This window comes from Vibrio sp. D3 (assembly GCF_043995865.1).
Classification (GTDB): Bacteria; Pseudomonadota; Gammaproteobacteria; order Enterobacterales; family Vibrionaceae; genus Vibrio; species Vibrio diabolicus.
On the sequence record NZ_CP171887.1, the window covers coordinates 173,015 to 403,700 of the forward strand.

Sequence of the window (230,686 nt, forward strand, 5' to 3'; positions counted from 1 at the left end):
TACAGCTCGCGGCAGTGAAGGTACAGGGCTTGGGCTGGCGATAGTGAAGCGTATAATCAGCCAGCACTCAGGCTCTGTGGTGATGCGTAATCGCAGTGAAGGCGGTTTAATCGCTCAAATCAGCTTTCCTACCAAGTAAGTCGATGACTGTACCATTTAAAACAAAAAGCCCAACCTAAACAGGTTGGGCTTTGCTTTTCTCTACAATCTTATTAAGACTCTTTCACTTCTTGAGGAAGTTCATCTTCGTCTTCCAGTTTCTCTGGCAGAAGTAGGTTTAAAATGATCGCTGTGATACCACCTGCAGCAACGCCAGTGGAGAAAATACTCTTAATAAATTCTGGCATGAATTGCAGAATCTCTGGTTTTTGCGCGATACCAAGCCCCATTGAGAAGGATAAGGCCATGATCAGAATTGCGCGGCGATCGAGCTCAACACGAGAGATAATACGCACACCAGCGGCAGCAATCGTACCAAACATGACAATCGTTGCGCCGCCAAGTACTGGCTCAGGAATCAGCTGAACAAAGCTAGCAACACCAGGAAACAAGCCAAGAATCACTAACATGGCAGAAATAAAGTAACCCACGTAACGGCTCGCGACCCCTGTTAGCATGATGATGCCGTTATTCTGGCTAAAGGTGGAGTTCGGGAAACTGTTAAACACGGCTGCGATTGCAGAGTTTAAGCCGTCTGCTAACACACCACCCTTAATGCGTTTCATGTACACAGGGCCTTTGACTGGCTCGCCAGACACTTCGGATGTGGCGGTAATATCGCCGATGGCTTCTAGTGCGGTAATAAAGAAAATCAGTACCAGCGGAATGAACAGTGACCAGTCAAACGATAAGCCATATTGCATTGGTACCGGTAGTGCTACAAGCTCGGTTGTGCCTAGCTGAGAAGTATCTACCATCCCCATAAAATACGCCATGATGTAGCCTACTAGCATCGCAATCACAATCGAAGCCACACGGATGTATGGGTTTTTAGAGCGGTTTAATATCACAATTAAGCCAAGTACCGTTCCTGCGAGCGCAAGTTTGTCTAAGCTGCCGAATGTGCCTTCATTTAATGCTGCGTAGCCACCGCCCATTGATACTAAGCCGACTTGAATCAGTGTGAGACCGATAAGAGTGACGACAATGCCTGAAACGAGCGGAGTGATAATGCGACGAGCATGCTCTAATACGCGAGATAGGAAAATCTCTGCAAATGATGCGACTAAAATCGTACCAAAAATGGCTGCCATCATGGTGCTGATGTCTGCTCCACCAGCTTTTAGCGATAGGCCTGCACCAATAATAGGGCCTAAAAAGTTAAAGCTGGTGCCTTGAACAGAGAGTAAACCAGAGCCAATTGGGCCAAAGGTGCGAATTTGAATAAACGAAGACACGCCTGACGCAAATAAAGACATGCTGATGATGGTATTCGTTTGGTCTGCTGGTACACCCAAAGACTGACAGATGATCAGTGACGGAGTGATAACCGCGACGAACATCGCCAATAAGTGCTGAAGTGCGGCAAAAATAGTTTGAGGCAAAGGTGGTCGTTCATTGAGTTGATAGACCAGTTCCGAAGATCGGTTTGAAGTTGTCATTGTTTGTCTCGCTAGTCGCAATATATTCCCAGATCTCGCTGAATGGGAGAGCAGGGTGGAGTTGACGTCGTTACCTGTGATTGCTGTTAATCAGAGTCAACTCAGGTTGGTGGAGTGTGATGCAACACACTTAAAAATTTGTGCGCGATTATAGAGAGATTTACCTAAAAAGCAAACGATTGCTTTGGTTTTTAGCGTATTAAAAAACGAGCCATTTGGCTCGCTTTTAATCACTATGCTTTGGAGTAAATATCCCGCTCACCCAACCAGCGATCAATAATTGCTGTTGCGTTATTCGGGTAATTGTCATGAATATGACGCGCAATGCGCTGAACTTCGGGAATCAGACGTTGATCTCGAACTAAGTCTGCGATTTTGAAATCAGCAAGACCAGTCTGTTTTGTACCCAAGAGTTCGCCCGGGCCACGAATTTCTAGGTCTTTCTGTGCAATGACGAAGCCATCGTTACTTTCACGTAGTACTCCGAGACGTTTTTGCGCGGTTTTCGACAGTGGAGAGTGGTACAGCAGCACACAATGGCTAGCAACGGAACCTCGGCCCACGCGACCTCTCAACTGGTGTAATTGTGCCAAACCAAGACGTTCAGGGTTTTCTATGATCATCAAGCTAGAGTTTGGCACATCCACGCCAACTTCAATCACTGTTGTTGCGACCAGCAAATGCAGTTTATTGTCTTTGAAATCTTGCATCACCGCTTGTTTCTCTGCCGGCTTCATTCGGCCGTGTACTAGACCAATTTTTACGTCCGGTAGCTTACGTTGAAGCTCTTCAGCGGTATCAGCCGCGGCTTGTGCTTCTAATACTTCCGACTCATCAATCAGAGTACACACCCAATATGCCTGCTTACCTTCGTTTAAACAGGCATTTCGGACACGCTCGACGATGTCGTCACGTTTTGTGTCAGGAATGGCGACGGTTTGAATCGGCGTTCGACCCGGAGGCAGTTCGTCAATCACGGAAGTTTCCAGGTCAGCGTATGCGGTCATCGCTAACGTGCGAGGAATAGGCGTTGCCGTCATGATCAACTGATGTGGGTAGGCGCCTTGTTTTGCGCCTTTTTCACGTAACTCTAATCGCTGATGGACACCAAAGCGGTGCTGTTCATCAATGATGACCAAAGCAAGGTGATGAAATTCAACGTGCTCTTGGAATAGCGCGTGAGTACCCACTACCATTTGCGCTTCACCACTGGCAATGCGAGCCAGCTCGGCTTCCTTTGCTTTACCTTTGAGTTTGCCCGCTAACCAACCGACTTGAATGCCCATTGTTTCAAACCAGTTGGCGAAGTTGATCGCGTGTTGCTCAGCCAATAGTTCGGTTGGTGCCATGAGTGCCACCTGATAGCCGTGCTCAATGGCACGAACGGCGGCCAGAGCGGCAACCAACGTCTTCCCCGATCCCACATCACCTTGCACTAGGCGCATCATTGGGTGGGGTTTTTCTAAATCGGTTTCAATCTCTTGTACTACTCGGGTTTGAGCGTTCGTAGGAGAGAAAGGCAGTTGGGCTAAAAGCTGCGTTTTTAGTTTATTACAAGGACCGAGAGGTAGCGCTGAATCCTTCTGACCTTTGCTACGCACCGCCAACATCGAGAGATTCTGTGCTAGCAACTCTTCCATGATTAAGCGGATTTGGGCAGGATGTTTGCCTTCGTCAAACTCATCTAAATTAATGGTTGGTGGTGGGCGATGAATGGTGTGCAGTGCTTGCGACATCGTGATTTGATGGTTATACAGCCCGGCTGGAAGTAATTCCTGAACTGCAGTTTTATCAAGCAGCGCTAAAGCTTGTTCGGTAAGGTTGCGTAATGTGATTTGGCGTAAACCATCGGTGGTGGGATAAACAGGGGTTAAGCTCTGTTCTACATCGGGCTTTTGCTCGCTGACGTAAAACTTGTAGTCAGGATGAACAATTTCCAAGCCCACGCCACCGCGCTTAATTTCACCGTAAGCATGTACTAACTTACCTTGCGTGAAATTGTTCTTCATGGCTGCGGTAAAGTTGAAAAAGCGTAGCGTGATAGTGCCATTACCGTCGCTGATTTTTACCGTTAGCATTTTGCGCTTACCGAAGATGGTGTCGACAGCCATGACCTTGCCTTGCACGGCCGCCCAAAGGCCGGCATGCAGTTTAGCAATAGGATAAATACGGGTACGATCTTCGTAGCGCAGTGGAAGATGAAACAGCAAATCTTGAACGCTATGTAAGCCAACTTTGGCTAGTTTTTCTGCGACTTTCGCGCCAACCCCAGAAAGGGAGGTTAATGGGACGGCAGATAACATTTGGGCGGACATAGAGGGCTCAAGAAAATGGTTAACATAGCAGTATGTTAACCATGGAGCTGTGTTTTTGTACAGGAAAAAATAGTCATGCTTTAGTTAGTGTCATGATCTGACTGATAACCTGTCATTCCGAGGAGCCTAGCGACATCAGGAATCTATTTCCAACAAGTATGTCGTTGAAGTTAACACTATCAGCATCAGCACACTCGGGAATTAGATCCTGAATCACGCTCCTTCGTCGCTGTTCAGGATGACGAAAGCCTGTTATTTGCTTTGCATCTCTTGCCACCACGCATCATCGGCGATGATTTGGCCTTCGTCATCGAGTGGCGGGTAAGCGAGTCCTTTTCGTTTCGCGACTTTTGCCAGCACTGGGTGACCACGTTCAAAGAGAATACGGTTGATTGTCTCTTTAGGCAGAGCGCTTTCTTCTCGTTCGTACATGCCTGCGGCTTCACGTTGACGTTGCGCTTCATACAAAATCACGGCACTGGCAACCGATACGTTTAGTGACTGCACCATGCCCACCATCGGGATAATAATGTCTTGATCGGCAAGCTGTTTGGCTTGCTCCGAAGCGCCAACCTTTTCGCTGCCTAAAATAATGGCCGTTGGCTTGGTGTAGTCGATCTCGCGAAAATCGACGGCGGTGTCCGAAAGATTGGTCACCAAAACCTGCATACCTTGCGCTTTGAGTTCGGTAATCGCAGTTTCAATCGAATCGTGAGTATCCACTTCAACCCAGTTACGCGCGCCTGCTGAGGTATGGCTCAGCGTACGCATTTTGTCAGGCCAAATGGCATGAACTTTGTGTAAGCCTGTCGCGTCAGCGGTGCGGATCACGGCAGAGACGTTGTTTGGCTTATGTACTTCTTCGAGACAAAGTGTCAGATCAGTTTGGCGAGTTTTTAGGACTTGGTGAATGCGGTTGTAACGTTCTAGGTTCATATTTATTGAGGTATAAAAAATCGCCACCTAACAGAGTAGGTGGCGATAGAGGTTAGTTCTTTCTGCGTCTGACTCGGGTTGCTTGAGGCATTGCCTTAATCTTACGCATGATGCCAGCAAGGTGGACGCGATCTTTCGTCGTCAACAGCACAGTCACAGTGTACAAACGACCATCACGTTCTTCCGTTGAAAGACCATGAATGTTTGACCCTGTTTTCGAGATCACGTTGGTCAGTTCTGCAAGAGCACCTTGGTTGTTCAGCATGTCGACTTTAAGTTCAGCAATAAACTCTTTGTCGTAGTCGTCAGACCAAGCGACAGCCATATAACGGTCTGGTTCTTTCTGATAACCACGAACGTTCGGACATGTTTCTCGGTGAACAACCAAACCACGACCAGGCGATACGTGAGCAATAATGTGATCATCTGGGATAGGATGACAACAATTTGCAAACGTCAGCAATAAGCCTTCTGCGCCACGAATCGGAAGCTTCTTCTTCGAGTCCGTTGGGATTGAGCTTGTTGTCGTGAGCTCTTCGGTATCACCAAGGAGACGACGTGCAATCACAATGCTCATCAACTCACCCAATCCAATAGCTGCCAATAAATCATCGATGCTTTCTAGGCGAAGATCATTCAAGACTTCTTGGATATTTTCTGGATAAATTGAATCAATCGAGTGGCGGCCAAGTGCGTGATTAAGTAGGCGACGACCTAAAGTAATCGACTCTTCACGACGCATCGTTTTCAGTACTTGTCGAATCTTAGTGCGGGCACGAGAAGTCACGACATAGTTTAGCCATGCCGCATTCGGACGCGCACCAGGGGCACTGATAATTTCCACCGTCTGACCGTTTTTCAATGCCTTACTCAATGGGTAAGGGTTACGATCAACACGAGCACCAACACAAGAGTTGCCTACATCGGTATGTACGGCATAGGCAAAGTCGACAGCCGTTGCGCCTAAAGGCAATTCAACGATACGACCTTTTGGTGTGAAGACGTAAATCTCATCTGGGAAAAGATCGGATTTTACGTTTTCAATGAATTCGAATGAGTTACCCGCGCTTTGTTGTAGCTCTAACAGGCTTTGCATCCAACGCTGAGCTTTCACTTGCGCAGTGGTGCCAGACTTGTCGCCTTTGTCTTTGTAAGACCAGTGTGCCGCGACACCTTTGTCCGCCATTTGATCCATATCTTCAGTACGGATCTGAACTTCAACAGGTACGCCATGTGGGCCAACCATGGAAGTGTGTAGCGATTGGTAGCCGTTCGCCTTTGGTACCGCGATGTAATCTTTCATGCGACCAGGACGTGGTTTATACAAGCTGTGTACTTGGCCTAAAACGCGATAACAAGTATCAGCGGTATCAACAACGACTCGGAACGCATAGATATCCATGATGGTGTGAAAGCGCTGTTCTTTGGTTTTCATCTTGTTATAGATAGAGAACAGGTTTTTCTCACGACCAACCACACGAGCATTCAAGCCGAAATCTTGCAGACGGCCTTCTATTTCGCTGTGAATACGTTGGATCATCTCTTTACGATTGCCGCGTGCCGCTTTTACCACTTCTTTTAGTACGCGGTAGCGGTTGGGATATAGCGCTTCAAAGCCCAGCTCTTCGAGTTCGGTTTTGATATTGTGAATACCAAGACGATGAGCGAGTGGCGCGTAAATCTCTAACGTTTCACGAGCAATACGACGTTTTTTATCTGGTCGAAGCGCGCCAAGCGTACGCATGTTGTGCGTGCGGTCAGCCAGTTTGATCAGAATGACGCGGATATCTTGCACCATGGCCAGAACCATCTTACGAAAGTTCTCGGCCTGAGCCTCTTTCCTATCGCGGAATTTGAGTTTGTCCAGTTTAGATACACCATCAACCAATTCTGCGACAGTGTTGCCGAATTTCTCTTCGAGATCTTCTTTAGTTACATCACAGTCTTCAATGACGTCATGCAGCAAAGCAGCTTGGAGGGTTTCGATATCAAGGCGCATTTCGGCCAAGATACGAGCCACAGCGACAGGGTGGATGATGTATGGTTCACCGCTAGAGCGGGTTTGCCCTTCATGGGCATCTCTCGCTACCACATAAGATTGACGCAGAGCCTCAATCTGAGGCTCTGTTAGGTATTCTTGGGCAACGTCTTTGAGGCTATCGAATAGATACAAATTATAGGCCCGGGAGGTTGTTGAATTCTAAAGTCAGAATTAACGGTTGTGAGCGATGCTGCTTACTGCCGCTAGCTCTGCCGCTTCTTGCTCTTGCTGTTCTTGACGTTCACGAGCGTCTAGAACTTCTTTAGTAATTAAACCTTCTTCGATTTCGCGTAGAGCGATAACCGTTGGCTTATCGTTCTCTTCTGGCACTAGTGCATCTTTACCGCCAGTTTGCATTTGACGAGCGCGGCGAGCCGCAATCAGTACTAGGTCGAAACGGTTGCCAACTTTTTCAACAGCGTCTTGAACAGTTACGCGTGCCATGAGGACTCCAAATAGTTAACTAAAATTTTAGAATGACGAGAAAGTATACAACCTAACTACTTTATTTACTAGCAATTAGACAAGCCACCGTTTGTGGACTTTCTCAGGTAGTTTATTGTGTTTTTCGCACTGAGCAAAAAACGAGAAATTCTTTATGTTTTACAGCGTGACTTTTTTGAAGTTACTCTGCTAACAACGCGTCAAGCATACCTTTATATTTAGCAGCTTGCTTTTCTTCCTTCAATCTCTCTGCACGCAAGATGGCTTTAAAGTCCATCAAAGCGGTATCAAAATCGTCGTTTACGATCACGTAGTCGTATTCGCTGTAATGAGAGATTTCTGACTTGGCTTCAGCCATACGTTTTGCGATCACTTCATCGCTATCTTGACCACGAGTGTTCAAGCGACGCTCTAGCTCACCGTTTGATGGTGGCAGGATGAAGATGCTTTTGGCTTCAGGCATTTGCTCACGGATTTGACGTGCGCCTTGCCAGTCGATATCTAGAAAAACGTCGATACCTTTATTTAGCGTTTCTTCAATCCACACACGAGAGGTGCCGTAATAATTACCAAACACTTCAGCGTATTCTAGGAAATCACCTTTAGCGATCAGGGCTTCAAACTCATCTTTCGCTACAAAATGGTAGTGGACACCATTTTCTTCACCAGGTCGCATGTTACGCGTGGTATGAGACACAGACACTTTCATTGCGTAGGTTGGATTGCGTTCCAACATCGCTGAGATCAAGCTAGATTTACCTGCGCCGCTAGGTGCAGATACGATATAGAGAGTACCTTTGCCCATTGTACTGTTCCACTTTTGATTGGATTGATTGAGTGCCGAAGGAAAGTCCGACATTCTTATAACGATAGCACTGGCAATGATAAATCAACCACCAAAGGGATGGATATTGGTGATAATCCCGCCAGAAAAATGGAGGCGAAGAGTATCATGATCTCTATTTTGTTACCAGTTGATCTTTTCGTCTTACTTAAATGTTGAAAAGAGCTCGCGTGCGCACAAACAAACGAAAAAAGGGGAAGCTTTCACTTCCCCAGGCGTGCGACTGACTCACACTTAATCTTCAAATTATCCTTGGGATTCTAGGAAATTTATCCAAGGGCTAACGGTAGACCTGAATTTTGGCGATTGAGCCGCGCCTTTCATAGCCTGTAAGGCCTTTTGTGGCTGCTTAAGCTCGAAATAGGCCATCCCGCGAATGTATTCAAGTTCTGCCTTTTGCTCTTTAGAGGCATTCGATGCTGCGTTTTCTACAAAGCGAGTCGCTTCAGAATACTGCTTGTCTTGTACCATTAAGCGAGCAATCTGAATTTGCGTTTTAGCAGAAGGAGCGATGTTATATGACTTTTTATAAGCGAGAATCGATTTATCTAGCTCTTTAGCTTGCTGCCAGAAGCTGGCCAAGCGATCATAGTTTTCCTTCGTCTTTTCAATGTTTCCAGATGCCATCTCCTTCTCAAGAGTTTTGGCCGCTTTATATGGAATACCTTGGTAAGCTAAGAAGTTTACAAAACGTAAGTACTCTTTCTCTCCTTCCAGTTTCCCCATTTTGTAAACCATTTCTAAGGTTGCTAAAGAGTTTTGCTCTTGACCCAACTCCATATAAACGCCAGAAAGTTGCATCCAGTAACGCTTTTTCTGAGGGTACTTTGAAGTAAGGGTTTTAAGCACACTGGCAACGCTTTTCAGCTGTCCTAACTCGTAGTGAGAGGCAACGAGAATTAAGTACCAAGACTCACTTGGGCTCTTGCTCATCGCAATTGCTTTTTTGGTTGGTGGGATTGCATTTCTGTAATCTTCCAACTGGACATAAGCGCTTGCTAACGTGATATAAGCATGAGCTTGAGGCTTCTCTTTGGTTGTTTCTGCAACTTTGAACCATTCCTTCATCGTTTTCACAGACAACGTGTACTTCTCTTCAGCTAGGTAAAGTTGAGCCAAGCTGTAGCGAACTTGTTGAGCGACTGGAACGGGAAGCGCATCGAGCTTTAATGCTTCGGCAAAGTATTTCGCGGCTTGCACATAATTGTCTTGTAGCGAATACAAAAAGCCCGTTTGCTGAAGTAAAACTGCTCGGTCGTATTTTTTCGAACTTGTGCTTTCTAAAGCGCTTGCTAGTTTTTCTTTCGCCGCTGAATATTTTTCAGTTGCGATCAACTCTTGCACTTTGTTGACGGTTCGAAATGTCCGATCTGATAACTGAGGAGCTTCTTTTGCCATCGTAGGAGCGGCAAATGCCACTCCTGCGAAGAGAATTAAAGAAGCCACTTTGCTTTTCCATAAACTTTTCATCGTGACTCCTTAATTGGTTGAGAACTCTATTTCTTGCGATAGGCGCGAGCTAACAGGTTTCCCGTCAACCAATTTTGGTTTAAATGTCCATTTAGAGACTGTTTTTCTTGCCGCTCGACCGAGGCCTAAGCGTCGTGGTTGCTCTTTAAGAACTTTGATGTCCTCTACGGCACCACGTGCATTTACAGTAAACTCTAGTAAGACGACCCCTTTTTCAATTCCTGCTTTCGCAGCCTTTCTAGGCATTTGAGGCTGGAATGTTGCAAGAGGGGTCGGACCTCCGCTACCCGCTAATTGTGCACCTCCACCCTGGCTATAATGTCCAAGCACCGAGCCACCTGTAACATTTACGGGTAGGTCAAGTTTTGGCATATCCATTGGGGTCTGCTCCATCACCGGTTTTACTGTCGCTGTCACTTTCATTTCTGGCGGCGGCGGCGGACGCTTAGGTGGTGGTGGTTTTGGAAGTTCGCGTTTTTTCTCCTGTATTTTTTCTTCTGGTTTAATGCGAATAAACTCGACCATACGCAGGTCATCATTCGACACTAACTCGTGGCGCTCTTTGTTTACTAGCTTGTCCATCCCCCAGAACAACCCGAGGGAGACAATGAGCGCCAGTGCAATTGAGGCCAGATACCGCATAAGCTTAATCCTTATTGGTTGCGGCAATGGAGATGCTTTCTACACCTGCCATTTTGATCTGGTCCATAACCTTCACGACTACGCCAGCATTTGCTTCAGTGTCGGCTTGGATAACAACTGCGCCATCAGGACTTTCTGCACGAAGACGTTCAATATTCGCGCGAACCGCGTCCACTTCGATGCGGCGTTTATCAACCCAAACATCACCCGCCGCACCAACTGCGACCATGATGTTACCTTTCTTAACGGTTTGCGCTGAGCTTGCCGTCGGACGGTTTACTTCTAGACCTGCTTCTTTTACGAACGATGTTGTTACGATAAAGAAGATCAACATGATAAATACGATGTCGAGCATCGGTGTCATATCGATAGCGGTTTCATCACTGCTATCACTGCTATAGCGTCTTTTCATGACCTATACCTCTAATTCCATTTACTCAGGCAATATGCTTTAGCTTATCTTCCAGCTTTTGCGTTGTGACTTTGGCTAAATGATCAAGACGTGAACTAAAGAACAGCCCTGATAGAGAAGCCACCATCCCGGCTAAAGTTGGGATTGTTGCCTTTGAGATCCCCGAGGCCATTGCTCGAGGGCTTCCTGTTCCTGTTACCGCTAAGATGTCGAATACTTGGATCATGCCGACAACGGTGCCGAGTAGACCCAGTAGAGGACAGAGTGCAATCAATACTTTCACGATTGGTAGTCCCTTTTTATTCTCAATATCCTGACGAGAAACGATTTCTTGTCGGATCATCTTAGCGTTCCAACTTTGATGCTCTGAGCGCCCTTGCCATGAGCCAACGGCTTTTTTCATGGCTTTTGGAGCGACGGCAGCAAAATAGAACCAACGTTCTAACAATACTGCCCACAGCATAAAGCTGAGGATGAAGATGGCGACGAGTACATCGCCACCCATTCCCAAGAAGCGCCTAATTGATTCAAGTTCTCCAACTAACCACCACATAACGCCTCCTTAGCTTTCGGCTTTATGCAGTTTTTCCTGATAGCGAGCGATGAAGCCTGCACTCTGTTCTTCAAGAGTTTGAACCAAACGACGACCTTTGCTGTGTACGATGGTGTAAAGGAACAGCAATGGAATTGCGACAACCAGACCTAGCATAGTGGTAACAAGAGCTTCAGAAATACCGCCAGCCATCAGTTTAGGATCGCCGGTACCGAACAGAGTAATAGCTTGGAATGTGCCGATCATACCCATTACCGTACCCAGTAGGCCAAGTAGAGGTGCTACAGAAGCAAATAGCTTGATTGAGCTGATGAAGCGTTCAATGCTTGGAGCGTTACGTAGAATGATTTCGTCCAGCTTCGCTTCCAGATCTTCAAGGTTGTCACCTTTGTGCTCTTGGTAAGCTTGGATAACTTCACCCAATGGGTTGCCAGGAATCACGGTTTCTGATTTCGCTTGCTTACGCATTTTACCGCCAATCACTTGAAGGCGTAGGAAGCAAACAAGAGCAATGATAGCGCCTACTGCACCCATACCAAGGATGACGTAACCTACAATGCCACCTTGATCAATACGTTCTTGAACGGTAGGGCTTTGTACAAGTAGAGACAGAATTACACCACGGGATGGGTCAATAAACAGTGGCTCATAGCTGTTTGACGCTGACTCAAATCCTGCAACATGACGTGTAATATTGGTGCGAGGCTGTCGAGAGAGTTCTTCGAACTTACCTGTTTGAGGTACATAAGTAACGTACTTACCATCGGCAATCGCGTTAAACTCACCGACGAGAGTGACATCGCGAACCGCTTCTTTACCTTCGCCATAAACAACCGTTGCTTGGGTTGTTGCAGTTTCGCCAGAAGCAACCACTTGTTGAAGAATGGTATGCCAGAAAGCTTCTAGCTCTTGTGTTGACGGCAGTTCTTTACTTTCAGCCAGTTTCGTTAGTAGCGCGTCACGCTCTGGGAACTGAACTGCGTTTTGAGAGGCTGCAAATAAGCCCTTAAACTCTCCCGCATACTGGCGGATCACACCAAACATTTCGCCCAAAGTACCAGAGCGAACACGTAGGGTTTCTGTTAGTTCAGTTAGCTGCTTATCGTTTTCATCAAATGTTGCTTTAAGTTGATCGCCCAGTGCTTGCTGCGCAGCTAACTCTTCGCGAGCTTGTTGCAATAATGCCGCTTGCTTATCGCGATTGTTCTTGAACTCAGCTTCACGGGCTTTGTTCTCTTTCGACTCAACGATGCTTTCTGATTTTACGTTTTTAAGTAGTTCAGATAAGTTTTTAGGCGCTTCTGCTTGTACGCCAGAAACCATAAATAAGCTCGCTAGTAGGCCAGCGGCTAGAGTTTTGAATCCTTTCATCTCTTATTCCTCCCCAGCAAATACAGGCAGTTTGATTAGCGCTGGTGGCGCTTGCTTCTTCGCGATACGAAGGCCTTGCTGTACCGCGATGCGGTAGCTTTCTGGTAATGTTTCCCATTGACGTGTTTGTTGGTTCCACATACCTGTCTCACCACCGTCTGGAGATTGGAATAGAAGTGCTGTGCGACCAATACGTAGGAAATCGTAAGTCACGATTTCACCATTTCGGTCTAGGCTAGCTTTGTAAGATTCGATTGAGCGAGAGAAGCCTTCTTCAATTTGGTACGCTTCCATCACTTTACGGAATTTCTCTGAAGTTGTTACGTCGGCGCGATCCATGAGACGACGCAGTTCTTGAACTCGCTTATTACGCTCTTTTTTCTGGAAAGGCAGATCGAGAGTCACAAATTCGTCGAGTGCATCGATCATTTTTAATGTAAGTGGCACCACTTCTGTTGCCGTTTGATCGATTTGAGCAATTTGGTTATTTAATGAGTCCAACTCGCCTTGCTGCGATTGAACCATACGGTTAATTTGCTCGTTGTAGACTTTCATACTGTCGATTTGACGAAGTAAGCCTTTGTATTCTGCCAACATGCCTTCAGTGCTTTCGGCATAGTTGTCGATTTTTTGTTGCGAAGCTTCTGAAGATTGATTTGCTTTTGCTTGTGTGGAAACGACAGCACCAGAGTTGGCCGCTACAGAGCTACTACTGATAGTAAGCAATGCTGCAGCTATGGCACTGAGACCAAATTCCTTGAATTTCATGGTTGCATCCTTGTCAGTGTTTTAGTCAGTCGAAAAGGGCGCGGAAAACCCGCGCCAAATATTTTTTAGAAGTCGTATGATGCCTCGATGTAAAGCTGACGGCCGATTGGATCGTCATATCCAGTTGCATAGAATGGAGAGGTATCATTTAGAGGATCGGCAGGCGGTACCTTGTCAAACATGTTGATAGCACCAAGAGTTACACGACCACTCTCGTTGAATTGGTAAGAAGCCGTTAGGTTCCATGTTGTCATGCTCGCGATTTCTGCTTTGTAACCAGCTTTCTTAGCAGAGTCACAGTCATCAAAGTAGTAACGGTTCGCATAGCTTGAACACATACGGTCACGGTATTTACCAAATAGGTTGATAGCGACATCTTCGTATGCCCAGCCAAGGTTTAACGTTGCGGTGTATTCAGGCATGAAATCTCTTTCATCCGTTACTGGCTCACTGTCGTTTTCTTGATATTCAGCAATCAAGATCTTAGTTACAGCTACGCGCGTATTGAATGAACCGAACTCATTAGTGTCGTAAGCATATTTCACAGCAAGGTCAACACCAGAACGCTCTTCATATGACTGGTTGACTGGGCCGTAAGATACGGACTTGATTGTACCATCTGTATTACGAACTACTTCTGTGCCTGGGTATTTACCTGGATCGTTAATTACGTCTTGGTAAGTTGGTGCTGTTACGACGTCTTCCATCTTGATGTGGTACCAGTCAACGGTTACGCCAAGGTCATCCACAGGTTCCCAAGCTAGACCCAAGTTAATGTTTGTACTTGTTTCTTCTTTCAGCTCAGAGTTAGGGCCGTTAAGCGTATCGAAGTATTGAGTATCACACTCTGGGTACTTATCTTTATCTTGTGGGCCGCTACCACCAGCGTTGGCACAAAGCACAGGGTCAAAACCAGAACCAAAGCCTCGAGTTTGATCGCCAAATAGTCGTTTCAAGTCAGGAGCTCGGAAACCTAGACCGTAGCTACCACGAAGCAATAGAGTGTCAGTAGGACGGTATGCTAGTGCTACTTTAGGAGTGAAGGCTCCGCCTGTTGCCGAGTCGTCGAAGTAGTGGTCATAACGACCAGCGACTCTCATTTCCAAATCTTCAATGATAGGAATTAGGGCTTCGACACCAAGACCAATCTGATCACGGTCACCGCCACCTGATGTTCCGCCTAGACCAGAGAAACCACCAGCTGCTGTTGTCGCATCAATCGTTTCATTGTAGTCAGTACGGTTCCATTCACCATAAACAGCAACGCCAGACATACCAGCAGGCAGTTCAACCAAATCACCGGCCAGTGAGCCGTTAACAGAGTAAAGCTTTGAGTAGGCTTCTTTGCTTGATGTGCCGCTGTATTTGTTTACAACGTCTTGAGAGATAGGCCCTAGGAGATCGACATCGCCATTTTGTACGGCTTGATCAAGAGTTAGGTAGATTGCTGGGTTGCTTGTTTCAACGCTTTGCTCAGAGTAACCAGCTGATAGGTCCCAATCATACGTATCAGCAAGCAGGCCGTTCAAGCCTAAGGTTAAGCCAAAAGAATCGGCTTCAGTGTTACTTTCGCGTGGGCCAAATTCGACCATACGGCGAGTGTATTCACCTTCGCCGCGGAAGTGAGTGGCATCAACTTCGACACTGTAAGGGTTAGGTTCGAATTCAGATTCTGTAGATTTGTAGCCAAAACGGGCTTCTGCCATGGCAGTAACATTGTCGTTAATGTCCATTTCACCGCGTAAAAGCAGGTCTACTTGTTTGTTCTCTGGTTTCAACGTTCGGTATGCAGAGCGGTTAACACCACACTTGCCATCCGCTCGTTCAATAGCGGCATCACCAACGACTTCTTTACATGAAGAACCAGCATCAGCTGGTGTTAGAAGTGTTCCGTTTGCGCCTTCAAAGTTTGCACCGTAGCTAGAATAACCACTTAGCTGAGAACGGCTAGAACCGTCATCGCCAGCCCAATCATCTCGGTCAGATTGCTTAAGCATTTCGTTGCCCGCAAATTGGCCAACGAAGAGAATACGTTTATCGTCAAAATCTTTACCGGCAACAACGTCTAAACGGCCATTTTGGTAGCCACCATCTGTTGCGTCACCCGCACGTACTTTTACAGAAACGCCATCAAAGTCTTTCTTTAAAATGAAGTTTACGACACCGCCGATCGCGTCGGAGCCGTAGATAGCGGAACCTGAATCAGTCATTACTTCAACACGCTCGATAGCGGCAACAGGGATTTGACCAATGTCTTGGAAGTTAGATGTGCCATCTTGAGCCAGTGGGTATTGAGGAAGGCGACGACCATCGATAAGAATCAATGTGCGTGAAGCGCCAAGACCACGTAAGTTGACTGACTGTGCTGCAGGTGTGAATGAGAAAGAGTTCGTTTGAGCCATTACACCACCGGTGTTTTGAGTCAAACTGTTCAACACGTCTTGCGCGCTGTTAAAACCTTTAGATTCAATATCTTTACTATTAATAACAGTAACTGGTGAAGGACCTTCCATATCCGTCGTGGAGATACGCGAACCAGTAACTTTCATCTTTTGAAGTTTTTCAACTTGTTGCTCTTCTGCCAGTGCTGTTGCTGGGGCTACGACTGCTGCTGTCCCCAACGCAAGGCTTATCGCAACAGATAAAGCGGTTGTGTTTTTATACATCCTTGTTGCTCCGATTATTATTATTTCCTATGTCTGGCCGCATAGCGGCCAATTGTGACGTTAATATTTCGTTAACGTTCGGCCAATGTATAACCGAGATGAAAAAAGGAAGTCAAACCAGTGGTAAACGGGGATGCTTAAATGTAAAAAAGATGTAAATAACCAGGGTTGGTTTAAAACGCGGAATAAAAAACTAAATATCCTTACCAAGGCGACATCAAATTTCAATAAAACACCGTATTTTGTGTTTCTTATAAACTTTAATGACTTATCTTGCCTATGGTTTTTTAGTGGGTAATTGAATCTGAAAAAAGATATTTTTCCAGTGAATTGTTCTGAGATGAGTTTTATATCGAATCCATACTTTGGTGACTCGAACTTATAGGGTGGTATCAAAATATGATACCCATTGCTATAAAAGGGCTCACTCGTATTTTTAGGTCAAATATACATGTGGTGGATATGTCTATTTATTCCATGTATTTGCATTTTTATGTAGGGTTTTGGCTCTAAACAGCCTAGATTGATATTCTGTGTGAATTATTTTTGTGGTTTTTTATAATTTTTTACAAAAACATTTCTGTTTTTCGACTTCGGAGGAAGTTTGTCATGTTTTGGTTTCAAACACTTGAAGCTGATGTGGATTCAAGATAAATATGACGCTGAAATTATTGCAGTAGTAGAAAAGTCTGGTTCTTGAAACGCAGGGAGTGTGTTTCAACAGTTTTAGTTACTACGAGATAAATATGCACCACTTTAGGCGGGGAACTTCCTCTTTCACTCCGCCTGAATTGGACAGTAGACAAGGAGCAAGTTGTATATGCTGTCGTACTTTTTACGCCGTTTGGCGTTGGTGATACCAACGTTTCTCGGGATAACTATTCTTATCTTTGCTATCACTCGTTTCGTGCCGGGCGGACCTGTTGAACGCATGTTGTCACAAATGCAGTCTCAAGGGGATGGTGCCGCATCAATGACGTCTGCTGGTGGCAATACCGCCCTTTCTGATGATCAAATCGCTGAGCTAAATGCGTTTTACGGTCTGGATAAGCCAGTGACAGAAGCGTATGTGGAGTGGCTAAGTCGCTTGGTCGTGCTAGACCTTGGTGAGTCAACACGTTACTACGAGCCTGTCTCTGACATGATTGCAGAGCGTTTACCTGTGTCGTTATTTTATGGCGGCATGACCTTTTTTATCAGTTATTTTATCTCGATCCCTCTTGGTTATTACAAGGCGCTCAAGCACGGCTCTGTGTTTGATTCCGCTTCTTCAATACTCATCTTTGTGGGCTATGCATTGCCTGGCTATGTGGTGGGTGTATTGCTCATCACGCTATTTAGTTATCACTTGGAATGGTTTCCTATGGGAGGCTTTGTCGGCGATGACTTCGACGATTACGAAACTTTCTTTGAACGCGCCAAGGACATCATGTGGCACGCGGTGTTGCCTTTAATCTGTTACCTCATTGGCGACTTTGCAACACTGACAATGACGATGAAAAACAACCTGATGGAAAACCTTTCTTCAGACTATATCCGTACAGCTATCGCGAAGGGCTTACCTTTCAAAAAGGCGGTTCGTAAGCACGCGTTGCGTAACAGCTTAATCCCAATCGCGAGTCACTTTGGTAACTCTTTGTTGTTCTTCATGACTGGTGCCTTCCTGATTGAAGTTATCTTCAATATTGATGGCATTGGCTTATTGGGTTACGAATCAATCATGGAGCGTGACTACCCTGTTGTTATGGGTATTGTCGCCATTAATGCGCTGTTGCTGCTCATTGGTAACATTATTTCAGATATTTGTGTTGCTTTAGTCGACCCACGTGTGAAGTTTGGAGCGTAACATGATTAAAGTTAGTCCATTAACTCAAAAGAAAATTCGCCACTTTAAAGAGATCAAACGAGGCTATTGGTCGTTTGTCATTCTCTCAATCATGTTGATCCTGTCGCTCTTTGCTGAACTTCTGATTAATAGTAAAGCGCTAGTCGTCAAGTACGATGGTAGCTACTATTTTCCTGTTGTCAGTGATGTCCGTTTAGGCAGTGAATTCGGCCAAGAGTCATCCAGCGAAGCGGATTATCGCGTGCTGCAAAAAGCGTTTGAGGCCGAAGGGGGCGACAACTTTGTTATTTTGCCGCTTGTGCCATGGAACCCATATGAACAAGATTTTAGTGGTGATTTCCCGCCAACAGCGCCTAGTGCCGAAAACAAGCATTATTTAGGTACAGATGTGATAGGTCGCGATATTTTGGCGCGACTTGTCTACGGCTTTAGAACGGCAATGGGATTTGCGTTGCTCACTATGGCAATTTCCTACGCGATTGGTACCGCAGTTGGTTGTGCTATGGGTTTTTGGGGCGGTAAATTTGACTTGTTTGTACAGCGACTTATCGAAATCTGGTCAATGGTACCGTTTTTGTACGTCATTATGATTCTTGTCTCAATCGTTCAACCGACGTTCGCTCTCTTTGTCGCTATTAACGTGCTTTTCACCTGGATGGGTATGACATGGTACATGCGGACCATGACCTATAAGGAAGCGGCGCGAGAATACGTAATGGCGGCACGTGCTTTAGGGGCATCGACGGGACGTATTTTGTTTAATCACATCCTACCGAATACGATGGTAATGATTGTGACATTGGCGCCGTTCACTATTGCAGCAAACATCACTGCGCTGACCGCTTTGGATTATCTAGGTTTAGGTCTGATGCCACCAACGCCAAGTTGGGGGGAACTGCTACAACAAGGTAAATCTAACCTAGACTCGCCATGGATTGTTGCCTCAGTGGTGACGTCAATTGTACTCGTGTTGGTAATGGTGACCTTTATTGGTGAAGCCATTCGAGCGGCCTTCGACCCGAAAAAATTCACACGCTATGTTTAAGCGAGCATTGTGAGCAAAACATAAAAAGGGAAGTTTTATGAAGAAATTATTTTTAGCGTCCACGCTGAGCGCCCTGAGTTTTGGTGCAATGTCAGCAACGCTTCCGACTGACTTAAACTGGCAAACAAACTGGGATGAGCCTCAATATGGTTCGCCTGAAGCGAAACGTGGAGGGACCTATCGCACCTTCATGTCAAGTTTTCCTCAGACGTTACGTAGTGTTGGCCCAGACGCTAATGCGGGGTTGCGTTCCTTTATCTTGGATGAGACCCCTGGATTGGTGGTTCGCCACCCAGATACTTTAGAGTTCATCCCTGAACTTGCTAACGAGTGGGCATTAGCTGGCGACAATAAAACCGTCTATTTCAAACTCAACCCAGAAGCTAAATGGTCGGACGGCAAGCCTGTGACTGCCGACGATTTTGTATTCATGCTTAAGTTTTATCGTTCTAAGGATATCCTAGAGCCTTGGTACAACGATTATTACAACAAAACCATTGCGGACGTTATTAAGTACGACGCTCATACGTTTGCTGTTAAGGCCGCGAAAGAGTTCAATCCGGAAGAATTATTGCTAAGAATGGGGGCTTTACGCCCGCGTCCCGCACACTTTTATGCCAATCCTTCAAAGGATGAAAATGGTGATGGTATTCACGACAACTTTGTCCGTTACTACAACTTTAAGAGTGAACCAACGACCAGTGCGTACTACCTAGATGATATCAAAAAAGGTAGAAGTGTCACTTTCAAACATGTTGGTGAAGATTGGTGGGGTTACAGCAATAAGTACTACCAAAATCGCTACAATGTCGACAAGATTCGCATCACAGTGATCCGCGATAGCGATATTGCGATGAAGCATTTTGAAAAGGGTAAGTTGGATGCATTTGGTCTGGTTCTGCCAAGTCTATGGCACGATAAATCGAACACAGAACCGTACCAAAAAGGCTACATTCAAAAGTTCTGGGGTTACAACCAATTTCCAGTCGGTGCGGGCGGCGTATGGATGAACACCGCGATGCCTTTACTGGATGATTTAAACGTTCGCAAGGGCATTACTTACGCAATTGATTTTGATGGCATGATTGAGAATATCATGCGTGGTGACTACTCCCGTAAGCCAAACCCGACCGGTTATGGCCATGGTAAATATACCCTACCAGACGCGAAAGCACCGAAATTTGACCCAGCAAAAGCGGCCGAGGCATTCGAAGCCGCAGGCTTTAACAAAATTGGTTCCGATGGTATTCGTGTCAATGATAAAGGTGAGCGCTTAAGCTTCGAGCTGACCTACGGAACACCTGTTCATACTCCTCGTATTGCCTTTTTGCGTGAGCAAGCCAAGCTAGCAGGGCTGGATATTGAGCTCAAGTTGGTTGATGGCTCATCCATGTTCAAATACGTACGTGAGAAAAAGCACGATTTGGCTTTCTTAGATATGGGTACGTCTGAGATCCCAACGTATTGGGAGTACTTCCATTCAGTCAATGCGAACAAGCCGCAAACTAACTCTTTCACAAACTACAGCACGCCAGAACTGGATGAAAAGATCATCGAGTATCGCTTTGGCATGGATATGGATAAAAAGATCCAGCTAGGTCATGAGATTCAGCGTGACATCATTGATGCTCACGTTATCGTCCCAGGCTACATGGTTCCTTATGTCCGCTATGGTCATTGGCGCTGGTTAAAGTTTCCAGATAAGCCAATGAATCGCATGACAGAGGCGCTGTTCAGTGGTGCAATCATAGGCGATGGCACTTACTGGATTGATAGTGATATCAAGAAAGAAACGAAACAAGCGATGAAGTCAGGCAAAGCTTTTGAACCTGTTGTTGTCGTAGATGACACTTATAAGCTGTAAGGATTGGTTATGGAAAACGATGTAATCCTAAGTGTTAAAGATCTCGAAGTTGAATTCACCACCGATGATGGACCAGTGAAGGTGCTGCATGGTGTGAACTTTGATGTGAGAGCTGGACGTACACTCGGTCTGGTGGGAGAGTCAGGCAGTGGTAAGAGCGTAACCTCAATGTCGATCATGGGTCTTTTACCTAAGCCATATGGCAACATCATCAAAGGTGAAGTGAATTATCGCGGCACCAACTTAGTTGATTTGCCTGCGGAAGAGATGTACGCCATGCGTGGCGATCGCATTTCGATCATCTTCCAAGATCCGATGACGGCGCTCAATCCAGTACACACTATTGGTCGTCAAATATGTGAAGTGCTTGAACTCCATCGACCAGAGCTCGACAAAAAGGAGCGGGAGGCTTTCTCGATTGAGATGCTGGCAAAAGTCAAAATCCCAATGCCAGAGAAACGATTGAATGAGTATCCCCATAACCTATCTGGCGGTATGCGCCAGCGTGTCATGATCGCGATGGCGTTGGCCTGTAAGCCGGACATTCTGATTTGTGATGAACCGACTACAGCGTTGGATGTTACGGTTCAGGCGTCTATCCTTGAACTGATGAATGAGCTTCAGGAAGAAACAGGCATGGCGATGATCTTCATCACTCACGACCTCGGGGTTGTGGCAGAAGTGTGTGATGATGTTGCCGTGATGTATGGTGGGCGTATTGTCGAAAAAGCAGAAATTTTTGAGTTGTTTGATAACCCGCAGCACCCATACACAGAGCGTTTAATGGGATTGATGCCGAGCTTAGATAATGAGCCGAAGCAGATGATCGATATCAAGCCTATTGATGCCAGTATGTTTGCCAGTTAACTGGGCAAAGTGAACGAGTCATAAAAGAGGATGTTATGGCAAAAGAAGTATTAAGAATTGAAAATCTTAAGCAGCACTTTGTTTCTGGTAAAGGGCTGTTCAAGAAAGGCTACACCATCAAAGCGGTAGACGGGGTTTCACTGTCTGTTTCTGAAGGTGAAACACTGGGGCTAGTTGGTGAGTCAGGTTGTGGTAAAAGCACCCTTGGTCGCACGATCTTAAAGTTATACGAGCCAACGGAAGGTAAGATTTTCTTTGAAGGTAAAGACATCACTAAACTGTCTGTCAAAGAGATGCGATCGCTGCGTAAAGACATGCAAATCGTCTTTCAAGACCCAATGGAATCACTCAATCAGCGTCATACCATCGGTATGATTCTAGAAGAACCGTTTGTTATTCATAAAATCGGTACACCAGCCGAGCGCAAACAGTGGGTAAAAGAGCTTTTAATCAAGGTGGGTTTGCCAGAAACGGCAGTCAACCGCTATCCACATGAGTTTTCAGGCGGCCAACGTCAGCGTATCGGTATTGCTCGCGCGATTGCATTGAAGCCTAAATTACTGATTTGTGATGAATCGGTATCTGCACTAGATGTATCGGTACAGGCACAAATTCTGAACCTATTACTACAACTGCAACAAGAGATGAACTTGGCGATCATCTTTATCTCTCACGATCTCTCTGTGGTGAAACACGTTTCAGACAAAGTTGCCGTGATGTATTTTGGTAAAGTGGTAGAAGCAGGCAGCGCGAAAGAAATTTATGCAAACCCGCAAAACGAGTACACCAAGAAACTCCTATCTGCGATTCCGATCACCCACCCTAAATATCGGAAGAAAAAGCGCCTGGCTGAAAAAAAGCAGCAAGTGGCGTAAGTGATGCCACAGGTCCTATAACACAAAAACGCTCCGCCAAATAAGCGGAGCGTTTTTATAGGCCTATGTTAGGTCTTGGTGTCGATTGGCGCTTGAGTATTATGATTGATTGAAGATCGTTGCATGCTAAACTCAAGGCCTATCTTATTTGTCTGGATAATGGACCATGCCGTCGAACTTACCGAAATCCTTTAGTCGACCGTTCCTGAAAATCTTCCATATTTTGGAGGCGGTATTACTAGTCTCTATTACCTTGGCGACGTTGTACGCCATGATGCAAGAGTTTGTACACGTATTTGTCGAGAAGCGTGTCTTACTCACGGATATTCTTTTGATGTTTATCTATCTGGAAGTGCTCGCCATGGTGCAGCAGTTCGTGATGAACGGAAAAATTCCGGTACGCTATCCTATCTATATCGCGATGATGGCGATCGCCCGCTATATCACACTAGGAATGAAAGAACTGGATGCGGTTTTGGTTGTGTGGTTATCTCTGGCAGCGTTTATCTTAGCTGCGGCAACGTTGCTCATCAGAGTCGGGCATCATTATTGGCCCTACGTTGATAACAGAACCTTGGAAAAAGATGAATAAAAGAAAGCCCCGTACTAGCGGGGCTTTTTTGTTTCAATACTCGATGACTTTTAGATCATTCAATATTTTGGATCTGCTCACGCATCTGTTCGATCAGAACTTTCAGTTCAACGCCCGATGCGGTGATGTCGGTGCTGATGGATTTCGACGCTAGCGTGTTCGATTCACGGTTGAACTCTTGCATCATGAAGTCCAGACGACGACCCACTGCGCCACCTTTTTTCAGAATGTTTGTGGTTTCTTTTACGTGAGAGTCCAAGCGATCGAGCTCTTCAGCAACATCCGATTTTTGCGCTAGCAAAATCAACTCTTGCTCGATACGAGACGGATCCAGTTCCACTTTAGCGTCTTCGAACTTCGAGAATAGTCGCTCACGTTGCCATTCTAAAATTTCTGGCATGCGCGCACGCACTTTTACGACTTCTGCAGAAATGGCGTTCAAACGCTGTTCAATCAGCGCTTTCATGTTCTCGCCTTCACGAGCACGCGCTTCAATAAACTCATCCATTGCGCCATCAAACGCTTCTAGTAGCACTTTATTTACCGCATCCATGTCTTGCTCTGGCGTTTCCATTACCCCCGGCCATTGCATGACTTGAAATGGATTGATTCGGCTCAGTTCACCAGTCATGTGCATGACTTGTTCAGCGGCCTTAATTACCTGGCTAGCAAGCGCTTCGTTGATGCTAAGCTCACCTTTTGCAGCAGGGTTTGCTTCAAAACGCAGATTACATTCCACTTTGCCTCGCGCTAAGCGCTTACGAAAACGCTCGCGTAAAACGGGCTCTAATCCACGAAATTGTTCTGGCATGCGGAAGTATGTTTCTAAATAACGCTGGTTCACGCTGCGGATTTCCCATACCGCAGAACCCCAGTCGCCTTTTACTTCTTTGCGTGCATACGCTGTCATACTGTAAATCATCGAATTTTCCTGTCTTCATTTTTTGAAAATTACTTCAAGAGTGTATCACGCTGCGTCGATAGGTGCGCGGGATGTATGGATTGTTTATGTTGTGCCAGCGGCGTAACCTATGAATCCGGAATCGATTCCGTTATAATCTTCGCCCAACCAAATCGTCTTCTCCTCATATTTAAGGTAGATGCCCATGCGTCCAAACGATCGCAAGGCGGATCAAGTTCGCCCTATCAAAATTACTCGTAACTACACAGCTTACGCTGAAGGGTCAGTGCTAGTTGAGTTCGGTAACACCAAAGTGTTGTGTAATGCGACCGTCGAAGAATCTGTGCCACGTTGGCTAAAAGGTCAAGGTAAAGGCTGGGTTACAGCTGAATACGGCATGCTACCTCGAGCAACACATTCTCGTACTCGTCGTGAAGCGGCAAGCGGCAAACAAGGTGGCCGTACGATGGAAATTCAGCGTCTTATCGCGCGAAGCCTACGTGCCGTTGTCGATCTAAAAGCCATGGGTGAGTTCATGATCACCGTTGACTGTGACGTTATCCAAGCTGACGGTGGTACGCGTACTGCATCGATCAGCGGCGCAAGTGTTGCAATGGCCGATGCGTTCCAACACCTAGTGGATAGCGGTAAGCTAAAAGCGAATCCAATGAAAGGCCACGTAGCAGCAGTTTCAGTTGGTTTGCTAGGCGATGAAGTATTGTGTGATCTTGAGTACGTTGAAGATTCAGCGGCAGACACAGACATGAACGTTGTAATGACCGAAGAAGGTAAGATGATTGAAATTCAGGGCACCGCAGAAGGTGAACCGTTCAGTCACGAACAGCTGATGGCATTGCTCGAGTCGGCGAAAATCGGCATTACGGAAATTGTCGCAGCGCAGAAGGCGGCGTTAGCCAATTGATTTAGATAGCTCCCATTATGGGGGCTATTTTTTTATCTCGACAATAGAGAAATGAATGATTGTCGAGAAGAGACACAAGAAACCAAGGACATAGAGAGAAAATAATGAAAGCATACCAGCGTGAGTTTATTGAGTTTGCACTTGAGAAAGAAGTTCTTAAGTTTGGTGAGTTTACTTTGAAATCTGGCCGTAAAAGCCCGTACTTCTTTAACGCTGGTCTTTTCAATACTGGTCGTGATCTCGCACGTCTAGGCCGTTTTTACGCAGCCGCGCTCGCTGATTCTGGCATTGAATTCGATGTACTGTTTGGCCCTGCGTACAAAGGTATTCCTATTGCAACGACAACGGCAGTCGCGCTGGCGGATCACCACGATATCGACACGCCTTACTGCTTCAACCGTAAAGAAGCGAAAGATCACGGCGAAGGTGGCAACCTTGTTGGTTCTGCGTTAGAAGGTCGCATCATGCTGGTGGACGACGTGATTACGGCGGGTACGGCAATCCGTGAATCGATGGAAATTATTAAAGCAAATGGCGCTGACCTTGCGGGTGTGTTGGTTGCTATCGACCGCCAAGAGAAGGGCAAGGGCGAGCTTTCTGCGATTCAAGAAGTTGAGCGTGACTTTGGTTGTGCCGTGATTTCAATTGTAAGTTTGGGTGATCTTGTGACTTACTTAGAAGAGAAAGGTGACGCTGCTGAACACTTGGAAGCAGTTAAAGCCTATCGCTCGGAATACGGCATTTAATTTGTTACTTTTTCTGAAAAAGTAAAAAGGGCAGATGGATATCCATCTGCCCTTTTTTTGTTGTTGGATTTATCGCCTTGACCACTTACTTATAGCGAATGCCTTTCTCGACATGCTCATCTTGCATGGTTTTGTAGCGTTTATGGAGCCACATCCATTGCTCTGGAGCGCGCAGAATGACCTCTTCCACATACTTGTTCATATAAGCGGCAGCGGCGACTTCGTCTTTTTGTGGATAGTCGGCTTCAATGCACTTATCGGCGATGATGTCGTATTTTCCTTCGTCATTGCGAAACCCTGAGCCTGGGATGATCGCACATTTTGATGTATACGCCAGAATGCTCGTGCCTGTTGTCGTACACGCATCGTCTACGGCAAAGAAGGGCACAAATACTGATTTTTTGCGACCGTAATCGTGATCCGGCAGATAGAACAGACGCTCACCACTGCGTAATACACGAATCATCTTTTTCACATCTTTACGATCAATCAATTTATTGCCGTTATGTGTCCGTCCCCAATACTGGATAAAGTTATAAGCAGGATTATTATGTGGACGAAACGCGCCGTACCCGGCCACGCCTAACACGGCGAAAGCACGCGCAGTGATCTCTAGATTAAGAGCATGGACACAACAAAGTAGGACGCCTTTACCTTCTTTGGCTTTTTCACGCAGTGCGCCGAGATCTTTCTCGACGATCAGGTTTTTAAAGCGCCAAGTCGGCCAGAACCAAGTGATCCCGGTTTCTATGAGTGCCATACCGGTATTTTTGAAGTTCTCTTCAACAATATGTTGAATCTCTTCAGGTGTTTTGTCTGGAAAGGCCAATTCTAAGTTACGTTGAGCAACGTGGACACGCTTTTTACCGTAGCGCATGCCAAGTTTGCCGAGTGAACGACCTAATGAAAGCAGCAGCCGATAAGGAAGAATATTGACGAGGATGGCCAACAGACCAAACCCAAGCCATACGCCCCAGTTACGAGGGTGAAGAAGTGAAAGAGAAAACTCGGGCTGCGTGTATTTGTCTTTACTCATAGTCTTTTACTTTATTTGTGCACTCAAAAGCGCCCAGTACTCGTCAAAGTTTGCAGTCGGCTGGTATTTAAAGTCGCTACGCACAAAGCGGTTTAGGCTACCCTCAACTTGTCCCAGAATTTGCGCGGCTAGGATGCGCTCTTCGACAGGGAAAGACTTCCCTTCACGAATCTTACGTTCACGCAGGATCTGGCGCAATTGTGTTTCTATGCGCTCAAAGAGTTGATTGATGCGTTCACGTAGGCGTTCATTTTCAAACATTAGAGCATGGCCCGACAAAATGCGTGTCAGACCTGGGTTACGTTCAGAGAACGCCAAAATAAGGTGCATCACCATACGAATACGCTCTAGTGTATCTTTTTCGTCGTCTAGAATACGGTTGATACGTGTCATCAAGGCTTCTTCAATGAACTCAATCAACCCTTCGAACATGCGCGCTTTACTTGGGAAATGACGATACAGCGCGGCTTCTGAAACGCCGACTTGCTTGGCCAGTTTTGCCGTAGTAATGCGTGAAGCGCCTTCTGTTGATTCAAGCATTTCTGCCAATGCTTGTAAGATCTCTTCACGACGGTTGGATTTTTTACTGCCGGCCATTAGTTACTTCCTTTCAAAATACAAAGTTGAGCGGAGGGGATTATAAGACGCTATTTCGCCTCAAACTAGACCACTAAGGGTGGAATGGGAGATTTAACACCCTTAGTTGTCATGTTTGTACCAAATTTATGCCAGCTTTTGTGAAAAGTTGGCAGGGTTTTCAAACGTTAGTTACATCAAGTGATGCATTTTTTCGAGAATTTTAAAGCTCAATGCTTCTTTTGATTCTAAAGCGAGCGCAAGTTCACCCTCAGGCCAGTACAGGGTAATCGCGTTGTCGTTGCTGTTAAATCCTTGCCCTGCAACCGAAACGTCATTCGCACAGATCATATCGAGGTTTTTCTTTGTTAACTTGCCTCGAGCATAGGTCTCTACATCATTGGTTTCAGCCGCAAAACCGACGGTAAACGGACGCTTCTCCGTCATTGCTGCTACAGAAGCAACAATATCAGGATTTTTGACCATATTAATGACCATTTCGTCATTGTCTTCCGTCTTTTTCAACTTTTGAGACGCGATCGTTTGTGGGCGGTAGTCGGCAACAGCAGCGCAGCTAATAAACGCATCATGCTTGTTTGCGTGTGTCATAACGGCTTCGTGCATCTCTTGTGCACTGGAAACATTAATGCGCTCAACACCTACGGGCGTATTTAAACTGACAGGACCGCTCACGAGGGTGACTTTTGCTCCCATCTGCGCTGCGGCGCTCGCCAACGCATAGCCCATTTTCCCGGAGCTATGGTTCGTAATGTAACGCACTGGATCAATCGCTTCGCGAGTTGGCCCGGCGGTAATGAGTATCGACTTACCTTCTAGCAATTTTGGCTGAAAGAACTGTTCACATAGATGTACTAGCTGCATTGGTTCCAGCATTCGACCTGGTCCCACATCACCACAGGCTTGCTCTCCTGCCGCAGGACCCCAGATGTGCATACCGCGACGCGCTAACGTAGCGATGTTCTCTTGGGTTGCGAGATTGCGATACATCTGTTGATTCATCGCAGGAGATACAGCAACAGGGGAATCCGTCGCGAGCACAAGCGTGGTAAGCAAATCGTTCCCCATACCTGCAGACATGCGCGCGATTAAGTCCGCGGTCGCTGGAGCTAATAGCACTAAATCTGCCCACTTGGCCAATTCAATATGGCCCATAGAGGCTTCCGCTGCTGGGTCTAATAAACTGTCCGAGACAGGACGGCCCGAAACGGCTTGCATGGTTAAAGGGGTAATGAACTCTTTTGCTGCTTTCGTCATTACAACTTGAACTTGCGCTCCTCTCTCTATGAGGCGACGGGTTAGCTCCGCACATTTATACGCAGCAATACCGCCACTGATGCCGAGTAGAATTTTCTTTCCTGCTAGTGTTTGCATGTGAGATCTCCAATTTGATGACCGGATTTTAACACAATTCAAAGTCTGACCGCCCGAGCATATATAACGAGAAGATAATTCACATCAAACTCCAGAGTATTAATCTGACCGAGGAAGGGAAAATTCTCGCCTACCTCACAGACAAGTTGCGCGGAGTTTGCAAGTCTGAAAAGAAAAAGAGGTACTGGAAACCATGGTGTTGAAAAGTCGAAACAAATTGCTGCTGATAACCCTAATTCCGTTGTTGTTGATCACCACGTTGATCTCAGTGGTGTATTACATCAACAGCAGTAAAAGTTTGGAAGCGGAGCTGGCAAGAGACAGGCAAGAGCTCATCGAAACGAAAAAGAAAGAGTTACAAGCCTACATGATGATGGGTGTGACGGCGATAAAACCGTTATACGACACGGATGTAAATGGAAGTAATAAAGAGGCAGCAAAAGAAATTCTGAAAGCCATGCGCTTTGAAAGCGATGGTTACTTTTTTGCCTACGACTCTCAAGGTGTGAATACGTTACATGCCATCAAACCTTCTTTAGAGGGTAAAAACCTTTACGACTTAAAAGATGAAAATGGGGTCGCAGTTATTGCGGGCTTGATTGATGCTTCTCAAAAAGGGGATGGGTTCCTCTATTTCTCGTGGCACAAACCGACCATTGACGCACAAGCGCCTAAGCTAGGCTATGCAGAATATTTATCGAAATGGGACTGGGTTTTAGGCACTGGTGTTTATATTGATGACATCGACCAGCAAGTTGCGATGCACAGAGAGTTAAAGGCTCAAGAGCTAAAAGAGCATACGTTATCTGCTGTGTTGATTTCCGTTGTTGGGTTGATCATTACCAGTGTTCTCACCAGTATCGTGGTGTCGAAAGGCATTCAGCCATTACAACATGTCGCGGCGTCATTGAAAGATGTAGCCGCAGGCGGCGGTGACTTAACGGCTCGTTTAAAAGTCGAAAGTCAGGATGAAGTCGGTGAAGTGGCGGCCGCGTTTAATGAGTTTATGGATAAGCTGCACCCACTGATGCAGGATATCCACCGCTCTGCGACGACAGTACAAACCGTTTCTCAAGATTTGAACACTCAGACCAGCCAAGCGAGCGGTCAAATGCAGGACCACTGTTTAGAGACGGACAAAGTCGTGACGGCAGTGACGCAAATGAGCATGACAGCCAAAGAAGTAGCCAGCAATACCAATGCGACCGCGCAGGCGATTGAGGATGCCAACAGTCAAGTTACCGAAGCTCAGCGTGAAGTGGAACAAGCAATTGAAGGCATTACCGAGCTAGTGAGGGAGATAGACAGTACGTCAGATGCAATTTCTGAGTTGAGTTTACAAACCGAAAAAATAACCAAAGTGCTGGATGTGATTGGCGAGATAGCCGAGCAAACGAATTTGTTGGCCCTAAATGCGGCGATTGAAGCGGCTAGAGCCGGTGAGCAAGGCCGAGGATTTGCCGTCGTTGCGGATGAAGTTCGCTCGCTAGCCAGTCGTACGCAAAATAGTACTCATGAAATTGGTGACATGCTTAAGCAGCTACAAAATGGTGTATCAAGAGCGGTCAGTACGATGTCGGTGAGCCAAAAACGAGGTGTAAAAACGGCGGAAGAATCGGCGCTCATTCAGCAATCTCTTTCTAGTGTTCATCATTCTATCGGAACAATTCGAGATATGGGTATTCAAACCGCGTCTGCTGCCGAAGAGCAAAGTGCGGTTGCAGAAGACATCAACCAAAACTTAGTGGCTATTCAACAGATCGTGAACAACATTAATAAGACGTTGCAGCATGCCGAGTCAATCAGCACGCAGCTATCACAATCTGGAACAGAAATTCACGGCTTGGTTGGCAATTTTAAACTCTGATGAACTGTTAAGTTGCATTGAAAGCACTGATGGTACGAAGAAAGCGAAAGTCATACTCGACTTTCGCTTTTTGTTTTGTGGAATAGGGGCACTTTCCATATAAAGAGACATCAGATGATACTGAAAGCTATGCCAACTGAGTCCATGCCCAGAGAGAAGTTGTTGCAACGAGGACCGCAAGCATTGACCGATGCTGAGCTACTGGCCATCTTCTTGCGCACAGGCACCCGCGGAATGAACGTGATTGAGCTTGCAGACTTCCTTATTCAAGACTTTGGTTCGCTCAGACAACTATTTTCAGCATCAGAGCAAGAGTTTTGTCGTCACAAAGGATTGGGGCAAGCCAAGTATGTTCAGTTGCAAGCGGTACTAGAAATGACGCAACGCTACTTGGCGGAGACGCTAAAGCGTGGTGATGCCTTAACCAGTCCCGACCAAACTAAGTTATATCTGTCTTCTATTTTAAGGGATCGGCAAAGAGAGGCTTTTTATATTCTTTTTCTTGATAACCAGCACCGAGTGATAAAAGATGAAATTTTATTTGAAGGAACGTTGGATGCCGCGTCGGTTTATCCGAGAGAAGTCGTCAAGCGAGCTCTGCATCATAATGCGGCGGCTTTGATTTTGGCGCACAATCATCCTTCAGGCGTTGCTGAGCCGAGCCAAGCTGACAGAAGGATTACAAGGCGTCTCACCGACGCATTAGCATTGGTGGATATTCGTATTTTGGACCATTTCGTCATCGGAGATGGGGAAAGTGTCTCTTTTGCTGAAAGAGGCTGGATATAACTGTGCGTTTTTTAGGTTGTTAGTTGCTAAAAATCTGCTATCATCCACGCCACTAAATTTTTAACTGAATTCAGCTTGGACTGCTAAAAAAATCTGCTGTCTAAAAAAAGATCACGAAAACCTGTAAAAAGGATCTGTTCGGGTCTTGAGCAATGCATATCAAGTTAGTATAATGCGCGACCTTTGATAGCCTTGTATGGATTTTCCATAGCGGTTCTTAACCTCTAACTTCTTTTCGAGAGATAGAGAGGTTCGGCCACCAAGGTTGATATCGAGCTGAAACGATTTTGGAGAAGACATTCATGTCACGAGTATGCCAAGTAACTGGTAAGCGTCCAGTAACGGGTAACAACCGTTCACACGCACGAAATGCTACTAAGCGTCGTTTTCTGCCGAACCTACAAACTCATCGTTTCTGGGTAGAGAGCGAAAAACGTTTTGTTAAACTACGTCTATCTGCTAAAGGTATGCGCATCATCGACAAGAAAGGTATTGATACTGTTCTTGCAGACATGCGTGCACGTGGCGAAAACGTTTAAGAGGAAATAAGCAATGGCAAAGAAAGGCGTTCGTGAGAAAATCCGTCTAGTATCTTCTGCAGGTACAGGCCACTTCTACACAACTGATAAGAACAAGCGTAACATGCCAGGCAAATTTGAGATCAAAAAGTTTGATCCAGTAGTTCGCCAGCACGTTATGTACAAAGAAGCAAAAATCAAATAATTGGTTTCAGTCTCTTTGATGAATTGAAAAACCCAACTTTCGAGTTGGGTTTTTTATTACCTAAAGAAAAGTGCTGAAGAAAAGTGTTCAGTACGTCATCGGATTATAAAGCACTGCTGAAGTCATTTTACTGGTCCGACTCTATACTAGAATTTTTAATTTATCGCCCTATACCGCTTGGTCACCGCTTCTCTACATACTTGCACACCATTGTTCTAGTCAAGCTCAATACTCTTTGGTAGTTTACTCATAACTATAAGAGAGTAGAGATGGTTATGCGTGTGAGTCCGGCTCGTCGCCGCCGATGGAACAATATTCTTATTCTGGGCATTATCGCGTTTATAGTGATCTTAAATGCGCCGATGTGGATCAAAACTTACCTATTAACAGACCAAGCAGACCCTTACCCAAATGTACTTCGCTCCGACTATACGGTTGAGTCTTTGTACTATAGTGGCTGGGAGTTCGAACTGCATGATGGACGATGGCAATCTAACGTCAAAGTCGATGCACCGATCAGTGAACTTGTATCACGCTGGCAATCATTGGAAGGGACCGAGCTTACCTCGGAACAGTTCGATCATTTAAAACCTAACCTGACGATACCTGAAACGGTAGAAGTTTGGTATCAGGATCTCGAAGAGCCGCAGCGGGTAACTTTCTTTCGTTTACCTGATTTTTGGCTATTTAAAACCTGGCAAGACAAATGGGTCGCTATCTCCGTCGATGAAAACTACCTTATGCCAGAGTAAAGCCTTTTTGCGTCTATACCCCTAATAAGCTTCCCTATTTATCGTTTTTCTTTTCGATTATGCTAGCAGCGAGAACTATTAGCCGGTGAATTGGAGAATCTAATGCCTGAGTTGCCAGAAGTTGAAGTCAGTCGTATGGGAATTAGCCCCCACATGGTTGGACAAACGATCCAGTCGTTTACTTTTCGAACGCCTAAATTGCGCTGGGATATTCCTATAGAGCTTAAAAAATTGGAAGGGCAGGTGATCCGTACGATTAGCCGTCGTGCGAAATACTTACTGATCGAGACAAACACAGGTACAGCCATTGTTCACTTAGGCATGTCTGGGTCTTTACGTGTCCTAGATGCCGACTTTCCGCCAGCAAAGCACGATCATGTGGATCTCAAACTAAGTAGTGGAAAAATACTACGTTATAACGATCCGCGTCGTTTTGGGGCATGGTTGTGGTGTGCTCCTGGCGAGTCACATGCTGTACTAGCAAACATGGGGCCTGAGCCTTTAACTGAAGAGTTCAACGCGGAATATGTAGCGGAGAAAGCTAAAAATAAGCGTGTTGCCGTCAAGCAGTTCATCATGGACAACAAAGTCGTGGTTGGTGTCGGGAACATCTACGCGAATGAATCGTTGTTTAAATCTCGAATTCACCCTTCAAGGCCCGCAGGTAAACTGACTTCTCAAGAGTGGGGATTACTTGTTGAAAATATCAAAATGACACTTGAGATTGCCATTACGCAAGGTGGGACTACGCTGAAAGACTTTGCGCAAGCTGATGGAAAGCCGGGTTACTTTGCACAAGAGTTATTAGTTTACGGAAAAGCCGGAGAGCCATGCCCAGAATGCGGCGAACGACTTCAAGAGCTAAAAATAGGGCAGCGTAATACCTTCTTTTGTGGTGAGTGTCAGAAGTAAGACGAGCTAATATCGAGCTTAAGTTGTTGTAATCTTGCGCTAGAGCCTCAATAATTCAATCAGTTTCGAATAACTTAGTAAATTATATGAAAGTCATTTATCCGGGCACTTTTGATCCAGTGACTAATGGTCATCTCAATCTAATAGAACGCACTCACGAAATGTTTGATGAGGTTGTGATTGGCGTAGCCGCAAGCCCATCGAAGAACACCATGTTTTCATTGGAAGAGCGCGTTGCACTGATGCAGGACGTTGTAGCGCATTTACCTGGTGTGACGGTAAAGGGGTTCTCTGGGTTATTAGTGGATTTCGCAAGAGATGAGCAAGCTAAGGTTCTTATTCGTGGTTTGCGAACAACGGTAGACTTTGAATACGAGTTTGGACTGACCAACATGTACCGAAAGCTATTACCAGGTATCGAAAGTGTATTTTTGACACCTGAAGAAGAGTTTGCGTTTCTATCGTCGACTATCGTGAGAGAAGTGGCCATTCATGGCGGAAGTATCGATCAGTTCGTTCCCAAGCCAGTAGCCATCGCGATTGGGGAAAAACTGAATGAAAGACAGTAAATTCCCTTATTATTTCTCAAACGCTCTCTCGATACTTATCCCTCGTTTTGTATATCGAGCACAAGCAAAGCGTTTACTTTCGAATTTAACTGAAGCCGAGAAGCAACTCTGCCTTGAGCGGATGAACTATTACAACAAGTGTGAAACGCCGTTTTCAGTCGATAGTCGAGAACAAAGTTACGCGACTGTCGATACATTCAAAAAAACGAAAGGTTGGACGTATTTTTTCGATCTTCGCCAAGTTGTACGCTATTTCCCTTCCAGTTTTGCGTTTAACTACATCAACGGTGATGTTACACACATTCCCAATGTACCGAGCTTTATAAAAAGCCGCCCTATTTTTGGTAGCAACCAAAATTCAGTGGTATTGAAACTCAACCAAGTTCGTCACTTTAAATTTGTTGATGATCCTGTTCGCTATCAAGATAAAAAGGACATGGTCGCTTGGCGTGGTGTGGGTTTTCAGCCTCATCGTCAAAAGGTGATTCATGCGTTCTACAACCATCCGCAATGCAACATTGGCCAGACCCGCCCGGTAGAAGGGCAGCCTTGGGAAAAAGGTTTTATGAGCATTGAGGAGCAACTTCAATACAAGTTCTTGTTGTGTATAGAAGGCAATGATGTGGCCACCAACCTTAAGTGGGCTATGTCGTCTAACTCCTTGGTTATTATGTCAAAGCCAAAATATGAGACTTGGTTTATGGAAGGTAAGTTAGAGGCTGGTGTCCACTATGTTGAAGTGAAGGATGACTATTCGGATTTGCCCGAAAAGATGGACTATTATCTAGCGAATGAGCAAGAAGCATTAGCGATCATTGAAAATGCGCACCAGTGGGTTGAGCAGTTCAAAGATAAACGTAAAGAGCGTTTGATCTCATTGATGGTTGCCGATAAGTACTTCGCTTTATCTCAGCAACAATAAAAAAGGGGCGTTTCGCCCCTTTTTATAATCTTAAGCTTCTAGAAATTGTTCAACACCATTCTCACAGCGTTTAAGCTTGTTTTTAATGGTGTTCTCTAAAATCTCGTCATTTTGTCCGAGTGACGCACGAGAGTTTTCTACGTGGTACAAGTGGTAGCCTACACCTGCGAATTTTAGGTAAAGACGTGACTTACCCGCATTCAACATGCGATGAACAAACTCGCTGTCTTCGCGTCCCCATCCAACAAAATCTTGGTTGAAGCCATTCACCTCGATGACATCTTGTCGCCAAAACGCCATGTTGCAACCGCGAGTGGCTTTATCGTTATTGCGCTCGTAAGAGAACCATTTCGATAGCAAAGCGTTGGTGATGCAGTTCTTACGATTGCGAATGCCTTTGCTGAAGATAGAAGGTACTAAGCCGTTTTCCATGATGGCCTTGCTGCAGTTTTCATCCGTTAACACACGTCCACCCTGTACAAACCAATTTGGCTTTGCGACTTGCTTATGTGATTCAATAAACGTTTGAGACAATACCATGTCGCCATCAATCATGATGAGGTAGTCACCTGATGCTTTTGCGATAGCACGGTTGCGGCTCATCGAAAGTTGAAAGCCATTATCTTCGTGCCAGCTATGGATAAGTGGCACGGGAAAGCCGTCACGAAGTTGGTCGATCATTGCTTTGGTATCGTCTCGAGAACCGTCATCTGCAACAATGACTTCATCAGGCAAAACGGTTTGACGTTTCACGCTTTCTAACACCGCTTTTAATGCTTCTTTCCAGTTGTAAGTGGTGATAATTAAAGTCGTTTTCATGATTTTTTTGCCTGTTCACGTAAGTAGAGATCGATATATTTTACAAAAGTAGAGTGCATGCTTAGCCAAGCTAGAATGAAACCATGTTTGCCATCAAGGAAGCCTCGTTTGAGCACATACATCTTCAAAAAGCTAGCAAGAGCGTGAACGATAGCGGTCGTTAAACCCGCTTTCTTTTTACCTTCACGTTCATCCGTCCAGGCCTTGAGGTAGCCAGTGGTTTTATTGATGTAATGATGAAGGTGCTCGTAAGTGTAGTGATGCAGTCGACCATCCAGTTTTTCAGTTTGATAGTTTTTCTCATCAACTTTTTCATGAACGAGCGAATCATTATATTGCGTATATTCGGTGCGATATAAGCGCACAATCCAGTCTGGAGACCAACCAGAATGGTAGATGAACTTACCAAACGCTGAGCTTAGTCGATTAAGTTTGTATAAAACGTTCGGCTTATTGGCTGATACCGCGTGTAAGATACTTTCTTTTAGCTCTGGAGTGACTTGTTCGTCCGCATCAAGCCATAAAACGTAGTCTGCCGTAACGTATTGCTGCGCAAGTTGGCGTTGTTTACCGAAACCTGGCCAATCTAGGTTGGTGTAAAACTTATCTGTGTATTGTCGGGCGATTTCTTCGGTGCGATCGGTGCTGCCCGAGTCTAGAAGGACAATCTCATCGACCCAATCTTTTACTGTGTCTAGACAAGCTTGTAAGTGCTTCTCTTCATTTTTTACAATTAAGGCAACGGCTAAGGTTGGTTTGGACAAGGTCATTTCCTTCTTAACAAATCAAGACAGTAAGTTTACTGGTATTGAGGATACAAATCTTCTAAGACTTGATCGAACATGCTCATTACTTGAGTGTTAGTAATGCGGTTCATTGCCGTTTCATCTTTAGCGCGAGTTCGCCAGCTTAACTCGTGACTGTTTTTGCCTGTTTCCGCAAAGATCGTTTCTTCATAAACCGAGACAACGTATTTTAGGTAGCGGTAAGGTCCCACTCGAAGCGGATTATGGTGTGCATAGAGCCCGATGATTGGCGTTTTCATGGCATTTGCCATGTGTGCTGGTCCGGTATCGGGGGCGATGACCATTTCAACCTTATCTATTAACGCAAGCATTTGCAGAATTGAACTTTGTCCAACTAAATTTAGACACGGTTCTTCCAAGCGAGATTGAATGGCCTCTGCCAGGTCCAATTCTACCTGAGCAGGGCTGCCTGCCAGAATCACGTTCCAGCCTTTTGCTCTGGCATGATGAATCACATCCACATAACCTTCCGCGTTCCAGTTTTTATAAGCTTTGCTCGCACCAGGCACAATCAGCAGGTTAGGTTTACTACGAGAAATATGAGACTCTGCCCAAGCTTGGTCGTGGTCTGAATAAGAAAGTACCCAGTTCAGTTCTGCCTTTGGTACCCCAATTTGATGGGCAAAGGCCATTAAGCCATCTGCGACATGCAGAGATTGCGGGGAAGGCACTTTGACATTGGTAAATAGCGTCTGAAAATCTTGGCTTCTATCAGAAGAGAAACCAAGTTTGTATTTTGCTTTAATGCCCAACGTCGCGACACTCGCTCGAATCGCGTACTGCATATGCAATAGCGCATCAAACTCTCTGCCTTTCAGCTGTCGCCAAAGCGATTTGTAGCCATCAAGTCCCGCTTTTTTATCAAAAACAATCACTTCTACACCATCGATGGCGGCTAATAACTGGGCTTCAAGTTTACCCGTTATCCAAGTAATCTGGGTCGAAGGCCAGTGTTTCTGAATAGCTTGAATGGTGGCGATAGTATTGCAAACGTCTCCAATAGCGGACAAACGCAAGACGCATAGTGACGATGGGGCAGAAGTGAACATAATTATTGTCTGATTCGATGAATAGAGGCAGGTAAATTATGCAGACATCCCCAATAAATGTAAAATACACGGCTCGAATATAGCTAAGTACTGATAAGTGTTCTGCAATGTCAAAGACAACACCGCATCAATCGCAAGAATCTGGCAAACCGGGTAATACCGGGCTAAAGCGCATCGTTAAAGCGACGGGTTATTCGATCCAAGGATTAAAAGCGGCTTTTAAGCATGAAGCTGCCATTCGACAAGAGTTGGCTCTGTTGAGTATCGCTGTGATTTTGGCTTGGCTAGTGGATGTCGGCATGATTGAGCGTATCTTAATGATCGGGGTCGTGGTGTTAGTCTTGATTGTAGAGCTTGTGAATTCAGCTATTGAGGCTGTGGTTGATCGTATCGGTATTGAGCGGCATGAACTCAGTGGTCGAGCTAAAGACATAGGCTCTGCTGCCGTTATGGTTGCATTGGCGTTCGCCGGATTTACTTGGTTGTATATATTAGCCAGCCGATATTTAGGCTAGAGGGTAAGCGCGTGACTCAACAGTATCAAAACAACAACCAAATAATCTGGTTTGATGACGAGATCATTACAGACCCTAGCCAACCGATATTTGATGCGGAATACTGGCAGTCCTTAGACAAGGTGGTTGGCAGTGCGACGGGTAGAGGCACGACTTGGTTTATCCAACTAGAGAACATGCAAGCAGCACTGCGTCATTACCGTCGTGGTGGTTTGTTTGGGAAGTTAGTTAACGATCATTATTGGTTCTCTGGCTGGGATAACACCCGTTGTGCGCAAGAATTTCAGCTTTTGTTGGCGCTAATCGAGGCTGGGGTGCACGTTCCTCGCCCAATTGCAGCAAGAGCCGTAAAGTCAGGACTCTTCTATCAAGCTGATTTATTAAGTGAGCGAATCCCGAACGCCAGAGATCTGGTTAGTATCTTGCAAGAACAGTCTTTATCGGCAGAAATGTATCAGAAAATAGGGCAAGAAATTGCCAAGATGCATCAGGTTGGCGTTAACCATACCGACTTGAATATCCATAATATCTTGATCGACGACAAAGATAAGGTATGGATTATCGATTTTGATAAGTGTCGTTTTGAAACTTCTGGTGACTGGAAGCACCAAAATCTAAATAGACTTCTGCGTTCATTTAATAAAGAGCTTTCTCGTAAGAGTATTAATTGGAACGAGAAGGATTTTAAATTTTTGAAAGAATACTATGATATATATTCTGATAAAAATTAAATGTAGGAGTATAGTTGATCAAGTAATTAACTATACTCCTTAATTCTATTTACTATTAGAACAAACGGTTATATTAGGGAGGCCAAAAAGCCACTTATTGTAATAAGAGGTGTTTTTACCATAGGAATTATCAAAGAGATGTATATTCTTTCCTAATAAGCATGAAAAAATCAGTCCGTGTAGTCTATCAGTATGAACTTCATTATGCATATGAAAGTAATTCTCTGAACGAAATACTATCTCTTTTGATAGTCTATACCAAAGGTCATTAGCTTTCTTTTGTTTAAATTTCCACTTTTCTAGCGATGAATACTTTTTCTTGATATTAATATCTGAAATTGAAATAAGGTCATCCCAGTCAAAACCTTTTTTTTGTAGTCTCAAGTCATTATTTTGTGACTCAATATCTTTTCTAATCAGATTTAAAATTCGTCGTTGTTGAGGAAGTTCATCACAAAGTTCTTCTTTTTCGATCATAGGATGAAGACTATGAGCCATATCAGGAAGCAAATGATAGTTATTCGTGAATTTTTTCGAGATTTCGTAACTTCTTTCATCGCGAGTAATAAAGTGGAAATCTTTATGTTTAGAAAAAAGTTTGGCGCTAGCCTCCTCATTTGATATATCTTCAAAAAAAATTGTTTGTGGAAGACATATAATTCTTTTGGTAGGGAATTTAGATATGATATTTTCTCTTAGATTTTGGTGAACTTTATAAAGATCTCCAAAGTTACCGCCACCGTGTAAAACTATGACATCAGCTTCTTTAATCTTCTTAAAATCTAAGTTTTCACAACCACTACGATATATAACGTTAATATCATGTTCTTTAAAAAATTCTTCCGTTCCAAGGTATATAAGAAGATCCCCAACATTAAAATGTATCGGTATGTCTATATAAGCAATAGACTTTCCGTTTATCAGAGATGCAATAAGGTTATGCTGAGATTTTGCGCTATCCATAATCTCAAGCCACTTGTTTTCTCTTCTACTTCTACTCATAGCTCCTCCGGCTATATGAAACGATAATTAACCACTAAATACTTTGTATATTTTCATTTTTATTCTGAATAAAAATGAATCACTAATGTTGTACATTGACTTTATATGTTTTTCATATTTTTCATATGGTATTGATTCATTTTTTAGCTTTCTTAAATATTTAATGGCTGTTTTGTAAAAACTATACTTGAGTTTGTTACTGCCTTTCATAGTAGAATATGCAGAGTCAATGATTTTCACAAAATTATTTTGGTAATTAACATCATTAACTTTACTATTCATGATAGAATTTTTTCTAATTCTATAAAATATGATATTGTCACAGATAGAGTAGATTCTTAATTTTTTAGTAAATACCTGCCAATAAAACTCTTCATCTTCATGAATTAATCCGGGTACGAACCATATGTTGTCAAGCACTTCTTTTCGATACAATTTATTCCAAACTACGAACTCTAGGGAGAAAAATTTTTTGTCTAAATCTAATTTTCCTGTAATTCTTCTCTTTCTATAGTCTTCATATCTTTTATCTTCTTGATAAAACTTAGTTACTCTTCCTGAAACAATATCGTATCCAGTAGAATGCAACAATAATTTTTCAATTGCATCTTTTTCTAACCAGTCGTCTGAGTCTAGAAAAAACAAAAAATCTCCACGAGAGTTTTTTATCCCTGTATTCCTCGCTGCTGATAGCCCTTGGTTAGTTTGCTCTATGACTTTTATTCGAGGATCCTCATCTCGATATTGCTTAGCAATGTTTATGCTATTATCTTGAGAACCATCAATAATAGCAATTATTTCTATATTTCTATATGTTTGTTGTACGACGGAATCTAGACATTCAGGTAAATACTCTTCTACATTATATATAGGAACTATAATACTGACTAATGGATTGTTATTACTCATTTTTTATTCTCAAGGTTATATAGAAAATCAGAAAGTTGCTCGTATAACCTAAATATTTCTATATAGAGCTTATTCCATGCGGTGATACCAGATTTATCTTTTCGAGAACTGCCAATTGTTGATGGAATATCGGCTCTTTTGACAATATCTGGCCTTAAAACATGCGTGGATACACCATGTTTATACGGTTTTTCCATGTAGTCATCTACAGGTTCTATAAACTGAGTTGCGTTTTTTATGAATTTGGAAGCTGCATGTGGAGTTAGAATATATCCCATAATACCGCATGTGCGTTTGTTGAAGCGTACAATATTAAGTTTGTTATTAACTGAAGATATAACTTTAAATGATTTAGGCTTGGTTGCCGCAAGTTTTAGAAAGTCGTATTGTTCCGCTAATGTGTCGAAATGTGAAAACACGTCAAAAAACTCAGGTAATAAGTCGCAGTTATCTTCTAGAACCAGTATTGGTTCGTTTACCTCCAAGCACTTTTCCCAGGCTAGGTGGTGACTAGAGAAGCAAGCAATTTCGTTCTCAACTAGCCTATAGCCAAATCGTTTTCGAGTAAGGTCATCATTGCTACGTTCAGAGTATAGAAAGTCTGGCGCAGAGGAATCTATCGCTTCTATAAATTCGAATGGTATGTTGGCTTTGTTGAGTGCATTTTCCATGCGAACTCTTCTATCAACTGAGCGTTTCAAGTTAATAACAAAAACTTTCATTTTATACTCTCAATACATCTAATTGTCTTAGTTAGCGCACCAACATTATCTTTGACAAAGTTAAGGAGGTTTTCTTGAACTACACTTTTTGCTAACGCATCTTGAAACATAGCTTCAACCTTTAGACTCATCTCGTTAGGTGACTCAATCAGTTTGATAACTTTCTTATGAAGCATTTTCGCAACCAGATCTTGGAAGTTGTAATAGCTTGGTCCCGTGATTACAGGGACTCCCAGTGCTGCGGGCTCTAGCACATTGTGCCCACCAACCTTATCTCCAATTAGGCTTCCACCCATAAAGCAGATGTCCGCTGCGCCCATCAACGTTAGCATCTCACCCATTGTATCGCCGAGATATACTTGAGTATTCGTTTCTACTGCATGCGTTGAAGTACGACGCACAGTGTTAAAGCCTTGCTGTTGGCAAAGCGTGAATACATCATCAAATCGTTCTGGATGGCGAGGAACCAAAACGAGTAAAGCATTTGGATGAGATTTTAAAACTTGTCTATGTGCATCTAATACCTGTTCGTCCTCGCCTTTGTGGGTGCTAGCGGCAATCCAAATCGGACGATCGTCTCCAAACTGGGCTCGAAGCTGCTGTCCTTGCTGTTTCACTTGCTCTGATATTTGAATATCGAACTTAATAGAACCGGTAACGGATAGTTTCTTTTTCTCGACGCCTAAGCGTTCAAAGCGCTCGGCATCTGAAGCTGTTTGGCAGAGTACTTGAGTTAGGCATGGATGAAGTTGGTTAAAAAGCTGCTGTATTTTGGCGTAGTTCTTACACGATTTTTCAGATAGGCGCGCATTCACGACAGTTATAGGGATACCCGCTTTGTGAACATTGTGAAGCGTGTTTGGCCACAGCTCAGTCTCAATGATCAACATCTGTTTTGGTTGCACTGCTTTAAGAAAACCTTTGATAGCGAACCCAAAGTCAATTGGCATATAGCGGTGTTCAACTAAATCACCCAACTTAGCAATCTGTTCAGCTCCGGTACTTGTTGTTGTAGTAACTAGAATAGATTGTTCGGGGTTTTGTTCCTTAAGGGCTTTGATTAAAGGTGTCGCTGCTATGCTTTCACCAACAGATACGGCATGTATCCAAATAGGTTTGTCGTTGCTTTTTAGCTTGGGAGTTATGCCAAAGTGCTCTCTCCAGCGAGAGCCGAACTTAGGCTTATTTGGTTTGCTCTTGTACAAACCAAATAAAAGCAGCGGTGACGCTAGAGCGAGTAGTAAGGTATAAACAATACGAACTAACATGAGCTTATCGTAATGGCGTCAAGTTTTTGGATGCTATCTAGCACTTGCTTAGGCGAAAGTTCTGTCAAGCACTTAAGGTGTTTGTATTGACATTCACGCTGGAAACAAGGGCGACAATCAATATCGGTATGAACAATCTCCACTTTTTCAGCGAGTGGGGGGGTGTACTTCGGTGAAGTTGAGCCATACACGGCAACAACATTACAACCAACCGCAGCAGCCACATGCATTAAGCCTGAGTCATTCGCGACAACAGTCTTGCATGCAGCAAGTAGATCGACCGCTTCAATTAAGCTGGTTTGTCCTGCTAGAACATGAATGTTCTCATGGAATTGCATCGGGACAAGTGCGCGGATATTGTTACAAGTCTCTAAGTCTTTTTGAGAACCAAACAACCAGATTTGATGCCCAGATCGAGCCATTTGCGTCGCGACTTCAGCGTAGTGTGTTTCGGGCCATTTTTTGGCAGGACCAAACTCTGCTCCTGGGCACAGTCCAATGATTGGTTGGTCTTGCGTTAAGTTGAACTTTTTGAGCGTGGCTAGTTGCTCAGCCGCGTTGATTGCAAGGCGTGGGCGGGGCAAGGTTTCAAGCCCGCCAAGGGAGTTGGAGTCCACCATCTCTGCTTTTGGATAAGCTAATGCTACATAGCGTTCTACCATGTATTGAAAAGACTTCATGTTGGGGCGTAAGTCATTCAATAAACCATAGCGCATTTCTCCCTTCCAGCCAGTACGAAGAGGAATGTTGGCAAACCATGGGATCAGTGCTGATTTCGCTGATTTAGGCAAGATATAGGCGTGGTCATATTGCTTTTCACGTAATGATTTACCAATTTCCCTGCGGCCTAATAAGTTAAATTCACCATGACCGATAGGCATTTCAATCGCTTGGTGGATTTCTGGCATACGCTCAAGAATCGGTTTACACCATCCTGGAGCGATAACGTCAATTTGGCTATCTGGATGACGTTGCTTTAATACGATATATAACGATTGCGACATTACCATATCGCCGACCCACGCAGGGCCAATAATTAAAATCTTTTTCATTTATTTACTTGCCAATCAGTATCATATCTAGGCTTAAAGATATTGTAATAGTTATTGCCGTCTTCTTGAGAGTGCAGCAACTGCAGTACCCACATATATTGTTCGGGTTTATCACCGACAAAATATTCAATTGCTTCATTACAGGTACGAGCGTCTTGCTCTTCGCCTTTATCCAGCTCAAACGCCGGTAAAATCTCAATATCAAACGTACCATCTTCAGTGTTCATCGACGCAAATAGAGGCAGTACTTTTGAGCGTGATAGTTTCGCAATTTTGCCTAAACCAGGTAGCGTTGCTTTACGTGTAGCAAAGAAATCTACGAACACACTATGCTCTGGGCCGTGATCTTGATCGGGTAGATAATACCCCACATAGCCATCTCGAATGGATTTCAGAAAAGGCTTAATGCCACCTGAGCGTTCATAAACACGACCACCGTATTGAACTCTTTGCTTGTGCATCAGCCAGTCAGCAACATCATTCTTTTGTTTCTTCGCCATTGCAGAAACTGGCATTCCCATTGAAGCGAGCAAGATAGCAGGCACATCAATTGCCCAAGAGTGGGGAACCATTAAAATCACATTTTCGTTGTTATCAATGTGCTGTCGTAAAATGTCTAGGCCGCGAATTTGGCAACGGTTCTGAAGCCACTTTGGTGAGCGTAAACTTAGTAACCCGAAGCGAAAAAAGAACATGGCCGCTGTGTAGAGTGTTTTTTCTATCAAAGCTTCACGTTCTTGGAACGACTTTTCTGGAAAACACAGCTCAAAGTTAACCCTCGCTCGGTGAGCTGGCCCTTTGTGGGATTTAGACAGTTTTTTGGCAATGGTTTTCGCCAACCACTTTTGTAAACTTAGTGGCATTAATGATAAAGGTAAAAATAAGATAACACCTAACCACGTGCCCCAGTACTTAGGCGACAGGAAGTGGCGCTTAAACTCAGGGTTATATGCTTTAGGGTCGAAGTCATCACGTTTTATGGTCATGGCGTGTCTAGTTACCTATTCGTGTACTGTGGCGAAGTGGTTTAAATGAGAAAAAAGATATTAAGGAATGATACAGGCTATTACACTTGAGTAAAGGTGGCAGGTTATGGTTCTGCCACCTTGTGGTGCTTAACGGTTTTGGATAGTTAAGTATTCGGCAACGCCTTCTGCAACCGTCTTGAACTCAACATCACAGCCTGCGGTGCGCAGTTTGGTCAGATCCGCTTGTGTGAATTCTTGGTAAGCGCCTTTTAGGTGCTCAGGGAATGGGATGGTCTCAATTTGACCGTTGCCATGATGCTTGATAACTGCTTTTGCTACTTCTTCAAAAGATTCAGCACGGCCAGTGCCGCAGTTAAAAATGCCTGACACACCATTTTCTAAGAACCACAGGTTTACTTTACAGACATCACCAACGTAAACGAAGTCGCGTTTAAATGATTCGCTACCCGCGAACAACTTAGGGTTTTCACCTGCATTAAGTTGGTTGTTGAGGTGGAATGCGACTGAAGCCATGCTGCCTTTGTGGTCTTCACGTGGGCCATATACGTTGAAGTAGCGGAAGCCGGTGATTTGAGAAAGGGTTTCACCATGTTCTTCAGCGTCTTGCCATAGGCGACGAACGTAGTTATCAAACTGCTGTTTCGAGTAACCGTATACATTCAGTGCGCCTTCGTATTCGCGTTCTTCAACGAAAGTATCTGTATCGCCGTAAGTGGCTGCTGAAGAAGCGTATAGGAATGGAATCTCGCGGTCTAAACAGTAATGAAGTAGCTCTTTGGAGTACTCATAGTTATTTAGCATCATGTATTTACCATCCCACTCAGTCGTTGCAGAGCAAGCGCCTTCGTGGAAAATTGCTTCAATCGGACCAAAATCATCGCCCGCCATAATTTGGGTCAGAAAGTCGTCACGATCCATGTAATCTGTGATGTCCAGATCAACTAAGTTCTTAAACTTTTTGCCATTTTTTAGGTTGTCGACAACCAGGATATCGTTAATACCAGCTTCGTTTAGTGCTTTAACAATGTTGCTGCCGATCATGCCAGCGCCACCAGTTACGATGATCATAGAACTTCCACCATAGATTAAAATTTTCTCAGGAATTCTAGCAAGAAACGAAAAGTAGCGCTATTGGAAGCAGGAAGATAGGTTTTAGTCTTCTATGACTTAGTATCTAGATATGAAAAAGGGAGCCGCAGCTCCCTTGATTACTTTATTATTCCACATCCGAACGGTTAGGTCTTTGGTACCAAGGGTTTCGTTCGTCGGTTAATTCAATTAAGCTGTATTTGCGGCCGAGCTTCTGCCCTCCGTCACGAGTAAGAGGCTGCCAACTAAAGTTCGCACGATTGTTACTTGGCTTAACGGTCATGATGTCAAACGGAATCGACAAGTAGAAACCTTTAGTAAAGCTACCTTCACCAAATTCGTCTGCAGACAAGTCTGTAAATGAGGCAAAGGCGCCAGCAATTACGCCACTCTTGAACTGCTTAGAAACATTGATTTGTGTACCAACATCGCCAGCTAAGAACTGACCAACATCGACTTGGATCATCAAATCTTGTAGGAATTCCCATTGAGGGTAGTAGTAACCAGATACAAAACCAGTGAATCCTTTATCAATAACTTGGAATGGACGTCCATATTCTGGAACGTTCTGCCATTTCTCATCGTAAACACCGAAGTAACTTTGTGGATCACGTTGAGAAATTACGTTGACGTCAGCGCCAATCGCCCAGTTAGCTCCTTGTGGACGGTAAAGAAACTCGGTACCGACTCCAGCAAACATACTCTCCAGATAGCCCGCGTAGAATTGCTGATCCATCGTATCGGAATACTCTTGGAACCAAGTCAATTGTAAGTTTGACATGGTTACAGCATGTTCATTTTGGTAAGCTCGGAACATGGTGCGAACACGAGGAACAGTAGTGCCATCAGGTGGAGTGACATAAATAAACTTATCGTAGTTGTTATACCAATCCCAGTATAACGAACCGCCAATTTCAAGGTTGTCCGTCAGCCAATATGAGGCATTACCGCTTAGCCCTACACTAAAGAGATAGAAATCTTCAGCGTTTCCGAGAGTTTGAACTAGTTTAGGTGCAAAGCCCCAATCAAAACGTTCAAAACCATCGTAGACAGATTCTCCCATTGGCTTAGTAGTAGCCCTTGAGGTTGCATCTTCTATTTTCGGATTGATGTAATTAACTTGGGCAAAGTCGCGATATTTCTCTTTGGAAATAATCGTTTGTTCGCCGACTAAGCCTCGGCTACGTTCATTGATCGCATAGGTATCAATATCGTCAGGCATTTCATTATGGAGTACAGCTGCCGCTTTCTCGTGTGCCTCTGTACGGTCACGATATTTTTTCTGCTCACCAACGACAGTTACTGTATTGTTATCAACATAAACACGCGTGTTTCGATAGCCAGCAATTTTGTCTAAATCTTCTGTTACACGTTCCCAATCAACATCAGACAGTTCTTTGGGTTGGTTATCTTCCACTTCTGGGGTTGGTGTGTCTCGCCAGAATGATGGCATGTCATTGAAATTAGTGTTTAGCGTTAAGCCTGCTACTAAAGTATCGCCGCGTTCATAACTTAAACGAAAATCGGCCATGCCTAGACGGTAGAGAACACCAAAGTTCCATGGTGTGTGGGGCTTCATATCAACATCTGCCCCCACAACTGCATAGTCTGTAGAATAATCATTGCTGTCGTACTCAACTTTAAATCGTAAAGGAGCGTGCAACGTCTGGAACTCTATACCACCAAATAAAGCCGCAGGCCCTTTGAAAGCTCTGTCAAAATTAGTTGTTCCTCCAGAATCAAGAAACTCTTCAGAACGTTCACAGAATTTGTCTGATGCTTTGCAAAATGGATTGGTTATATTGTCTCTGGTTCCCAAGTAGCCCCAACCCATACCCAAAGTAAAATCAAAAGTACCTAATTTCGAATTAGAATATCGTTTTGTCGCTGCAATAAACTCAGCATCAAAAAGGCCGGTACCAGCAAAGTCTCTCACACCTAGGGCAATTTCTGGCATGTATTCAGATTCTTCCCATAATCTAAATTTAAAATCTATCCCTTTGTCTGTGTACTCATTGTCTACATCAGGAAGTGATGTGGAGTATGGCAAGTCTTGAACTCGAGTATACCGAATAGTTGTTTCTAGCCAAGGTAGTACCTGCAAGGTTACATTGTAAAAAAGGTATTCGTTACTCCCAGTAACAGAAAAGTTGAACTCCCCTTCAGGAGCCATACGTCCGGTTGGCATCTGCATTAAGCCAACACCACCAAAGTCAGATTGAGAAGGCTGTAACGAGGGAGCCTCAAAGGGTATTTCTTGAGCCCAAACCAATGCTGGACCCATTAAAGAAAGGGTTAAGCTTTTTCTAATTGGCATCATTGTGGTCTCTTTGTGGAATTTGGTATCAGTTGAGTGAGTAGGCGGACAATATCTTGGTCCATTTCGGAGTATTCAAGATCATCAAATGGGACATATACCAATGTCAGAGGTGGTAAGTAATATTGTGTTGTTAACCAAGCTCCGTGATGCGGCTTAACTACATGACCATCTGGGTAGATCAACACTGGCGGCGTTGATAGCGTACCAATATTACTTTTCAAACTCTCTATTTGTCTCTGCAAAGGGATGCCTGCCTGCCCCTTAACGGAATAAACGCTATTTAGGTTTCCTAAGTAAAATACTTTTTCTTCGCGTAGAGGGCTTACTAGAACGTAATTGCCGTGCAAAAGCGGATTGTCGAATTTATTTAGTCGAACTTTATCAACATCGATTGCAGACAGTACTCGTGGTGCAAAGCTTTGCTTCTGAATGAATTTGTAGAATGGATGTGCAACCAAATTGTGTTGAATCATTTGATTGAGCACCGAGTTCTTTAAAGCGGTAGAGGTTTTCTCGGCGCGTTCCGATTTATCAAACAAAGTCGTACCCAGAGGATATTGCTGCGAGAAGCTTTGCTCCTTAGCAAGTGCTAACACACTTTCTAAACGAGTCGGCCCTTGAAATTGCAGCTGTTTTCCTACTTCTAGCAACTCAACATTTAATGACTGTGTAGTAGAGGTTTCTGTTTGAGCGAAGCTATGTGAGCTAAAAAGTGGCATGACCAAACCGAATAATGTGAGTAGTCGCTTGCTCATGATTTGCTATACCCCTTTAAAATGGTTAACTCAACCGGAATCATATTTGGCCCTAAATGTTGTAAGGTTTTAACAACCTGACCCTGTTCATTGACCCAATAGTAGTTTTCGACCGATTGAGAAAGGCTGCTAAACTCAACAACTTCTTTATATACGTCGGTCATGGCGTTAGAAATAGGTGTCGTCAACGTTTCTTTGCCTGCATAAAAGCGATTCACATTTGCAGGAAAGCCATAACGATATTGTTTTGTCCAATCGTATGAGAGCGTGTAGTTGACAGAAGCCGAGTTTGAAGAAAAGTCTGGCACATCACCATAAACGCCCGCTAAGTCTCCATTCTGTAGTCCAATCGTTTTGACGATATGCCCATTCTCTGTAACGAGCATAGCTTTGTCAGCACTTACCCATTTCAGTTGTATTTTTCCATTGAGAGAGTTTCGTTCTGCAAAAGCTAAAACAACAAAGACCTGTTTTTGATTCCCAAGTTTCAAATAGGCACTGGCATAAGGAACGGCATTTATTTCTTCTGGGGTCATCTCTACATCGATGTAGTTACCATATGCTTCTTGGACTGTGGCTGATACATCATTGAACTTTTGTGTGCAACCAAAGAGTAAGGAGAATAGCGGAAGAGTGAGAACTGTGCGTAGCCATTTAGACGTTCGGAAGATATTCATTGATCCCTCTTATCAAATAAAATCGCCCTGAGTGAATCAGGGCGATTGTCTTCTATCTACAAACTACAAAACAAAATTAGTTAGTAGTAGGAGCTGATGCTGAAGTAGACGTCGTAGTCGAATCGCTATCTGACGCTGCAACTGCTACTACAGTCACTGCTGCTGCCGCACCTACTGCTACAGCTGTTGTGCCTGTTGCAGAAGCAGAAGCTGCACCTGCTGAACCTGCTTCTTCTGCTGCAAATGCAGTTGATGCGCTTAGAGCCATAAGAATAGCTAGAGCTGTATTCTTCATTATTAATCCTTGTGTATCCGGTATAAAAACATCGATGTTTGGTAGCATAAAATATGCACCAAATTATATTCTAGATAAAAAAGCATTGGCATGTAAATAGTTTCTTATTTTGCCATGTCTGTCGTTCTCATTTCTAACACCAACGTGACATTACGCGGTTATCTTGCTCCGTTGCTTGCTGATAAACTACCAAGAGTGCATAATTTGTCGGCTCGTTTCGCTCAGTATTAGATTATTTGGGGTAAACAGGCCGTTTCACTTATACCATATAAAGAGCGATACAGTGGCTTACGCTCAACGCCTCGGGGCGGTAGCGTGCCATTTATGACGACAGCATTTAATGATCTGCATAGCAAGCTTAACTTTGCCTAGCAGTCCATAATTATTACCAGTACTAGGAACTTTTACGTGATAAGAAATCAGCATTGTTTGGGAATACTTAGTGCACTGGGCTTGAGCCTGAGTTCTTTTTCAGCGTCAGCCGATTTTTACGCGGGCGCTCTAGTGAGCTACTCAAATGCAGAATTGAAAAGCTCGTCTTCCGGGTCCGTGAAAGAGGGAAGTCCTTTCCTTCTTAGTGCGCAAGCTGGTTATTTCTTTAATGACTATATCGGCTTAGAAGGGCGTTATGGGACGTCGGTTCAACGCGACAGTGGTCTTGCGGTTGATAGTGCGATGAGTGGCTTTGTTAAGCTGAATATGCCGGTTTCAGGGCAAATTGCACTTTATGGTTTAGCTGGGTATTCAAGCGTTCAGCTCGATCTGCAAAATGTAGGCTCACATAAAGAACAAGGATTTAGTTTTGGGCTTGGTATGCACTATGCGTTGAACAACCAAAGTGCAGTGATATTTGAGTTTGTTGATAACGTATCGGAAGATCAGGTTCGCCTTAACTCGATTACACTGGGCTTTCAGCACCGATTCTAATTTAAATACCTAGAGCTCAAATTTGGGGCTAGGATTTTTTATTCAATTATTATAGTGACATACCATGTTTAAAGGATTTCTTTCTGTTGCCGCTTTTATACTAGCAAGTACGTTTGCGTCTTATTCGATGGCACAAACACCCACTCCAGAACAAATAAAAATGTTTCAAAACTTACCCGTCGACCAACAGCAGGCACTGGCGAGTAAATATGGTTTCTCAATTCCCTCTAGTTCGTCCTCAAACAAGTCTCCTTACGAAAACCCGCAAGTAATCAAACCTAGAGCTGAAGCTAGTGGTGCCTTATCTTCCAATATAGAAGAACAATGGCTAAAAAAAGGTGAGCAGGAAGAGTTAAAACGTTTTGGTTTAGATCTTTTTGCTGGTTCTCCAAGTACTTTTGCTCCGATCAGTGATGTACCTGTACCAGCAAATTATACCGTGGGAGCAGGCGATGAAATCATTGTACAGTTGTTTGGTAAGGAGAATGAAACACATCGTTTACGTGTAAATCGTGCAGGTACAATCAACTTTCCTTCTCTTGGTCCGGTAAATGTTGCAGGTATGCACTTTTCCGATGTTAGAGATTCTCTGACACAACGTGTAAAAGAACAAATGATAGGTGTTCGTAGTGATATCTCATTAGGTGAACTACGCACCATGCAAGTGTTTGTAATGGGGGATGCATATAAGCCTGGTGCCTACACGGTTAGCGCATTAACGACAATATCACAAGCTATCTATTACAGTGGCGGTTTTGGTGAAAGTGGAGCGTTGCGAGATATTCAGCTAAAGCGTGATGGTAAAATCATTCGTAAGTTGGATATGTATGACCTGTTACTAAAAGGTGATGCAAGTAATGATGTGCGCTTACTACCGGATGATGTTGTTTTAATTGGTTCTGTTAACGATACCGTGTCTATAGAAGGCGAGATCAACCGTCCTGCAATTTATGAAGTCAAGCAAGGTGAAACATACCAGCAACTTATTCAGATGGCTGGTGGTTTTACTGCGAATGCTCATGTCGAGCAGTTGGAGATAAAACGCTACGCTTCACATGGCGCTCGTGAGGCTTTGACGCTTGATTTCAATAAAACGCAAGATCGACAGAGTAAAGTTAAAAATGGCGACGCCATCAAGATCTTGAAAAAAAGCGAAGAGCTTACTCGTTACGTGCAGGTAGAGGGTGATGTTCGTCATCCTGGCTATGTGGAATGGCGCAATGGCCTTCGTGTTGCCGATCTTTTCAAATCTGTTGACTCAGCTTTTAATTCTACAGCTGATGTTAACTATGCGGTTGTGGTAAGAGAGATTAATCCACAGCGTGATATTGAAGTGTTCCAACTAAGCTTAGCCAACGCGATTCTATCACCAGGTAGCCAAGACAACCTTAAGTTACACTCACGAGACCGTATATTGGTTTTCAACCGCTTTAATAACGAAGACTTAGATACATTAGCAACGCAAGATGCTGTTTCAAAAGCAAAAACATTAGAGCAAGCGCAAGAGCAAGCTGAGCTGGAACAACAGAAAGAGCAAGAAGTGATGAGCTCTTCTGTTGCCGTTTCGCATTCAGCAAACGGTACGCTGAATAACCAGAGCACCACAGAGCAGGCGAAACCAGCTAAAATCATTTTCCGTGGTAAAGAGATTACAGAGGAAGACTTTGAAAAGCTGAAGCAAAATACTCGTCGCACTTTGCTTGCACCAGTGTTGTTACAACTTCAGCAACAGTCTCGTTTGGGGCTAGCCCCTCAAATTGCTGAAGTCTTTGGTGAAGTGAAGCACCCAGGGCGCTACCCGATCACTCCAAGAATGACGGTATCAACGCTTATTGAAGCCGCTGGTGGTTTAACTTACAACGCATTCACAATTAATGCAGAACTAGCGCGAACCGCGATTAATAGTGCGGATGAGCGTGCGTATATTGATGTTGAACGTATTGATTTACGTAAAGCAATCCAAGGTAGTGCTTCAGACGATGCAATTATTGTAGGCCGAGATCGTTTGAACATCCTAGAAAAGCCAAACGTGAAGCTACAAAGCACAGTCACTTTACAGGGTGAAGTTCGTTTCCCTGGCACTTATACCGTGCGCCAAGGGGAGACTCTAAGTGAGTTATTGGGCCGAGCAGGTGGTCTCACAGAGTTTGCTCATCCTCAAGGAGCAATATTTACGCGTGAAGCATTGCGTTTACAAGAGCAGAAGCTTTTAAACCAATATGCCGCAGATATGCGCAAAGAAACCGCGAAGAAGACGTTCCGAGCCGATAGTAATATGGCTTCCGTAATTTCAGACCCAGAGAAAACGTTAGCGTTTGTAGAGGAAGCAAGCCGAAGCAAAGCACTTGGCCGTATGGTGGTACAGTTAAACCGTATTTTAAAAGGCGAGCGCTCAGCAGACTTTATGCTTGAGGACGGTGATTTCCTCTTCGTTCCAACTTTCCGAAACACAGTATCAATTATGGGAGAAGTTCAGGTTCCAATTACCTACTTGTTGGACAATAAACTTGATGTCGATGATTATCTGAACAAAGCGGGTGGTGCTAAAAAGCAAGCGGACGAAGATCGCATTTTTGTAGTGCGAGCGGATGGTTCTGTTTACAAGCCTTCATCAGGTTATTGGTTTGGAAATAATAAAGAAGGGTTAAAAGCTGGCGATACTATTGTAGTACCAATTGATACCGACTACCGTGATGCATTAAGCACATGGACTGCAGCAACGCAGATCCTTTACCAAACAGGTGTTGCTATCAACGCACTGAAGTAATGACTTAAGCCACTCAACAAGAGAAAGGGGGAGAAATCCCCCTTTAATATTAATGGAAAAGAATCAACTTGAACTAGATATTGGTGAGCTAATACGCTTACTTTGGCAACAGAAAATAATGATCGTTGCTATCACATTCATATTTGCGGTTGCGTCAGTGCTTTTTGCTATGTCAAAGCCAAATCTCTACAAATCTGAAGCTGTACTTTTTCCGGTAACAGACAATACGCCTAGCTCAACTGTGGGGCAATTGGGTGGTTTAGCTGCGTTAGCGGGGTTTGGTAGCCAAGACAGTTCCAAACAAGCTATTGCTTTAGAGTCCCTACGCTCAAGAGTATTCTTAGGAGCATTCATTGAACGTAGAGATATTTTGATCCCATTAATGGCAATCGAGCATTGGGATGCAGCTACTGGAAAAGTATATATTGACCCGGAGATTTATGACGAAAGTACAAGCACTTGGACAAGAGTTGTTAGTGACGGAAAAACACCAAAGCCAACCATTTTAGAGGCCACGAAAGTTCTTAATGAGTTACTCGTTATCGATTCAAATAAAACGAGTGGTTCAACTATTGTTTCTTTGACGAACCAATCGCCAGTTTTAGCAAAACAATGGCTTGATTGGCTGATCTCAGACCTGAACGAATGGATGAAGAACAAGGACATCAACCAAGCTAAGAATAATATTCAATACTTAGAGAAGCAGCTGAATCTTACAAACCTCTCTGAAATGCAGAATGTTTTTTATCAATTAGTTGAAGAGCAAACTAAGAAATTAATGCTTGCTGAGGCACAAGAGAACTACATCTTCGATATTATCGATCCACCAGTGGTTCCGGAAGAAAAAGATAGCCCAAGTCGAGCTATTATTTGCGTTCTTGGTACTTTGATCGGTGGTATTTTGGCAATGGTTATTGCGTTGTTCCGTATTGCACTATCAAGAAAAAATGTTTAATTTGAGCCTTGATCCAAATAAACTCTTAGGGGTACATATGTACCTCTTTGCTATATTGGCCCCCCTTTCAGTAACAAAATGGAATAAGATAGTTTTAGTCCTCTTATTCCTATCAGCATTAATTACATTTTTCTACTACATCACTATTTCCAAGAAACTCACGTTTGATAAATATTCCTTTGGTGTAATTCTTATATTTTTGTCTGTCTTTCTTGTCTCATTATTTAGTATTTTGATAAATCGAGATTACCTTGTTGCTGATTACTTAAAGTCAGTAGTTATAGGCAGGATGTTTACACTAATAGCACTAACACTTAATTTGGTGCTATTTACAATTTGGTTGGCAGTAGCTGATGAAAAACGTGTGAAACTTATCCTTAAGCTTGGCTTGCTCACTGTATTTAATTTTATTTTGCTTGGGTATTGGCAAGTTATTTGCAATTTTATTGGTATCCCATTTTTCGTAGAAACTAGAGACTGGATGCATGGTGTGCCTGCAGCTTTACGCTCAATTTTTCCTTCTCGAGTGACCTCGATAGCGGAAGAGCCGAATTTCCTTTCCCCGGTTTTGATGGAGTGTATGCTGCTTATTACAGTATTAGTTGCAAAGAAAGCTATAAGACTAGCAATGTTGGGAATGACTGTTGTTATCGTCGTACTTTCTTTTTCTGGCGGAGCCTATGTTAACTTTGCTTTAATTTGTGCTTTTGTATTTTCTTTGATTGCCTTGAAGACAGTATTAACTGGAAAAACAAGAATCAGTCACTTTTTTGTGCTATTGCTGGTTTTTTGTTTATTGTTGGTGCTGACGTATTTAGGTACGTTGCTTTTAGATTTTATCTATTACAAGCTACAGCACGAAGCAACTGGCGGCTCTTCTCGTAGCCAATTTATGGTTTCATTTACTACTTTATTAGCAGAGTCTAACCTAGCTCAACTAATTTTTGGTCATGGACTTGGTACCATGTCTGTTTTAGATAGCTTTGGTATGCGAAGTGAGGATTATTTATTCAGAATTACGAATAACTATACATTGGATATGTTTTGGGAGGGAGGTGTTGTTGGCGTTGGTTTGATCTTGATTTTTTACTTTAAACTGATTTACCCAGGCTTGAAGTATGGTTTTAAGAATAACACTTACCTTATAGGTGCTATAATGTCATTCCACTTCCTAGTAACTTCCACATACCGTTCAGAATATCTAAGTACTCATTTTTTATGGGTGTTACTAATGATCTTTTCCATATATAAACTAGCAGAATTCCAGAGTAATAATGTTAACAATTAATGTTCTAATAAGCACTTTAAATGATGGGATTGAACGCTTGATGTTTGGGAATTTTCCTAAAGATGAAGCGGTGACATATATTGTTGTTCATCAGATAAAAGATAGCTATGTTTTAACGGAATCTATCAAGGAATGGTTAGAGAGTCGAGTTGACTTTTTATATTACAGTTCAAGTGATAGTGGGCTATCTAAAAGTAGAAACTTAGCTCTGAGTAAGTCATTCTCAGATGTGGTGGTATTTTGTGATGATGATGTTAGCTATGTAAATGAAGCTTTCGATATAATAAAAAGTAGCTTTGATGGGAATGTTGATATAGCAACATTTAAAGTAAAAACTCCGGATGGGTTAGACTTCAAAAAATATAATAGTAACGCATTTTTACATACAAACAAGACAATATTTAAAGTGTCATCAATTGAAGTTGCTGCCAAGCGAGAATCTATCATGAAAAAAGAAGTGAAATTTGATGAACGCTTTGGTTTGGGGACTCAACTTCCAGCATCGGAAGAAAATATATTTTTATTGGATTGTTTTAACAAAGGTTTAAACTTAAAATATTTCCCAAAAACTATCAACTTACATCCAATAGAAAGTTCTGGTAGAGATTGGGGAAATAAAAGAATGCGTTCAAGTAAGTTATCGTTTATGTATAGATGTTTTAATGTTATTGGATTTTTTATATTTTTATTGTTTGCTATGAAAAAATATCCTGAGTATAGAAAATCAGTCAGCTTTTTTTCATTTTGTAAAGAAAATATAGATGTGTTTTTTAAATACTATAGAAATAAAAAATAGACGTTAACATCTGTAAGTTTCAATTAAGGGTAAATTATGAAAATTTTGGTAACGGGTGGCGCTGGATTTATTGGTTCAGCTGTTATTCGCCACATAATCAACAACACGGAAGACTCCGTTGTTAATGTAGACAAGCTGACATACGCAGGAAACCTTGAGTCTTTGTCTGATGTTATGGATAGTGAGCGTTATGTTTTTGAGAAAGTTGATATCTGCGATAGAGAGTCATTAGAGACAGTATTTTCAAAGCATAAACCTGATGCGGTAATGCACTTAGCTGCGGAGTCTCATGTAGATAGATCTATCGATGGCCCGTCTGCTTTCATTGAAACTAATATCGTAGGAACTTACGCATTACTTGAAGCTGCACGTAATTACTGGAATGGCTTGGAGCAGGAATTTAAAGAACAATTCCGTTTTCATCATATCTCAACAGATGAAGTGTATGGTGATCTAGAGGGAACTGATGATTTATTCACTGAAACAACGCCTTATTCTCCATCGAGTCCTTATTCCGCTTCAAAGGCATCAAGTGATCATCTAGTTCGAGCATGGCTACGTACCTATGGTTTACCCACAATCATTACCAATTGCTCTAATAACTACGGCCCTTATCATTTTCCAGAAAAGCTTATTCCATTGATGATCCTCAATGCCTTAGAGGGTAAGTCTTTGCCCGTATATGGCGATGGGATGCAAATTAGAGATTGGCTATATGTAGAAGACCATGCCCGTGCACTGTATAAAGTGGTAAGAGAAGGCTTGGTGGGCGAAACTTACAATATAGGTGGTCACAATGAGAAAGCTAACATTGAGGTTGTCAAAACCATTTGTACTATTTTAGAAGAGCTCGTACCAAATAAACCAAGTGGTGTTAAAGAATATGTAGATCTTATAACTTACGTCTCTGATCGTCCGGGTCATGATGTTCGTTACGCGATAGATGCGACAAAGATTGAGCGTGAACTTGGGTGGAAACCGGAAGAAACTTTTGATTCAGGTATCAGAAAAACGGTGGAGTGGTACTTGGAAAACAAAGTTTGGTGGTCACGTGTTTTAGATGGTTCATATGCCGGTGAGCGTTTAGGTGTTATCAAAAAGGGGACAAATTAATGAAAGGCATTATTCTTGCGGGAGGCTCTGGCACTCGATTGTTTCCTATTACGATGGGGGTATCTAAGCAATTGCTTCCGGTTTATGATAAGCCTATGATTTATTATCCTTTATCGGTATTAATGCTTGCTGGTATTAAGGATGTTCTAATCATAACGACACCTGAAGATAAAGACAGCTTCGTACGTCTACTGGGAGATGGGAGCCAGTTTGGGATATCACTAAATTATGAAGTTCAACCGAAGCCTGAAGGATTAGCACAAGCCTTTATTATAGGTGAAGAGTTTATTGGTGATAGTAGTGTGTGCCTTGTTTTAGGTGATAATATTTTCTACGGACAGGCGTTTAGCCCGAAATTGAAGCTTGCTGCTAGTCGCTCTCAGGGAGCTACGGTGTTTGGCTACCAAGTTAAAGATCCAGAAAGGTTTGGTGTTGTAGAATTTGATGACAACCAAAAGGCGGTTTCAATTGAAGAAAAGCCAGAAAAACCTAAATCTAATTATGCGGTTACAGGGCTTTACTTCTATGACAATGACGTTGTCAAGCTTGCGAAAGAAGTTAAACCTTCTGACAGAGGTGAACTCGAAATTACCTCTTTGAATGAAGCTTACCTAAAGAAAGGTCAATTGAACGTAGAAATGTTAGGGCGTGGTTTCGCATGGCTAGATACTGGCACTCATGAAAGTTTACTTGAAGCTGCTCAGTTTGTTGAAACGATTGAAAAGAGACAGGGCTTCAAAGTTGCTTGTTTGGAAGAGATTGCTTTTTCAAATGGTTGGTTAACAAGAAATGAACTTCTGCAACGAGCAGAGTTAATGGCCAAGAATAGTTATGGTCAGTACTTGAAAACTTTAGCTGGTTAACCGTTTGTGAGTGATACTCAAAGTAAAGCCAAAGCCGGCTTAAAGTGGAGCGCTGTAGAAAGGATTTTAACACAAGCTATACAATTGATAGTGATGTTGATATTAGGCCGAATGTTAGGGCCTTCAGCATTTGGTCTCATAGCTATGTTAACAATATTTATCGCCATTTCTCAAACAATGGTTGATAGTGGTTTTAGCAGTGCGTTGATACGCAAACAAGATAGAAAAGAGGTCGATTTTTCGACTACTTTCTACTTCAATATCTTGGTTTCAATTTCCTGTTATATACTGCTCTTTGGTAGTGCTCCTTATATAGCATCTTTTTATGAGCAACCTACGCTCACTTTATTACTTAGAGTATTGGGCATTGGTGTGGTTATCAATGCTCTTGCTGTCGTACAAAGAGCAAAGTTGACCATAGAGGTGGACTTTAAGACTCAAGCGAAGGCATCTTTTCTGGCCGTAGTATTTAGTGCTGCAATTGCTATAACTATGGCTTATTTAGGCTATGGGGTTTGGGCTCTAGTCGCTCAAACGCTTTCTTTTTATGCTGTCAGTGCTATTACACTTAATATACTTTCTCCATGGATACCTAAAACTGGCTTCTCAAAAGAATCTTTCACTGAGTTATTTGGCTTTGGGTCAAAGCTTTTACTTTCAAGTCTAATAGATACTATTTATAACAATATCTATCAGTTAGTGATTGGTAAGTTCTTTACTGCAAGCCAACTTGGTTACTTCTCTCAAGCAAAGAATTTATCTCATATTCCATCACTAACTCTTACAACTATTATTCAAAGAGTTAATTATCCTTTATTAAGTAAAATACAAGATGATAATGAGAAGTTAGAGAGTGCTTATGTGTTAACGCTAAGACTATCTTCCCTTTTTATATTTCCTATCATCTTAGGTATAGGGTTAATATCCACTCCTTTAGTCAATATATTACTCGGTTCTGCTTGGGGCCCTACATCTGAACTAATCTCAATATTGTGTTTTGGATATATGCTATACCCCATCCATGCAATTAACCTCAACTTACTTCAAGTGAAAGGACGTTCAGATCTTTTTTTGAAATTGGAAATTATAAAGAAAACTTTAATAACGATTATTTTGTTTGTAACAATACCGTTAGGAATTAAGGCTATTACCATTGGAATGGTCGTTCAGTCATACGTTTCTTTATGTATTAATACATATTATACAGGGAAGCTAACATCTTTGAGTTCCTCAAAGCAGCTTAGATTTCTCTTTCCAATTTGGAGTATAGCCATATTTAGTGCTTTAATATCATCTGTATGGTTCAACTTTTTAGATAGTGATATTTTTCAAATTATCATTGTTTTAAGTTCAGCACTATTTCTATACATTATCAGTATTAGAGTTATACAAAAAGACCTTTACTTGTATGTGGTGAACAACATTTTTAGGAAAAATTAAATGAAACCAATTACCGTCACCTCTCCACTTTTACCACCTTTAGAAGACTTTACTGCAAGCTTAGAAGACATCTGGGAACGGAAGTGGCTTACAAATAATGGGACTTATCATCAACAGTTAGAGCAAGCACTTTGTGAGTATCTAGGGGTTGAATATATCAGCCTTTTTTCAAATGGTACATTAGCGTTAGTGATCGCATTACAGGCTCTAGAGTTAGAGGGTGAGGTCATCACAACGCCTTATAGTTTTGTTGCTACCAGTCATGCGCTATTACTGAACAAACTTAAACCTGTATTTGTAGATGTTGACCCAGATACATTAAACCTTGACCCAGCCAAAGTTGAAGCAGCAATCACAGATAAAACTGTTGGCATTCTGCCAGTGCATGTTTACGGCACCCCATGTGATCACTCTCGCTTACAGCAGGTTGCTGATAAGCATGATCTAAAGATCATATATGATGCTGCTCATGCGTTTGGTGTTGAAGAGAAAGGTTGCTCTGTCCTAAATTATGGTGACCTTTCTATCTTGAGCTTCCATGCTACTAAGGCTTACTCAACAATAGAAGGGGGAGCTGTCATTTGCCATACAAAAGAGATGAAAGAGAAGTTAGACAAGCTTAAGAGCTTTGGTTTTGACTCTGATATTGAAGTATCTCTAATTGCGCACAATGCAAAAATGAACGAAGTGCAAGCAGCTTTTGGTTTAGCAACCCTGAACATCATAGATGATGCCATTGCCCAACGAAAGTTCGTTGCAAACGAATATCGTAGTCAGCTACGAGGTGTTAAAGGCATCAGTTTTCCTAAAGAGCTGCCAGATGTTAAATATAACTACTCATACTTTCCAGTTTTTATTGATGAACAAGAGTATGGAGAATCTAGAGATTCTCTATTTTCAAAGCTTAAAGATAGTAATGTATTAGCTAGACGTTACTTTTATCCAATAATTACTGATTATGCTGCTTATAAGAACAATCCTGAAATTGAAATTGTGAGTGATGAGATATCTCGAGGCATTTCAAAAAAAGTAGTTTGCCTACCATTACATCATGAGCTGTCGATAGCTGACATTAATAAAATTGTTGAAATTTGTAAAAGTGAAAATAAAAAATGAAAATTGCAATCACAGGCCCACTAGCAGATAGAAATCTTGGTGATTATGGGATGTTTATTAACAACCTTTACGATATTTCACCAAAAAATGAATTTGTGGTTTTTTCTTACAATAGTTCGTTTGTTGAGCAACTAAAGAATGATTATCTGAAAGAGTTTAGTCTTGATTTTGTCGACGTTGAACTGTCAGAGAAGAAAAAAGATAACCTCGATCCGATTGAGCAACTAAAAAAATTAAGAAGAGTTCTATTGGGTAAAGAAAAATCTTACTATCCAACACCACTAGAACTTTTGAATCGTTGTACCAATATCTCTGCGATCGAAAAAGAGATTGAAAGTTCAGATGTATTACTTGTTTCTGGAGGCGGCTACTTTAATGATTTATGGTTTGAGTGGACACGAAATGACGATCTCTTTAGAATCATTGTTCCTATTTTGATCGCTGCGAAGATGAATAAAAAAATTGTCTTTACCGCAAATGGATTTGGGCCATTTGACAGCAGTAAACACTTCTATGAAATGATTTTTGCCGAGGCTAAAGATGCGATCATCACTAGCCGAGACCGTAAGTTATCTCCTACTTATCTATCTGATATCGGGGTTAAAGACATTACCTATCTACCTGATGACCTATACATAATCAATGATGGAATTAACCCAAGAGAACAATCTAAATCATCTAAATATGGTAAATATGTAATTTTTGAGCAGTACGGAAACATCAATAAATTTAAAGAAAATATTGAGTCAATTCGCACATTGGTTACATTCTTTAAAAACAAAGGAATAAATGTTGTTTTTCTTACTTTTGATGTCGACGAAAAAACAATAAGCTATTTAAAAGAAGAAGTAAAGGAAGATAACTTCTTTATCTATGATTTTGAAACTGGGTATTTGAAAATTGATGAAGCGATTGAGTTAATTAAAAACTCTGAGTTAGTACTTTGTAATAGATATCATGCGTTAGTTTTATCCGTTACTAATCAGATACCCGTAATTAATGTAGTAAAACCAGTTTTTGATCTAAGATATTATTATAATAAAAATGCAGGATTGCTAGATAATGCATTTGAAGGAGTGTACTTTAATTATAATGAGTATATGCAAGAGTCTTTATCTGGTGCTATTCAATATGTCATTGATAATTATGAACATATCGTTAGTTATCAAAGTTCATTATACGCATCAAGTGAATTTTCTTCCAATAAAGATAAACTTGCGGACAAAAGAATTGAATTCTTTTCTACTCATTTCCAAGATTAAATACGATAGACTTTGATTATGATGAATGTTTTAGTTGTACCTTGTGGTACTGAAATTGCGCACGAAATTGTACGTTCTCTCAAAGATGTGAAAAATACCGTTGTTTTTGGTGCAAATGGCATCAAAGCCTATACAGAAATTCCGAGTGAGCGTGTTTCAAATAACATTCCTTTTATTGATGATGAAGGGTTTATTGAATCTATTGCTAGCCTCATTAAAGAATGGGGGATCACGCATATTATTCCAGCACACGACTCTGCAGCACTCAAACTATCAGAGTCTGCTCCAACACTATCTGCGAAAATTGTAAGCTCTCCTTATGAGACGAATATGGTGTGTCGTTCTAAAAAGTTGACATACGAGAGACTTACAAATGTTGTTAAAACGCCAAAGTTGTTTCAGCAGACTGATGAATTAGAGTTTCCACTTTTTGTTAAACCGGATGTCGGTCAAGGGAGTGTTGGGACAAGGCTTGTTAGAGAAGAGAACTCTTTAGAACTCAATGATGATGAACTGTTATGTGAGTACCTGCCAGGCGAAGAGTTTACAGTCGATTGTGTTTCTAATCATCTAGGGGAACTTATCTTTGCAAGTGCTCGTAAGCGCAATCAAACTAGAAACGGCATTGCTGTAGAAACAGAACTTGTACAAGATCAAGAGCGCTTTAGAGAATTGGCTATTAAAATCAGCTCTACACTAGATCTTCGTGGTGGGTGGTTTTTTCAGGTAAAAGAAGCAAAAGATGGCGAGCTTTGCCTTTTAGAGGTTGCGACCCGAATTGCGGGGTCAATGATTACTAGTCGATTCAATGGAATCAACTTCACTGAATTATCGTTACTTGTTTCAAACGACATTCCGATCTCCGTATCTAACAATAACCTCAATGTAAAAGTATATAGGAATCTTAATTTTCAGTTTGAAACTAACTTAGATTTTGATGTGATTTACACTGACTATGATGACTGTCTTCTTCTAGAGGAACGATTTATAAATGCGGAGTTAGTGAAAGTTATTTTCGAAGCGATTAATGCTGGTAAAAAAGTAAAACTTATCACTCGCCACGCTGGAAACCTCAAAGAGTCACTAGAAAAATATCGATTAACAGAGTTATTCGATGAGGTTATTCACATTAAGGATAATGATGCGTTGAAATCTAACTTTATCTCAGATGAAAAAGCAATTTTTATTGATGACTCTTTCCGTGAGCGTAAAGATGTTTCGAGTCGATTGGGTATCCCGTGCTTCTCTGTTGATATGATTAGAGGTTTATCTTGTTTAAGAAACTAAGTGCACCAGCATCTGAAGAAAAAATCACTCGCTATTGGAAGCACACCGATAAAGTATATGTCAGTGTTGTTTGTCCTTGCTTTAATCAGGAAAATTACATTGCTGATGCCTTGGATAGTTTTCTGGCCCAACAATTGGACTACAAGTTTGAAATAGTAGTCCACGATGATGCTTCTACAGACTGTACACCCGAAATTTTAAAGGCTTATCGGAAAAAGTATCCTTCAATAATTCGGTTAATCTTACAAACAGAAAATCAGTACTCACAGCGAAAGCAAATCTCGACGATAGGCGTCTCTCATTCAAAAGGTGAATACATAGCCTTATGCGAAGGCGATGATTTTTGGGTCGATGAATTAAAACTGCAAAAGCAGTTATGCAGAATGATTGAAGAGCCAAAGTTTCAACTTTGTTATACCGCAGGTTATGGGCTGTATGACGATGGTAGCTACAAAGACATATCCAAATTTAGTAATACAGAATGTATTGTTGACACCTCTAGCGTAATTAGAATGGGAGGCGCGGGTATGCCGACGCCATCTTTATTAATGAAGCGAGAGGTTATCGAATCCATGCCAACCTGGTTTCAAGAAGCTGCGCCGGTAGGGGACTTTTATATGCAAATTATTGGTTCTAAGCCTGAAGGGGCTCTATTTTTACCTGATCAAACAGTTTGCTATCGTATTAATGCAGTTGGTTCTTGGTCTTCTGAGCGAAGTAAAATATCTGTTTCGAACACTCTAGATAATATGGCCAGACAGGAGAAGGCAATTCGAGGCTGTCTATGTGATTGGCAAGATGAGAGTGATCTCAAATATGCACTTTCAGTTAACTTATATAACACGGCTTTTACTCTTGTAACAAATAAAGAGTATGAATATGTAAAAGATCTTATCGTATGTTCCTGGAATCTTTACCCCAATGCGCATCGAGTTCAAGCGATCTTATACAGAACCCGACATATACCAAATATAGCAACCTATGTTTTTAGACTCTATCAGAGATTAGGAACAAAAATAAAAGCTAGAAGATAAGGTTGTTAGAGAGACTAACGAAAAATTTTAGCTAACTAGTAAAACGGTTTGAATAGATGCAGAATAACGAAGATGTAGTTTCTATTATCATGCCAACTTACAACTCTGAGCAAACGGTTGTAGAAAGCATTCAAAGTGTACTATCCCAAACGTATAAAAATTGGGAGCTTATAATAGTAGATGACAGATCTACCGATAATACTTGGAAAGTCATTCAAACATACGCTGATAAGTACGACAATATTCATGCATATCAGAATAAAGAAAATCTAGGTGCGGGAGCGAGCCGAAATTTTGCGATAAAAAAAGCAAAAGGTCGCTTTATTGCATTTTTAGATTCTGATGACTTATGGATGGAAAACAAACTAGCAGAGCAGATCCCATTCATGCTTGAGAATAACTATCCACTCACATACACCCACTATAGCCGTTTTAATAATGAAGAAGAGCTAAGTGTTGTAACTGCGCCAGAATATACAACGTACAAAAAACTCATGTACAGTAACGTTATCGGGTGCCTGACCGCCGTTTATGATACACAGGCGCTAGGTAAGCGCTATATGCCTCTTATTCGTAAACGTCAGGATATGGGATTGTGGTTAGATATACTGAAAGATACTCCCAAAGCATACTGTCTACCTAAGCCATTAGCAAAGTATCGTATGGATAGTGGTATGACAGCTAACAAATTTAGCGTTTTGTCATACCAATGGAAGTTCTATAGAGACGTAGTAGGTTTGAGTTTGCCAAGAAGTCTATTTACATTTTCTGTCTATGCCGTTAAAGGTACGATGAAACACCGAACTAAGCGCAAGTCTTAGTCTCGCTAATCTCCGTAGAACCTAGTAACACAAAATACGCATACAAAAAGAGCAGCTACCGTAAGGCGCTGCTCTTTTTTATACCTATGATCCGTTCGGTTGAATTCGCCGTTTTCTAGCGCCCCATCCCAAACAACACTGTTTTAACCGTAAGGAAAAGAATCTTCACTTCCATCATCCAGTTTTGGTGTTTGATGTAGTAGATATCGTATTTATGCTTCCAGATAGCGTCTTCTACCGATGCGCCATAAGGGTATTTTACTTGGGCTAGACCAGTTACCCCAGGTTTAACGGCGTGACGAAAGCGGTAGTAAGGAATGGCTTTTTCCAATTCAGAGATGAACACCTCGCGTTCTGGGCGAGGACCAACCATCGACATCTCTCCCTTTAGTACATTGATTAACTGAGGGAGTTCATCTATGCGAGTTTTACGAATAAAACAGCCGACTTTCGTTACGCGAGCGTCGTTCTTGGTCGCCCATTGGGCACCGTTCTTTTCTGCATCGTTTCGCATCGAGCGAAACTTGATCACTTCAAACTCTTCATTATATTGGCCAGTGCGACGCTGCTTAAAGAATACCGGGCCTGGTGACTCAAGCTTAATGAGCAGTGCCGTAATAAGCCCTACTGGGATAGCAACCCATGACAGCATAAAAACAAACAAGAGATCGATGAAGCGCTTTTGCCAGCTGTTCTTACGATTAGAGAGGATAGAAAAAGCTTTTTGGTGTAAGAAGTAGCCGCTATGCAAGAGCTCAGTTTCAGTGTAGCCAAGTGAACGATCAAAGTAGCTAACTAGAGGCTCAACCCAAGCACCTAGTTCTGTCGCAGCTACAAGAAACGCTTGCTGCTCAGGGTTTAGGTGTGAGCTTTTGAAGTGGCAAAGCGTTTTACTCTTGAAATCCCTAAGAGCATAGTTATTAACTTGTGCGTTAATCTCAGGGTGTCTCTTAAGTACTTGAGCAATCTTTGCTTCGTCTTCTTTTGGACAGTAGATATAAAGGCAAGCGTCTGTTTTACTTGCGGATAACTCGTCCAATGCTGATGTTATGCTGATAGAATTATTTTTAGTTAATTCAGAAGCTTCTCGTTCTTGAAGCGTGTCGCTCATACTGTCTGTCATAGGAATGGAATAAGTTGTTTTCGACTAGCCAATTGCTTACAAGTCGGCGATTATAATTTAATTCGTATAGAAATTATATCCCTTAATCCAGAACATGCTTGTAACTTTGTTAATTTTCTTGAACCTGAGTCCTTACTTATGGCTTGTTTTTGAATCTTGACGTAACTATATCAATGAATTCGACAAACTATGTTTGCGATATATTATGTTGCCTCGAAATTAAATGATTATCTAATTCACTATATTACGCAGTTATATCCGAGGTTGATTAGTTTTTGATAAAGCGCTTTTTTCGAATCTCCCTCACCATGTATAAGGTGAACCTCTTTAGGAGGAGTAGGAATGGCAGTTACAAATTGTATTAAGTCGTTCATATCGGCATGCGCAGAGTAGCCTGACATCGTATGAACTTGAGCTTTCACTTTCACGCGCTTACCTTCAATCAATACACTTTCTTCTCCATCCTGGATACGCCGACCTAAAGTCCCTTCCGCTTGATAGCCAGCAAATAGAACATCATTTCTTTCATCAGGTAGTAAAGCTTCCAAATAATTGACGACACGGCCACCTTCACACATTCCGGAGGCTGCAACCACGATAGCGGCTTCTGATGTACTTGCGAGACGGTTAACGAGCTGTAAATGGTCTGCGTGGCTTTCGATCGTAATGCATTGGTCAAACGCGAGAGGGTGTCGATGATGATCGAGTCGCTCTTTCGCTTCAGATCCCCAAAGTTTTTTAAATTGGCGATAGGTATTGGTCACCTTTTTAGCCAAAGGAGAGTCGAGAATAATAGGCAGTGAATCTTGCAAAGCGTGCTCATGTATAAGCTGCTCTATATCAAAGAGTAACTCTTGGGTTCTCCCGACACTAAAAGCTGGTATCACAATTACGCCACCATCCCTAAGTGCGTGCTCAATAATAGAAAGTAATCGCCTGCTGCGAGACTCTACATCCTCGTGAGTTTTATTGCCGTAAGTCGACTCGATAAACAGGTAGTCAGCTTTTTCTGGTGATAAGGGATCCGGTAGGAGAGGTGTGTTGCGAGGTCCCAAATCCCCGGAGAAAACAACAACCTCTTGGTTTGATAAATGAAATTCAATATATGCTGAGCCTAAAATGTGCCCAGCAGGTTGAAAGCGAAGAGAAGTACTCTCTTCTATTTCTACCCACACAGAGTAAGGACAAGGACGAATAAGCGCTCGAATAAAATCGAGCACTTTCTCTCTTTGATGACGTCGCATACCCAATTGGAGCTTTAAACCATCTTCTAACATAAGCGGCACGAGCTCAGCGGTGGCTTCCGTACAGTAGATAGGGCCCTTATAGCCAGCTGCTAATAGCCAAGGCAGCCTACCAATATGATCGATATGAGAATGGGTCAGCACTACCGCTTTGAGATGAGCGATAGAAAAATCGATACCCCAACTCTGCTGCTGAGCATGGTCTTGGCCTTGTAGCAAACCACAGTCGATCAGCACACTTCCATTTTGTAACACGAGCTCGTGGCAAGAGCCAGTAACCGTATTTTTCCCACCGTGGTGCAGTACTTTCATAACAAAACGACGCTTTTACCTTTGCTAGCTTACGCTTGTGAATATCTATTTTACACATAGCCAAACCTCACTATTTGGCAGTGATTTGGTAAATCGCTCAGTAGTCAGGGTAAGCAGGCAGATAGTGAATAAGTGAGCGTATTGTAGGCAAGCAAAATAGGAGAAAGAAAATGGCAAAACTGAAAGTTTAGAGAGACTTAGATATTCGTCATAAATTTGACTACGTTTCATTGCAACCGCTTGTGATGCAATTCATATTATTGCAACTATTTTCATTTAAGATTTTGGAATCAGCGTCACTGGCTGTTTAGTGCTCGCTGCGTAAAGTGGGTGTTTGATAATTATAATTTTATAAAACACGCCACATTTATGACGGTATAAGTGTCAGAAAAAAGACATTTTTTTGTAAGCTTTTTACACGTTCTACTTTTAGTTGCAACGTGTTTACTATACAATTCGTCTCCTGTTTGGAAATGCAACCGTTCACATTACGTGCAAAAACTTGCTTCTAGGAGCCAGACCTAGGGGCGGTAGCGTGCCCAAATCACCGTTGAAGCCTCCTTCCTAATAAAAGAAAGAGGTCAAACTAAAGAATTTTCAATAATAATAAGCACCTAAGTGCATTTCTGGCAAGATTGATTTATAAAAAACGAGAACTATTACAAATTTATGTAATTCCCTTTTGTCAGAGGGATGCTCAAAGCTAACAAAGTGGCGAGCGAATGTTGGTTAGGCATAGGTTACAATTTAAATCTCCATTTCTCATACCTATCAAAACCAAGCACTAAGCGTGTAGAAGTAGTTAACTATCGACTCAAACCGTCAGTTAGCATATACAAGCTTTGTATTTGGCCTGCCTATAAAAAGCTGTGAACCCGTGACCGCCGTGAGCGAGTATCGGGGTGATTCAGTTACTTACATATTCAATATTAAAAATTAGCGTTTGCTTTGCGTTACAACCCATGTTGTCTAATGTGGTTTTGTCACGCCAAAAAATCACCTGCTTGTTCTTAAGTTCGGCTTATTCGGATATGAGCGAAACAGAAACAGCAGTATCGGACCTGTGATGCAATGGAATCCGTAAAGGAAATCAGTTGGATGCGTTATAGATTTACCTCAAACTTATTTAATAACACAGTTGGCTATCATGAATAATGCATATTTATTTGTATTTATTTTGTCGTTCGTTCTACTTTTTGTTATGCGCAAGGTCGCTAAGCGCGTAGGTCTAGTAGATAAACCCAATGCAAGAAAGCTTCACCAAGGTGTGGTGCCACTTGTAGGAGGGATCTCCATTTTCTCTACTATACTGGTGGGGTTCCTTTTGTTCCTACCAATGAATGACAACTTATCACTCTACTTATCTTGTTCGGCTGTACTCATCGTGCTCGGCGCATTAGATGACTATTACGATGTAAGTTTCAAAATTCGCCTTATTATCCAAGCAGGAATATCCCTTGCGATGATTTACATCGGAGGCCACAGCTTACACGATTTAGGTTATCTAATGGGAAGCGAAACCATTGCCCTGAATGAAGTTACTGGCGCGGTGATCACCGTGATTGCGGTAATAGGCGCCATTAACGCATTTAATATGGTTGATGGTATAGACGGCTTGCTGGGCGGGTTAGCCTCGGTCACCTTTACAGCATTAGGTATTGTGTTTGCCTACAACGGAAACGAATACTTAGCCACGATCTGTTTATTGATCGTGACTGCGATGCTCCCTTATATCTTCCTGAACTTAGGTTTCCCACTAGGTCGTCGCTTTAAGATCTTCATGGGCGATGCAGGCAGTATGTTTATCGGCTTTACCGTGGTCTGGATGCTGATTCGCGGCACACAAGAGCCAGGAACTGTAGCTTTCAAGCCAGTTACAGCGCTGTGGTTAATTGCCTTACCATTGATGGACATGGCAACCATTATGATTCGTCGCGTTCGTAAAGGTCAGTCACCATTCCAACCAGACAGAGAACATCTACACCATATTTGCCAACGTATTGGGCTTTCACCAGGTGCAACGTTAATTTTCATCTGTTCGATGGCATCGATTTGTGCTGCGGTAGGTTTATGGGCTGATTTTGTTGGTATTAAAGAATCTACAATGTTTATTGCCTTTTTAATTTTATTTGTTTGTTATTTCTTTGTTATTAGTCATATTTGGCGTGTTTCATCTTGGTTAAATAATTTGAGGAAGCGCCAAAGAATGACCAGTGAACAAATATGAATTATATTTATTTGTTCCATCATAATTTTATACTTTGTTAGGGAAAAATAGAGTGACTATAAAAAAAGTTCTAACAGTTTTTGGTACGCGCCCAGAAGCTATAAAAATGGCACCTTTAGTTCATGCTTTATCAAGCGATCAACGTTTTGAATCTAAATGTTGTGTTACCGCACAGCATAGAGAGATGTTAGACCAAGTATTAGAATTATTTGAGATCAAGCCTGACTATGACCTTAATTTAATGAAGGCCGGGCAAACGCTTAATGATGTAACAGCTCGAATTGTGCAAGATCTCAAGCCTGTACTTGAAGATTTCAAGCCCGATGCTGTTCTTGTGCATGGTGATACAGCTACCACTTTTGCTGCCAGTCTTGCTGCCTATTACGAGCAAATTGAAGTAGGCCATGTTGAAGCCGGCCTTCGCACAGGAAATATATATTCCCCTTGGCCAGAAGAGGCTAATCGACGTCTAACTGGTGTTTTGACAAAATATCATTTTGCTCCTACAGAGACATCGAGAGATAACTTACTTCGAGAAAACTTTTGTCCAGAAGATATATATGTAACAGGGAATACAGTAATCGATGCATTATTAATGGTCAGAGAAAAAATTGAAACCAACAAAAAGCTAAAATCTCAGCTAGAGGAACAATTTTCGTTCTTAGACGAGAGTAAAAAGTTGATTTTGGTTACAGGACATCGACGAGAGAGTTTTGGTGGCGGCTTTGAGAGAATTTGTGAAGCATTAGCGCAAACTGCGACAAGTAATCCAAATGTTCAAATCTTATACCCAATGCACTTAAACCCGAACGTGCGTGAGCCAGTTAACAGAATATTGGGTGATATTGACAATGTTTTATTAATAGAACCGCAGCAATATCTGCCATTTATTTATTTGATGGACCGAGCCAATATCATTTTAACCGATTCTGGCGGCATCCAAGAAGAAGCGCCATCGTTAGGCAAGCCAGTTTTAGTGATGCGTGATACAACAGAAAGACCAGAAGCGGTTGAGGCAGGTACGGTAAAATTAGTTGGCACAAATACGGACAAGATAATTACCGCACTAGAAGTCTTGTTAAAAGATGAAGCGACGTACAAAGAAATGAGTTATGCACATAACCCATATGGCGATGGCAAAGCTTGCCAAAGAATTTTAAACACATTAGCAAAATAAAATTAAATATTGGAATGAAAAATGTCATTTGAAACAATTTCAGTTATTGGTTTAGGGTATATTGGCTTACCAACAGCAGCAATGTTTGCTTCTCGCAAGAAAAAAGTGATTGGTGTTGATGTCAATCAGCATGCAGTAGACACAATTAATCGCGGCGAGATCCATATCGTTGAACCGGATCTGGATATGTTGGTGAGTGCTGCAGTACAGCAAGAATATTTGAAAGCGGTGACAACGCCTGAACCAGCAGATGCTTTTTTAATAGCAGTACCGACACCTTTTAAGCCTTGTGAAAAGGGAGATATTCCAGAGCCAGATTTGACTTATATCGAGTCAGCTGCAAAAGCTATCGCACCAGTTTTGAAAAAAGGCAACTTGGTTATTCTTGAATCGACGTCACCAGTTGGTGCTACAGAGCAGATGTCAGCATGGCTTGCTGAAGCTCGCAAGGATTTGACCTTTCCACAAACGGCAGGGGAATTTGCTGATGTGAATGTAGCACATTGTCCTGAACGTGTATTACCGGGGAAAGTGGTCACGGAGTTAGTTCAGAATGACCGAGTAATTGGTGGGATGAGCAAGCGGTGTTCTGAGCGTAGCGTTGAACTATATAAAACGTTTGTAATGGGTGAGTGTGTTATAACCAATGCTCGTACTGCGGAAATGGCCAAACTAACAGAAAATTCGTCTCGTGATGTTCAAATTGCCTTTGCTAATGAGTTATCAATGATTTGTGATGAATTAGGTATTGATGTTTGGGAACTGATCTCGCTGGCTAACCGTCATCCACGAGTCAATATTCTTCAGCCAGGTCCTGGTGTTGGTGGTCATTGCATTGCTGTTGACCCTTGGTTTATTGTCTCTAAGACTCCCGAGATAGCTAAAATTATCCATACGGCAAGAAATGTAAATGACTATAAACCTGAGTGGGTCATTAACAAGGTTAAGATGGCGGTGGCTGATTTCCTTAATGCAAATCCAACAAAGACAGCAAAAGATGTAACGATTGCTTGCTACGGTCTAGCTTTTAAACCTGATATTGATGATCTGCGAGAGAGTCCGGCACTCGACATTACAAAGTCTATAGCAAGAAACCATGTTGGCAAAGTATTGGCTATCGAGCCTAATATCGACTCTATAGATATTGATAATATTGACTTGGTATCACTTGATGAATCTCTTTCCAGAACTGATATTCATGTGATGTTAGTAGATCACAAACAATTCAAAAAAATAAAATTAAATGATGCCTTTGTTATCGATACAAAGGGTATCTGGTGAGCAAATCATTAACATCATTTCCAAGTAGGCATGTAGATGCTTAATATAATAAAAAACAAAATGGCCTTGATTATCATGGCCATTTTTTCTATTTGTTACTTCTCAAGTAGTTTTTTTGCAAAAAAACAATTAAATGAACATGATTTTTATACATGGAATGTTTTTATTACTTTAATGTCTATGTCTTTCTCCTTTTGTTTTTTAGGGAGTGAACAATTATTTACTCGATTTATCAAAGGTGATAAGAATAGATTTGTTATTCAAAGAGATACTATTATTACAATGGTGATAAGTAATGCTATTTATTTAATTTTTCTGATATTTGTTGTGGATAAATTATGGTTTAACATGCAAAGTGCTATGTTATACCTATTCGTATCTTTATCGTCTGCTGCTTTTGTTGTTATATATAATAGTTTTCGAGTTGCAAAGTTATTCGTACGTTCGCAATTAGCTAATGGTTTTTGGAAGTTAGCAATTATTATTTTTATATTGATGCCAGTTAATATTAGGTTTGAGTATAAACTATATTTAGCATTGTTAGTTTCTGTTTTTATATCTATCTCTATTTTAAAGTTTTCAAAATTAGAGATTTGTTCGATAAATCAGAAGCAACCTAAAGGTTGGAGAAGAGTATTCTTTGGCTTCTTATTGTCTTTATTTGTAATGATGCTATTAAATAATTTAGATAGAGTACTAGTTGAAAAGGTTATTAATGCCAAATACTTTTCTGAATATGTTTATATGCTGTCGTTAACAGTATTACCTTTTAGTCTAATTTCCTCTTATGTTGGATTTAAAGAATTAGCATACTTAAAAAGTAAATATAATAAATCAATATATATAAGAAGAATGTTAAGAACAGGTGTGGTAGTTATTATTTTGTATTCAGTGTGGTTTTTCTTAGTATCCTTTTTCTCTGATTTTCTAGAAGTTAATCTGACTTATAGTTATTTTTTGCCCACATTATTGTTAGTGCTGGTCAAGTGTGTTTACTCATATTACTCTGCACTCTTTGGATTAAATGCATCAGGTAATCAAATGATCAATTCTAACATATTTACAATGATTTCTCTCATTATTATGTATTTTTTTGTTATAAACCTAGTAAGCAGTGTCGAAGCGATCTTATATGGAGTAGCAATGTCATGGCTTATTAGATGCATCATTATTTCAATCTACATGAGAAAGATAGATGATTATGATTATTGTACAGGAATGACTGTGACATGATAAAAGACATATCAAAGTTTATATTATTATTTTTTTCAATAATATTGATTACTACATCTTTCTTGTTAAATAATTATGTGTTTTCATACTTTTCAATTGTGTTTTTTTTGATTATCTCTTTCCTTAATATTTCTGGATTATTTAGGTTGGTGGTATTTTTTCTTGTTTTTTACTTATCTATAGGCTTGTTAAATATATCTACTTGGAGGGGATATATTGAAGTTGAAGTTATAAATCTTTACTTTTTATGTGTTCTACTCTTTCTTATTCCTTGTGTATTTATAAGGTGTTATGTAACTGACGGAAATAATTTTCATGTAAGTAATCAAAAATTTATTTTGATGGCGATTTTAATTCACTTACTTATAGTTTATGTTTCAGTTTTAGCTGTGTATATATTTTATGGTAATATTTTACTGAATCAAACAATAAGATTTCTCATACCAACTTCTCTTGAATATGTGATAAAGTCTGCACTTCCTATCGCCGCGCTGATACCAATATTAAAATATAAAAATAAAGCGTTATTATTGCTTTTGGTTGTGCTTCCCGCAATACTTATTGGTAGTAGAGGAACAGCTGTAATATCGATATTGAGTTACTTAATTTCTGATGTGTATTTTAAATTCGGTGGTTTTGATATCTATAAGATAATTAATAAGAATAAAAAGTTCTTGATATATTCATTGTTAGCTTTTTTGGTTATTATTTCTGGATTCTATTTACGGAGAGGTGACGGTAGCGAACTATCTAGTGTTGATGTGTTAATGTCTCATTATTTTGATTACGATAATATATTAATAAGAGTTATTTTACCTTTCCATCTTGGGTTTAAAGAAACTATTGGTCTGTCTAATAGACTTGTAATTGAGTCAATAGCGAACAATATTAATACTTATTCCCTTTTTTTTGCTGACTTGTTTACTGTTTTACCTGGAGAGAGGTTGGCTGCAGGACAAACATTAGGAAGGATATTTGGCACTGTTGAAGGCGGTGGCCTTACACCTGGCTTAGTTGGTGGTATTTACATAGATTATAAAATGTTTACCCCAGCATTCTTTCTACTCTTTGGAGTTTCTTTTTATTTTCTTGAAGCCAAACTCTATAAATCTCCATTATTTATCGTAGTTTACTCCCAAGTTATTGTTCAGTTTATACATCTTTTTCATAGAGGCTTTTTGAAGCCAGAGTACATAACGAGTGTTTTAATTGCATACTTTTACTATTGTTTATGTCATAGAATAATTATTAATAGAGGTTAATTTTGAAAGTTCTTCATGTTTTATATACATATCTTCCCGATGTTACTGGTTCATCAATTAGAAGTGAAGGTATATTAAAAGGTCAAATATCTAATGGTATAGATGTTGTCGTGGTCACCTCCCCATTTCAAAGGGGATATAGAGAAGACTTCGATATAATAAATGATGTCAAAGTATATAGAACTTACAACAATAATGAAGATCTAGAGGCGTCAGAAAAGAAAAAGAATATTAAAAATAGGATTAAAAAACTTATTTCTATTTTAGGTTTTTCAATTAAAGTATATAAAATTGCCAAAAGAGAAAATGTTGATTTTATTCATGCACATAGCATGTTTTTTTGCGGCCTATCTGCATTTGTTTGTAGTAAAATACTTAAGATTGGCTTTGTCTATGAATATAGGTCTATTTGGGAGGAAAGGTTTGACAGCGTTAAGTTTATCGATAAGCTTCAAATTAAAATTATTCGATTTTTAGAGACGTTATCAATGCGTCTTGCAGATAAAGTGGTTGTATTGAATGAAGGTCTTAGAAAAAATGTAATCGATAGAGGGGTTCTTCCAGATAAAGTGGTTGTTGTGCCAAATGCAGTTTCTGATGAATTATTTTTAGAGGCTAAAAGCATTTCCTTTCCCAAGACAATTAAATCATTTGGTTATGTAGGTAACTTCAGTCACATTGAAGGTTTAGATTTATTACTAAAAGCTTTTTTAGATGCTTTTCCTAGAAATGATTTTAGTGACTGTAAGTTAACATTTCATGGAAAGGGTCCTTATTTAAACGATTTGAAAGAACTAATAGATAAAGCTGACGATGGTAGAATTTCGATTGCCGGGCCATTTGAGAGAGGTGATATAATTGATGTTTATAAAAGCTTAGATTGCGTTGTGATACCTAGAAGAAAATTGAAGATATGTGATGTAGTAACTCCGTTGAAACCGCTAGAGGCTATGGTATTTGGTCGGCTTGTTATTGGTAGTAACTGTGGGGGGATTGTAGAGGTTTGTTCTTCGGAGCGAAATGCAGTGTTCTTTGAAGCAGATTCCATCAAGAGCTTGTCATCTTCAATGAGGAAACAGTATGAAAACTTCAATTTATCTATTGCTAAAAATGGCCGAGATTTTGTTGAAAGTAATCGCAATTGGTCCGATGTAGCTAAACTGTATTTTGATGTTTATCAATGATTATGTCTTTATATAAACTCTATTTATGACATGTTTCTATTTATATTAAAACAGCTTTTAAGGAGGGTGTGTGTCAACTTTTAATAATAAAACAATTTTAGTTTGCTTTGGTGAAGGCGGACACGAAGCGCAAGCCAATCGCCTAGTAAATAATATGTTGAAAAAATCAAGCGATATAGATTTTATTAGTATATCAGATGTTAAAGAAAAACCAGTCTGGTCGACGGGCCACTATGTTGTGGGTGAGGTTAGAGACAAATATAGCCATTTAAAAACTATCTGTAATTCGAGTTTTTTTTCAATTTTTAAAGCGTTGAGAAAAATATCTAATTGCAATGAGGTGAAATGCGTAATTTCAACCGGTCCGGGTATATCAGTTTTAGTTGCTTGTTACTTTCGATTTATAGGTGTTAAAGTTATACATATAGAGACATGGTCTCGGTTTGAGAGTAAGTCTTTTACTGGTAGGATAATGCACCTATTGGCAAATAAATTTTATGTTCAAAATCATTCACTTTTAAATCTTTATAAGAACTCTATATATTCCGGTAGGTTATGAAAATATTTGTTACAGTAGGAACCACGCCTTTTGACTCTTTAATAAAATCTATAGATGAAAAAGTTGCAAATACTCAAGGCATTGATGTTATATTCCAGATTTCTGATGGTAAGTACAAGCCTCGATTTGGTGATTTTTTTAAGTTTAGTAAAAATATACATGATTATTATAATTCTGCAGATGTTGTGATTACACATGCTGGAGCAGGGTCAATATACTCTCTAGTAGAATCTAAGGTTAAAACAATAATAGTTCCAAATCTTGATAGGATAGATAAACATCAAATCGATATAGCAAGGTTTATGGAGTGTAACGGTTACGCACTAGTCATGTGGGACTTCGAAAACCCTTTAAAAATTGTACAGGAAGCTAAATCCACCAACTTTAATCCTTATGTGAAAGAGGAGTTTTTTAAGGTGGATGAAATCTTAGAATATATTGGGTTTTAACCTCATATTTTGCTTTATAGTGGATGAGAACTATGTTTTTTAATAAGAATGTTAATGCTTCTATAGTATGTCTTTTTTTTCTTTTCTCTCACTCCTATGCTAATACTGCTGTATTAGAAAGTTTCCCTTCAAATCAAAGCTTTACAGGGGTGATTTTTGTTCCCAATGCCCAAGTTCAGAACTACGGGAGCTTTGGCTTTGACTTTGCACATGGGTTACCGCTTAGGAATAGTGTCTCTGATATAGAATCTTTAACGTTTTCTCTCGGACTAATCGAAGGGTTAGAGGCACAAGGCCGAATCGTGACTGAAGACTATAGTTCTAATGGGTTTGTTGTGGGGAGTATTAGAGACCTATCAGCCTCTTTTAAGTATCAACTTCCTTTTTTTCAAGATTTTAATAAACTCAAGTTGGCAGTTGGCGTGCAAGATCTTGGCGGGGAGTTAAACTACTTTAATACGAATTATATAGTTACTGACTACTCTTTCGATTTTGCTCCAGTTCGAATGTCGGTGGGGTATGGTCAGTCAGATATTCCGCTTGGTGTTATGGATGGTCCATTTGGTGGTGTTGAGTACCAACCATTCAATTTTATTCAGTTGGTAGGTGAGTACGACTCAGAAGAGTTTAATTCTTCAGTAAAAATTTTTACGCCAAAACAGCTGCTCCCGTATGATATAACAGCTTCTCTTAGTTATCAGATCTATTCAGGCCATGAAACTGATACTAAAAATGTATGGAATGCCGCTTTTTCAATCCCTCTGATATCTGATTACACACGCTCAGTTAGCTTTTCTCAAAACGATATGTCTTTGAAAGATAAGATTTTTGTAGAACAGAAGAAGTCTCAAGATGCTTCGATCTCCACTCTGGTGAGTGCGTTAAAAAATGAAGGTTTCGTTAATGTTCAAGTGGGGTTAGTCAATGGTAGAGTCGTGGTGGCTTTAGAGAACCGTCGATACAACCATAATCAAGCAGATGGGCTAGGTGTGGCTCTGGGGATTGTATCGAGTCATTTTGGTCAAAATGCAGCGCAAGATATTGGCGCTGCATCGGATCAATTTGAACTTGTGATGCTTGCCAACCAAAAACCAGTGGTCAGCGTTTTGTCTAACTCTAACTGTTATCAAAGATTTGTCAATGGTAGCGCATCTTGTGATGACATTCAGTTTATCACGCGCGATTTGTCGGAAAGATTAGACATGGTTGCTTGGAAAACGGAACGAGTCAATTCAGGCACTTTAGATTCGCAGATCGTATTTTCCCCTATGGTAAGGCATGGCGTAGCAACCGAGTACGGTGTGTATGATTACTCTTTTGCCATGTCCAGCAACTTATATACCTACCTATGGTCTGGCGCGGCAATAGATGTTCGTCATATTTTACCTTTAGCAGAAAGTGATGATTTTGAAGAGGGTGGGTATTTCGAAGACAGCGTATACGAGAACGAGATTGAGCGTGCAATGGTACATCAGTTCTTCCGTTTGCCATATGTCGATATAGCCAACCAAGTATCTCTAGGCTTGGTTAAATCGGACTATATCGGTGCGCGTAGTGAATCAGCTTGGTTCTCTCAATCGGGCAACCATTGGTTGGGATTAGAGATGAGCTATTTCCAACATCAAGACGAAAAAGACAAAAATGGTTATGCGAACCCAGATCGCCAAACCTTTTTAACTCGTTACACATTCTCTATGCCAGAGTGGGATTGGCAGTTTAACGCAACTGCTGGCGAGTTTTGGAAAGGGGATGTTGGCGCAAAATTCACGACATCACATTGGTTTGAAGATATAGAAGTATCCGCAAGTTATCAGGTGACGAAGTTTAACGATACAGACGAAGAGCAGTTTGTCACTGTGTCGGTAAAGCTGCCATTAACGCCATGGCGTGATATGTCGCCGAGTGTGATACAAGTTCGTGGTAACGAGGCTTATGATTTCAACGTTACGACACGAGTTGGCAATGATTATAATTACTTAGCGGCAGGCCAAGGGGATGAACTTGTGATGGATAATAGCATGCTTCGTCGCTACTTTAACCGAGGCCGTTATGGTCAAGAGTACTTTGAGCAGAACAGGCAGCGCATCCGCAACGCTTATTTGCGCTACTTGGGTACTCAATTGAATTAAGTTGTGCTGCTAGTTAGGCTTTGAGTTAATCACTGTACTCTACCGAGAGTGTAGGTGTTTTGATATGCTAGCGTCAGTTAAATGATAGGAAATAAAAATGAAAATTGCTGTAGCAGGCACGGGCTACGTCGGTTTGTCCAATGCCATGTTATTGTCACAAAACCATGAGGTTGTGGCGGTTGATATTATCCAAGAAAAAGTGGACTTGTTGAATGACAAGAAATCTCCAATTGTTGATGCGGAAATCGAACATTTTCTTGCAAACAAAGAGCTCAACTTTGTCGCGACGCTAGATAAAGAGCTGGCTTACAAAGGCGCAGAGTTTGTTGTTATTGCCACACCAACGGATTATGACCCTCAAACGAACTACTTTAATACTTCTTCAGTTGAAGCAGTGATTAAAGATGTGATGGCAATTAATCCTGATGCGGTTATGGTGATTAAGTCGACTGTACCTGTGGGTTATACTGCGCGTATTAAAGAGGAGCTCGGTTGTCAGAATGTTATGTTCTCTCCAGAGTTTCTTCGTGAAGGTAAAGCACTTTACGATAACCTCCACCCGTCTCGTATAATCGTTGGTGAACGCAGCGAACGTGCAGAGAAGTTCGCTAACCTTTTGGTTGAAGGCGCGGTAAAAGAAGACATCTCGGTTCTGTTTACTGACTCTACAGAAGCAGAAGCGGTTAAGTTGTTCTCAAACACATATCTTGCGATGCGCGTAGCCTATTTTAATGAGCTAGATTCGTATGCTGAAGCACACAATCTTGATGCTCGCCAAATTATTGAAGGTGTTGGCTTAGACCCTCGTATTGGCAATCACTACAACAATCCGTCATTCGGTTATGGTGGTTACTGCTTACCAAAAGATACAAAGCAATTGTTAGCAAACTACCAAGAAGTTCCTAATAACATTATTGGTGCAATCGTTGATGCGAACCGCACTCGTAAAGATTTTGTCGCAGAGTCTATTCTCAAGCGAGAACCAAAAGTCGTGGGTATTTACCGCTTAATTATGAAAGCTGGTTCAGATAACTTCCGCGCTTCGTCTATTCAAGGCATTATGAAGCGTATTAAAGCGAAAGGTATTGAAGTCGTGGTGTATGAGCCAGTACTTAAGGAAGATGAGTTCTTCCACTCTGCTGTTATCCGCGATATTGAAGAATTCAAACAAATGTCTGATGTCATTGTTTCTAACCGCATGGTGGAAGAACTAGCTGATGTGGCTAATAAAGTTTACACCCGCGACCTGTTCGGTAGTGATTAATTAGTCTTTATATTCAAATAATATAATAGGCTCCCTTAAGGGAGCCTTTCTTTTAGTTGGTAATGGTTATGATTAAAAAATGTTTATTCCCTGCTGCGGGTTACGGTACACGTTTCCTTCCTGCAACTAAGTCGATGCCGAAAGAAATGATGCCAGTGGTGAACAAGCCATTGATTGAATACGGTGTTGAAGAAGCGATTGAAGCCGGTATGGACGGTATGTGCATCGTCACTGGTCGTGGTAAGCACTCGTTAATGGATCACTTTGATAAAAACTACGAGCTAGAGCATCAAATTAGCGGTACAAGCAAAGAAGCGCTGCTTGATGATATTCGTTCTTTGATTGATTCTGCGAGTTACACTTACATCCGTCAGCGTGAAATGAAAGGCTTAGGTCACGCTATTCTTACGGGACGTGAATTGGTCGGTGATGAACCGTTTGCTGTAGTGCTTGCGGATGACCTTTGTGTGAATGAGGACAAAGGCGTTCTAGCGCAAATGGTTGAGCTGTACAAACAGTTCCGCTGTTCAATCGTTGCGGTACAAGAAGTGCCGGAATCAGAAACGCATAAATACGGTGTGATTGCTGGCGAGATGATCAAAGATGATATCTTCCGCATTGATAACATGGTTGAAAAGCCAGAGCCAGGCACTGCACCTAGCAATCTAGCGATTATTGGTCGCTATATTCTGACCCCCGATATCTTTGAGCTGATTGAAAATACAGAGCCGGGCAAAGGTGGCGAGATTCAAATCACCGATGCGCTGATGCAACAAGCTCAATCTGGTTGTGTTTTGGCATACAAATTTAAAGGTCAGCGCTTTGATTGCGGTAGTGTAGAAGGCTATATTGAAGCAACAAATTACTGCTACGAGAACCTTTATAAGAAGGATTCCAGTGCGGAGCTCGCGAAAAAACCAACCGTGAAAATTGCTGAGCCAGCATAATTCAGAACTTCCTATCGGTGTACTCCGAGTGGATAACACGCAAACAAAAAGGGATGCGTGATGCATCCCTTTGTTATTTCTGCTTAATAAAAAGCGAAATTAAGCTTTAGCCGCTGCTTTAGCGATTGCTGCGAAGCTTTTCGCGTCTAGAGAAGCGCCGCCAACTAGAGCACCGTCGATGTCTGGTTGTGAGAAGTAAGCTTCAGCGTTTTCTGGCTTAACAGAGCCGCCGTATTGGATGATTACTTGTGCTGCAACTGCTTCGTCTTTCGCAGCGATTAGTGCGCGGATAGAAGCGTGGATGCGTTGTGCATCTTCAGCTGTTGCTGCTTTACCAGTACCGATAGCCCAGATTGGTTCGTAAGCGATGATTGCGCCGTTTAGAGCTTCAACACCGTAAGTGTCGATAACTGCGTTGATTTGACGTGCACATACAGCTTCAGTTTCGCCAGCTTCGTTTTGCGCTTCAGATTCACCGATACAGAAAACAGGTGTTAGGCCGTTTTCTTTTAGGAAGTTGAATTTCTTAGCGATAAACTCGTCAGATTCGTTGTGGTATTCACGACGCTCTGAGTGACCGATGATGATGTGAGTAGCACCGAAATCTTTCAGCATTTCTGGAGACATATCGCCAGTGAACGCACCGCTGTTGTTTAGGTCAGTGTTTTGAGCACCTAGGATGATCTTGTTACCGCCTTCAGCGATTACGCGCTCTGCTAGGTCGATGTAAAGTGCTGGTGGAGCGACTGCTACGTCAACACCTTCAACGCCTTCAAGCTCAGCGTTAAGACCAGTTAGCAGCTCAGTTACCATTGCTTTGCTGCCGTTTAGTTTCCAGTTACCCATCACTACAGGACGACGCATAGGAATATCTCCCTTATCTTTAATGTAAATAGTCAATTAATGTAAAAAATCTACGTAGGAATATAACAGAATAATGTGAACAGATCATGATTGGCGTCATGTCTTGTCCGGCTTTCTTTACTGATTCGACCAAGCAGCGATCCTGTTATTTTTGTCAAAAGCAATCGATTGGTGATCACGTAGACAGAATGATAGTTCATTCCTCGGAAATTGCTGCTGAGATTGGTATTACTACGCGCTGGAATTAATTGTTGTAGAAAGGAATCAAAATGCCAAATCTCGTTTTAGAGTATTCAAACTCGGTTGAAGAACGTGTCAATGTTCAGGGGTTGCTGGAGGATTTACATAAAACGGCGTTAGAGAGTGGTCTTTTTGAGCTCGCGTCAGTGAAATCTAGAACGCTCCGGTGCCACAATTGGTTAATTGGAGAAGAGGGCGATAGCCTCGACTTTATCCATATCAACTTTGATTTGCTATCTGGCCGTTCCCAAGAGCAGAAGCGAGAACTGTCACGAGCCTTGATGGCGACACTTCAAGAGCAAGCCAGTCACGTGCACAGCTTAACGGTCAACATCCGAGACATGGATGTAGACAGCTTCCAGAAGGTAGTGAATTAGGTTGAACAGAGTTTCTTGAGAATAACGAGTAGGGTTAAGCATCGCGAGATGCAAGGGAACTGAAAGCTAATAGGCCTTATCGAGTGTTTATCGTTGCTTGAGCTTAGTCTCTCTGCTTGTTAGAACGGCGTTGTTGGCGCTTACACTGCAGGTGTACTTTCCAAACCATATCGACTCGGCTAATCTATAACCTTTCTATTTTGGGGTAAAATTTGATGTCGACTAAAGAGTTACTGTTTTCTTTTCAAGGACGTATAAACCGTAAAACCTACTGGATTTGGAACGTCATTTACTATGTCTCTATTCTAGGTTTTGGTGCTGGAATCAGTAAGCTATTTCCTACTTTCTCCTATTTACTTCTCCCTATTTTCTTGGTGATTTTGTTAATCCCTGATTTGGCGATCACCACTAAGCGTTGGCATGACCGCAACAAATCAATCTATTGGCTAGCACTGAATATTCCGCTGATTATCGGGCGAATCGCCACGCCAATGACCAGCCCTGTCGCACAAGAGCCGTCGACACCGCAAATGTTCGTCGCATCCATTTCTCTGATTTGTGGTTTATGGATTCTAATTGAATGTGGCTTCTTAAAGGGGACATCAGGACCAAACCAATATGGCCCTGAGCCTGAGTAATCGCTTTAAGTAACGTGCGCGCTGAAAGTAGATTCTTAGTCTCGCTGATGCTCGCTAGAATGACGAACTTCTATACTCTAGAGCTTGTTAAAGCCACCGTCATTCTGAACAGTGGGAGGGATGAGCATGATTCAGAATTTATCGTCCGCTTGAGCAGTGGCTAAGGTGAGTGGGAAAGAATAGGAGTTTGCTGTTACTTGATTCTTAGTCTCGCTGGAGCTCGCTAGAATGACGAGCTCTTTTGATCTAGAGCTTGCTATTGTACCCGTCATTCTGAACAGTGGGGGGACGAGCATGATTCAGAATCTATCGTCCGCTTGAGCAGTAGCTAAGGTGAGTGGGAAAGAATAGGAGTTTGCTGTTACTTGACTCTTAGTCTCGCTGGAGCTCGCTAGAATGACGAGCTTTTTTGATCTAGAGCTTGCTATTTTAACCGTCATTCAGAACAGTGAGGGACGAGCATGATTCAGAATCTATCGTCCGCTTGAGCAGTAGCTAAGGTGAGTGGGAAAGAATAGGAGTTTGCTGTTACTTGATTCTTAGTCTCGCTGGAGCTCGCTAGAATGACGAACGCTTTTGACCTAGAGCGAGCTTATTAAAGTCACCGTCATTCTGAACAGCGAGGGACGAGCGTGATTCAGAATCTACGCACAGAGCGCTCCGAGTTTGAACTGAGCGAGTGAATTACAATGGAAAAGTAACAGCGAATAATGAAGGAGAATGAATCATCGATAGGACACCTTGCGTTTATATCCTAACGTCAAACAACAACGCCGTTCTTTACATTGGTGTTACCAGTCAGCTGCCTCAAAGAATATGGCAGCATAAAAACGGAGTAGTTGAGGGATTTACCAAGAAATACAACGTTCATAAGCTCGTTTACTTTGAGTTATTCGAAGATATGGCAACTGCCATAACCCGAGAGAAGCAGCTCAAACAGTGGAAGCGTAAATGGAAGTTAGCCTTGGTAAGAGAAACGAATCCTAACTTTCTCGAGCTGTCTGCTGAGTATCAGTAAAAATCATCCCTACCTTTAAATGCCTCTAAGCTAACCACATCCGCTTTTTGAGTCGGTGCTGTTTCCCCTTGTAGCGCCGCTCTGAACTTCACGACCTGTTTTTGTAATTCGTTCATCAATACCACATTAGTGTGGTGAGGGTTTTTACACGTGCTGATGACCCTATCGATGTGGCTTTGCTGAGCCCACAGCCTTTCTTGCATGTTTTCTGATGCGCTTTCGATCATCTCTTTTGCCATTTCATGACGAAATTGCTCAAAAGCTTCTGGGTCTCGCTCAGCCATTCGAACCATTTCATCGAATGGCGGAAGCGTTTGAGAAGGGTAGTGACGTAGAGTAGACATCGATGCTCTCCAAATCCTTATGGAAATTGCCTTTAGTTACTAAAAGCCTATACCACTAGAAAGAAGTGAGAGGATGAATTCTTCAGCCGTCTCACTTATAAGAGAAGCTTTCAAGCTTGAGATTGAATAAGAGCGACATGTCGATGTTGGGTTGTGGTGGTTACTGCAGTTGTTGGATGCGGTACACGCAGCGTCTTTGACCGCTGATGATATGCTCGGTGCGCTCTATTTTGGTGTCACGTCCAAGCAAAGACTGAAAGACGCTCAATTCCGATTGGCACAAGCTTGGGCAGCGAGTTGCGGCTTTACAAATCGGACAGTGATTTTCGATCAAGATAAATCCGTTCTCATCTTGCTCGAGCTCTGCCATATAGCCTTCTTGCTCTCTTAATGTGACGAGTGTTTCTAGTTTGCTTTGCAGAGAGTCGCATTGCTCAAGATGCTGCCGATAACTTTGTAACGTGAGTTTTTCTCTTTCCGATGTGACTTTGTCCAGTCCATCTTTGCCAAAAATATGTTCGACAGCTTCTATAAACTGAATGGTCAACTCACCGTGACGGTCAGCAAATTGCTCATGACCTTTTTGAGTGAGAGACCAATGGCGAGCGGGGCGACCCACTTTGACTTTGACGTCATGAATAGACAGGATGCCATCATCTTCTAAACTCTGAAGGTGCTGACGTGCCCCCATAGTTGTCATACCCAGCTCAGAAGAGAGTTGTTTTGCAGTGACGGAACCATCACGCTTAACGATTTGCAATATCCTATCTACAGTCTTCATATACCCACCATTTATACGTCAGTACATATTATGCGCGATAGGGTTAGTAAAGAAAAGTGTTGACTTAGTTTGAGTGGGGAGCTGTTGGGTCTATGTTCATGCGAACCAATATATATCGCCACTCTGAACAGCGAGAAACGAGTGTGCTTCAGAATCTATCGTTCGGTTGTGCAATGGTTATGGTGAGAGGGAGAGAATAGGAGTTTGCTGTTATTAGGTTCTTAGTCTCGCTGGAGCTCGCTAGAATGACGAGTTCTTTTGATTTAGAGCTTATTAAAGTCACCGTCACTCTGAACATCGAGGGACGAGGTGATTCAGAATCTATCTTTTGGTTGAGCAGCGGTTATGGTGAGAGGGAGAGAATAGGAGTTTGCTGTTACTGGATTTTTTAGTCTCGCTGGAGCTCGCGAGAGTGACGAGCTCTTTTGATTTTGAGCTTGCTATGGTGCCCATCATTCTGAACAGCGAGGGACGAGCGTGATTCAGAATCTATTGCTTGGTTGTGCGGAAAGAAAGGCTCACACTCAGATTGAGCGAGAGCCTCGAGAAATGCTTAAAGAATAATATCACGCACTTCTGGATCTTTACGATCTAGGTAGTGAGTCGACTTAATACGACGAATAGTACGGCATCGACCACGCACGAGAAGCGTTTCTGTGGTTGCGATATTGCCTTGGCGAGAGATGCCTTCTAGCAAGTCACCTTTAGTAATGCCTGTTGCTGAGAATACCACATTGTCGCTACGGGCCATGTCTTCCATTTTGAGGACAACATTCGCTTTTACGCCCATTTCATCGCAGCGTTTTAGTTCGTCTGCGCCGTAAATGCGGTTTTCTTCAGTATCGCCTTTTACTTCATGACGAGGAAGTAGACGACCGTGCATGTCACCGTCTAGCGCTCGAATCACCGCGGCTGATACGACCCCTTCTGGCGCGCCGCCAATACAGTACATCATGTCCACTTCACTGTCTGGCATACAAGTCAGAATAGAGGCAGCCACGTCACCATCAGGCACCGCAAAGACACGTACGCCCATTGCTTGCATTTCTGCAATAACGTCATCGTGGCGAGGTTTCGCAAGGGTAATAACGACTAAGGTATCAAGTGGTTTGTTCAGGGCTTTTGCTACGTTCTCTAGGTTCTCTTTTAACGGCTTTTCTAAATCAATTACGCCTTTTGCACCAGGGCCAACAACCAGTTTTTCCATGTACATATCTGGCGCTTTAAGAAAGCTGCCTTTCTCACCTGCGGCAAGTACGGCTAGTGCGTTAGATTGCCCCATTGCCGTCATGCGAGTCCCTTCAATCGGGTCGACAGCGATATCCACTTCATCACCACCAATACCAACTTGCTCACCAATGTATAGCATTGGAGCATCATCGATTTCACCCTCACCAATGACAATTTCACCACAGATATCTGTTTTGTTCAGTAGGGTGCGCATAACTTCAACAGCTGCGCCATCGGCTGCATTTTTATCGCCACGGCCAAGCCATTTGTAACCAGCCAAAGCTGCACCTTCAGTCACACGGGAAAATGCCATAGCTAAATCGCGTTTCATGATGTCTCCAAGTAAGCAAGAGGGAAGAAGAATTTGCGCGGCGATTCTATCACAACGTAGGGTAAACGTTTGCCTTTTTGCGGAGCTTTTACTTTATCCAACTTGAATTTGATCAATACTTAGGGCGATTTTCAGCGTGGCGGGAGGCAAAATCCTTGCTCAAAAATGCTTCGGCGATAAGAAAAGTCAGCGTTTAGTGAGATTGCGCCGATTTTTTGACCGAATGATGCGAAATATCGAATATAGTGAGTGTTTCTCATCGCGACGCTGAGTAGAATGAACCTTATATAGGTTAGGTGTGCATCAATCTCGCACATCGTCCCAACGGAATAACATAGGTAGGCCAAGATGTCTTTTGAAGTACTAGAACAACTAGAATCTAAAATTCAAACTGCAGTTGACACAATCACTCTTCTTCAGATGGAAGTCGAAGAGCTGAAAGAAGATAAAGCAAAACTTGCGGAAGAAGCGAACGAGCTTCGCTCTCAACGAGAAGAGCTAGAGCAAAAAGCACAACAAGCACAGCAAGAGCATGCGCAATGGCAAGAGCGCATTCGTGCACTACTTGGCAAAATGGACGAAGTGGAATAATCCGGCTTCTTCATTCCAAATTAAAAACACCCGCGTTAAGCGGGTGTTTGTGTTTTGGGCAAGTTGAAAATCGTTGGGACAAGCTCGATTCTGATAGCCAAGAGAAGGTCCTATAACTTAGACACCTAAGACTCGCTATGCTTCTTCATCCAACTCTAAATCAATATTCAATGGCTCAGGCGACAGGATGATCCCAGTGCTATCAGCATAAATATAATCTTCAGGTAAGAAGCTGACGCCGCCAAAGTTGACTGGTACATCTAATTCGCCGATACCCTGGCTGGTCGCTCCAACAGGAATAGAAGCGAGGGCTTGAATGCCTAAGTTCATATCTTCAAGTTCATCTACTTCACGAACACAGCCGTAAACGACAATGCCTTCCCACTCGTTTTCTTCCGCAATAGTTGCGATTTCTGCATCGATAAGGGCTTTACGTAGGGAACCGCCACCGTCAATTAACAAAACGCGACCAAGGCCATCTTGCTCTAATGTCTCGCGGATCAACGAATTATCTTCAAAACACTTGATGGTGGTGATTTGCCCGGCAAATGAAGCGCGACCGCCAAAATTACTGAACATTGGTTCAACCACATCTACCTGATCGAGGTAGATATCACAGAGTGCTGAGGTATTGTATTCCATAGCGTACCTTTCTAAACAGAAATTGGTTGTCTTTGAGTATATCTAGGCATTAAGTCAATGCAATGACAATCCTTTTTTAACTTACTAGAGTTTGAGCTACCACAATTGTTGCAAACAAAACGTTGGTGACTAAAGAACATTTCACGATGACTGGCATCATTGGTGCTATCTGTGCGGGCTTTTGTGTATGCCAAACCGCTTTACCATGATCGGCCACGAAATAAATACTAAGTAAAAAGGGCAAGCTAATCCAAACGGGTTTGTCTTGAATTAACAAGTAAGCCGCAAAGGCAAGAATAGCACCGCCAAGTAAAACAAAGTGGTACTGCTTGGCTTTGCGTTGACCCAAACGCACTGCGACCGTGCGTTTACCACATTCTCGGTCGTTCTCGATATCACGCATATTGTTGATGTTGAGTACTGCAACGGCGAGTAAACCGCAGCCTAGAGCAGGTAAGAATAGCGTGGTATCTACGTGACCAGTATGCAAGAAATAGGTACCGGATACGCCGAGTAAACCAAAAAACAAGAAAACTGAAATATCGCCAAGCCCCACGTAACCGTATGGTTTGCTACCCATGGTGTAAGCAATCGCCGCGAGGATGGCTAAAATTCCCAGCCCGATAAACGTCACAATGCTTTCCAGTGAGCTTAGTGAATAGAAAACTAACACTAAGCCAGAAATGGCGGTCAGAACGATGTTAAAGATAATCGCCTGTTTCATTTGTTTCGCACTTACCGCGCCAGACTGCATCGCTCGTAATGGGCCGAGGCGTTTGTCGTTATCTGTACCTTGAACTGCATCGCCATAGTCGTTTGCCAGGTTGGACAGAATTTGCAGCAATGTCGCGGTTACGAAAGCCATGATGGCAATTGTCAGTGAGAAATGACCCGCCGAGTAGGCGAGTACGCTACCTGTTAAGATAGAGACTAATGCCAGAGGTAATGTTTTTGGACGAGCGGCTTCAAGCCAGATCTGTAGAGATTGTTTCATGGAAATTTCGTGCTAGTAACCAATGTGCCCAGTATAAGCACAAAGAGGCAGATACGCTATTGACCTAAAACAACTCAACTAAAAGTCAAAGGGTGAAGTAGAAGGAAAGCAGTTTCGATATTTGAGGCGATAAAATAGCCCTCTTTTTGGAAAGTGGAGGGTACGGAGAACGCTGCTATTAGATTCTTAGTCTCGCTTGAGCTCGCTAGAATGACGAGATTTTTTTGATTTAGGTGTTGTCAAAGTCACCGTCATTCTGAACAGCGAGGAACGAGTGTGATTCAGAATCTATCGTCTGGTTGTGCGGTGGTTAAGGTGAGAGATGAAGAGTAGGCGTCTGCTGTTAGCAGATTCTTAGTCTCGCTTGAGCTCGCTAGAATGACCAGATCTTTTGATTTAGATGTTGTTTAAGTGACCGTCATTCTGAACAACGAGGAACGAGGTGATTCAGAATCTATCATCCGATTGTGCGGTGGTTAAGGTGAGCTGGAAAGAATAGGGTGTGCTGTTACTAGATTCTTAGTCTCGCTTGAGCTCGCTAGAATGACCAGATCTTTTGATCTAGGTGTTGTCACAGTAACCGTCATTCTAAACAAAAAAGCCCAGAAACAAGGTTCTGGGCTTTGGTAAAATAGATTGCGATTAAAGAATAAAGCGGCTTAGATCTTCATCTTCAATCGTGTCGCCTAGGCGCTCTTTCACATAAGCGGCATCGATAACAAACTTCGCGCCAGATTGCTCCGCCGCGTCGTAAGAGATTTCATCCATTAAGCGTTCCATAACGGTGTGTAAGCGACGAGCACCGATGTTTTCTGTGCTTTCGTTGACCGTCCATGCCGCTTCCGCGATTTGCGTGATGCCATCTTCTGTGAACTCGATGTCCACATCTTCCGTTTTCATCAACGCAACGTACTGCTCTGTTAGAGAGGCTTTTGGCTCTGTCAGAATGCGTTTGAAGTCGTTGCTGCTTAGTGCCTCTAGCTCAACACGAATTGGTAGACGACCTTGCAATTCTGGGATCAAATCAGATGGTTTTGCCACTTGGAATGCACCAGATGCAACAAACAGAATGTGGTCTGTTTTTACCATGCCGTGCTTGGTTGATACCGTGCTGCCTTCAATCAATGGAAGTAGATCGCGCTGAACACCTTCGCGTGAAACGTCTGGGCCTGAGCTCTCACCGCGTTTACAGATCTTGTCGATCTCATCGATAAATACGATGCCGTTGTTTTCAACGTTGAAAATCGCAGCTTCTTTTAGCTCTTCTTGGTTTACCAGTTTCGCCGCTTCTTCTTCCGCTAACGCTTTCATTGCGTCTTTGATTTTCAGCTTACGCTTTTTCTTAGTGTCGCCTGCCAGGTTTTGGAACATGCCTTGCAGCTGGTTAGTCATCTCTTCCATACCTGGGGGCGCCATGATCTCTACGCCCATTTGTGGTGCGGCTACGTCGATTTCAATTTCTTTATCGTCTAGTTGGCCTTCACGCAGTTTCTTACGGAAGATCTGGCGAGTGTGAGAAGACTCTTCCGTTTGCTCTGCTTGACCCCAGCTATCACGTGCTGGTGGCAGTAGCGCATCAAGAATGCGTTCTTCCGCTTGCTCTTCAGCGCGGAATTTTACTTTTTCCATCGCTTGTTGATGCGTCATTTTTACCGCGACATCTGTTAGGTCACGGATGATGGTTTCAACTTCTTTACCAACGTAACCCACTTCGGTGAATTTTGTCGCTTCAACTTTGATGAAAGGGGCATTTGCCAGTTTTGCGAGGCGGCGTGCGATTTCAGTCTTACCAACACCAGTAGGACCAATCATCAAAATGTTTTTTGGCGTCACTTCGGCGCGCAAGCTTTCTTCAAGCTGCATACGGCGCCAGCGGTTACGAAGTGCAATCGCAACCGAACGCTTGGCTTTTTCTTGACCGATAATGTGGCGGTTCAATTCATGAACGATTTCGCGAGGCGTCATTTCAGACATATTCTTTCCTTACTTCGTTACGATTACGCGGTTGGTTTTTCAGGCTCTACCGTTGAGTCTAGCTCTTCTACTGTGTGGTGGTGGTTGGTGAAGACACAAATATCACCCGCGATGTTGAGGGCTTTTTCCGCGATCTCACGAGCATCTAGATCTGTGTTTTCTAGTAGGGCGGTTGCTGCAGCTTGTGCGTAAGCACCACCAGAGCCAATCGCAATCAGGTCGTGTTCTGGCTGTACGACATCACCATTACCGGTAATGATTAACGATGCGGTTTCGTCGGCAACGGCAAGTAAGGCTTCGAGCTTGCGCAGAGCACGATCGCTACGCCAGTCTTTGGCTAGCTCAACCGCAGCCTTAGTAAGGTGGCCTTGGTGCATTTGCAGCTTGCTTTCGAAGCGCTCAAAAAGGGTGAAGGCATCCGCAGTGCCGCCAGCAAAGCCCGCTAGTACTTGGTTGTTATATAAGCGGCGAACTTTGCGCGCATTACCTTTCATTACGGTATTGCCTAGAGATACTTGGCCATCACCCGCGATGACGACTTTATTATTTCGACGTACAGATACAATGGTAGTCACAGTCGACCTCTTGATTATTTCTCTTTGGATTTAATTCAGTATATGGGGGAGGGGAAATAGGGATTCAAGGGGGCAAAAAGAAAGGCCCTAGGATCTTAGCTCCTAGGGCCTGAGTTTAAAGATTTTCTTTCCAAATCGCACATGGCTCGATTTTCGCGCGTTGCAGTTTATGACGGTCACGTTCTGCATCACGTTTGAACTTATACGGACCTAGCACCACGCGATACCATGAACTACCTTCTTTCTTACGAATCTTGCTCGACATCCCTTGGAACGCGATTGCAAGCTTGCGCTCTTCTGCTTGCGCCTGGGTTTTGTAAGCGCCACATTGCATGATGTAGGGAATCTTAGAAACTTCAATTTCTTTGGCCACAACTTCAACTTCACGTTTCGGTAGTGACTCGACATATTCCCATTTTTCTTCTGGTGGTGGCGGCAAATCTTTTTTCGGCTTTGGTTTGCTCACAGTGGTTGTTGGCTGTTTCACGACAGGTGGTTTTGGTTCTGGGTCGCTACTCAAAAGGTAAAGGCCATAGCCAAAACCGCCCACAAGCAAGATAGCGAGCAGGCCACTACGCCAAGGCTTTTTTCTTCTCGGCGGTTGTTTTTTTGTCGACTTTTTTGGGGCACCTCGCCCCCGTCTTACATAATCTCTATTTGCCACGGTTATTTCTGGTCATCAAGGATTCTTGCAAATATGTTAATCCAGAACGAGTTGAGAAAACACCCTATTGATAGAATCTTGATAGCTAAAGCGCGACAACGCCCGAGTGTAGGAGTGTGTTTCCGTTCGAGCTTATATTTGTGCGGGATAAACAAAAAGCAGATGGGGTAAATAAAAAGCGGCGCCTTAGCACCGCTTTGGGTATGGATACTTAATTTTTTAGGTTAAGGGCGCTGTGGTGGCGCTGCACTTCCGCGAATGACGAGATTAGTTTCAAGCAAACGCGAGCCTGAATGCACGTCGTGGCCTTTTAACATCTCGAGCATCATTAGCATTGCTTGTCGACCAATCTCATAGCGAGGCTGAGAGATGGTGGTCAACGGTGGATCGCAGTACTGAGCGAAGTTAATGTCATCAAAGCCCACAACAGAGAGATCTTGCGGTACTCGTAAGCCAAGCTTTTTCGCTTCTTGAATTGCGCCGATGGCCATTGTGTCACAGTGACAGAAAATAGCCGTTGGTGGCTCAGGCAATTCGAGCAGTTTACGAACGGCTTTTGCTCCGCCATCAAAAGAGAACTCAGTAATGACACTATATTGAGGGTCTTTATTGATGCCTGCACGGCGCAAGGCTTGTTGATAACCTTGCTGGCGGAACTGACACAATATTGCCGTATCTGGCCCCGAGATTTGCGCGATGCGTTTATGACCTAGTTGGGTTAGGTAATTCACCGCTTCAAATGCTGAGGTCAGGTTGTCAATATGTACTGTCGGAAGTTCTAACTCTGGCGCAAATTCACACGCCATTACCATCGGAGGTAAGTTCTTTTGTTCTGGCTTACTGACATCGAACGGTAGATCTGTGCCAAGCAGTAGCATTCCATCCGCCTGCTTAGTAAATACGAGGTTAACGAAAGAACTTTCGCGTTTCTTCTGTTGTCCGCTATCGCCCAGCAGGACTAGATAGCCATGTTCCATGGCAGCATCTTCAATACCGCGAATAATTTCAGAAAAATAAGGATCACAGATGTCGGGAACGATAGTGACAATGGTTTTTGATTCGTTTCTACGTAAGTTACGCGCTAATGAGTTTGGAGAATAACCCGCTTCAAGTACGGCATCTTCTACTCTTTTTCTCGTTGAAGAAGAGACCTTCTCTGGGTTCATTAATGCTCGAGATACCGTAGCCGTAGACACTCCCGCAAGCTGGGCAACATCCTTCATTGTCGCCATAGTTTTTAACCTCTCGTTTATTTTTTGCCAAGATGACGTTATTCCTGTTTGAAATCATAATAATCACGCTGAGTTAGAGCATCGTTTGCTCTTCGCTCAGTTCGTGTTAACAAGTGGAAAAATGGATTCTTCACTGCGACATCAATTTGTGGGAATAGTCATTGTTTTAATCTAAGCCTGTGCGAACAAGTCACTTTAGACTTTTCTAATTTGGATAGTCTATTCATTTCTAAAGTGAAAGTTACGGTCTGTTTAACAAAAATTGCAATCCCGTTGTGATGTTTGTCACATTAAATGGTAATTCATTACATAGTTAAACGTTTGCTAGCTGAGATCTTGTGGCTCTATGTCTAAATTCCAGCGAACTTTCTTGGCATTTGGCAACAACTCAATAGCAGGTTTGGCACTGGTTAATAACTTTTGCATCAATGAACGATGCTGGGTTTGAAGTAACAGCTGCCAGCGGTATTTGCCTGCACGTTTGGCGAGAGGTGATGGTGTTGGACCCAGCACCATGCAAGTGTCGTCAAATAAAGGATGCGATTCTAAGGTAAAGCGAACCTGACGCAGGAAGTCTTCAACCACTTCACTTTGGTTTGCTTCTGCTTTAAACAGAGTCAAGAAACTATAAGGCGGAAGCTGGGCGAGCTTACGTTCTTCCAGAGCTGTCATGGCAAAGTGACGATAGTCTTTTTGGAGTAGGGCTTGCAGCAAGCTGTGCTCAGGATGGTGAGTTTGCAGGATCACTTCGCCAGGTTTACTTGCTCGGCCAGCACGACCTGCGACCTGAATAAACAGCTGAGCTAATCGCTCCGAAGCGCGAAAATCACTACTATACAAAGAGCCATCAACATCCAAAAGAGCAACGAGCGTTACATTTGGAAAATGGTGCCCCTTAGCCAGCATTTGGGTGCCAATCAGAATTTGATGTTCACCTTTACGAATCGATTCAAGGGCATCTTCCAAACTACCTTTGCGACGTGTGCTGTCTCTGTCGATGCGAATGGCTTTGTATTCTGGAAATAACTGAGCCAATTGTTGTTCGAGCTGCTCAGTTCCTACGCCGACGGTAACCAGTTGAGTTGAACCACATCCCTGACACTGATGAATTACCGGTTGTTGTGAGCCGCAGTGATGGCAGCGTATTTCGTTGCTGTAATGGTGGAACGTATAGTACGCATCACAGCGTTTACATTCTGCAATCCAACCGCATTCATGGCACATCAAAGCGGGCGAAAAGCCTCGGCGGTTAAGAAATAACATTACTTGATTGCCAGCTTTTAAATGCTTGCGCATCTCGGCAATCAGTTGGGCAGATAAGCCACTTTCTAAATACTGACCTTTTACATCTAACACTTTATTGGTGGTTGGTACGGCAGAGCCAGCTCGTTGGGTGAGTGTTAAATGGTGATATTTACCAGACAGCGCATTATGTAGGGTTTCTAACGCTGGCGTCGCTGAGCCAAGGATAATCGGTACTTGCTCTTTATGGGCACGCATGACGGCAACATCACGGGCATGGTAACGCAAGCTGTCTTGTTGCTTATACGAGGCGTCATGCTCTTCATCAACGATAATAATCCCCAAGTCAGCAAAAGGTGTCAGTAGGGCTGAGCGCGTACCAATGATGATCCCCGCGGCTTTATCGCGAGCCGATAACCAGGCGTTCAAACGCTCTGTTTCATTCAAACCGGAATGAATCACATCTACCGGGACATTAAATCGATGCTTAAAGCGGTTGATGGTTTGGGGCGTTAGACCGATCTCAGGTACTAAAACTAATGCTTGCTTCCCTTGCTCTAGAACGGGCTTGATAAGGTTTAAGTAAACTTCGGTTTTACCGGATCCCGTGACCCCTTCTAATAAATAGCAAGCAAAGCCCGTTTGGCTATTTACGCTGGCAATCGCGAGTGCTTGTTCGTGGTTAAGCTTTGGTTTCTCTACCGCACACTCTACATTTTGACTCCATTTCGTAATAACCGGCTTTTTCTCGATGCGCTCGACCCAACCTTTTTCTTCGAGGTTTTTTAAGATGGTTGAGTTTACTTCTTGATCCAAGAGCTCTTGATGCGGGATCGGTCCGTTGATCATCATTTGGAGTGCACGCTGTTGTTTTATCGCACGTCCAAGCCCTTGCATGAGCTTATTTCTTCCTGCTTCTGTCAGTTGCCATTCTTGTAGCGTTGCAAAGTCGGCCGGTTTGCCTTTCCTCAGTGCGGCAGGCATTGCATTGTGTAGAGTGTCACCTAGAGGGTACTGATAGAACTGGCTGCACCAATTTAGCAGAGAATAAAGCGTCTCTGGCCATATCGGTTGGGAGTCTAATACCGCTTTGATTGGCTTAAGTTGATCTTTAGGAAAGTCGGAGTGGTTCACCATGGCGGTGACGATGCCGACTAAGGTTTGGCGTCCAAAAGGTACGGAAACGCGTCCACCAATGATCGGAAACAGGTGCCCCGGAATGGCGTAATCAAATTGTTTGTCGAGCGGAACGGGTAATGCCACTCTAGCAATGGTTGGACGCATAAATTCTTAGCTATTAAAAAGAGGGAAAGGAAATGAGAGTCTATTAAAATCGGTATGGAAATTCGAGTAAAGCTATGTGATTCAGCGTGAATCGTGCCTCTATGATTAGTCTGGCTAAAAAAGTGGCGAAAAAGTTGCCAAATGTGTTGATCCGAGCAATGTGATTCTTTACTATATCGCGCCTTGAGATATGGCTTCGGCAATTAGTTGATGCGGTATCCCATTTTACTATTAATTGCGTGTGGTGTGCGGCTTAGATTCGTATAGCGACACGGCCTACTATTGAGGTTATCCCATGAAAGCTGGTATCCACCCAGAATACAAAGCAGTAAAAGCGACTTGTTCTTGCGGCAACTCTTTTGAGTTCAACTCTACTCTAGGTAAAGAGTCTATCCACCTAGACGTATGTGACAAGTGTCACCCATTCTACACTGGTAAGCAACGTATCGTTGATACAGGCGGCCGTGTTGATCGCTTCAACAAGCGTTTCGGTGCACTATCAAGCGGTAAGAAATAATAGCAGCCGCTATTACGATTACAGTTTAGAAAAGGACGCTTCGGCGTCCTTTTTGTTTAATGGCTACCAAGCGAAGAGGGATGTATAGGGTTTGGAATATTCCCGATTATTTTTCACTCAGCGCTTGCAACCTAAAGTGTGATCTGTATAATGCAGCGCACTGGTTAAGCCAGTTGTGAACCAATGAGCAGTGAGGAGCGAGCAAATCTAAGGATTTGTGAGGTAATGTATACTCAGCTTATGTTCGCGGTTAATACAATTAGCTATCTTTTCTTCGGAAAAACTATCCTCAAAGGTGACTTTGGCATATAGGGATAGTTAATCGAAAATTAACTGACAATGCGTCCTAATCTTGGATGCTACGGTTTCACATAAATCAATCGGCATTCTCTCGTCTTGACGAGTTTGAGTGGCGATATTGTTTGTGTAATTTATTAAATTTGGAGCTCTGTCTCATGCAGAACCAACGTATCCGTATCCGCCTAAAAGCTTTCGATTACAAACTAATCGATGCTTCTACAGCGGAAATCGTTGAAACAGCTAAGCGCACTGGCGCACAGGTTCGTGGTCCAATCCCACTGCCAACTCGTAAAGAGCGTTTCACAGTTCTTATCTCTCCACACGTTAACAAGAAAGCACGTGACCAGTACGAAATCCGTACTCACAAGCGTCTAATCGACATCGTTGAGCCAACAGACAAGACTGTTGATGCTCTAATGCGTCTAGACCTTGCTGCGGGCGTTGACGTTCAAATTAGCCTAGGTTAAGGGAGATTAGAAGTATGATTGGTCTAATCGGTCGTAAAGTGGGCATGACCCGCGTATTTACTGAAGAAGGCGTTTCTATCCCAGTAACTGTTGTTGAGGTTGAAGCTAACCGTGTTTCTCAAGTGAAAACTCTTGAAACTGACGGCTACGCAGCAATCCAGGTTACAGCTGGTTCTAAGAAAGCTAACCGCGTAAACAAAGCTGAAGCAGGTCACTTTGCTAAAGCTGGCGTTGAAGCTGGTCGCGGTCTTTGGGAATTCCGTTTAGAAAACGGCGAAGAGTTCGAAGTTGGTTCAGAACTAACTGTTGAACTATTCAACGAAACTAAGAAAGTAGACGTTACTGGTACATCTAAGGGTAAAGGTTTCCAAGGCGCTGTTAAGCGTTGGAACTTCCGTACTCAAGATATGACTCACGGTAACTCATTGTCTCACCGTGCTCCTGGTTCTATCGGTCAATGTCAGACTCCAGGTCGCGTATTTAAAGGCAAGAAAATGGCAGGTCACATGGGTGCTGAGCGTGTAACGACTCAAAACCTAGAGATCGTACGTGTTGACGCTGAGCGCAACCTGCTTCTTATTAAAGGTGCAGTCCCAGGCGCAACTGGCGGCAACGTGATCGTTAAACCAGCTGTTAAAGCATAACGTCTCAGGAGTAAGTAATGGAACTAATGGTTAAAGGTGCCGATGCACTAACTGTTTCCGAAACTACTTTCGGACGTGAGTTTAACGAAGCTCTTGTACACCAAGTAGTTGTTGCGTACGCAGCAGGTGCTCGTCAAGGTACTCGTGCTCAAAAAACACGTTCAGAAGTTTCTGGCGGTGGCGCTAAGCCATGGCGTCAAAAAGGTACTGGCCGTGCGCGTGCTGGTACAATCCGTAGCCCAATCTGGCGTACAGGTGGTGTTACTTTTGCTGCGAAACCACAAGATCACAGCCAAAAAGTAAACAAAAAAATGTACCGTGGTGCTATGAAGAGCATTCTTTCTGAGCTTGTTCGTCAAGAGCGTCTAATCGTTGTTGATAACTTCTCAGTTGAAGCACCAAAGACTAAAGAGCTAGTTGCTAAGCTTAAAGAGCTTGAGCTAACTGACGCTCTAATCGTGACTAGCGAAGTAGATGAGAATCTATTCCTAGCTGCTCGTAACCTATACAAAGTTGACGCACGTGATGTTGCTGGTATCGATCCAGTATCTCTAATCGCGTTTGACAAAGTTGTAATGACTGCAGAAGCAGTTAAGCAAGTAGAGGAAATGCTAGCATGATCACTGAAGAGCGTATCCTAAAAGTTCTACGTGCACCGCACATCTCTGAAAAAGCAACTATGGCAGCTGAGAAAGCGAACACTATCGTTTTCAAAGTAGTTAAAGATGCGACTAAAAAAGAGATCAAAGCAGCTGTAGAAAAGCTATTTGAAGTTGAAGTTAAGTCTGTAAATACTCTTATCACTAAGGGTAAGACCAAACGTCAAGGTCTACGCCAAGGTCGCCGCAGCGACGTTAAGAAAGCGTACGTTACTTTGAAAGAAGGTCAAGATCTTGACTTCGTTGGCGGCGCGGAATAACAGGAGTAGTTAAAAATGGCTATTGTTAAATGTAAGCCGACTTCCCCTGGTCGTCGTCACGTTGTTAAAGTTGTTAACGCTGACCTACACAAGGGCAAGCCATACGCACCTCTTCTAGAGAAAAACTCTAAGAACGGTGGTCGTAACAACAAGGGTCGTATCACAGTACGTCACATCGGCGGTGGTCACAAGCACCACTACCGTGTAGTTGACTTCAAACGTACTAAAGATGGTATTCCAGCGACAGTTGAGCGTCTTGAATACGATCCAAACCGTAGCGCAAACATTGCTCTAGTTCTTTACAAAGACGGTGAGCGTCGCTACATCCTAGCACCTAAAGGTGTTGTAGCTGGTGATGTTATTCAGTCTGGTGTTGATGCACCAATCAAAGCTGGTAACACTCTACCAATGCGTAATATCCCAGTAGGTTCAACAGTACATAACGTTGAACTTAAGCCTGGTAAAGGTGGTCAGCTAGCTCGTTCGGCTGGTGCTTACGCTCAAATCGTTGCTCGCGACGGTGCGTACGTAACTATCCGTCTACGTTCTGGCGAGATGCGCAAAGTTCTTTCTGAAGGCCGTGCAACAATCGGTGAAGTTGGTAACTCTGAGCACATGCTACGTGAACTTGGTAAAGCAGGTGCATCACGTCATCGCGGTATCCGTCCAACGGTTCGTGGTGTTGTAATGAACCCGATTGACCACCCACACGGTGGTGGTGAAGGCCGTACTTCTGGTGGTCGTCACCCAGTATCTCCTTGGGGTATGCCTACTAAAGGCTTCAAGACTCGTAAGAACAAACGCACTGACAAGTACATCGTACGTCGTCGTAACAAGTAATCTATATAAAGAGGAATCGCCATGCCACGTTCTCTCAAGAAAGGTCCTTTTATTGACCTACACTTGCTGAAGAAGGTAGAGAAAGCGGTGGAAAGCGGAGACAAAAAGCCTATTAAGACTTGGTCCCGTCGTTCAATGATCATCCCTACGATGATCGGTTTGACCATCGCTGTCCATAATGGTCGTCAGCACGTACCAGTATTTGTAACTGATGAAATGATCGGTCACAAACTGGGTGAATTCGCACCAACACGTACTTACCGCGGTCACGCTGCGGATAAGAAAGCTAAGAAGCGCTAAGGAGTAAATAATGGAAGCAATTGCTAAACATAACTTTGCTCGCATTTCGCCTCAGAAAGCTCGCTTAGTTGCGGATCTAATCCGTGGTAAATCTGTTGACCAAGCTCTAGAAATCCTAACGTTCAGCAACAAAAAAGCTGCTGCACTAGTTAAGAAAGTTCTAGAGTCTGCTATCGCTAACGCGGAGCACAACGAAGGTGCAGATATTGACGATCTGAATGTCGCAAAAATCTTTGTAGATGAAGGCCCAACCATGAAGCGTATTATGCCTCGTGCTAAAGGTCGTGCGGATCGTATCTTGAAGCGTTCAAGCCACATCACTGTTGTTGTAGCAGATCGCTAGAGACTAGGAGAGTAAGCAATGGGTCAAAAAGTACATCCAAATGGTATTCGTCTAGGCATCGTTAAGCCTTGGAATGCTACATGGTTTGCTAACACCAAAGATTTCGCTGACAACCTAGACGGCGACTTCAAGGTACGTCAGTTCCTTACAAGTGAACTGAAAAAAGCGTCTCTATCACGTATCGTTATCGAGCGTCCTGCTAAGAGCATCCGTGTGACTATTCACACTGCTCGTCCAGGCGTTGTTATCGGTAAGAAAGGTGAAGACGTTGAGAAGCTACGCGCAGCTGTAGCTAAAATTGCAGGTGTACCAGCGCAAATTAACATCGCTGAAGTACGTAAGCCTGAACTAGATGCGCAACTTGTTGGTGACAGCATCGCGTCTCAGCTAGAGCGTCGTGTTATGTTCCGTCGTGCTATGAAGCGCGCAGTACAAAACGCAATGCGCCTAGGCGCTAAAGGTATCAAAGTGGAAGTAAGCGGTCGTCTAGGCGGCGCTGAAATCGCACGTTCAGAGTGGTACCGTGAAGGCCGTGTGCCTCTACACACTCTACGTGCTGACATTGATTACGCAACTTCTTCGGCTCACACTCAATACGGTGTGATCGGCATTAAAACTTGGATCTTCAAAGGTGAAATCCTAGGTGGTATGCCAGCAGCTAACGCTGTAGAGCCTAAAGGCGACAAGCCTAAGAAGCAGCGTAAAGGCCGTAAGTAAGGAGTCGACAGATGCTACAACCTAAACGTACTAAGTTCCGTAAGGTTCAGACTGGTCGTAACCGTGGTCTAGCTAAAGGTACTGATGTAAGCTTCGGCGAATTCGGTCTTAAAGCTGTTGGCCGTGGTCGTCTAACTGCTCGTCAAATCGAAGCGGCACGTCGTGCAATGACACGTCACGTTAAGCGTCAAGGTAAAATCTGGATCCGTGTGTTCCCAGACAAACCAATCACAGAAAAACCACTTGAAGTTCGTCAAGGTAAGGGTAAAGGTAACGTTGAGTACTGGGTAGCCCAAATCCAACCTGGTAAGGTTATGTACGAAATGGGTGGTGTACCTGAAGAATTGGCACGTGAAGCGTTCCGTCTTGCGGCACGTAAACTGCCTTTCAAAACTACATTTGTAACTAAGCAGGTGATGTGATGAAAGCACAAGATCTACGCGAGAAAAGCGTTGAAGAGCTTAACGCTGAGCTAATGAATTTGCTACGTGAACAGTTCAACTTGCGCATGCAAGCTGCGACTGGTCAACTACAGCAAACTCATACTCTGAAAGCTGTACGCCGTGATATCGCACGTGTGAAAACTGTTTTGACTGAGAAGGCAGGCGCATAATGAGCGAAGTAAAACGTACTCAACAAGGTCGTGTTGTTAGCGATAAGATGGACAAGTCTATCACTGTTGCTATCGAGCGTTTCGTAAAACACCCAATCTACGGTAAATACGTAAAACGTACGACTAAAGTACACGCACATGACGAGAACAACGAGTGTGGCCTAGGCGACACAGTTGAAATCGCAGAGTGTCGTCCACTGTCTAAGACTAAGTCTTGGACTTTGGTAAAAGTTCTAGAAAAGGCGAAGATTTAATCTCGTTAATTCTATGAAACTAAAGCGGCTCCAAAATATTTTTGGAGCCGTTTATTTTTTGACTACCCAATCACAAAAAAGGGTGGTACAATTCGCGTCCCTTTTAAAGAGGCAGCCCGACCCGTGATGGGTCTAGTTATTAATATTTAGCGGAGCACTAACATGATCCAAATGCAAAGTATGCTGGACGCAGCTGATAACTCAGGCGCACGCAGCGTAATGTGTATTAAGGTTCTGGGTGGCTCTCACCGCCGTTATGCACATATCGGTGACGTCATCAAAGTTACTGTGAAGGAAGCAATCCCTCGCGGTAAAGTTAAAAAAGGTGATGTTCTGAAGGCGGTGGTAGTGCGCACCCGTAAAGGCGTACGTCGTCCTGACGGTTCTGTCATTCGCTTCGACCGAAATGCTTGCGTATTGCTAAACGACAATACTGAGCAACCAATCGGTACACGTATCTTTGGTCCTGTGACACGCGAACTTCGTGGCGATAAGTTCATGAAGATCGTTTCACTGGCTCCAGAAGTTCTGTAAGGAGCACGTAGAAATGGCAGCTAAAATCCGTCGTAATGACGAAGTAATCGTTCTTGCTGGTAAAGACAAAGGCAAGAAAGGTAAAGTAACTAAGGTTCTAGCAACTGGTAAAGTTATCGTTGAAGGTATCAACCTAGTTAAGAAACATCAGAAACCTGTTCCAGCTATGGGTATCCAAGGCGGTATCGTAGAGCAAGAAGCAGCAATCGACGTTTCTAACGTGGCGATTTTCAACGCAGCTACTGGTAAAGCTGACCGTATCGGTTTCCGTTTTGAAGACGGCAAAAAAGTTCGTTTCTTCAAGTCTAACGGCGAAACCGTTTCTAACTAATAGAAGTAATTTGGAGTTCTACTATGGCGAAACTGCATGATTACTACAAGTCGTCTGTAGTCGCTGAACTGACCAAACAGTTCGGTTACACAAGCGTCATGCAAGTCCCTAGAATCGAGAAAATCACCCTAAACATGGGTGTTGGTGAAGCAATCAACGATAAGAAACTGCTAGAAAATGCAGCGTCTGATATGGCAACGATCTCTGGTCAAAAGCCACTTATCACAAAAGCGCGCAAATCTGTTGCAGGTTTCAAAATCCGTGAAGGCTACCCTATCGGTTGTAAAGTAACCTTGCGTGGCGAACGTATGTGGGATTTTCTTGAGCGTTTAATTAACATCGCTCTTCCACGTGTACGTGACTTCCGTGGTGTTAGCGCTAAGTCTTTTGACGGTCGCGGTAACTACAGCATGGGCGTTCGCGAGCAAATCATCTTCCCGGAAATCGACTTTGATAAAGTTGATCGTGTACGCGGTTTAGACATCACTATTACGACGTCTGCTGGTACTGATGAGGAAGGCCGTGCTCTGCTGGCTGCCTTTAACTTCCCATTCCGTAAGTAAGGTGAAGGGTTACTGTTATGGCTAAACAATCAATGAAAGCACGTGAAGCTAAACGTGCACAGCTAGTAGCTAAGTTCGCTGAAAAGCGTGCAGCGCTAAAAGCTATCATCAGCGATGTAAACGCATCTGAAGAAGATCGTTGGAACGCGGTTCTTACACTGCAATCTCTTCCACGTGATTCAAGTGCATCACGTCAGCGCAACCGTTGCAACCAAACTGGTCGTCCACACGGTTACCTACGTAAGTTCGGTCTAAGCCGTATTAAGGTTCGTGAAGCTTGCATGAAAGGCGAGATTCCGGGTCTTCGTAAGGCTAGCTGGTAATTGCCACTTAATCATTTGGAGTAAATCATATGAGCATGCAAGATCCGATTTCGGATATGCTGACCCGCGTTCGTAACGGTCAGGCAGCAAACAAAGTTGCTGTAAAAATGCCTTCTTCAAAGCTTAAAGTTGCAATTGCTGCACTACTAAAAGCTGAAGGTTACATCGTTGACTTCGCTGTTGAAGGCGAAGCAAAACCTGAGCTAGAAGTTACACTTAAGTACTTCCAAGCTAAACCAGTAATCGAGCAACTTAAACGTGTTTCTCGTCCAGGTCTACGTGTTTACAAGAAGAAAGATGAACTTCCTTCTGTAATGGGTGGTCTTGGTATTGCTATCGTTTCAACTTCCAAGGGTCTTATGTCAGACCGCGCTGCACGTAAAGCAGGTCTTGGTGGTGAAATCATCGCTTACGTAGCTTAATAAGGAGTAGACTATGTCTCGTGTTGCAAAAGCACCTGTCGCTATTCCAGCTGGCGTAGAGGTGAAACTAAACGGCCAAGAAATCACTGTAAAAGGTGCGAAAGGCGAACTAACTCGCGTTCTTAACGATGCAGTTGTAATCGCTCAGGAAGAAAATAACCTGACTTTCGGTCCTAAAGAAGGTGTTGCTAACGCATGGGCTCAAGCAGGTACTGCTCGCGCTCTAGTTAACAACATGGTTGTTGGTGTTACTGAAGGCTTTACTAAGAAGCTAACTCTTAAAGGTGTAGGTTACCGTGCTGCTATCAAAGGCAACGCTGTAGGTCTAACACTAGGCTTCTCACACCCAGTTGAGCACGAGTTGCCAGCGGGTATTAAAGCTGAATGTCCAAGCCAAACTGAAATCGTGATCACTGGTGCTGACAAGCAACTAGTTGGTCAAGTTGCGGCTGACATTCGTTCTTACCGTGAGCCTGAGCCATACAAAGGCAAAGGTGTTCGTTACGCAGATGAAAATGTGCGTACTAAAGAAGCTAAGAAGAAGTAAGGTAACACTATGGATAAGAAAGCATCTCGCATCCGTCGTGCTACACGTGCACGTCGTAAGATTGCAGAACTGGGTGCGACTCGCCTAGTTGTACACCGTACTCCTCGTCACGTGTACGCACAGGTTATCGCGGCTAACGGCTCTGAGGTTATCGCAGCAGCTTCTACTGTAGAAAAAGCGATCCGTGAGCAAGTGAAATACACTGGTAACGTTGATGCAGCTAAAGCAGTGGGTAAAGCTATTGCTGAGCGCGCTCTTGAGAAGGGCGTAACTGCAGTTGCATTTGATCGTTCTGGTTTCCAATACCACGGTCGAGTAGCGGCGCTAGCAGAATCTGCTCGCGAAGCTGGTCTGAAATTCTAAGGTAGGGTTGGAAGATGGCTAAAGAACAACAAGTTCAAGCGAATGATTTGCAAGAAAAGCTAATCGCAGTTAACCGCGTATCTAAGACGGTTAAAGGCGGTCGAATCATGAGCTTCACTGCACTAACAGTAGTTGGTGACGGTAATGGTCGTGTAGGTTTCGGTTACGGCAAAGCTCGTGAAGTACCTGCAGCGATTCAAAAAGCAATGGAAAAAGCGCGTCGTAACATGACTACGATCGCTCTAAACGAAGGCACTCTTCACCACCCAGTGAAAGGTCGCCATTCGGGCTCTAAAGTTTACATGCAGCCTGCTGCAGAAGGTACTGGTGTTATCGCAGGTGGTGCGATGCGTGCAGTACTAGAAGTTGCTGGTGTACACAACGTACTATCTAAAGCGTACGGTTCTACGAACCCTATCAACATCGTTCGTGCAACGATCGATGCACTAGGTAGCATGAAGTCACCAGAAATGGTTGCTGCTAAACGTGGTCTAACTGTTGAATCTATTTCGGAGTAAGAACACCATGGCAACTATTAAAGTAACTCAAACTAAAAGCTCAATTGGTCGTCTGCCAAAGCACAAAGCTACTTTGCGCGGTCTAGGTCTTCGTAAAATCAACCACACAGTAGAACTTGAAGATACTCCGTGTATTCGCGGTATGATCAACAAGGTTTACTACATGGTTAAAGTTGAGGAGTAATCAGAATGCGTTTGAATACTCTAGCACCGGCTGCTGGCGCGAAAACTTCTGCGAAGCGAGTAGGTCGTGGTATCGGTTCAGGCCTAGGTAAAACTGGTGGCCGTGGTCACAAAGGTCAAAAATCACGTTCTGGCGGCAGTGTTCGTCCAGGTTTCGAAGGCGGTCAGATGCCTCTGAAACAACGTCTACCAAAATTCGGTTTCACTTCTCGTAAGAGCCTAGTGTCTGCTGAAGTTCGTCTAGCTGAGCTAGCGAAAGTTTCTGGTGACGTAGTTGATCTAAACAGTCTTAAAGCTGCTAACATCATCACTAAGAACATCGAATTTGTAAAAGTTGTTCTTTCTGGTGAAATCAACAAAGCAGTGACTGTGAAAGGTCTACGTGTGACTAAAGGCGCTAAAGCTGCAATCGAAGCTGCAGGCGGTAAAATCGAGGAATAATCTCGAGGAACGAGGTACAGATGGCTAAGAAACCAGGACAAGATTTTCGTAGTGCTCAGAGCGGCTTAAGTGAACTAAAGTCGCGCTTGTTATTCGTAATTGGTGCACTTTTAGTATTCCGAGCCGGCTCCTTTGTGCCGATTCCTGGTATTGACGCTGCTGTACTTGCCGATTTGTTCGAACAGCAAAAAGGTACCATCGTTGAAATGTTTAACATGTTCTCCGGTGGTGCTCTTGAGCGTGCATCTATATTAGCATTGGGCATCATGCCGTATATTTCGGCATCTATTGTTGTCCAATTGCTAACTGTAGTTCATCCAGCGTTAGCTGAACTCAAAAAAGAGGGTGAAGCAGGCCGTCGTAAGATCAGCCAATACACACGCTACGGCACGCTTGTACTTGCAACCTTCCAAGCTATAGGTATTGCAACTGGCCTACCAAACATGGTCGACAATCTGGTTGTTATCAACCAAACCATGTTTACGCTAATTGCTACCGTAAGTTTAGTAACCGGTACCATGTTCTTAATGTGGTTAGGTGAACAAATTACAGAGCGAGGAATTGGTAACGGTATTTCGATACTGATTTTTGCAGGTATTGTTGCTGGATTGCCTTCTGCAATCGGTCAAACAATCGAGCAAGCGCGTCAAGGTGAATTGCATGTACTTCTTCTGTTGCTAATCGCGGTATTAGCTTTTGCAGTCATTTACTTCGTTGTTTTCATGGAACGTGGTCAACGCCGAATCGTCGTTAACTACGCGAAGCGTCAACAAGGTCGTAAAGTATTTGCTGCACAAAGCTCGCATCTGCCTCTTAAAATTAACATGGCAGGTGTTATTCCAGCGATTTTTGCATCAAGCATTATCTTGTTCCCAGGAACATTGGCTCAGTGGTTTGGTCAAAACGGCGAGAGCAGCGCGTTCGGTTGGTTAACTGACGTGTCTTTGGCTCTTAGCCCAGGTCAACCGTTGTATGTAATGCTTTATGCAGCAGCAATTATCTTCTTCTGTTTTTTCTACACGGCGTTGGTTTTCAACCCGCGTGAAACAGCAGATAACTTGAAGAAGTCTGGTGCATTCGTACCCGGTATCCGCCCAGGTGAGCAGACAGCGAAGTACATTGATAAAGTAATGACACGTTTAACCCTTGCTGGTGCACTGTACATTACCTTTATCTGTCTGATTCCCGAGTTCATGATGGTCGCGTGGAACGTACGTTTCTACTTCGGCGGTACATCGCTACTAATCGTAGTTGTTGTAATTATGGACTTTATGGCACAGGTACAGACTCATCTGATGTCTCAACAGTATGATTCTGTGTTGAAGAAAGCGAATCTGAAAGGCTACGGCCGTTAATCCGGCGGTAGACTCAGTTTCATTTACGGAGTTTAGCAATGAAAGTTCGTGCTTCCGTTAAAAAAATCTGCCGTAACTGTAAAGTAATCAAGCGTAACGGTGTCGTTCGCGTGATTTGCAGTGAGCCAAAGCACAAACAGCGCCAAGGCTAATTAGCAGAAATTTTTACTTGAAAATGAAGGTTGGGTCGAGTATATTCCTCGGCCTACCTTTTGCGTGCAAAAGAAGTAGTATTCCGCAGCGTATCCATAACGGGCTTTGCTGCGGCTAATTCTTTTATAGAAACACTTAGGAGTGAATAATGGCCCGTATAGCAGGCATTAACATTCCTGATCAGAAACATGCAGTAATCGCTCTAACAGCGATCTACGGCATCGGTAAAACTCGCTCTCAAGCTATCCTAGCTGAAGTGGGTATTGCTGAAAATGTTAAGATCAGTGAACTAACTGAAGAGCAGATCGATCAACTGCGTGATGGTGTAGCTAAGTACACTGTAGAAGGTGATCTACGTCGTGAAGTATCTATGAACATCAAGCGTCTTATGGACCTTGGCTGTTACCGTGGTCTTCGTCATCGTCGCAGTCTACCACTACGTGGACAGCGTACTAAAACCAACGCTCGCACCCGTAAGGGTCCGCGTAAGCCGATCAAGAAATAATCGGGAAGGTAGAGTACAATGGCTAAACAACCAACTCGCGCTCGTAAGCGCGTACGCAAGCAAGTTGCAGATGGCGTTGCGCACATCCATGCTTCTTTCAATAACACAATCGTAACCATTACTGACCGTCAAGGTAACGCTCTTGCATGGGCTACTGCAGGTGGTTCTGGTTTCCGTGGTTCTCGTAAGTCTACTCCGTTCGCTGCACAGGTTGCTGCTGAGCGTTGTGCTGAAATGGCTAAAGAATACGGCCTAAAGAACTTGGAAGTTATGGTTAAGGGTCCTGGTCCAGGTCGCGAATCTACTGTTCGTGCACTAAACGCCGCTGGTTTCCGCATCACAAACATCGTTGATGCTACACCAATCCCTCATAACGGTTGTCGTCCACCTAAGAAACGTCGCGTATAACGTTTCTAGGACAATTGGAGAAGAATCATGGCAAGATATTTGGGTCCTAAGCTGAAGCTTAGCCGTCGTGAAGGCACTGACTTATTCCTTAAGTCTGGTGTTCGCGCGATCGATACCAAGTGTAAAATTGATAACGCACCAGGTGTACACGGCGCTCGTCGCGGTCGTCTATCTGAGTATGGCGTTCAGCTTCGTGAGAAGCAAAAAGTACGTCGTATGTACGGCGTTCTAGAAAAACAATTCCGTAACTACTACAAAGAAGCTGCTCGCCTAAAAGGCAACACTGGTGAAAACCTACTTCAGCTTCTTGAAGGTCGTCTTGATAACGTAGTTTACCGCATGGGCTTTGGTGCAACTCGCGCAGAAGCACGTCAGCTAGTTAGCCACAAAGCTATCCTAGTAAACGGTAAAGTTGTAAACGTTCCTTCTTTCAAAGTAGCGGCTAATGACGTTGTTTCTATTCGCGAGAAAGCTAAACAGCAAGCTCGTATTAAAGCGGCTCTAGAAGTTGCTGAACAACGTGAAAAACCAACTTGGATTGAAGTAGATGGTGGCAAGATGGAAGGTACATTCAAGCGTATGCCTGAGCGTTCTGATCTATCAGCTGACATCAACGAACAATTGATCGTCGAGCTTTACTCTAAGTAAGGTTTAAACTAAAGAGAGGACACAATGCAGGGTTCTGTAACAGAATTTCTTAAGCCACGTCTAGTTGACATCGAACAAATCAGCTCGACTCACGCAAAAGTAACTCTTGAGCCATTAGAGCGTGGCTTTGGTCATACTCTGGGTAATGCACTTCGCCGCATTCTTCTATCTTCTATGCCTGGTTGTGCAGTGACAGAAGTAGAAATCGAAGGCGTACTTCACGAGTACAGCACTAAAGAAGGTGTACAAGAAGATATTCTTGAAATCCTTCTAAACCTTAAAGGTTTGGCAGTGCGTGTTGCTGAAGGCAAAGATGAAGTGTTCATTACTTTGAACAAATCAGGCTCGGGCCCTGTGGTTGCAGGTGACATCACCCATGATGGTGATGTAGAGATCGCTAACCCTGAACACGTTATTTGTCACCTAACGGATGACAACGCTGAAATCGCAATGCGTATTAAAGTAGAACGTGGTCGTGGTTATGTTCCAGCTTCTGCGCGTATCCATAACGAAGAAGACGAGCGTCCAATCGGTCGCCTACTAGTAGATGCTACTTACAGCCCAGTAGACAAAATTGCCTACGCTGTAGAAGCAGCTCGTGTAGAACAGCGCACTGATCTAGACAAGCTTGTTATCGATATGGAAACAAACGGTACTCTAGAACCTGAGGAAGCAATCCGTCGTGCAGCTACAATCCTAGCTGAACAATTGGATGCATTCGTAGATCTTCGTGATGTACGAGTTCCTGAGGAGAAAGAAGAGAAGCCAGAATTCGATCCGATCCTACTGCGTCCTGTAGACGATCTTGAACTAACAGTTCGCTCTGCTAACTGTCTGAAAGCAGAAGCGATTCACTACATCGGTGATCTAGTACAACGTACTGAGGTTGAGCTACTTAAAACGCCTAACCTTGGTAAAAAATCTCTTACTGAGATTAAAGACGTACTTGCGTCACGTGGTCTGTCTCTGGGCATGCGCCTAGAAAACTGGCCACCTGCATCAATCGCTGAAGATTAATCGATACTAGTTAGAAGGATTAGGTCATGCGCCATCGTAAGAGTGGTCGTCAACTCAACCGCAACAGCTCACATCGCAAAGCGATGTTCAGCAACATGGCTAGCTCTCTAGTACGTCATGAAGTTATCAAGACTACTTTGCCAAAAGCAAAAGAGCTACGTCGCGTAGTTGAGCCTTTGATTACACTAGCTAAGACTGACAGTGTTGCTAACCGTCGTCTAGCATTTGCACGTACTCGTGACAACGAAGTAGTTGCAAAACTATTTAACGAACTAGGTCCACGTTTTGCTGCTCGTCAGGGCGGTTACACTCGTATCCTAAAAGCTGGCTTCCGTGCTGGTGATAAAGCTCCAATGGCTTACATTGAGCTTGTAGATCGCCCAGCTGCTGAAGAAGCTGCTGAGTAATCAGTTCGTAAGAACGAGAAAGCCGAGCGTTAGCTCGGCTTTTTTGTATCTGCGATTCAGTAAATCTTTATATCCAGCCTGCATTTATTTTACTCCATGCAGACTGGCAATTTAAAAAGTGATTATCACTTGCGCTTATTTACTACTATTCCACAACCCGCCCAACGAACTTAGAAGTCCCTCGCTGGCGCCTTGTTTGTTCAAGTAATCCAAGATTACTGGAGCAAACTGACTGATCATAGAGGGGTCTAAACCCAACGTATCGAATGCACTTTTTACTGCACTGATATTCTCAATATTCCCCAGTAAGCTTTGTGCTCCTTGCAAGTTTGAAAGCCCAGGAATCAAAGACTGTAATTCACTGCTATTTTCTTGTGAAAGCTGGCTTTGAGCCAAAGCGAGTAGTGCGCCACTACCTCCAGCCGCTTGTTCTGTAGATACAGGTAATTGGCTAGTTAGCATGTCTGTCAATGGAGACGACTCAGTGTTCAGGCTACTACCTACCATATCCATTAGGCCACTTTCTTTACTTTTTTGCGTGACGGAATCTAAGAATGCGTGTGCACTACCAATGTTCATTGATAATAGTGCCAGAGTCAGGAGTGTTTTACGCATAGTACCTCCGAAGGTTGAGCGTTTTTAACGTGATTTTATTGTTTTAAAGGCTATCAGAATGAAAGGTTTAGAGGTGAGAAAGTCTATTCAGTTTAGACAAAAAAAACGGCGCTAATGCGCCGTTTTATTAAATCATAATTGAAAATGGTTTCAATTAAAGAATATCTAGTAGTTCTACTTCGAAAACTAGTGCTGCGAATGGAGGGATAGCTGCACCAGCGCCACGCTCACCGTACGCAAGGTCTTGTGGTACGTATAGTTTCCACTTAGAACCAACAGGCATTAGTTGTAGTGCTTCTACCCAGCCTTTGATTACGCCTGTAACAGGGAATTCAGCTGGCTGACCGCGAGATACAGAGCTATCGAATACAGTACCGTCAGTTAGCTCACCGTGGTAGTGAACGCGAACTGAGCTTTCTGCTGTTGGAACTGCACCAGTACCTTCAGAAATGATTTCGTACTGAAGGCCAGAGTCTAGAACGTTAACTTCAGGGCGTAGTGCGTTGTCTTTTAGGAACGCTTCGCCTTCTGCTGCTGCAATTTTCGCTGCTTCTTGGCGAGCGGTTTCTGCACGAGTGTGAAGTTCTTGTAGTGCTTTGTTGATTTCATCAATTTCGATTGATGGCATGTCACCAGTTAGTGCTGTTGCAATACCCGCTGCGATAGCATCAACGCTAAGACCTTCAAGACCAGAACCTGCAAGTTGCTGACCCATTTGCAGACCAATGCCGTAGCTTGCTTTTTGTTCTGCAGTTTCAAATTTAATTTCAGACATGAATGTCGCTCTTGTTAGGAGTGATAAAGGCAACAGGATATCAGTTTCGAGCTTAGGTTTAAATGATTGCGACTGAATGCTTAATTGAGGCGGCCAGGGTGTGACTTATCTCTTACTCCAAGTGAAATTTCTGCTAATTTAATCCAAATTCCATTTTAGTTTAGTGAAAAACATATACTCTCCGCGTCGGTATTTTTATACTGGCAGTAGAAGTATTAAGGGACTCATTAAAATGAATCGTCGCAGAAAGAAAAAGCAGCAAGTCGACTATGTCGAATTGGTTAAACAAAAATTCGCTGCTATCGACTGGAAGCAGCCGTTCAACAAAGAGCAATGGTTGGAGCGTATACAGCCTGTTAAGCAGTTTTGGCTGCGCCTACCAAAATTCCATCAGCGAGCTTTGATGGTTTTAGTACCATTGATTCTGGTACTCCTTGTTATTCCTTTGCCGAATAAAACAGAACAATCAGTTGAGCAAGCTGAGGTCGATCATCAGCGCGTAGCGATTCAGCTGAACGCTCAGAGTTTAAGCCAGCAAAGAACCTCTCAGAATTCTGGGCCGAAATCCGAAGACTGGAAAGAGTACACGGTTAAAAATGGCGACACGTTAGCGCAGGTTTTCAGAAGTAATAAGCTCTCGATGGCGGATCTTAGCGCTCTAGTAAAAATCGAAGGCAGTGATAAGCCGCTGAGCCAAATTAAACAAGGACAATTGATTCGCTTTAAGCTTAGCGATGAAGGCGAGTTGGATATGCTGCAACTAGAAAAAAGCGGCCGGTCCGTCATGTTTTTCCGCTTATCGGATGGGACCTTTGGGCGCAACAAGTAGATGCTTCAAATGAGCTAAAGACGCGAAGGTATCGCGTCTTTTTAGTTTATCTATCTTTGAATTAGTTGACCTAGCAATGAAGGCGTTATATCGCTACGGCTTCTTTTCGCATATCCACATGAGGAATACCATCCTCTAGGTAGCGATCAGAAATAACTTTGAATCCATGACTTGCATAAAACTGGATGAGATGCTCTTGAGCTCCTATATCAATCGTCTGTCCTGGCCACAATATTTCACACTGTGTTAATGCCTCTTCCAGCATCTTATGTCCCAGACCATCACCACGCGCAGTTTGTTTGGTGACGACTCGACCGATGCTCACATTGTCATACGTCGTGCCAGCGGGTAGCAATCGTGCGCAAGCTACAAGTTCATCACCGTGGTAACCTATTAGATGATAAACACCTTCCAGTGTGTCTTTGCCATCCAGTTCAGGATAAGGGCAGGTTTGTTCAACGACGAATACATCCACACGTAATTTCATCATTGTATACAATTGTGTGGTTGTCAGTTGAGCAAAGGGCAAAGTAATCCAAGTGAGCATGTTGTCATCCGTCATGAGAGTAGAGTGACTGAATTTACTTTGTTTTGTACTCATACTCATTAACAAAGGTTAATTATCACTGGTTTTCCCACCAAATCTGGTGATAATGTGCCCTCTTTTCATCTCACCTGAGGATATTCCCGTGAGCAAACAAACTTTTGATCAAGTCGGGCTAAACCCAGCGTTACTCGCCACACTTGATTCCCTGAACTACACCCACATGACGCCAATTCAAGCTTTGAGTTTGCCTGCAATCCTAAAACATCGTGATGTCATCGGGCAGGGTAAAACGGGCTCAGGTAAAACCGCTGCATTTGGTTTGGGTGTTTTATCGAACCTTAACGTCAAACGCTTTCGTGTCCAGTCATTAGTATTGTGTCCAACTCGTGAGCTTGCGGATCAAGTCGCGAAGGAAATTCGTACTTTAGGTCGTGGCATTCATAATATTAAAGTGCTTACTCTCTGCGGTGGGATGCCAATGGGGCCACAAATTGGTTCTCTGGAGCATGGCGCGCATATCTTAGTCGGCACACCTGGCCGTATTTTGGATCACCTTGAGAAAGGCCGAATTAACCTGAGCGAGCTGAATACCTTGGTGCTAGATGAAGCTGATCGCATGTTGGACATGGGTTTCCAAGACGCATTAGATGCGATTATTGATGCAGCGCCAAAGCAGCGTCAAACTCTACTTTTCAGTGCTACTTTCCCAGAGAAAATTGAGCAAATTGCGCAGCGTATTATGCAGACGCCTGAAGTCATTAAGGTGGAATCGACTCATGATACCTCAAGCATTGCTCAGCATTTCTATAAAGTTGAAGGCTCGGAAGCGCGTGATGAAGCGTTGGCGAACTTGCTACTGACTCACCAACCAGAGTCCGCTGTGGTTTTTTGCAATACCAAAAAAGAAGTGCAAAGTGTCGCAGATGAGTTGCATCGCAAAGGGTTCAGCGTTATCGATATCCATGGGGATTTAGAACAGCGTGAACGCGATCAAGCATTGGTGCAGTTTGCTAACAAGAGTGTTTCTATCCTTGTCGCAACAGACGTCGCGGCGCGTGGTTTGGACGTAGATAACCTTGATGCAGTCTTTAACTTTGAGCTATCGCGCGATCCTGAGGTTCATGTACACCGTATCGGTCGTACAGGCCGTGCGGGTAGTAAAGGTTTGGCGTTCAGCTTCTTTGGAGAGAAAGACGGTTTGCGTGTAGCTCGTATTGAAGAATACCTGGATATGGACGTGGTACCAGCAACATTGCCTGCCAAATCAAATCAGCAGCCATACCAAGCGAAGATGGTGACGATTAACATTGATGGCGGTAAGAAACAGAAAGTACGACCGGGTGATATCTTAGGGTGTCTGACGGGGAAAAATGGTATCCCAGGCTCTCAAGTTGGCAAGATTCACCTGTTCCCGATGCGCGCCTACGTTGCGGTCGAGAAGTCAGCTGCCAAAAAGGCCCTACAAACCATTAGTAATGGCAAGATGAAAGGGCGTCAGTTCCGGGCGCGGCTTCTTAAATAGCATAGAAAGGCTCTTCGTTTGAAGAGCCTTTTCTTTTTCGAGTTTATTTGGATGTGTGATCTTTAGTTAAGCGAGCTTTAATTCGGCTCAAACTGATAGGCGTGATCCCAAGATAAGCAGCTATTTGGCTATCGGTAATACGTAGCTTTAAGTCTGGGTAATGGGCGCAAAATAGTTGATATCGTTCCTCTGGGGAGTAGAGCAGCATAAAGCGTTCTTTGTTCTCTTTATTAACCAGTTGGTTTTCGAGTAGCTTTAAGTAAATGGCGTGTTTTTCTGCTCGCCATTGATGCAGCGTTTCAATTGGTAAGCAAAATAGCTGACAAGCGCTCAGCGTTTCCAATAAGTAAGGCGAAGGTTGGTTCTTAATTATGCTCTCAAAGCCGATAACCCAGTCTTTCTCCCAATAAAACTCTTTACTGAACTCTTTGCCCTGCTCAGTGAGATAGCTTGCATGGCATAACCCTTCAATAATGAAGTAAAGGTGCGAGCTAAACTCTCCTTGGTGGTTAAGAATGTGGCGCGTAGGCAGTTCGAGTAACTCACCATTTTCGATAAGTTGGTTTGCTTCTGTGTCTAAGAAGCCATGATTGACTAAGTCTGAAAAAAGATCGCTGTGCATGTGATAACTCAGAAACGGTTTTCTTTATTCTAACGGGTTTTATTGATAACAAAAAAGCGGCTTATGAGAGCCGCTTAGCGTTGTTGTCAAATCAGCCTTACTTATTCAGACCGATTTGGTAAATCGCGAAACCAATGTCGTCAGTCGCGACACGTTTCATTGGGTATTGACCTTTATCTTTAATGAATTGCGCCGCTTTATCGCTAGGAGATGTTTCGAAGCGAATATCTAGCTTTTTATCGGATTTAATCGGTGCGAAAGACCAGTTGTTGTCAGCGCTTGGTGTCACTTCACCTTTTTCTTCACTCACGCGAGAAATATAAGCGGCGACGACAGAGCGGTTTTCATCTGGTGCGTCAAACGCAATAAAGTCTGGGCCCGTACCAGGGAAGGTATTGCTATAAGCACGGTAGTTATTGGTTGCGATGATGAAGTCCTGCTTCGAATCAACAGGCTTACCATTGAATGTCAGATTCACAATACGCTGAGAATCTGGATTAATCACTTTGCAACTCGCATCGTATTTGGGCGGTTGGGTGATATCGATCTGGTAGTTCACCCCATCAATGACATCGAAGTTGTACGTACGGAAATTATCCCAATCAATCAAAGATTGCGGTTCAGGATTGTTGATGTCGATGTGGTTGAATTGACCCGCGCTGCACTCTAGCCATTCGCGAACCTCTTTACCTTTCACTTTCATCGCGACCAAGGTGTTGGGATATAAATAAAGATCGGCAGCATTACGGAAGGTGAGCTGACCGGACTCTACTTCCGTGAAGTTATTCGGATCGTTCTTACGCCCCCCGACTTTAAATGGTGCTGCGGCACTCAATACTGGAATGTCAGCGAGATCTGGGTCGCCTTGAATAAAGCGTTCCACGTAATCTTTCTGAGCAAGGTTAACGATCTGAATGGTTGGGTCGTCCTGCACTAATGCCAAGAAGCTGTACATGACATCATTTGCTTTGCCGATTGGTTGGTTTACAAATTCACGAGTGCCTTTGTGATCTTCTTCTAACGCTTTCACAATATCTTCATCGGCTTTAGCTAATGACTTCTTATTTACTTTATCGAAGATAGGGCGTGCTTCGGCTTGGCCTTCGACGACTTGCCATCTGCCGTCTTTCTCTTTCAGCATCAAATCCATCACACCTACATGACTTCCCCAGCGGCCCGGCATCACGGACGTTACACCATTGATGGTCCCTTTCTCGGTATCAACATCAGGTAGGTTTGCGAAGTCTTTCCCTGGGAAGACTGCGTGAGAGTGGCCAAAAGCAATCGCATCAATACCTTCAACTTCTGTGAGGTAGTAAACTGAGTTTTCAGCGCCTAGCTTATATGGGTCAGTAGAAATGCCCGAGTGTGGAATCGCCACAATCACGTCTGCGCCTTCTTTCTTCATTTGAGGAATCAGTTTCTCTGCTGTTTCCTTAATGTCTTTAGCAAAGACTTTGCCTTCTAAGTTCTTCTTGTCCCACACCATAATTTGTGGTGGTACAAAGCCGATATAACCCACTTTTATTTGATGCGCTTCGCCGTTTGTGTCTTTAAAGGTGTGGGTTTTGATCAGGTAAGGCTTGAAGTAATGCTCACCGGTTTTTTTATCAAATACGTTTGCGTTGATGTAAGGGAAGTTAGCGCCCGCCAACGTCTTTTGTAGAAAATCTAAGCCATAGTTGAACTCATGATTGCCAATGTTGCCCACATCGTAGTCTAGTTGGTTCATCGCCTTGTAGACTGGGTGCACATCGCCAGCGTTAATCCCTTTCGCCGCCATGTAATCGCCCATTGGGCTGCCCTGAATTAAATCGCCGTTATCTACTAATACCGTGTTTTCTGCCTCGGACTTAGCCTGTTTCACTATGGTCGCAGCGCGACTAAGACCGATTTGCTGTGATGGTTGGTCTTTATAGTAATCGTAATCCATCACGTTGGTGTGAATGTCGGTGGTTTCGATAATACGAAGCTTGATGGTATCGGCCATCGCAGGGCCCGCAAGCGTTAGCATGCCACTTAACACTGCGAGGGAAATAGGTTGAACTGCCACTTTCATTTGGTGCTCCAATTCAATGGGAAGGGGGAATCGTACCGCGTAATGTATCAAACGCTGGTGCAACTTAATGATAAAGATACAGAAAACTGTGAACAGAAATCAGTTTACTGAACCTTATTCATATTAACCGCCGACTTTTTCACGCTTTTTGAATGAGACCAAACAAAAACTTCTTAGCAGATTTTTGAATAAAAAATGAAATTTTAGAATTTCAGGTAATATAAACGCCCCGCCATAATGCTTGCATAACGATATCAATGGACGATGAGCAAGCACATGGCAACGAACGATTCAGTCACTTCTTTTCCTAAACCAAAGCCCCGGTTAGTTTCTGATAACCCAGTAGCTGGTGTTACTCGTTTTGCAAAGCAATCGCTACAGCCTAGTGAAGTCGCCTTAGTGGGGGCGGGGCCGGGTGATCCTGAACTTTTGACAGTGAAAGCACTGAACTGTTTGCAGCAAGCCGATGTGGTTTTGTACGACTACTTGGTGTCTGAAGAAATCATGGCCTTGATCCCTAGCGATACGGTTTTAGTGTGCGTTGGGAAGCGAGCTGGGCATCACAGTGTGCCGCAGGAGAAGACGAACCAGCTATTGGTGGACTTTGCCAAACAGGGCTACAAAGTCGTGCGCATTAAAGGTGGTGATCCATTTGTATTCGGTCGTGGCGGTGAAGAGCTGGAAGTGCTTGCTGATGCAGGCGTCCGTTTTCAGGTCGTCCCTGGCATTACCGCGGCAGCTGGCGCAACGGCCTATGCTGGGATTCCACTGACTCATCGCGATTACGCGCAATCGGCCATCTTTGTGACTGGCCACTTGAAAGAAGAAAGCGATGAGATGGATTGGTCCACGTTGGCTCGTGGGAATCAGACTTTAGTGATCTACATGGGGCTGATGAAATCACACTATATTCAGAATCAACTCATTAAGCATGGTCGTTCTGCGTCGACTCCGATTGCCATTATTGAGCGTGGTACGCAGATTCAACAAAAAGTATTTACGGGAGAGCTATCCCAACTCTCTGATTTATCGAAGGAAGCTCAATCGCCATCTTTGATTGTTGTCGGAGAGGTAGTGCGACTGTCTCAAAAGTTAGACTGGTTTTTGTCTAGTACTGAATTCAACAAAAGTGCTATTGCCAACTCCATATAATTTCAGACCAAAGATTAGAGACGTAATGCGCCTTCAAGCTTAAAAAGGAAATACAAAACATGGACCAACAACGTTTAACTCACCTTAAACAACTCGAAGCGGAGAGTATCCATATTATCCGCGAAGTTGCGGCTGAGTTTGATAACCCAGTCATGATGTATTCGATTGGTAAAGACTCATCAGTGATGCTGCACCTAGCGCGTAAAGCGTTTTACCCGGGCAAAATTCCATTCCCACTTTTGCATGTCGATACCGACTGGAAATTCCGCGAGATGATTGAGTTTCGCGATCGCACCGCTGCCAAATACGGCTTTGAGCTTTTGGTACATAAGAACCCAGAAGGTCTAGCAATGGGCTGCAGTCCGTTTGTTCATGGCTCGTCAAAGCATACGGACATCATGAAAACGCAAGGTCTTAAGCAGGCGCTAAACAAATATGGCTTCGATGCTGCTTTTGGTGGCGCTCGTCGTGATGAAGAAAAATCACGCGCAAAAGAACGAGTGTATTCGTTCCGTGACAAGAACCATACCTGGGACCCTAAAAATCAACGTCCAGAGCTGTGGAAGACGTACAACGGTCAGGTCAATAAAGGGGAGAGCATTCGTGTATTCCCACTTTCGAACTGGACGGAGCTTGATATCTGGCAATACATCTATTTAGAAAACATCGAGATCGTACCGCTTTATCTCGCTGACAAACGTCCAGTTGTTGAACGCGACGGCATGCTAATCATGGTTGATGATGATCGTATGGAGCTTCAACCGGGTGAAGTGATCGAAGAGAAGAGTGTGCGTTTCCGTACTCTTGGTTGTTATCCATTAACTGGGGCTATCGAGTCTGAAGCGAACACTTTGACCGGCATTATCGAAGAGATGCTGGTGGCAACGTCGAGTGAGCGCCAAGGTCGAGCGATCGACCACGATCAGTCAGGATCGATGGAGCTTAAGAAACGTCAAGGTTACTTCTAAAGGATCTAAGGAAAGATAATGAACAGTGCAGTTGAAGCTCAATTAGCCGAGCTTGGTATCGAAGGCTATTTAACACAACACCAGTACAAGTCGTTACTTAGATTCTTGACTTGTGGCTCGGTAGATGACGGTAAAAGTACACTAATCGGTCGCTTACTCCATGACTCAAAACAAATTTATGAAGATCAGCTAGCGGCAGTGCACTCAGACAGCCAACGTGTGGGCACCACGGGTGAAAAGCCTGACCTTGCGTTGTTGGTAGATGGCTTACAAGCTGAGCGCGAGCAGGGGATCACGATTGATGTGGCTTACCGCTATTTCTCGACGCAGAAACGTAAGTTCATCATCGCCGATACTCCTGGGCACGAGCAGTACACGCGTAATATGGCAACAGGCGCATCGACGTGTGACTTAGCGGTGATCTTAGTCGACGCACGTAAAGGCATTCTTGATCAAACTCGTCGTCACTCTTTTATTTCCAACCTACTGGGTTTGAAACACTTTGTTGTGGCGATCAACAAGATGGATTTAGTGGATTACTCGCAAGAGCGCTTTGAAGAAATCCGCGATGAGTATCTTAAGTTTTCTGAGAACCTGACCGGGGATATTGATATTCAAATCATCCCGATTTCGGCGCTTGAAGGTGACAATGTGGTGGATAAAGGGCAAAACCTAAGCTGGTTTAAAGGCCCGTCATTGCTTGAACTTCTTGAAACGGTCGATGTGGATCAAGAAAAAGGTGCGGGTGAGTTCCGCTTCCCTGTGCAATACGTTAACCGTCCTAACCTCGATTTCCGTGGTTTTGCGGGGACGATTTCTTCAGGTTCGATCAAAGTCGGTGATGCCATCAAAGCATTGCCATCGGGGAAAACGTCAACCGTGGCACGTATTGTTACGTTTGATGGTGATATTGAGGAAGCTCGTGCTGGGTTGGCGGTCACTCTGACGCTAAGCGATGAGATCGATATTAGCCGTGGCGATTTGATTGTCCTAGACAATGCTCAAGTGGAAACCACAAACCACTTGCTTGCCGATGTGGTATGGATGACAGAGCAACCTCTGCAACCGGGTCGTGACTACGACATCAAAATCGCGGGTAAGAAAACTGTGGGCCATGTTGAAGCGATTCGTCACCAATATGATATCAACAACCTATCGACTCATAGTGCGGCTGAGCTGCCATTGAATGGTATTGGCTTGTGTGAATGGTCTCTCAATGAGTCAGTTGCGCTGGATAATTACCAAGATTGTGCTGATACCGGCGGCTTCATCATTATCGATCGTCTGACGAACGTGACGGTCGGTGCAGGCATGGTCAAAGAAAGCCTCGCGGTGGTTGAGCGCGATTTGACGGACATCTCTGCGTTTGAAGTTGAGCTGAATGCACTTGTGCGTAAACACTTCCCACACTGGGAAGCAAAAGACGTCAGCCAATTGCTGAAAAAGTAATTGGCGCGCCCGAGCACGATAAGCTCTGATTCTGTCTGTTGTTGTGCTTGGGGCGTCGCTGCCTAACTGAGTTGCGAAATGCAGTTAGGTTATTCTCCTAATACCAGAATGCTTCGGTGAAGCCCAAGAAAACCGAGCATTCTGATGTTCTTTTCGCTTACGCTGATTTTGGTCTGTTTACTCGTTTGTCTGGTGTCTCACGGATAAATGAGCCGTTGTTGTGCCCTTTGGGCGATTTGGTAAGGAAAGGCTATGTGGGAACAAGGGTTTGTATTAGCGATTTTGCTTGGCATTATCACTTGTTTGCTTGTCACAAAAATTAAGCCTAGTTATGTCTTTGCGGGTGCCGCTTTTATTGCATTTATGGCGGGAATGATGGATTCAGCCACGATCGCATCCAACTTTACCAACTCTTCGTTATTGACTCTGGTTCTGTTGATTCTTGCATCGTGTGCTTTAGAAAAAACGTTACTAATCAGTTGGGTGAGCCGTAGTATTTCTGAAGGCCAGTTAGGTAGTGTGATCGCTAAGCTCGGTGTATCAACGGCCTTGCTCTCTTCATTCACGAATAATACCGCCGTGGTTGTCTCATTGATTGGGGCGATTAAGCGTAATCAGCAGCATGCGCCTTCGAAATTACTCATCCCGCTGTCTTACGCCGCCATTTTTGGTGGCACATTAACTTTGATAGGTACGTCGACTAACTTAATCATCAACAGCTTTGTTGAAGATGCCGGTTTGCCGAGCCTGAGCTTTTTTACACCCACGATGATTGGCTTGGCGGTGTTGGTGGGAGGAATGCTGATTCTTATCCCGCTCAGTTACTTACTGCCGAACTACGATGATCAAAGCCAAGAAGATTTACCGTACTTTCTCGAATCTCGCGTAGAGCCTGGTTCACCGTTAGTTGGGCGCACGGTCAGCGAGAATAATTTACGTGCGCTGCGCAAACTGTTTCTTGCGGAGGTTGTACGAGATGGCGTGACGGTTTCCTCTGTAGGACCGGATTTCGTACTCAATGCGAAAGACCGTTTGTTGTTTTGTGGTGATGTTGAGAGCGTCGCGACCCTGCAAGAAATTCCGGGCCTCAAGCTTTTTGGTCAGCAGCACTTGAATGGGCAAAACTTTATCGAAGTTGTGGTGAGCTCATCCGCAACGTTTTGCTATAAAACACTCAAAGAGAGCCGATTCCGCGATCGCTTTGATGCCGTTGTTGTCGCTATTCGTCGTGGCCATGAGCGCTTAGAGGGCGGTTTGGGTAGCATTACCTTAGCGCCAGGTGACACGTTAGTTCTGGTTCCGGGGAAGCGTTTTGAATCGGAGCGCCGAGCTCATCGTAAAGAGTTTGTTTTAGTGCATGATTTGGACTCTAGCGCTCGGCTTGATACGAATAAATCCTCCATCGTACTACTGGGCTTTGCTGCCGTAATTGGGTGTGCGTTGTTAGAGCTAGTACCAATTATTAAAGGCCTTGCCGCGTATCTTATCGCACTTATCGCGTTTGGCATTGTACAGATTTCAGAACTGCGCCGCCGTTTTCCAATTGATATCGTTGTGATTGTCGGCTCTGCTTTGTCCATCGCTCAATTGATGATCTCTTCAGGCTTGTCAGAGAGAATGGGAGCGATGTTTATTGAAGCGTTCAATGGCTGGGGCGTGTTTGGAGCCTTGGTCGCAACTTACATCATGACATTAGTTCTTACTGAACTGGTGACGAACAATGCCGCGGCTGCGCTTTCTTTTCCTATTGGCTATAGCATGGCGGTCGGTTATGGCGTTGATCCGATGCCATTCATTATGGCGGTCTTGTTTGGCGCCAGTGCGAGCTTTATTTCTCCCTACGGTTATCAAACCAACTTGCTGGTGTACAGCGTAGGAAATTACAAATTGACCGACTATGTGAGAATTGGTGTGCCGATTTCGATTGTGTACTCTGTATTAGTACTTACTTTGATTCCGGTCTTCTTCCCGTTTTAATTCCGATATTTACAAGGATACGTTATGACTGCCGAAACGACGGTAAAAGATGAAAACATTGTTTGGCACCAGCATTCGGTTGATAAACAGTTTCGTGCTGAATTAAAGAAACAAAAACCTGCCGTATTGTGGTTTACCGGCTTATCTGGAGCGGGTAAATCAACCGTAGCGGGGGCGTTGGAAAATCGCCTTGCAGCATTGGGTTACCACACTTATTTATTGGATGGTGACAATGTGCGACATGGCCTGTGTAGTGATTTGGGCTTTTCTGAGCAGGATCGTCGCGAGAACATTCGTCGTATTGGTGAACTGGCTAAACTGATGGCGGATGCAGGCTTAATTGTGTTGTCGGCGTTCATTTCACCGCATCGTGCAGAGCGACAGCTAGTGCGCGACTTATTGCCAGAAGGTGAGTTTATCGAAGTGTTCGTCAATGCATCTCTAGAAGTCTGCGAAGGTCGCGATCCTAAAGGTTTGTACCGCAAAGCACGTGCGGGAGAAATTCCTAACTTCACTGGTATTGATTCTGAATATCAAGCACCGAAGAATCCGGAAGTCGATTTACCAGCGGGCGAAAAAAGCGTCGATGAGCTGGTGGACTTGTGCTTGGAAGCGCTTAAGTCGCGTGCAGTGATCCGATAAATAAGCATTTGGATCATTGGTGACCTCAAGCTCTTTGATCGGCTTAAGAAGCATTTGGATCATGGGTGGTCAAATGCTTCTCAAACTGCCTACACGGTATGATGAACCGTACTTTTAGCGTCACTATGGACACTAAATCTATGATTTAAAAGCGCAAGCATTTGGTCGTAGTAGTCGGCATGTGGTTTGTTACCGAGCAAGGTACAGAGTTCATTGCCTGTTGGCGTGAAGCGGTAATATAAAAGACGGACGCCTTTGCTGTTCACGTTCAGCGACAAGTTTTTACCTTGGTAGGTGAGGATCAATGGCGTCTCGATACCAATTTCGCCAGATTCAAGCTCGGTACTATGCAGTAACCCTAGTTCAATCAACAGCAACAAACTTGAATAGGGCAACTGAAAACTTCCCATGTTTAAGCTGTTGGCGATGTCTCGTTTGCCGAAGCTAAATATTCCTCCTTGCGCTTTATAACCAATTAACAGCTTGCGACTGTGATCCCCTCCAAAACTGCACGCCAGAGAGGCGGCTCTTTGCAGAGTTTGCGCTTCTTTTGGTGACATATCTTTGAGGATTTTGAGCGCTTTCATAGACGTCGAGCCTGGGTTTGTCACTTCACGCTTCATCACTTGAGCCCATAACTTTTGCATCGCGCTGTTATGGATGTCTTGAGCCATTTCAAAAAAACGATACAACCAGTCTTGGTCGGGCTCTCCGGCAGTTTCATCTCGGCATGAACTGTGTGCTAGCTTTAAAATCTGCTCTAGGTTTTTTTGTCGCTGTTCTTGGCGTCTCTGTTCACGCAGTTGGGCTCTTTCAAGCGCGGATTTGGCTGGTGGATCGGTTTGTAGTAAGGCATCAAGACCGTGTATTTGGGCAATGGTTTTTACCTTGCTGGCACTGTCTTTGATGTAGCCCTGCTTCTTTTCTTGTTGCGTATTTTTTTGTGCGTTTGACTGATGTTCGATGACAACAGGTTGCTTTGTCGGTTCTGCCATTAATTTTCCTACCAAGAACTGCGCTGTTCGCTTGTTTAAATTTACACCTTATCTAACCAGGCGACCAGATAGGAGTTCTCAGTTTTTGAACGAATAGGGCTATCCAAAATGATAATGAGTTGTTAAAATTGTTATCGTTATTTTGGAGGGACAATGAAGTTCTCAGAAGCAGGTAAACTCAAAAAGCACCTGTCGATAGCGTTTCTTTTGGTTATTTATGTTGGCGTATTAGCGTATTTGTCTCGTTATATCGTGTAACACAGAACTAAAAAAGGCGCCGATGTGACGCCTTAGGTGTACCGATGCATGTCAACGACTTAAACTACATATCGTCGTAGGCTTCTATTTTCGATCCCTCAATAACGTAAGCCGTTTCAGCCAGCTCGTGGCTTATCGTCTCGGTTTTCAACTCTCCAATCACATATATGACATCCCACAGTTCTTGAACGGGTGCGCCTTTGGGAAACTTCACGTAAATGATTTGGTTTGGTGGCGGTGGTGGTACGTGGATACAAGCTCCAAAGTATGGCACCAACAAAAACTCGGTGACGGTATTCGCGTCACCTTCAAGCGGGATGACAAAGCCCGGGATTTTAACTTGGCTTCCATTTAGCTCTGGTCGAACGTTACCAATTTTAGACTGTTGCGCTGCGCCGCCACTGTGATCAGAAGCTGGCATGCCCACACTGTCGAACAGTTTGCGTTCTTTCTCAGGTACTAGATCAATCCAGTCGAGCGTTAATGGCTCCTCGCTTGCGAGTACTGGCGCTATAAATGAGACGATCAGCAAGCAACTTGCGAGTATTTTTATCCACATTTTATTAAATCCTTATTGTCATTCCGTCACTTAGTGACTGTCGGTAGGCGCGAAAAGCCGGGATGAAACCAATTACAATTCCAGCGCTTTGTACGAAACCTAATAGCATCCATTCATAGGGCGATAAGAGGCTTAAAGTCAGATGTATTCCATAATGCTGTTGAATGATGGGTTGCACGATGGCGAGAATGGCATACAGCCCTGCCACTCCGGTCACAATTCCGGCAGCAGTGAGTAGACTGGCTTCGCTGATCAACAGTGAGAAAACATGACGAGGTCTTGCCCCCATAGCGCGCAAAATCGCCATTTCACGGCGGCGCTCCTGTAAGCTAGTTAATAAGCTGCTTAGCATGCCGAGTAATCCTGCAATCACCACAAAGCCAGACACTGCCATTAAGGCTTGCTCGGCAACAGACATCATTCCCCACAGTTCATGCAACGCAACCCCGGGCATAATCGCGCTAAGCGGTTCTTTGGGATAAGTGTTGATTTGCCTTTGTAGGGCGAAAGTCTGAATACGAGATTTCAAACCGACCAGCATCGCGGTAATTTGCTTGGGCTGAAAGTCTCTGTTTTTGAGATCTTGTGCTTTGGGTGTTGGGCCTAAACGTGCACCGCTTTCCCATCCGACGTGAATCGCTTCGATAGCTTCTAGCGAGACATGAACGGTTTTGTCGACTGGCGTGCCAGTGGGCGCAAGAATACCGACAACTTTGAATGGTAGGTTGTCATGTCGGCTAAAGCCTACATCACTAATGCCGTGGGCAATGATGATTTCACTACCGACGTGATACCCCAGCTGTTTTGCGACATCAGAACCGAGCACGGTTTCAAATAAACCATTGAATTCTTGGCCTTCTGAAAAGGTTAGTGATTGCTTACTTCCGAATTTATAGTGTTCAAAATAGCTGTGGTTGGTTCCCATGACTCGGAATCCTTTGTGCGAGTCGCCAAGTGAGATTGGAATCGCCCAATCTACTGCTCGATGATTGGCAAACTCTTGGTAGCTCTTCCAGTCAATGTTGTTGGTGGCATTGCCAATGCGAAACACAGAGTAGAGCAGCAAGTTCACTTGTCCAGAACGGCCACCAATGATGAGGTCGGTGCCTGAAATGGTATTGGCGAAGCTATCTTTTGCCTGAGTACGAATACGTTCTACTCCTAAAAGGAGTACGACAGAAATCGCGACTGTCATGATGGTTAATATTGCCGTCGCCTTACGATTGATTAAGCTCTTCCACGCGAGCTTTGCAACAGCGCTCATGATGCGGCTCCTAGGTCAGATGCTTGGTTAATATCTGGTAGGTTAAGTGTGCGGTCAAATAAGGGCTCAAGCGTTGGATCGTGACTGACGAAGATCAGCGTAGCGTTGGCTTGATTCGTTTGCTCCATCAGGAGTTCAATAAACGCTTTACGGTTATCGTGGTCTAAAGCGGAGGTTGGCTCGTCAGCAATCACTAACCCCGGATACCCAATGAGTGCTCGTGCAGCCGCAACACGTTGTTGTTGGCCAATGCTCAGTTCCGATACAGGACGCGCATGAAGCTCGCTGGGTAGGTGGAGTCTTTCAAGCAGAGCTTGAGCTTGCTCTTCTAACATTTGAGATGACGTTCTTGAAAGAGCGCGGCCACGTCGTGTTTGACTGAATTGGCAAGGCAGTAGTACGTTTTCAAGTACGTTTAAATAAGGCAATAAATTGAACTGCTGAAAGATATAGCCAATGTGATCGGCGCGAAATTTGTCTCTTTGACTTGCACTTAAACTAACAAGGTCAGTATTCAGTACGGATAGAGCGCCTGATGTTAACGTGTTGATGCCAGTTAGTAGGGCAAGCAGCGTAGATTTACCGCAGCCGCTGGGACCTTTGATAAATACGTGCTCACCTTGGGCAATATGTAACTGTGGAATATGAATGGTTACGTGTGTTGAACCGGGCCAGACAAACTGGGCATTATTTAGCTCAACAACGTTTGACATGATTTCAGTCATACTAAATCACCAAAGCATTGGCGTGTAAGTGTGTACTTACACGCCACTCGTGTTATTTGATTACGATTTGGGAGTTATCTTTGCTCAGTTTGATGGCTGATTGCATGGTGTCAGTGAATATATTGACGTTGATTGACTCAGTCGTTGGAAATTGATTAAACCAGTCGGTTTGAATGTGACTGAGTTGGTTAACTTGGTCACAGCTGAAGCGATATTGCACCGAAAACTCACCATGTCCGCCATTTTCATGCTCCTCATGGTGAGCATCGTGACCGTCATGGTGCTCATGTTCATCATGATGTTCATTGTGGTGATCATGGTGTTCGTGCCCTTCATGATCGTGATTTGCATGGTCATCATGGTCGTGCTCGCTATGATCATGGTCTTCATGAGGGTTGCTGAGGTTATGGTTTACGTAAGCTTCTTCAATATCACAATTGGCTTGCGCGTTAATAGCAAACAGTGTGTTGCTGTCTTCTAGGGTGGCAATGGCTTGTTTAAGTGCTTGCTCTTGTTGTTCATTTTCTGGAGCATGCTCGAAACCGACCACATCGGCACCGGGAGCAGTAATCTCCACTAACAGATCCTTTCCATCTTGGGCGATATTAAATTCGACGTGACCATGCACATGAGCACCGTGCTGGCGGTATTCGTCCGCATTTGCTGCTGTCGATAAAGAGAGACCAATGACAAGCGCTAAAACATGTTTCGATGACATTTTGTGTTTCCTAATTTTGCTGGCACTAACCCGAGCAATACCGGATCAGATTTGTGTTTACTAAGGTGCGATTCGTTGACACGTTAGGTGCAGGAATACGCACAAATTATGTTGAGTGTGGAATAGTTTGGAAATTAAGCAAAATAAGGCGGGGCACGAGCTGCACCACGAATGTCTTCACTATTAACAAGGCGCTGAAAGACATCATGGTATTGGATGCGCGTAAATGTTGGCGTCGATAGGGTCGGTTGAGCTTTGGCTATGCCGTGCTGAACCCCAGAAAATAGCTGGCAATGATGGTGTGTGTGGTGTTCGGGAGTCAGATCAACTTGATGAAGGATTACCGCAAAGTTCCAAGCGATCATCAACGCGACACTGAAAAATAAAACAGTGCGATGCCAATGCTTCCGTATCTTTTGCTGGTGATGGTACATCTGAGCTCCTCTTACCGACTGTTATAATATAACACCCATAATGAGTAAAAGTTCACTCTTTTGTTGGCTAGTGGGAAAATTTACGTCAACACATGCGATGTCGCCGAATCTGAGACAGTCTCCTTGGTGGAATCACTGAGCGTTAAACTAGGGGCAACAGAAATCTCAAGCTTTAAGTTTGGTCGCATGGCTCCTTATACTGCGTACTACGGATATTAAGGAGCCAAGCAACGAGACTAGATGTTCTGTTTAATTAGCTCGATCACCTTTGCAATTTCATCTTGCTCAAGTGCGCCTTCTTTTACAAACAGCACTTTGCCTGTTTTGTCTTGAACAATAATGGCAGAGCTTTCTTCTTTAAGATCCCAAGTGTTGGCGACTACGCCATTTTCATCCAGAACCATAGATGACCAAGGAAACTCTTTTTTGCTGTCTTGGGCTGAAGATTTCACGAACGAACCTGTCCCCCAGATCGCATCATCTTGGTTAATGATCGTAGTTGTTTGGTAGCTTTCTTGCGGGAATTGTGCGGCGGTTATTGCTGACATCAAAGGGGCGTTCATTTCTTTTGAACTGCTACGACCTGCGATTGCTTGAATAACACGAACCTTACCCTGCATATGCTGGGTTGCCCATGGTTGGTATGCCACGCCCTCACCCTGCAAAACAATCTCGCCATAAGCCGCGACCTTGGCAGAAGGAACGGTCTCACCGACAGATAGGTTGTGTGCAAACGCAAAGCTTGGCGTTATAGCCAATAGTAGAGGTAGGAGAGTCTTAGTTTTCATATTGTTATATTCCGTACGAGTTGGAAGTTTTCCAGTATATATCCAGATCTAGGAAATTTGTAGAACTGTTGATAACATTTATTTAACGTATGGGGTGGTGTAATATTGCGTTATATTTAGAATTTGCTAAAATGAACCTCGTCGCAGATTGCGCATCAAGATTGCAGAGGATAAATAAGCAATCCGTGTTTTCTCAAAGGAATTGAGGTGAGTTATGCTACGTGAGTTTGCTGTATACCGACCATTACAAGTGGCACGTTTCGTTAAAACGTTGTTCAAAGGTCAATTCTTTATTGCTGGGGTTGGATGTTTTCAGTTCGACAATGGCAAAGTTTTGCTCCCTGACGTCAACGATCAGAAAAGACTCACCATCTTTAAAGAAGTCAACCAAGTGATTGCTTCGTTGTCTGTTTAAGAGCCCGTTGGCTTGAATTTAGTTTTCGATTTCAAAAAAGAGCGACCTATTCGGTCGCTCTTTTTGGTTTCAGTTAGTCCTAGGAACTAACTTTGTAAGCTGGGTGGAAAGCAAACACCTGTGCCACCGATACCGCAGTAACCGTCAGGGTTTTTAGCCAGATATTGCTGGTGGTAAGTTTCGGCAAAATAATACGGGCCCGCTGGCTGTATCTCAGTGGTGATGTTCGCGCGTAGTTCCTCTTGCAGTGCTTGTTGATACAAGAGCTTCGATTTTTCTGCGCTCTCTTGCTGCTTCGCGGAATAAGTGTAAATAGCCGAACGGTATTGTGTGCCTAAATCGTTACCTTGACGCATCCCCTGGGTTGGGTCATGTTTCTCCCAAAAAACGGCCAGTAGTTTTTCTAAGGAAATCACGCGTTCATCGAAGACGACTCGTACTACCTCTGTATGGCCTGTTTTACCCGTACACACCTCTTCATAAGTAGGATTGGGTGTATATCCACCGGCGTAGCCAACCGAAGTGGAGATAACCCCATCCAGTTGCCAAAATACGCGCTCAGCGCCCCAAAAGCAGCCCATTCCCAGCAGAATTTGTTGTTGATGCGGCTCCAATGGTGCCTTTAAGTTAGATTTATTTACAAAATGATGATCTTCAACCTGCATCGGTTGATCTCTACCTGACAAGGCATCTTCTATACTGATCAATGTTTGTTTGTTGAGCATGGTATTTGTCCTTCAATACGTGTCTTAAATTTGCGAACTTTTTCATTTCGTCTGTATCTGATGCTGTGATGACATAGACCGCGTTAAACCTATTAATATTACAGACTTAGACTTTAATTGGCGTTATCATTATTTACGTTTACTTAACCTCATTCAGCCAAAAAAGCATGATAAAAAAAGCTCTCCTCACCATTGTTGGCCTGTTTGCCTTTTCTCATGGTGCCTATGCCGATGTTTCTTTGACTTTAAAAGGCATCGATGGCGCTTTAGAAGAGAATGTCAGTGCGTACCTGTCGTCCATTCCAACGAAGGACTACTCCACTTCTCTGCGTTTTCAAGCGAGATTAGATCAAAGTATCACTGAAGCTCTTAATGCGCTTGGGTATTATCATGCAAAAATTTCATACTCTATTCCGGAAGGGAATGATGAGTTGATCGTCAGCATCAAGCCGGGTTTACCTGTGAAAGTGAAAGTCATGGATGTGGTGATCACAGGTGAAGCAAAAGACGATGAAGAGTTCGCCAAACTTATTGAACGTTCACCGCTTAAAGTCGGCAAAGTATTGAATCAAGGTGAATACGATAGCCTGAAATCGGGTATTCGTAACTTGGCGTTGCAGCGTGGTTATTTTAATGGTGATTACAAGCTCAGCAAACTTGAAGTGATTCCTGACTTCAATGAAGCGAATGTGCGTTTGCATTATGACAGTGGTATTCGTTATCACTTTGGTCCGATTAACATTACTGGCAGTCAGATTTGGGAAAACCGTGTTGAATCAATGCGACCTTTTGAAATTGGTGAACCTTACTTAGTTTCGCAAGTGGGGGAGTACAACCAAAACCTGTCTAATACCGATTGGTTTTCATCGGTTTTTGTGGAGCCTGATTTAAGTAAATTGGATGAGGGACGCGAATTGCCAATTAAGGTCTCGCTCGCGCCAGCGTCAAAAAACCAAATAGAAACCGGCCTTGGTTACTCGACCGATACTGGTGTGCGTGGCACGTTAAAATGGAAAAAACCATGGGTTAGTTCACGTGGTCACAGCTTTAATACGGCGTTATCACTATCAAAGCCAGAACAGACGATCACGGCAGGCTACAAAATCCCGCTTGATGATGTATTGCGTGAATACTACCAACTGCAATTTGGTTTAAAGCACCTTGATAACCGAGATACGGAGAGTTTGGAATCCAACCTGGCAGTTGAACGACATTGGCTAACCGATGGCGGCTGGCATAAAACTATTTATGTTCGTCACTTGTACGAAAACTTCTCTCAAGGTCTGCAAGATGATGGGGTGCAATTTGTTTTACCCGGAGCCACTTTTTCACGAACTCGTGTCCGTGGTGGCAACATGCCAATGTGGGGGGATAAGCAAAGTGTAACGATCGAATATGGTGATCCTGCTTTGCTGTCAGAAACGCGAGTATTGCGCCTATTAGGGCGATCATCTTGGATCCGCGGGATCGGTGATAATCATCGTGGTTTGTTCCGCTTAGAAGGTGGTGCGAACATCACTGACGAATTTGAAAAGCTTTCACCTTCCCTGCGTTTCTTCGCTGGTGGTGATAACAACATTCGTGGTTATGGATATGAGTCTATTTCACCTGTGGATGAAAGTGGCGCCTTGACGGGTGGTAAATACATCGTCAGCAGCACATTAGAGTATCAATATCGCGTGTATGGAAACTGGTGGGCAGCCACCTTCTACGATATTGGTGATGCATTTAACGAAACACCTGAATGGAAATCGGGTGCTGGTGTGGGTATCCGTTGGGCGTCTCCGGTTGGACCGGTTAGCTTTGATTTTGCGTGGGGACTGGATGAAAAACCAGAAAGAGAGTTCCGCATCCACTTCTCATTGGGGCCTGAGTTATGATCAAAATGATGTTTAAGTGGACCAAATGGCTGTCGCTAAGTTTGATTGCTCTATTGCTGTTGCTCATCATTTTTGTTGCGACAGTGCTATTTACTCACCCTGGTCTTAAGCTCGCGTTGTGGGGAGCAGAAAAGGCTTTACCGCAACTACAGATAGAGAAAGTTCAGGGTTCATTATTTCCTCGTTTTGAGCTACAGAACGTCAGTTTTGTCGACGAATCTTTGAACATCGACGCAAAAGTCGATCGTTTAGCGTTAGCGGTTAACTTCCGTTGTTTCTTTGATCCTAAAGTCTGTGTCGATGAGCTAACCCTGCAAGGTGTTAACTTTCAGATGCCAGAGCTCCCTCCGGCAGGCGAAGAGCCAGAGGAGACACCGCCATTACGTACAGTCAGTACACCAGTCCCTATTTTTGTTAATAAGGTCAGTTTTGATGACATTAACTTAAACATTTTGGGCAACCAAATTGACTGGCAAGATTTCTCTACCGGGCTTTCTATGCAAGGCGACCGTTTAGTGATTGCGCCGACGGCATTAAAAGACATCAATGTTGCACTGGCTCCAAGTGAAGCTGAACCTGAAGCCGCCACCGACGAGCCGAAAGACGCTGACGCTCCGCCGCAAGATATTATGTTACCCGAGGTGTGGATTCCACTCACTGTGGAAGCAAGACGCCTCGATATTCATAACTTCAAGCTTGCAGGTGAGAAGCCGGTGATCGTTCACCAGCTTGGTGTTGTAGCGAAAGCGGGGGGCGACCGTGTTGATGTGAAAACATTAGAGCTCGATATGCCTGAAGTGGAAGGTAAGTTAAGCACGCAAGTAACGCTTTCTGCTGACTATCCTCTCAAAGCTCAGCTCGATGCGCTGGTGAAGCAAGCGGATGCGAAAGGGCAAAAGTTGTCGCTGTCAGCTGCTGGTTCGGTGGGAGACCTTTCTCTCACTGCGACCTTATCTGAACTAGTCGAAGCGGAGATCAAAGGTGAACTTCAGCCCCTGAAAGCGCAGTTACCCTTTGATGTTGCAATCAAAAATGTGCAAGCGCAATGGCCGTTAATCGGTCAAAGTGATTATCAAGTATCGGTACCAAGTTTATCTGCAAAAGGTTCCCTGGACGGATACATCGTGGCACTAGAAACACAAGCTTCGGGCAAAGATATTCCTGCTGTAGATGTTGCACTAAACGGCAAAGGCACATTAGAGCAAATCGATCTTGAAAGCCTGGTGGTTAAAACATTGGGCGGTGAGTTATCCGGTCAGGTGATGGCGAATTGGGTTGCGCCAATCAACTGGCAAGCTGACCTTAATTTGCAACATATTCAACCAGGGCTTCAATGGGAAGAAGCGGAAGGCGATATCAGTGGTAGCCTCTCGACTTCAGGTTCTTTAACAGAACAAGGCGGTTGGCAAGTCAGTTTACCTAAGTTAGATATCGATGGCATTTTGCGCGGTTATCCGCTGAATGTGGAAGGCCAACTGGAAGCGTCTGATAAGAATGGCAAAGGTGAAGACATTCAGCTTACCACGCAAGGTTTAGCGCTTTCTCATGGCCCTAACCAATTGAGTGCCAAGGGTAAGATTGATAAACAGATATTAATGGATGTTGAGGTTAACTTCCCCGATTTAGCAAAAAGTGTTCCGGATCTTGCGGGTAAGATGCAGGGCAATGTTGCGCTGCGTGGTAGCTTGAAAGAGCCTGACATCAAATTAGACCTAGCGCTAAATCAAGTGAACTGGCAGCAGCAAGCGAACGTTGAAAACATAACTTTGAAGGGGGATGTGACGCCTCTGCCAGCACCGAAAGCGAACTTAAGCCTCATTGCGAACAACATTACCTACGACGACATTAAAGTTGATAGTGCAGACCTTGAAGTTTCTGGGGATGAAAAACTGAACCAACTGACGCTAGATGTGGTGTCTGACATTGTATCAACCAGCTTAGAAATTGAAGGCTCATTCATACAGAAGCCGCAAATGATCTGGGATGGTGCATTGCGTCGTCTTACTTTGAGCACGCCGCAGGGACCTTGGACGTTGCAGAAATCGACGGCGGTTAAAGTCAACATTGATAAACAAATCGCTGATGTTCAAGCACATTGTTGGCTGCAAGCCAATTCGAGTGTTTGTTTGACCGAAGATATTAGTGTTGGTCAAAGTGGCGAAGCCAAGTTAGCTGTGAACGACTTTGACTTTGAACAAATCAAGCAGTTCCTGCCGCCAGAGACGAAATTACAAGGGTCGGTCAACGCGCAAGCGACAGCAAAATGGGCACCAGAGATGAAACCGGAAGTCACGGTGAACGTTGATATGCCTAAAGGTCAAGTAGAGCAAGCATTAGAGCAGCCGATAACTCTTGGTTGGGAAAGCTTTAGCTTTAAAGCGGCGCTGGCAAAAGACAAGTTAGATGCTGAGTGGTTATTTGATGTGAGAGACAACGGTGACTTATCTGGTCAGGTTTCTTTGGTCGATGTAACGTCTGAGCAGCCTGAGATTGACGGTAAGGTCTCGCTATCGACATTCCATCTGGATTTCTTAGCGCCGTTGATAGGTGAGTACAGCCTATTCAAAGCGAACATGAATACTGATTTGGCGATATCTGGTGATGTTATGCACCCTAAAGTCAACGGTCAGTTCTTGATTGATCAAATGAAGCTACAAGGTGAAGTCACGCCGATAGACATTAACTCCGGTCAGGTCGCGATCAACTTTAAAGGTCACCAAGCGGATCTTGATGCGGGTATCATTACGCCAGATGGTGAGTTGGAAGTGACCGGTGAGGCCGATTGGCAGGATCTACAAAATTGGCATACCAAAGCGCGCGTATTTGCGAAAGAGCTTCAGGTGGATCTTCCACCAATGGTAAAAATCAAAGTTGAGCCGGACATGACCATTGATGTCACACCACAGCTTGCTAAGGTCGAAGGTAATATTAATCTGCCTTGGGGACGAGTTGTGGTTGAAGAGCTGCCACCAAGTGCGGTTGGTGTTTCAAGCGACACCGTGATTTTGGACCAGAACTTACAGCCTGTGAGTGATATCGAGCCAATGCCATTTGATGTTGAAACGGATATCAACATTAAGATCGGTGATGACTTTCAACTGGCCGCCTTTGGCTTGAAAGGTGGTCTGAAAGGTAACCTCAATGTGACACAGAAAGATAAAGGTCCGTTCATCGTTGGTGAGGTTAATATCGTCGACGGTTCTTACCGCTCTTTTGGTCAGGATTTGGTGATTGAAGAAGGTAAGATCTTAATGAATGGTCCGGCAGATCAGCCGTACGTTTCTATTAAGGCGATTCGAAATCCAGATAATACCCAAGATGACGTGATTGCTGGTGTGCGTGTAACAGGACCAGCATCGGATCCAAATGTGGAGATATTCTCTGAGCCAGCGATGCCTCAAGCGAATGCGCTCTCTTACCTACTTCGCGGTCAAGACATTGATGGCGAAGCGGGAGGCAATGCTATGACGACCACGTTGATCGGCCTAAGTTTGGCAAAGAGTGGACGCGTGGTTGGTGAAATCGGTGAAGCCTTTGGGGTTCAAGATTTACAATTGGATACGGCGGGTTCGGGCGATGATTCTCAAGTGACCGTCAGTGGTTACATTCTGCCGGGATTACAGGTGAAATACGGCGTCGGCATCTTTAACTCACTAGGCGAGTTCACAGTGCGTTATCGATTGATGCAAGATCTGTATTTAGAGGCGGTTTCTGGTGTAGATAGTGCGGTTGACCTACTCTATCAATTTGAGTTCGATTAGAGCTTGTTCACCTGCGTACATAAAGTTCATGACTAAGGAGTGGTTATGCAGCATTTAGTTTTTGTATATGGGACCTTGCGTAAAGGAGAGTGTAATCATCACTTTCTGAGCTCGGCCCAGTTTCTTGGTCAGCATGAAACGGATGCTCAGTTTGCACTGTATGACTTAGGTCCTTATCCCGCGTTGTCTGTCGGGCAGCGCTCGATACAAGGTGAAGTGTATCTGATTGATGATGAAACCTTATCCGAGCTAGATAAGCTGGAAGATGTGCCAGTAGAGTATCGTCGAGAGAGCATCGTCACGCCGTTTGGCCAAGCTTGGATCTACTTGTATCAAGATACTGAACAACTGACCGAAGAAATCGCTTCCGGAGATTGGTGTCAAAAGGTGTGAGCTATACTGACATTATCAATAGCGACGAGCTGGTCACTAAGGAGTCATGATGAAGGTATTCGTAATTGTATCAATGGCGTTGATTCTTGCCGCATGCGCGCAAACAACTCTGCCGACCTCGAGTAATGCTACCGACTGGCAAGCGTTTGGTAAGCAGTCTGCCTTAGATGGATTAAGAGTTTTATCTGAAGATCGTATCGCTGCACTGGATGGTACGAATCATACTACGCCTGAACTGATCATGGCCTATCAAACGGGTTATCAGCAAGGGAAGCAAGAGTATTGTGAACAAAGCGCGTATATGCTTGGTGTTATCGGGCGTCCGTATTTTGGTATTTGTGATGACCTAGACCCCTTCTTTCAGCATGACTATGACGCCGGCCGAATGTCTTCTGCAGGCGCGCCTATCTAGTTGACTTACACAAGATGAAAAGCAAAAGAGCTGCCCTAAAGCAGCTCTTTTTATTTTTGTATCAGCCGTGATGCTTATTTTTTCTGAGCGCGCTCGTAAGATTCTAGGATTTCAGCTTTAGCGGCAGCAACATCTGCCCAACCATCCACTTTCACCCATTTACCTGCTTCAAGCTCTTTGTAACGCTCAAAGAATTGCGTGATCTGCGCTTTCAGTAGTTCTGGGATATCGTCCACATCTTGGATGTGATCGTACTCTTTCGAGATTTTGGTGTGTGGAACCGCAAACACTTTTGCGTCTTCACCTGACTCATCCGTCATATTCAAAACGCCAACAGGACGGCAGCGAATCACTGAACCTGGCATAAGTGGGTATGGTGTTGGTACCAGTACGTCGACTGGGTCGCCATCAAGAGACAGCGTATTGTTCACGTAGCCATAGTTACATGGGTAGAACATCGGTGCAGACATGAAACGGTCAACAAATACCGCACCAGAGTCTTTATCTACTTCGTACTTGATTGGATCTGCATTTGCAGGAATTTCGATCACGACATAGATATCTTCAGGCAGTGACTTGCCTGCTGGCACATGGTTTAAGCTCATTAGAATATTCCTTTTCATTAACGATGAGTCACACTGAAGCGGCTTCATCTGATGATAAATTCGCGTTTCACTTTAGCGACAAAAACGCGGCAGGTAAACACCTGCCGCGTTGGACAAAGGTCTGAAATTATTCTTCGTCGCGGTGCAGTTCAAGGAACTCTTCAACTTTGCGAACCATGTTCTTAGAACCAACAAAGAAAGGCACACGTTGGTGCAATTCGGTTGGTTTGATATCCATGATGCGATTGACGCCGTCTGATGCAATACCGCCAGCTTGCTCAATTAAGAACGCCATTGGGTTACATTCATAAAGTAGACGCAGTTTGCCCTGTGGATGGCTTTGCGTACTAGGGTAAAGGTAGATACCACCTTTCAGTAAGTTGCGGTGGAAATCAGCAACCAATGAGCCAATGTAGCGCGAAGTGTATGGACGACCGTCTTCTGGCACATTCTCTTGGCAGTACTTGATGTACTTCTTCACCCCTTGAGGGAAGCGAATGTAGTTACCTTCGTTGATCGAATAAATCTTGCCTTCTTCTGGAATCATCATGTTTTCATGAGAAAGGCAGAAGCTGCCGATAGATGGGTCGTAAGTAAAGCCGTTTACGCCGTTACCCGTGGTATAAACCAACATGGTTGATGAACCGTAAATCACGTAACCAGCGGCAACTTGCTTATGACCAGGCTGAAGGAAGTCTTCTTCTGTCGCTGGTGTGCCAATAGGTGAAACACGGCGATAAATAGAGAAGATAGTACCGACAGAGACGTTCACATCGATGTTAGAAGAACCATCAAGTGGGTCCATCAGTACCACATATTTGGCGTTTTGGTTGAGCTCTTTGTTGAAAGCAACCGCTTCGTCTTCTTCCTCACTGGCAACGCCACACACTTGGTCACGAGCTTCAAGCGCGGCTTTGAACTTATCGTTCGCGTAAACATCGAGCTTTTGCTGGTCTTCACCTTGGACATTTTCCGTGCCTACAGCACCAGTGATATCACCGAGACCCGCTGCGTTGATTTCGCGGTTAACGATTTTTGCAGCTAAACGAATGGAGGCTAAAAGAGATGATAGATCACCGCTAGCGTGGGGGAAATCCGCTTGTTTTTCGACAATGAACTCGCCTAGGGTGCGCAGTCCTGACATGGTTAATCCTTACATTTTCATTTCATTGGGGGTAGTGCGCAAGTGAGCATCTCTTTATGGATGTTAAACGATTGCGCTGGATGTAAGTTTAAGTCGCAGATCTTTTTAATGGTAATGAAGTAACTGTTTGAGATCTCAATTTATTTGTAGACTTGTTTGAGGGATTCATCAGTAAGCAAGAGGTTGTACAGTCTGTGTTCAACCTTGTCATATTTGTGAAAGGGACTGCAAGAAGAAGGCTAAAGTCTCTCGCTTTTCTGGTTGTGATCGCGATAATGAAAGCATTAAAGAACGCATTACAAGGTTTAGTTTATGCACATTCATATCTTGGGTATCTGTGGCACATTTATGGGCGGCGCTGCGATTTTAGCGCGCCAATTAGGGCATAAAGTCACTGGTTCTGATGCCAACGTTTACCCACCGATGAGCACGTTGCTTGAGTCTCAAGGTATTGAAATCATTGAAGGCTTCGACCCGTCTCAACTCGACCCTCAACCAGACCTTGTGGTGATTGGTAATGCCATGAGCCGCGGTAACCCATGTGTTGAACACGTGCTCAATACCAACATGCGCTACACCTCTGGTCCGCAGTGGCTCAACGAGTTTTTGCTGCACGATCGCTGGGTATTGGCGGTATCGGGGACACACGGTAAAACGACCACGTCGAGCATGCTGGCTTGGATACTCGAAGACTGCGGTTATCAACCTGGTTTCCTAGTTGGTGGAGTACTTGGTAACTTTGGAGTCTCTGCTCGTTTGGGTGAAAGCATGTTTTTTGTCGTTGAAGCGGACGAATATGACAGTGCTTTTTTCGATAAGCGTTCTAAGTTTGTGCACTACCATCCTCGAACCTTAATCATGAACAACCTTGAGTTTGATCATGCTGACATCTTCGATGATCTAGAGGCGATCAAGCGCCAATTCCATCATTTAGTGCGAACGGTTCCCGGCAATGGCTTAATCTTAGCTCCGAAGCAAGACCAAGCTTTGGCGGATGTATTAGAGCGTGGTTGCTGGACAGAAAAGCAGTTTTCAGGTGTTGATGGCGACTGGCAAGCGCACAAATTAGTGGTCGATGGCTCAAAATTTGAAGTTGCTCTACAAGGCGAGAAGGTCGGTACCGTCGAATGGGATTTGGTGGGTGATCATAACGTTGATAATGCGTTAATGGCGATTGCCGCGGCGCGACACGTTGGCGTAACGCCGGAGCTTGCGTGTCAGGCTCTGGGCCGTTTCATTAACACCAAGCGCCGTCTTGAGTTAAAAGGTGAAGAGCAAGGTGTGACGGTTTACGATGATTTTGCGCATCACCCAACGGCAATTGAACTCACCGTCGGTGGTTTGCGTAACAAGGTAGGCGAAAAACGCATTCTTGCCGTGTTGGAACCTCGTTCTGCCACTATGAAGCGCGGCGTGCACAAAAACACACTCGCGGATTCACTACACAGCGCAGATGAAGTGTTCTTATTCCAACCAGACAACATCGAATGGTCGGTGCAAGATATCGCGGAACAATGTCAGCAACCTGCTTTTGTTGACGCTGACATCGATAACTTTGTAGCGAAAATCGTTGAACGTGCGCAGCCAGGTGACCAAATTCTGGTGATGAGTAATGGTGGCTTTGGCGGTATTCACGGCAAGATCCTCGAGCAACTTAAACAAAAAGTCTGATTTTATGCAAAACAAACAGCAGCAAGCAGAAAAAGCCATCACTTTAGCGTTAACTGGAGCATCTGGTGCGCCTTATGGTCTGCGACTTTTAGAATGTTTGGTCGCGGCGGATTATCATGTCTACGTTCTGATCTCTTCGGCGGCTCGTGTCGTGATGGCAACCGAACACAACCTTAAGCTGCCAAGTGGGCCAGAAGCCGCAAAGCAAGCGTTGGTAGAGCACCTGAACTGCAATCCCGATAACATCACCGTTTGTGGTAAAGATGACTGGTTCTCACCGGTAGCATCTGGCTCTGCGGCACCAAAGCAAATGGTGGTTTGCCCATGTTCTGCGGGAAGTGTTGCGGCGATTGCGCATGGTATGTCGGATAACTTGATTGAGCGCGCCGCTGACGTGGTGATGAAAGAGCGTGGGCAGTTGTTGCTCGTCGTTCGCGAAACGCCATTTTCAACGCTGCATCTGGAGAACATGCACAAGCTATCGCAAATGGGCGTGACCATCATGCCAGCGGCTCCGGGCTTCTATCATCAGCCAAAGAGCATTGAAGACTTAGTGGATTTTATGGTGGCGAGAATTCTCGACCACTTAGGTATTGAGCAAGGTTTAGTGCCTCGTTGGGGTTATGACCAGCGTTCGTGAGCTGATTGTGTAACCACTCAAATACCTTTACAATCCATCCAACTCATCGGGGAGCAAACCCATTTAGCATTGAGTCAATCAATGCATTTGGGCGCTGAGACCTAAGTTCTTAACTAGGGACCCGTATTACCTGAACCAGATAATGCTGGCGTAGGAATTGAGTCTGGATATTGGAAGTCCTTAATAGCCGCCTCAACCCTGTGCCGCTCAACTTATTTCTCTGAGATACTCATGGAGAGCGAGCAGTGAAACCCACTCTAAATCTGATTGCCCTAGCTGCAATCACCTCTACTTCAGCGCTTGCCGCTGAAAACCCATTAACTATTTATACCTACGATTCTTTTGCCGCAGATTGGGGGCCGGGTCCTAAAATCGAGCAAGCTTTTGAAGCAAAATGTGGCTGTGACGTTAACTTCGTGGCGTTGGACGATGGTGTGTCGATCCTGAATCGTCTTCGTCTTGAAGGCGGTAATAGCAAAGCCGACATCGTGTTAGGTTTGGATAACAACCTGATGGCCGAAGCGAAGAAAACCGGTCTGCTTACCGAGCACAATGTGGATACGGCCAACACAGTGCTACCAAATGGTTGGAGCGACACGACGTTTGTACCGTACGATTACGGCTACTTCGCGTTTGTGTACAACACAGAGAAACTGGCTAATCCGCCGAAAAGCATGAAAGAGCTGGTGGAAACGCGCGACGATTTGAAAGTGATTTATCAAGATCCGCGTACGTCAACGCCTGGCCAAGGCTTGATGCTGTGGATGAAATCCATCTATGGCGACGATGTGACGCAAGCGTGGCAGAAGCTAGCGAGCAAAACCGTAACGGTCACGAAAGGTTGGTCAGAAGCGTATTCCATGTTCCTTAACGGCGAGTCGGACTTAGTGCTTTCTTACACTACGTCACCTGCGTACCACTTAATTGCGGAAAACGATTCAAAGTTTGCGACGGCGAATTTTGCTGAAGGTCACTACATGCAAGTTGAAGTCGCCGCTAAAGTGAAAGGGGCAAAAAATTCAGAACTTGCTGATCAATTTATGAATTTCATTTTAAGTGATGAGTTCCAGTCAGCGATGCCAACGGGTAACTGGATGTACCCTGTTACAGACGTTGAGTTACCTAAAGGTTTTGAAACCTTGAGCGTTCCAAACAAGTCGTTGAGCTTTAGTGCTGATGAAGTGGCAAAAATGCGTAAGTCTTGGATTCGCGAATGGCAAAGCGCACTGACGTTTTAGCTGACGTTCCACCCCTCATCTGAATGAGATAGGTTTTACCTTTGAATTCTGTTCCAAAAATAGGTTTAGGGGTCGCGATGATCATCGCGACCTTTGTTGTTTCTGCCCTAGGTGCTTTGATTGTTCAAGCCCCTTCACTTGATGTGTCTGTGGTATGGGACGACCCGTATTATCAACATGTCACCAAGTTCAGCTTCTACCAAGCTTTTCTTTCTACATTGCTCAGTGTTGGTTTTGCCATTCCAGTTGCGCACGCGCTTTCGCGTCGCCAATTTTGGGGTAAATCATTACTGCTTAAGCTATTTGCATCGACATTGGTTTTGCCGGTTTTGGTTGGTGTTTTCGGGCTATTAGCGATTTATGGCAACAGCGGTTTGTTAGCGCAGTGGCTACAGAGTTTCGATAGCAAACTGCCATTTTCTATTTACGGTTTGAACGGCATTTTACTCGCCCATGTGTTCTTTAATTTACCTTACGCGGCGCGCTTGCTGTTGCAAGCTTTGGAGTCCATTCCTGCCGAGCAACATAAGCTGTGTGCGCATTTAGGTATGAACCATTGGAATAAGTTTCGTTGGGTGGAATGGCCGCGTTTAAGACAGCAACTTCCCCACGTTTGTGGCTTGGTATTTATGTTGTGCTTCACCAGTTTTGCCACTGTAATGGCGTTGGGGGGCGGGCCAAAATCCACCACCATTGAATTGGCAATTTACCAAGCGATTAAGTTTGATTTTGATTTACAAGCTGGAGCGTTATTGGCGCTGTGGCAGATGCTGTTATGTGGACTGCTTGCCATTGGAGTGCAGAAGTTAACAAAGCCTGTTTCTATCAGTGCTGGCAGCACATCGGTACAGCAATATTTAACGAAGGATCATGGGTGGTCAAAAGCTTGGGATAGCTTTTGGATCATAGGTGCTTTTTTACTGGTGATACCACCGTTATTGATGGTGTTACTGAGTGGCATCAACCAACAAGTTTGGACGGTGTTAACCGATGAACGTTTTTGGTCTGCGTTATCTAACTCACTCAAAGTGGCAGGGTTAGCCAGTGCGCTTGCGGTCGCTGCGGGCGTGTCCATATTGTTGACCAGCCGTCGTTGGCGTTTGCAGTACAAAAACACGCGAGCTGATCAGATTGAGTTAATCGGCACCATTATTTTGGTGACGCCAGGTTTGGTGATTAGCACCGGATTATTCTTGCTGTTGCGATCATTTACCGATGTTTTTAGCTTGGCGTTTTTTGTTGTGATTTTGGTAAATGGTTTGATGGCTTTGCCTTACGTGATCAAAACGCTGGCACAGCCAATGCTGCACATCGAGCTGCAATACCAGTATGTGTGTGCCAGTTTAGGCATGCGTGGCTGGCAACGCTTTAAAGTGGTGGAGTGGCAGGCGCTGCGCAAGCCATTCGCACATGCGTTTGCGATCAGCTTTATGTTTGCGATTGGCGATTTAAGTGCTATCGCGTTGTTTGGCGGACAAGAGTTCCGCACTTTACCTCTGTATTTATTCCAGCTGCTTGGCAGCTATCAGATGGACGCGGCTGCGGTGGTATCGGTGACCTTGTTGTTGTTGAGTGTGGGCTGTTTCGCCTTGATTGAGAAAGTATTGAAAACGAAGGAGAGAGCGTAATGTTAGTGTTGGATGATGTGCAGTACACCTACCAACGTGAGCTGTTTCGTTTTGACTTAACGATTGAGCAAGGTCAGATAGTGTCGCTGATGGGACCAAGTGGAGCTGGAAAATCGACGTTGCTGGCGTTGGTGGCTGGGTTTATCCATCCTGACCAAGGTGACATTCGGGTTGATGGTGAGTCTATTGTGCACAAAGAGCCTTATCAGCGTCCTTTCTCCATGCTGTTCCAAGAGCATAACTTGTTTTCTCACTTGTCGGTGCGTGACAACATTGGCTTAGGTTTACACCCAGGGCTGAAGCTCACGGTAGACCAAAAGCGTCAGGTTGAACAAGCCGCGCAGCAAGTTGGCGTTGCAGAGTACCTCGACCGTTTGCCTGAGCACCTTTCTGGTGGGCAGCGTCAACGTGTTGCCTTGGCGCGTTGTTTTGTTCAGCCTCATCCTATGTGGCTGTTGGATGAGCCTTTCTCGGCGCTTGATCCGGTTTTACGTGAAGAGATGCTGAGTTTGGTAAAAAAACTGGCGGCAGAGCGGGGAATAACCGTATTGATGGTCACGCATCATTTAAGCGATGCCAAAGCCATTGCCAGCCACTTTGTGTTTGTAGCTGATGGCAAAGTGGAAGCGGCGGATAGTATGTCTGCATTGAGTGAGCAGCATGCTAGTGAGAAGCTTGCGGCATTTATCCGAGCCGCACGCTAATGCTCAATGGTGGCTGGGTTATGCTTCTCCGCAACACAAACCATGTCGAGGACCAAATTCAAATTGAGATCTTAGGCTCATGATATGGTCAATCATCGCTTGTACTCGTCGCGTTCGGTTTGCGCCAGGACGATAGACTAAATAAATGGGCATTGGTACCGTGTGCCATTGAGGTAAAACTCTGACTAAGGAGCCATTTTCCAGCTCTTGCGTCATGTTTTGCATAGGTAAGTTAGCGATTCCCAACCCTTTGAGCGCGCCTTTTAATACCGCTTCTACGGTGGTGCTAGAGAAGTTACTGGTTACCGAGACGTTGACCGTGTTGTCCTGAGAAATCAACGTCCAAGGGCCTATCTCTGAAACATACTGATACCTCAAACAGTTGTGTGTTGTCAGATCTTCTGGCGTTTTAGGTACGCCACACTCAGCTAAATACTCAGGACTGGCGGCCAATACTCGGGTGGTGTAACCCAATTTTTTAGCAATCAGTCGATCATCAACGATCTGGCCGACTCGAATTGCCATATCAAAACCGTGTGAAAATAGATCAACAAAATCGTTCGATGCTTCTAACGCAATTTGTACTTTTGGCCATTGTTTTAAAAATGGTAAAAAGATGTGCTCAGCCATATACGCGTCCAATGCTGGTGGCGCAGCAATGCGAAGCCGACCTTGGATCTGCTGTTCCATTTCCTGAACGTCTTGACCAATCGAGTGAAATTCTTCAACTAAGCTTGCAGCACGCTCTAAAACCATTTGACCAGCTTCGGTAATCACCAACTTTCGGGTCGTGCGCTCTAGGAGCTTGGCTTCAAAGTGTTGTTCGAGTTTGGTTATGGCTTTACTAACAGTAGATTTTGGTAGGTTTAACTCCAGCGCGCACTTGGTTAAGCTCAGTAGTCGACAGCTTGTGACAAAGATAGAGAGCGTCCTAAAGTCAATTGTTTCTAAATTTCGAACAATCACTTTCAATTATCCATATTGTTTCAATATTGATCTGATTATAGTCTGGCTCCTCATCCTTAGCCATCAAGTTATTGTCATTTGAGGTAACCAACATGTCCAACTCTGTAGACTTATTTTCTCCTATCGAACTCGGTCAATTAGCATTAGATAACCGTGCCATTATGGCCCCTTTAACGCGCGCTCGTGCCAGCGCAGATCATATCCCGAATGACCTTATGGTTGAGTATTATGCTCAACGCGCGAGTGCTGGACTTATCATTGCTGAATGCACCATGGTGATGGAAGGAACGTCTGCTTTTATGGCGGAACCGGGCATTTATAACGAAGAACAAATTGCAGCTTGGAAAAAGGTAACGGATGCGGTTCATGAAAGAGGCGGTAAGATCGTATTGCAAATTTGGCATGCGGGACGCGCTTGTCATCCTGAACTGAATGATGGGAAAACGCCTGTTGCAGCGAGCGCACTAGCCATTCGTGATGAGTTAGTCCATACCCCTTCCGGTAAGCAAGCATATACGGTACCACGAGCACTCGAAGTGGATGAGATAGCTTCTATTGTGGCGGCGTTTAAGCAAGGTGCGGAAAACGCCAAGAAAGCAGGCTTTGATGGTGTGGAGATACATGGCGCCAATGGTTATCTTATCGATAACTTTCTTCGTGATGGTTCGAATTTACGTACTGATGAGTACGGTGGCTCAGTCGAAAATCGTGCCCGCTTTTTACTTGAGATAGTTAAAGAAGTGGTCGAGGTATGGGGACCTGGAAGAGTAGGGCTGCGCACATCACCATTAAATGGATTTAATGACATGAAAGACAGCGATCCGGTTGGCTTGGTTCGTTACTTAGCTAAGCAACTTAATGCTTTCGATCTTGCTTATTGGCACGTGATGCGTGCGGATCTAAAGGGCGTACAAAAAGCAGATGTTCTCAAGCCAGCACGCGAAAACTATCAAGGTTACCTAATGGCCAACGTGGGCTACAGTGCACAAGAAGCGACAACGGCAATTGCAGAAAATCAAGTTGATGTGGTTGCATTTGGCGTTCCATTTATCGCCAACCCTGATTTAGTTGAGCGATTTAAGAAAAATGCACCTCTTAATGAGGCAAAACCTGAGCACTTTTATTTAGGTGGAGCAGAAGGTTATACCGATTACCCAGTAATGGCATAATCCTTACTTGTTCAATATAAAAAGGACGCTAATGTTAGCGTCCTTTTTCGTTTCTTTAGTTGTTTAACCTTGCGGTTTCACGACCATCACATTGATTGGAGAATATTCCACGACCTTACTTGCGACAGAGCCAAGCATTACTTTATTGATTTTAGAACGCTTGTGACTTGGCATAATGATGAGATCAGCGCCCAAGCGCTCTGCATAATCAAGAATCGTCGCGTAGGCTTTGCCCTCAGCAACATGCACTTGGTACACCACATCTTCAGCAATATGCTTATTGGCAAAAGCTTTTAATTGCTGCTTCACGTCTTGCTTCATTTTGGCTGCTGCATCTTTTGGGAAGTATGTAGCAACCATCGACATGTGAATACCAGGTAGTACTGTTAGAAGGTGGATTTGCGCATTCGCTTGCTTTGCCTGCCAAACCGCTAGTTCAACCGCTCGGTCTGAAAAGCCTTGGTCATTTAGATCAACCGGAACAAGAATTTGTTTGTACATTCAATGTCTCTCACTAAGGCCCCTTGTCCTCGGGGCCCAATCGGTTATGCGCTCAATTGTTCCTTACGAGCACGACGTTTTTGGTTCATGGCAAGCACCAGCAAAATCATTAAGCATGGCACAAATACCCATTCTTTCATCGGACGTTCTGCATCTTGGATAACCCACTTGATCTCCCAATCAAAGTCGATACCTGCAGACTCTGCCGGGCTACCAAACTCGACCATATCGACAATCATTTTGTTGTCGCTTTCGGTCAGCATCAGACCCATAGACGAAATGCGTGCTTCCGCTGTTGTCGCACTGTCTTCGAATGGAAGACGAACCGTTTTCTCGATGTAGTCGCCTTCAAGGTTTTCGCCGGCAACACGTAGCTCCAATGATTCTCCTACATTTAGCGTTTCCGTGATTTGAGCTACCTCAACGCCAGGAGAAAGAACTTTCGCTGGATACAGCATGTCCCACCAAAAACCAGGACGGAAAAACGAAAATGTCAGTACTAATAATAGAACGGTTTCCCACCACTTGTTACGCGTGAACCACCATCCTTGTGTTGCGGCGGAGAAGATCAGCATCGCAATGATCGATGAGATGACAGTGAGTGCTAAATGCCACCAAGAGTCTATCCCCATCAACAGTAGCTGGGTATTGAACACAAACATGAATGGCAAAATGGCGGTTCGAATATCGTAAGTAAAGCCTTGGATACCTGTACGAATCGGGTCTGATTTAGCAATCGCAGCCGCAGCAAATGCCGCAAGACCTACGGGTGGGGTGTCGTCGGCCAAAATACCAAAGTAGAAAACGAACAAGTGCACCGCAATGAGTGGGATGATCAAGCCATGTGCTGCACCTAGCGTGACAATAACCGGTGCCATCAACGTAGAGACGACGATGTAGTTCGCCGTTGTCGGTAGACCCATCCCAAGAACCAAGCTGATTATTGCGGTAAACAGCAGCATAAGAATGATGCTACCGCCAGAGATAAACTCAACGAAGTCCGTCATGACCAGGCCGATACCCGTTAGGGTGACGACCCCAACTACGGTACCTGCCGCTGCCGTTGCAACGCCGATACCAATCATGTTGCGAGCGCCAGCAACCAAGCTCTCAGCCAGATCGACGAAGCCATCTTTGGTTTGCTGCATCATGTCACCTTGCCTTGATAACAGAGCAATCAATGGACGCTGAGTCAGCAAAATGAAAATCATGAACACCGTTGCCCAGAATGCTGAAAGACCTGGCGAGAAGCGCTCTACAGTCAGACACCAAACCAATACAACGATAGGCAGTAGATAGTGCAAACCAGATTTAACCGTTGGGCCAGGATCAGGTACTTCTGTTAACTCTGCATCAATCTCAATTGCGCCATCTTGCACGTGATTTGCTGAGATCTTCACCAAGCCAACGTACGCAATTAACAGGGCAACCGTAACAATTGGCGTCGCGGCATCACCAAAGACATCTTTCGTCCAACCCACTCCGTAGTAAACCAATGCGCTGATCACACACAGTCCTAAGATTGTGCCAGTAAAGGAAAGCAAACTTTGCACTAACGTTGGGTTGTGGCGACGAGGAAGACCTGTCATACCCGCTTTACACGCCTCAAGGTGAACGATGTAAATCAAAGCGATGTAAGAGATAAGTGCCGGAAGTAGGGCAGCCTTAATCACCTCAACGTATGAGATACCGACATATTCCACCATCAAGAATGCCGCTGCGCCCATGATTGGTGGTGTTAACTGACCATTAGTTGAGGCGGCAACTTCAACGGCTCCCGCTTTGGTGCCCGGAAAACCGACACGTTTCATCAATGGGATGGTAAAGGTACCAGTGGTTACCACGTTTGCGATTGAAGAGCCAGAAACAAGCCCGGATAAACCAGATGCAACAACGGCCGCTTTTGCAGGACCACCTTTCATATGACCCAGTAAAGAAAAGGCGACTTTAATGAAGTAAGCACCTGCGCCAGCGCGTTCCAGCATGGCGCCAAACAATACAAACAAGAACACAAAAGAGGTTGAAACGCCTAATGCGACACCGAATACACCTTCCGTTGTTAGCCATAAGTGAGACATGGCCTTGTTTAAGCTCGCTCCTTTATGCGCGATGACATCGGGCATATAAGGGCCAGCAAAGGTGTAAGTAAGGAAGACAGCAGCAACCACCATCAGTGGTGGACCGAGCGCTCGGCGTGTTGCTTCTAAAAGGAGAACCATACCGATGACAGCAACGACGATATCTGCCGTTGTTGGTGCACCGGAACGTCCAGCTAGCTCGGTATAAAAAAGGTAAATATATGCCGCAGAAAAACTACCTGCTAGCGCCAATATCCAATCGACAAGAGGGATATGATCGCGAGGGGAATTTTTCATCGCTGGATAAGCAGTGAAAGCCAAGAAGATCGCGAAAGTGAGGTGGATTGATCGCGCTTCCGTGTCGTTCAGTACGCCGAAATTAAAAATAAATGGTAGCGGAGATGCGTACCATAATTGAAATAGTGACCAACACAGAGGAACAAACCAAAGGATTCGTCCTTGCATTCCCGAGGGGCTACGTGCACCTGTGTCTGCCTGAGCCACCATTTCTTGCACATCTTGTGACGGAGTTTGATTCGTCGCCATGTACTTTTTCCTTATTATTGATGGTCCTGTCGGATTTTTATCGAGAACCACACTTCGCCTTTATCAGTGTAGCGAATGGAGCGAAGTTTGCTTTCGAGTATTTTGCTGCCTGAACTCAAAGTGTTGAATTTTGGAGACTCTGTTAGGCGGCGTTTAAGTTTTTCTTGGGTATGAACTCGCAATTTTCGGAAGAAAACTGGCGAATGAAGCATGCAGTTAGCACGTGCTACAACCTGCATGCTCAAACAGGCAGAAAACCATCTTTTCCTGCCTGTGAGTTTGGAGTCTGAGGAAGTTACTTAAGTAGACCCACTTCTTTGTAGTATTTTTCTGCACCTGGGTGAAGAGGGATAGATAGACCCGCTTTCACCATGTCTTCTTTTTTCAGGTTTGCAAACGCAGGGTGTAGACGTTTGAACGTATCGAAGTTTTCAAACACGGCTTTTGCAACGTTGTAAGCGACATCGTCTGAAACGTCTGCTGTTGTAACCATCGTTGCCGCAACACCAAAGCTGTTTACGTCTTTGTCTGTGCCACGATACATGCCAGCTGGCACTGAGCTAAAGGCGTAGTATGGGTTATCAGCAACAATCTTATCGATTTTCGGGCCAGTTGCAGAAACTAGCTTAGCATCACATGATGTTGTTGCTTCTTTGATTGAACCGTTCGGGTGACCCACCATGTAAATGAATGCGTCAATTTTGTTGTCACAAAGTGCTTGAGAACGCTCAGAGCCCTTTAGCTCAGAAGCCAATTTGAAGCTGTCGTTTGTCCAGCCCATCGCTTCCATAACAACGCCCATGGTTGCACGGTCACCAGAGCCAGGGTTACCGATGTTTACGCGCTTACCTTTTAGGTCTTCAACGTTTTCGATACCTGAATCTGCACGAGCAATGATGTTGAAAGGTTCTGTATGAAGAGAGAACATTGCACGTAGCTTTTTGTACGGGCCTTGTTCCGCAAACTTACTCGTACCGTTATAGCCGTGGTACTGCCAATCCGATTGCACGATACCAAAATCTAACTCGCCAGCACGGATAGTGTTAACGTTGTAAATAGAGCCGCCAGTCGATTCTACTGAACAACGAATGTTGTGTTCTTTACGACCTTTATTGACCAATTTACAGATAGCACCACCAGTAGGGTAGTAAACACCTGTAACAGAGCCAGTACCGATAGTAATAAACTCTTGAGCGTTAACTGCGCCTGCACCCATTACTGCTGCAGCGATAGCGCCTACTTTGAGAAGTTTGTTAAATGCCATGAATTTCCCTTCCTTATATTCATTATTTACCCGGAAATAACCATAAATCACTTCTGGAGTTTCCTATTTGGAAACGGCATCTTTTCCAATCCAATCGTTTGAAAAAGCGAGCGAATCATAACAAAAAATTGGCAGAAAATTATCCAATTGTTAAATGTTATAGTTGATAAGTCTGAATCTTGTGCAGGAGGATAGTGTTAGATTTGTGATTTAATTCTTTTTATAACAAACACTTAATAAGTATTAAGTGAACGAAGTGAAAAAGATCAATTGCGTGATGTTAATCACAAAATAGGTGGTTAAATAATGGTCTGGATAAGCAAAAAATTTACATAAATCATGGGCTACAAAATGAGATTTCTTTTATAGCCCACAAAGAGTTAGCTGATCTAAATGTGAAAGAACTTAGCCAGTGTATTCGAACAGTTCACACACTGATTTGAACAACTGTTTAGTCGTAATCGCCATCGTTGGAGTGATAAAGATAGTGTCATCACCTGCAACAACACCAAGAATACCTTCGGATTTACCCAGTGAGTCAAGCAAGCGAGCAATCAACTGCGCAGCACCAGGGCCAGTATGGATAACAACTAATGCCGCGTTATGGTCAATGTCTAGCACCAGTTCACGCAAAGAGCTGCTTACAGTCGGTACGCCTAGCTCAGCAGGAAGGCAGTAAACCATTTCCATTTTTGCATTGCGTGTGCGGACGGCGCCAAATTTAGTCAGCATGCGTGATACTTTCGATTGGTTAATGCTTTCAAATCCTTGTTGTTTGAGTGCATCAACAATCTCACCCTGTGAGCCAAAGCTCTCTTCTTTTAATAGGGCTTTAAAGGCGCGGACTAAGTTGTCTTGTTTTTCTGAATTGCGCATAGTCATTACGAATCTCTTATTACGGGTCAGCAATTTTGCATATTCTCGCATATATATTCATGCGGTGCCAAAGAGTCCCAGTATTATGTTAGTTACGTCACTGTAAACTATATACCACATGGAATTCTTTAACTATATGAAGTAGGGCTGTTTTTGTTTTCTTGAATTCCTTGTCATTTCAACAGAATAAAAGAATAATCCAAGCCCCATTTGTAGCACGGTAACAGCGAGTTGCGCGAGGTCGCAAAGCTAGCGTTAATTGATTGTAATCAAGTTGTGATTCCGATAGCTTTATTTAAGTTGGTTACAAACTACCCTACGAATACGTTTATAAGAGAAATACTCTCAAGGAGAACTACATGAAAGTAGCCGTTATTGGTGCCGCTGGTGGCATCGGTCAAGCCCTGGCCCTTCTACTTAAGAACCGTCTTCCTGCTGGTTCTGATTTAGCCCTATACGATATTGCTCCAGTAACTCCTGGTGTGGCTGCTGACCTTAGCCACATCCCGACGCCAGTTTCTATCAAAGGTTACGCGGGTGAAGATCCTACTCCAGCACTAGAAGGTGCGGATGTTGTGCTGATTTCTGCAGGTGTTGCTCGTAAGCCTGGTATGGATCGCGCGGATCTATTCAATGTAAATGCTGGTATTGTTAAGTCGCTAGCGGAGAAGATTGCGGTTGTTTGTCCGAAAGCTTGTGTTGGTATCATCACAAACCCGGTAAATACAACAGTGCCAATTGCCGCTGAAGTACTTAAAAAAGCGGGTGTTTACGATAAGCGTCGCTTGTTCGGTGTAACAACACTTGACGTTATCCGTTCAGAAACATTCGTTGCAGAGCTAAAAGACAAAGATCCAGGTGACATTCGCGTACCTGTTATCGGTGGTCACTCTGGCGTAACGATCTTACCTCTACTGTCTCAAGTGGAAGGCGTTGACTTTACAGCTGAAGAAGTAGAAGCATTAACGAAACGTATTCAAAACGCAGGTACCGAAGTTGTAGAAGCGAAAGCGGGTGGTGGTAGTGCAACACTATCAATGGGCCAAGCTGCATGTCGCTTTGGCCTGTCTCTAGTTCGTGCTCTTCAAGGTGAAGAAGGAGTAGTTGAATGTGCATACGTTGAAGGCGACGGTGAGCACGCGACTTACTTCGCACAGCCTGTGAAACTAGGTAAAGAAGGCGTAGAAGAAGTACTAACCTACGGCAAACTCAGCGACTACGAAAAGTCTGCACTAGACGGTATGCTAGAAACACTAAATGGCGACATCAATATTGGTGTTGAATTCGCAAAGTAATCTAGAAAGCTCGAATAAGAAGAAAGCCGATCAAAATGATCGGCTTTTTTGATCTTTGGCTTCTTTGCTTCGTAAAATTACTTGATAAAAACAACGTGGTGAAGGAGAAGATGATGGAAGCAAGTCGAATCCGTAAAGGCATGGTTGTTGAATGCCAGCAGGGCGTAGGTACGATATTGGTGGTCGACCGTGAAGCAGAGACGGTGCTGTTGTCGAAACAAGGCTCTGATCAGCAGATTGCGGTTAGCTTTGATGAAATAGAAGATGACCCACAACTGCATGGTGGTAGTGACAGATATTACTAGCGCCTATCACGGCATTAGGTATCAGATACAAAAAAGGAAGAGCTTGCTCTTCCTTTTTGTTTTAAGTCTTGCGTTATGGGTTGCTATGATTACTTCGTGCGTTGTACCGCGACATGAGCCAGAGTAATAAGCGCTTGCTTGTATTCAGATTCCGGCAATACTGATAGTTCTTCGATTGCTTTGTCTGCTTCTTCTAGTGCTTTTTGCGTCGTGTATTCCAGAGATCCGGCCTCTTTCATCACCGCGAGAATTTCTTCTAAGCGATCCATGCCATTGGCCTTCTCAATTGCTTCGCGAATCATGAGGGCATTGTCTGGCGTGGTATTACGCATAGCGTGAAGTAGAGGTAAAGTTGGCTTGCCTTCAGCCAAATCATCCCCCACATTTTTACCCATGTCTTCGCCATCAGAGGTGTAATCCATGACGTCATCAATAAGCTGAAACGCAGTACCCAAATACTTACCGTAATTTTGCATTGCGATTTCAACATGCTCAGGAGCATCGTTTAAGATTGCGCCAATTTGAGTTGCAGACTCAAATAAGCGTGCCGTCTTAGAATAGATGACTTGCATGTAGCTTTCTTCTGTCGTGTCAGGATCGTTACAGTTCATCAACTGCTGAACTTCACCTTCGGCGATCACGTTTACGGCGTTGCTCATTAGCTTAAGGATCTTCATGGATCCTAGCTCCGTCATCATTTGGAATGAGCGAGTATAGATAAAGTCCCCAACTAACACGCTAGCAGCATTGCCAAATGCAGCATTCGCAGTTGCTTTACCGCGGCGCATGTCTGATTCGTCGACCACGTCATCATGCAGCAAAGTCGCTGTATGGATGAACTCAATAAACGCAGCTGCCATTGTATGACCGTTGCCTTGGTAACCAAGTGCGCGGGCTGACAGTATCGCTAAAAGCGGTCTCAGACGTTTGCCTCCACCACTCACGATATAAAAACCGAGCTGGTTGATTAAAGAGACATCAGAATTAAGTTGGGCTTGAATTGTTTCATTCACTTTTGCCATGTCATCGGCAGTAAGCGCTTGGATAGTTTTAAAATCCATCGTATATCCGGCTGAAGTTAGACCCTGCAAGGCTTATTCGATTTATATAATTGTCGAATAATACACTAAAAAACGTTGATTAATACATTACTAAAGGGCATGATTGCCGCACTTTTCTTTGGCGATTAGCTTTTCGCCAATTTTTTCAAAATATGGCTTGTCATAGGAGCATCTATTCTGTAGAATCTGCGCCCTATTGATGATTAGTTTAGCGCACACCCTCAAGAAAGGCTGTGCGGAAAAAGCGGAGTAAAATATGTACGCTGTTTTCCAATCTGGTGGTAAACAACACCGTGTAAGCGAAGGTCAAACTCTTCGTTTAGAGAAATTAGACGTTGAAACTGGTGCAACTGTAGAATTTGATAAAGTTCTTCTTGTTGCTAACGGCGAAGACATCAAAGTTGGTGCTCCTCTTGTAGAGGGCGGCAAAATTGTTGCTGAAGTTGTACAACACGGTCGTGGCGATAAAGTTAAAATCGTTAAGTTCCGTCGTCGTAAGCACTCTCGTAAGCAACAGGGTCACCGTCAGTGGTTCACTGAAGTGAAGATCACTGGTATCAACGCTTAATCTATTAGGAGAGTTTAACAATGGCACACAAAAAAGCTGGTGGTTCTACTCGTAACGGCCGCGATTCAGAAAGCAAACGTCTAGGTGTTAAGCGTTTCGGTGGTGAATCTGTACTTGCAGGTAACATCATCGTTCGTCAACGTGGTACTAAGTTCCACGCTGGTAACAACGTAGGTATCGGTAAAGACCACACTCTATTCGCTCTTACTGAAGGTAAAGTGAAGTTCGAAGTGAAAGGTCCTAAGAACCGTAAGTTTGTAAGCATCGAAGCTGAGTAATTAGGTTTTTACCAAGTTACTTAATAGCTTTAAGCTGAATTCAAAAGCCCTGCCGAATCGGCGGGGTTTTTTATTTATGGCAGTCGACATATCGAAGTTTCTCGTTTCCACCTTATTTGTGGGCTGGGAGCTTAGATCTGTCATCTGCTAAAATTGTCAGATGACAAAGTAGATTTAATCCACGCACGAAGTAGTCGGAGTAAAAGATGAAGTTCGTAGATGAAGCGGTAGTAAAAGTTCAGGCTGGCGACGGCGGTAGCGGCGTTGTGAGTTTCTGGCGTGAAAAATTCATCACTAAAGGTGGCCCTGATGGCGGTGATGGTGGCGACGGTGGTGATGTTTATATCCAAGCCGATGAAAACCTTAACACTCTGATTGATTATCGTTTCCAGCGCTTCTACGAAGCGGAGCGTGGTGAGAATGGCCGCGGTGGTAACTGTACTGGTAAACGTGGTAAAGACATCGTTCTTCGTGTGCCTGTAGGTACGCGCGCAGTGGATATCCACACAAATGAAATCGTGGCAGAAGTTGCTGAACACGGTAAGAAAGTGATGATCGCAAAAGGCGGTTGGCACGGTCTAGGTAACACGCGTTTCAAATCTTCAGTAAACCGCGCGCCTCGTCAAAGAACATTAGGCACAAAAGGTGAAGTACGTGAAATTCGCTTTGAGCTATTGCTTCTTGCTGACGTTGGTATGCTTGGTCTACCTAATGCAGGTAAATCAACCTTTATCCGCGCAGTCTCAGCAGCAAAACCAAAAGTCGCTGATTACCCATTCACGACGTTGATCCCAAGCTTGGGCGTAGTGAGTGTCGTACCAGAGAAAAGCTTTGTTGTTGCAGACATTCCAGGTCTTATCGAAGGTGCAGCAGATGGCGCTGGTCTTGGTATTCGATTCTTGAAGCACTTAGAGCGTTGCCGAGTGTTGCTGCACATGATCGATATTATGCCAATTGATCAGTCTGATCCGGTGCAAAATGCACTAACGATCATTGATGAGCTAGAGCAATACAGTGAAAAACTGGCAAGCAAGCCACGCTGGTTAGTATTCAACAAAGTTGATTTAATGCCTGAAGAAGAAGCGAATGAGAAGATCCAAGAAATCTTAGACGCACTAGGCTGGGAAGACGAGTACTTTAAGATCTCGGCGATCAACCGTAACGGCACTAAAGAGCTTTGTTACAAACTGGCTGACTTTATGGATAATCTACCTCGCGAAGAGGAAGAAGTGGCTGAAGAAGATAAAGTTAACTTCATGTGGGATGACTACCATAAAGATGCGATGGCGGGTAAAGACGTTATCACTGAAGATGACGACGACGATTGGGATGACTGGGACGATGAAGAAGATGACGGTCACGTTGTCTACGTTCGTGACTAATCAGAACCGTCAAACAATGCCTGTTTGTCTATAATTCATTAAGCCGCAATTATTTATTGCGGCTTTTTTTGTATCTAAATCATATTTAGATGGTGTGATTTACGGCACAATAGCCGATACGTCGTGATTTTTGAGGGCTAGTTTGGACCTCTCACGTATGAATGAGCAACACCCTAAAAGGAATTAGACTTATTTATGACTCTAGAAGCCATACCGTCTGGAGAGTTGGCGGTATCCACTCAACGATCTATTTCTCGCCTTGTTGCCCAAGCCGGGCAAATGCTACTCGCTCATGGTGCTGAAAGTACTCTGGTGAGCGATATTATGCGCCGTATTGGCCTTGCTTGTGGGGTTAATGAAGTTGCGGTTGCGCTATCAGCCAATGCATTGGTTGTAACGACGGTAATGGATGGACACTGCATCACCACTACCCGAAGTTGTGCCGATCGTGGCATTAATATGCGCGTTATTACGCAAATTCAACGTATCTGCATCATGATGGAGCGTGGGCTGCTCGATGCAACCATGGCGCAGAAAAAGCTGAACGCCATCAGTCCAGAGCGTTATAACCGCTGGCTGGTGGTGTTTATGATTGGCTTGTCATGTGCGGCATTCAGTCATCTGGCAGGTGGTGATTTGGGGGTATTTGTTATGACCTTTTTAGCATCAGCTGGTGGCATGATCGTTCGCCAAGAAATTGGTCATCGTCACTTTAATCCTTTACTGAACTTTGCAGCGACCGCCTTTGTCACGACCTTAATTTCTGCGCAAGCGGAAATCTACCAAATCGGCAATCTGCCCACCGTTGCAATGGCATCGTCGGTATTAATGCTCGTACCGGGTTTCCCGTTGATTAACTCGGTGGCAGACATGCTGAAAGGGCACATTAACATGGGTATTGCCCGGTTTGTGATGGCCAGCTTACTGACGTTGGCGACGTGTTTGGGCATCGTTGCTGCGATGAGCGTTACTGGAATTTGGGGGTGGGCAATCTAATGAGTTTGTTTGATTTGATGCTTGGACTGCTGAATGACATGTTTTTCGCTGCGATTCCCGCAGTTGGATTTGCACTGGTTTTTAACGTGCCACAAAGAGCTTTAGTGTATTGCGCTGTTGGCGGCGCGATTGGACACGGCAGCCGTTATTTGATGATGCAGTTTGGTATTCCCATTGAATGGGCGACCTTTTTTGCCGCGACGCTAGTTGGGATGATCGGGGTATACTGGTCTCGCCGCTTTCTCGCGCACCCAAAAGTGTTCACTGTGGCAGCTTTGATCCCGATGGTACCTGGCGTGTTTGCATACAAAGCAATGATAGCCATGGTTGAGATCAACCATGTTGGTTATTCACCTGAGCTCGTTGCAACTTGTATGGAGAACTTTCTTAAGGCCATGTTTATTATTGCAGGTTTAGCTGTTGGTCTTGCTGTTCCAGGGCTGTTATTCTATCGCCGCAGACCTATTGTATAAGGACCTAACATGATCATTAGTATGATTGCCGCGATGGCCGACAATCGCATCATTGGCAAAGACAATCAAATGCCTTGGCATCTTCCCGCTGATTTCGCTTGGTTTAAGCGTTGTACCATGGGAAAACCGGTTGTGATGGGACGCAAAACCTATGAGTCTATTGGTCGCCCTTTACCTGGTCGCTTGAATATTGTTATCAGCCGTGATGAGACACTAAAGATCGAAGGCGTCACTACTGTAACATCGATTGAGCAAGCTTTGGACGTGGCTGGTGACGTGGAAGAAGTGATGATCATTGGTGGTGGTGCGATTTACGCAGCTTGCCTACCGATGGCCAATAAACTGTATGTAACACACATTGAAGCAGCGATTGATGGTGATACTCAGTTTCCAGACTGGGGAGATCAATTTAAGGAAACCTACTCAGAAACGTATCAAGCGGATGAGAAGAACGCCTACAACATGCGCTTTACTGTGTTAGAAAAGTAATTCGAGATTAAAACAGCGTAGTTAATACGGTAATGCCGTTCGTATAACAGCGAGCGGCCATCCCGGCCTGCCATCATCCTGAAAGCGACGGAGGAGCGTGATTCAGGATCTTCTATACGAGTACTTTGTTGTCAAAGGTATCTTTATCTACCCGCAGCGTGCGGATATTAGATTCCTAGTCTCGCTAAGGCTCGCTGGAATGACTCTACAGGAGATGTTAGGTGACAGGCATTCTCCCTACGATGGATTATCGACTATTATTCCATGTTTAACTTAACGCATCCTGAGTAAAGATTTTCTTATCGTCCCAACGGATCATGGTTAGGCTTCCGCCCCAAACACAGCCAGTATCCAGACCGATGATCTCTTCGTCTACATGGCCTTGTAGTGCAGCCCAGTGACCAAATAACACCGTTTTATTGAGGTGAACGCGCTGAGGTACATCAAACCATGGAATAAGTTCGTTACCGGAAACTTGTTGTGGTGGTAGTTTACAATCCATATCCAAACGACCATCGGGGAAACAAAAGCGCATCCGCGTAAAAGCATTGATAATATAACGGTATCGGTCCAAACCCTGTAGAGAGTCATCCCAGGAATCAGGTTGATTACTGTACATGTTTTTTAAGAGCCAAGGCAGCTCTTCACTTTGGATGATGCGTTCAACTTCGCGGGCACATTTTCTTGCGGTTTTTAGATTCCACTGCGGTGATATCCCAGCGTGACACATCACGAACTCGTCATGCTCGGCCATAAGAGGTTGCTGAGCTAGCCATGCCAATAGATCTTCTTTATCGGGTGCAGTGAAAATAGGTGCGGTTTTATCTTTGTCTTTGACCTTTTTTATCCCGTGAGCAACGGCGAGCAGGTGAAGGTCGTGATTACCAAGCACAACGGTTGCGCTTTTGCCAAGCGACTTCACAAAGCGTAACGTTTCTAGTGATTTAGGCCCTCTGGCGACCAAATCACCAGCGAGCCAAAGTTGGTCTTTTTTCGCAGAGAAAGAGACTTGTTCTAGTAGTCGCTGCAATTCATCAAAACAGCCTTGAATATCACCAACAATATAGGTAGCCACTGAATCTCCAATTTACTAATTTAAAACATTTGGAACAGCAAGACGAAAGGGTTCAATTTCGGTGATGAACTCCTGTCCTTTTTCATCCAGCATTTTGTAGTGCCCTTGCATAACGCCGACAGGGGTTTCTAACGCGGTTCCGCTACTGTACGTGTATTCATCATTGCTTGGAATAAAAGGTTGTTGACCCACCACACCATCACCTTCAACCGTCATTTGTTTGCCATTCGAGTCTGTGATTAACCAGCGACGGCTCACTAACTGCACGGTTTGTTGGCTAAGGTTTTTGATGGTGATGATATAGGCGAAAACGTAGCGTTGTAGCTCAGGATTGGACTGTTCTTCGATGTATTTGGTGTGAACTTGAATTTTGATGCAAGGTTGAATGACGTCCATGTGCACTCCTCAGAAACGTAATATCCCAATAATAATAAGCCAAACCGGCAAGGGTTTGGCTTATCGTTTGAGTTCTTAGTGCTGCGGGTTATCCGCAAGCCAGTTCGCCATCGCGACGAATTGTTCTAGCGTCAGGTTCTCTGGACGCATGCTTGGATTAACACCTAGCTCTTCTAGTACTTCTGTGCTTAACAACGATTTGTAGCAGTTACGAACTGTTTTGCGACGTTGGTTAAAGCCTTCACGACAAACGCGATCCAGCAAACGCAGATCTTTCGCAGGGCATGGTAGCTCTTCGTATGGCACTAGACGAACGACAGCAGAGTCCACTTTCGGTGGTGGAACGAATGCCGTTGGCGGCACTTCCAGTACTGGTACCACTTTACAGTAGTACTGAGCCATTACCGTTAAACGGCCGTAAGCTTTGCTGCCAGGACCGGCAGCTAAGCGGTTTACCACTTCTTTTTGCAGCATAAAGTGCATGTCTTGAATGTCTTTATGGAATTCAAAAAGGTGGAACATCAATGGTGTAGAGATGTTGTACGGCAAGTTACCGAAAATGCGTAGCTTGTTGTTTGGCTTCACTAATTGAGTGAAGTCAAAACGCATAGCGTCACCCTCATGGATGGTCAACTTATCCGCCAGTTCAGGGTGAGTACGTAGGCGTTCTGCCAGATCGCGGTCTAATTCGATGACCGTGAATTTATCCACTTCACGACCTACCGGCTCAGTGATTGCACCAAGACCAGGACCAATTTCAACCAGGTTTTGACCTGGTTTTGGGTTAATCGCTGATACGATTCCATCAATAATGTATGGATCGTTCAGGAAGTTTTGACCAAAACGTTTACGCGCTTTGTGTCCTAAATGGACATCATTTCTCATTGTTTCTTCTCTACCAAATCTATCGCATGCGTGAGCGCTGTTCGGAAACTCCCTGTATCCGCTTGACCTGTCCCTGCCAGATCTAATGCAGTACCGTGATCCACCGATGTTCTAATAAAAGGTAGACCAAGAGTAATGTTTACTGAACGACCAAAGCCTTTGTATTTTAATACTGGCAACACTTGGTCGTGGTACATGCCTAAAACAGCATCAGCATCATTTAAATATTTTTCATTGAAAATGGTATCTGCCGGCAAAGGGCCGATCAGGTTGATACCTTTTTCTTGTCGAATCTTTTCCAGTGTCGGAGTGATGGTTTCGATCTCTTCACGACCTAAGCAGCCATCTTCACCAGCATGAGGGTTAAGCCCGCAAACGTAAATGTTTGGTTGGGCGATAGCAAACTTTTCTACAAGGTCTTTATGAAGAATATCGATGATTTTTTCTAATCGCTCTTCGGTGACCGCTTTGGACACATATGCTAAAGGAATATGTGTTGTGACTAGCGCCACGCGTAGTCCTTCCGTTGCTAGCATCATGACGACTAGCGGCGTTTTTGACTTCTCGGCGAAAAACTCAGTATGACCACTGAATGCAACACCTGCGCGATTAATCACCCCCTTATGAACAGGGCCGGTGACAATAGCATCAAATTCATCATTCATACAGCCTAAAGCGGCTCTTTCTAGCGTTTTTAGTACATAGTGACCATTCGCTTCGTTGAGCTCGCCTGCGACCGCAGGTTCCGATATTTGGATATGATCAACGATAAGCGTGCCTGCTTTTTGTGCTTTAGGCACTTCTTCTGGATTGTAATCAGACAGTTGGACTTCAATGCCAAGCTGCTTGGCTCTGTCCATCAGCATCTTTTTATCGGCGCAGACGACAATTTGGTGTGCCCAATCTTCCTTCGATAGGGCAAGCACTAAGTCTGGGCCGATACCCGCAGGTTCCCCTGCGGTTACGACAATTCTACGAATTGTATTAGTTGTCATTGTTGTCATCCACGATTTCAACAAACGCACTTGCGCGTAGCTCTTGCATCCATGCGCCCGCTTCTTCATTAAATTTACGGTTAAATAGAATACGGTAAGCCTTATTCTTCATCGCTGAGTCTGTGCGGTCAACTTGGCGACGATCCAACACTTCAACGATATGCCAGCCGTGAACGGTTTTGAACGGTTCGCTGATTGAGCCAACAGGCAGAGTTTCTACTTGGTGTTTAAATTCTGGCACGTACAGATCTGGCGTTTGATAACCTAGCTCGCCGTCTTGCGCTGCCGAGCCAGGGTCTTGGCTGTACTGCGTTGCCAATTGAGCGAAAGTGGCTTCGCCGGCTTTGATGCGGCGTACAAACTCATTCAGTTGCTTCTTCGCCCCTTCATCACTCAGAATCACGGTTGGTTTAATCAAAATATGACGCGCATTTACTTCCGTTACCGCAACCGTTTCTAAGCCTTTTACATCTTCAATTTTTAGGATGTGGAAACCGACGCCACTGCGGAATGGGCCAATGATGCTGCCTTTGTTTTGCATTTTGATCTGATCGGCAAAGATGGTTGGCATCTCTTCTTTACGCATCCAACCCCAGTCACCACCTTGTAAAGCTTTAGGACCTTTTGAGTAGGTGTAGGCCATCTCCGTAAAGTCTGCACCTTCGTTTAGCTTTTTCGCTAGCGCTTTTGCTTCTGCTTCTACAGCAGACTTTTCTTTGTCATCAGAGAAGCGCAGTTGAATGTGTCCAATTTTGTATTGAACGGTCGCATTGGTTTCTTGTGATAGTTGCTCAGCAAGGCTGTCGACTTCTGCTGGAAGGATATTAATACGGCGACGAACCAGTGCATTACGGGCTTCTGAAGCGGCGATTTCCTTACGAATTTGTTCGCGGAATTCTGGGTAACTCAAGCCTTCACTTTCTACAGAAGCGGCGAGTTGTTCTACAGATTGTTCATTATTACGTGCGATCTCCGCAATCGCTTGGTTTAAGCGGTTATCGTCAATACGCACACCGATACGGTCTGCTTCTTGGCCTTGCAACGTGTCAATAATCAGCTTTTCAACAACTTGTTCTTTTAACACGCTAGCAGAAGGTAAGCTCTTTCCGCTTTGACGTGCGTTGGCTTGCAGCGTTTTCATCGCTGTTTCGATGTCGCTTTGTAGAATTACACCGTCATTCACGATGACCGCAACCTTATCGATCTCTACTGGTGCTGCAACCGCTCCGCAAGAGAGTAGGGTCGTGAATAAGATTGATTTCCAAATTTTCATTTAAAATTCCGTCAGTATTTTTTGAATAGGCGTCTTATCCATTTAAGACGCCTATTTCGATTAATTGTTCAGATAGAATGGGCGGCCGTACTTAATCGCGTTGTCAGAACCATCCAGTTCTTTGACTGCAGTGTCTTCACGCTGATTGGTCGCAAAGCCTTGAATACCGAAGTTAACGCTAAAGTTATTTTCGTATTCAGGTGATGCGCCAGTGCTGCCGATAGTTTGGTTTTCCCAACCAAGCAATTGGTTGGCGTAAGTCACACCAATGTACCAACAGTCAGACTGGTAACGCAGGCTCGCTAGCCATTCTAGGTCCGCATTTTCATTTAGGTCGTAGTAGTATTGACCACTTGCAGACCAGTTCGGGTTGAACTCGTAGGCCGCTACAATACCTGCTTGTGAAATGCCTTTACGAGTAATTGTGTCTAGGTTTTCGAGAATGATCGTATCTTCGATGTATTCACGCGTGACGTAACGATAGTTACCCTGAATAAAGCCACCGTTAAATTGGTACTCTAAGGTACTGTTCGCCAATTGCATGGAGCTCAAATCGATATCGTATTGAATTCCACCGTGATAGAACAAGTAATCGTTGTAGTTGAAATCAGCTTCAATCGCCCATGATGAGTAGTTGGTGGTCTCATCCGGAAGATTTGGGCTGTTGCTCAGTTTGGTCTTTTTATCGAAGTAGTAAATCTGACCAAATGAAACGTTAAGACGCTCTTTATAGTCATCATCAAAGAAGCGCGTACTTGCACCGTAGCTTAACTGGTTCGCAGAGGCGATTTTATCAATGCCACTGTACTTACGACTGCGGAATAGCCCGTAGTAGTCGGTTTGTAGCAAGGTGGTATCGTAGTTGTAGATATTGGTTTGATCTTCTTCAGGTACGTACAAGTACTGCAGCTGAGGCTCCAGTGTTTGTGTGTAGCCCTTGATCCAACTCGTATCTCGCTCTAAGTAAAGTTGCGCATGCGTACGGAACTCGGGGATAACACGAGAAACTTCGTCATCTAACTGGTTTTGCAAGTTGACATCTGTCAGACCCGTTAAGTCTTGAGAGTAGTACGTGGAAAGCACGCGAGCTTCCGTTGTCCACGTTGCCCATGAATTTGAAAGCGGCAATGTAAGTCCTGGCTCAATATGAACACGGGTCGCATTTGGTCGCGCAGTATCGCTCGTATCGAAGCGGCTCACTTGGCTCTTCACGTCAAAGTTGAGGTAATCTCCCCACAATGGCGTGTAGTAGTTCAAGTCTAACTGAGGAAGCAGGCGATAAGGGCGGTTCTCTTCTTTCAATAAGATTTGGAAGTCACGAACGGTTAACGAGGCATCCCAGAAATCAGAACGATATTGTACTTGTCCTTCTTGAACCAGTTGACCATCTTCACGGTTACCAATATCGGAGTCGAGATCGAGGAAGTAATCAATATCACTCACTTTTGAGTAATCGACTTTGACTATCCACTGTTTATTGATGATACCGTCGTGTTTAACTTGGTAGCCCCAACGAGACTCGTCTTGATATTTACGATCGCTATTGAGGTATTCGCCTTTGATTTCCCCATTTCCCCAACCATCTGTTAGGTAGCGGAAATCAGTATCGAGTTTTGTACCACGTTGCTGCATATAGAGCGTGGTGAGTGTCATGTCATATTGAGGCGCGATGTTCCAATAGAATGGCACCTCGACTTCCATACCATCGCTAGAACCATACGATAAAGAAGGGAAGAGGAAACCCGTTTTACGCGTATCTCCAATTGGCATGGTTAGATACGGCACATAGAAAACAGGAACGTCTAACACTTCAAATCGAGGATGGTGCAGCGTCGCCGTCTCTTCATCTTGGTCAACGTCAATACCTGATGCCACTAAACGCCATGAATTGTCGCCTTGAGGACATGATGTAATAGAACCATCTTCGAGTTCATAAACCGACTGACCTGTACGCGCGATGTATGCTGCTGTGCCTCGACCTTGTTGGCAAAGGAACTGATAATCGGTGTTCTCCAGTGAAAACGTGTCTTGGTTGATGTCATTAGTAACACGATCAGATCGAGCTTTGACTTGGCCGTCATTGAAAGTCACGTTGCCTTCGGCAACCACGACGTTGTCTTGTTGGTGCAGCGTTACGCTATCTGCGGTGATTTTCTTCTGGCCTTGGGTGACTTGTACATTACCTGAGTACTGAGCTTTGTCACCATTGATGGCTTGCAGGGTGTCAGCTTCTACCACTACTGGGGTATTAAGAGCGTCCTCCTCGCCACTGGTATCGACCAAACATTGATCTGTGGCGGGCATTTCCTGCACACTATCATGGATATTCGCTTCAGCTTGAGTGGTGGGTACAAACAAGGCGGTGCTGATAGAGGCCGCTAAACATGTGCGGGAGAAATGTTGCATTGAATTGAACTTTCCTGTGTCACTACTACTCGATGGCTATAGGGCTTGTTGTACCCTAGCGTAATAGCCAAATGAATCAACTATAGTCGCATTTATCCCAGCGTATTGATTCACTGTGGCATAATGACGACAAAATAGCTGCAAAGATAAGCAGGCGAAATGGCCTAGCCGAAATAAAACTAATTCCATTATCATAAAGGAAATCGTTGCATCCGGCACTATAAGACCGCCGTCGTCGATAAAAATTCATTGATAGAGAACACATAATGCATATTTTTGGCAAAATTCTGGGTGCCTTTTTTGGCTTGTTACTTGGCGGGCCGCTAGGTTTACTCTTTGGCTTATTTATTGGCCATCAATTCGATAAAGCACGTCGCTTGAGTCAAGCCGGGTTCTCTACTGGCGGCTTTGGAAAAGGGCCGAGTCAAGCTCAGCGCCAAGAAGAATTTTTTAAAGCGGCGTTTGCGGTAATGGGACATGTGGCAAAAGCGAAAGGCCAAGTCACCAAAGAGGAAATCCAACTTGCTTCTGCAATGATGGACCGCATGAATTTGCATGGCGAACAGCGCCGCGCTGCGCAAGATGCGTTTCGTGAAGGTAAAGACAGTGACTTTCCGTTAGAAGACGTTCTTGTTCGTGTGAAAATTTCGACAGCAGGCCGCTTTGACTTGTTGCAATTTTTCCTTGAACTACAAATCTCGGCGGCCTTTGCAGATGGATCGATTCATCCTAGTGAACGAAATGTGTTACACAAAATAGCACGTGGTTTGGGTTTCTCTTCTGAGCAGCTAGAGCGTCGCTTGCAAATGCAAGAAGCCGCATTCCGTTTCCAAAGCCAAGGTGGCTTTCATGGCCAGCATCAAGGCCAATCTTCTGGTGGTAGCTGGCAACAAGCTTCACAAGCGGATCAACTGGCTGACGCGTACAAAATTCTGGATGTGTCTTCAGATGCTGACAGTAAAACCGTCAAGCGTGCTTATCGTAAACTGATGAACGAGCACCACCCAGACAAATTGATGGCTAAAGGTCTACCACCAGAGATGATGAACGTTGCGAAAGAAAAATCTCAAGAGATTCAAAACGCTTACGATCTGATTAAAAAGGTCAAAGGCTTTAAGTGATTTTGTCAAAATCTAGAAACTAAAAAGGGCACTTGGTGCCCTTTTTAGTTTTTGGGTTACGGGTGACCAAAAGCGTTGCAAGCTGAACGGTGACGATAAATTAGTCAGCTTGATTCAAGTCCCAGTCGTATTCGTATTTCACTTTGCCAGAGAAGTTTTTGTATTGCGGCGCGTACTTTGCGATGTGGTTGAAGACTTGTTTCTCTCCACCAAAGTCCGCTGCAAACCAATCATAAATAGAAGACAGCTGTGCCGTGTTACCTTGGATAGATACGCCTTTGCTGCTGTTGATAAATGTTTTGGCGGCACTATCCAGTAGAGCTTGCGTGTTGTCAGCAGTGAATGCTTGAGATTGCAGATTAGGGCATCCTAGGCTGGCACAGTTAACCGCGTAATGCGTTCTTGGATCATTCCAAATTGGACGCAAAATTCGATGTTCAATATCGTTTAAAGTCAGATCCTTACCGTTGACCACGACCACATCATCTCCCCAAGGACCAAAGCTAAATAAGCCACCCAGCTTGGTAATGGATTCGACGGGATAGTTATCTAGGATTAAGTCTACAGTGATGGCGTTGTAAAGGTTTACCCAGTAGGCGTATTGCTCTGCTTGGTTGTATTGTAGAGGGTCGAGTTTTGCCAAACGCTGGATGTATTGTTTCAGCTTCGTTTTATCGGCCGAGGTGACTTGGCGGTAACGAAACAAGGTATTGTCGCCTTGTTCAACTAAATAAGCATCGAGCAATTGTTGCCAATCTTGATGAGAAATTTGGGTTTGGTTGGCTTGATTCGATTGTTTCCAATATGGCCATAAGTCGGATTTTGGCGCGGAAAATGTCGAGAAAGAAACCAGAGTACACAACAGCAATAACAGACGCTTCATAGAGATACCTTTGAATGAGATATTGTTGATAGTGTAGACCAGTTTAGTGCTTGTTTTCTTTCAGTAATCAGTGGCCTTTATTCGCCGTCATTCCGAGGAGCATAAGCGATATCAGGAATCTAATACCCACAAACTCTTGAGTAAAGACAGTATGAATCTGCACAGTGCGCTCTGGCAGTCGATCCTGAATCACGCTCCTTCGCCGCTGTTCAGGATGACGAATTTCAACAGAGGCGTTCGGTATTCCGCAAGCAAAGCGCTATAAAATCAGTCACCTAAAACATTAAAAGGGCCGACAATTGCCAGCCCTTGATTTGTGTATTTACTAATGCGTTTTAACGCAAGAAGCTTGGGATATTCGCTTCGTATTCCGCAATTTTGTCTTCGTGTTGAAGCGTTAGCCCAATGTTGTCTAAACCATTTAACAAACAGTGACGACGGAACTCATCAATTTCAAAACTGTACTCTTTGCCATTGGCACGAACCACATTCGCTTCTAAGTCGACCTCGACTTCTGCACCTTCATTCGCCTCAACAAACTGGAAGATTTCATCCACTTCTTGCTCAGTCAAACGAACTGGCACCATTTGGTTGTTGATCGAGTTGCCGTAAAAAATATCAGCAAAGCTTGGTGCGATCATCGCTTTTATGCCGTAATCCGCTAGCGCCCACGGTGCGTGTTCGCGAGATGAGCCACAACCGAAGTTTTCACGTGCCAGCAAGATGGAAGCGCCCTGGTAGCGTGGGGCGTTCATCACGAACTCTGGATTTGGCTGTTCGCCAGCATCATCTAGGAAGCGCCAGTCATGGAACAAGTGTTTACCAAAGCCTAGGCGAGACACCTTTTGTAGGAACTGTTTTGGAATGATGGCATCAGTATCAACGTTCGCTGCATCTAGAGGAACAACTAAGCCTGTATGTTGTTTAAAGCCTGACATTTGTTTGCTCCTTAGTCTAGTTCACGAATATCTACAAAGTGACCAGCAATTGCTGCTGCCGCTGCCATCGCAGGGCTCACTAGGTGGGTACGGCCATCACGACCTTGACGGCCTTCAAAGTTACGGTTTGAAGTAGACGCACAACGTTCATGTGGACCCAAACGGTCGTTGTTCATTGCTAGACACATCGAGCAACCTGGTAGGCGCCACTCAAAGCCCGCCTCTTTAAAGATGACATCTAGGCCTTCTGCTTCCGCCTGCGCTTTTACTTGCTCAGAGCCAGGAACGATTAGCGCTTGAACGTGAGACGCGACTTTGCGACCTTTCGCCACTTCCGCCGCGGCGCGCATGTCTTCGATACGTGAGTTAGTACAAGAACCAACGAAGACTTTATCGACGTTGTAATCCGACAATGACTTGCCCGCTTCCAGACCCATGTAAGCCAGTGCTTTTTCTGCCGATGCTTTTTCTACTGGGTCGGCAAAACTTTCTGGGGCTGGGATTGGTTGGTCTACCGCGATAACTTGGCCTGGGTTAGTACCCCAAGTGACTTGTGGTGTGATATCCGCTGCGTTTAGTGTCACGACCGCATCAAACTGGGCATCATGGTCCGTTTTTAATGTCTTCCAATATTCTACAGCGGCATCAAAATCCGCACCTTGAGGTGAGAACTTACGGCCTTTGATGTATTCGAATGTAGTTTCATCTGGCGCAATCAAACCGGCTTTTGCACCTAACTCAATCGCCATATTACATACGGTCATGCGACCTTCCATTGAAAGGTCAGTGATCGCTTCACCACAGAATTCAACTACGTAGCCTGTACCGCCTGCTGCTGTCGTTTCACCGATGATTGCTAGCACAATGTCTTTCGCAGTAATGCCCGGAGCTACTTTGCCTTTCACTTCGATCTTCATCGTTTTAGCACGCGCTTGTTTTAGCGTTTGAGTTGCTAATACGTGCTCAACTTCAGAGGTACCAATACCAAATGCTAGCGAGCCAAATGCACCGTGTGTAGCCGTGTGCGAGTCACCACAAACAATGGTCATGCCCGGTAGGGTAATACCAAGCTCTGGGCCCATAACGTGCACAATACCTTGGTATTTATGGTTGATGTCGTAAAGCGTAACGCCAAACTCTTCACAGTTTTTCGATAGCGTTTCCATCTGGATACGCGCCATCTCACCGGATGCGTTGATGTCTTTGGTGGTGGTCGAAACGTTGTGGTCCATAGTGGCAAAAGTTTTGCTGACCTGACGCACTTTACGACCTTTTTCACGCAAGCCGTCAAATGCTTGCGGAGAGGTCACTTCATGTACCAAGTGACGGTCGATGTACAAGATAGGGTTTTCCCCTTCTGCTGCGACGGCAACGTGTGCGTCGTAGACTTTTTCGTATAGTGTTTTGCCCATTGTTTGCTTCCTTTCCTCGTTATCCTTGTTGCTTTGTTTTAGCACCAATGACTTAGAGGTAAGTCATTGGTGGATAGAGGATTTAGTATTTATTATGAATCTGTTCTGTATTACGAGTTTAAGATGTACTCAGCGATCTTATCGCCCATCTCTGATGTTGTAAGTGCCGGGTTGTTGCCTGCAAGGTCGCCTGTTAGCTCGCCAGCTGAAAGTGCTTTCGACACCGCTGCTTCGATGTCTTGTGCTGCGGCTTCTTCGCCAAGGCTATAACGTAACATCAGTGCTGCCGATAGGATTTGTGCTACTGGGTTGGCGATGTTCTTACCTGCGATATCTGGTGCGCTGCCGCCTGCTGGCTCGTACAGACCGAACTTACTTTCGTTAAGGCTTGCTGAAGGCAGCATACCCATTGAGCCAGTGATCATTGCGCACTCATCAGAAATGATGTCGCCGAAGATGTTCGAACACAGCATTACGTCGAACTGTGCTGGGTCTTTGATAAGCTGCATGGTTGCGTTGTCGATGTACATGTGTGATAGCTCGACATCTGGGTAATCTTTTGCGATTTCTTCGACTACTTCACGCCATAAGATAGAGCTTTGTAGAACGTTCGCTTTGTCGATAGAGCACACTTTCTTGCGACGTAGACGAGCAGACTCAAAAGCGATTTTTGCAATACGTTCGATCTCAAAGCGGTGGTACACCTCAGTATCAAATGCTTTTTCTGTTGCGCCTTCACCTTCACGACCTTTCGGTTGGCCGAAATAGATACCACCAGTCAGTTCACGGACTACCACGATGTCAAAGCCGCGACCCGAGATGTCTGCACGTAACGGTGAGAAAGCTTCAAGACCTGAGTGAATTTGCGCTGGACGTAGGTTACAAAATAGTTGGAAGTGTTTACGTAGTGGAAGTAGGGCACCGCGTTCAGGTTGGTCGTTTGGTGGTAAGTGCTCCCACTTAGGGCCGCCAACCGAGCCGAATAGGACTGCATCAGACTCTTCACATGCTTTTATTGTGCTCTCTGGAAGTGGGCAACCGTGATTGTCGATCGCGATACCACCGACATCATGCTCGTCACGTTCAAACGCAATACCATGTTTCTTTTCGATTGCATCCAATACTTTATGTGCCTGCGCCATTACTTCCGGGCCAATGCCGTCACCGGGTAGGACGGCAATTTTGTATGATTTGTCTGTCATGTTAATCCTTTAAGTTTTCTAATTTTGAGCTTAATTATTTCAACGAGCGTGTTCTTTCCTGAGCTATGCAGCTCGGCTGTTATTACACAGTCGCAATCTTTTTCTGCTTCATTTCTTCGATTTTGTCTGCACGGTGGATGCTATTAATAACGTGCAATAGTGCTTGGCCGGAAGCTTCAACGATATCGGTGGAAACGCCTGTACCGTGGTATTTACGACCTTTGTAGTTGGCAATGATGTCAGCTTGACCCAAACCATCTTCACCTTCGCCTTTCGCGGTTAGGTCGAATTTATCCAGTACGATGTCGTAGCCTGTCACGCGGTAGATACATTGGTATAGCGCATCAACTGGGCCATTACCGACTGCCGCTTCACACATTTCTTCATCGCCACATTGCATTTTGATGCTGGTGGTGGCCATTACGCTGCCCGATTGCACGCTTAGGTAGTTCAGTTTGTAGAAGTCATCTTCTTCACGCAGGTTCGAGAAGTGCATTAGGGCCTCTAGATCGTAATCGAACACTTGGCCTTTGCGGTCGGCAAGTTTCAAGAAGTCCGCGTATAGAGCGTCTAGGTTGTACTCGTCCTCGTTGTATCCCATGGTGTCCATGTGGCTCTTCACGGCTGCGCGACCACTACGGCTGGTTAGGTTTAGTGCTTGGTTTTTAAGGCCAATCGACTCAGGGGTCATGATTTCGTAGGTATTCTTATTCTTTAACATGCCATCCTGGTGGATACCTGAAGAGTGGCTAAAGGCATTCGCGCCCACAATCGCTTTGTTGCTCTGAATTGGCATGTTGCATAACTGGCTCACCAATTTACTGGTGCGGTGAATTTCATCATGTTTAATGCCAGTGTGAACGCCCAAGAACTCTTGACGCGTCTTGATGATCATTGCGATCTCTTCAAGTGAACAGTTTCCCGCTCGCTCACCAATGCCATTGATGGTGCCTTCTATCTGACGCGCGCCGGCTTGAACGGCGGCAATAGAGTTGGCAACTGACATCCCCAAGTCGTCGTGACAGTGAACGGAGATGATCGCTTTATCAATGTTTGGAACGCGGTTGAAAAGGGTTTGAATAATGCCACCAAACTCGCTTGGTACTGTGTAGCCAACGGTATCTGGAATGTTGATTGTGCTCGCACCTGCATTGATGGCAGCTTCTACCATGCGACATAGGTTGTCGATAGGAGTACGCCCTGCATCTTCACAAGAAAACTCGACATCATCGGTGTAGTTACGCGCATGTTTAACGGCGTTGACCGCCATTTCAAGTACATCGTCGTAGCTGCGGCGTAGTTTGTCTTCTACGTGAATGGTGGAAGTGGCTAAAAACGTGTGAATACGGAATTGGTCGGCCACTTTTAATGCTTCAGCGGCGGCATCAATATCTTTCGCAACGGCACGCGAAAGGGCACAAACTCGACTGTTTTTGATGTTTTTTGCAATGGTTTGTACAGACTCGAAATCACCTGGTGAAGAGATTGGGAAGCCAGCTTCGATAACATCAACGCCGAGTCTTTCCAGCGCATAGGCAATTTGCAGTTTTTCTTTAACCGTCAAGCTTGCTGACAACGCTTGCTCGCCATCACGCAATGTGGTGTCGAATATAATGACCTGATCGTTCATGTTTGCTTCCTTCCTGATTTCTGCACTTTACGTGCAAGTTAATCGTTTACTTCCAGTATTTAGATATAAAAAAACCCGCATTCTCATGCGGGTTCTTAGAAATTGGTGTGGTTATTTTTCTTCCACAGCCTACCCGCGCGAACTGGTCACGATCAGGAGGAGGCTAAGCAGAATAGAAAAATGAGCTGACATAGTTGTTAAGCTTTCCACATAATTAAGTTAACAAATTAGTACCGCACTCCATTGAGCGCGTCAACCCTAAAGTCGATTTTTTATTCATATCGGATGAGTCTTTTCATTTGCTCGAGAAAAATGATGCGCTAAGTGAAACAGCATGGTGCAATAGAAACGTGCTAGAAGAGGCAAGTTCTCATCAAGTTTGCGACGTTTCATTACCAAAACAAACATTGGGATTGCGACTTGTCACACAAAGGCCCGAATTGTTTGGCAAAAGTTTTGAATGACCATTTATAGTAGTGCAGTTGCACTAGGTAAAAAGAAGGGTTAAGGAATAATGAGGTTAGCAAAACAATTTGGACGTTCAGCCGCAGTATTTACTCTGGTCAGCTTATCGGGTTGTCAGCTGTTTCAAGCTCAAACCTATATGGCAGAGATTTCCCCTGTTGCTATTAATGATCACTCTAAGAGTGTCATGGTGATTAATGATCAAATGGATCGATTCTTGAGCTACGAGGGACGTGAATCGTTTTTGAATCAAATGCTCGTTGCTCTTGAGTCGGACAGTCGAGATAAATTTAAAGGCAAAGATCCGGAAACCTATTCGTGGTGGAAGATCCGAGTGCAACCTAGTGAGAAACAACAAGCGGAAGTCTTCCGACCAACAGCTGACGGTGTGGATACCTCAAACCCCGTTGAGTTTATGGATGTCTCCTATCGCTCTAAGACCACATTAAACCTGCGATCCAAGCCGAGCCTAGAAGGAGAAAAGCTTGGCGTGTTATCGAAAGGGGAAGTTTTTAATGTGTTGGCAAAAGTGGTGGATCAACCTTGGTTTCTCGTTGAACAGAAAGGCGTGATAAAAGGTTACGTCCATAAGGATTATGCGCGCAGCAATGTGGTAAATCGTGACATTCTTTCTACACAGCCTAATCCTATTTTAGAGTCTGCTTCGAGCACAACTGAGCAAACGGGCATAGAGCATGAACTGTCAGGAAATTACACTTGCCGCTCCCTTAGCTACGAGCTAACAAAAGATGGCGACATGACGATGGGCTCTTTGCGCGCCTGTCGTAAGAAGAGAAAGGTCTGGTACATCGATACGCCTCAACCGCAGCAAGCAAACCCTTCTTAAGCGTTCTCTCCTATGATTGTGCTCAATAGATAGATCATTGGGCACTCCCTAATTTGGTATTTGTCATTAATTGTCCAAACTCCCGTCATGCAGTTGTCACCTAAACCTCCTACTTTTCACACAACGGCGTTGTCAAAGTAAGGAAAGGCCACATGCGAACCATAGAGACAATTACACAGCCAATTGCAACCATTGCTAAGTTTGATTTAGCGCTCTCTAGTGTTTGTCTTAAGCACCGTTTTAATCAGCAAGTTGCCAACATCAGTAAAGGAGTCTCCCACAGTGGTGACGGACATCTGTACTTGGTGCTAGGTTTATTAGCTTGGTATTTAGATAAAGAGCAGGGAGTTTGGTTTTTACTGGCGGGTTTACTTGCTTTTGCCATCGAGTTGCCAATTTATTGGACGCTGAAAAACAGTTTTAAGCGTCGTCGCCCTGAAGAACTCAGTGCACTCCTTCCTGCTTTTATTACCCCCTCTGATCGCTACAGTCTTCCTTCAGGACACACTGCCGCTGCGTTTGTCATGGCGACGCTGATTGATCATTTCTATCCGAGCCTAGGCGTTGCTGCATTCTTTTGGGCAAGTTTAATCGGAACTGCGCGAATCTTATTGGGGGTGCACTTTTTTACCGATGTCATCATTGGTGCACTGCTAGGTAGCCTTTGTGGTGGATTAGCGATTGCGATGCTGGGAGGCTAATTGATGAAAATCTTATACGGTGTTCAAGGTACAGGAAACGGACATATTGCGCGTGCGAGGGCGATGAGTCATGCGTTTAAAGAGCACGATGTTGAGGTCGATTTTTTGTTTTCTGGACGAGCGCCTGAAAAGTATTTTTCAATGGAAGCGTTTGGCGATTATCAGACTCGCCGAGGCTTCACCTTTATCACTGAAAAAGGTTCAGTGAACTATGCGAAAACAGCATTGAGTAACAATTTGGTGCAATTTTGCAAAGAAGTTAAACAGCTTGATTTGTCGTCCTACGATCTCGTGCTCAATGATTTCGAGCCTGTTACGGCATGGGCGGCAAAACAACAAAATAAGCCGTCGATTGGTATCAGTCACCAAAATGCTTTCCGTTATCCAGTGCCGTTAAAGGGAGCGAGTTGGTTAGACAAATCCGTCATTGAATACTTTGCTCCTTCTCAACACCACCTTGGTTTGCATTGGCATCATTTTGACCAGCCTTTGTTGCCGCCAATTGTACATACCGTCGATAGCCAAGCAGAAAATGACGATTTTGTTTTGGTTTACCTACCGTTCGAATCCATTGAAGACATCTCGGATTTACTGTTCCATTTTAACCAGCAAGCGTTCATCTGTTATCACCCCGATGTGATCGAATGTGAGCAGGTGGAAAACATAGAATTACGCCCTTTATGCCACAGCAACTTTCAGCATCATTTGCATCGGTGTAGTGGTGTCATTGCCAATGGTGGATTCGAGCTCCCTTCGGAAGCTCTGTCTCTAGGGAAAAAATTATTGCTTAAGCCACTCGCAGGTCAGTTTGAGCAACAAAGCAATGTCGCGACCTTAGAAGACTTAGGACTTGCGATGTCGATGGAGAGCTTAGACATTTCCGCAGTACGCCAGTGGCTAAAGGAGCAGCAAGCCGAAAGTGTGAAATATCCAGACGTTGCTCAGGCCATTGTTCATTGGGTATTACAAGGCGCGTGGGATTCACAAGCGGAGTTATCCAAACAGTTGTGGGAGCAAGTTGATTTCCCAAGTTACGTGTCGAACATTTAAGTACGTTGTTCTAAGTACATTGTTCCTTCCTATTTTTGACACGATTTTGTTGCAGCCTTTCAATCTAGAAGGCTGCATTTTTATTCTTTCTCTTTCATTTCTATTCAATGTGTATTTGCTGATAATTTGACTGATAAGTGCAAATTTCACTCAGAGATATAGTCGTCATCTGTTGGTTTGCTCTCGACTAATAACTAGGATAAATGCATGCGTGTGGTGACCATCCGTCTCATCAATTTGCTAAATACTTCCTCAAAGAATGCGCTTTTACGTGTTTTATAGTTTTTTATGTTTTTATCAAGTTGTTGTTATTTAAAGGGTAAATACCTAATCGGCTAAAATTTACTGATTAAATATCAATCTAGTTGCGAAACCGCAATCGATTAGTTGATAGTACAGTTCGAGCCGGAAGTATCCGGACAGCAAATATAATAAAAAGTTAGGTTATCTATTCGTAAAATGATTCGAATCCAGCCGCCGTCTTTTGTGCGAGATGGGATTCTATTCGTTATGAATTTAATGAACAAAGTTGACGATTACAAAAGAGGCGCACTCAATGTTAGAGAAGAAAGATGCGATGAGCGCAATTGCTAGCTACCGTATGGAAAGCACTTTGCGTGGTGTAGATTTAAACCTACTGACTGTATTTGATGCTGTGATGCAAGAGCAAAATATTACTCGTGCAGCACATAACTTAGGCATGTCTCAGCCGGCAGTAAGTAATGCCGTGGCACGCCTAAAAGTGATGTTTAACGACGAGCTGTTTATGCGTCAGGGCCGTGGTATTCAGCCAACGCAACGTGCTCGTCAATTGTTTGGCCCAATTCGCCAAGCATTACAGCTGATTCGTAATGAACTTCCTAGCTCCGTATTCCAACCAGAATCTTCGACTCGCTTATTTAAGTTGGCGATTTGCAGCCCTTGTGACATGCGTTTTGCTCCGAAGATCATGGCAAAAGTGAATCAACAAGCACCAAACGTTCAGCTTCACCTAGATGCAGAATTTGACCGTCTTTTGTCTGAGCGTATGCGCTATCAAGAAATTGATTTCGTGATCGATTATGCTCGCTTTGATGAGCAAGGTTTCTCAAGTACTGAAATTTTCAAAGATGAATTAGTGGTTATCGCGTCAAAAACACACCCACGCATTCAAGGTGGTGTAACGGCCGAGCAACTGCTTAACGAAAAACATGCGAAGTTATCGAAAGTGCACGGTCAACGTAGCTTCTCAGAACAAGCATATCGTGAACTGGATTGCCAAGCCGCGTACGAAGGCTCTAGTCTAAGCAACCTGCTATATGTGGTGGGTCAATCTGAGCTTGTGACTATCGCGCCACGTTGGATGGCAGAAAATGCGGTAAACAGTGATCAGCTGCAAATTCTAGACTTCCCATTTGCAAACAAGGAAATCAGCGGCTTCTTAAGCTGGCATGAATCAAGTGAAAAAGATAAAGGCCACATTTGGCTGCGCGATCAACTGATGATCACTTGTGGTGAAGTGGTTGCCGCAAAATAAGATGACGTTTGGTCTTATCGGTTAAGACCATATTGGTAATCATCAATTTTTACAATTCATTGGTCCCCGAGAGATTTTTGTCTCTCGGGGCTTTTTGTTTTAGCAATCAACAATCGAAACAGTAAGTTAAATAGAGTAATCATTCAGCAATTTGAGGCACGTTCGCGACGTATAAGTGATAGTTGTCTCTTATTAATGATAAGTTTGATACTGGTCAGTTGCGTTTTAGCAAGCCGTGAGTACACTTGTTCGCTCAATTAGCTTACGCCTGTAAGCCAAAAGGTAAGTAAAAGAATGGCCAAGTTAGATTTTCATATCGTTAAACGTATTCGTGAACAAATTGCGAACGGTGGTACACGCGTTGCACTCAAGCATAAAGTGGGTGAGGAATGGCAAGGTATTACGTGGACGCAATTTGGTCAGCAAGTTGATGCTTTATCACTTGCACTTTTGGCTCAGGGATTAGGAGTCCAAGATAAAATCGGCATTTTCTCGAACAACATGCCGCAATGGACGATTGCTGATATTGCAGCGCTACAACTACGCGGCGTAACAGTACCTATTTACCCAACCAATACCGCCGCTCAGTCGGCGTACATCATTGACAACGCAGACGTCAAAGTGCTGTTTGTTGGTGAGCAGCCACAATTTGACGCAGCAGTGAGCATTTTCGACCAGTGCGAGCAGTTAGAGCTCATTGTTGCAATGTCTGATGATATCGAACTTAGCGAGCATGATTTCGTTATCTCTTGGCAAGCATTTGTCGCCAAAGGCGATACCACATACCAAGTTGAATTGGACGCACGTTTAGAGCAAGCAAAGGAAGATGATCTACTCACGTTGATCTACACCTCGGGCACAACAGGACAACCAAAGGGTGTCATGTTGGACTACGCAAACATTGCGGCGCAATTGGAAGGGCACGATCAACGTTTGAGCCTTTCTCAAAGTGATGTGTCATTGTGTTTCCTTCCGCTGTCACACGTATTTGAACGCGCTTGGACCTTTTATGTGTTGTACAAAGGGGCGACCAACTGCTATTTGCAAGACACCATGCAGGTACGTGATGCACTGAGCCAAGTGCAACCTACCGTGATGTGTGCCGTGCCGCGTTTCTATGAGAAGATCTTCTCTGCGATTCACGAGAAAGTGTCTCGCGCGCCAATTCATCGCAAGATCATGTTTACTTGGGCTGTGAACATGGGCGCAAAAATGGCCGCTTGTCATCAAGAAAAACGTCAGCCATCTCTCATGCTGCGCAAGTCATATGCCCTGGCGGATAAATTGGTTCTGAGCAAGCTGCGTGCGTTACTTGGTGGACAAATCAACTTTATGCCGTGTGGCGGTGCAAAGTTAGATGAAACCATAGGCCGATTCTTCCACGCGATTGGTATCAATGTGAAGTTAGGTTACGGCATGACTGAAACCACGGCGACAGTATCGTGTTGGGATGATAAGTGCTTTAATCCAGACTCTATTGGTATGTCGATGCCTGGCGCGCAAGTGAAGATCGGTGAGAACAACGAGATTCTCGTGCGTGGTCCAATGGTGATGCGTGGCTATTACAAAATGCCAGAAGAGACCGAAAAGACCTTTGACGAGCACGGTTTCCTAAAAACTGGCGATGCGGGTTACATTGATGAAAATGGCAACCTGTTCATCACTGATCGTATCAAAGAGTTGATGAAAACTTCAGGTGGTAAATACATCGCTCCACAAATGATTGAAGGTGCGATTGGTAAAGACCACTTCATCGAGCAAATCGCGGTTATCGCGGACACGCGTAAGTTTGTCTCGGCGCTGATTGTGCCGTGTTTTGATTCTCTTGAAGAGTATGCGAAAGAGCTGAATATCAAGTATCACGATCGCGTTGAATTGATTAAGCATCACCAAGTGGTCGAAATGCTTGAAAAGCGTGTTAACGATCTCCAAAAAGAGTTGGCAAAGTTTGAACAGGTGAAGAAGTTTAAACTGTTACCAAGAGCTTTCTCTATGGATGATGGTGAGTTAACGCCAACTCAAAAACTGCGTCGTAAAGTCATCAATGACAAATACCAAGATGAAATTGAAGAAATGTATAAGGAAAAGTCAGAGAAAAAGTAACTTAAGCTGACTTAGATTTTATATTGATGAAAAAATCCCCAGTGATGATATTGCGCATTACTGGGGATTTTTGTTTGTGTTGATTCTTTCTATTTTGCTCACCAAATACAGCTATTTAGCACCCTATACTTAAAAGGTTCTGAAATAATGTTCTTTTTTTGAACGTTAAATTTTTAGGTTGTACTGTGAAATAAGGTATGTGTGGCTGCTATTCCTACTAACATTCTAATTACTAGCATCTTGTTTAAAAAGTAGACCAATCTCTCATTAGACCCGTTGATAATAAAACGTTACATTTGTTGGGTAACCTTGCGGGATGTTATGACGAACGCAAGACATAGCCGAAAACGTGGAAGTATTTCGATTAGGCTACGAATAAGACCTAGACTATGTAAAACCAGACCAATCCGTTGACCTTACGGTGAGGAAACTGGCTAAGGAGAGCAATTATGACAGCAATGTTGTCAGGCGCAGAGATGGTGGTTCAATCTCTGATAGAAGAGCACGTAGAGCAGATTTTTGGCTACCCAGGTGGCTCTGTTTTGGATATCTACGATGCACTGCATGCCAAAACCGATCAAATCAAACACGTACTTGTAAGGCATGAGCAAGCCGCCACTCATATGGCAGATGGTTACGCTCGCGCTACCGGTAAACCGGGTGTCGTACTGGTATGTTCAGGTCCGGGCGCGACCAATACCATTACTGGTATTGCCACGGCTTATATGGACTCCATCCCAATGATCGTTATTTCGGGTAACGTACCTAATAGCCTAATTGGTAATGATGCTTTCCAAGAATGTGACATCGTTGGTGTCTCTCGCCCAGTGGTCAAACACAGCTTTTTAGTGAAAAAAGCGGAAGATATTCCTGAAACGATCAAGAAAGCGTTTTATATCGCGACCACAGGTCGACCTGGTCCAGTAGTGATTGACTTGCCGAAAGATGTAATGAATCCGCAAATCAAACTGCCTTACCAATACCCAGAAACGCTTTCAATGCGTTCTTACAAGCCGACGACGTCGGGTCATAAAGGCCAGATTAAAAAAGCGCTTAAATCGCTGTTAGAAGCGAAAAAACCAGTGCTTTATATCGGTGGTGGTGCTGTGATTTCTGGCGCTCATGAACATATTTTAGAGCTCTCCGACAAGCTGAACCTTCCAGTAGTCAGTACGTTGATGGGACTAGGCGCATTCCCTGGAACACATAAAAACTCACTGGGCATGCTGGGTATGCACGGTACTTACGAAGCCAATATGGCGATGCATGAAGCGGATCTTATTTTTGGTATCGGTGTGCGTTTTGATGATCGCACGACGAACAACCTTGAAAAATACTGCCCAAACGCAAAAGTCATGCATATTGATATCGATCCATCATCGATCTCGAAAAACGTGAAGGTGGATTTACCTATCGTAGGCTCTGCGGAAAAAGTGCTTACAACCATGCTTGGCCTGCTGGCAGAGCAAGAAGGTGGGAATGATCAAGATGCCATCACCGCATGGTGGGATGACATTCAGGTGTGGCGTGACCGAAATTGTTTGGCTTATGAGAAGTCACCAGAGCGAATTAAACCACAGCAAGTGATTGAAACCTTGCACAAGCTGACCAATGGTGATGCGTATGTTGCTTCTGATGTGGGTCAGCACCAGATGTTTGCAGCACTTTACTACCCATTTAACAAACCACGCCGTTGGATCAACTCGGGTGGATTGGGCACTATGGGATTTGGCCTTCCGGCTGGTATGGGTGTTAAGTTTGCCATGCCACAAGAAGAAGTCGTAGTTGTTACGGGTGATGGCAGTATTCAAATGAATATCCAAGAGCTTTCGACAGCCATGCAATACGACATTCCAGTGAAGATCATCAACCTAAACAACCGATTCTTAGGCATGGTAAAACAGTGGCAAGACATTATTTATCAAGGTCGTCACTCAAATTCTTACATGAGTTCTGTTCCTGATTTTGCAGCGATTGCAGAGGCTTATGGTCACGTCGGTATTCGTATCGAAACGCCTGATCAGCTCGAAGAAGGGCTACAAAAAGCGTTGGATATGAAAGATCGTCTGGTGTTTGTGGACATCAACGTAGACGAAACCGAACACGTATACCCGATGCAAATCAAAGGTGAGGGTATGGATAAAATGTGGCTAAGCAAAACGGAGAGAACTTAATATGAGACACATTATTTCACTGCTATTGGAAAACCAACCGGGTGCGTTGTCTCGTGTTGTTGGTTTGTTCTCTCAACGTGGTTACAACATTGAATCTTTGACGGTATCACCGACAGATGATGAAACGCTTTCGCGAATGAACATTACCACGACGTCTGATGAGATGCAGTTGGAGCAAATTCAGAAGCAGTTACACAAATTGATCGATGTGCTGAAAGTACAAGAAGTCACCGAGTATGAGCACATCGAACGTGAACTGATGATGGTGAAAGTGAAAGCCAGCGGTTTTGCGCGAGCAGAAGTGAAACGGACGGCAGACATCTTCCGTGGCCAGATCGTGGATGTCACTGCTGCTCAATACACGGTTCAACTTGCGGGCACGAGTGAAAAGTTGGATGCCTTCATTCAAGCGATATCTGAAGTAACTGAAGTCGTCGAAGTTGCTCGTAGCGGGGTAGTGGGTATTGCCCGAGGTGAGCGCGCTCTCAAACCTTAGACATATAGTCGCATATATAAAAGCCACTTAATCTAAGTGGCTTTTTGTTTAGAAAATAACAATTAATGATATAATTGTCGTTTTAGTAAGCATTATAGGCAGTAGACGCGTGAAAATACCCAAGCGAGTCGGCACATTGTTGGCGACAGCACTATTTTTTAGTGCGCTCACTGCAGTTTACTATTATCAGAAATATCTGACGTTACTAGAGAGTAACGTTGAGAATACCGCTCAAGAAGCATTACACCAACTGGCTTATACTGGTCGCGAATACAACAATATTCAGGATCAAATTGAGACGATAAGCGATCTTCTCGGTCACAGCCAAAGTCTTTACGACTATCTACGTCAGCCGAACCGAGTCAACCTTTCTATCTTAGAAGATATGTGGATCTCGGTTGCGATCAACCAAAAGCTATATAAACAAATTCGTTTTCTTGATATTACCGGTCAGGAAAAAGCACGGATTAATTACGATTTCAAAACGGGTATCGCTGCACCCGCCCTCAAATTACATGACAAGTCAGAGCGGGATTATTTTCATTACGCGCAAGGTTTAGGTAATGATGAAATTGCGTCGTGGGGGATTGAACTGGAGCGGGAAAATGGTGAGCTTGTTTACCCTTATAGCCCTTCATTGCGTATTCTGATGCCGATTTCTCTCAATGGGAAACGCGAAGGGTATCTTGTTCTTAATGTTGATATTGAGTATTTATCTTCTCGACTCAACTACTCACCGGTGCGGGATTTTCATATTGAGTTAATTAAAAGTGATGGCTTTTATATCGCGAGTCCTAAGTCATCACGCTTGTACGGCAATATTATCCCAGCTCGTTCTCAATTTAATTTTGGCCGGATGTACCCCAACATTTGGCGCACGATGATCTCAGAAGTTTCGGGCTATGAGTACAACGGCTCGAATTTGATTGCGTATAGCACGATCCAATTTGTTTCTCGTGAACCTCTTCATCTGGTGATTGATCTCACGAATGAGCAATTACTATCTCGATCTCAGCGAGATATTGATGACTTAATCCAAGAAGCGTTTTTTGTATTAAGTTTGGTGTTTGGTTTTACTTTACCAACGACTGCGCTGGCCCTGCACTATCGACGTCATAGTATGGAGTCGAAGTTAGCTCGGGCTGCACTTGATGGCATGACTGCGGTGATGATCTCAGATGCGTCACACCGAATCATTATGGTGAACCAAGAATTTGAAAACATGATGGGCTATTCAACCAAGCATACTCAAGGCTGGAATGCGCATAATCTAATTTTCTTACCGGAAGATCTCGAGTCGACCCTCAATATTTGGAATAAGCTTGCAAACGAGCACATTTGGGAAGGTGAGGTTCGTTGTCGAACCAAGTTTAATCACGTATTTACCGCCATTATGCGCATTCAGGCAAACTTAACCAAGTCAGGTAAAGTAAGCTATTACATCACGTCGCTGGTGGATATTTCCGAGCAAAAAGAGCTGGAAGAAAAGCTACGCAACCTCAGTGAAAAAGATGGTTTGACGGGCTTGTGGAACCGCCGAAAATTTGAAGAGCAATTAGCGCAATATGCCGGGATTATTGAGCGTTATCCTGACAGTCCCCCTGCATGTTTGGCGTTGTTTGATATTGACCACTTTAAGCGCATTAACGATGAACTTGGGCACGATGAAGGGGACAAAGTGATTTGCAGTGTCGCTGAGACTCTTCTTAAAGAGGTACGCAGTACTGACTTTGTTTCTCGCGTCGGTGGTGAGGAGTTTGCGGTGATCATGCCGCATACCACACTCGAAGAAGCAGAAGTTGTATTGAACCGGTTACGTGTGGCGGTTCAACTGCGCAGTGATAGAGCGATTACTGTTAGCGCCGGATATAGTGATTTAACTTCTGATCGCACGCGCACTTATAAATGTGCTGATATTGCCTTGTATGAATCCAAAAGTGCAGGGCGTAACTGCGTATCGCTATGCCATAGTTTCGATGATATTGCTTAGCTCTTTTTCAAAAACAAAAAATCGGGGATAGACCCCGATTTTTATGCTTATTTTAGCCTCTGCGTTATTCGCTAGCCAGTATGCGATATTGGTTGTCGATGGCCGCTTCGATACACTGCATTGACTGTTTCAAATAACGCTCTAGATAACCTAAAGCATCCTGGCTCTTTTTATCTAACGACGTCTTCATCAGCATTTCTTGCTCATCGATATTACAGTGCCCTGGGTTTCCAGTACCTAACATTTGCATAGCAAAATATTGGTAACGCTTAATTTGTGCGAGTAGATCACGGAAAAAACCGAACATATTGGCAGAGCCAGCGCCTTCAAACAGCGCAGTAAGAAACTGATTATGGCGTTCTTCCCATTCCTTCCAGCAAAAGCTTTCGCCAGATTTAGAGCGGGATAACTTGTGATAAGCGGTTAGGACGTCCAGTTCCCAATTTTCATCGCCAATCACAATTGCTTTATTTAGTAGGCATGCAGAGACCATTTGTAGGCTTTCGTACAAGTCATTCAACTCATCTTTACATACAGGTGCAACCCAGCAGCCTTTTTGCGGCTCGAGTTTGACGTATTTGCTCCACGATAACTGCACCAAAGCTTCGCGAATGGGTGACGCTCCTACGTTGTACTTCTCTTTGAGTTCCGCAACCACGAGTTTTTGACCCGGTTTAAGCACGCCATCGAGAATATCCTGACGGATCATTTTTGATACTTTGTCGGTAAGAGTGGGACTGGACACATACACCTCATAGAAATTTTAATCGTGACGACAAAATTAAACAGTACGAAATTCTGCGCATGGTGAATGATACAGTTAGGCTATTATTAGAGCAAGAAAGCCATATAAAAAAAGAGGGCATAAGCCCTCTTTATCAATCAACTGAAGTATGAAAAGTTCAGTCTTATAGTACGTGTACAGAAGCTGTGTTCGTAGTGCCTGAAGCGACTAGAGCACCAGAAACCATCACTACGATGTCGCCTTTGTTACCTAGACCAGATTCTAGAGCAAGCTCTTTACCTGCTACGTAGAATGCGTCGGTGCTTTCGATAGAATCAACAACAACTGGCGTCACACCTTTAGTTAGAACAAGTTGTGCTGCTGTTTTCTTGTTTGTTGTTAGTGCTAGGATGTTTGCAGTTGGGAAGTACTTACGTACTGAACGTGCAGATTTACCACCTTCAGTTGCAACAACGATAAGTGGAGCAGCTAGTTTTTCAGCTGTGTCTACCGCGCCTTTACATACTGCTTCAGTGATACGTAGACGTGGGCTGTCTAGACGAGAACCTAGCTCAGCTTTTAGAGCTGAATCAGTACGGTTCGCGATTTGAGCCATGATAGTTACCGCTTCAACTGGGTACTTACCTTTAGCAGTTTCACCAGAAAGCATTACTGCGTCAGTACCGTCCATTACCGCGTTAGCAACGTCGCCTGCTTCCGCACGAGTAGGACGTGGGTTGTTGATCATAGAATCAAGCATTTGAGTTGCAGTGATAACCATCTTACGTGCACGGTTACACTTCTCGATCATCATTTTCTGAGCGAAGATTACTTCTTCAGCTGGGATTTCAACACCTAGGTCACCACGAGCAACCATGATGCCGTCAGAAAGCTCTAGGATCTCGTCGAAGTTATCAACGCCTTCTTGGTTTTCGATCTTAGAGATGATGTGGATGTTCTCGCCGCCGTTTGCCGCTAGAACTTCACGGATTTCTTGAACGTCAGAAGCTTTACGGATGAAAGAAGCAGCTACGAAGTCAACGCCTTGCTCACAACCGAATTTAAGGTCGTTCTTATCTTTTTCAGATAGAGCAGGTAGGTTTACAGAAACGCCAGGAAGGTTAACACCTTTGTTCTCGCCTAGTGCACCATTGTTAAGTACTTTACATTTAACTTCTGTTTCAGTCTTAGAGATAACTTCCATCTCGATTAGACCGTCGTCGACTAGGATAGTGTTACCTACGTTTAGGTCTGCTGCGAAACCAGCGTAAGTTACTGCAACTTTATCTTTGTTACCTACAACTGAAGTGTCAGTTGTGAAAGTGAATTCTTGACCAGCTACTAGATCAACGTCGTTACCGCCTTCTAGCTTAATAGTGCGGATTTCTGGACCTTTAGTATCTAGAAGAATTGCTAGTGGTTTGCCAGTAGCTTCCATTACTTTACGGAAGTTCGCGATACGAGTGCCGTGTTCTTCGTAGTCACCGTGAGAGAAGTTAAGACGCATTACGTTCATGCCTGCGTTCACTAGCTCAGTTAGCTTCTCTACAGATTCAGTTTTAGGGCCAATCGTACATACGATTTTGGTCTTTTTCATGGAAGATACTCTCCGGTAAGTATAGTTACAATTTGAAAGTCGGTTGTTTACTCTGAAGTTAGGGCGTTATTGATGACATTTAGTGCCTGTCACCCACCGATTTTTCGCCTCATTATCAGTACTTCAGATTCTGAAAGTCTTTCACCAAGTTTAGTCATTTTATGACTAAAAGATCGGCGATTTTGGTTACCTTTTTGTGACTAATCCCACTTTATATGCAGAAAGTTGCAAAAAAATAGCCTTCAATTCTGTAATTTTTTTTCTTTTCGGTGGCGAATTCTACCACTGAATGAATCCAATATCACTGTTTAAGAATTGTCTTAGGACAAGGTTTTATCGAGAAATATTAATTTTTTGGATCGAAATAAATGGACTTGAAAGTTTCGGTTTGACTATAATAAATTTCACATCGAAACTTAAATTCAAAACGTAAATGTCGAAACGAAACACTCAACTAAGAAGACACGCCATTTCTAACTTGGTTTCTGAGCTAGGAGAAGTCAGCGTTGACGAACTCGCTCAGAAATTCGAAACCTCAGAGGTCACGATTAGAAAGGATTTAGCTTCTTTAGAGAAAAATGGCCAACTTCTACGCCGCTACGGCGGTGCGATTGCTATCCCAACAGAAGTCATTCACGAAGAATTGAGCGCTAATGTTTCGACTCGAAAGCTAAACTTGGCAAAAGCAGCGGCATCACTGATTCGAGACCATAATCGCATCGTGATCGACAGTGGCAGTACGACGGCTGCGTTGATTCAACAGTTGAATGACAAACGTGGCTTAGTTGTCATGACCAACTCGTTGCATGTTGCTAACGCCCTTAATGAATTAGAGAGCGAACCAACACTGCTGATGACTGGCGGGACTTGGGATACGCACTCAGAATCTTTTCAAGGCAAAGTAGCCGAATCTGTGTTACGAGCTTACGACTTTGACCAGCTATTTATCGGTGCGGATGGCATCGATTTAGAACGCGGTACCACAACATTTAATGAATTGGTTGGTTTGAGTAAGGTGATGGCGGAAGTGTCGCGCGAAGTGATCGTCATGATCGAATCGGAAAAAATCGGTCGTAAGATCCCGAATTTAGAGCTCGCTTGGCATCAAATTGATGTGCTAGTGACGGATGCTGATATTCAGCAAGAACACAAAATACAGATTGAACAACATGGCGTGAAAGTTATTTGCGCCTAACCTAATAATGTAATCAGTTTCATATTTCACTTCCCTCTGAATACAGGCCTTTGCTTGCTGCCTCTATCTGAAACATGGCTAGGGAAGAACAAAACTACAAACGGAGATAAACACATGTGTGGAATCGTAGGTGCAGTAGCACAACGAGATGTTGCAGAAATTTTGGTTGAAGGTCTACGCCGCTTAGAGTACCGCGGTTACGACTCGGCTGGCGTTGCTGTTGTTGATGGCGAGTCAAACCTAACGCGCGTTCGTCGCTTGGGTAAAGTGCAAGAACTGGCTGATGCAGTAGAAGAAGCAAAAGTGATCGGCGGAACGGGTATTGCGCACACTCGTTGGGCGACGCACGGTGAACCATCTGAAGTTAATGCACATCCACATATGTCTGGCGATATTGCTGTTGTACATAACGGTATTATCGAAAACCACGAAGAGCTTCGTGAATTGCTTCAATCTCGTGGTTACGTGTTTGAATCTCAAACGGATACAGAAGTTATCGCACACATGGTTGAGTGGGAACTTCGCACTTCAGAAACGCTACTAGAAGCAGTACAAAAAACAGCAAAACAACTGGAAGGTGCCTACGGTACGGTAGCACTTGATCGTAAAGATCCTTCGCGCATCGTAGTTGCACGTTCAGGCAGCCCGATCGTAATTGGTTTTGGTGTGGGTGAGAACTTCCTGGCTTCTGACCAACTTGCGCTACTGAATGTAACGCGCCGTTTCATGTACCTAGAAGAAGGTGATGTGGCAGAAATCACTCGCCGTGAAGTTACTGTCTTTGACGCAACGGGCGAGCTGGTTGAGCGTGAAATCGTAGAATCTAACGCAGAACATGATGCTGGCGATAAAGGCCAATACCGCCACTTCATGCAAAAAGAAATCTATGAGCAACCTAAAGCGTTGATCAACACAATGGAAGGCCGTATCACGGCAGACTCCGTTGTAACTGATGCGATCGGTGTGCATGCGGCAGACATTCTAAGTAAAGTAGAGCACGTACAAATCGTTGCGTGTGGTACGTCTTACAACGCAGGTATGACAGCGCGTTACTGGTTTGAAGATATTGCTGGCGTGAGCTGTGACGTAGAAATCGCCTCTGAATTTCGTTACCGCAAGTTTGTGACTCGTCCAAACAGCCTATTGATCACGTTGTCTCAGTCTGGTGAAACCGCCGATACGCTAGCAGCACTTCGTCTTGCGAAAGAAAAAGGTTACATGGCGGCGATGACCATTTGTAACGTAGCAGGCTCTTCTTTGGTTCGTGAATCAGATTTTGCGTTCATGACTCGCGCTGGTGTTGAAATCGGTGTCGCTTCAACCAAAGCGTTCACGACTCAGCTTTCTGCACTATTGATGCTGGTTACGGCGTTAGGTAAAGAGCAAGGCCGCGTCAGCAAAGAGAAAGAAAAAGAGATTGTTGAAGCGCTACACGCACTTCCTAAGCAAATCAATGCGGCACTTTCTTTCGAGAAAGACATTGAAGCACTAGCGACAGATTTCGCAGACAAGCACCACACACTGTTCCTAGGTCGTGGTGAATTCTATCCAATCGCGATGGAAGCGTCTCTAAAATTGAAAGAGATCTCTTACATCCACGCAGAAGCTTACGCGGCGGGTGAACTGAAACATGGTCCTCTAGCGCTGATTGATGCTGACATGCCTGTTGTTGTGGTTGCACCAAGTAACGACCTACTTGAAAAGCTAAAATCAAACGTTGAAGAAGTACGTGCACGTGGCGGCCTTCTATACGTATTCGCAGATGCAGACGCAGGCTTCGAAGGCGATGAGACAATGAAGATCATCACGATGCCTCACGTTAGTGAAATCACGGCGGCGATCTACTACACCATCCCAATGCAGTTGCTGTCTTACTACGTAGCACTGATCAAAGGTACGGACGTAGACCAACCACGTAACCTAGCGAAAGCGGTAACGGTTGAGTAATAACGCTTAACAGCAAAAATTCCAAGCGGCACATGCGAGAGTATGTGCCGTTTTTTTGTCTTGTGCTAAGCGTGATGGAGCGATCAAGAGCTTTCGCCAGTAGGTTGCTTTCATGACAAAAATGTCATTTTGTTGAAAGGGTGGTGTCAGAGGCGGTGTTCAATAATGACCTCATTGAAAACAAGCACTCAAAGGTTAACAACATGAACGCAATCAAAACTGCTCTTTTTGTAACGGTAATGGCAATCACTAGCGCATCTGCATTCGCTCAACCACTTTTCACTGGTGGTAACTACGTGAGCCGCGAAGAGATGAAAACCATCTCAGTTACGCCGACAGCAACGTCAGATGAGGCTTATCAACAGGCACTGTCTGAACTCAATTCACTTAAAACCATGACGGCTCGTGAACTGAATAAAGAGCTCAATATCCTGACGTTTAATGTGAAGTCTCGCAGTACGCATTTAAAAGATGGTGGCTTCGTGACCGTGCAAGAACGCATGAATGAAGATGGTCAGTTGGAATATTTGGGCAAAGTGAATGTCAAAGTGCATTATGCCGAACGCGATAACAATCGATAATGGTTTGCCAATGGGGAAGAGTATGGTGTGGTTCACATCATGCTCTTTTTCGAGCTTTATACTGGGTTCTCATCCTCCCGCTAACACACTAGGTAAGTAAAGTTGAAAATATTGATCGTCGAAGATGAGCACAAAGCCGGAGAATATCTGCAAAAAGGTTTGATTGAATCTGGGTATGTGGTGGATTTAGTGCATGATGGGGTCGATGGGCTTTATCACGCTACCAGTGAAGAATATGACTTAATCCTCCTCGACATTATGTTGCCTAAACTCGATGGTTGGCAGGTGCTTAATACATTGCGCAGTAGTGGGATTCACACCCCAGTGATCATGCTGACAGCGAAGGAGCAAGTGGAAGATCGCGTGCGCGGTTTTGAGCTGGGTGCCAATGACTATGTCGTAAAACCTTACGCGTTTGCGGAGCTACTGGCGCGTGTTCAAAACGTATTTCGTCATCATATTGCCGCGCAAGTGGTCGCATCGCCGCAAACATTACGTGTGGCAGATTTAGAACTTGATATGATCAAACGCGTTGCCACGCGCGCGGAGCAGTCGATATCGCTTACCGCCAAAGAATATGCCCTGCTTGAGTTGTTGATGCGCAAAACTGGCCAAGTGCTTTCACGTACCACCATTGCGTCGTTAGTGTGGGATATGAATTTTGACAGCGATACCAATGTGATTGATGTGGCGGTCAAACGTCTGCGTAGCAAAGTGGACAAACCGTTCGATAAACCACTGATTCACACTGTCAGAGGGATGGGCTACAAACTCGAAGAGAGTCGTGATGTCTAAGTTTTCGCTGCCTTTTTCCATGAAAAACAAGCTCGTGCTGATGTTTGTTAGCATGACGTTTGTTACCTATTTTTCTTTGGCTTTCATCCTACAGTACGCCATTGAGCGCCACTTTTATTCGCAAGATTTCAGCTATATTTCCAGTAAGTTCAATGCCATTGAGAACGAGTTAAAACGCTCGCCAGAGGATGTGTTCAAGCAAGCGAATAACAGTACGCTCTATATGTGGGTGTTTGAAGGCAAGCAGAACGTGTATCAGAATTCGAGCCTGACGATTCCTCAGAACCGAGCCTACAGCATTAGCTCACCTCAGGTCTTAAATCACGAGCGCGCCATCGAATGGAGTGAGGACTCGCTGAATATTCGCGCGTTTGCGTTTCAAGCTGGGGAGTATCAGGTGGTGCTCGGCATGAGTATCAATCACCATATTTTGTTTTTGGATAAGCTCGACTGGATTTTGTTTTGGGCGCTCGGTTTGGCGTTTGTGATTTCTTCCGCGTTGAGCGGTTGGATGGTAAAACGTGGGTTGAAGCCGATTGTGGGATTGAATCAGCACATTCAACAGATATCACCAGAGCAAATGGGCATTCGTCTCGACCCCGATTCGTTGCCAATAGAACTGCGCGAGTTAGCCAACAAACACAACGCGATGCTCGATAGGTTGCAAACTGGTTTTCGCCGCTTGAGCGAGTTTTCTTCTGATATAGCACATGAGTTAAAAACGCCACTCACCAACATTACCACGCAAAATCAGGTCATTTTAGGTGCGTGTCGAACGCCTGAAGAGTATCAGGATGCGATTGCCTCAACGTTGGAAGAACTCAACCGCATCACGAAAACCATCAACGATTTGCTCTACATTGCCAAGGCCGAAAACAAGCTCATTCATCGCCATGACGAAGTGTTTGCGGTGCAGGAGGAAATCGACCGTTTGGTCGCGTATTTTGAAATATTGGCCGAAGATGCCGATGTGCAAATCGTGAGCTCAGGCGACGGTCAGCTCTATATGGACAAAAACATGTTTGAGCGTGCAGTGGGCAATTTGCTCTCCAACGCGATTCGTCATGCGTATGCTGATTCAACCATTGTGATTGACGTTCAAGAGGTTGATGAACAGGTTACGATATCGGTCAGCAACCAAGGTGACACCATTGCCGAGCAAAACTTACCGTACCTTTTCGACCGGTTTTATCGCGCAGATAAATCTCGCCAACATGTAGGTAGCGTAGGTGCAGGGCTAGGTTTGTCGATTACCCAATCTATCGTGCAAGCGTATGAAGGACAGATAAAAGTAACATCAGATAAAGACAAGACGCGGTTTGTTATGATGTTGCCATCGGCAGGTGTCAATGGAAGTGATAAGTCAGTTGAAGCATAAAAGGCAAACCTTGGCTTGCCTTTTGAGACTCAAACTCGTTTGAAGTTATTTGGGTTATTGGCCCAGTTGATGAGCGGTTAGAATAGCAGAGTAGACATTTTCTGCCGTCACTGGGAATGGCATATTGTGGATGGTTTCTCCCTCGGCCGTTGAGGCTTCGGCGACCTCGCGCAACTTAGCGTGGTTTAGCTCTTTAACGCCCATATCAAATAAGTTGGTTGGTAGACCTACAGATCGGCAGAAGGCGAGAACCGTATTAATCTCTTCCATCGCTGCGTTTTCTAACACCAATTGAACAAGCGTGCCGAACGCGACTTTCTCACCATGATAGAGATGGTGACACTCTTCGAGCTTGGTTAGGCCGTTATGAATAGCGTGAGCGCCTGCTAGGCCACTGCTTTCAAAACCGATACCGCTTAGGTATGTATTGGCTTCAATAATATTTTCTACCGCTTTGGTGCTCACACCATTTTCTACCGCAGCTTTTGCTTTTAAACCATCTTCAAGCAAGGTTTCATAGCAAAGTTTCGCAAGCGCTTGTGCTGAACGCGTCGCTAACCCACCGGCCATTGTTGCCTTACCAGAGGTCATGTTGGCACGAGCTTCAAAGTAGGTGGAAAGCGCGTCGCCCATCCCCGATACAAGTAAGCGAACAGGGGCTTTGGCGATGACTGATGTATCCATTATGACCATGTCTGGGTTTTTAGGGATCATCAAGTATTCCGCAAATTCACCTTCTGGTGTGTATATCACCGCAAGAGCAGAGGTTGGCGCATCAGTCGAGGCAATCGTAGGAACCACCACGACAGGAATTTTGGTGTAAAACGCAACGGCCTTTGCTGTATCTAAGGTTTTACCACCACCAATACCGACAATGACATCATGTTTTTGAGTCGCACAAATGTCCGTGATGCGTTCAATCTCAACGCGCGAACATTCGCCACCAAAAATGTTCATAGTGAGTGGAAGCTTCTCGTCAGCAAAGCTTTGTTTGACGTCATCACCAACCAGGTTAGTCACGAACTCATCGGCAATGACTAACGGACGTTCACCTAATGTTTTCACATAGTGAGCGATAGATGTAAGTACTTGTTCACCTTGGACGTATTTGCTTGGGCTGATAATAATTTTGTCCATAATTCAAACCTTTAACCTTTTTTATGTGTGTTTTGGACTGCAATGAATATCCATTGTAGGGATAAGGTTTATATTAGGTTTGGTGTGGTAGGTGGTGAAGGATATCTCTGGTTTTGTTCCATGCTTTTATGACCTCTGTGTCAAACCGACTGTCAGAAGTAATAAGCATCAGCATGCTTTATGGCGCCGATCACTATTCAAGCGAATCTGTCGTTTTTCGTTTCATATTGAAACGAAAATTCCGAAGTCGTTGTTTCAATATGAAACGGATTGATTTTTGTTGAGCACGTTTTTTCTCTGTTTAAGATGAATTCATACCCTACATAAAAATATAAATGGAATGAGATAGAACGATGAAAAAGTTAATTAACCAAGTCGATGATGTTGTATTGCAGCAAATGGAGGGCCTGGCATTGTCCCGCCCTGAGTTAAAAGCTAACTACGAACCTCGTTACATGTGGCATGAGGAAACTCCGGGGCAAGTGGCACTGGTTTCTGGTGGTGGCTGTGGTCATGAACCTTTGCACGCAGGCTTTATTGGTAAAGGTATGCTGACAGGCGCCTGCCCAGGAGAGGTATTTACTTCACCTACGCCAGATCAAATGTACGAATGTGGTAACCAAGTGAATACTGGTGAGGGTGTGCTGTTTATCATTAAAAACTACACCGGTGATGTGTTGAACTTTGAAACGGCTGTGGAGCTGCTTCATACCGATGGTATCAAAGTTGGGTCGGTGTTGGTGGATGACGATGTTGCAGTCAAAGACAGCCTATACACCGCTGGTCGCCGTGGCGTTGCCGGAACGGTATTGGTTGAAAAGTTAGTTGGGGCTGCCGCGAACAAAGGTTATTCGTTGGAGCAATGTGAAGCGCTGGCTCGTCGCGTGAATAATCACTGTCGTTCATTTGGCGTGGCGCTTAATGCTTGTGTTGTGCCCGCAGCAGGTAAACCATCTTTTGTTCTGGAAGATGATGAAGTTGAGTTTGGTGTTGGTATCCATGGTGAACCAGGTATCAAGCGAGTGAAATACACCGACGCCGATACGTTAGTGGATGAAATGTTTGCTGAAGTTGCTGAAAACATGCCTTATCAGCGCACATTGCGTATTTGGAATCGTGACGAAGGTGAATGGGATGAAGTGGAATCCAGCATTGAGCCTTTCGCCGCTGAGCACGACTACATCGTGATGGTGAATGGTATGGGTGGTACGCCAACTTCAGAGCTTTACGGAGTGTACCGCCGTCTTGCCCATAACTGCGAGCAAGCGGGGTTCCGTATCGTGCGGAATATGGTCGGTAACTTCTGTACGTCACTCGATATGGAAGGCGTTTCAATTACGTTGCTGAAGGCAGATAAAGAGATGTTGGAGCTGTTTGATGCTCCTGTCGATACGGCTGCGATCAAGTGGTAACAGGGGGGAGCAAACATGCAAATTGAAAAACAACATATCGTTCACTGGCTAGAGTTATGTGCAAAAACGTATCAAGAGAATCAAGATTTTCTGACCGACCTTGATCGTGATATTGGTGACGCAGACCATGGTCTCAATATGAACCGCGGCTTTAAAAAAGTTGCTGAAAAACTGCCACAATTTGCGGACCAAAATATCGGCAGCATTCTCAAGAATACGGGCATGACCTTGCTTTCTAGTGTCGGTGGGGCAAGTGGCCCGCTTTATGGCACGCTGTTTATTCGCACGGCTGCCGCTGTCGGAACTCGAGAGCAATTAACGTTTGAAGAGTTAGTGGATGCACTAAAAAGCGGTGTGGATGGTGTGGTGTCTCGTGGTAAAGCGGAACTGGGTGATAAAACCATGTGTGATGTTTGGTTACCCGTTTTAGTTAGCGTGAAGGCATCGTTAGAAAATGGTATGAGCGCTGACCATTTATTGAATGAAATGGTTGAGCTAGCAGAAACGAACGCGGTTGCCACGATTGAAATGTTGGCGAAAAAAGGGCGAGCAAGCTATTTAGGTGAACGCAGTATTGGTCACCAAGATCCCGGTGCAACCTCTTCTCTGTTAATGATTAAAGCGTTACAGCAGGCAATAGCAGGTAATTAAGATGGTGGGAATTGTAGTTGTATCTCATAGTCGTCGCCTTGCAGAAGGGGTGGCCGAACTTGCCACCCAAATGACGCAAGGCAAAGCCAAGCTTGCGATTGCGGCTGGGATTGATGATCCAGAGAACCCGATCGGAACTGATGCCATTGCCGTGATGGAAGCGATTGAGCAGGTACATGATCAACAAGGGGTTGTTGTATTGATGGATCTTGGCAGCGCGTTGCTTAGTACGGAAATGGCTCTGGATCTGATTGATGATCATGTGAGGGAAAATGTCACCCTTATCTCGGCCCCTATTGTTGAAGGAGCCATGGCGGCGTCGGTGGCTGCTGCTGCCGGACTACCTTTATCGACGGTAGTTGAAGAGGCACAGAATGCGTTAAGCGTAAAACGAGAGCACCTTGGTGATCAGCCACTAACATCCGCTGAGATAGCGCCAGTATCAGAGAACTTTGAACACGAGCGGACATTTGATTGGGTAGTGCAAAATCCGCATGGATTACATGCTCGTCCCGCTGCGGCCATTGTTGGTGCACTCGCGCCTTTTGACTGCCAATTATGGTTGAAAAAAGGCGAGCTCCGTGTGAACGCGAAAAGCTTAAACAGCATTGCGAAACTTGGTGTTCGTAGCCAAGAGACGATCACGCTGTGCGCACTCGGCTCTCAATCCAGTGAAGCAATCAAGGCATTTGAAGCCTTAGCTAGTGAGCACTTCGGAGAAAAAGAGGCGGTTGAGCAAGGCATTACCGAATCTGAAGAGTGCACGGATACTTTGCTCGATGGCATGGCCTCAAATCAGATTGAAGGTGCTGTTGTTGGTATTCGAGTCAATGACGGTATCGCTACTGCTCCAGTTGTCCTTTTTACTCATGAAATGCCAGCAGTGCCTGAACGTGATTTCCAAAGTGAACAAGATGAAATTGAACGGGTTAAGCGTGCGATAGGCGTGGTTGTTCAACATTTGCAGGAGCAAGCGAAGCAGCCGAAAGGGGAAATATTTTCTGCTCATAGCATGATGCTCAGTGACCCAGAATTATGGGCATCGGTCGAGGCGCGAATTCAAACGGGCATGATAGCCGAGCAAGCTTGGATAGAATCACTGCAAACGTTGGCCGAAGAGTTTCGCCAGGCAGAAAGTCAGTACATGCGGGAGCGCGAAGCAGATGTGCATGATATCGCACGCCAAGTTATGGTCGAAATGACAGGCGTAACGCCTAATGCCATCGACATTCAGGAACCGAGTATTTTGTTGGCCCGCGACCTGATGCCTTCTGATGTGGCCGGGCTTGATAAATCGAAAGTGCTTGGTATCTGTTTGAGTGAGGGAGGGAAAACCTCTCACAGTGCGATTCTTGCTCGTGCGATGGGGATTCCTGCCATCGTTAAAGCTCAGGGCTGCCTTGATGCTGTGCGTGCTGGTCAAGTGGTGACTATTGATGGCTTTCGAGGGCATTTATGGTTCTCTCCTTCAGATGCCATACAACAGGAATTAGAAGCTCAGCAAATTGAGTGGCAAAACTCCCGACAAAGTGCGCTAGCGAGTGCTCAGCAAGCCGCAGTCACCTGTGATGGCGTCCATATTCCAGTATTCGCCAATATTGGTGGACCGAAAGATATTGATGATGCACTAACATCAGGAGCTGAGGGGGTTGGTCTATTCCGGACTGAGTTTCTGTTTCAAAACAGTGATGAGTTGCCGACTGAGGAAGCGCAATACCAAGTGTATCGTGATATTGCCGCCGCACTTGGTGATAAGCCACTTACGATTCGTAGTCTAGACGTTGGCGGTGATAAGCCTTTAGCCGCTTACCCTATGCCAGCGGAAGATAATCCATTTTTAGGTTTGAGAGGGGTGCGGTTGTGCCTTCAACATGAGTCATTGTTTACCGCCCAACTTCGAGCCATTCTGAGAGCCTTTCACGAGCAACCGAATATTCAATTGATGATACCGATGGTGGCCCAGGTTGAAGAAGTGAGAAAAGTAAAAGCGCTGTTGGCACATCAAGCAAACCAACTTGGCTTGGATGCGACTCATTTACCTGTCGGTATTATGATTGAAGTACCAGCCGCGGTGTTGAATGCTGATGCTTTAGCACAAGAAGTCGACTTTTTCTCTATTGGCACCAATGATTTGACTCAATATGTTATGGCTGCCGATCGAGGCAACGCCGCCGTTGCTGAATTGGTGAACTACTTTGAGCCATCGGTACTAAAAGCCATTGAACTCACTTGTGCAGCAGGCGATCGCGCGGGCATACCGGTCAGTATGTGCGGTGAGATGGCAGGCGATCCAAATGCCACAGAAACATTACTTCGTGTTGGGTTACAAAAATTCAGCGCCAGTTCGAGTCTGCTACCGGGACTAAAAGCGCAGATTCGTCAGTTGTCTGTTGATGTTTAATCGACATCTTGTCGTTAGTACATCTATACCGGCGTGCTTACGCCGGTCTTACTTTTGTTATAGGAACGCCACTTCTTGGCTTAATACAGCTTCATTTGCTCCTGCAGCCCAAACTTATTAATTTTTCTCCATAAGGTCGTGCGGCCAATTTGCAATGCTTTCGCCATATCATGCATTTTGCCATCACACTGATTCCAAGCCTGAACGATAGCTCTTCTCTCGGCTTCTTCTAACGTGATTACTGGCGTATTTTCTGCGGTATGGCGAGAATTCAGTTTAATGTCTTCAGGAATATCGTTCAGCTTGATTAAGTTGGAACTGCGGTTCAGCAAAATTCGCTCAGTTCGGTTTCTTAATTCAGAGTTGTTGCCTGACCAACGAAAATTCATCAACGCTTCCAGTGCGACTGGCTCTATCGAGATCGTCACATTGTGTCGGCGTTCATAATGGCTGATAAGCTGCTGGACGAGAAATTCAATGTCTTCTTTACGCTTTCGTAGTGGTGGAATATGCAGCTCGTTCGAGGAGATTTCATAATAAAGTTGCCGACCAAATGAGCGCTGAGTGACATACTCGCTGATCTCTGAAGCGGTGCTCGTAATAAGTTGAAAGTCTACGGGGATTAATCGCAAACTGTCGCTGCGGCTGACGAGCCCAGTTTTTAACAACTTAAGTAGCACGGCTTGTAAATCGGGCGACAGATATTCCACCTTTTCCAAAAAGAGCGTACCGCCATGGGCGAGTTCAAACTTAGAGGGCATGCCTTGTCCCTCGTCGTATCCCAGGGTTTCTTTGACCAGTTGCTCTGTATTGATGGAGCGGCAGTTGAGCGTAATGAACGGCCCTTCTTTGTAGGTGCTTTCGTTATGAATCGCCATGGCGAGAGTGGCTTTTCCTACACCTTCTTCACCTGTAATTAGAATCGGTGATTTGGACTTTATGGCCCGTTTTGCCACGGTAATGACATGCTTCATTTTTCGTGAAATAACAGGCAAAGTACTGAACGTATAGCGCGCACTGCCACCTATTTGTTGTTGAGCAAGTTCGCGAATTTTATCGATAGGGTGCAAAAACAATAAGTGTGTGCCGTCGTTGAGTGGACGCAAGGTAATGATTGCCTCAACAAACTCTCCACGAACCTCTACCGTTGTGAGTTTTCGGTTGATGCTTGCACCCGACTCAATACTATTGAGGACATTTGGCGGGAAGCGTAAAACAGAAAAGACTTCTTTATCCAAGACCTGACTGGCTTCAATGTTTAACAAGCGCTCTGATTGATGATTTACCATCGTGATACGGCTTTCTTCATCCCAGGCCAGAAGGCCATCATCCATGCATTCTAACGTTGCGTTGTGCGCACAAGTGAGGCGGTTAATGTTTTCTTGTTCCGACTGAATATGGATTTGCAAACTGACTTCTTTCGCGCTCGACGCGATGATGACCAAGTTTTCTTTCTTATAGCTCTCTGCTTTTTTGAGAAGGCATGTTGTGCCGCGTAACTTGCCAAATTGGTCGAAAACAGGTGCTGCTACAGAGGCATAAGAATGTAAGTGGCGATTGAAATGTTCTGCTGCGAATACTTCACACGGGATATGAGTACTAATACAAAGATTGACCGCATTTGTGCCAATTTTTCCTTCAGATAGAAAACAGCCTTGTTTAATGCCGAGTACCTGCATCTCTTGTTGCATTGAGTCATGTCCCACAACGGAAAGAACGCAGCCGTTGCCATCAGTTACCATCAATAGCAGGTCTTCGTCTCCTAGCATGTCGTAAGTGTCTTCAAGTACGGTCGTGGCGCATTCGATGAGGTGCTCGTTGCGTTTCATCAGAGATGAGAAGGTAAAGCCAGAGGCAATATGTGGCTTTGACCAGGTGTAAGGACTGCATTGCTTTATGCAACGCTCCCACGACTCAAGTACGGGAGTGCGGGAAAATTCTGGAGATACCCAATGGTGTTTCTGGAAAAACGCCCATTTGGTTTTAGTGTCTTCGATTGAAAGCATGCCATACCGTTTCAATACCAGCGATAGATTGGTCTGATATTACAGAGACATACGAATATGGACTGTGATGGCTTTCACGCACGTCATACAGAAAGGATACGCAAAGAAAAGAGGCTAGTAGAGAAGGCGTTCCTTGCCGGAGGTTGGGTTAAAAAGGGCTGTCCTTGCCCAGTTCATTGCAAATTTCGACAATGGCGAGCGAGAGACCTGATTTTATTATTTGTTGCTGGCGTTGAAGTTGGAGTTGATAAAACTCAAGGTCGATGTCGTCATCAGGTTCGTTGACTTCTAATTGCACCATGCCCATTTTCTTTACCAGATGCAGCTTTTTGATTGGCTCTAGAATATTTGGATCAGTGAACTCGTAGTCCGATGCATCGCTATTGAGTCGGTTTTTAAGCTTAATGATGTCTTCAATATCATGATAAATATCGTCTGGGAGTACGCCTAAGCCAAATAGGAGTTTCAAACGAACGGAGAGCTCGCCCAGCGGTCCGGAGTCTTGCAGTAGGGGACCAACAACCGATTGCACGGCGAAGTTATCTTTACGAAAGATCCTTTGTATTAGCCCGTCGATGGAATCGTTGAACACATCGACTGCTGCAATAAAGAAGCCTCGTACCGATGGCGCGCTGTTTAATCGTTCAATGATCTCGGTTTCGTTGATGTTATCTGCCATATACTGAGTAACTGTTTAAAATTATATTTATGGGGAGCAGAGCTCCCCTTGATTCGATTAAAGCTGGTGGTAAATCACTTCGATTTGAGCCACTTCAACACTGTCTTCAGCCAGGCCAGTGTACGTTGCTAGCGTTTTCTTTACGCCCACGGCTTTTAATGAGGTTTGTAGTTCCACCGCTTGTGGGTCGGTGTCGTTGGTGTATTTCAACGCTGCCGCGATCCCTTTCAAAAGTGTTTGATTTTCAGTGCCATACTCGATTGTACCGAGTAATGGCTTCACTAATCTATCATTTGCACCCAATTTACGAATTGGTTGTCGTCCAACGCGATCCACTTCATCCACTAAATATGGGTTGGCAAAGCGTCCTAGGATCTTTTCGATGTAAGCGTTGTGCATGTCGCGATCAAAACCGTAGCGCTTGATCAGTACTTCTCCGCTTTCGTGCATTGCTTGTTTTACTTCAGCATGAATGCTTGGGTCTTCAATTGCTTCACGAATGGTGCGATGGCCTTTCAAACAGCCTAAATAAGCGGTAATACAGTGACCTGTGTTTAGGGTGAACAGCTTACGTTCGACAAAGGCCATTAGGTTGTTGGTTCTTTCCATGCCAGCTATGTCAGGGATTTCGCCCTTGAATTGCTGCTCATCGACAATCCATTCGCTAAAGCTTTCTACCGTCACTTCTAGTGGGTCATCGTTCGCCGCTTCTGCTGGTGGCACGATGCGATCTACCGCTGAATCAACAAAGCCAACCAACTCGTCTGCCTTTGCGTGCAGTGATTCATCCAAGTGTTTGTACACTTCACCTTTTAGGTGCGTTGTGCCACGCACCATATTTTCACAGGCGATGATGTTAAGTGGCGCGTCATTGCCAGCTTCAAAACGTTTGGCGATACCTTTCGCGATGGTTTTCGCGATGATGTCTAATACGTTTGGACCAACTGCTGTGGTGACTAAATCGGTTTTGACGATGCGATCAATCACGTCTTCACTGGCTGAGTTTACCGCTGTGACATGGGTAACGGTGTCGATTTGACACTTAGTACCGACCACTTTTACTTTGTATTCTTGTTTGTGGCTGAGCTGGTCTACTAGCGGTACATCAACGTCAGCGAAAGTGACCTCGACTTCTGCGTCTGCTAAGAGTTTACCGATGAAACCACGACCGATGTTACCTGCACCAAAATGAACTGCGTTTTTCATAATTCTTACCTACCAATATCTGAAAATGTTGACTTACGAAACTAGGGTGAGGCCAACCGCATAGGGGGTGACTGCTGACCTCGTTTGCCTCAGGAGCAAATTAAAGGAGTGATTAAGCCGCTTGCTGGCCGCCAAGGATGTTTAGAATTTCTTCTACATCGTTGGTGCTGGTTAGCTTCTCAATTGCTTCCGGCTCATCGAGCGCGTTCGTAATGGTTGTGATCACCTGGATGTGCTCATCGTTCTTAGCGGCAATGCCGATAACCAGTTTCGCGACATCGTCGTCATCTTCAGTAAATTGGATACCCGATGGGTATTGGCAGATTACAATGCCGGTTTTCTTCACGCGGTCTTTCGCTTCTACGGTGCCATGAGGAACCGCGATAGACTCGCCAAGGTAAGTTGGAACCAACGCTTCACGCTCAAACATGGCGTCTACGTATTCTGGTTCTGCGTAGCCAAGTTCAACCAATTTGTTGCCTGCAAAGCGAATGGCTTCTTCTTTGTTGGCTGCTTTCAAACCTAGGTGAATGTTCTCACGCTGGATTTGGAAAACCGATGGCTGCTGTGGCTCAAAGCAGTCGTCGTTCGCCGCCATGACTGACACTTTTACCATTTGGTCGTCATTGGCTGCGGATTGGTTTTGTGCTGCCAGTAACTTGGTGACTAGCTGGTTGTACATTTCGCTGTCTAGGAAGTTAGTCAATGAAATGTGGTGTGCATTTGGAGCATGCTTACGTGCACGATCTGTTAAGTCTTTATGAGTAATCACGATATCTGCACTCTCTGGTAAGCTGTTAATAGCAAGGTTGGTTACGTGGATGTTCAGACCTGCGTCTTTAACCTTTTTACGTAGCATGCTCGCGCCCATTGCACTCGAGCCCATGCCCGCATCACACGCGACAATGATGCTTTGTACTGTCGCTAGGTCTACGTCACCTTTGCTTTGGCTGTTTACCACCGCATCGTTTTTAGATGCAGATTTCATGTCTTTCATTTGTGATGTTGCTTTCTCTAGTGCTGCTTCATCACCGTCTTCTTCTGTTGACGTTTGTGTCTTCATTAGCAGTGCTGCTACGGCGAATGACACGCCTGTTGCCGCTGCGATAGACGCTAGTACACCAACGATTGAACCTTTCTGAGTCATCAACAAGATTGCAAAGATTGAACCTGGTGATGCTGGAGAAACGATACCTGCGTTAAACAAAGTTAGAACAAATACGCCAGTCATACCGCCTGCGATAGCCGCAAGGATTAGGCGAGGGTTCATTAGGATGTATGGGAAGTAAATCTCGTGGATACCGCCGAAGAAATGGATGATTGATGCACCACCTGCAGTTTGACGAGCCGTACCTTTACCAAACACCATGTAAGCCAGCAGGATACCCAAGCCCGGACCTGGGTTCGCTTCGATCAAGAAGAAGATCGATTGACCAGTTTCAGACGCTTGCTGAATACCCAGTGGAGAGAAGATGCCGTGGTTGATCGCGTTATTTAGGAACAGGATCTTCGCTGGCTCAACAAAAATAGAAGTCAGTGGCAGAAGGTGCGCTGAAACAAGGAAGTTTACGCCAGCTGCCAATGCGCCTGAAAGCACTTTGACAAATGGGCCGATAAGGAAGAAAGCCAGAATGGCGCACAGCATACCGATGATGCCCGCAGAGAAGTTGTTGACCAACATCTCGAAGCCGCTTTTTACTTTACCGTCGATGTAGTTATCGAATTTTTTGATTGCCCAGCCACCCATTGGGCCAACCATCATCGCGCCCATAAACATTGGGATGTCGGTACCGACAATCACACCCATGGTTGTGATTGCACCAACGACCGCGCCGCGATCGCCGCCCACTAATTTACCACCGGTGTAACCGATCAGTAGTGGCAGCAAGTAAGTGATCATAGGACCAACCATGGAAGCTAACGTCTCATTTGGTAGCCATCCGGTTGGGATAAATAGAGCAGTGATAAAGCCCCACGCGATAAACGCGCCGATGTTAGGCATTACCATGTTTGACAGAAAACGACCAAAATTTTGTATCTTGATCTTGGCATCTGGTGATATCATAACAATTCCCCGTTCGATGTTCTGATGAATATGTTGTCGTAAACGGTTCGCCAAAACCGCTTGTTTGATTGCTTAGTACCCAATCAATTTACCACACATTTTCCAATTGGAACTGACGACGGGTTTTTCGTGATCAACCCCCGCATTTCTTCGGATGAAAAGCATTTTTTAAGTGATGATGATCAATTAATTGATATGTAACTTAATAACAAAAAATGACTTTCAAATCTGTCAATAAAAATATTAGTGATCAATTCGATCTTCTGACAAATATAAAATCAAAATTCATTGTGATTAAGATCACCTTTAATTTCTTTTTCAATTCAAATTAAATACTCGAGATGATCAGTGTCACATTTTGTTTGACGTTAGGTTTGATTGAAAATGTGATCTATGGCCATTTTGAGGTTTTGTGAAAGTTTATAACGTGAACGTTTGTGCGATGTTGGCGTTTTGTGGATTAAAGCTTGAGATGACAGGCCTTTTTGCGATGAGTTTAACTAAACACTTTGTTTTTAATGTCTTATGGGTAAATAACGCATCACGCTGCTCGCGTTGTGTTGTTTAGAGCGATTTTGAGCAGCGCGATACCTCCGACGACGGTTAATGGTTCAGAGCTAAATACTCGCGCGCGTTTCCACTGCCCATGTAACGTGCAAGCGTTTTCTCAGGCACATCGCGTAAATCCACCATAATCAATCCATCCAGTGCGTTGTTAAACGCCGGATCGACGTTAAAACACACCAACTTACCATTCAAACTCAAATATTGGCGCAGTAATACCGGGACGCCTTTGCCTTCGTCAATTCGAGCGATCACGCGAGATAGCAACTGTAAATCTCCCAATGCGGTTAGCATGCTGGTATTCCAGTTTAAGTTGGTTTCTGGCAGTGGGTTTGACGGAGTGACGTATTCGGCGCAGTCGTTGTCGTAGTGGTGTAGGGTCATCGATTGTGCCAGCAACTGACGCGCGGTATGGCTGTAATCGTTGCTGATGCTCACTGGGCCAAATAAGTGCGTGTATTCGGGATGTTGATGGACAAAAGTCGCTATGCCTTTCCAGAGTAAGAGTAGGGCACTCATGCTTTTTTGATATTGCTCGGCAATCACAGAACGACCCATTTCAATCGACTTACCCATTTGATCGAGAAAGCGTTGGTCATAGTTGAACAATGTGCGCGAATACAATCCTTCTACGCCATATTTCGCCAATAATTGATCAACTAATCCAAGACGGTAAGCACCTACCATGCATTGGTTCTCACGATCCCACACAAATAGGTGCAGGTAATCATGATCGAAATGGTCAATGTCTATTGCTTGCCCGGTCCCTTCGCCAACCTGTCGGAAATTATGTTCTCGCAAGCGGCCAATTTCATGCAGGAGAGATGGGATCTGCTGCGCGCTGGCGCAATATACGTCGAACTCACCACTTTGAAGCAATTGGGTTTCTGACGGTAAGCTGTGCAGCTCTTCAAGCAATTGGCCTATGGGTAACCCTGCCGCAATAGGTAAGAGAGCATTGTCTGAGACCGTTTGCTGAGTGGCACTTACATCGCGGTTAAGCAGGTAGGTGTTAAGCCTCAGATAATTGACGATCTGATCATCATTGAGGTTATTGAGTTCTTTAAACTTGATTGCTTGCCCAAAGGACAACTCAATGGTTTTTGCGCTCTTGTTGAGCAGCTCTCTTCCTAACATCAAGGTGCGTAAAAGAGGGTGGATTTTACCTGCCATGTAGAAGCGTTTTGAGTTCTGCCCACGAATGAAGACGGGAACAGTGGCGGCTTTGTTCTTACGAATTAACGCACTGACACTGCGGCTCCATTCTTTGTCTTCTAAACGCTGTTGTTTGGCATCCACTAACTGCGACACTTCACCCGCAGGGAAAACCAATAACAAGCCGCCATTCGCAAGGTGTTTGTTGGCTGCTCTGAGGGCCTTCATATTCGATTTGACGGCGTCTTTGCCTTCGAATACGTCGACACCAATAAAAAGTTGGTCGAGCTCTGGTACGGTTTTTAGGTACTGATTCGCTAAAATTTGGATATCGTCTCGTATCATCAATAGTAGCTCGGCGAGAATCACGCCTTCAACACAACCGAGAGGGTGATTCGCCACAATGACGGTTGCGCCTTGCTTTGGCACTGCGTCGAGCGAACCATGGGCAATGCGATAGTCGATCCCCAAAATATCCAGCGTAAATCGCAAGAAAGTTTTGGTATCCGCATTCACGGGGCGTTGGGCGTAGAATTTATCGAGCTGACTTAAACCCGTTGCCCATTCTGCAACGTTTTCACCAATACCGAACGGCGTTTTACGAGGGAGACGAAAAGGGGTTGAACTATCCATATTTACCTCAGCATACAAGTGGCTGATCGGATAGTAGAAATTACAGATGACAGTTCAGAGGCAAATCCATGAGCCTTTGGTGACAAACTGGTGAAGCTTTGTTGACCAAAGGCGAGGGGATAGGGACGTATTAGCGTTACGTTTTGTCGCCAGCAAACATCAGGATACTCAGAGAGTTGAGCGTTTCACCGAGACTTTCTAGTGAGCTCAAGACCTGTTTGGTCGGCTCATTATCTAGCAGAATGCGACCATCAAAGCGTTTCCCTTCGCATTGATCTTCATCGCACATACCCGCTTGGGGTTCTTGTGTTGAGTTGTCATCCATTACTAAGTCGTCTGTACTCAAACAAGCCGTTGAGACAAATAATCCGCTCAGAACTACCAGCCATTTTATTTTCAGCATAATCTTAAAAACCACAATAAAACACCGTTCAATTGTAATTTGTTTTATTCACCATTTCGAACGACATGACAAAAACTTGGCTTTAGGTCGCCATTTTCTGGCCATAGTTGAGCTATGTTATCGATACGACGAATTGTTACTTTTGGCGAAATTAGGAGGATGAATGGAGAAGATTTCCAATAGAGCGTCAATATGGCTCGGGCTGTGTCTGATAATTGGTTTAGGAGTATTGGGCTTTTTTATTCAGCAAACAGCAGTCAAATACAAAGCCTATGAGCGAGTGGTAACGGTGAAGGGATTGTCTGAACGAGAGTACTCTGCCGATACAGTGATCTGGCCAATTCAGTTCACCTTAGCGAGTAATGATATGGGGGCTATGTTTGATGACATCGATCAGCAAACGCGTTTGATTCTGGATTTCTTAAGTGCCAAAGGGCTCCCTGAAACGAGCGTTTCCCTTTCTTCTCCTGCTGTCATTGACCGAAAAGCACAGCAATACGGGAGTGAGCAAGATATCGAGTTTCGTTATTTAGCCTCGCGGACCGTTACGGTTTATAGTCAAAGTGTCGATGTGGTTCGAGCGGCAATTAATGAGATTGGTGAGCTAGGAAAACAAGGCGTACTGCTGAATCAGGACCCGTACGCGAACCGCATTGAGTACAGCTTTACTAAGCTGAATGATGTAAAGCCAGACATGATTGAAGAGGCGACCAAAAACGCCCGAGAAGTGGCGCAAAAGTTTGCCAAAGACTCACAGAGTTCACTGGGTAAGATCAAACGTGCCACGCAAGGGCAGTTCTCGATTTATGACCGAGATAGCAACACGCCTTACATTAAGAAAGTACGAGTGGTCTCAACCGTTCAGTATTACTTATCGGATTAAAATAATAGTCAAAAAGCCGCTCATCGTGTGAGCGGCTTTCGATAAGATGAGAGCTATAAGATAGGATTAATATCTTGCTCTGTAAGCTCACCTTCGACCACATCAACAGGTGTGTAATGTTGATAAATCAGGAAGCCATCTTCTGATGTTTCATGGTTATCTGGTGTATCAACATACGCGGTACAGGTGTACCCAATACTGTAGGTGCCTGGGCCAATGTAACCAAACTCGTAGCTGTAGGTTGTATTACCTTCTTCGTCTTGCGACTCATTCACGTTAGCTACTGCAACTGGCGCTTGGAGTGGTTCCATCGCGGCCATATCGCCCATGGTTGAGCGATCCATCGAACCTGCGTAAAGATAGACTGAGTGAACGGCAGGAACGTCATTTATTGCATTTGATGCTGCACTGTCTGCTTCACACGCTTGATACTGAATTTCACTGAGTTCACCACCGATATGACCTGATTCTGATGCGTTTACTAAGCTTACCGCATTAGAGTTCATGTTCATGTAATCTTTGCCTGTTGGATCTGCCAGGCCTTTACGCAAATCAAACTCGACAACATAGCTATTATGACCAGTATGAACTTTTACATACTGACCTTTTTGCGAAAACTTCAAGCGACCTTGATCGCTCGTATCTGGTTTAAAACCAAAACAGCTGCCTCGGCTAGGCACAACTAAGCCTTTGATGTTGCCGTCTGTCTTCTCTACGTATGACAGCGTTGTATCGTTTAATTGTTTGCCGTCTTTAGCGTACACACACATAGCATAATCACCAGGAGCGATGTCTTGCTCGCTAATGATCGTTTTAGCGTTACTTCCCTGATATTCCATTAGATCAACTTGGTGTAGTGCTCCATTGTCACTAACATCTAACAGAATATGTTCTCCAGTTTGTTCGCCAGTTTCTGGGTCAAATGGTACAAGGACAACATCTTTAAACGCTAAGACGACTTTGTTGGCATCGTCGACAGGCGCATCGGAAACGCTGAGAGAAAAAGTGGCTGCTTCTGTATCGGATGAAGAGTCGTCGCTACCACAGCCCGTCAATAAAAGACCGCCTGAGATGGCAAGTAAAGGGTAGGTATATTTTTTCATTATGACCTCTTGTTTACACTGCTGATAAATGTAAAAGGCTAGTCTCAAAGTCGAGAAATGATGTCATTGTATTGTGATAGAGAGGTCAATCTTCAATGGCGTTATATACAAGTCCTTTTTTATAAAACTAAGTTCTTAACTGTGATGAGGGGAGTTTGATAATAGTCAAGCTGGCTTGTTTCTTATGAGCGTAAGTTAGTATGACTTACTGCTAGAAGGAATTAGTATCATGGCATACAAGCACTTTATTAGAGAACTACTGGGTTTAGCGATTGTTGTTTCTGTCGTCTTTGGTGTTTTAGGTGTGATGTTAGAGCTCTTTGCACTGACGGCACTCTGGGAGCATCAGCAAGCGATAGCCGATGTATTCTTCCATGAATCTCTCTACTTTGTCGTATTTTTAATCCCACCATACTTCCTTTGGAAGTTGATTAACCGCCCTGAATTGGTTTCTGCGGACCAAGCTTATTTAGCAATGAGATTAGAGGCTGAAAGTCGACAATAAGCCGATTGAGTGGGGAGTGAAAAGAAGAGGCTATGAGAAACATCAGCCTCTTTCCTATCTGATTAGTGAGCAAAGTATTCGTTGCTTTATTGATTAAAAAGCTGCTTCTATTGTGCCTTTGAACGTACGATCGAGATAATCACGAATTGCTTGAGATTGGTAAATAGAAACGAACTTTTTATACGCTTCATTATTTTTGTCTGCGTCACGAGTAGCGATGACCATGACGGCCAGCGGTGCGTCTTTTGCTTCAAGATAGATACTTTGTTTCTTCGGGTCTAAACCAGAAGACATTACGTAGTTCATTGTGATCGCAGCCGCGTCTACATCATCCAATGTTCGTGGTAACTGGGCGGCATCTACCTCGACAAATTCAAACGACTTTGCATTTTTTGTAATATCAGTTAGGGCGGCTTTGTGTCCAACTCCTTGTTTAAGCTCAATTAAACCTGCGTCGGCGAGTAGCAATAGACCACGACCACCATTAGTTGGATCGTTTGGAATTGCTATGCGTGCATTGTTTGGAAGCTCTTGTAATGAGCGATACTTGTTAGAATAAAGCCCCATGCGCATCAGAATGGATTGACCAATCGACACTAATTGGGCGTCATGACTATTGTTGAAGTTGTCTAAAAATGGTTGGTGCTGATAGCTGTTAATGTCGATGCTACCATCACTAAGCGCGGCATTGGGTGTCACGTAATCAGAAAACTCGATGACTTCTACATTCAAGCCTTGCTTCGCTGCTTCCTTAGCTACTGCTTCAACTACTTGAGCATGAGGCCCTACGGTTGCTCCCACTTTTATGATAGAGCCATCTTTTTCTCCACAAGCACTTAAGCCAACTACTGCCGTGAAAACCAAAGCTAGTTTCTTTAGGTGACGAATACTTTTCATTGTAACTCCATTTTTATTTTAGACGTCCATACGTTTACATGTCCATCCTATCAGAAGTCGAAAAAGGGTCAATGGTTTAAATAGCGAGCAGACATTTTGTTTCTACGACTATATAGAAAGCTTGGTAATAAGCGAAAAGAAAGAGGGGGTAGAACCGAGGAAGGTAATAAGTTTGAAGTTGTTGATGAGATGAGCAACGAATTACTACACCCACAACTGTACCCAAAGTCAGCAGACACAAAAAAGGCGTAGTAGGTACTAACCTGCTACGCCTTTCGAAATTTGGTGGCCCCTCGCAGACTTGAACTGCGGACCAATCGATTATGAGCGAAGGTCTGACGTAATCTCACCGCACAATCAACATAGAAACCCTGCCCCAAATCACTCCGAAATCCACCAGCAAAATCACATCACCTGATTACCCACATGATTTTACTGACGTCGCCGATGGGAAATCCGCCGAACCTATATCACCGCCGCCACCGTCGAGAAAATGTAGAAAACTGTGTTGGAAAGACAGGAACAGTACCGGAAAAGACAGGAAAAAACCCCTAGGCGTAACAAGCAGCAAAACGAATTTATATTATTGAATTGTAAGAGCCCTTACTGGATTCGTCCGGTAGGGGCTTTCTTATTTCTAGCTCAATGAAATAAAGGAGTTTCTATGAACCAAGCCAAAAACAGCAGGAAGAATGCAGGAGTTGATACATCTAAAGCCACGCCAGAAGGCAATCCATTCTCTACCATTCTCGAAACAGGTGAAGCACCCAAACTAGGAGCAAAGGCCCAAGGAAAAATCCTCTATGAAATTGCTCAACATAATGAGGACAAGCAGCTCTATTTTCGAATTGCCGGACAAAGTGGTGGGGCAGGATTGCATTCAAAACACTGGGTTCCACTTAACGAACTATTCCAGTTGATCGAATCTCAAGGTGATAACCCGTGGAAAAGTCAGGTCTATAAATCCCTATATCCTTCAGGTTCAGCCAATAACCAAGGTTTCTGTGCCTCAATAGTTAGAGACTTAGGTCTAGCCAAAAAGTCCGAATCATCAATTTATCTTCACGTGCTAGGCGACGAATACCAACAACTAAAAGCAGAGCTATTAGCGCTCGCAGACAAGAAAACAAAATAACCCTTCCATTTATCGTCGCTGACGTCGTACCGACGCCGCCGACAGCAATCACTATCAAATTCTTCAATCAGTAAATCTAATAAGGAAATGTAGTAATGAAAAAACTACTAATCAGTGCGTTAGTTCTAGCTAGCTTTGGTGCATCAGCAGGTCTATTTAGTTCGGATACAGATGATGCAATCCAGACAATTAAAGAAGGCAGCCCAGATGGTTGCCCTTACGCAATAGGGGACATGATCGACTCGGCATTCACCAATGAAACATGGAAATCAGGTAAAACCAAATCGGGTCGAATCTTCGTGGATATTGAAGGTGATGTGAATTTCCGCAATCAAGAGCAGAAAGCATTTATGCAATTCGAAGTTGATGGGGAAGAGTTCTGGCTCAATACATTGAAGCTAAATAACCAGTACCAAAGTCAGATGATGACTCGTAGCTTCGCAAATCATCTATGCGATTCAGTTAAGTAACTTGGGACATTAAATCACTAAGGGCAGTATCGATAGGTATTGCTCTTCTTCACTTCCCGAAGGAGCAAACATGCAAAGCAAAACCTTTTCACAATCATCATCCCAATCCAAAAAGAACACAGGTATTCGTGCAGCGAAAATTGGTGCTGCTATTGGGGCTAGGTATGGTCCATATGGGGTACTAATCGGTGGTATAGCTGGCCTCATAATTGGTGTTGTCGCCGACGAGGTTATAGATGATTGACGGACAAGCTAGGAGAGCAGGGGATAACCTCTGCTTTTTTTGGGGTAGCTCGACAGCGACGACAACCGCCGCCGTCGCGCCAAGTAAAAAAAAACTATTTTCTTTTCGATTCTTCGTATTCCTTCATGGCATCTTCAAGGCTTTGTTTTTCTTCAATCTCTTCATAGGCAAGCTGTTTACACTCATTTTTAAGGGCTTCAAGTTCTTCGTCGTCATACGCTGAATATAAACCACTTTTTTTGAGTTCTCTGACTTTGGAGTTGAATTTAGCAGAAGCCTTTTCTTTAAGCTTTTCGAGCCATCGAATATTGTCCGCGCGGAATGGAACCTTGCCTTTTTCTACCTTTATACCCTCGTCTTCTAGACGTCTTACCTCTTGTTCAACCATCCCCATAAAGTCCACGACAGAAATTCCATAGATCGGGCATATGTTGCTGATATGAAAGACATTGATAACCACGTCCGCGTTTTCAATTTTTGAGTAGGCTGCTTTAGTGATCTTAAGCTTTTTTGCTATGGCTTCCTGACTGGATTTGTTGTCCGGATTGATTGTGCTTTTGTCGCCGCCAGAGAGGATGAAATCGGGGCCATACAACCGTAGTTGCCTAAATAGCAAAGAGCAAACTGACGACCATGTCGTTAGCTTTGTGGATTTTACTTTCGCCATATCTGGGACCTTTCTCGTCGATATTGAATGGGCAAATCTTACCACTATCAAACAGTATCCAAAACCCATTCATATAAAAAAGTATCTAAAAAGTTGATATTTTTCGTTGACTACAAAATAGTATCTATTATGATGACCATGTTAAAAGTCAACAAAAAGGAGACTTTTTATAATTGCTCTTTAAAAATTTGGATAAGGTCTAGCGTTTACGACCGTGGTCAGTGTGAGTTGTTGTAATCAACATATAGGGGGAGAAATGCTAACCGAAATAAGAGATGAGGAGCTGTTCCGCTCAGGAATGGTTCTAGCGAAAGCGAAACACATCTCAGCATGTAAACCAATAAAGAATAGGGTCAAAGCCGAGCGGTTGGAAGATTGGTTAAACCAATACAAATCCTTCGAACCTCCATCAGACTTCCTTACTACAAAACTGGAAGAACTGGTGGGAGATTCGGATGTACTCGGCGACAGCGACGACAGAGCTTACATAGAAAGCTGTGTTCTTCGCTACCAACGAGGCATACCGATACATATCGGTCGATTAATGAAATACCAACGGAGCTTAGAAAATGGTGAGGCGAATCTTCAGCACTTAGTAGGTATGGAGCTTCTCAGCATTGATGATGAGAACCGCATACAGGTGATGGGTGATCCTGCTTTTTTTCTCTCAGGTCCAGAGCTAACACTTTGGCCGAGAAACCCAGATGGTACGTTGGTGATAGAAAGGAGAAAACTGAAAGAGATCAATGTAGGTCTCGCTCAACGAATGTACATGGCAATGATGTACGTTCGGTACAGAAATGTATTGCGGTTCAACGTTGATTTCCGAGGTAAACATCATGAATGGCCTAACCCATTCGGATCTTCAACAGGTAGGGAAGCGCCCAAAGGTGCTTCATTCAACTACCTATCAAAACCAATCCGCAATCATCTGCTCTATCCCAAGAAGGGAAAGCAGATATTTGTGTTGGACTACTGTTCTCAGGAGCCAGCATCACTCGCGGCATTGGCTGGCGACCATACACTGTGGTCTGCCTATCAAAACGGAGACTTGTACCTAGAGCTGCAATCACGATCTCAAGCTTTCACTGAGCTAGATAGAGTGCATTTTAAACGCCTGTGTATCGCCCATCTGTACGGTATCACTTCGCGTGGCATAGCTAAGAAGTTCGGTGTCAGCCCGACAGTGGCGGCAATCTGGGATCGGGAATTACGTGTCATTTTCAAGAAAGTCGATGCGTATCTCGATGAAAAAGTGAAGGAAGCGATGAAACAAGGTTTCGCAGAAGTCTACGGATTTCGAAGAACCGTCGCCGCCGACACGAGAGTTACAACAATCCGAAATTTCTATGTCCAGGCAGTGTGTAGTTACATGCTGCGTAAGCTCTGCATCAAGCTAGAGCAGATCAATATTCCACTCATTTTTGCAATTCATGACTGTATCGGTGTCCAGACTCATGCAACAGATTTAGAGACATATGCCTTAGCAGAAAAGGCGATGGCGGATGTGTCTGAGGAAGTGCTCGGAAAAGGCTACCGCCTACGGTGTGATTGCGAATACCACGTAATCAATAACTACTAACCAACAAGTAAACAGGAGATAAATCATGGCATTAAGTATTCGAACTAAAAGCAGTAAAAACAAAACTGGACCGAAAACACCTTTTCAACTAGTGGAGAGTCACCTTAAGGTGATGTTGACACAAGCATTAAAAGAGAACGAAGGTAAGCTCGGTGACAGCCTTGCACAAGCTATGCAAAACCTTCCCAATGCTGCGGTTGCGCTCGACAATTCTACGCCAGTTCTTGTCGTGGCTGGTGGTACAACAAATTACAGCACGTCTCTAAACGGTCAAATTAGTCAGGCGGTTGTGGCTAAAGCTGCGCGCGCTGCAGGCGTAAAAGGTTTAACGGTAAAAAGTGTAGAGAAAGCTCTGGAAACTGTCAGCCTAGACGCGGTTTTGGAAGGGGCAGATGCAGATGTGAACATCTTCAATGCTTATATCGACGTTGACAACAAAAGTAAAGGTGTTGCGCTCGATGCTCGTAGTAGCGACGGTCGAGGATTGGTTCTAGCTGGCGGTGAAGTTCTGCTTAGCGATAAAGAAACAGATATCACCTTCCGTTACGCCCCAAATAATGGACACCTCCAATATGTATCCGGCTGGGAGCAACAAGATATACCGTCTAAACTTCAAGAACTCTTCAGCAATCTAAGCTATGGCCAGTTTGTAGCCATCATGGCGTACGCAGGCTTTATATTAAGTCACCCGAGAGCGGACGGACTTACGTATCCGATTCTTTACCTTCATGGGAATGCTGGCTCTGGTAAAACGACAGTCGCCCGCTTAGTCGCTATGCTACTGGGACTAAATGGAACGAAAGTGAAGACTCAGCCTAAAGATATTCGTGATCTTATTGCTACCGCTTCGCACAACTACATGTTGTGTTTCGATAACTGTGGTCGCATTAGTGACGAGTTAGCCAATGGTATGTGTAGCGTGGCAACGGGTGGCACCGTTGATGGTCGTAAACTCTATACGAATGTAGATTTGGTCGAAACGCTCCTCCACCAACCAATGATATTAACGGCGATTAAGTTCCCTAAACAATACGATTTATGCACTCGTTCAATATTCATCAAAGCGGGTAAACCACGAATTACCTATGCCAGTGACACAGAGATATACCAAAAGTTAAGTGCAATCCTCCCGTATGCCCAGTCGTGGCTGCTCAGTATGACCGCAAAAGCTATGGCAATGTTGGACGATGTTTCATCTATTGCCAAGTTCCGAGGTGGTGACTTCAATACATTTCTAGCAGCCTTCGAAACTGTATTGGGTATTACCGATCAATCAGTCCAGCAGGGTGTAAACAAAGCGCAGGAAGAAGCCCTGAATATGCAGGCTTTAGAACATGATGAGTTGTTGGCGAGCATTATAACTATCGTTCAGCAGGAGAAACTTTTTACTGGCGGACCAACGCAAGTTCATAAAATGCTACATAGTTCCATTATGTCAGAAATGCGCCGCTTACCAAGCAACTGGCCTCAGAATGCGTCAGCTTTAAGTACCAAACTTAACCGTATGAAAGATCAATTAGAAAAGCATGGTGTTGAGGTTATCTCTGGTGGCACACGAGGTACTAACGGGCGTAAGCTAACTCTTCGTGCAATCGAGAAAGCTCAGAATTTCGAAGACATAACCCCTCACGAACCATCGTTCTCTGAGCCGCTGACTTATCCAGAATCAGCACAACTAGAAGTTAACCGCTTTGTTGAAGAACTCCCAGAACTCGACCCGGCCGACATGGACGATGATTTTGACCCGCTGAATGAAAGCGAGATGGACCAGTTGATGGAAGAGCATGATCGCATAACAAGCAAGTTCGACTCTGCACCTAAATGGCATGAGATGACGCAAGCTGAATCTGATGCGGCTACATCTGCGTTTCTTGGCTGATCCCACCTCTAAACTACATTTTCCTACTCAGCTTTAACGGTGCTTTTAGAAAAAGCATCGAACACAACATATTACATCTTTAAATCAACGCTTCTGGGCTTGGACACTTTCAAGCCTAGTGTCGAATCATTCAAATTAAAAAGGGGACCATCATGTTCAATAAAAAAAAATATGCACTGGAAGTACAAACAGAACTAAAGACAATTGCATCTCAGATGCTACAAGATTGGGGACGTGCCAACGTCGATTTACTTGGTTGGGATGTTGAGCATACAGATGACAACTATGTTGATAGTGAGATCTGGTTTGGGAATGACTACATCTATAGCTCCGAAGAAAAAGAACCGGGTGTTTGGGTTGAATATACTCGCTCAATTATATGCGTTACTGAACTCCGAGAGAAAGAGCACGGACTGTATGAAGTTACAGTCAAGGTTCACCTACCGGGTGACGATGGCGTACATGAGAAATATTTCAAGGGGGAATACTTGTTTAATGAGATAAATCCACTGGATACAGCTAATGGCTATCCTGATGCTTTGTATGAAGCGTATATCTACTTCGCAGAAAATACAGAGTTCTCATATGGTGAGAAGTTATCTTATCTCACGGGCGCTATGTGGGAGTTTGTAAGTTGCTTTGAGGATTTTTGCCGACTCGATTGTAATGAGATCTTGGGTAAGTTCGCTAAGGCAGATGTGGAGGCAACTTACTGATTGATCCTGTCTTACCGCTGCTACCAACACAGTTTTCTACATTTTCTCGACGGTGGCGGCGGTGATATAGGTTCGGCGGATTTCCCATCGGCGACGTCAGTAAAATCATGTGGGTAATCAGGTGATGTGATTTTGCTGGTGGATTTCGGAGTGATTTGGGGCAGGGTTTCTATGTTGATTGTGCGGTGAGATTACGTCAGACCTTCGCTCATAATCGATTGGTCATGTGTTCAAGTCACATAGGGGCCACCATTATTCCTTAAGGCTTATGGAGAAATCCGCAAGCCTTTTTTCGTTCTAGTCCTTTCCATATCCGGTCCGCAATTACTTCCTGTACGCTCTGGTCCATTAGGTCAGCCGAAACACGCCACGTAGTCACCACAGAGTCACACTTCCCCTGTCAGAGTGATATCCACCATCAGAACCTTCTCTCGTATGTACAGCACGAATCAGAGCAGATACATACCACTCAACACCAGAACCGAACCCCAGAAAAACACCGCACCTGAACCAACAAAAATATAACCAACATCCTGTCCATTAGCTGAAGTTATTAATATAGGTATGGGATGGATAGCTAGTTCAGTGACGGGAAGGACACCCATGATCCTAAAGCTCTCAGAACTAGCCAGTCAGGAAAAAACAGCAATCAATGATGACCGATTACCCTCAGTGGTAATCGGTCTGTTATCTCTTAAGTGATTTAGGTCAGCAGTAAGCGACACTCAACCACAGCACCAGAAACAGCAGCTAATCACAGGACTGGTATTCATACTGGAACCGGAAAAACCAACGGCACACTGGATTACAGCGCGAATCTGGTATGAGTTAGGGCTGTGAGTTAGGTTAGTCGAATAGGATGTGACTCTAGCTGGTTACTGTCGGCACTGTCATGACCGTCGCAACTGTCAGGACTACAGGTAAAATACATCTACTGCCGCCGCCGTCGGCAAACTGGACGGAAAACCTAAATAGGAAATTTACATTAGGGTTCGTGTCCAGCTCGGTATCTAGCCAAAATTACAGCTAAAGACCGGATAGAGACCGGACCGACGACGCCGTCGCGGTAATTACAGAAACTACATCATGCAGGAAGTCAGGCAGGATAAGCCTTAGAGCGAGATTACAGGGCCAGTCTGGTGTGACCGACCCAGCGATCTAGGATTTTAGTTTGTGGGAGTGCGTATTACTCTTCTAGAGCTTTTTTGGCAATACGACTATCCCTAATCAAAATATCTCTTGTTGTTTGAAAATAAAGAGGACCATCTGCGCCAGCCCACTTGCGCAGCATAAACTTGAATTTATTCAAGTCTCTAGATTTTTTGAAGGATGCTATCAGCTGTTCAAAACTAATGTGGACTTCTCGTCTTGCAAGGTTTAGCCGGTCACAATTCAAATTAAACTTCTCGAGAGTAGCCTCCAAAAGTTCGGAGCTTGTTTCGAAATTATTGTGTTTGAATGCTTTTAGGTTTGCTGTTTCTACATTAACTTCAAGCTTTCCCGTGGCTAGAGAATAGTTAAACATATCACTAGTTAAACTTTCTTCTAATGGAGATACAACCTTTCCTTGCCACTTCTTGCTTTCACCATGATTGGTTTCAAGGTGTTCTTTATATGAGTCGCATGATTTATTGTCTGGCATTACGAACTGTTCGGTGCTATCTCTATCAGTACCACCAATACAAACACCAATAACATTACTCCAATCAAGGTGCCAATTCGGTTGAGCCTCTCCAACAGCCCACCCTGACTTAGAATTGAAATGTTCAACTCTCCGGTGGTGCTCATGAACCTTGTCTTCAGTTAAACCAATTTCGCAATAAGCACAAATATAATTCTGTTCTTCAAAAATTTTCTTTTTTATTATTTTTGCATCTTTGCCATTATTAGCTCGGAAGTTATCCCAAGTATCATCGGGGTTGTGTATCGCATAAATCGTAAGCTCGTTAGGAGATGTAGTCTTATTAATTCTCCTCATACTCTTTCTCCCACTTGCGATTATCTATATACAAGTCCAGCTGAACTAAGTCCTCATATGCTGAACCGAAATGGCGCGAAAGCTGTTTTCTCAATGCTAAAGCATCTTCGGAGTCATACATATCATCAAAGACAAGCTTCCGGTAACGCTCCAGACTTTTCGTAATCTCATCTTCTGGTGGGCGTACCTCAACCTCAAACAAATTCTTTAATACCCAAGAGGACACAGCTCCTCGAGTCCCTTTGGGAGCTCGATACTTATTCCCTTCCTTTAGCAACCAGATAGCTGAACTATCGACAGTATGACAGACCTGTGGGCTGTGGGTTGTTACTACAAACTGAATGTTTGGAAAAGTAGATTCAAGTCTTTGAATAACTTTCTGCTGCCACGATGGATGTAAATGTAGGTCTACTTCATCAATAAGAACTATTCCTGAACCATCTAAAGGTGAAAGTGACTTTGGATTCAATAAAGTCAATCTTCTTGCGATATCTGCGACTAAGGCTAGTATGGTTTTCTCACCTTGGGAAAGTTGCAACACACTTAACTGGGTTCCATTTTTATCCAGCGTCAAATCGAGAGGCTTTCTCTGAAGTTTCAAGTTGCTAAAGCCAGGTAGAAACTTATAAATAGCACCTTTTACAATATCTAGTGATTTTTCATCTATGGTATAGATATCATTTAGTTGCTCTTTATAATCTTGCAGTTCCTTTTTATGAGAATCTATAAGATGAGATAATTCAGGGTGTTTAGTAATTAGCTCGTTCAATAGAGGACTATTTATCTCTGCTTCTTTAGCTTGTATTTTTACTCTGAGTTCATCAGCATTCCTTGAAAGCTCATTATCGCTTTCAATTAGATCTTTAAACCAGCCAAAAAACAACTTAAAGTCGGCTTTTCCAGACAAACTCTTGCTGTATGCTTTAGCTTTATCCCATACATGTTCATCTTTTATTTCGTCGGACTCTTCAATATCTTTGGTTGTAACATCATTCGCCCTTTCCACGTTGTATGAACAAAAAAGAGGTAATGATAATTGGGGGTCAGATTCATTTGCTTGTCGTAGAATTTGGCATATATCGTTGATTTGAGTGTAATTACCCCGAACTCTCTTGGTACTCAAAGAAGTCTTCTGCATTAACTCCATATTTACAATTTGCTTTTCTATCTCAAACTCCGCCCCAATGCTTGAGAAGTCTTCCCCATTCTTTATTTCGAGCTCTTCTATGAGTTCGCCATTAGTTGATTTTGTCCCTAAACGAGAGTTGAGATGTGTTAAGCACTTTTTTATTGCTTCTAGTATAGTGGACTTACCACATCCATTATTTCCAACCAACACAGTAGTTGCATTTTTATCTGAGAAATCCAAGTCTACAAATTCAAAACCTTTAAAGTTGTTCAGCTTAATGGACTTTATCCTAAATTTATTTTCTTTAAGCTGCTTAGCACACACAGTTAGGTAGTATTGCGATTGTTCTTTATCTCGTTCGACGCTAAACCCTTCAGCATATGACTGTGCCAACTGGAAAGATGCTGAAAAATCACCTTTATCAGATCTGGAAATTAGTCGTCGAATTGTTTTGCTAACTTTTTTTTCCATTTAATCATCACCATCATATCTGAATAAATCATTGAAAATACTTATACCATACCGAGCCTTCATCCTTTCTAGAAAGCTTGGTTCTACAGTTTTTGCAAAACCAATAAGTCCCTTCAAGTGTTTTATATCTTCTTCATCTTGAAGAGCCTGAATAGAAAACTTAAATAATAAAGAGCGAATGTATCTTTTTTTATCACGGCCAAGAGAGATCTTATTATTGTTAGATAGTGTGATTCCGGTGACATGACGATTATGCGCTTTGGAGGAAAAAACCGACTTAGAGTGATTTAGTTTTATTCTCCCACCATATAAGTCATTCAAAACATTCTCTATAAATTGGGGGAAACTAAATAACACATCTTTCTCTGATGTGGAAAATGTCAAGTCGTCAGCATACCTTGAATAGTTAACATTTAATTTAGCGCTATGGTTGGAAACAATTGTGTCAAACTCATACATGATCAAGTTCGATAGGAAAGGTGAAGAAGGTGCTCCAACACTGAGGATGAGGTTAGGTGTTTTCTTTTTGGTTCTGTTCCAGAATAGCAACTCCATCAATGATTCAACCTCTCCATCAATCAGCTTTATATTCTGATAGTTAAGAGCATCCAAAAGCATAGTTGGCGTTAAACTATTAAAAAAGTTTTCTAGATCTAGCTTCAGCAAGTAGTTAGATTGGACATGCACAATCGCATTGTCTTTGATACTCACCCCTTCAACATAGGCTTTTGCCGAACTATGGATTTGAACAAAAGGTTTGATTTGCGTAGTTATAGCCCGCTGAATGTCCTTTAACTCAGGAGTAGGTTGTGCAATTACTCTAAACCCAAATGTTCGTTTAGGTATCTTATACACTTTATAGTGACTTGAAGGTTTCTCAGCCAGATACTGGCGAAGTCCGTTAGGAAAAGCTTCAGGTGAAATACGACCGAGTATAGAAAGTTGCATTGATATGATTACTTACTTCAAAAAAATAAGTGTGATACAGGTTTCCCTGTATCACGATAGCTCTTTACTTAAAGACGCGGAGCGGCATTTCCGATCTGTAATCGTTGCGAAGAATGAGTAACTATTGCAGATCGGGAATGCCGTTCCGCAGCTGCAAAAGCACTCAATAAATTAGAGTTTGGCGCAACGCCAAACTAGATTAAAACACTAAGCTTAATCCAAATTACGCTAAAGAGCCTTCTTAAGTTAGCTCATTTTTGCTTGCAAATCAATCCTAACAATGAGCATTGAAACTAGTGGCAAAGAAATACTAGAAAATCTTTAAAAACAATCACTTTTTTGGCTTACTAGCATCATAAACTAGCGAGGCCACATTAGCACTTACCTCCCTCAGCCTACTCGAAGCCAAATGAGCATACCTAGTACTGGTCTGTGGCGACTGATGCCCCAACAAATGCTGAACATCATAGAGCGTCGCATTTCCGCTGTTGATCAGGATCGAAGCAAAGCTATGCCTGAGGTCATGAATACGAAAATTATCGGTTATACCGGCAGCTTTCTTGATTCGGGCGAATGCCTTCTTCGGATGAGCGATAGGTCTACCGGGTGCATCTCCGGCAAAGATATAGGGGTTCTTAGGTTGTTGAAATCGTCGTTGATCATGGATGACTTCCTTAGCTAGATGGTTGAGTAGGACCGTTCTCGATAGCCCCGATTTCGTGTGTGGTAGAAATAGACTCCAGTTGCCGTCGTCGTCGACGGTAAGGCACTCCCATTTCGAACTGGTAATTTCACCTATGCGCATTCCGGTCAGAAGTGCGAATTTCAATGCGTTGGCCTGGGTGCGATTCGGCTCTTCGTTACATGCCTTGATGAAAGATGAAACCTCAGCCCGTGACAGGAATCTCTGTCTTACGTTGTTTTCCTTTAGCTTCCTGATGTACTGACCGGGATTAGAATCAACATAACCCCATTCCATTGCGAGTCTGAACATACGTAGCACTAGCGAACGTAGACGGTTCACCGTTGCAGGTTTCCTACCTTCTAGTAACCCATCCAACAATTTCTGAATGTCCTGCTGACCGATATCAGTGAGAGGTTTCTTGCCCCATTTCGGATAGAAATGGAGCTTGAGACTACCCGCATCACTTTTAGCAGTAAGCTTATTCATCATTGCGTAGGGTAAGTAGTGCAGCTCTGAGAACTCCTGGAAAGTAAGGACGTTGCGCTTCTCATCACGAATAGCCTTGGGGTCATTACCTAGAGCAATTTCCCGTTTATGGTCATTGGCAATCTGACGAGCAGTGTTGATGTCTAGCGCTGGATACTCACCTAACTGTATAGATTTCTTGGTTCCGTGGAGTGTGTACCTGAACAAGAAACGCTTCCTGCCTTGGCGGTTGACGATCATCTTAAGTCCACTACACAACTCGTCGGTATATTCCGTTTCCTTACTTTTGCTCGTCGTCGGCGTCGGAGGTAGTGAATCGAGTTGGCGTTTATTGAATTTGAATTTTCGGGATTGCATCACTGCCTCCTTAGTCATTCTCGATGGAGAAGTATTGGCGTAATTCGGTGAGGAGTGTCTTAGGCATCAGTAGATAGATACCCTTACCAGAGTCCTCGACAATGCTCAGGGTGAGTGTTGCTCCGTAGTCTAGATCGTCTTCGAATTCGGTGTAGGTCAATGCTCGTTTTAGCATTTCGATATCGTCGTCGTCGACGGCAGAGAGTTCGGAAATTGATGTGAGAAACCAGAGTTCACATTGCAGCTCATCCCATGCCTGTTGGGTTTCTGCTTCATCGTGAAATGGTTTGGTCAGTATGGTTTTGACTTGTGCTTGTAAGGTTGTAGTGATTGGTAAGGTCGTGATTTGTTGAAGATTGGTGATCTTGCTCATGTTTAACTCCTGAAATATCAATATCATAGAGTTAATATGTGTTTATAACGTAGGAAGGTACGGCTGGTCTGTTTGAAGGGAGGGCCTTACTTTCCAATTCGCCGAATGGGAATAGTTGATATGGCAGATAAGAAATGGGGGCAAGTTGACAAAGCTTTCGATTTTTTCACAACAAGATTTGATAAAGGTGAGCTGTTTTCTTTAACTGAGCTGGCTGATTTCACTGGCTGGAGTGCATCGACGGTCAGGACCTACTACAGAAAAAAGTGGCGAAAACTAATCATTCCCGTTAGTGGAAAGTATCAAGTAACTGAAATAATAAAAGGTTTAACTAAAGAGAGTTTTAGGCAGCATCAAAGTCAAAATGAAGGTGAGACAGAAAAACAACTTCATGATCTAATGCTTGATAAAGCCGTCTCTGCCTGTGTATCAGCTATTGAGATTTACAATAAACCAAACTTTGAGCATCGGGAAGAAACGTTTTCCATCTTGATGGTAAATGCGTGGGAATTATTGCTTAAATCAAAACTGGTCTCAAATGCTGGTGGTAACGCCGCAGCAATACATATATTCAAGAAGAATGGCGACCCTATTCTTTCTGATACTGGTAACCCTCGAACTATAACAGCTAGAGGAGCATTGAAAGCTCTAGTTGAAACGAAAGAAATATCTAAGATCATCGAGGACAATGTGACCGCATTGCTCAACATCCGTGATGACTCTGTTCATTTTGTATGCGACGATCCAGAGTTAAGCGTAGTTGTCCAAGAAGTTGGTATGGCTTCACTACACAACTTCATGACGTTGGCAATGAACTGGTATAGATATGATTTCTCTAAGTTTAACTTCTATTTAATGCCTGTTTCATTCTTCCATTTATCAGACATGCGCAGCTTTAGTGTCGACAATAATGTGAAGAACAATCTATTGCACTACCTCAAGATGATTGAAAGGGAGCATGAGAATGATGAAGATGCAAACTACGCTGTCTCGCTCAAGCTGCACACTAAACTGGTAAAGACCACTGGTGATGAAGCTCTGCAAGTTCGATTAACAGATGATCCTGATGCGCCTGAGATTGTTCTGTCAGAAGAGGATGCTCTGAAAAGTTATCCTTTTGATTATGCAGAACTCTTAGCTCTGTTCCGAAAAAGATATAGTAACTTTAAACAAAATGGCGAGTTCAATGCCCGAATGAGGGAAGTTAAAGCGGCGGGAGAGAAGTTTAGTAAGGTACGCCGCCTAGATCCTGAAAACCCTAAGAGCTTAAGTAAAACTTTCTACCACAATCGAATATTAGAGAAATTTGATATGTGGTACGAGAAAGTGAAGTAGCACTCCCACAAACTAAAATCCTAGATCGCTGGGTCGGTCACACCAGACTGGCCCTGTAATCTCGCTCTAAGGCTTATCCTGCCTGACTTCCTGCATGATGTAGTTTCTGTAATTACCGCGACGGCGTCGTCGGTCCGGTCTCTATCCGGTCTTTAGCTGTAATTTTGGCTAGATACCGAGCTGGACACGAACCCTAATGTAAATTTCCTATTTAGGTTTTCCGTCCAGTTTGCCGACGGCGGCGGCAGTAGATGTATTTTACCTGTAGTCCTGACAGTTGCGACGGTCATGACAGTGCCGACAGTAACCAGCTAGAGTCACATCCTATTCGACTAACCTAACTCACAGCCCTAACTCATACCAGATTCGCGCTGTAATCCAGTGTGCCGTTGGTTTTTCCGGTTCCAGTATGAATACCAGTCCTGTGATTAGCTGCTGTTTCTGGTGCTGTGGTTGAGTGTCGCTTACTGCTGACCTAAATCACTTAAGAGATAACAGACCGATTACCACTGAGGGTAATCGGTCATCATTGATTGCTGTTTTTTCCTGACTGGCTAGTTCTGAGAGCTTTAGGATCATGGGTGTCCTTCCCGTCACTGAACTAGCTATCCATCCCATACCTATATTAATAACTTCAGCTAATGGACAGGATGTTGGTTATATTTTTGTTGGTTCAGGTGCGGTGTTTTTCTGGGGTTCGGTTCTGGTGTTGAGTGGTATGTATCTGCTCTGATTCGTGCTGTACATACGAGAGAAGGTTCTGATGGTGGATATCACTCTGACAGGGGAAGTGTGACTCTGTGGTGACTACGTGGCGTGTTTCGGCTGACCTAATGGACCAGAGCGTACAGGAAGTAATTGCGGACCGGATATGGAAAGGACTAGAACGAAAAAAGGCTTGCGGATTTCTCCATAAGCCTTAAGGAATAATGGTGGCCCCTATGTGACTTGAACACATGACCAATCGATTATGAGTCGACTGCTCTAACCACTGAGCTAAGGGGCCTTAATAGGACAACGATTATAGGGGAAGCGTTGCAAGGTGTCTAGATACCAACTGGGGCAATTGCGCTTAGTTTTTATCCACTTAGCACAGTAGATAATAAAAAAGGTGACCTAAAGTCACCTTTTTTTGGTTTCTAAAGCTTATATGCGCTGCGTTTATTCGTCTAGGAAGCTGCGCAGAGTCTCTGAGCGGCTTGGGTGACGAAGTTTACGTAGTGCTTTTGCTTCGATCTGACGGATACGCTCACGAGTAACGTCGAACTGCTTACCAACTTCTTCTAGAGTATGGTCAGTGTTCATGTCAATACCAAAGCGCATACGAAGTACTTTCGCTTCACGTGGCGTTAGACCTGCAAGCACGTCTTTTGTCGCCACTTTAAGGCTAGTTGCAGTTGCAGAATCTAGCGGAAGTTCTAGCGTTGTATCTTCGATAAAATCACCTAGATGCGAATCTTCGTCGTCACCGATTGGTGTCTCCATTGAGATAGGCTCTTTAGCGATTTTCAGAACTTTGCGAATCTTGTCTTCTGGCATCTGCATGCGCTCAGCCAGTTCTTCCGGTAGTGGCTCACGACCCATCTCTTGCAGCATTTGACGAGAGATACGGTTTAGCTTGTTGATCGTTTCGATCATGTGTACCGGGATACGAATCGTACGTGCTTGGTCCGCGATTGAACGAGTGATTGCCTGACGGATCCACCACGTTGCGTAAGTCGAGAACTTGTAACCACGACGGTATTCGAACTTATCTACCGCTTTCATCAGACCGATGTTACCTTCCTGGATAAGATCCAAGAACTGTAGGCCACGGTTGGTGTATTTCTTCGCGATAGAAATTACAAGACGCAAGTTCGCTTCAACCATCTCTTTCTTCGCACGGCGAGCTTTTGCTTCACCGATAGACATACGACGGCTGATGTCTTTAATGTTTTGAACGTTCAGAGAAGTCTCTTCTTCAATCATTTTTAGCTTAGCGATTGAGCGACGGATTTCTTCTTCGTTACGTTTGATCTTTTCAGCGTATGGCTTGTCTGAAGCAAGAACTTCATCCAACCAAGCTTCACTTGATTCATTACCAGTGAACAGCGCGATGAATGATTTCTTCGGCATTTTGCCGTATTCAACCACAGACTTCATGATCAGGCGTTCTTGAGTACGAACGCGATCCATAGCGGTACGCAGCTCATTCACTAGGTGATCAAACTGTTTAGGCGTTAGACGAAACTCGCGGAATACGTCTAGCATCATTTCATTAGCAACGGTTGCTTTCGGGCTGTTATAGCCGTACTCGTTGATTGCTAATTGAAGATTTTGATAGGTGCTGCGTAGTTGGTTGAATTTCTCTAGCGCTAACTCTGGATCGATACCTACATCTTCTTCAGAATCATCTGAATCGTCATCGCTATCTTCGTCGTCATCAACGTCTTCATCGTCTTCTTCTTCTAACTGAGATTCAGTCAGTTCAGAACCGATGTGTGTTGCCGTTGGTGCAGCGGTGTCGTCAGCATCTGGGTCTACAAAACCTGAAATAAGGTCAGTAAGACGCAGTTCTTCAGCTTGAACTTTGTCAAATTGCTCAAGAATGTACGGAATCGTACCTGGGTATTCAGCAACAGACGATTGAACTTGGTTAATACCTTCTTCAATACGTTTTGCGATGTCGATTTCGCCTTCGCGAGTTAGAAGTTCGACAGTACCCATTTCACGCATGTACATACGTACTGGGTCTGTGGTACGACCAATCTCACTCTCTACGCTAGACAGTGCAGCGGCTGCAGCTTCGGCTGCATCTTCATCGGTAATATTTGTGTCATCGTTCAGTGCTAAATCATCAGCATCAGGAGCAGTTTCTACTACCTTAATGCCCATGTCGTTGATCATCTGAATGATGTCTTCTACCTGTTCTGAATCTACGATTTCAGCAGGTAGGTGGTCATTTACTTCGGCGTAGGTCAGATAGCCTTGTTCCTTGCCTTTAATAACAAGTGACTTTAGCTGTGACTGCGGATTGTGATCCATAGACGGTATCCAACTTCGTAATCTGGTGAAGGAATCAGTATGCGAAATGCAAACCACTTACTATAACAAATTAAATCGTTGCTGACTAATTAAACAGGGTTACGCTTTTAAATCTAGCATAAGTGCTAGCAGCTCCCTTTTCTCTTCGGCTGATAAACCGACACTTCTTGCTTTGGCCTGCAGGTTTTCAATTTGTTTTTCTACGCACTGGGCAATAATTTTATCCAGTGAGTCTAAAAATATTTCTTCTTGGTTGTCCTCATCGAGTGGAATGTCCCAACTCGCGAGACGAGACAGAAGGGTCTCATTTTGGCTGTTTCGCCAATGCTCTAATAATTGGCCTGTGTTGATATGGGGATGCGCTTGGCATTTATCAAGTACATCAACAAATAAACTTAGCCCCGGTATTGATAAATCTCTTACCGAAGACAGATCAGGTACCATTTGAGCATAGCTCGGATTTTGAATAAGTAGAGCGATCACCTCTCGCATCGGAGTTCGTTTAATCTCTTTGTGCGGTTGAGAGATTCGAGTTTCTTGATTCAGTGAGCCACTCTTTGAGTTAATTTCAGAAATTGCTTTAATTAACTTACTTTCTTCCCAGCCTATACCTAATCTTCTTGATAGCTCACTAATCAGATAGTCTTTGAGAGTACTATCTTTTACTTTACTAACTATAGAGGAAGCCAGTGTCACGACCCTCAGCTTTCCGTCGCGGCTACTATTATCTACTACGGCTTTAAATAAGCGATCCAGAATAAAAGCGGGAAGTGAAAGTGAATTCCGTATTTCCTCTTCAAATCGCTCTTTTCCATGCTTTCTAATGAAAGAATCTGGGTCTTCACCTTCATCTAGAAACATAAATTTGATGGTTTTGTTGCCACCTAAATAAGTGACAGCTTCTTCCATTGCTTTCCAAGCTGCTTTTTGGCCTGCTTTATCGCCATCGTAGCAACATACAACTTGATTAGTGCTTCGAAGCAGTAGCTGTAGTTGCTCTCCAGTTGTTGCTGTTCCAAGAGAGGCGACGGAATAATCTACGCCATATTGAGCAAGCGCGACAACATCCATATAGCCTTCAACCACTAAAATTTGTGGTGGCTCACGGTACGCTTGTAGTACTTCATAAAGGCCATACAACTCTTTACCTTTATGAAATATCGGGGTTTCGGGTGAGTTGAGATATTTCGGTGTCCCATCACCTAATACTCGACCACCAAAGCCTATCACTCGGCCGCGTCTGTCTCGAATAGGAAACATCACTCGACCACGGAATCGGTCGTAGCGGTTGCCTTTATCGTTTTCGATCAACATGCCGCCTGTGACGAGCATGTCTTGGTTTTCTTTATTCTGACCAAAGTTCTTACGAACTAAATCCCATTCATCAGCCACATAGCCGAT

223 protein-coding genes, 1 tRNA gene and 1 riboswitch (2 of these 225 cut by a window edge) are annotated in these 230,686 nt (G+C 44.2%); of the genes, 128 read left to right on the plus strand and 96 right to left on the minus strand.

The window, feature by feature from the left end:
- Positions 1 to 139: the end of a two-component system sensor histidine kinase EnvZ gene (gene envZ / locus ACHFJ9_RS08825; protein ID WP_164666583.1), read on the plus strand. It extends 1,154 nt beyond the left edge of the window; only the last 139 of its 1,293 coding nucleotides appear in the window; its start codon lies beyond the left edge, outside the window; it ends in the stop codon at positions 137 to 139.
- A gap of 73 nt (positions 140 to 212) precedes the next feature.
- Here the strand turns inward: envZ and ACHFJ9_RS08830 are convergent, their stop codons facing one another.
- The 13 genes from ACHFJ9_RS08830 to ACHFJ9_RS08890 form a co-directional block, all read right to left on the minus strand.
- Positions 213 to 1,601 carry a uracil-xanthine permease family protein gene (locus ACHFJ9_RS08830; protein ID WP_395356533.1) on the minus strand — a complete coding sequence of 463 codons (1,389 nt, stop codon included), beginning with the start codon at positions 1,599 to 1,601 and terminating at the stop codon, positions 213 to 215.
- Between the two features lie 233 nt (positions 1,602 to 1,834).
- Positions 1,835 to 3,916 carry an ATP-dependent DNA helicase RecG gene (gene recG / locus ACHFJ9_RS08835; RefSeq protein ID WP_317397023.1) on the minus strand — a complete coding sequence of 694 codons (2,082 nt, stop codon included), beginning with the start codon at positions 3,914 to 3,916 and terminating at the stop codon, positions 1,835 to 1,837.
- A 252-nt stretch (positions 3,917 to 4,168) separates the two neighbouring features.
- Positions 4,169 to 4,852, minus strand: a complete 684-nt coding sequence (gene trmH / locus ACHFJ9_RS08840) for a tRNA (guanosine(18)-2'-O)-methyltransferase TrmH (protein ID WP_104974601.1) — start codon at positions 4,850 to 4,852, stop codon at positions 4,169 to 4,171.
- 52 nt (positions 4,853 to 4,904) lie between these two features.
- Positions 4,905 to 7,025: a bifunctional GTP diphosphokinase/guanosine-3',5'-bis pyrophosphate 3'-pyrophosphohydrolase gene (gene spoT / locus ACHFJ9_RS08845; RefSeq protein WP_005394948.1), complete on the minus strand. Its 2,121-nt coding sequence runs from the start codon at positions 7,023 to 7,025 to the stop codon at positions 4,905 to 4,907.
- Positions 7,026 to 7,064: 39 nt separating this feature from the next.
- The gene (rpoZ, locus tag ACHFJ9_RS08850; RefSeq protein ID WP_005379346.1) at positions 7,065 to 7,337 is read right to left on the minus strand and encodes a DNA-directed RNA polymerase subunit omega; all 273 of its coding nucleotides are present in this window, start codon (positions 7,335 to 7,337) and stop codon (positions 7,065 to 7,067) included.
- Positions 7,338 to 7,518: 181 nt separating this feature from the next.
- Positions 7,519 to 8,142, minus strand: a complete 624-nt coding sequence (gene gmk, locus ACHFJ9_RS08855) for a guanylate kinase (protein WP_005394946.1) — start codon at positions 8,140 to 8,142, stop codon at positions 7,519 to 7,521.
- 285 nt (positions 8,143 to 8,427) lie between these two features.
- On the minus strand, positions 8,428 to 9,651 hold the full coding sequence (locus ACHFJ9_RS08860; protein WP_047009404.1) for a tetratricopeptide repeat protein: 1,224 nt from the start codon (positions 9,649 to 9,651) through the stop codon (positions 8,428 to 8,430).
- Between the two features lie 9 nt (positions 9,652 to 9,660).
- Positions 9,661 to 10,293, minus strand: coding sequence for an energy transducer TonB (locus tag ACHFJ9_RS08865; RefSeq protein WP_006741809.1), 633 nt, complete (start codon positions 10,291 to 10,293; stop codon positions 9,661 to 9,663).
- 4 nt (positions 10,294 to 10,297) lie between these two features.
- Entirely contained in the window at positions 10,298 to 10,705 is a 408-nt protein-coding gene (locus ACHFJ9_RS08870) for an ExbD/TolR family protein (protein ID WP_005379359.1), read from the minus strand.
- A gap of 25 nt (positions 10,706 to 10,730) precedes the next feature.
- Positions 10,731 to 11,258, minus strand: a complete 528-nt coding sequence (locus tag ACHFJ9_RS08875) for a MotA/TolQ/ExbB proton channel family protein (protein WP_005379363.1) — start codon at positions 11,256 to 11,258, stop codon at positions 10,731 to 10,733.
- A 9-nt stretch (positions 11,259 to 11,267) separates the two neighbouring features.
- A complete protein-coding gene (locus ACHFJ9_RS08880; protein WP_395356539.1) occupies positions 11,268 to 12,629 on the minus strand; it encodes a MotA/TolQ/ExbB proton channel family protein in 1,362 nt (453 codons plus the stop codon).
- A gap of 3 nt (positions 12,630 to 12,632) precedes the next feature.
- Positions 12,633 to 13,397 (minus strand): DUF3450 domain-containing protein, encoded by a 765-nt coding sequence (locus ACHFJ9_RS08885; RefSeq protein ID WP_006741812.1) that lies wholly within the window; start codon positions 13,395 to 13,397, stop codon positions 12,633 to 12,635.
- A gap of 65 nt (positions 13,398 to 13,462) precedes the next feature.
- Complete coding sequence (locus ACHFJ9_RS08890) at positions 13,463 to 16,063, minus strand: TonB-dependent receptor plug domain-containing protein (RefSeq protein WP_006741813.1); 2,601 nt, start codon at positions 16,061 to 16,063, stop codon at positions 13,463 to 13,465.
- 820 nt (positions 16,064 to 16,883) lie between these two features.
- Between ACHFJ9_RS08890 and ACHFJ9_RS08895 the strand changes: the two genes are divergently transcribed.
- The 6 genes from ACHFJ9_RS08895 to ACHFJ9_RS08920 all read left to right on the plus strand — a co-directional run bounded on the left by ACHFJ9_RS08895 (position 16,884) and on the right by ACHFJ9_RS08920 (position 23,152).
- The gene (locus ACHFJ9_RS08895; RefSeq protein WP_005394935.1) at positions 16,884 to 17,909 is read left to right on the plus strand and encodes an ABC transporter permease subunit; all 1,026 of its coding nucleotides are present in this window, start codon (positions 16,884 to 16,886) and stop codon (positions 17,907 to 17,909) included.
- 1 nt (position 17,910) lies between these two features.
- Positions 17,911 to 18,954, plus strand: a complete 1,044-nt coding sequence (locus tag ACHFJ9_RS08900) for an ABC transporter permease (RefSeq protein WP_006741815.1) — start codon at positions 17,911 to 17,913, stop codon at positions 18,952 to 18,954.
- Between the two features lie 37 nt (positions 18,955 to 18,991).
- Positions 18,992 to 20,818: an extracellular solute-binding protein gene (locus ACHFJ9_RS08905; protein WP_317397018.1), complete on the plus strand. Its 1,827-nt coding sequence runs from the start codon at positions 18,992 to 18,994 to the stop codon at positions 20,816 to 20,818.
- A gap of 9 nt (positions 20,819 to 20,827) precedes the next feature.
- Complete coding sequence (locus ACHFJ9_RS08910) at positions 20,828 to 21,685, plus strand: ABC transporter ATP-binding protein (RefSeq protein WP_005394932.1); 858 nt, start codon at positions 20,828 to 20,830, stop codon at positions 21,683 to 21,685.
- Between the two features lie 35 nt (positions 21,686 to 21,720).
- Complete coding sequence (locus tag ACHFJ9_RS08915; RefSeq protein ID WP_005394930.1) at positions 21,721 to 22,560, plus strand: ABC transporter ATP-binding protein; 840 nt, start codon at positions 21,721 to 21,723, stop codon at positions 22,558 to 22,560.
- A 166-nt stretch (positions 22,561 to 22,726) separates the two neighbouring features.
- Entirely contained in the window at positions 22,727 to 23,152 is a 426-nt protein-coding gene (locus ACHFJ9_RS08920) for a phosphate-starvation-inducible protein PsiE (protein ID WP_012841209.1), read from the plus strand.
- A 55-nt stretch (positions 23,153 to 23,207) separates the two neighbouring features.
- Here ACHFJ9_RS08920 and ACHFJ9_RS08925 read toward each other — a convergent pair whose 3' ends face one another.
- Positions 23,208 to 24,074, minus strand: coding sequence for a YicC/YloC family endoribonuclease (locus ACHFJ9_RS08925; RefSeq protein ID WP_046874112.1), 867 nt, complete (start codon positions 24,072 to 24,074; stop codon positions 23,208 to 23,210).
- A 184-nt stretch (positions 24,075 to 24,258) separates the two neighbouring features.
- Here ACHFJ9_RS08925 and rph point away from each other — a divergent pair, with 184 nt between their 5' ends.
- Both rph and pyrE read left to right on the plus strand, forming a co-directional pair.
- A complete protein-coding gene (gene rph / locus ACHFJ9_RS08930) occupies positions 24,259 to 24,975 on the plus strand; it encodes a ribonuclease PH (RefSeq protein ID WP_104971148.1) in 717 nt (238 codons plus the stop codon).
- A 104-nt stretch (positions 24,976 to 25,079) separates the two neighbouring features.
- The gene (gene pyrE, locus ACHFJ9_RS08935; RefSeq protein ID WP_006741831.1) at positions 25,080 to 25,721 is read left to right on the plus strand and encodes an orotate phosphoribosyltransferase; all 642 of its coding nucleotides are present in this window, start codon (positions 25,080 to 25,082) and stop codon (positions 25,719 to 25,721) included.
- An 85-nt stretch (positions 25,722 to 25,806) separates the two neighbouring features.
- On the opposite strand, the gene ACHFJ9_RS08940 is transcribed toward pyrE, so the two are convergent.
- From ACHFJ9_RS08940 to coaBC, 3 genes are all read right to left on the minus strand, one after another.
- Positions 25,807 to 26,757 (minus strand): Kdo(2)-lipid IV(A) acyltransferase, encoded by a 951-nt coding sequence (locus tag ACHFJ9_RS08940; RefSeq protein WP_033905948.1) that lies wholly within the window; start codon positions 26,755 to 26,757, stop codon positions 25,807 to 25,809.
- 6 nt (positions 26,758 to 26,763) lie between these two features.
- Positions 26,764 to 27,354 (minus strand): nucleoid occlusion factor SlmA, encoded by a 591-nt coding sequence (slmA, locus tag ACHFJ9_RS08945; RefSeq protein WP_005395778.1) that lies wholly within the window; start codon positions 27,352 to 27,354, stop codon positions 26,764 to 26,766.
- Positions 27,355 to 27,525: 171 nt separating this feature from the next.
- Positions 27,526 to 28,725, minus strand: a complete 1,200-nt coding sequence (coaBC, locus tag ACHFJ9_RS08950) for a bifunctional phosphopantothenoylcysteine decarboxylase/phosphopantothenate--cysteine ligase CoaBC (RefSeq protein WP_047009419.1) — start codon at positions 28,723 to 28,725, stop codon at positions 27,526 to 27,528.
- 193 nt (positions 28,726 to 28,918) lie between these two features.
- Between coaBC and ACHFJ9_RS08955 the strand changes: the two genes are divergently transcribed.
- The 8 genes from ACHFJ9_RS08955 (at position 28,919) to ACHFJ9_RS08990 (ending at position 35,259) form a co-directional block, all read left to right on the plus strand.
- Positions 28,919 to 30,592 (plus strand): methyl-accepting chemotaxis protein, encoded by a 1,674-nt coding sequence (locus tag ACHFJ9_RS08955; RefSeq protein WP_395356547.1) that lies wholly within the window; start codon positions 28,919 to 28,921, stop codon positions 30,590 to 30,592.
- Between the two features lie 114 nt (positions 30,593 to 30,706).
- Positions 30,707 to 31,381, plus strand: coding sequence for a RadC family protein (gene radC, locus ACHFJ9_RS08960; protein WP_005395784.1), 675 nt, complete (start codon positions 30,707 to 30,709; stop codon positions 31,379 to 31,381).
- 302 nt (positions 31,382 to 31,683) lie between these two features.
- Positions 31,684 to 31,920: a 50S ribosomal protein L28 gene (gene rpmB / locus ACHFJ9_RS08965; protein WP_005384783.1), complete on the plus strand. Its 237-nt coding sequence runs from the start codon at positions 31,684 to 31,686 to the stop codon at positions 31,918 to 31,920.
- 13 nt (positions 31,921 to 31,933) lie between these two features.
- Positions 31,934 to 32,104, plus strand: a complete 171-nt coding sequence (gene rpmG, locus ACHFJ9_RS08970) for a 50S ribosomal protein L33 (protein WP_004410866.1) — start codon at positions 31,934 to 31,936, stop codon at positions 32,102 to 32,104.
- A gap of 275 nt (positions 32,105 to 32,379) precedes the next feature.
- Positions 32,380 to 32,856, plus strand: a complete 477-nt coding sequence (locus ACHFJ9_RS08975) for a hypothetical protein (RefSeq protein ID WP_164666573.1) — start codon at positions 32,380 to 32,382, stop codon at positions 32,854 to 32,856.
- A 102-nt stretch (positions 32,857 to 32,958) separates the two neighbouring features.
- A complete protein-coding gene (mutM, locus tag ACHFJ9_RS08980) occupies positions 32,959 to 33,768 on the plus strand; it encodes a bifunctional DNA-formamidopyrimidine glycosylase/DNA-(apurinic or apyrimidinic site) lyase (RefSeq protein WP_074191916.1) in 810 nt (269 codons plus the stop codon).
- Positions 33,769 to 33,854: 86 nt separating this feature from the next.
- Positions 33,855 to 34,337 (plus strand): pantetheine-phosphate adenylyltransferase, encoded by a 483-nt coding sequence (coaD, locus tag ACHFJ9_RS08985; RefSeq protein ID WP_005395788.1) that lies wholly within the window; start codon positions 33,855 to 33,857, stop codon positions 34,335 to 34,337.
- Positions 34,324 to 35,259, plus strand: coding sequence for a glycosyl transferase family 90 (locus ACHFJ9_RS08990; protein WP_225461841.1), 936 nt, complete (start codon positions 34,324 to 34,326; stop codon positions 35,257 to 35,259). Before coaD ends, ACHFJ9_RS08990 begins: the two co-directional genes overlap by 14 nt.
- Before the next feature lie 30 nt (positions 35,260 to 35,289).
- Here ACHFJ9_RS08990 and ACHFJ9_RS08995 read toward each other — a convergent pair whose 3' ends face one another.
- Genes ACHFJ9_RS08995 through ACHFJ9_RS09005 form a run of 3 tightly spaced genes read right to left on the minus strand, consistent with a single transcriptional unit; the run spans position 35,290 to position 37,933 of the window.
- Positions 35,290 to 36,078 carry a glycosyltransferase family 2 protein gene (locus ACHFJ9_RS08995; RefSeq protein ID WP_150916117.1) on the minus strand — a complete coding sequence of 263 codons (789 nt, stop codon included), beginning with the start codon at positions 36,076 to 36,078 and terminating at the stop codon, positions 35,290 to 35,292.
- Complete coding sequence (locus tag ACHFJ9_RS09000; RefSeq protein WP_005395793.1) at positions 36,075 to 36,842, minus strand: glycosyltransferase family 2 protein; 768 nt, start codon at positions 36,840 to 36,842, stop codon at positions 36,075 to 36,077. The genes ACHFJ9_RS08995 and ACHFJ9_RS09000 overlap by 4 nt, the downstream gene beginning before the upstream one ends.
- 35 nt (positions 36,843 to 36,877) lie before the next feature.
- A complete protein-coding gene (locus ACHFJ9_RS09005; protein WP_395356553.1) occupies positions 36,878 to 37,933 on the minus strand; it encodes a glycosyltransferase family 9 protein in 1,056 nt (351 codons plus the stop codon).
- Positions 37,934 to 38,040: 107 nt separating this feature from the next.
- Here ACHFJ9_RS09005 and ACHFJ9_RS09010 point away from each other — a divergent pair, with 107 nt between their 5' ends.
- Both ACHFJ9_RS09010 and ACHFJ9_RS09015 read left to right on the plus strand, forming a co-directional pair.
- Complete coding sequence (locus ACHFJ9_RS09010) at positions 38,041 to 38,448, plus strand: diacylglycerol kinase (protein WP_164666568.1); 408 nt, start codon at positions 38,041 to 38,043, stop codon at positions 38,446 to 38,448.
- An 11-nt stretch (positions 38,449 to 38,459) separates the two neighbouring features.
- Complete coding sequence (locus ACHFJ9_RS09015; RefSeq protein WP_395356556.1) at positions 38,460 to 39,179, plus strand: 3-deoxy-D-manno-octulosonic acid kinase; 720 nt, start codon at positions 38,460 to 38,462, stop codon at positions 39,177 to 39,179.
- 45 nt (positions 39,180 to 39,224) lie between these two features.
- Here ACHFJ9_RS09015 and ACHFJ9_RS09020 read toward each other — a convergent pair whose 3' ends face one another.
- The 11 genes from ACHFJ9_RS09020 to ACHFJ9_RS09070 all read right to left on the minus strand — a co-directional run bounded on the left by ACHFJ9_RS09020 (position 39,225) and on the right by ACHFJ9_RS09070 (position 50,257).
- Positions 39,225 to 40,181 (minus strand): polysaccharide pyruvyl transferase family protein, encoded by a 957-nt coding sequence (locus ACHFJ9_RS09020; RefSeq protein WP_053807583.1) that lies wholly within the window; start codon positions 40,179 to 40,181, stop codon positions 39,225 to 39,227.
- Between the two features lie 27 nt (positions 40,182 to 40,208).
- On the minus strand, positions 40,209 to 41,090 hold the full coding sequence (locus tag ACHFJ9_RS09025) for a glycosyltransferase (protein ID WP_053807582.1): 882 nt from the start codon (positions 41,088 to 41,090) through the stop codon (positions 40,209 to 40,211).
- Positions 41,087 to 41,812, minus strand: coding sequence for a glycosyltransferase family 25 protein (locus ACHFJ9_RS09030; RefSeq protein WP_053807581.1), 726 nt, complete (start codon positions 41,810 to 41,812; stop codon positions 41,087 to 41,089). The genes ACHFJ9_RS09025 and ACHFJ9_RS09030 overlap by 4 nt, the downstream gene beginning before the upstream one ends.
- Positions 41,809 to 43,080 (minus strand): lipid IV(A) 3-deoxy-D-manno-octulosonic acid transferase, encoded by a 1,272-nt coding sequence (gene waaA / locus ACHFJ9_RS09035; RefSeq protein WP_395356559.1) that lies wholly within the window; start codon positions 43,078 to 43,080, stop codon positions 41,809 to 41,811. The genes ACHFJ9_RS09030 and waaA overlap by 4 nt, the downstream gene beginning before the upstream one ends.
- Entirely contained in the window at positions 43,074 to 44,132 is a 1,059-nt protein-coding gene (gene waaF / locus ACHFJ9_RS09040; protein WP_258619764.1) for a lipopolysaccharide heptosyltransferase II, read from the minus strand. The genes waaA and waaF overlap by 7 nt, the downstream gene beginning before the upstream one ends.
- Positions 44,129 to 45,118: a lauroyl-Kdo(2)-lipid IV(A) myristoyltransferase gene (gene lpxM, locus ACHFJ9_RS09045; protein ID WP_124007365.1), complete on the minus strand. Its 990-nt coding sequence runs from the start codon at positions 45,116 to 45,118 to the stop codon at positions 44,129 to 44,131. Before lpxM ends, waaF begins: the two co-directional genes overlap by 4 nt.
- A 129-nt stretch (positions 45,119 to 45,247) precedes the next feature.
- Entirely contained in the window at positions 45,248 to 46,189 is a 942-nt protein-coding gene (rfaD, locus tag ACHFJ9_RS09050) for an ADP-glyceromanno-heptose 6-epimerase (RefSeq protein WP_395356562.1), read from the minus strand.
- A gap of 148 nt (positions 46,190 to 46,337) precedes the next feature.
- Entirely contained in the window at positions 46,338 to 48,530 is a 2,193-nt protein-coding gene (locus tag ACHFJ9_RS09055) for a YjbH domain-containing protein (protein WP_258638435.1), read from the minus strand.
- Positions 48,527 to 49,285 (minus strand): capsule biosynthesis GfcC family protein, encoded by a 759-nt coding sequence (locus ACHFJ9_RS09060; protein WP_258638436.1) that lies wholly within the window; start codon positions 49,283 to 49,285, stop codon positions 48,527 to 48,529. Before ACHFJ9_RS09060 ends, ACHFJ9_RS09055 begins: the two co-directional genes overlap by 4 nt.
- The gene (locus tag ACHFJ9_RS09065; protein WP_053807658.1) at positions 49,282 to 49,962 is read right to left on the minus strand and encodes a YjbF family lipoprotein; all 681 of its coding nucleotides are present in this window, start codon (positions 49,960 to 49,962) and stop codon (positions 49,282 to 49,284) included. Before ACHFJ9_RS09065 ends, ACHFJ9_RS09060 begins: the two co-directional genes overlap by 4 nt.
- A gap of 76 nt (positions 49,963 to 50,038) precedes the next feature.
- Positions 50,039 to 50,257 (minus strand): hypothetical protein, encoded by a 219-nt coding sequence (locus ACHFJ9_RS09070; RefSeq protein ID WP_025520696.1) that lies wholly within the window; start codon positions 50,255 to 50,257, stop codon positions 50,039 to 50,041.
- Positions 50,258 to 50,665: 408 nt separating this feature from the next.
- On the opposite strand from ACHFJ9_RS09070, the gene ACHFJ9_RS09075 reads away from it, so the two are divergent.
- The 13 genes from ACHFJ9_RS09075 to ACHFJ9_RS09135 all read left to right on the plus strand — a co-directional run bounded on the left by ACHFJ9_RS09075 (position 50,666) and on the right by ACHFJ9_RS09135 (position 65,926).
- On the plus strand, positions 50,666 to 51,184 hold the full coding sequence (locus ACHFJ9_RS09075) for a porin family protein (protein WP_053807659.1): 519 nt from the start codon (positions 50,666 to 50,668) through the stop codon (positions 51,182 to 51,184).
- Between the two features lie 64 nt (positions 51,185 to 51,248).
- Positions 51,249 to 53,951, plus strand: coding sequence for an SLBB domain-containing protein (locus ACHFJ9_RS09080; protein ID WP_395356566.1), 2,703 nt, complete (start codon positions 51,249 to 51,251; stop codon positions 53,949 to 53,951).
- A 52-nt stretch (positions 53,952 to 54,003) separates the two neighbouring features.
- The gene (locus ACHFJ9_RS09085) at positions 54,004 to 54,906 is read left to right on the plus strand and encodes a Wzz/FepE/Etk N-terminal domain-containing protein (protein ID WP_258638440.1); all 903 of its coding nucleotides are present in this window, start codon (positions 54,004 to 54,006) and stop codon (positions 54,904 to 54,906) included.
- Between the two features lie 37 nt (positions 54,907 to 54,943).
- On the plus strand, positions 54,944 to 56,194 hold the full coding sequence (locus ACHFJ9_RS09090; RefSeq protein WP_225461848.1) for a hypothetical protein: 1,251 nt from the start codon (positions 54,944 to 54,946) through the stop codon (positions 56,192 to 56,194).
- Positions 56,181 to 56,990 carry a hypothetical protein gene (locus ACHFJ9_RS09095; RefSeq protein ID WP_395356568.1) on the plus strand — a complete coding sequence of 270 codons (810 nt, stop codon included), beginning with the start codon at positions 56,181 to 56,183 and terminating at the stop codon, positions 56,988 to 56,990. The genes ACHFJ9_RS09090 and ACHFJ9_RS09095 overlap by 14 nt, the downstream gene beginning before the upstream one ends.
- Positions 56,991 to 57,026: 36 nt before the next feature.
- Positions 57,027 to 58,103, plus strand: a complete 1,077-nt coding sequence (gene rfbB / locus ACHFJ9_RS09100) for a dTDP-glucose 4,6-dehydratase (RefSeq protein WP_053807664.1) — start codon at positions 57,027 to 57,029, stop codon at positions 58,101 to 58,103.
- The gene (gene rfbA / locus ACHFJ9_RS09105) at positions 58,103 to 58,966 is read left to right on the plus strand and encodes a glucose-1-phosphate thymidylyltransferase RfbA (protein WP_225461849.1); all 864 of its coding nucleotides are present in this window, start codon (positions 58,103 to 58,105) and stop codon (positions 58,964 to 58,966) included. Before rfbB ends, rfbA begins: the two co-directional genes overlap by 1 nt.
- A gap of 6 nt (positions 58,967 to 58,972) precedes the next feature.
- A complete protein-coding gene (locus ACHFJ9_RS09110) occupies positions 58,973 to 60,406 on the plus strand; it encodes a lipopolysaccharide biosynthesis protein (protein WP_053807666.1) in 1,434 nt (477 codons plus the stop codon).
- Positions 60,407 to 61,522 (plus strand): DegT/DnrJ/EryC1/StrS family aminotransferase, encoded by a 1,116-nt coding sequence (locus tag ACHFJ9_RS09115; RefSeq protein WP_395356571.1) that lies wholly within the window; start codon positions 60,407 to 60,409, stop codon positions 61,520 to 61,522.
- A complete protein-coding gene (locus tag ACHFJ9_RS09120; RefSeq protein WP_395356573.1) occupies positions 61,519 to 62,784 on the plus strand; it encodes a polysaccharide pyruvyl transferase family protein in 1,266 nt (421 codons plus the stop codon). The genes ACHFJ9_RS09115 and ACHFJ9_RS09120 overlap by 4 nt, the downstream gene beginning before the upstream one ends.
- An 18-nt stretch (positions 62,785 to 62,802) precedes the next feature.
- Positions 62,803 to 64,071 carry an ATP-grasp domain-containing protein gene (locus ACHFJ9_RS09125; RefSeq protein WP_053807669.1) on the plus strand — a complete coding sequence of 423 codons (1,269 nt, stop codon included), beginning with the start codon at positions 62,803 to 62,805 and terminating at the stop codon, positions 64,069 to 64,071.
- On the plus strand, positions 64,056 to 65,105 hold the full coding sequence (locus ACHFJ9_RS09130) for a glycosyltransferase family 2 protein (protein ID WP_053807670.1): 1,050 nt from the start codon (positions 64,056 to 64,058) through the stop codon (positions 65,103 to 65,105). The genes ACHFJ9_RS09125 and ACHFJ9_RS09130 overlap by 16 nt, the downstream gene beginning before the upstream one ends.
- Positions 65,106 to 65,161: 56 nt before the next feature.
- Positions 65,162 to 65,926, plus strand: coding sequence for a glycosyltransferase family 2 protein (locus tag ACHFJ9_RS09135; protein WP_053807671.1), 765 nt, complete (start codon positions 65,162 to 65,164; stop codon positions 65,924 to 65,926).
- A gap of 115 nt (positions 65,927 to 66,041) precedes the next feature.
- On the opposite strand, the gene ACHFJ9_RS09140 is transcribed toward ACHFJ9_RS09135, so the two are convergent.
- Together ACHFJ9_RS09140 and ACHFJ9_RS09145 are read right to left on the minus strand one after the other, a co-directional pair.
- A complete protein-coding gene (locus tag ACHFJ9_RS09140) occupies positions 66,042 to 67,049 on the minus strand; it encodes a sugar transferase (RefSeq protein WP_395356576.1) in 1,008 nt (335 codons plus the stop codon).
- A gap of 239 nt (positions 67,050 to 67,288) precedes the next feature.
- Positions 67,289 to 68,605, minus strand: a complete 1,317-nt coding sequence (locus ACHFJ9_RS09145; RefSeq protein ID WP_395356578.1) for an MBL fold metallo-hydrolase — start codon at positions 68,603 to 68,605, stop codon at positions 67,289 to 67,291.
- Between the two features lie 1,147 nt (positions 68,606 to 69,752).
- On the opposite strand from ACHFJ9_RS09145, the gene wecA reads away from it, so the two are divergent.
- The 11 genes from wecA (at position 69,753) to galU (ending at position 82,317) form a co-directional block, all read left to right on the plus strand.
- Positions 69,753 to 70,832: a UDP-N-acetylglucosamine--undecaprenyl-phosphate N-acetylglucosaminephosphotransferase gene (gene wecA / locus ACHFJ9_RS09150; protein WP_395356580.1), complete on the plus strand. Its 1,080-nt coding sequence runs from the start codon at positions 69,753 to 69,755 to the stop codon at positions 70,830 to 70,832.
- 52 nt (positions 70,833 to 70,884) lie between these two features.
- Positions 70,885 to 72,009 (plus strand): non-hydrolyzing UDP-N-acetylglucosamine 2-epimerase, encoded by a 1,125-nt coding sequence (gene wecB / locus ACHFJ9_RS09155; RefSeq protein ID WP_053807675.1) that lies wholly within the window; start codon positions 70,885 to 70,887, stop codon positions 72,007 to 72,009.
- Between the two features lie 21 nt (positions 72,010 to 72,030).
- Complete coding sequence (gene wecC / locus ACHFJ9_RS09160; protein WP_053807676.1) at positions 72,031 to 73,290, plus strand: UDP-N-acetyl-D-mannosamine dehydrogenase; 1,260 nt, start codon at positions 72,031 to 72,033, stop codon at positions 73,288 to 73,290.
- A 36-nt stretch (positions 73,291 to 73,326) separates the two neighbouring features.
- A complete protein-coding gene (locus ACHFJ9_RS09165; RefSeq protein WP_065768140.1) occupies positions 73,327 to 74,523 on the plus strand; it encodes a hypothetical protein in 1,197 nt (398 codons plus the stop codon).
- Positions 74,520 to 75,785, plus strand: coding sequence for an O-antigen polymerase (locus ACHFJ9_RS09170; RefSeq protein ID WP_395356583.1), 1,266 nt, complete (start codon positions 74,520 to 74,522; stop codon positions 75,783 to 75,785). Before ACHFJ9_RS09165 ends, ACHFJ9_RS09170 begins: the two co-directional genes overlap by 4 nt.
- Before the next feature lie 2 nt (positions 75,786 to 75,787).
- A complete protein-coding gene (locus ACHFJ9_RS09175; protein ID WP_053807565.1) occupies positions 75,788 to 76,969 on the plus strand; it encodes a glycosyltransferase family 4 protein in 1,182 nt (393 codons plus the stop codon).
- Positions 76,970 to 77,039: 70 nt separating this feature from the next.
- Positions 77,040 to 77,528 carry a PssD/Cps14F family polysaccharide biosynthesis glycosyltransferase gene (gene pssD / locus ACHFJ9_RS09180; protein WP_395356585.1) on the plus strand — a complete coding sequence of 163 codons (489 nt, stop codon included), beginning with the start codon at positions 77,040 to 77,042 and terminating at the stop codon, positions 77,526 to 77,528.
- Positions 77,525 to 77,977, plus strand: coding sequence for a PssE/Cps14G family polysaccharide biosynthesis glycosyltransferase (gene pssE / locus ACHFJ9_RS09185; RefSeq protein ID WP_053807567.1), 453 nt, complete (start codon positions 77,525 to 77,527; stop codon positions 77,975 to 77,977). The genes pssD and pssE overlap by 4 nt, the downstream gene beginning before the upstream one ends.
- Positions 77,978 to 78,009: 32 nt before the next feature.
- Entirely contained in the window at positions 78,010 to 80,106 is a 2,097-nt protein-coding gene (locus ACHFJ9_RS09190) for a YjbH domain-containing protein (protein ID WP_395356588.1), read from the plus strand.
- Between the two features lie 97 nt (positions 80,107 to 80,203).
- Positions 80,204 to 81,370, plus strand: coding sequence for a nucleotide sugar dehydrogenase (locus ACHFJ9_RS09195; RefSeq protein ID WP_053807569.1), 1,167 nt, complete (start codon positions 80,204 to 80,206; stop codon positions 81,368 to 81,370).
- Between the two features lie 68 nt (positions 81,371 to 81,438).
- Entirely contained in the window at positions 81,439 to 82,317 is an 879-nt protein-coding gene (gene galU, locus ACHFJ9_RS09200; protein WP_005397961.1) for a UTP--glucose-1-phosphate uridylyltransferase GalU, read from the plus strand.
- 99 nt (positions 82,318 to 82,416) lie between these two features.
- Here the strand turns inward: galU and tpiA are convergent, their stop codons facing one another.
- A complete protein-coding gene (gene tpiA, locus ACHFJ9_RS09205) occupies positions 82,417 to 83,181 on the minus strand; it encodes a triose-phosphate isomerase (protein WP_282150301.1) in 765 nt (254 codons plus the stop codon).
- Between the two features lie 269 nt (positions 83,182 to 83,450).
- Here tpiA and ACHFJ9_RS09210 point away from each other — a divergent pair, with 269 nt between their 5' ends.
- From ACHFJ9_RS09210 to ACHFJ9_RS09220, 3 genes are all read left to right on the plus strand, one after another.
- On the plus strand, positions 83,451 to 83,798 hold the full coding sequence (locus tag ACHFJ9_RS09210; protein WP_005397960.1) for a 5-carboxymethyl-2-hydroxymuconate Delta-isomerase: 348 nt from the start codon (positions 83,451 to 83,453) through the stop codon (positions 83,796 to 83,798).
- A gap of 215 nt (positions 83,799 to 84,013) precedes the next feature.
- Positions 84,014 to 84,436 (plus strand): DUF805 domain-containing protein, encoded by a 423-nt coding sequence (locus tag ACHFJ9_RS09215; RefSeq protein WP_012841178.1) that lies wholly within the window; start codon positions 84,014 to 84,016, stop codon positions 84,434 to 84,436.
- Between the two features lie 751 nt (positions 84,437 to 85,187).
- Positions 85,188 to 85,454 carry a GIY-YIG nuclease family protein gene (locus ACHFJ9_RS09220; protein ID WP_395357414.1) on the plus strand — a complete coding sequence of 89 codons (267 nt, stop codon included), beginning with the start codon at positions 85,188 to 85,190 and terminating at the stop codon, positions 85,452 to 85,454.
- Here ACHFJ9_RS09220 and ACHFJ9_RS09225 read toward each other — a convergent pair.
- The 3 genes from ACHFJ9_RS09225 to glpX all read right to left on the minus strand — a co-directional run bounded on the left by ACHFJ9_RS09225 (position 85,448) and on the right by glpX (position 88,140).
- On the minus strand, positions 85,448 to 85,798 hold the full coding sequence (locus tag ACHFJ9_RS09225; protein ID WP_048626578.1) for a DUF3135 domain-containing protein: 351 nt from the start codon (positions 85,796 to 85,798) through the stop codon (positions 85,448 to 85,450). The genes ACHFJ9_RS09220 and ACHFJ9_RS09225 overlap by 7 nt on opposite strands.
- A gap of 160 nt (positions 85,799 to 85,958) precedes the next feature.
- Positions 85,959 to 86,579: a metalloregulator ArsR/SmtB family transcription factor gene (locus ACHFJ9_RS09230; RefSeq protein WP_065646853.1), complete on the minus strand. Its 621-nt coding sequence runs from the start codon at positions 86,577 to 86,579 to the stop codon at positions 85,959 to 85,961.
- A 553-nt stretch (positions 86,580 to 87,132) separates the two neighbouring features.
- Positions 87,133 to 88,140 (minus strand): class II fructose-bisphosphatase, encoded by a 1,008-nt coding sequence (gene glpX, locus ACHFJ9_RS09235; protein WP_395356592.1) that lies wholly within the window; start codon positions 88,138 to 88,140, stop codon positions 87,133 to 87,135.
- Positions 88,141 to 88,488: 348 nt separating this feature from the next.
- Between glpX and zapB the strand changes: the two genes are divergently transcribed.
- Positions 88,489 to 88,731, plus strand: coding sequence for a cell division protein ZapB (zapB, locus tag ACHFJ9_RS09240; RefSeq protein ID WP_005379536.1), 243 nt, complete (start codon positions 88,489 to 88,491; stop codon positions 88,729 to 88,731).
- Positions 88,732 to 88,866: 135 nt separating this feature from the next.
- On the opposite strand, the gene rraA is transcribed toward zapB, so the two are convergent.
- The 7 genes from rraA to priA all read right to left on the minus strand — a co-directional run bounded on the left by rraA (position 88,867) and on the right by priA (position 97,338).
- Positions 88,867 to 89,373 (minus strand): ribonuclease E activity regulator RraA, encoded by a 507-nt coding sequence (gene rraA / locus ACHFJ9_RS09245; protein ID WP_005379537.1) that lies wholly within the window; start codon positions 89,371 to 89,373, stop codon positions 88,867 to 88,869.
- Positions 89,374 to 89,449: 76 nt separating this feature from the next.
- Positions 89,450 to 90,367, minus strand: coding sequence for a 1,4-dihydroxy-2-naphthoate polyprenyltransferase (locus tag ACHFJ9_RS09250; protein ID WP_005397953.1), 918 nt, complete (start codon positions 90,365 to 90,367; stop codon positions 89,450 to 89,452).
- 642 nt (positions 90,368 to 91,009) lie between these two features.
- The gene (gene hslU, locus ACHFJ9_RS09255; protein ID WP_006742475.1) at positions 91,010 to 92,341 is read right to left on the minus strand and encodes an HslU--HslV peptidase ATPase subunit; all 1,332 of its coding nucleotides are present in this window, start codon (positions 92,339 to 92,341) and stop codon (positions 91,010 to 91,012) included.
- Positions 92,342 to 92,364: 23 nt separating this feature from the next.
- Positions 92,365 to 92,916: an ATP-dependent protease subunit HslV gene (hslV, locus tag ACHFJ9_RS09260; protein WP_005383176.1), complete on the minus strand. Its 552-nt coding sequence runs from the start codon at positions 92,914 to 92,916 to the stop codon at positions 92,365 to 92,367.
- A gap of 115 nt (positions 92,917 to 93,031) precedes the next feature.
- The gene (gene ftsN / locus ACHFJ9_RS09265) at positions 93,032 to 93,580 is read right to left on the minus strand and encodes a cell division protein FtsN (protein ID WP_053809480.1); all 549 of its coding nucleotides are present in this window, start codon (positions 93,578 to 93,580) and stop codon (positions 93,032 to 93,034) included.
- 224 nt (positions 93,581 to 93,804) lie between these two features.
- Positions 93,805 to 94,812, minus strand: a complete 1,008-nt coding sequence (cytR, locus tag ACHFJ9_RS09270) for a DNA-binding transcriptional regulator CytR (RefSeq protein ID WP_005379543.1) — start codon at positions 94,810 to 94,812, stop codon at positions 93,805 to 93,807.
- A gap of 324 nt (positions 94,813 to 95,136) precedes the next feature.
- Complete coding sequence (gene priA, locus ACHFJ9_RS09275; protein WP_395356597.1) at positions 95,137 to 97,338, minus strand: primosomal protein N'; 2,202 nt, start codon at positions 97,336 to 97,338, stop codon at positions 95,137 to 95,139.
- Between the two features lie 295 nt (positions 97,339 to 97,633).
- On the opposite strand from priA, the gene rpmE reads away from it, so the two are divergent.
- From rpmE to rplQ, 29 genes are all read left to right on the plus strand, one after another.
- Positions 97,634 to 97,855 carry a 50S ribosomal protein L31 gene (rpmE, locus tag ACHFJ9_RS09280; RefSeq protein ID WP_005379546.1) on the plus strand — a complete coding sequence of 74 codons (222 nt, stop codon included), beginning with the start codon at positions 97,634 to 97,636 and terminating at the stop codon, positions 97,853 to 97,855.
- Positions 97,856 to 98,310: 455 nt separating this feature from the next.
- A complete protein-coding gene (gene rpsJ, locus ACHFJ9_RS09285; RefSeq protein WP_004410492.1) occupies positions 98,311 to 98,622 on the plus strand; it encodes a 30S ribosomal protein S10 in 312 nt (103 codons plus the stop codon).
- 14 nt (positions 98,623 to 98,636) lie between these two features.
- A complete protein-coding gene (gene rplC / locus ACHFJ9_RS09290) occupies positions 98,637 to 99,266 on the plus strand; it encodes a 50S ribosomal protein L3 (RefSeq protein ID WP_005379555.1) in 630 nt (209 codons plus the stop codon).
- A 17-nt stretch (positions 99,267 to 99,283) separates the two neighbouring features.
- Entirely contained in the window at positions 99,284 to 99,886 is a 603-nt protein-coding gene (rplD, locus tag ACHFJ9_RS09295) for a 50S ribosomal protein L4 (protein WP_005379556.1), read from the plus strand.
- The gene (rplW, locus tag ACHFJ9_RS09300) at positions 99,883 to 100,185 is read left to right on the plus strand and encodes a 50S ribosomal protein L23 (protein ID WP_025626999.1); all 303 of its coding nucleotides are present in this window, start codon (positions 99,883 to 99,885) and stop codon (positions 100,183 to 100,185) included. Before rplD ends, rplW begins: the two co-directional genes overlap by 4 nt.
- Positions 100,186 to 100,200: 15 nt before the next feature.
- Positions 100,201 to 101,025 (plus strand): 50S ribosomal protein L2, encoded by an 825-nt coding sequence (gene rplB / locus ACHFJ9_RS09305; protein ID WP_005383168.1) that lies wholly within the window; start codon positions 100,201 to 100,203, stop codon positions 101,023 to 101,025.
- Positions 101,026 to 101,046: 21 nt separating this feature from the next.
- Positions 101,047 to 101,325, plus strand: a complete 279-nt coding sequence (gene rpsS, locus ACHFJ9_RS09310; RefSeq protein ID WP_004394525.1) for a 30S ribosomal protein S19 — start codon at positions 101,047 to 101,049, stop codon at positions 101,323 to 101,325.
- A 10-nt stretch (positions 101,326 to 101,335) separates the two neighbouring features.
- Entirely contained in the window at positions 101,336 to 101,668 is a 333-nt protein-coding gene (gene rplV / locus ACHFJ9_RS09315; protein WP_005383164.1) for a 50S ribosomal protein L22, read from the plus strand.
- Positions 101,669 to 101,686: 18 nt separating this feature from the next.
- Positions 101,687 to 102,385, plus strand: coding sequence for a 30S ribosomal protein S3 (rpsC, locus tag ACHFJ9_RS09320; protein WP_005383161.1), 699 nt, complete (start codon positions 101,687 to 101,689; stop codon positions 102,383 to 102,385).
- 11 nt (positions 102,386 to 102,396) lie between these two features.
- Entirely contained in the window at positions 102,397 to 102,807 is a 411-nt protein-coding gene (gene rplP, locus ACHFJ9_RS09325) for a 50S ribosomal protein L16 (protein WP_005379577.1), read from the plus strand.
- The gene (gene rpmC / locus ACHFJ9_RS09330; RefSeq protein ID WP_005379576.1) at positions 102,807 to 102,998 is read left to right on the plus strand and encodes a 50S ribosomal protein L29; all 192 of its coding nucleotides are present in this window, start codon (positions 102,807 to 102,809) and stop codon (positions 102,996 to 102,998) included. Before rplP ends, rpmC begins: the two co-directional genes overlap by 1 nt.
- Positions 102,998 to 103,252: a 30S ribosomal protein S17 gene (rpsQ, locus tag ACHFJ9_RS09335; RefSeq protein ID WP_005379575.1), complete on the plus strand. Its 255-nt coding sequence runs from the start codon at positions 102,998 to 103,000 to the stop codon at positions 103,250 to 103,252. The genes rpmC and rpsQ overlap by 1 nt, the downstream gene beginning before the upstream one ends.
- A 162-nt stretch (positions 103,253 to 103,414) precedes the next feature.
- Positions 103,415 to 103,786, plus strand: a complete 372-nt coding sequence (gene rplN, locus ACHFJ9_RS09340) for a 50S ribosomal protein L14 (protein WP_004410450.1) — start codon at positions 103,415 to 103,417, stop codon at positions 103,784 to 103,786.
- A gap of 13 nt (positions 103,787 to 103,799) precedes the next feature.
- A complete protein-coding gene (rplX, locus tag ACHFJ9_RS09345) occupies positions 103,800 to 104,117 on the plus strand; it encodes a 50S ribosomal protein L24 (RefSeq protein WP_005379574.1) in 318 nt (105 codons plus the stop codon).
- Positions 104,118 to 104,140: 23 nt separating this feature from the next.
- Positions 104,141 to 104,680, plus strand: a complete 540-nt coding sequence (gene rplE / locus ACHFJ9_RS09350; protein WP_005379573.1) for a 50S ribosomal protein L5 — start codon at positions 104,141 to 104,143, stop codon at positions 104,678 to 104,680.
- A gap of 17 nt (positions 104,681 to 104,697) precedes the next feature.
- A complete protein-coding gene (gene rpsN / locus ACHFJ9_RS09355) occupies positions 104,698 to 105,003 on the plus strand; it encodes a 30S ribosomal protein S14 (RefSeq protein ID WP_012841173.1) in 306 nt (101 codons plus the stop codon).
- 29 nt (positions 105,004 to 105,032) lie between these two features.
- Entirely contained in the window at positions 105,033 to 105,425 is a 393-nt protein-coding gene (gene rpsH, locus ACHFJ9_RS09360; RefSeq protein ID WP_005379572.1) for a 30S ribosomal protein S8, read from the plus strand.
- 13 nt (positions 105,426 to 105,438) lie between these two features.
- The gene (gene rplF, locus ACHFJ9_RS09365) at positions 105,439 to 105,972 is read left to right on the plus strand and encodes a 50S ribosomal protein L6 (protein WP_005392377.1); all 534 of its coding nucleotides are present in this window, start codon (positions 105,439 to 105,441) and stop codon (positions 105,970 to 105,972) included.
- 9 nt (positions 105,973 to 105,981) lie between these two features.
- Positions 105,982 to 106,335, plus strand: coding sequence for a 50S ribosomal protein L18 (gene rplR / locus ACHFJ9_RS09370; RefSeq protein WP_005379568.1), 354 nt, complete (start codon positions 105,982 to 105,984; stop codon positions 106,333 to 106,335).
- Between the two features lie 14 nt (positions 106,336 to 106,349).
- Entirely contained in the window at positions 106,350 to 106,853 is a 504-nt protein-coding gene (gene rpsE, locus ACHFJ9_RS09375) for a 30S ribosomal protein S5 (protein ID WP_004745894.1), read from the plus strand.
- A gap of 7 nt (positions 106,854 to 106,860) precedes the next feature.
- The gene (gene rpmD / locus ACHFJ9_RS09380) at positions 106,861 to 107,037 is read left to right on the plus strand and encodes a 50S ribosomal protein L30 (protein ID WP_005379565.1); all 177 of its coding nucleotides are present in this window, start codon (positions 106,861 to 106,863) and stop codon (positions 107,035 to 107,037) included.
- Positions 107,038 to 107,042: 5 nt separating this feature from the next.
- Positions 107,043 to 107,477, plus strand: coding sequence for a 50S ribosomal protein L15 (gene rplO / locus ACHFJ9_RS09385; protein ID WP_005383155.1), 435 nt, complete (start codon positions 107,043 to 107,045; stop codon positions 107,475 to 107,477).
- A gap of 20 nt (positions 107,478 to 107,497) precedes the next feature.
- Complete coding sequence (gene secY, locus ACHFJ9_RS09390) at positions 107,498 to 108,832, plus strand: preprotein translocase subunit SecY (RefSeq protein WP_005379562.1); 1,335 nt, start codon at positions 107,498 to 107,500, stop codon at positions 108,830 to 108,832.
- A gap of 38 nt (positions 108,833 to 108,870) precedes the next feature.
- Positions 108,871 to 108,984, plus strand: coding sequence for a 50S ribosomal protein L36 (gene rpmJ, locus ACHFJ9_RS09395; RefSeq protein ID WP_000868186.1), 114 nt, complete (start codon positions 108,871 to 108,873; stop codon positions 108,982 to 108,984).
- A gap of 149 nt (positions 108,985 to 109,133) precedes the next feature.
- The gene (gene rpsM / locus ACHFJ9_RS09400; protein WP_005383154.1) at positions 109,134 to 109,490 is read left to right on the plus strand and encodes a 30S ribosomal protein S13; all 357 of its coding nucleotides are present in this window, start codon (positions 109,134 to 109,136) and stop codon (positions 109,488 to 109,490) included.
- Positions 109,491 to 109,508: 18 nt separating this feature from the next.
- Entirely contained in the window at positions 109,509 to 109,898 is a 390-nt protein-coding gene (gene rpsK, locus ACHFJ9_RS09405; RefSeq protein WP_001118870.1) for a 30S ribosomal protein S11, read from the plus strand.
- 27 nt (positions 109,899 to 109,925) lie between these two features.
- Positions 109,926 to 110,546 carry a 30S ribosomal protein S4 gene (gene rpsD / locus ACHFJ9_RS09410; RefSeq protein ID WP_005383146.1) on the plus strand — a complete coding sequence of 207 codons (621 nt, stop codon included), beginning with the start codon at positions 109,926 to 109,928 and terminating at the stop codon, positions 110,544 to 110,546.
- A gap of 24 nt (positions 110,547 to 110,570) precedes the next feature.
- Positions 110,571 to 111,563 carry a DNA-directed RNA polymerase subunit alpha gene (locus ACHFJ9_RS09415; RefSeq protein ID WP_005383143.1) on the plus strand — a complete coding sequence of 331 codons (993 nt, stop codon included), beginning with the start codon at positions 110,571 to 110,573 and terminating at the stop codon, positions 111,561 to 111,563.
- 26 nt (positions 111,564 to 111,589) lie between these two features.
- Positions 111,590 to 111,970: a 50S ribosomal protein L17 gene (gene rplQ, locus ACHFJ9_RS09420; protein ID WP_005383141.1), complete on the plus strand. Its 381-nt coding sequence runs from the start codon at positions 111,590 to 111,592 to the stop codon at positions 111,968 to 111,970.
- 135 nt (positions 111,971 to 112,105) lie between these two features.
- Here rplQ and ACHFJ9_RS09425 read toward each other — a convergent pair whose 3' ends face one another.
- Both ACHFJ9_RS09425 and ACHFJ9_RS09430 read right to left on the minus strand, forming a co-directional pair.
- Positions 112,106 to 112,585 carry a DUF2780 domain-containing protein gene (locus ACHFJ9_RS09425; protein ID WP_048626581.1) on the minus strand — a complete coding sequence of 160 codons (480 nt, stop codon included), beginning with the start codon at positions 112,583 to 112,585 and terminating at the stop codon, positions 112,106 to 112,108.
- 154 nt (positions 112,586 to 112,739) lie between these two features.
- Positions 112,740 to 113,360, minus strand: a complete 621-nt coding sequence (locus ACHFJ9_RS09430; protein ID WP_005392370.1) for an FKBP-type peptidyl-prolyl cis-trans isomerase — start codon at positions 113,358 to 113,360, stop codon at positions 112,740 to 112,742.
- 232 nt (positions 113,361 to 113,592) lie between these two features.
- Between ACHFJ9_RS09430 and ACHFJ9_RS09435 the strand changes: the two genes are divergently transcribed.
- Positions 113,593 to 114,189 (plus strand): LysM-like peptidoglycan-binding domain-containing protein, encoded by a 597-nt coding sequence (locus ACHFJ9_RS09435; RefSeq protein ID WP_047009022.1) that lies wholly within the window; start codon positions 113,593 to 113,595, stop codon positions 114,187 to 114,189.
- Positions 114,190 to 114,274: 85 nt separating this feature from the next.
- Here the strand turns inward: ACHFJ9_RS09435 and ACHFJ9_RS09440 are convergent, their stop codons facing one another.
- Positions 114,275 to 114,736: a GNAT family N-acetyltransferase gene (locus ACHFJ9_RS09440; protein WP_395207205.1), complete on the minus strand. Its 462-nt coding sequence runs from the start codon at positions 114,734 to 114,736 to the stop codon at positions 114,275 to 114,277.
- 142 nt (positions 114,737 to 114,878) lie between these two features.
- Here ACHFJ9_RS09440 and dbpA point away from each other — a divergent pair, with 142 nt between their 5' ends.
- Complete coding sequence (gene dbpA / locus ACHFJ9_RS09445) at positions 114,879 to 116,258, plus strand: ATP-dependent RNA helicase DbpA (protein WP_047009023.1); 1,380 nt, start codon at positions 114,879 to 114,881, stop codon at positions 116,256 to 116,258.
- A gap of 43 nt (positions 116,259 to 116,301) precedes the next feature.
- Here dbpA and ACHFJ9_RS09450 read toward each other — a convergent pair whose 3' ends face one another.
- Both ACHFJ9_RS09450 and cpdB read right to left on the minus strand, forming a co-directional pair.
- A complete protein-coding gene (locus ACHFJ9_RS09450) occupies positions 116,302 to 116,880 on the minus strand; it encodes a Crp/Fnr family transcriptional regulator (protein ID WP_012841168.1) in 579 nt (192 codons plus the stop codon).
- A gap of 97 nt (positions 116,881 to 116,977) precedes the next feature.
- Positions 116,978 to 118,939: a 2',3'-cyclic-nucleotide 2'-phosphodiesterase gene (gene cpdB, locus ACHFJ9_RS09455; protein WP_395356614.1), complete on the minus strand. Its 1,962-nt coding sequence runs from the start codon at positions 118,937 to 118,939 to the stop codon at positions 116,978 to 116,980.
- Positions 118,940 to 119,215: 276 nt separating this feature from the next.
- Here cpdB and cobA point away from each other — a divergent pair, with 276 nt between their 5' ends.
- The 5 genes from cobA (at position 119,216) to cysC (ending at position 125,127) form a co-directional block, all read left to right on the plus strand.
- Positions 119,216 to 120,091 (plus strand): uroporphyrinogen-III C-methyltransferase, encoded by an 876-nt coding sequence (gene cobA, locus ACHFJ9_RS09460; RefSeq protein WP_258432520.1) that lies wholly within the window; start codon positions 119,216 to 119,218, stop codon positions 120,089 to 120,091.
- A gap of 59 nt (positions 120,092 to 120,150) precedes the next feature.
- Positions 120,151 to 121,059, plus strand: a complete 909-nt coding sequence (gene cysD / locus ACHFJ9_RS09465) for a sulfate adenylyltransferase subunit CysD (RefSeq protein ID WP_005379592.1) — start codon at positions 120,151 to 120,153, stop codon at positions 121,057 to 121,059.
- Between the two features lie 18 nt (positions 121,060 to 121,077).
- Positions 121,078 to 122,508, plus strand: a complete 1,431-nt coding sequence (gene cysN, locus ACHFJ9_RS09470) for a sulfate adenylyltransferase subunit CysN (RefSeq protein WP_046874053.1) — start codon at positions 121,078 to 121,080, stop codon at positions 122,506 to 122,508.
- 252 nt (positions 122,509 to 122,760) lie between these two features.
- Entirely contained in the window at positions 122,761 to 124,485 is a 1,725-nt protein-coding gene (locus ACHFJ9_RS09475; RefSeq protein WP_005392351.1) for an SLC13 family permease, read from the plus strand.
- 24 nt (positions 124,486 to 124,509) lie between these two features.
- Entirely contained in the window at positions 124,510 to 125,127 is a 618-nt protein-coding gene (gene cysC, locus ACHFJ9_RS09480; protein ID WP_005392350.1) for an adenylyl-sulfate kinase, read from the plus strand.
- 89 nt (positions 125,128 to 125,216) lie between these two features.
- Here the strand turns inward: cysC and ACHFJ9_RS09485 are convergent, their stop codons facing one another.
- The 7 genes from ACHFJ9_RS09485 to ACHFJ9_RS09515 form a co-directional block, all read right to left on the minus strand.
- A complete protein-coding gene (locus ACHFJ9_RS09485) occupies positions 125,217 to 126,122 on the minus strand; it encodes a TIGR03899 family protein (RefSeq protein ID WP_164666526.1) in 906 nt (301 codons plus the stop codon).
- A gap of 322 nt (positions 126,123 to 126,444) precedes the next feature.
- Positions 126,445 to 126,939, minus strand: a complete 495-nt coding sequence (locus ACHFJ9_RS09490) for a DUF3299 domain-containing protein (RefSeq protein WP_395356618.1) — start codon at positions 126,937 to 126,939, stop codon at positions 126,445 to 126,447.
- A 4-nt stretch (positions 126,940 to 126,943) separates the two neighbouring features.
- On the minus strand, positions 126,944 to 128,203 hold the full coding sequence (locus ACHFJ9_RS09495; protein WP_395356620.1) for an ABC transporter permease: 1,260 nt from the start codon (positions 128,201 to 128,203) through the stop codon (positions 126,944 to 126,946).
- On the minus strand, positions 128,200 to 128,928 hold the full coding sequence (locus ACHFJ9_RS09500; protein WP_124007396.1) for an ABC transporter ATP-binding protein: 729 nt from the start codon (positions 128,926 to 128,928) through the stop codon (positions 128,200 to 128,202). The genes ACHFJ9_RS09495 and ACHFJ9_RS09500 overlap by 4 nt, the downstream gene beginning before the upstream one ends.
- Positions 128,929 to 128,980: 52 nt before the next feature.
- Positions 128,981 to 129,646 (minus strand): DUF2796 domain-containing protein, encoded by a 666-nt coding sequence (locus tag ACHFJ9_RS09505; protein WP_124007397.1) that lies wholly within the window; start codon positions 129,644 to 129,646, stop codon positions 128,981 to 128,983.
- Positions 129,647 to 129,780: 134 nt separating this feature from the next.
- The gene (locus tag ACHFJ9_RS09510) at positions 129,781 to 130,080 is read right to left on the minus strand and encodes a DUF2607 family protein (RefSeq protein WP_395356622.1); all 300 of its coding nucleotides are present in this window, start codon (positions 130,078 to 130,080) and stop codon (positions 129,781 to 129,783) included.
- A gap of 236 nt (positions 130,081 to 130,316) precedes the next feature.
- Positions 130,317 to 130,868, minus strand: a complete 552-nt coding sequence (locus ACHFJ9_RS09515; protein ID WP_005392336.1) for a YtfJ family protein — start codon at positions 130,866 to 130,868, stop codon at positions 130,317 to 130,319.
- 214 nt (positions 130,869 to 131,082) lie between these two features.
- On the opposite strand from ACHFJ9_RS09515, the gene ACHFJ9_RS09520 reads away from it, so the two are divergent.
- Complete coding sequence (locus tag ACHFJ9_RS09520) at positions 131,083 to 131,283, plus strand: DUF1107 domain-containing protein (protein WP_012841164.1); 201 nt, start codon at positions 131,083 to 131,085, stop codon at positions 131,281 to 131,283.
- 86 nt (positions 131,284 to 131,369) lie between these two features.
- Here ACHFJ9_RS09520 and msrA read toward each other — a convergent pair whose 3' ends face one another.
- Positions 131,370 to 132,008, minus strand: coding sequence for a peptide-methionine (S)-S-oxide reductase MsrA (msrA, locus tag ACHFJ9_RS09525; RefSeq protein WP_074191996.1), 639 nt, complete (start codon positions 132,006 to 132,008; stop codon positions 131,370 to 131,372).
- 167 nt (positions 132,009 to 132,175) lie between these two features.
- On the opposite strand from msrA, the gene ACHFJ9_RS09530 reads away from it, so the two are divergent.
- Genes ACHFJ9_RS09530 through ACHFJ9_RS09545 form a run of 4 tightly spaced genes read left to right on the plus strand, consistent with a single transcriptional unit; the run spans position 132,176 to position 138,454 of the window.
- A complete protein-coding gene (locus ACHFJ9_RS09530) occupies positions 132,176 to 133,888 on the plus strand; it encodes an autotransporter assembly complex family protein (RefSeq protein ID WP_065644947.1) in 1,713 nt (570 codons plus the stop codon).
- Positions 133,885 to 137,649, plus strand: a complete 3,765-nt coding sequence (locus ACHFJ9_RS09535; protein ID WP_395356626.1) for a translocation/assembly module TamB domain-containing protein — start codon at positions 133,885 to 133,887, stop codon at positions 137,647 to 137,649. The genes ACHFJ9_RS09530 and ACHFJ9_RS09535 overlap by 4 nt, the downstream gene beginning before the upstream one ends.
- Positions 137,650 to 137,694: 45 nt before the next feature.
- Positions 137,695 to 138,042 (plus strand): gamma-glutamylcyclotransferase, encoded by a 348-nt coding sequence (locus ACHFJ9_RS09540; protein ID WP_012841162.1) that lies wholly within the window; start codon positions 137,695 to 137,697, stop codon positions 138,040 to 138,042.
- A gap of 49 nt (positions 138,043 to 138,091) precedes the next feature.
- Positions 138,092 to 138,454, plus strand: coding sequence for a DUF2799 domain-containing protein (locus ACHFJ9_RS09545; protein ID WP_395357416.1), 363 nt, complete (start codon positions 138,092 to 138,094; stop codon positions 138,452 to 138,454).
- A gap of 74 nt (positions 138,455 to 138,528) precedes the next feature.
- Here ACHFJ9_RS09545 and ppa read toward each other — a convergent pair whose 3' ends face one another.
- Together ppa and fbp are read right to left on the minus strand one after the other, a co-directional pair.
- Positions 138,529 to 139,059 (minus strand): inorganic diphosphatase, encoded by a 531-nt coding sequence (ppa, locus tag ACHFJ9_RS09550; RefSeq protein ID WP_086046501.1) that lies wholly within the window; start codon positions 139,057 to 139,059, stop codon positions 138,529 to 138,531.
- Between the two features lie 127 nt (positions 139,060 to 139,186).
- Positions 139,187 to 140,203 carry a class 1 fructose-bisphosphatase gene (gene fbp, locus ACHFJ9_RS09555; protein WP_005392321.1) on the minus strand — a complete coding sequence of 339 codons (1,017 nt, stop codon included), beginning with the start codon at positions 140,201 to 140,203 and terminating at the stop codon, positions 139,187 to 139,189.
- 312 nt (positions 140,204 to 140,515) lie between these two features.
- On the opposite strand from fbp, the gene mpl reads away from it, so the two are divergent.
- From mpl to thiQ, 5 genes are all read left to right on the plus strand, one after another.
- The gene (gene mpl / locus ACHFJ9_RS09560) at positions 140,516 to 141,874 is read left to right on the plus strand and encodes a UDP-N-acetylmuramate:L-alanyl-gamma-D-glutamyl-meso-diaminopimelate ligase (protein ID WP_170902406.1); all 1,359 of its coding nucleotides are present in this window, start codon (positions 140,516 to 140,518) and stop codon (positions 141,872 to 141,874) included.
- Positions 141,875 to 141,878: 4 nt separating this feature from the next.
- On the plus strand, positions 141,879 to 142,514 hold the full coding sequence (locus ACHFJ9_RS09565) for a flavin prenyltransferase UbiX (RefSeq protein WP_046874042.1): 636 nt from the start codon (positions 141,879 to 141,881) through the stop codon (positions 142,512 to 142,514).
- Between the two features lie 37 nt (positions 142,515 to 142,551).
- Positions 142,552 to 142,688, plus strand: a riboswitch (TPP riboswitch).
- Positions 142,689 to 142,759: 71 nt separating this feature from the next.
- Positions 142,760 to 143,752, plus strand: a complete 993-nt coding sequence (gene thiB / locus ACHFJ9_RS09570) for a thiamine ABC transporter substrate binding subunit (protein ID WP_395356630.1) — start codon at positions 142,760 to 142,762, stop codon at positions 143,750 to 143,752.
- Between the two features lie 41 nt (positions 143,753 to 143,793).
- Positions 143,794 to 145,380 (plus strand): thiamine/thiamine pyrophosphate ABC transporter permease ThiP, encoded by a 1,587-nt coding sequence (gene thiP / locus ACHFJ9_RS09575; protein WP_395356632.1) that lies wholly within the window; start codon positions 143,794 to 143,796, stop codon positions 145,378 to 145,380.
- On the plus strand, positions 145,380 to 146,084 hold the full coding sequence (thiQ, locus tag ACHFJ9_RS09580) for a thiamine ABC transporter ATP-binding protein (RefSeq protein ID WP_047009041.1): 705 nt from the start codon (positions 145,380 to 145,382) through the stop codon (positions 146,082 to 146,084). The genes thiP and thiQ overlap by 1 nt, the downstream gene beginning before the upstream one ends.
- An 18-nt stretch (positions 146,085 to 146,102) precedes the next feature.
- On the opposite strand, the gene ACHFJ9_RS09585 is transcribed toward thiQ, so the two are convergent.
- On the minus strand, positions 146,103 to 147,050 hold the full coding sequence (locus ACHFJ9_RS09585; protein WP_065644956.1) for a LysR family transcriptional regulator: 948 nt from the start codon (positions 147,048 to 147,050) through the stop codon (positions 146,103 to 146,105).
- A gap of 92 nt (positions 147,051 to 147,142) precedes the next feature.
- Here ACHFJ9_RS09585 and ACHFJ9_RS09590 point away from each other — a divergent pair, with 92 nt between their 5' ends.
- The gene (locus tag ACHFJ9_RS09590) at positions 147,143 to 148,219 is read left to right on the plus strand and encodes an alkene reductase (protein ID WP_005392308.1); all 1,077 of its coding nucleotides are present in this window, start codon (positions 147,143 to 147,145) and stop codon (positions 148,217 to 148,219) included.
- Between the two features lie 63 nt (positions 148,220 to 148,282).
- Here the strand turns inward: ACHFJ9_RS09590 and ACHFJ9_RS09595 are convergent, their stop codons facing one another.
- The 4 genes from ACHFJ9_RS09595 to argR all read right to left on the minus strand — a co-directional run bounded on the left by ACHFJ9_RS09595 (position 148,283) and on the right by argR (position 153,484).
- Positions 148,283 to 148,720, minus strand: coding sequence for a universal stress protein (locus ACHFJ9_RS09595; RefSeq protein ID WP_005392306.1), 438 nt, complete (start codon positions 148,718 to 148,720; stop codon positions 148,283 to 148,285).
- Between the two features lie 44 nt (positions 148,721 to 148,764).
- Positions 148,765 to 151,344, minus strand: a complete 2,580-nt coding sequence (locus tag ACHFJ9_RS09600) for a TRAP transporter permease (protein WP_395356636.1) — start codon at positions 151,342 to 151,344, stop codon at positions 148,765 to 148,767.
- Between the two features lie 295 nt (positions 151,345 to 151,639).
- Positions 151,640 to 152,608, minus strand: coding sequence for a TAXI family TRAP transporter solute-binding subunit (locus tag ACHFJ9_RS09605; protein ID WP_005392302.1), 969 nt, complete (start codon positions 152,606 to 152,608; stop codon positions 151,640 to 151,642).
- 405 nt (positions 152,609 to 153,013) lie between these two features.
- Positions 153,014 to 153,484 (minus strand): transcriptional regulator ArgR, encoded by a 471-nt coding sequence (argR, locus tag ACHFJ9_RS09610; protein ID WP_395357418.1) that lies wholly within the window; start codon positions 153,482 to 153,484, stop codon positions 153,014 to 153,016.
- A 359-nt stretch (positions 153,485 to 153,843) separates the two neighbouring features.
- Between argR and mdh the strand changes: the two genes are divergently transcribed.
- Complete coding sequence (gene mdh / locus ACHFJ9_RS09615) at positions 153,844 to 154,779, plus strand: malate dehydrogenase (protein WP_395356638.1); 936 nt, start codon at positions 153,844 to 153,846, stop codon at positions 154,777 to 154,779.
- Positions 154,780 to 154,892: 113 nt separating this feature from the next.
- On the plus strand, positions 154,893 to 155,084 hold the full coding sequence (locus ACHFJ9_RS09620) for a hypothetical protein (protein ID WP_005392299.1): 192 nt from the start codon (positions 154,893 to 154,895) through the stop codon (positions 155,082 to 155,084).
- A gap of 89 nt (positions 155,085 to 155,173) precedes the next feature.
- Here the strand turns inward: ACHFJ9_RS09620 and ispB are convergent, their stop codons facing one another.
- A complete protein-coding gene (ispB, locus tag ACHFJ9_RS09625) occupies positions 155,174 to 156,145 on the minus strand; it encodes an octaprenyl diphosphate synthase (protein WP_005392297.1) in 972 nt (323 codons plus the stop codon).
- A gap of 256 nt (positions 156,146 to 156,401) precedes the next feature.
- Between ispB and rplU the strand changes: the two genes are divergently transcribed.
- The 6 genes from rplU (at position 156,402) to folA (ending at position 160,331) form a co-directional block, all read left to right on the plus strand.
- Positions 156,402 to 156,713, plus strand: coding sequence for a 50S ribosomal protein L21 (rplU, locus tag ACHFJ9_RS09630; RefSeq protein ID WP_005383096.1), 312 nt, complete (start codon positions 156,402 to 156,404; stop codon positions 156,711 to 156,713).
- A 20-nt stretch (positions 156,714 to 156,733) separates the two neighbouring features.
- Positions 156,734 to 156,991, plus strand: a complete 258-nt coding sequence (rpmA, locus tag ACHFJ9_RS09635; RefSeq protein WP_005383095.1) for a 50S ribosomal protein L27 — start codon at positions 156,734 to 156,736, stop codon at positions 156,989 to 156,991.
- Between the two features lie 206 nt (positions 156,992 to 157,197).
- A complete protein-coding gene (cgtA, locus tag ACHFJ9_RS09640) occupies positions 157,198 to 158,373 on the plus strand; it encodes an Obg family GTPase CgtA (RefSeq protein WP_395356643.1) in 1,176 nt (391 codons plus the stop codon).
- A 195-nt stretch (positions 158,374 to 158,568) separates the two neighbouring features.
- Positions 158,569 to 159,369: a threonine/serine exporter family protein gene (locus ACHFJ9_RS09645; protein ID WP_395356645.1), complete on the plus strand. Its 801-nt coding sequence runs from the start codon at positions 158,569 to 158,571 to the stop codon at positions 159,367 to 159,369.
- Complete coding sequence (locus ACHFJ9_RS09650) at positions 159,369 to 159,842, plus strand: threonine/serine exporter family protein (protein WP_258683508.1); 474 nt, start codon at positions 159,369 to 159,371, stop codon at positions 159,840 to 159,842. The genes ACHFJ9_RS09645 and ACHFJ9_RS09650 overlap by 1 nt, the downstream gene beginning before the upstream one ends.
- 9 nt (positions 159,843 to 159,851) lie before the next feature.
- On the plus strand, positions 159,852 to 160,331 hold the full coding sequence (gene folA / locus ACHFJ9_RS09655; protein WP_005392293.1) for a type 3 dihydrofolate reductase: 480 nt from the start codon (positions 159,852 to 159,854) through the stop codon (positions 160,329 to 160,331).
- 268 nt (positions 160,332 to 160,599) lie between these two features.
- Here folA and ACHFJ9_RS09660 read toward each other — a convergent pair whose 3' ends face one another.
- The 6 genes from ACHFJ9_RS09660 to lptD form a co-directional block, all read right to left on the minus strand.
- The gene (locus ACHFJ9_RS09660) at positions 160,600 to 161,406 is read right to left on the minus strand and encodes a symmetrical bis(5'-nucleosyl)-tetraphosphatase (protein WP_164666520.1); all 807 of its coding nucleotides are present in this window, start codon (positions 161,404 to 161,406) and stop codon (positions 160,600 to 160,602) included.
- A gap of 15 nt (positions 161,407 to 161,421) precedes the next feature.
- On the minus strand, positions 161,422 to 161,802 hold the full coding sequence (gene apaG, locus ACHFJ9_RS09665) for a Co2+/Mg2+ efflux protein ApaG (RefSeq protein WP_005379668.1): 381 nt from the start codon (positions 161,800 to 161,802) through the stop codon (positions 161,422 to 161,424).
- A gap of 75 nt (positions 161,803 to 161,877) precedes the next feature.
- Positions 161,878 to 162,687 carry a 16S rRNA (adenine(1518)-N(6)/adenine(1519)-N(6))-dimethyltransferase RsmA gene (gene rsmA, locus ACHFJ9_RS09670; protein WP_005379669.1) on the minus strand — a complete coding sequence of 270 codons (810 nt, stop codon included), beginning with the start codon at positions 162,685 to 162,687 and terminating at the stop codon, positions 161,878 to 161,880.
- Positions 162,684 to 163,682, minus strand: coding sequence for a 4-hydroxythreonine-4-phosphate dehydrogenase PdxA (gene pdxA / locus ACHFJ9_RS09675; protein WP_104974541.1), 999 nt, complete (start codon positions 163,680 to 163,682; stop codon positions 162,684 to 162,686). The genes rsmA and pdxA overlap by 4 nt, the downstream gene beginning before the upstream one ends.
- Positions 163,672 to 164,955: a peptidylprolyl isomerase SurA gene (surA, locus tag ACHFJ9_RS09680; RefSeq protein WP_006742728.1), complete on the minus strand. Its 1,284-nt coding sequence runs from the start codon at positions 164,953 to 164,955 to the stop codon at positions 163,672 to 163,674. Before surA ends, pdxA begins: the two co-directional genes overlap by 11 nt.
- Before the next feature lie 60 nt (positions 164,956 to 165,015).
- Positions 165,016 to 167,361 (minus strand): LPS assembly protein LptD, encoded by a 2,346-nt coding sequence (gene lptD / locus ACHFJ9_RS09685; protein WP_085342743.1) that lies wholly within the window; start codon positions 167,359 to 167,361, stop codon positions 165,016 to 165,018.
- Between the two features lie 266 nt (positions 167,362 to 167,627).
- Here lptD and djlA point away from each other — a divergent pair, with 266 nt between their 5' ends.
- Positions 167,628 to 168,482: a co-chaperone DjlA gene (djlA, locus tag ACHFJ9_RS09690; RefSeq protein WP_005383076.1), complete on the plus strand. Its 855-nt coding sequence runs from the start codon at positions 167,628 to 167,630 to the stop codon at positions 168,480 to 168,482.
- Positions 168,483 to 168,582: 100 nt separating this feature from the next.
- On the opposite strand, the gene ACHFJ9_RS09695 is transcribed toward djlA, so the two are convergent.
- From ACHFJ9_RS09695 to leuA, 5 genes are all read right to left on the minus strand, one after another.
- Complete coding sequence (locus ACHFJ9_RS09695; RefSeq protein WP_395356650.1) at positions 168,583 to 169,365, minus strand: DUF547 domain-containing protein; 783 nt, start codon at positions 169,363 to 169,365, stop codon at positions 168,583 to 168,585.
- A gap of 335 nt (positions 169,366 to 169,700) precedes the next feature.
- Complete coding sequence (gene leuD / locus ACHFJ9_RS09700) at positions 169,701 to 170,303, minus strand: 3-isopropylmalate dehydratase small subunit (protein ID WP_104971226.1); 603 nt, start codon at positions 170,301 to 170,303, stop codon at positions 169,701 to 169,703.
- 11 nt (positions 170,304 to 170,314) lie between these two features.
- The gene (gene leuC, locus ACHFJ9_RS09705) at positions 170,315 to 171,715 is read right to left on the minus strand and encodes a 3-isopropylmalate dehydratase large subunit (RefSeq protein WP_395356652.1); all 1,401 of its coding nucleotides are present in this window, start codon (positions 171,713 to 171,715) and stop codon (positions 170,315 to 170,317) included.
- A 110-nt stretch (positions 171,716 to 171,825) separates the two neighbouring features.
- Positions 171,826 to 172,917 (minus strand): 3-isopropylmalate dehydrogenase, encoded by a 1,092-nt coding sequence (gene leuB / locus ACHFJ9_RS09710; RefSeq protein ID WP_130544785.1) that lies wholly within the window; start codon positions 172,915 to 172,917, stop codon positions 171,826 to 171,828.
- Between the two features lie 82 nt (positions 172,918 to 172,999).
- Positions 173,000 to 174,547 carry a 2-isopropylmalate synthase gene (gene leuA, locus ACHFJ9_RS09715; RefSeq protein ID WP_006742733.1) on the minus strand — a complete coding sequence of 516 codons (1,548 nt, stop codon included), beginning with the start codon at positions 174,545 to 174,547 and terminating at the stop codon, positions 173,000 to 173,002.
- A 514-nt stretch (positions 174,548 to 175,061) separates the two neighbouring features.
- On the opposite strand from leuA, the gene ACHFJ9_RS09720 reads away from it, so the two are divergent.
- From ACHFJ9_RS09720 to ACHFJ9_RS09755, 8 genes are all read left to right on the plus strand, one after another.
- Positions 175,062 to 175,859: an SH3 domain-containing protein gene (locus tag ACHFJ9_RS09720; RefSeq protein WP_395356655.1), complete on the plus strand. Its 798-nt coding sequence runs from the start codon at positions 175,062 to 175,064 to the stop codon at positions 175,857 to 175,859.
- Positions 175,860 to 176,011: 152 nt separating this feature from the next.
- A complete protein-coding gene (locus ACHFJ9_RS09725; protein ID WP_005379690.1) occupies positions 176,012 to 176,560 on the plus strand; it encodes a phosphatase PAP2 family protein in 549 nt (182 codons plus the stop codon).
- A gap of 3 nt (positions 176,561 to 176,563) precedes the next feature.
- Positions 176,564 to 177,610 carry an MJ1255/VC2487 family glycosyltransferase gene (locus ACHFJ9_RS09730; protein WP_005392259.1) on the plus strand — a complete coding sequence of 349 codons (1,047 nt, stop codon included), beginning with the start codon at positions 176,564 to 176,566 and terminating at the stop codon, positions 177,608 to 177,610.
- A 556-nt stretch (positions 177,611 to 178,166) separates the two neighbouring features.
- Entirely contained in the window at positions 178,167 to 179,126 is a 960-nt protein-coding gene (gene calR / locus ACHFJ9_RS09735; protein ID WP_005379693.1) for a LysR family transcriptional regulator CalR, read from the plus strand.
- Positions 179,127 to 179,420: 294 nt separating this feature from the next.
- Entirely contained in the window at positions 179,421 to 181,229 is a 1,809-nt protein-coding gene (locus ACHFJ9_RS09740) for an AMP-dependent synthetase/ligase (RefSeq protein WP_258619820.1), read from the plus strand.
- Between the two features lie 449 nt (positions 181,230 to 181,678).
- A complete protein-coding gene (locus ACHFJ9_RS09745) occupies positions 181,679 to 183,403 on the plus strand; it encodes an acetolactate synthase 3 large subunit (RefSeq protein WP_053809447.1) in 1,725 nt (574 codons plus the stop codon).
- A 1-nt stretch (position 183,404) separates the two neighbouring features.
- The gene (gene ilvN / locus ACHFJ9_RS09750; RefSeq protein WP_005392253.1) at positions 183,405 to 183,899 is read left to right on the plus strand and encodes an acetolactate synthase small subunit; all 495 of its coding nucleotides are present in this window, start codon (positions 183,405 to 183,407) and stop codon (positions 183,897 to 183,899) included.
- Positions 183,900 to 184,008: 109 nt separating this feature from the next.
- A complete protein-coding gene (locus ACHFJ9_RS09755; protein ID WP_395356659.1) occupies positions 184,009 to 185,889 on the plus strand; it encodes a GGDEF domain-containing protein in 1,881 nt (626 codons plus the stop codon).
- 64 nt (positions 185,890 to 185,953) lie between these two features.
- On the opposite strand, the gene ACHFJ9_RS09760 is transcribed toward ACHFJ9_RS09755, so the two are convergent.
- On the minus strand, positions 185,954 to 186,598 hold the full coding sequence (locus tag ACHFJ9_RS09760) for a GntR family transcriptional regulator (RefSeq protein ID WP_395357421.1): 645 nt from the start codon (positions 186,596 to 186,598) through the stop codon (positions 185,954 to 185,956).
- 199 nt (positions 186,599 to 186,797) lie between these two features.
- Positions 186,798 to 188,210: a pyruvate kinase PykF gene (gene pykF, locus ACHFJ9_RS09765; protein ID WP_005392243.1), complete on the minus strand. Its 1,413-nt coding sequence runs from the start codon at positions 188,208 to 188,210 to the stop codon at positions 186,798 to 186,800.
- A 433-nt stretch (positions 188,211 to 188,643) separates the two neighbouring features.
- Here pykF and ACHFJ9_RS09770 point away from each other — a divergent pair, with 433 nt between their 5' ends.
- The 5 genes from ACHFJ9_RS09770 to ACHFJ9_RS09790 all read left to right on the plus strand — a co-directional run bounded on the left by ACHFJ9_RS09770 (position 188,644) and on the right by ACHFJ9_RS09790 (position 194,106).
- Positions 188,644 to 189,405: a DeoR/GlpR family DNA-binding transcription regulator gene (locus ACHFJ9_RS09770; protein ID WP_005392240.1), complete on the plus strand. Its 762-nt coding sequence runs from the start codon at positions 188,644 to 188,646 to the stop codon at positions 189,403 to 189,405.
- A gap of 114 nt (positions 189,406 to 189,519) precedes the next feature.
- On the plus strand, positions 189,520 to 191,352 hold the full coding sequence (glmS, locus tag ACHFJ9_RS09775; RefSeq protein WP_005392238.1) for a glutamine--fructose-6-phosphate transaminase (isomerizing): 1,833 nt from the start codon (positions 189,520 to 189,522) through the stop codon (positions 191,350 to 191,352).
- A gap of 203 nt (positions 191,353 to 191,555) precedes the next feature.
- A complete protein-coding gene (locus ACHFJ9_RS09780) occupies positions 191,556 to 191,933 on the plus strand; it encodes a DUF3316 domain-containing protein (RefSeq protein WP_031815906.1) in 378 nt (125 codons plus the stop codon).
- Positions 191,934 to 192,035: 102 nt separating this feature from the next.
- Positions 192,036 to 192,728: a heavy metal response regulator transcription factor gene (locus ACHFJ9_RS09785; RefSeq protein WP_258615889.1), complete on the plus strand. Its 693-nt coding sequence runs from the start codon at positions 192,036 to 192,038 to the stop codon at positions 192,726 to 192,728.
- The gene (locus ACHFJ9_RS09790; protein ID WP_258507028.1) at positions 192,721 to 194,106 is read left to right on the plus strand and encodes a heavy metal sensor histidine kinase; all 1,386 of its coding nucleotides are present in this window, start codon (positions 192,721 to 192,723) and stop codon (positions 194,104 to 194,106) included. Before ACHFJ9_RS09785 ends, ACHFJ9_RS09790 begins: the two co-directional genes overlap by 8 nt.
- 54 nt (positions 194,107 to 194,160) lie before the next feature.
- Here the strand turns inward: ACHFJ9_RS09790 and ACHFJ9_RS09795 are convergent, their stop codons facing one another.
- Positions 194,161 to 195,243: a glycerol dehydrogenase gene (locus ACHFJ9_RS09795; protein ID WP_005487429.1), complete on the minus strand. Its 1,083-nt coding sequence runs from the start codon at positions 195,241 to 195,243 to the stop codon at positions 194,161 to 194,163.
- Positions 195,244 to 195,596: 353 nt separating this feature from the next.
- On the opposite strand from ACHFJ9_RS09795, the gene dhaK reads away from it, so the two are divergent.
- From dhaK to ptsP, 3 genes are read left to right on the plus strand one after another with little or no spacing between them, the layout of a single operon-like run.
- Positions 195,597 to 196,655, plus strand: a complete 1,059-nt coding sequence (gene dhaK / locus ACHFJ9_RS09800) for a dihydroxyacetone kinase subunit DhaK (RefSeq protein WP_268845375.1) — start codon at positions 195,597 to 195,599, stop codon at positions 196,653 to 196,655.
- A gap of 15 nt (positions 196,656 to 196,670) precedes the next feature.
- Entirely contained in the window at positions 196,671 to 197,306 is a 636-nt protein-coding gene (gene dhaL, locus ACHFJ9_RS09805) for a dihydroxyacetone kinase subunit DhaL (RefSeq protein ID WP_005379705.1), read from the plus strand.
- Position 197,307: 1 nt separating this feature from the next.
- Positions 197,308 to 199,707, plus strand: a complete 2,400-nt coding sequence (gene ptsP, locus ACHFJ9_RS09810; protein WP_395356664.1) for a phosphoenolpyruvate--protein phosphotransferase — start codon at positions 197,308 to 197,310, stop codon at positions 199,705 to 199,707.
- An 80-nt stretch (positions 199,708 to 199,787) separates the two neighbouring features.
- On the opposite strand, the gene dhaR is transcribed toward ptsP, so the two are convergent.
- The 6 genes from dhaR to ACHFJ9_RS09840 all read right to left on the minus strand — a co-directional run bounded on the left by dhaR (position 199,788) and on the right by ACHFJ9_RS09840 (position 208,418).
- Entirely contained in the window at positions 199,788 to 201,713 is a 1,926-nt protein-coding gene (gene dhaR, locus ACHFJ9_RS09815; RefSeq protein ID WP_104969038.1) for a dihydroxyacetone kinase operon transcriptional regulator DhaR, read from the minus strand.
- 148 nt (positions 201,714 to 201,861) lie between these two features.
- Positions 201,862 to 202,392, minus strand: a complete 531-nt coding sequence (locus tag ACHFJ9_RS09820) for an MltR family transcriptional regulator (protein WP_395356667.1) — start codon at positions 202,390 to 202,392, stop codon at positions 201,862 to 201,864.
- A 57-nt stretch (positions 202,393 to 202,449) separates the two neighbouring features.
- Positions 202,450 to 203,598, minus strand: a complete 1,149-nt coding sequence (locus ACHFJ9_RS09825) for a mannitol-1-phosphate 5-dehydrogenase (protein WP_395356669.1) — start codon at positions 203,596 to 203,598, stop codon at positions 202,450 to 202,452.
- Positions 203,599 to 203,710: 112 nt separating this feature from the next.
- Positions 203,711 to 205,663: a PTS mannitol transporter subunit IICBA gene (locus tag ACHFJ9_RS09830; RefSeq protein WP_053809441.1), complete on the minus strand. Its 1,953-nt coding sequence runs from the start codon at positions 205,661 to 205,663 to the stop codon at positions 203,711 to 203,713.
- Positions 205,664 to 206,266: 603 nt separating this feature from the next.
- On the minus strand, positions 206,267 to 208,015 hold the full coding sequence (locus tag ACHFJ9_RS09835) for a GNAT family N-acyltransferase (RefSeq protein WP_317387686.1): 1,749 nt from the start codon (positions 208,013 to 208,015) through the stop codon (positions 206,267 to 206,269).
- A 136-nt stretch (positions 208,016 to 208,151) separates the two neighbouring features.
- Positions 208,152 to 208,418, minus strand: a complete 267-nt coding sequence (locus ACHFJ9_RS09840) for a hypothetical protein (protein ID WP_041852999.1) — start codon at positions 208,416 to 208,418, stop codon at positions 208,152 to 208,154.
- Between the two features lie 163 nt (positions 208,419 to 208,581).
- Between ACHFJ9_RS09840 and ACHFJ9_RS09845 the strand changes: the two genes are divergently transcribed.
- On the plus strand, positions 208,582 to 209,301 hold the full coding sequence (locus tag ACHFJ9_RS09845) for an SIMPL domain-containing protein (protein WP_006742751.1): 720 nt from the start codon (positions 208,582 to 208,584) through the stop codon (positions 209,299 to 209,301).
- 53 nt (positions 209,302 to 209,354) lie between these two features.
- Here the strand turns inward: ACHFJ9_RS09845 and ACHFJ9_RS09850 are convergent, their stop codons facing one another.
- Positions 209,355 to 210,404: a DUF4382 domain-containing protein gene (locus ACHFJ9_RS09850; protein WP_395356672.1), complete on the minus strand. Its 1,050-nt coding sequence runs from the start codon at positions 210,402 to 210,404 to the stop codon at positions 209,355 to 209,357.
- Between the two features lie 229 nt (positions 210,405 to 210,633).
- Here ACHFJ9_RS09850 and ACHFJ9_RS09855 point away from each other — a divergent pair, with 229 nt between their 5' ends.
- A complete protein-coding gene (locus ACHFJ9_RS09855) occupies positions 210,634 to 210,909 on the plus strand; it encodes a hypothetical protein (protein WP_048626615.1) in 276 nt (91 codons plus the stop codon).
- A gap of 93 nt (positions 210,910 to 211,002) precedes the next feature.
- On the opposite strand, the gene ACHFJ9_RS09860 is transcribed toward ACHFJ9_RS09855, so the two are convergent.
- Positions 211,003 to 211,806 (minus strand): MetQ/NlpA family ABC transporter substrate-binding protein, encoded by an 804-nt coding sequence (locus tag ACHFJ9_RS09860; protein ID WP_395356674.1) that lies wholly within the window; start codon positions 211,804 to 211,806, stop codon positions 211,003 to 211,005.
- Between the two features lie 664 nt (positions 211,807 to 212,470).
- On the opposite strand from ACHFJ9_RS09860, the gene ACHFJ9_RS09865 reads away from it, so the two are divergent.
- The 3 genes from ACHFJ9_RS09865 (at position 212,471) to ACHFJ9_RS09875 (ending at position 213,655) form a co-directional block, all read left to right on the plus strand.
- Positions 212,471 to 212,941, plus strand: coding sequence for a hypothetical protein (locus ACHFJ9_RS09865; protein WP_237307250.1), 471 nt, complete (start codon positions 212,471 to 212,473; stop codon positions 212,939 to 212,941).
- Between the two features lie 95 nt (positions 212,942 to 213,036).
- Positions 213,037 to 213,411 carry a hypothetical protein gene (locus tag ACHFJ9_RS09870; protein WP_069538470.1) on the plus strand — a complete coding sequence of 125 codons (375 nt, stop codon included), beginning with the start codon at positions 213,037 to 213,039 and terminating at the stop codon, positions 213,409 to 213,411.
- A gap of 70 nt (positions 213,412 to 213,481) precedes the next feature.
- The gene (locus ACHFJ9_RS09875; RefSeq protein ID WP_274012642.1) at positions 213,482 to 213,655 is read left to right on the plus strand and encodes a hypothetical protein; all 174 of its coding nucleotides are present in this window, start codon (positions 213,482 to 213,484) and stop codon (positions 213,653 to 213,655) included.
- Between the two features lie 94 nt (positions 213,656 to 213,749).
- On the opposite strand, the gene ACHFJ9_RS09880 is transcribed toward ACHFJ9_RS09875, so the two are convergent.
- Positions 213,750 to 214,322 carry a helix-turn-helix domain-containing protein gene (locus ACHFJ9_RS09880; RefSeq protein WP_274012640.1) on the minus strand — a complete coding sequence of 191 codons (573 nt, stop codon included), beginning with the start codon at positions 214,320 to 214,322 and terminating at the stop codon, positions 213,750 to 213,752.
- Between the two features lie 256 nt (positions 214,323 to 214,578).
- Between ACHFJ9_RS09880 and ACHFJ9_RS09885 the strand changes: the two genes are divergently transcribed.
- The 3 genes from ACHFJ9_RS09885 to ACHFJ9_RS09895 all read left to right on the plus strand — a co-directional run bounded on the left by ACHFJ9_RS09885 (position 214,579) and on the right by ACHFJ9_RS09895 (position 218,499).
- A complete protein-coding gene (locus ACHFJ9_RS09885) occupies positions 214,579 to 215,904 on the plus strand; it encodes a DNA polymerase (RefSeq protein ID WP_276383800.1) in 1,326 nt (441 codons plus the stop codon).
- Positions 215,905 to 215,929: 25 nt separating this feature from the next.
- Positions 215,930 to 217,783, plus strand: a complete 1,854-nt coding sequence (locus tag ACHFJ9_RS09890; RefSeq protein ID WP_274012638.1) for a hypothetical protein — start codon at positions 215,930 to 215,932, stop codon at positions 217,781 to 217,783.
- Between the two features lie 152 nt (positions 217,784 to 217,935).
- The gene (locus ACHFJ9_RS09895; RefSeq protein WP_395356678.1) at positions 217,936 to 218,499 is read left to right on the plus strand and encodes a hypothetical protein; all 564 of its coding nucleotides are present in this window, start codon (positions 217,936 to 217,938) and stop codon (positions 218,497 to 218,499) included.
- A 1,186-nt stretch (positions 218,500 to 219,685) separates the two neighbouring features.
- Here the strand turns inward: ACHFJ9_RS09895 and ptuB are convergent.
- The 5 genes from ptuB to ACHFJ9_RS09920 all read right to left on the minus strand — a co-directional run bounded on the left by ptuB (position 219,686) and on the right by ACHFJ9_RS09920 (position 224,926).
- Positions 219,686 to 220,477: a retron Ec78 anti-phage system effector HNH endonuclease PtuB gene (gene ptuB, locus ACHFJ9_RS09900; protein ID WP_274012637.1), complete on the minus strand. Its 792-nt coding sequence runs from the start codon at positions 220,475 to 220,477 to the stop codon at positions 219,686 to 219,688.
- Positions 220,464 to 222,077 carry a retron Ec78 anti-phage system effector ATPase PtuA gene (gene ptuA / locus ACHFJ9_RS09905; protein ID WP_274012636.1) on the minus strand — a complete coding sequence of 538 codons (1,614 nt, stop codon included), beginning with the start codon at positions 222,075 to 222,077 and terminating at the stop codon, positions 220,464 to 220,466. Before ptuA ends, ptuB begins: the two co-directional genes overlap by 14 nt.
- Positions 222,078 to 223,025 carry a retron St85 family RNA-directed DNA polymerase gene (locus ACHFJ9_RS09910; protein ID WP_274012635.1) on the minus strand — a complete coding sequence of 316 codons (948 nt, stop codon included), beginning with the start codon at positions 223,023 to 223,025 and terminating at the stop codon, positions 222,078 to 222,080.
- A gap of 331 nt (positions 223,026 to 223,356) precedes the next feature.
- Positions 223,357 to 224,553 (minus strand): site-specific integrase, encoded by a 1,197-nt coding sequence (locus ACHFJ9_RS09915; RefSeq protein WP_274012633.1) that lies wholly within the window; start codon positions 224,551 to 224,553, stop codon positions 223,357 to 223,359.
- A gap of 10 nt (positions 224,554 to 224,563) precedes the next feature.
- The gene (locus ACHFJ9_RS09920) at positions 224,564 to 224,926 is read right to left on the minus strand and encodes a hypothetical protein (protein WP_274012632.1); all 363 of its coding nucleotides are present in this window, start codon (positions 224,924 to 224,926) and stop codon (positions 224,564 to 224,566) included.
- Between the two features lie 120 nt (positions 224,927 to 225,046).
- Between ACHFJ9_RS09920 and ACHFJ9_RS09925 the strand changes: the two genes are divergently transcribed.
- Complete coding sequence (locus ACHFJ9_RS09925) at positions 225,047 to 226,261, plus strand: DUF3644 domain-containing protein (RefSeq protein WP_274012631.1); 1,215 nt, start codon at positions 225,047 to 225,049, stop codon at positions 226,259 to 226,261.
- 930 nt (positions 226,262 to 227,191) lie between these two features.
- Here ACHFJ9_RS09925 and ACHFJ9_RS09930 read toward each other — a convergent pair.
- From ACHFJ9_RS09930 to dnaG, 3 genes are all read right to left on the minus strand, one after another.
- Positions 227,192 to 227,267: transfer RNA gene (locus ACHFJ9_RS09930), tRNA-Ile, on the minus strand.
- Positions 227,268 to 227,422: 155 nt separating this feature from the next.
- Entirely contained in the window at positions 227,423 to 229,285 is a 1,863-nt protein-coding gene (gene rpoD, locus ACHFJ9_RS09935; protein WP_005395986.1) for an RNA polymerase sigma factor RpoD, read from the minus strand.
- Positions 229,286 to 229,384: 99 nt separating this feature from the next.
- Positions 229,385 to 230,686, minus strand: partial view of a DNA primase gene (gene dnaG, locus ACHFJ9_RS09940; protein ID WP_182033081.1) — the 3' portion only. The gene runs 492 nt beyond the window's last position; only the last 1,302 of its 1,794 coding nucleotides appear in the window; its start codon lies off the right edge, out of view — the gene reads right to left on this strand; it ends in the stop codon at positions 229,385 to 229,387.

Bases quoted from the DNA above. Each gene is read 5' to 3' on its own strand.
- rpmA (WP_005383095.1), top strand. From the start codon at position 156,734: ATGGCACACAAAAAAGCTGGTGGTTCTACTCGTAACGGCCGCGATTCA.
- secY (WP_005379562.1), top strand. From the start codon at position 107,498: ATGGCTAAGAAACCAGGACAAGATTTTCGTAGTGCTCAGAGCGGCTTA.
- rfbA (WP_225461849.1), top strand. From the start codon at position 58,103: ATGAAAGGCATTATTCTTGCGGGAGGCTCTGGCACTCGATTGTTTCCT.
- fbp (WP_005392321.1), bottom strand. From the start codon at position 140,203: ATGTCAGGACTGCGCACCCTAGGCGAGTTCATTGTCGAAAAACAAGCG.
- ACHFJ9_RS09165 (WP_065768140.1), top strand. From the start codon at position 73,327: ATGCTTAATATAATAAAAAACAAAATGGCCTTGATTATCATGGCCATT.
- ACHFJ9_RS09595 (WP_005392306.1), bottom strand. From the start codon at position 148,720: ATGTACAAACAAATTCTTGTTCCGGTTGATCTAAATGACCAAGGCTTT.
- ptsP (WP_395356664.1), top strand. From the start codon at position 197,308: ATGGTGGGAATTGTAGTTGTATCTCATAGTCGTCGCCTTGCAGAAGGG.
- ACHFJ9_RS09645 (WP_395356645.1), top strand. From the start codon at position 158,569: ATGACTCTAGAAGCCATACCGTCTGGAGAGTTGGCGGTATCCACTCAA.
- rplC (WP_005379555.1), top strand. From the start codon at position 98,637: ATGATTGGTCTAATCGGTCGTAAAGTGGGCATGACCCGCGTATTTACT.
- lpxM (WP_124007365.1), bottom strand. From the start codon at position 45,118: ATGACCATAAAACGTGATGACTTCGACCCTAAAGCATATAACCCTGAG.
- ACHFJ9_RS09125 (WP_053807669.1), top strand. From the start codon at position 62,803: ATGATGAATGTTTTAGTTGTACCTTGTGGTACTGAAATTGCGCACGAA.
- ACHFJ9_RS08865 (WP_006741809.1), bottom strand. From the start codon at position 10,293: ATGCGGTATCTGGCCTCAATTGCACTGGCGCTCATTGTCTCCCTCGGG.
- glmS (WP_005392238.1), top strand. From the start codon at position 189,520: ATGTGTGGAATCGTAGGTGCAGTAGCACAACGAGATGTTGCAGAAATT.
- rph (WP_104971148.1), top strand. From the start codon at position 24,259: ATGCGTCCAAACGATCGCAAGGCGGATCAAGTTCGCCCTATCAAAATT.
- leuC (WP_395356652.1), bottom strand. From the start codon at position 171,715: ATGGGCAAAACACTATACGAAAAAGTCTACGACGCACACGTTGCCGTC.
- rpsS (WP_004394525.1), top strand. From the start codon at position 101,047: ATGCCACGTTCTCTCAAGAAAGGTCCTTTTATTGACCTACACTTGCTG.
- ACHFJ9_RS08895 (WP_005394935.1), top strand. From the start codon at position 16,884: ATGCTGTCGTACTTTTTACGCCGTTTGGCGTTGGTGATACCAACGTTT.
- rplF (WP_005392377.1), top strand. From the start codon at position 105,439: ATGTCTCGTGTTGCAAAAGCACCTGTCGCTATTCCAGCTGGCGTAGAG.
- leuD (WP_104971226.1), bottom strand. From the start codon at position 170,303: ATGTCAGGCTTTAAACAACATACAGGCTTAGTTGTTCCTCTAGATGCA.
- rpmJ (WP_000868186.1), top strand. From the start codon at position 108,871: ATGAAAGTTCGTGCTTCCGTTAAAAAAATCTGCCGTAACTGTAAAGTA.
- rplW (WP_025626999.1), top strand. From the start codon at position 99,883: ATGATCACTGAAGAGCGTATCCTAAAAGTTCTACGTGCACCGCACATC.
- ACHFJ9_RS09020 (WP_053807583.1), bottom strand. From the start codon at position 40,181: ATGAGTAGAAGTAGAAGAGAAAACAAGTGGCTTGAGATTATGGATAGC.
- ACHFJ9_RS09070 (WP_025520696.1), bottom strand. From the start codon at position 50,257: ATGAAGAATACAGCTCTAGCTATTCTTATGGCTCTAAGCGCATCAACT.
- ACHFJ9_RS09600 (WP_395356636.1), bottom strand. From the start codon at position 151,344: ATGGCGACGAATCAAACTCCGTCACAAGATGTGCAAGAAATGGTGGCT.
- rpmG (WP_004410866.1), top strand. From the start codon at position 31,934: ATGGCAAAGAAAGGCGTTCGTGAGAAAATCCGTCTAGTATCTTCTGCA.
- ACHFJ9_RS09485 (WP_164666526.1), bottom strand. From the start codon at position 126,122: ATGGCAGAACCGACAAAGCAACCTGTTGTCATCGAACATCAGTCAAAC.
- ACHFJ9_RS09210 (WP_005397960.1), top strand. From the start codon at position 83,451: ATGCCAAATCTCGTTTTAGAGTATTCAAACTCGGTTGAAGAACGTGTC.
- pssE (WP_053807567.1), top strand. From the start codon at position 77,525: ATGAAAATATTTGTTACAGTAGGAACCACGCCTTTTGACTCTTTAATA.
- hslU (WP_006742475.1), bottom strand. From the start codon at position 92,341: ATGTCTGAAATGACGCCTCGCGAAATCGTTCATGAATTGAACCGCCAC.
- rpsJ (WP_004410492.1), top strand. From the start codon at position 98,311: ATGCAGAACCAACGTATCCGTATCCGCCTAAAAGCTTTCGATTACAAA.
- cysN (WP_046874053.1), top strand. From the start codon at position 121,078: ATGAACAGTGCAGTTGAAGCTCAATTAGCCGAGCTTGGTATCGAAGGC.
- ACHFJ9_RS09845 (WP_006742751.1), top strand. From the start codon at position 208,582: ATGGAGAAGATTTCCAATAGAGCGTCAATATGGCTCGGGCTGTGTCTG.
- priA (WP_395356597.1), bottom strand. From the start codon at position 97,338: ATGCGTCCAACCATTGCTAGAGTGGCATTACCCGTTCCGCTCGACAAA.
- rpsC (WP_005383161.1), top strand. From the start codon at position 101,687: ATGGGTCAAAAAGTACATCCAAATGGTATTCGTCTAGGCATCGTTAAG.
- ACHFJ9_RS09010 (WP_164666568.1), top strand. From the start codon at position 38,041: ATGTCAAAGACAACACCGCATCAATCGCAAGAATCTGGCAAACCGGGT.
- ACHFJ9_RS09495 (WP_395356620.1), bottom strand. From the start codon at position 128,203: ATGAGCGCTGTTGCAAAGCTCGCGTGGAAGAGCTTAATCAATCGTAAG.
- rpsH (WP_005379572.1), top strand. From the start codon at position 105,033: ATGAGCATGCAAGATCCGATTTCGGATATGCTGACCCGCGTTCGTAAC.
- ACHFJ9_RS09605 (WP_005392302.1), bottom strand. From the start codon at position 152,608: ATGGCATTTAACAAACTTCTCAAAGTAGGCGCTATCGCTGCAGCAGTA.
- radC (WP_005395784.1), top strand. From the start codon at position 30,707: ATGATACTGAAAGCTATGCCAACTGAGTCCATGCCCAGAGAGAAGTTG.
- ACHFJ9_RS09855 (WP_048626615.1), top strand. From the start codon at position 210,634: ATGGCATACAAGCACTTTATTAGAGAACTACTGGGTTTAGCGATTGTT.
- ACHFJ9_RS09910 (WP_274012635.1), bottom strand. From the start codon at position 223,025: ATGCAACTTTCTATACTCGGTCGTATTTCACCTGAAGCTTTTCCTAAC.
- folA (WP_005392293.1), top strand. From the start codon at position 159,852: ATGATCATTAGTATGATTGCCGCGATGGCCGACAATCGCATCATTGGC.
- ptuA (WP_274012636.1), bottom strand. From the start codon at position 222,077: ATGGAAAAAAAAGTTAGCAAAACAATTCGACGACTAATTTCCAGATCT.
- ACHFJ9_RS09895 (WP_395356678.1), top strand. From the start codon at position 217,936: ATGTTCAATAAAAAAAAATATGCACTGGAAGTACAAACAGAACTAAAG.
- ACHFJ9_RS08995 (WP_150916117.1), bottom strand. From the start codon at position 36,078: ATGAAAACGACTTTAATTATCACCACTTACAACTGGAAAGAAGCATTA.
- apaG (WP_005379668.1), bottom strand. From the start codon at position 161,802: ATGGACGTCATTCAACCTTGCATCAAAATTCAAGTTCACACCAAATAC.
- ACHFJ9_RS09535 (WP_395356626.1), top strand. From the start codon at position 133,885: ATGATCAAAATGATGTTTAAGTGGACCAAATGGCTGTCGCTAAGTTTG.
- ACHFJ9_RS09475 (WP_005392351.1), top strand. From the start codon at position 122,761: ATGTGGGAACAAGGGTTTGTATTAGCGATTTTGCTTGGCATTATCACT.
- rpmC (WP_005379576.1), top strand. From the start codon at position 102,807: ATGAAAGCACAAGATCTACGCGAGAAAAGCGTTGAAGAGCTTAACGCT.
- ACHFJ9_RS09875 (WP_274012642.1), top strand. From the start codon at position 213,482: ATGCAAAGCAAAACCTTTTCACAATCATCATCCCAATCCAAAAAGAAC.
- ACHFJ9_RS08955 (WP_395356547.1), top strand. From the start codon at position 28,919: ATGGTGTTGAAAAGTCGAAACAAATTGCTGCTGATAACCCTAATTCCG.
- ACHFJ9_RS08905 (WP_317397018.1), top strand. From the start codon at position 18,992: ATGAAGAAATTATTTTTAGCGTCCACGCTGAGCGCCCTGAGTTTTGGT.
- ACHFJ9_RS09060 (WP_258638436.1), bottom strand. From the start codon at position 49,285: ATGAGCAAGCGACTACTCACATTATTCGGTTTGGTCATGCCACTTTTT.
- calR (WP_005379693.1), top strand. From the start codon at position 178,167: ATGTTAGAGAAGAAAGATGCGATGAGCGCAATTGCTAGCTACCGTATG.
- rplQ (WP_005383141.1), top strand. From the start codon at position 111,590: ATGCGCCATCGTAAGAGTGGTCGTCAACTCAACCGCAACAGCTCACAT.
- ACHFJ9_RS09820 (WP_395356667.1), bottom strand. From the start codon at position 202,392: ATGGCAGATAACATCAACGAAACCGAGATCATTGAACGATTAAACAGC.
- rplU (WP_005383096.1), top strand. From the start codon at position 156,402: ATGTACGCTGTTTTCCAATCTGGTGGTAAACAACACCGTGTAAGCGAA.
- ACHFJ9_RS08885 (WP_006741812.1), bottom strand. From the start codon at position 13,397: ATGAAATTCAAGGAATTTGGTCTCAGTGCCATAGCTGCAGCATTGCTT.
- ACHFJ9_RS09770 (WP_005392240.1), top strand. From the start codon at position 188,644: ATGTCGAAACGAAACACTCAACTAAGAAGACACGCCATTTCTAACTTG.
- ACHFJ9_RS08830 (WP_395356533.1), bottom strand. From the start codon at position 1,601: ATGACAACTTCAAACCGATCTTCGGAACTGGTCTATCAACTCAATGAA.
- ACHFJ9_RS09005 (WP_395356553.1), bottom strand. From the start codon at position 37,933: ATGTTCACTTCTGCCCCATCGTCACTATGCGTCTTGCGTTTGTCCGCT.
- ACHFJ9_RS09215 (WP_012841178.1), top strand. From the start codon at position 84,014: ATGTCGACTAAAGAGTTACTGTTTTCTTTTCAAGGACGTATAAACCGT.
- pyrE (WP_006741831.1), top strand. From the start codon at position 25,080: ATGAAAGCATACCAGCGTGAGTTTATTGAGTTTGCACTTGAGAAAGAA.
- ACHFJ9_RS09170 (WP_395356583.1), top strand. From the start codon at position 74,520: ATGATAAAAGACATATCAAAGTTTATATTATTATTTTTTTCAATAATA.
- ACHFJ9_RS09490 (WP_395356618.1), bottom strand. From the start codon at position 126,939: ATGTGGATAAAAATACTCGCAAGTTGCTTGCTGATCGTCTCATTTATA.
- rplX (WP_005379574.1), top strand. From the start codon at position 103,800: ATGGCAGCTAAAATCCGTCGTAATGACGAAGTAATCGTTCTTGCTGGT.
- tpiA (WP_282150301.1), bottom strand. From the start codon at position 83,181: ATGCGTCGTCCTGTAGTGATGGGTAACTGGAAACTAAACGGCAGCAAA.
- ACHFJ9_RS09225 (WP_048626578.1), bottom strand. From the start codon at position 85,798: ATGTCTACTCTACGTCACTACCCTTCTCAAACGCTTCCGCCATTCGAT.
- ACHFJ9_RS08925 (WP_046874112.1), bottom strand. From the start codon at position 24,074: ATGATTTACAGTATGACAGCGTATGCACGCAAAGAAGTAAAAGGCGAC.
- rplV (WP_005383164.1), top strand. From the start codon at position 101,336: ATGGAAGCAATTGCTAAACATAACTTTGCTCGCATTTCGCCTCAGAAA.
- msrA (WP_074191996.1), bottom strand. From the start codon at position 132,008: ATGCTCAACAAACAAACATTGATCAGTATAGAAGATGCCTTGTCAGGT.
- ACHFJ9_RS09540 (WP_012841162.1), top strand. From the start codon at position 137,695: ATGCAGCATTTAGTTTTTGTATATGGGACCTTGCGTAAAGGAGAGTGT.
- ACHFJ9_RS09230 (WP_065646853.1), bottom strand. From the start codon at position 86,579: ATGAAGACTGTAGATAGGATATTGCAAATCGTTAAGCGTGATGGTTCC.
- ACHFJ9_RS09880 (WP_274012640.1), bottom strand. From the start codon at position 214,322: ATGGCGAAAGTAAAATCCACAAAGCTAACGACATGGTCGTCAGTTTGC.
- ACHFJ9_RS09515 (WP_005392336.1), bottom strand. From the start codon at position 130,868: ATGAAAACTAAGACTCTCCTACCTCTACTATTGGCTATAACGCCAAGC.
- rpsE (WP_004745894.1), top strand. From the start codon at position 106,350: ATGGCTAAAGAACAACAAGTTCAAGCGAATGATTTGCAAGAAAAGCTA.
- djlA (WP_005383076.1), top strand. From the start codon at position 167,628: ATGCATATTTTTGGCAAAATTCTGGGTGCCTTTTTTGGCTTGTTACTT.
- waaA (WP_395356559.1), bottom strand. From the start codon at position 43,080: ATGTTAGTTCGTATTGTTTATACCTTACTACTCGCTCTAGCGTCACCG.
- dhaK (WP_268845375.1), top strand. From the start codon at position 195,597: ATGAAAAAGTTAATTAACCAAGTCGATGATGTTGTATTGCAGCAAATG.
- ACHFJ9_RS08990 (WP_225461841.1), top strand. From the start codon at position 34,324: ATGAAAGACAGTAAATTCCCTTATTATTTCTCAAACGCTCTCTCGATA.
- gmk (WP_005394946.1), bottom strand. From the start codon at position 8,142: ATGGGCAAAGGTACTCTCTATATCGTATCTGCACCTAGCGGCGCAGGT.
- mpl (WP_170902406.1), top strand. From the start codon at position 140,516: ATGCACATTCATATCTTGGGTATCTGTGGCACATTTATGGGCGGCGCT.
- ACHFJ9_RS09835 (WP_317387686.1), bottom strand. From the start codon at position 208,015: ATGGATAGTTCAACCCCTTTTCGTCTCCCTCGTAAAACGCCGTTCGGT.
- ACHFJ9_RS09195 (WP_053807569.1), top strand. From the start codon at position 80,204: ATGAAAATTGCTGTAGCAGGCACGGGCTACGTCGGTTTGTCCAATGCC.
- ACHFJ9_RS08910 (WP_005394932.1), top strand. From the start codon at position 20,828: ATGGAAAACGATGTAATCCTAAGTGTTAAAGATCTCGAAGTTGAATTC.
- rpmB (WP_005384783.1), top strand. From the start codon at position 31,684: ATGTCACGAGTATGCCAAGTAACTGGTAAGCGTCCAGTAACGGGTAAC.
- ACHFJ9_RS09870 (WP_069538470.1), top strand. From the start codon at position 213,037: ATGAAAAAACTACTAATCAGTGCGTTAGTTCTAGCTAGCTTTGGTGCA.
- wecA (WP_395356580.1), top strand. From the start codon at position 69,753: ATGAATAATGCATATTTATTTGTATTTATTTTGTCGTTCGTTCTACTT.
- ACHFJ9_RS09790 (WP_258507028.1), top strand. From the start codon at position 192,721: ATGTCTAAGTTTTCGCTGCCTTTTTCCATGAAAAACAAGCTCGTGCTG.
- ACHFJ9_RS09730 (WP_005392259.1), top strand. From the start codon at position 176,564: ATGAAAATCTTATACGGTGTTCAAGGTACAGGAAACGGACATATTGCG.
- wecC (WP_053807676.1), top strand. From the start codon at position 72,031: ATGTCATTTGAAACAATTTCAGTTATTGGTTTAGGGTATATTGGCTTA.
- ppa (WP_086046501.1), bottom strand. From the start codon at position 139,059: ATGAGCTTAAACCATGTGCCAGCAGGCAAGTCACTGCCTGAAGATATC.
- ACHFJ9_RS09190 (WP_395356588.1), top strand. From the start codon at position 78,010: ATGTTTTTTAATAAGAATGTTAATGCTTCTATAGTATGTCTTTTTTTT.
- mdh (WP_395356638.1), top strand. From the start codon at position 153,844: ATGAAAGTAGCCGTTATTGGTGCCGCTGGTGGCATCGGTCAAGCCCTG.
- rpoZ (WP_005379346.1), bottom strand. From the start codon at position 7,337: ATGGCACGCGTAACTGTTCAAGACGCTGTTGAAAAAGTTGGCAACCGT.
- ACHFJ9_RS09095 (WP_395356568.1), top strand. From the start codon at position 56,181: ATGTTAACAATTAATGTTCTAATAAGCACTTTAAATGATGGGATTGAA.
- ACHFJ9_RS09925 (WP_274012631.1), top strand. From the start codon at position 225,047: ATGGCAGATAAGAAATGGGGGCAAGTTGACAAAGCTTTCGATTTTTTC.
- ACHFJ9_RS09825 (WP_395356669.1), bottom strand. From the start codon at position 203,598: ATGAAAAACGCAGTTCATTTTGGTGCAGGTAACATCGGTCGTGGTTTC.
- ACHFJ9_RS09065 (WP_053807658.1), bottom strand. From the start codon at position 49,962: ATGAATATCTTCCGAACGTCTAAATGGCTACGCACAGTTCTCACTCTT.
- ACHFJ9_RS09915 (WP_274012633.1), bottom strand. From the start codon at position 224,553: ATGCAATCCCGAAAATTCAAATTCAATAAACGCCAACTCGATTCACTA.
- ACHFJ9_RS09850 (WP_395356672.1), bottom strand. From the start codon at position 210,404: ATGAAAAAATATACCTACCCTTTACTTGCCATCTCAGGCGGTCTTTTA.
- ACHFJ9_RS09430 (WP_005392370.1), bottom strand. From the start codon at position 113,360: ATGTCTGAAATTAAATTTGAAACTGCAGAACAAAAAGCAAGCTACGGC.
- rplB (WP_005383168.1), top strand. From the start codon at position 100,201: ATGGCTATTGTTAAATGTAAGCCGACTTCCCCTGGTCGTCGTCACGTT.
- cysD (WP_005379592.1), top strand. From the start codon at position 120,151: ATGGACCAACAACGTTTAACTCACCTTAAACAACTCGAAGCGGAGAGT.
- ACHFJ9_RS09415 (WP_005383143.1), top strand. From the start codon at position 110,571: ATGCAGGGTTCTGTAACAGAATTTCTTAAGCCACGTCTAGTTGACATC.
- rpsD (WP_005383146.1), top strand. From the start codon at position 109,926: ATGGCAAGATATTTGGGTCCTAAGCTGAAGCTTAGCCGTCGTGAAGGC.
- ACHFJ9_RS09500 (WP_124007396.1), bottom strand. From the start codon at position 128,928: ATGACTGAAATCATGTCAAACGTTGTTGAGCTAAATAATGCCCAGTTT.
- surA (WP_006742728.1), bottom strand. From the start codon at position 164,955: ATGAAAATTTGGAAATCAATCTTATTCACGACCCTACTCTCTTGCGGA.
- coaBC (WP_047009419.1), bottom strand. From the start codon at position 28,725: ATGCAAACACTAGCAGGAAAGAAAATTCTACTCGGCATCAGTGGCGGT.
- ACHFJ9_RS09425 (WP_048626581.1), bottom strand. From the start codon at position 112,585: ATGCGTAAAACACTCCTGACTCTGGCACTATTATCAATGAACATTGGT.
- ACHFJ9_RS09135 (WP_053807671.1), top strand. From the start codon at position 65,162: ATGCAGAATAACGAAGATGTAGTTTCTATTATCATGCCAACTTACAAC.
- rpsM (WP_005383154.1), top strand. From the start codon at position 109,134: ATGGCCCGTATAGCAGGCATTAACATTCCTGATCAGAAACATGCAGTA.
- ACHFJ9_RS08875 (WP_005379363.1), bottom strand. From the start codon at position 11,258: ATGTGGTGGTTAGTTGGAGAACTTGAATCAATTAGGCGCTTCTTGGGA.
- rraA (WP_005379537.1), bottom strand. From the start codon at position 89,373: ATGGAATACAATACCTCAGCACTCTGTGATATCTACCTCGATCAGGTA.
- rplP (WP_005379577.1), top strand. From the start codon at position 102,397: ATGCTACAACCTAAACGTACTAAGTTCCGTAAGGTTCAGACTGGTCGT.
- ACHFJ9_RS09795 (WP_005487429.1), bottom strand. From the start codon at position 195,243: ATGGACAAAATTATTATCAGCCCAAGCAAATACGTCCAAGGTGAACAA.
- dhaL (WP_005379705.1), top strand. From the start codon at position 196,671: ATGCAAATTGAAAAACAACATATCGTTCACTGGCTAGAGTTATGTGCA.
- rplE (WP_005379573.1), top strand. From the start codon at position 104,141: ATGGCGAAACTGCATGATTACTACAAGTCGTCTGTAGTCGCTGAACTG.
- ACHFJ9_RS09740 (WP_258619820.1), top strand. From the start codon at position 179,421: ATGGCCAAGTTAGATTTTCATATCGTTAAACGTATTCGTGAACAAATT.
- ACHFJ9_RS08870 (WP_005379359.1), bottom strand. From the start codon at position 10,705: ATGAAAAGACGCTATAGCAGTGATAGCAGTGATGAAACCGCTATCGAT.
- pdxA (WP_104974541.1), bottom strand. From the start codon at position 163,682: ATGACAACTAATACAATTCGTAGAATTGTCGTAACCGCAGGGGAACCT.
- ACHFJ9_RS09140 (WP_395356576.1), bottom strand. From the start codon at position 67,049: ATGACAGACAGTATGAGCGACACGCTTCAAGAACGAGAAGCTTCTGAA.
- ACHFJ9_RS09920 (WP_274012632.1), bottom strand. From the start codon at position 224,926: ATGAGCAAGATCACCAATCTTCAACAAATCACGACCTTACCAATCACT.
- ACHFJ9_RS09145 (WP_395356578.1), bottom strand. From the start codon at position 68,605: ATGAAAGTACTGCACCACGGTGGGAAAAATACGGTTACTGGCTCTTGC.
- ACHFJ9_RS09780 (WP_031815906.1), top strand. From the start codon at position 191,556: ATGAACGCAATCAAAACTGCTCTTTTTGTAACGGTAATGGCAATCACT.
- ACHFJ9_RS09250 (WP_005397953.1), bottom strand. From the start codon at position 90,367: ATGAAACAATCTCTACAGATCTGGCTTGAAGCCGCTCGTCCAAAAACA.
- rpsK (WP_001118870.1), top strand. From the start codon at position 109,509: ATGGCTAAACAACCAACTCGCGCTCGTAAGCGCGTACGCAAGCAAGTT.
- ACHFJ9_RS09865 (WP_237307250.1), top strand. From the start codon at position 212,471: ATGAACCAAGCCAAAAACAGCAGGAAGAATGCAGGAGTTGATACATCT.
- coaD (WP_005395788.1), top strand. From the start codon at position 33,855: ATGAAAGTCATTTATCCGGGCACTTTTGATCCAGTGACTAATGGTCAT.
- ptuB (WP_274012637.1), bottom strand. From the start codon at position 220,477: ATGAGGAGAATTAATAAGACTACATCTCCTAACGAGCTTACGATTTAT.
- ACHFJ9_RS08920 (WP_012841209.1), top strand. From the start codon at position 22,727: ATGCCGTCGAACTTACCGAAATCCTTTAGTCGACCGTTCCTGAAAATC.
- ACHFJ9_RS08940 (WP_033905948.1), bottom strand. From the start codon at position 26,757: ATGAGTAAAGACAAATACACGCAGCCCGAGTTTTCTCTTTCACTTCTT.
- ACHFJ9_RS09440 (WP_395207205.1), bottom strand. From the start codon at position 114,736: ATGCTCACTTGGATTACTTTGCCCTTTGCTCAACTGACAACCACACAA.
- lptD (WP_085342743.1), bottom strand. From the start codon at position 167,361: ATGCAACATTTCTCCCGCACATGTTTAGCGGCCTCTATCAGCACCGCC.
- trmH (WP_104974601.1), bottom strand. From the start codon at position 4,852: ATGAACCTAGAACGTTACAACCGCATTCACCAAGTCCTAAAAACTCGC.
- ACHFJ9_RS09745 (WP_053809447.1), top strand. From the start codon at position 181,679: ATGACAGCAATGTTGTCAGGCGCAGAGATGGTGGTTCAATCTCTGATA.
- rpsQ (WP_005379575.1), top strand. From the start codon at position 102,998: ATGAGCGAAGTAAAACGTACTCAACAAGGTCGTGTTGTTAGCGATAAG.
- rfbB (WP_053807664.1), top strand. From the start codon at position 57,027: ATGAAAATTTTGGTAACGGGTGGCGCTGGATTTATTGGTTCAGCTGTT.
- dhaR (WP_104969038.1), bottom strand. From the start codon at position 201,713: ATGCTTTCAATCGAAGACACTAAAACCAAATGGGCGTTTTTCCAGAAA.
- rplO (WP_005383155.1), top strand. From the start codon at position 107,043: ATGCGTTTGAATACTCTAGCACCGGCTGCTGGCGCGAAAACTTCTGCG.
- cobA (WP_258432520.1), top strand. From the start codon at position 119,216: ATGGCAACGAACGATTCAGTCACTTCTTTTCCTAAACCAAAGCCCCGG.
- rplD (WP_005379556.1), top strand. From the start codon at position 99,284: ATGGAACTAATGGTTAAAGGTGCCGATGCACTAACTGTTTCCGAAACT.
- ACHFJ9_RS09505 (WP_124007397.1), bottom strand. From the start codon at position 129,646: ATGTCATCGAAACATGTTTTAGCGCTTGTCATTGGTCTCTCTTTATCG.
- ACHFJ9_RS09890 (WP_274012638.1), top strand. From the start codon at position 215,930: ATGGCATTAAGTATTCGAACTAAAAGCAGTAAAAACAAAACTGGACCG.
- waaF (WP_258619764.1), bottom strand. From the start codon at position 44,132: ATGAAAAAGATTTTAATTATTGGCCCTGCGTGGGTCGGCGATATGGTA.
- ACHFJ9_RS09120 (WP_395356573.1), top strand. From the start codon at position 61,519: ATGAAAATTGCAATCACAGGCCCACTAGCAGATAGAAATCTTGGTGAT.
- leuA (WP_006742733.1), bottom strand. From the start codon at position 174,547: ATGAACGATCAGGTCATTATATTCGACACCACATTGCGTGATGGCGAG.
- ACHFJ9_RS09885 (WP_276383800.1), top strand. From the start codon at position 214,579: ATGCTAACCGAAATAAGAGATGAGGAGCTGTTCCGCTCAGGAATGGTT.
- galU (WP_005397961.1), top strand. From the start codon at position 81,439: ATGATTAAAAAATGTTTATTCCCTGCTGCGGGTTACGGTACACGTTTC.
- rpmD (WP_005379565.1), top strand. From the start codon at position 106,861: ATGGCAACTATTAAAGTAACTCAAACTAAAAGCTCAATTGGTCGTCTG.
- cysC (WP_005392350.1), top strand. From the start codon at position 124,510: ATGACTGCCGAAACGACGGTAAAAGATGAAAACATTGTTTGGCACCAG.
- ACHFJ9_RS08975 (WP_164666573.1), top strand. From the start codon at position 32,380: ATGCGTGTGAGTCCGGCTCGTCGCCGCCGATGGAACAATATTCTTATT.
- ACHFJ9_RS09090 (WP_225461848.1), top strand. From the start codon at position 54,944: ATGTACCTCTTTGCTATATTGGCCCCCCTTTCAGTAACAAAATGGAAT.
- cgtA (WP_395356643.1), top strand. From the start codon at position 157,198: ATGAAGTTCGTAGATGAAGCGGTAGTAAAAGTTCAGGCTGGCGACGGC.
- ACHFJ9_RS09720 (WP_395356655.1), top strand. From the start codon at position 175,062: ATGAGGTTAGCAAAACAATTTGGACGTTCAGCCGCAGTATTTACTCTG.
- glpX (WP_395356592.1), bottom strand. From the start codon at position 88,140: ATGAAACGCGATTTAGCTATGGCATTTTCCCGTGTGACTGAAGGTGCA.
- ACHFJ9_RS09620 (WP_005392299.1), top strand. From the start codon at position 154,893: ATGGAAGCAAGTCGAATCCGTAAAGGCATGGTTGTTGAATGCCAGCAG.
- ACHFJ9_RS09115 (WP_395356571.1), top strand. From the start codon at position 60,407: ATGAAACCAATTACCGTCACCTCTCCACTTTTACCACCTTTAGAAGAC.
- rpsN (WP_012841173.1), top strand. From the start codon at position 104,698: ATGGCTAAACAATCAATGAAAGCACGTGAAGCTAAACGTGCACAGCTA.
- ACHFJ9_RS09695 (WP_395356650.1), bottom strand. From the start codon at position 169,365: ATGAAGCGTCTGTTATTGCTGTTGTGTACTCTGGTTTCTTTCTCGACA.
- ACHFJ9_RS09545 (WP_395357416.1), top strand. From the start codon at position 138,092: ATGAAGGTATTCGTAATTGTATCAATGGCGTTGATTCTTGCCGCATGC.
- recG (WP_317397023.1), bottom strand. From the start codon at position 3,916: ATGTCCGCCCAAATGTTATCTGCCGTCCCATTAACCTCCCTTTCTGGG.
- ilvN (WP_005392253.1), top strand. From the start codon at position 183,405: ATGAGACACATTATTTCACTGCTATTGGAAAACCAACCGGGTGCGTTG.
- ACHFJ9_RS09860 (WP_395356674.1), bottom strand. From the start codon at position 211,806: ATGAAAAGTATTCGTCACCTAAAGAAACTAGCTTTGGTTTTCACGGCA.
- ACHFJ9_RS09725 (WP_005379690.1), top strand. From the start codon at position 176,012: ATGCGAACCATAGAGACAATTACACAGCCAATTGCAACCATTGCTAAG.
- rpoD (WP_005395986.1), bottom strand. From the start codon at position 229,285: ATGGATCACAATCCGCAGTCACAGCTAAAGTCACTTGTTATTAAAGGC.
- ACHFJ9_RS09080 (WP_395356566.1), top strand. From the start codon at position 51,249: ATGTTTAAAGGATTTCTTTCTGTTGCCGCTTTTATACTAGCAAGTACG.
- mutM (WP_074191916.1), top strand. From the start codon at position 32,959: ATGCCTGAGTTGCCAGAAGTTGAAGTCAGTCGTATGGGAATTAGCCCC.
- leuB (WP_130544785.1), bottom strand. From the start codon at position 172,917: ATGACAGACAAATCATACAAAATTGCCGTCCTACCCGGTGACGGCATT.
- ispB (WP_005392297.1), bottom strand. From the start codon at position 156,145: ATGGATTTTAAAACTATCCAAGCGCTTACTGCCGATGACATGGCAAAA.
- ACHFJ9_RS08915 (WP_005394930.1), top strand. From the start codon at position 21,721: ATGGCAAAAGAAGTATTAAGAATTGAAAATCTTAAGCAGCACTTTGTT.
- rplN (WP_004410450.1), top strand. From the start codon at position 103,415: ATGATCCAAATGCAAAGTATGCTGGACGCAGCTGATAACTCAGGCGCA.
- cytR (WP_005379543.1), bottom strand. From the start codon at position 94,812: ATGGCGACAATGAAGGATGTTGCCCAGCTTGCGGGAGTGTCTACGGCT.
- ACHFJ9_RS09520 (WP_012841164.1), top strand. From the start codon at position 131,083: ATGCTACGTGAGTTTGCTGTATACCGACCATTACAAGTGGCACGTTTC.
- ACHFJ9_RS09590 (WP_005392308.1), top strand. From the start codon at position 147,143: ATGTCCAACTCTGTAGACTTATTTTCTCCTATCGAACTCGGTCAATTA.
- ACHFJ9_RS08900 (WP_006741815.1), top strand. From the start codon at position 17,911: ATGATTAAAGTTAGTCCATTAACTCAAAAGAAAATTCGCCACTTTAAA.
- ACHFJ9_RS09510 (WP_395356622.1), bottom strand. From the start codon at position 130,080: ATGTACCATCACCAGCAAAAGATACGGAAGCATTGGCATCGCACTGTT.
- ACHFJ9_RS09650 (WP_258683508.1), top strand. From the start codon at position 159,369: ATGAGTTTGTTTGATTTGATGCTTGGACTGCTGAATGACATGTTTTTC.
- ACHFJ9_RS09055 (WP_258638435.1), bottom strand. From the start codon at position 48,530: ATGATGCCAATTAGAAAAAGCTTAACCCTTTCTTTAATGGGTCCAGCA.
- slmA (WP_005395778.1), bottom strand. From the start codon at position 27,354: ATGGCCGGCAGTAAAAAATCCAACCGTCGTGAAGAGATCTTACAAGCA.
- rpmE (WP_005379546.1), top strand. From the start codon at position 97,634: ATGAAAGCTGGTATCCACCCAGAATACAAAGCAGTAAAAGCGACTTGT.
- ACHFJ9_RS09830 (WP_053809441.1), bottom strand. From the start codon at position 205,663: ATGATATCACCAGATGCCAAGATCAAGATACAAAATTTTGGTCGTTTT.
- ACHFJ9_RS08860 (WP_047009404.1), bottom strand. From the start codon at position 9,651: ATGAAAAGTTTATGGAAAAGCAAAGTGGCTTCTTTAATTCTCTTCGCA.
- ACHFJ9_RS08880 (WP_395356539.1), bottom strand. From the start codon at position 12,629: ATGAAAGGATTCAAAACTCTAGCCGCTGGCCTACTAGCGAGCTTATTT.
- zapB (WP_005379536.1), top strand. From the start codon at position 88,489: ATGTCTTTTGAAGTACTAGAACAACTAGAATCTAAAATTCAAACTGCA.
- ACHFJ9_RS09025 (WP_053807582.1), bottom strand. From the start codon at position 41,090: ATGAGTAATAACAATCCATTAGTCAGTATTATAGTTCCTATATATAAT.
- argR (WP_395357418.1), bottom strand. From the start codon at position 153,484: ATGCGCAATTCAGAAAAACAAGACAACTTAGTCCGCGCCTTTAAAGCC.
- cpdB (WP_395356614.1), bottom strand. From the start codon at position 118,939: ATGAAAGTGGCAGTTCAACCTATTTCCCTCGCAGTGTTAAGTGGCATG.
- ACHFJ9_RS09760 (WP_395357421.1), bottom strand. From the start codon at position 186,598: ATGATCCGTCAGGATATTCTCGATGGCGTGCTTAAACCGGGTCAAAAA.
- ACHFJ9_RS09840 (WP_041852999.1), bottom strand. From the start codon at position 208,418: ATGCTGAAAATAAAATGGCTGGTAGTTCTGAGCGGATTATTTGTCTCA.
- rfaD (WP_395356562.1), bottom strand. From the start codon at position 46,189: ATGATCATCGTAACTGGTGGCGCTGGCATGATCGGCAGCAACATTGTT.
- pykF (WP_005392243.1), bottom strand. From the start codon at position 188,210: ATGAAAAAGACCAAAATCGTATGTACGATTGGCCCTAAAACTGAATCT.
- ACHFJ9_RS08890 (WP_006741813.1), bottom strand. From the start codon at position 16,063: ATGTATAAAAACACAACCGCTTTATCTGTTGCGATAAGCCTTGCGTTG.
- ACHFJ9_RS09435 (WP_047009022.1), top strand. From the start codon at position 113,593: ATGAATCGTCGCAGAAAGAAAAAGCAGCAAGTCGACTATGTCGAATTG.
- ACHFJ9_RS09565 (WP_046874042.1), top strand. From the start codon at position 141,879: ATGCAAAACAAACAGCAGCAAGCAGAAAAAGCCATCACTTTAGCGTTA.
- ACHFJ9_RS09030 (WP_053807581.1), bottom strand. From the start codon at position 41,812: ATGAAAGTTTTTGTTATTAACTTGAAACGCTCAGTTGATAGAAGAGTT.
- rsmA (WP_005379669.1), bottom strand. From the start codon at position 162,687: ATGAGAAATGATGTCCATTTAGGACACAAAGCGCGTAAACGTTTTGGT.
- ACHFJ9_RS09450 (WP_012841168.1), bottom strand. From the start codon at position 116,880: ATGCACAGCGATCTTTTTTCAGACTTAGTCAATCATGGCTTCTTAGAC.
- thiQ (WP_047009041.1), top strand. From the start codon at position 145,380: ATGTTAGTGTTGGATGATGTGCAGTACACCTACCAACGTGAGCTGTTT.
- ACHFJ9_RS09530 (WP_065644947.1), top strand. From the start codon at position 132,176: ATGATAAAAAAAGCTCTCCTCACCATTGTTGGCCTGTTTGCCTTTTCT.
- ACHFJ9_RS09085 (WP_258638440.1), top strand. From the start codon at position 54,004: ATGGAAAAGAATCAACTTGAACTAGATATTGGTGAGCTAATACGCTTA.
- rplR (WP_005379568.1), top strand. From the start codon at position 105,982: ATGGATAAGAAAGCATCTCGCATCCGTCGTGCTACACGTGCACGTCGT.